The sequence below is a fragment of the Bradyrhizobium sp. ORS 278 genome, from assembly GCF_000026145.1.
Classification (GTDB): domain Bacteria; phylum Pseudomonadota; class Alphaproteobacteria; order Rhizobiales; family Xanthobacteraceae; genus Bradyrhizobium.
Genome location: NC_009445.1, coordinates 3,497,335 through 3,724,196, shown reverse-complemented (window position 1 = coordinate 3,724,196; position 226,862 = coordinate 3,497,335). Strand labels below are relative to the sequence as shown.

At 66.0% G+C, this 226,862-nt stretch carries 209 protein-coding genes and 2 pseudogenes (2 of these 211 only partly in view); 120 read left to right on the top strand and 91 right to left on the bottom strand.

The features are described from left to right. Nucleotides 1-918: the 3' portion of an MFS transporter gene (locus BRADO_RS16475; protein ID WP_011926457.1), read on the top strand. It extends 339 nt beyond the left edge of the window; 918 of the gene's 1,257 nt are visible here — the last part of the coding sequence; the start codon falls outside the window, past its left edge; it ends in the stop codon at nucleotides 916-918. A 12-nt stretch (nucleotides 919-930) separates the two neighbouring features. Here BRADO_RS16475 and BRADO_RS16470 read toward each other — a convergent pair whose 3' ends face one another. Further along, on the bottom strand, nucleotides 931-4,629 hold the full coding sequence (locus BRADO_RS16470) for a DUF3971 domain-containing protein (RefSeq protein WP_011926456.1): 3,699 nt from the start codon (nucleotides 4,627-4,629) through the stop codon (nucleotides 931-933). A 501-nt stretch (nucleotides 4,630-5,130) separates the two neighbouring features. On the opposite strand from BRADO_RS16470, the gene BRADO_RS34090 reads away from it, so the two are divergent. The 3 genes from BRADO_RS34090 (at nucleotide 5,131) to BRADO_RS16455 (ending at nucleotide 8,192) form a co-directional block, all read left to right on the top strand. Continuing rightward, a complete protein-coding gene (locus BRADO_RS34090) occupies nucleotides 5,131-5,859 on the top strand; it encodes a peroxiredoxin (protein WP_011926455.1) in 729 nt (242 codons plus the stop codon). Between the two features lie 105 nt (nucleotides 5,860-5,964). Then, nucleotides 5,965-7,332 (top strand): M23 family metallopeptidase, encoded by a 1,368-nt coding sequence (locus BRADO_RS16460; RefSeq protein WP_173363504.1) that lies wholly within the window; start codon nucleotides 5,965-5,967, stop codon nucleotides 7,330-7,332. 110 nt (nucleotides 7,333-7,442) lie between these two features. After that, the gene (locus BRADO_RS16455) at nucleotides 7,443-8,192 is read left to right on the top strand and encodes a hypothetical protein (protein WP_011926453.1); all 750 of its coding nucleotides are present in this window, start codon (nucleotides 7,443-7,445) and stop codon (nucleotides 8,190-8,192) included. Between the two features lie 59 nt (nucleotides 8,193-8,251). Here BRADO_RS16455 and BRADO_RS16450 read toward each other — a convergent pair whose 3' ends face one another. From BRADO_RS16450 to BRADO_RS16440, 3 genes are all read right to left on the bottom strand, one after another. Beyond that, a complete protein-coding gene (locus BRADO_RS16450) occupies nucleotides 8,252-9,535 on the bottom strand; it encodes a LysM peptidoglycan-binding domain-containing protein (protein WP_011926452.1) in 1,284 nt (427 codons plus the stop codon). Nucleotides 9,536-9,636: 101 nt separating this feature from the next. Beyond that, on the bottom strand, nucleotides 9,637-10,818 hold the full coding sequence (locus tag BRADO_RS16445; protein WP_011926451.1) for a PLP-dependent aspartate aminotransferase family protein: 1,182 nt from the start codon (nucleotides 10,816-10,818) through the stop codon (nucleotides 9,637-9,639). A 150-nt stretch (nucleotides 10,819-10,968) separates the two neighbouring features. Beyond that, entirely contained in the window at nucleotides 10,969-12,111 is a 1,143-nt protein-coding gene (locus tag BRADO_RS16440) for a pyridoxal phosphate-dependent aminotransferase (protein WP_011926450.1), read from the bottom strand. Nucleotides 12,112-12,218: 107 nt separating this feature from the next. Here BRADO_RS16440 and BRADO_RS16435 point away from each other — a divergent pair, with 107 nt between their 5' ends. After that, nucleotides 12,219-13,655, top strand: coding sequence for a PLP-dependent aminotransferase family protein (locus BRADO_RS16435; RefSeq protein WP_011926449.1), 1,437 nt, complete (start codon nucleotides 12,219-12,221; stop codon nucleotides 13,653-13,655). A gap of 16 nt (nucleotides 13,656-13,671) precedes the next feature. Here the strand turns inward: BRADO_RS16435 and BRADO_RS16430 are convergent, their stop codons facing one another. Together BRADO_RS16430 and BRADO_RS16425 are read right to left on the bottom strand one after the other, a co-directional pair. Further along, the gene (locus BRADO_RS16430; protein ID WP_041756599.1) at nucleotides 13,672-14,913 is read right to left on the bottom strand and encodes a LysM peptidoglycan-binding domain-containing protein; all 1,242 of its coding nucleotides are present in this window, start codon (nucleotides 14,911-14,913) and stop codon (nucleotides 13,672-13,674) included. A gap of 759 nt (nucleotides 14,914-15,672) precedes the next feature. Then, nucleotides 15,673-16,191: a DUF3124 domain-containing protein gene (locus tag BRADO_RS16425; protein ID WP_011926447.1), complete on the bottom strand. Its 519-nt coding sequence runs from the start codon at nucleotides 16,189-16,191 to the stop codon at nucleotides 15,673-15,675. Nucleotides 16,192-16,246: 55 nt separating this feature from the next. Between BRADO_RS16425 and BRADO_RS16420 the strand changes: the two genes are divergently transcribed. Together BRADO_RS16420 and upp are read left to right on the top strand one after the other, a co-directional pair. Further along, a complete protein-coding gene (locus BRADO_RS16420; RefSeq protein WP_011926446.1) occupies nucleotides 16,247-17,977 on the top strand; it encodes a cation:proton antiporter in 1,731 nt (576 codons plus the stop codon). A 52-nt stretch (nucleotides 17,978-18,029) separates the two neighbouring features. Then, complete coding sequence (gene upp / locus BRADO_RS16415; RefSeq protein WP_011926445.1) at nucleotides 18,030-18,665, top strand: uracil phosphoribosyltransferase; 636 nt, start codon at nucleotides 18,030-18,032, stop codon at nucleotides 18,663-18,665. 61 nt (nucleotides 18,666-18,726) lie between these two features. Here the strand turns inward: upp and BRADO_RS16410 are convergent, their stop codons facing one another. The 4 genes from BRADO_RS16410 to BRADO_RS16390 all read right to left on the bottom strand — a co-directional run bounded on the left by BRADO_RS16410 (nucleotide 18,727) and on the right by BRADO_RS16390 (nucleotide 24,922). Further along, the gene (locus BRADO_RS16410) at nucleotides 18,727-19,602 is read right to left on the bottom strand and encodes an NAD(P)-dependent oxidoreductase (RefSeq protein WP_011926444.1); all 876 of its coding nucleotides are present in this window, start codon (nucleotides 19,600-19,602) and stop codon (nucleotides 18,727-18,729) included. 3 nt (nucleotides 19,603-19,605) lie between these two features. Beyond that, a protein-coding gene (prfB, locus tag BRADO_RS16405) for a peptide chain release factor 2 (protein ID WP_157872573.1) occupies nucleotides 19,606-20,740 on the bottom strand; the annotation gives its coding sequence in 2 pieces (ribosomal slippage) (nucleotides 19,606-20,670 and nucleotides 20,672-20,740; 1,134 coding nt in all). Nucleotides 20,741-20,859: 119 nt separating this feature from the next. Next, nucleotides 20,860-23,367 (bottom strand): penicillin-binding protein 1A, encoded by a 2,508-nt coding sequence (locus BRADO_RS16395; RefSeq protein ID WP_041756598.1) that lies wholly within the window; start codon nucleotides 23,365-23,367, stop codon nucleotides 20,860-20,862. Between the two features lie 229 nt (nucleotides 23,368-23,596). Further along, a complete protein-coding gene (locus tag BRADO_RS16390) occupies nucleotides 23,597-24,922 on the bottom strand; it encodes an N-acetylmuramoyl-L-alanine amidase (protein ID WP_050781010.1) in 1,326 nt (441 codons plus the stop codon). 823 nt (nucleotides 24,923-25,745) lie between these two features. On the opposite strand from BRADO_RS16390, the gene BRADO_RS16385 reads away from it, so the two are divergent. Then, on the top strand, nucleotides 25,746-28,961 hold the full coding sequence (locus BRADO_RS16385; protein WP_011926439.1) for a ribonuclease E/G: 3,216 nt from the start codon (nucleotides 25,746-25,748) through the stop codon (nucleotides 28,959-28,961). A gap of 91 nt (nucleotides 28,962-29,052) precedes the next feature. Here BRADO_RS16385 and dctA read toward each other — a convergent pair whose 3' ends face one another. Together dctA and BRADO_RS16375 are read right to left on the bottom strand one after the other, a co-directional pair. Then, nucleotides 29,053-30,390 (bottom strand): C4-dicarboxylate transporter DctA, encoded by a 1,338-nt coding sequence (dctA, locus tag BRADO_RS16380; protein WP_011926438.1) that lies wholly within the window; start codon nucleotides 30,388-30,390, stop codon nucleotides 29,053-29,055. A gap of 117 nt (nucleotides 30,391-30,507) precedes the next feature. Then, nucleotides 30,508-31,707 carry a pyridoxal phosphate-dependent aminotransferase gene (locus BRADO_RS16375; RefSeq protein ID WP_011926437.1) on the bottom strand — a complete coding sequence of 400 codons (1,200 nt, stop codon included), beginning with the start codon at nucleotides 31,705-31,707 and terminating at the stop codon, nucleotides 30,508-30,510. A gap of 178 nt (nucleotides 31,708-31,885) precedes the next feature. Here BRADO_RS16375 and BRADO_RS16370 point away from each other — a divergent pair, with 178 nt between their 5' ends. Together BRADO_RS16370 and BRADO_RS16365 are read left to right on the top strand one after the other, a co-directional pair. Next, a complete protein-coding gene (locus BRADO_RS16370; protein WP_011926436.1) occupies nucleotides 31,886-33,283 on the top strand; it encodes a M48 family metalloprotease in 1,398 nt (465 codons plus the stop codon). 96 nt (nucleotides 33,284-33,379) lie between these two features. Further along, nucleotides 33,380-34,144: a DsbA family protein gene (locus BRADO_RS16365; RefSeq protein WP_041756596.1), complete on the top strand. Its 765-nt coding sequence runs from the start codon at nucleotides 33,380-33,382 to the stop codon at nucleotides 34,142-34,144. A gap of 90 nt (nucleotides 34,145-34,234) precedes the next feature. On the opposite strand, the gene BRADO_RS16360 is transcribed toward BRADO_RS16365, so the two are convergent. After that, nucleotides 34,235-34,906: a GntR family transcriptional regulator gene (locus tag BRADO_RS16360; protein WP_050781009.1), complete on the bottom strand. Its 672-nt coding sequence runs from the start codon at nucleotides 34,904-34,906 to the stop codon at nucleotides 34,235-34,237. 131 nt (nucleotides 34,907-35,037) lie between these two features. Here BRADO_RS16360 and tcuA point away from each other — a divergent pair, with 131 nt between their 5' ends. From tcuA to aat, 10 genes are all read left to right on the top strand, one after another. After that, nucleotides 35,038-36,453: an FAD-dependent tricarballylate dehydrogenase TcuA gene (tcuA, locus tag BRADO_RS16355; protein ID WP_011926433.1), complete on the top strand. Its 1,416-nt coding sequence runs from the start codon at nucleotides 35,038-35,040 to the stop codon at nucleotides 36,451-36,453. Then, nucleotides 36,440-37,543: a tricarballylate utilization 4Fe-4S protein TcuB gene (gene tcuB, locus BRADO_RS16350; protein ID WP_011926432.1), complete on the top strand. Its 1,104-nt coding sequence runs from the start codon at nucleotides 36,440-36,442 to the stop codon at nucleotides 37,541-37,543. Before tcuA ends, tcuB begins: the two co-directional genes overlap by 14 nt. Before the next feature lie 185 nt (nucleotides 37,544-37,728). Further along, the gene (locus BRADO_RS16345) at nucleotides 37,729-38,472 is read left to right on the top strand and encodes a DUF1236 domain-containing protein (RefSeq protein WP_041756594.1); all 744 of its coding nucleotides are present in this window, start codon (nucleotides 37,729-37,731) and stop codon (nucleotides 38,470-38,472) included. 246 nt (nucleotides 38,473-38,718) lie between these two features. Further along, the gene (locus BRADO_RS16340) at nucleotides 38,719-39,093 is read left to right on the top strand and encodes a hypothetical protein (RefSeq protein ID WP_050781008.1); all 375 of its coding nucleotides are present in this window, start codon (nucleotides 38,719-38,721) and stop codon (nucleotides 39,091-39,093) included. Between the two features lie 43 nt (nucleotides 39,094-39,136). Continuing rightward, complete coding sequence (gene accB, locus BRADO_RS16335; RefSeq protein ID WP_011926429.1) at nucleotides 39,137-39,616, top strand: acetyl-CoA carboxylase biotin carboxyl carrier protein; 480 nt, start codon at nucleotides 39,137-39,139, stop codon at nucleotides 39,614-39,616. Between the two features lie 84 nt (nucleotides 39,617-39,700). Next, nucleotides 39,701-41,050, top strand: coding sequence for an acetyl-CoA carboxylase biotin carboxylase subunit (gene accC, locus BRADO_RS16330; RefSeq protein WP_011926428.1), 1,350 nt, complete (start codon nucleotides 39,701-39,703; stop codon nucleotides 41,048-41,050). Nucleotides 41,051-41,168: 118 nt separating this feature from the next. Then, on the top strand, nucleotides 41,169-42,689 hold the full coding sequence (locus tag BRADO_RS16325) for a CHASE3 domain-containing protein (protein WP_011926427.1): 1,521 nt from the start codon (nucleotides 41,169-41,171) through the stop codon (nucleotides 42,687-42,689). Continuing rightward, a complete protein-coding gene (locus BRADO_RS16320) occupies nucleotides 42,686-43,123 on the top strand; it encodes a response regulator (RefSeq protein WP_008963642.1) in 438 nt (145 codons plus the stop codon). The genes BRADO_RS16325 and BRADO_RS16320 overlap by 4 nt, the downstream gene beginning before the upstream one ends. Then, a complete protein-coding gene (locus BRADO_RS16315; protein ID WP_011926426.1) occupies nucleotides 43,120-44,208 on the top strand; it encodes a sensor histidine kinase in 1,089 nt (362 codons plus the stop codon). The genes BRADO_RS16320 and BRADO_RS16315 overlap by 4 nt, the downstream gene beginning before the upstream one ends. A 58-nt stretch (nucleotides 44,209-44,266) precedes the next feature. Further along, entirely contained in the window at nucleotides 44,267-44,947 is a 681-nt protein-coding gene (gene aat, locus BRADO_RS16310; protein WP_011926425.1) for a leucyl/phenylalanyl-tRNA--protein transferase, read from the top strand. Between the two features lie 7 nt (nucleotides 44,948-44,954). Here the strand turns inward: aat and BRADO_RS16305 are convergent, their stop codons facing one another. Next, entirely contained in the window at nucleotides 44,955-45,956 is a 1,002-nt protein-coding gene (locus BRADO_RS16305; protein WP_041756593.1) for a DUF2155 domain-containing protein, read from the bottom strand. Nucleotides 45,957-46,200: 244 nt separating this feature from the next. Between BRADO_RS16305 and BRADO_RS16300 the strand changes: the two genes are divergently transcribed. The 7 genes from BRADO_RS16300 to BRADO_RS16270 all read left to right on the top strand — a co-directional run bounded on the left by BRADO_RS16300 (nucleotide 46,201) and on the right by BRADO_RS16270 (nucleotide 53,391). Then, entirely contained in the window at nucleotides 46,201-46,974 is a 774-nt protein-coding gene (locus BRADO_RS16300) for an SDR family NAD(P)-dependent oxidoreductase (protein WP_011926423.1), read from the top strand. Between the two features lie 44 nt (nucleotides 46,975-47,018). After that, nucleotides 47,019-47,981, top strand: coding sequence for an alpha/beta hydrolase (locus BRADO_RS16295; RefSeq protein WP_041756592.1), 963 nt, complete (start codon nucleotides 47,019-47,021; stop codon nucleotides 47,979-47,981). Between the two features lie 174 nt (nucleotides 47,982-48,155). Then, the gene (locus BRADO_RS16290) at nucleotides 48,156-49,322 is read left to right on the top strand and encodes an amino acid aminotransferase (RefSeq protein ID WP_011926421.1); all 1,167 of its coding nucleotides are present in this window, start codon (nucleotides 48,156-48,158) and stop codon (nucleotides 49,320-49,322) included. Between the two features lie 20 nt (nucleotides 49,323-49,342). After that, entirely contained in the window at nucleotides 49,343-49,954 is a 612-nt protein-coding gene (locus BRADO_RS16285; RefSeq protein WP_011926420.1) for a YitT family protein, read from the top strand. Nucleotides 49,955-50,187: 233 nt separating this feature from the next. Beyond that, the gene (locus BRADO_RS16280) at nucleotides 50,188-51,252 is read left to right on the top strand and encodes a ketopantoate reductase family protein (protein ID WP_011926419.1); all 1,065 of its coding nucleotides are present in this window, start codon (nucleotides 50,188-50,190) and stop codon (nucleotides 51,250-51,252) included. A gap of 125 nt (nucleotides 51,253-51,377) precedes the next feature. Further along, nucleotides 51,378-52,391 carry a hypothetical protein gene (locus BRADO_RS16275; RefSeq protein WP_011926418.1) on the top strand — a complete coding sequence of 338 codons (1,014 nt, stop codon included), beginning with the start codon at nucleotides 51,378-51,380 and terminating at the stop codon, nucleotides 52,389-52,391. A 118-nt stretch (nucleotides 52,392-52,509) separates the two neighbouring features. Continuing rightward, a complete protein-coding gene (locus tag BRADO_RS16270) occupies nucleotides 52,510-53,391 on the top strand; it encodes a transporter substrate-binding domain-containing protein (RefSeq protein WP_041756591.1) in 882 nt (293 codons plus the stop codon). A 120-nt stretch (nucleotides 53,392-53,511) separates the two neighbouring features. On the opposite strand, the gene BRADO_RS16265 is transcribed toward BRADO_RS16270, so the two are convergent. The 6 genes from BRADO_RS16265 to BRADO_RS16240 form a co-directional block, all read right to left on the bottom strand. After that, nucleotides 53,512-54,180, bottom strand: coding sequence for an amino acid ABC transporter permease (locus tag BRADO_RS16265; protein ID WP_011926416.1), 669 nt, complete (start codon nucleotides 54,178-54,180; stop codon nucleotides 53,512-53,514). 31 nt (nucleotides 54,181-54,211) lie between these two features. After that, complete coding sequence (locus tag BRADO_RS16260; protein ID WP_011926415.1) at nucleotides 54,212-55,462, bottom strand: FAD-binding oxidoreductase; 1,251 nt, start codon at nucleotides 55,460-55,462, stop codon at nucleotides 54,212-54,214. 21 nt (nucleotides 55,463-55,483) lie between these two features. Next, a complete protein-coding gene (locus BRADO_RS16255; protein ID WP_011926414.1) occupies nucleotides 55,484-56,242 on the bottom strand; it encodes an SDR family NAD(P)-dependent oxidoreductase in 759 nt (252 codons plus the stop codon). A gap of 130 nt (nucleotides 56,243-56,372) precedes the next feature. Further along, nucleotides 56,373-57,917: a peptide ligase PGM1-related protein gene (locus BRADO_RS16250; protein WP_041757548.1), complete on the bottom strand. Its 1,545-nt coding sequence runs from the start codon at nucleotides 57,915-57,917 to the stop codon at nucleotides 56,373-56,375. A 21-nt stretch (nucleotides 57,918-57,938) separates the two neighbouring features. Then, a complete protein-coding gene (locus BRADO_RS16245; protein WP_244423053.1) occupies nucleotides 57,939-58,958 on the bottom strand; it encodes a M14 family metallopeptidase in 1,020 nt (339 codons plus the stop codon). Between the two features lie 129 nt (nucleotides 58,959-59,087). Beyond that, nucleotides 59,088-60,035 (bottom strand): GlxA family transcriptional regulator, encoded by a 948-nt coding sequence (locus BRADO_RS16240; protein ID WP_011926411.1) that lies wholly within the window; start codon nucleotides 60,033-60,035, stop codon nucleotides 59,088-59,090. 112 nt (nucleotides 60,036-60,147) lie between these two features. On the opposite strand from BRADO_RS16240, the gene BRADO_RS16235 reads away from it, so the two are divergent. Next, complete coding sequence (locus tag BRADO_RS16235) at nucleotides 60,148-60,843, top strand: DJ-1/PfpI family protein (RefSeq protein ID WP_011926410.1); 696 nt, start codon at nucleotides 60,148-60,150, stop codon at nucleotides 60,841-60,843. Nucleotides 60,844-60,929: 86 nt separating this feature from the next. Here BRADO_RS16235 and BRADO_RS16230 read toward each other — a convergent pair whose 3' ends face one another. After that, entirely contained in the window at nucleotides 60,930-61,340 is a 411-nt protein-coding gene (locus tag BRADO_RS16230; RefSeq protein ID WP_011926409.1) for an NADH:ubiquinone oxidoreductase subunit NDUFA12, read from the bottom strand. Between the two features lie 184 nt (nucleotides 61,341-61,524). Here BRADO_RS16230 and BRADO_RS16225 point away from each other — a divergent pair, with 184 nt between their 5' ends. The 3 genes from BRADO_RS16225 (at nucleotide 61,525) to BRADO_RS16215 (ending at nucleotide 67,537) form a co-directional block, all read left to right on the top strand. Beyond that, nucleotides 61,525-62,247, top strand: a complete 723-nt coding sequence (locus BRADO_RS16225; protein WP_041756590.1) for a BA14K family protein — start codon at nucleotides 61,525-61,527, stop codon at nucleotides 62,245-62,247. Between the two features lie 482 nt (nucleotides 62,248-62,729). Continuing rightward, a complete protein-coding gene (locus BRADO_RS16220; RefSeq protein ID WP_011926407.1) occupies nucleotides 62,730-65,015 on the top strand; it encodes a CHASE3 domain-containing protein in 2,286 nt (761 codons plus the stop codon). Nucleotides 65,016-65,287: 272 nt separating this feature from the next. Next, nucleotides 65,288-67,537, top strand: coding sequence for a CHASE3 domain-containing protein (locus tag BRADO_RS16215; RefSeq protein WP_011926406.1), 2,250 nt, complete (start codon nucleotides 65,288-65,290; stop codon nucleotides 67,535-67,537). A 4-nt stretch (nucleotides 67,538-67,541) separates the two neighbouring features. On the opposite strand, the gene BRADO_RS16210 is transcribed toward BRADO_RS16215, so the two are convergent. Then, complete coding sequence (locus BRADO_RS16210) at nucleotides 67,542-68,435, bottom strand: DMT family transporter (protein ID WP_041757545.1); 894 nt, start codon at nucleotides 68,433-68,435, stop codon at nucleotides 67,542-67,544. Nucleotides 68,436-69,146: 711 nt separating this feature from the next. Here BRADO_RS16210 and BRADO_RS16205 point away from each other — a divergent pair. Continuing rightward, the gene (locus tag BRADO_RS16205) at nucleotides 69,147-72,905 is read left to right on the top strand and encodes a vitamin B12-dependent ribonucleotide reductase (protein WP_041757544.1); all 3,759 of its coding nucleotides are present in this window, start codon (nucleotides 69,147-69,149) and stop codon (nucleotides 72,903-72,905) included. Between the two features lie 124 nt (nucleotides 72,906-73,029). Here BRADO_RS16205 and BRADO_RS35025 read toward each other — a convergent pair whose 3' ends face one another. Next, complete coding sequence (locus BRADO_RS35025; RefSeq protein ID WP_157872572.1) at nucleotides 73,030-73,662, bottom strand: hypothetical protein; 633 nt, start codon at nucleotides 73,660-73,662, stop codon at nucleotides 73,030-73,032. A gap of 145 nt (nucleotides 73,663-73,807) precedes the next feature. Here BRADO_RS35025 and BRADO_RS35880 point away from each other — a divergent pair, with 145 nt between their 5' ends. From BRADO_RS35880 to BRADO_RS16195, 3 genes are all read left to right on the top strand, one after another. Continuing rightward, nucleotides 73,808-73,939 (top strand): hypothetical protein, encoded by a 132-nt coding sequence (locus BRADO_RS35880; protein ID WP_256374621.1) that lies wholly within the window; start codon nucleotides 73,808-73,810, stop codon nucleotides 73,937-73,939. A 77-nt stretch (nucleotides 73,940-74,016) separates the two neighbouring features. Beyond that, complete coding sequence (locus BRADO_RS35020; RefSeq protein ID WP_157872571.1) at nucleotides 74,017-74,673, top strand: hypothetical protein; 657 nt, start codon at nucleotides 74,017-74,019, stop codon at nucleotides 74,671-74,673. 604 nt (nucleotides 74,674-75,277) lie between these two features. Then, complete coding sequence (locus BRADO_RS16195) at nucleotides 75,278-75,598, top strand: hypothetical protein (RefSeq protein WP_041756589.1); 321 nt, start codon at nucleotides 75,278-75,280, stop codon at nucleotides 75,596-75,598. 28 nt (nucleotides 75,599-75,626) lie between these two features. Here the strand turns inward: BRADO_RS16195 and BRADO_RS16190 are convergent, their stop codons facing one another. Then, the gene (locus BRADO_RS16190; protein WP_011926399.1) at nucleotides 75,627-76,112 is read right to left on the bottom strand and encodes a protein-tyrosine phosphatase family protein; all 486 of its coding nucleotides are present in this window, start codon (nucleotides 76,110-76,112) and stop codon (nucleotides 75,627-75,629) included. A 92-nt stretch (nucleotides 76,113-76,204) separates the two neighbouring features. Here BRADO_RS16190 and BRADO_RS16185 point away from each other — a divergent pair, with 92 nt between their 5' ends. The 4 genes and pseudogenes from BRADO_RS16185 to BRADO_RS16175 all read left to right on the top strand — a co-directional run bounded on the left by BRADO_RS16185 (nucleotide 76,205) and on the right by BRADO_RS16175 (nucleotide 79,740). Next, on the top strand, nucleotides 76,205-76,441 hold the full coding sequence (locus BRADO_RS16185; RefSeq protein WP_244423052.1) for a hypothetical protein: 237 nt from the start codon (nucleotides 76,205-76,207) through the stop codon (nucleotides 76,439-76,441). Between the two features lie 23 nt (nucleotides 76,442-76,464). Next, nucleotides 76,465-76,728 (top strand): annotated as a pseudogene (locus BRADO_RS36015) (type II toxin-antitoxin system RelE/ParE family toxin); the annotation flags it as partial. Nucleotides 76,729-76,923: 195 nt separating this feature from the next. Beyond that, the gene (locus BRADO_RS16180; protein ID WP_011926397.1) at nucleotides 76,924-78,084 is read left to right on the top strand and encodes a cytochrome P450; all 1,161 of its coding nucleotides are present in this window, start codon (nucleotides 76,924-76,926) and stop codon (nucleotides 78,082-78,084) included. Nucleotides 78,085-78,414: 330 nt separating this feature from the next. Beyond that, nucleotides 78,415-79,740, top strand: a complete 1,326-nt coding sequence (locus tag BRADO_RS16175; protein WP_011926396.1) for an LVIVD repeat-containing protein — start codon at nucleotides 78,415-78,417, stop codon at nucleotides 79,738-79,740. 572 nt (nucleotides 79,741-80,312) lie between these two features. On the opposite strand, the gene BRADO_RS16170 is transcribed toward BRADO_RS16175, so the two are convergent. Both BRADO_RS16170 and BRADO_RS16165 read right to left on the bottom strand, forming a co-directional pair. Further along, on the bottom strand, nucleotides 80,313-80,546 hold the full coding sequence (locus tag BRADO_RS16170) for a DUF2171 domain-containing protein (RefSeq protein WP_011926395.1): 234 nt from the start codon (nucleotides 80,544-80,546) through the stop codon (nucleotides 80,313-80,315). 910 nt (nucleotides 80,547-81,456) lie between these two features. Further along, a complete protein-coding gene (locus tag BRADO_RS16165; RefSeq protein WP_011926394.1) occupies nucleotides 81,457-83,526 on the bottom strand; it encodes a methyl-accepting chemotaxis protein in 2,070 nt (689 codons plus the stop codon). 165 nt (nucleotides 83,527-83,691) lie between these two features. Between BRADO_RS16165 and BRADO_RS16160 the strand changes: the two genes are divergently transcribed. Next, nucleotides 83,692-84,468, top strand: coding sequence for a transglycosylase SLT domain-containing protein (locus BRADO_RS16160; protein ID WP_011926393.1), 777 nt, complete (start codon nucleotides 83,692-83,694; stop codon nucleotides 84,466-84,468). A 40-nt stretch (nucleotides 84,469-84,508) separates the two neighbouring features. Here the strand turns inward: BRADO_RS16160 and BRADO_RS16155 are convergent, their stop codons facing one another. Beyond that, nucleotides 84,509-86,218 (bottom strand): acyl-CoA dehydrogenase family protein, encoded by a 1,710-nt coding sequence (locus BRADO_RS16155; protein ID WP_011926392.1) that lies wholly within the window; start codon nucleotides 86,216-86,218, stop codon nucleotides 84,509-84,511. 209 nt (nucleotides 86,219-86,427) lie between these two features. On the opposite strand from BRADO_RS16155, the gene BRADO_RS16150 reads away from it, so the two are divergent. From BRADO_RS16150 to BRADO_RS16140, 3 genes are all read left to right on the top strand, one after another. Beyond that, a complete protein-coding gene (locus tag BRADO_RS16150; RefSeq protein WP_011926391.1) occupies nucleotides 86,428-86,712 on the top strand; it encodes a DUF2312 domain-containing protein in 285 nt (94 codons plus the stop codon). 147 nt (nucleotides 86,713-86,859) lie between these two features. Beyond that, nucleotides 86,860-87,207 (top strand): zinc ribbon domain-containing protein YjdM, encoded by a 348-nt coding sequence (locus BRADO_RS16145; RefSeq protein WP_011926390.1) that lies wholly within the window; start codon nucleotides 86,860-86,862, stop codon nucleotides 87,205-87,207. A gap of 63 nt (nucleotides 87,208-87,270) precedes the next feature. Then, nucleotides 87,271-87,462 carry a hypothetical protein gene (locus BRADO_RS16140; RefSeq protein ID WP_009027406.1) on the top strand — a complete coding sequence of 64 codons (192 nt, stop codon included), beginning with the start codon at nucleotides 87,271-87,273 and terminating at the stop codon, nucleotides 87,460-87,462. Nucleotides 87,463-87,501: 39 nt separating this feature from the next. Here the strand turns inward: BRADO_RS16140 and BRADO_RS16135 are convergent, their stop codons facing one another. Beyond that, nucleotides 87,502-88,473 carry a VOC family protein gene (locus BRADO_RS16135; protein WP_011926389.1) on the bottom strand — a complete coding sequence of 324 codons (972 nt, stop codon included), beginning with the start codon at nucleotides 88,471-88,473 and terminating at the stop codon, nucleotides 87,502-87,504. Between the two features lie 510 nt (nucleotides 88,474-88,983). Here BRADO_RS16135 and BRADO_RS16130 point away from each other — a divergent pair. Next, nucleotides 88,984-89,154, top strand: coding sequence for a hypothetical protein (locus BRADO_RS16130; protein ID WP_244423051.1), 171 nt, complete (start codon nucleotides 88,984-88,986; stop codon nucleotides 89,152-89,154). A gap of 220 nt (nucleotides 89,155-89,374) precedes the next feature. Next, complete coding sequence (locus BRADO_RS16125; RefSeq protein WP_011926388.1) at nucleotides 89,375-89,605, top strand: zinc ribbon domain-containing protein; 231 nt, start codon at nucleotides 89,375-89,377, stop codon at nucleotides 89,603-89,605. Nucleotides 89,606-89,633: 28 nt separating this feature from the next. On the opposite strand, the gene BRADO_RS16120 is transcribed toward BRADO_RS16125, so the two are convergent. The 6 genes from BRADO_RS16120 to BRADO_RS16090 form a co-directional block, all read right to left on the bottom strand. After that, nucleotides 89,634-90,065: a Rieske (2Fe-2S) protein gene (locus BRADO_RS16120; RefSeq protein WP_041756587.1), complete on the bottom strand. Its 432-nt coding sequence runs from the start codon at nucleotides 90,063-90,065 to the stop codon at nucleotides 89,634-89,636. A gap of 173 nt (nucleotides 90,066-90,238) precedes the next feature. After that, a complete protein-coding gene (locus tag BRADO_RS16115; RefSeq protein WP_041757541.1) occupies nucleotides 90,239-90,961 on the bottom strand; it encodes a DUF3750 domain-containing protein in 723 nt (240 codons plus the stop codon). Between the two features lie 136 nt (nucleotides 90,962-91,097). Continuing rightward, complete coding sequence (locus BRADO_RS16110; protein ID WP_244423050.1) at nucleotides 91,098-91,832, bottom strand: SH3 domain-containing protein; 735 nt, start codon at nucleotides 91,830-91,832, stop codon at nucleotides 91,098-91,100. 303 nt (nucleotides 91,833-92,135) lie between these two features. Next, nucleotides 92,136-92,951 (bottom strand): DUF2066 domain-containing protein, encoded by an 816-nt coding sequence (locus tag BRADO_RS16105; RefSeq protein ID WP_041757539.1) that lies wholly within the window; start codon nucleotides 92,949-92,951, stop codon nucleotides 92,136-92,138. A 27-nt stretch (nucleotides 92,952-92,978) separates the two neighbouring features. Continuing rightward, complete coding sequence (locus BRADO_RS16100) at nucleotides 92,979-93,278, bottom strand: copper-binding protein (RefSeq protein ID WP_011926383.1); 300 nt, start codon at nucleotides 93,276-93,278, stop codon at nucleotides 92,979-92,981. Between the two features lie 773 nt (nucleotides 93,279-94,051). Beyond that, the gene (locus BRADO_RS16090) at nucleotides 94,052-94,903 is read right to left on the bottom strand and encodes a 3-hydroxybutyryl-CoA dehydrogenase (RefSeq protein WP_011926382.1); all 852 of its coding nucleotides are present in this window, start codon (nucleotides 94,901-94,903) and stop codon (nucleotides 94,052-94,054) included. 294 nt (nucleotides 94,904-95,197) lie between these two features. Between BRADO_RS16090 and BRADO_RS16085 the strand changes: the two genes are divergently transcribed. Then, complete coding sequence (locus tag BRADO_RS16085; protein WP_011926381.1) at nucleotides 95,198-95,650, top strand: hypothetical protein; 453 nt, start codon at nucleotides 95,198-95,200, stop codon at nucleotides 95,648-95,650. Nucleotides 95,651-95,675: 25 nt separating this feature from the next. Here BRADO_RS16085 and BRADO_RS16080 read toward each other — a convergent pair whose 3' ends face one another. Then, nucleotides 95,676-96,227, bottom strand: a complete 552-nt coding sequence (locus BRADO_RS16080; protein ID WP_011926380.1) for a chlorite dismutase family protein — start codon at nucleotides 96,225-96,227, stop codon at nucleotides 95,676-95,678. A gap of 201 nt (nucleotides 96,228-96,428) precedes the next feature. Between BRADO_RS16080 and BRADO_RS16075 the strand changes: the two genes are divergently transcribed. The 6 genes from BRADO_RS16075 to BRADO_RS16050 all read left to right on the top strand — a co-directional run bounded on the left by BRADO_RS16075 (nucleotide 96,429) and on the right by BRADO_RS16050 (nucleotide 100,266). Then, complete coding sequence (locus tag BRADO_RS16075; RefSeq protein WP_011926379.1) at nucleotides 96,429-96,893, top strand: DUF2231 domain-containing protein; 465 nt, start codon at nucleotides 96,429-96,431, stop codon at nucleotides 96,891-96,893. Next, nucleotides 96,890-98,230 carry a sorbosone dehydrogenase family protein gene (locus BRADO_RS16070; RefSeq protein ID WP_011926378.1) on the top strand — a complete coding sequence of 447 codons (1,341 nt, stop codon included), beginning with the start codon at nucleotides 96,890-96,892 and terminating at the stop codon, nucleotides 98,228-98,230. The genes BRADO_RS16075 and BRADO_RS16070 overlap by 4 nt, the downstream gene beginning before the upstream one ends. A gap of 32 nt (nucleotides 98,231-98,262) precedes the next feature. Further along, nucleotides 98,263-98,460, top strand: a complete 198-nt coding sequence (locus tag BRADO_RS16065) for a hypothetical protein (protein WP_041756584.1) — start codon at nucleotides 98,263-98,265, stop codon at nucleotides 98,458-98,460. 128 nt (nucleotides 98,461-98,588) lie between these two features. After that, nucleotides 98,589-98,798, top strand: a complete 210-nt coding sequence (locus BRADO_RS16060) for a hypothetical protein (RefSeq protein WP_011926377.1) — start codon at nucleotides 98,589-98,591, stop codon at nucleotides 98,796-98,798. Between the two features lie 111 nt (nucleotides 98,799-98,909). Beyond that, the gene (locus BRADO_RS16055) at nucleotides 98,910-99,707 is read left to right on the top strand and encodes a DUF72 domain-containing protein (RefSeq protein WP_011926376.1); all 798 of its coding nucleotides are present in this window, start codon (nucleotides 98,910-98,912) and stop codon (nucleotides 99,705-99,707) included. Between the two features lie 25 nt (nucleotides 99,708-99,732). Next, nucleotides 99,733-100,266, top strand: coding sequence for a DUF4142 domain-containing protein (locus tag BRADO_RS16050; protein WP_011926375.1), 534 nt, complete (start codon nucleotides 99,733-99,735; stop codon nucleotides 100,264-100,266). A 94-nt stretch (nucleotides 100,267-100,360) separates the two neighbouring features. On the opposite strand, the gene BRADO_RS16045 is transcribed toward BRADO_RS16050, so the two are convergent. Beyond that, complete coding sequence (locus BRADO_RS16045; protein ID WP_011926374.1) at nucleotides 100,361-102,436, bottom strand: methyl-accepting chemotaxis protein; 2,076 nt, start codon at nucleotides 102,434-102,436, stop codon at nucleotides 100,361-100,363. Between the two features lie 298 nt (nucleotides 102,437-102,734). Between BRADO_RS16045 and BRADO_RS16040 the strand changes: the two genes are divergently transcribed. From BRADO_RS16040 to BRADO_RS16015, 6 genes are all read left to right on the top strand, one after another. Next, the gene (locus BRADO_RS16040) at nucleotides 102,735-103,472 is read left to right on the top strand and encodes a Crp/Fnr family transcriptional regulator (protein ID WP_011926373.1); all 738 of its coding nucleotides are present in this window, start codon (nucleotides 102,735-102,737) and stop codon (nucleotides 103,470-103,472) included. A 72-nt stretch (nucleotides 103,473-103,544) separates the two neighbouring features. Further along, complete coding sequence (locus BRADO_RS16035) at nucleotides 103,545-105,608, top strand: sensor histidine kinase (protein WP_041756582.1); 2,064 nt, start codon at nucleotides 103,545-103,547, stop codon at nucleotides 105,606-105,608. Nucleotides 105,609-106,119: 511 nt separating this feature from the next. Further along, a complete protein-coding gene (locus tag BRADO_RS16030; protein WP_011926371.1) occupies nucleotides 106,120-107,046 on the top strand; it encodes a hypothetical protein in 927 nt (308 codons plus the stop codon). A gap of 134 nt (nucleotides 107,047-107,180) precedes the next feature. Further along, nucleotides 107,181-107,387 (top strand): hypothetical protein, encoded by a 207-nt coding sequence (locus BRADO_RS16025; RefSeq protein WP_011926370.1) that lies wholly within the window; start codon nucleotides 107,181-107,183, stop codon nucleotides 107,385-107,387. A 109-nt stretch (nucleotides 107,388-107,496) separates the two neighbouring features. After that, the gene (locus BRADO_RS16020) at nucleotides 107,497-107,883 is read left to right on the top strand and encodes a hypothetical protein (protein WP_011926369.1); all 387 of its coding nucleotides are present in this window, start codon (nucleotides 107,497-107,499) and stop codon (nucleotides 107,881-107,883) included. A 184-nt stretch (nucleotides 107,884-108,067) separates the two neighbouring features. After that, nucleotides 108,068-108,742 carry an HAD family hydrolase gene (locus BRADO_RS16015; RefSeq protein ID WP_011926368.1) on the top strand — a complete coding sequence of 225 codons (675 nt, stop codon included), beginning with the start codon at nucleotides 108,068-108,070 and terminating at the stop codon, nucleotides 108,740-108,742. Here BRADO_RS16015 and BRADO_RS16010 read toward each other — a convergent pair. The 4 genes from BRADO_RS16010 to BRADO_RS15995 all read right to left on the bottom strand — a co-directional run bounded on the left by BRADO_RS16010 (nucleotide 108,739) and on the right by BRADO_RS15995 (nucleotide 111,592). Next, entirely contained in the window at nucleotides 108,739-109,575 is an 837-nt protein-coding gene (locus BRADO_RS16010; RefSeq protein WP_011926367.1) for an HD domain-containing protein, read from the bottom strand. The two genes, BRADO_RS16015 and BRADO_RS16010, sit on opposite strands and share 4 nt — an antisense overlap. Nucleotides 109,576-109,914: 339 nt before the next feature. Next, the gene (locus tag BRADO_RS16005) at nucleotides 109,915-110,316 is read right to left on the bottom strand and encodes a hypothetical protein (RefSeq protein ID WP_011926366.1); all 402 of its coding nucleotides are present in this window, start codon (nucleotides 110,314-110,316) and stop codon (nucleotides 109,915-109,917) included. Further along, complete coding sequence (locus tag BRADO_RS16000; protein WP_011926365.1) at nucleotides 110,306-111,190, bottom strand: hypothetical protein; 885 nt, start codon at nucleotides 111,188-111,190, stop codon at nucleotides 110,306-110,308. Before BRADO_RS16000 ends, BRADO_RS16005 begins: the two co-directional genes overlap by 11 nt. Before the next feature lie 219 nt (nucleotides 111,191-111,409). Then, nucleotides 111,410-111,592 carry a hypothetical protein gene (locus BRADO_RS15995; protein WP_011926364.1) on the bottom strand — a complete coding sequence of 61 codons (183 nt, stop codon included), beginning with the start codon at nucleotides 111,590-111,592 and terminating at the stop codon, nucleotides 111,410-111,412. 221 nt (nucleotides 111,593-111,813) lie between these two features. Here BRADO_RS15995 and BRADO_RS15990 point away from each other — a divergent pair, with 221 nt between their 5' ends. From BRADO_RS15990 to BRADO_RS15985, 3 genes are all read left to right on the top strand, one after another. Next, nucleotides 111,814-112,047 carry a hypothetical protein gene (locus BRADO_RS15990; RefSeq protein WP_011926363.1) on the top strand — a complete coding sequence of 78 codons (234 nt, stop codon included), beginning with the start codon at nucleotides 111,814-111,816 and terminating at the stop codon, nucleotides 112,045-112,047. A gap of 14 nt (nucleotides 112,048-112,061) precedes the next feature. Continuing rightward, nucleotides 112,062-112,223 (top strand): hypothetical protein, encoded by a 162-nt coding sequence (locus BRADO_RS35430; RefSeq protein WP_011926362.1) that lies wholly within the window; start codon nucleotides 112,062-112,064, stop codon nucleotides 112,221-112,223. 110 nt (nucleotides 112,224-112,333) lie between these two features. After that, complete coding sequence (locus BRADO_RS15985; RefSeq protein WP_011926361.1) at nucleotides 112,334-112,732, top strand: hypothetical protein; 399 nt, start codon at nucleotides 112,334-112,336, stop codon at nucleotides 112,730-112,732. Between the two features lie 15 nt (nucleotides 112,733-112,747). Here BRADO_RS15985 and BRADO_RS15980 read toward each other — a convergent pair whose 3' ends face one another. The 4 genes from BRADO_RS15980 to BRADO_RS15965 form a co-directional block, all read right to left on the bottom strand. Next, complete coding sequence (locus BRADO_RS15980; RefSeq protein ID WP_011926360.1) at nucleotides 112,748-113,698, bottom strand: glyoxylate/hydroxypyruvate reductase A; 951 nt, start codon at nucleotides 113,696-113,698, stop codon at nucleotides 112,748-112,750. Further along, entirely contained in the window at nucleotides 113,695-114,993 is a 1,299-nt protein-coding gene (locus tag BRADO_RS15975) for an ArgE/DapE family deacylase (protein ID WP_011926359.1), read from the bottom strand. The genes BRADO_RS15980 and BRADO_RS15975 overlap by 4 nt, the downstream gene beginning before the upstream one ends. Nucleotides 114,994-115,025: 32 nt before the next feature. Continuing rightward, a complete protein-coding gene (gene gabT / locus BRADO_RS15970) occupies nucleotides 115,026-116,327 on the bottom strand; it encodes a 4-aminobutyrate--2-oxoglutarate transaminase (RefSeq protein WP_011926358.1) in 1,302 nt (433 codons plus the stop codon). Between the two features lie 116 nt (nucleotides 116,328-116,443). Next, nucleotides 116,444-117,331, bottom strand: a complete 888-nt coding sequence (locus tag BRADO_RS15965; RefSeq protein ID WP_011926357.1) for a LysR substrate-binding domain-containing protein — start codon at nucleotides 117,329-117,331, stop codon at nucleotides 116,444-116,446. A 388-nt stretch (nucleotides 117,332-117,719) separates the two neighbouring features. Here BRADO_RS15965 and BRADO_RS15960 point away from each other — a divergent pair, with 388 nt between their 5' ends. Then, nucleotides 117,720-117,971 (top strand): hypothetical protein, encoded by a 252-nt coding sequence (locus BRADO_RS15960; RefSeq protein ID WP_011926356.1) that lies wholly within the window; start codon nucleotides 117,720-117,722, stop codon nucleotides 117,969-117,971. Nucleotides 117,972-118,024: 53 nt separating this feature from the next. On the opposite strand, the gene BRADO_RS15955 is transcribed toward BRADO_RS15960, so the two are convergent. Both BRADO_RS15955 and BRADO_RS15950 read right to left on the bottom strand, forming a co-directional pair. Beyond that, entirely contained in the window at nucleotides 118,025-118,615 is a 591-nt protein-coding gene (locus tag BRADO_RS15955; protein WP_011926355.1) for an NADPH-dependent FMN reductase, read from the bottom strand. 139 nt (nucleotides 118,616-118,754) lie between these two features. Next, on the bottom strand, nucleotides 118,755-119,033 hold the full coding sequence (locus BRADO_RS15950) for a hypothetical protein (protein ID WP_011926354.1): 279 nt from the start codon (nucleotides 119,031-119,033) through the stop codon (nucleotides 118,755-118,757). A 317-nt stretch (nucleotides 119,034-119,350) separates the two neighbouring features. On the opposite strand from BRADO_RS15950, the gene BRADO_RS15945 reads away from it, so the two are divergent. After that, on the top strand, nucleotides 119,351-119,812 hold the full coding sequence (locus BRADO_RS15945) for a hypothetical protein (protein WP_011926353.1): 462 nt from the start codon (nucleotides 119,351-119,353) through the stop codon (nucleotides 119,810-119,812). 30 nt (nucleotides 119,813-119,842) lie between these two features. On the opposite strand, the gene BRADO_RS35775 is transcribed toward BRADO_RS15945, so the two are convergent. From BRADO_RS35775 to BRADO_RS15900, 11 genes are all read right to left on the bottom strand, one after another. Beyond that, nucleotides 119,843-120,166 (bottom strand): acyl-CoA dehydrogenase family protein, encoded by a 324-nt coding sequence (locus BRADO_RS35775; protein ID WP_244423049.1) that lies wholly within the window; start codon nucleotides 120,164-120,166, stop codon nucleotides 119,843-119,845. Then, nucleotides 120,073-120,627 (bottom strand): acyl-CoA dehydrogenase family protein, encoded by a 555-nt coding sequence (locus BRADO_RS35770; RefSeq protein WP_244423068.1) that lies wholly within the window; start codon nucleotides 120,625-120,627, stop codon nucleotides 120,073-120,075. The genes BRADO_RS35775 and BRADO_RS35770 overlap by 94 nt, the downstream gene beginning before the upstream one ends. A 90-nt stretch (nucleotides 120,628-120,717) precedes the next feature. After that, nucleotides 120,718-121,038: an acyl-CoA dehydrogenase family protein gene (locus tag BRADO_RS35765; protein WP_244423048.1), complete on the bottom strand. Its 321-nt coding sequence runs from the start codon at nucleotides 121,036-121,038 to the stop codon at nucleotides 120,718-120,720. Between the two features lie 26 nt (nucleotides 121,039-121,064). Then, a complete protein-coding gene (locus BRADO_RS15935) occupies nucleotides 121,065-121,841 on the bottom strand; it encodes an ABC transporter ATP-binding protein (protein WP_011926352.1) in 777 nt (258 codons plus the stop codon). Nucleotides 121,842-122,057: 216 nt separating this feature from the next. Beyond that, nucleotides 122,058-123,404: an ABC transporter substrate-binding protein gene (locus BRADO_RS15930; protein ID WP_011926351.1), complete on the bottom strand. Its 1,347-nt coding sequence runs from the start codon at nucleotides 123,402-123,404 to the stop codon at nucleotides 122,058-122,060. Between the two features lie 29 nt (nucleotides 123,405-123,433). Next, nucleotides 123,434-124,489 carry a branched-chain amino acid ABC transporter permease gene (locus tag BRADO_RS15925; protein ID WP_011926350.1) on the bottom strand — a complete coding sequence of 352 codons (1,056 nt, stop codon included), beginning with the start codon at nucleotides 124,487-124,489 and terminating at the stop codon, nucleotides 123,434-123,436. Next, nucleotides 124,489-125,379 carry a branched-chain amino acid ABC transporter permease gene (locus BRADO_RS15920; protein ID WP_011926349.1) on the bottom strand — a complete coding sequence of 297 codons (891 nt, stop codon included), beginning with the start codon at nucleotides 125,377-125,379 and terminating at the stop codon, nucleotides 124,489-124,491. The genes BRADO_RS15925 and BRADO_RS15920 overlap by 1 nt, the downstream gene beginning before the upstream one ends. Further along, complete coding sequence (locus BRADO_RS15915; protein WP_011926348.1) at nucleotides 125,379-126,293, bottom strand: ABC transporter ATP-binding protein; 915 nt, start codon at nucleotides 126,291-126,293, stop codon at nucleotides 125,379-125,381. The genes BRADO_RS15920 and BRADO_RS15915 overlap by 1 nt, the downstream gene beginning before the upstream one ends. A gap of 10 nt (nucleotides 126,294-126,303) precedes the next feature. Beyond that, nucleotides 126,304-127,416, bottom strand: coding sequence for a dimethylsulfone monooxygenase SfnG (sfnG, locus tag BRADO_RS15910; RefSeq protein ID WP_011926347.1), 1,113 nt, complete (start codon nucleotides 127,414-127,416; stop codon nucleotides 126,304-126,306). A 1,371-nt stretch (nucleotides 127,417-128,787) separates the two neighbouring features. Beyond that, nucleotides 128,788-129,045 carry a hypothetical protein gene (locus BRADO_RS15905; protein WP_011926346.1) on the bottom strand — a complete coding sequence of 86 codons (258 nt, stop codon included), beginning with the start codon at nucleotides 129,043-129,045 and terminating at the stop codon, nucleotides 128,788-128,790. A 66-nt stretch (nucleotides 129,046-129,111) separates the two neighbouring features. Beyond that, a complete protein-coding gene (locus BRADO_RS15900) occupies nucleotides 129,112-130,152 on the bottom strand; it encodes a DUF2778 domain-containing protein (RefSeq protein ID WP_011926345.1) in 1,041 nt (346 codons plus the stop codon). A gap of 225 nt (nucleotides 130,153-130,377) precedes the next feature. On the opposite strand from BRADO_RS15900, the gene BRADO_RS15895 reads away from it, so the two are divergent. The 4 genes from BRADO_RS15895 (at nucleotide 130,378) to BRADO_RS15880 (ending at nucleotide 134,411) form a co-directional block, all read left to right on the top strand. Further along, a complete protein-coding gene (locus tag BRADO_RS15895) occupies nucleotides 130,378-130,812 on the top strand; it encodes a DUF1810 domain-containing protein (RefSeq protein WP_011926344.1) in 435 nt (144 codons plus the stop codon). Nucleotides 130,813-130,975: 163 nt separating this feature from the next. Beyond that, nucleotides 130,976-131,221, top strand: coding sequence for a hypothetical protein (locus tag BRADO_RS15890; RefSeq protein WP_011926343.1), 246 nt, complete (start codon nucleotides 130,976-130,978; stop codon nucleotides 131,219-131,221). Nucleotides 131,222-131,410: 189 nt separating this feature from the next. After that, entirely contained in the window at nucleotides 131,411-133,507 is a 2,097-nt protein-coding gene (locus BRADO_RS15885) for a PAS domain-containing sensor histidine kinase (protein ID WP_011926342.1), read from the top strand. Nucleotides 133,508-133,517: 10 nt separating this feature from the next. Next, nucleotides 133,518-134,411 carry a dienelactone hydrolase family protein gene (locus BRADO_RS15880; RefSeq protein WP_011926341.1) on the top strand — a complete coding sequence of 298 codons (894 nt, stop codon included), beginning with the start codon at nucleotides 133,518-133,520 and terminating at the stop codon, nucleotides 134,409-134,411. 21 nt (nucleotides 134,412-134,432) lie between these two features. Here the strand turns inward: BRADO_RS15880 and BRADO_RS15875 are convergent, their stop codons facing one another. From BRADO_RS15875 to BRADO_RS15865, 3 genes are all read right to left on the bottom strand, one after another. Further along, nucleotides 134,433-136,055, bottom strand: a complete 1,623-nt coding sequence (locus BRADO_RS15875) for an ABC-F family ATP-binding cassette domain-containing protein (RefSeq protein ID WP_011926340.1) — start codon at nucleotides 136,053-136,055, stop codon at nucleotides 134,433-134,435. A gap of 102 nt (nucleotides 136,056-136,157) precedes the next feature. Beyond that, nucleotides 136,158-136,616: a hypothetical protein gene (locus tag BRADO_RS15870; RefSeq protein ID WP_011926339.1), complete on the bottom strand. Its 459-nt coding sequence runs from the start codon at nucleotides 136,614-136,616 to the stop codon at nucleotides 136,158-136,160. A gap of 204 nt (nucleotides 136,617-136,820) precedes the next feature. Continuing rightward, complete coding sequence (locus BRADO_RS15865; RefSeq protein WP_041756578.1) at nucleotides 136,821-137,855, bottom strand: glutamine synthetase beta-grasp domain-containing protein; 1,035 nt, start codon at nucleotides 137,853-137,855, stop codon at nucleotides 136,821-136,823. 543 nt (nucleotides 137,856-138,398) lie between these two features. Between BRADO_RS15865 and BRADO_RS15860 the strand changes: the two genes are divergently transcribed. Together BRADO_RS15860 and BRADO_RS34065 are read left to right on the top strand one after the other, a co-directional pair. After that, nucleotides 138,399-138,590 (top strand): DUF2735 domain-containing protein, encoded by a 192-nt coding sequence (locus tag BRADO_RS15860; protein ID WP_011926337.1) that lies wholly within the window; start codon nucleotides 138,399-138,401, stop codon nucleotides 138,588-138,590. A gap of 502 nt (nucleotides 138,591-139,092) precedes the next feature. Then, nucleotides 139,093-139,846, top strand: a pseudogene (locus BRADO_RS34065) (tyrosine-protein phosphatase). An 80-nt stretch (nucleotides 139,847-139,926) separates the two neighbouring features. Here the strand turns inward: BRADO_RS34065 and BRADO_RS15845 are convergent. Beyond that, nucleotides 139,927-140,145: a hypothetical protein gene (locus BRADO_RS15845; protein ID WP_009027809.1), complete on the bottom strand. Its 219-nt coding sequence runs from the start codon at nucleotides 140,143-140,145 to the stop codon at nucleotides 139,927-139,929. A gap of 84 nt (nucleotides 140,146-140,229) precedes the next feature. Continuing rightward, nucleotides 140,230-140,931, bottom strand: a complete 702-nt coding sequence (locus tag BRADO_RS15840) for an SGNH/GDSL hydrolase family protein (protein ID WP_011926333.1) — start codon at nucleotides 140,929-140,931, stop codon at nucleotides 140,230-140,232. A 131-nt stretch (nucleotides 140,932-141,062) separates the two neighbouring features. Between BRADO_RS15840 and BRADO_RS15835 the strand changes: the two genes are divergently transcribed. From BRADO_RS15835 to BRADO_RS15825, 3 genes are all read left to right on the top strand, one after another. Continuing rightward, nucleotides 141,063-141,743 carry an SDR family oxidoreductase gene (locus BRADO_RS15835; protein ID WP_011926332.1) on the top strand — a complete coding sequence of 227 codons (681 nt, stop codon included), beginning with the start codon at nucleotides 141,063-141,065 and terminating at the stop codon, nucleotides 141,741-141,743. A 91-nt stretch (nucleotides 141,744-141,834) separates the two neighbouring features. Further along, nucleotides 141,835-142,533 (top strand): DUF2161 domain-containing phosphodiesterase, encoded by a 699-nt coding sequence (locus BRADO_RS15830; RefSeq protein WP_011926331.1) that lies wholly within the window; start codon nucleotides 141,835-141,837, stop codon nucleotides 142,531-142,533. A 77-nt stretch (nucleotides 142,534-142,610) separates the two neighbouring features. Next, the gene (locus BRADO_RS15825; protein WP_006613488.1) at nucleotides 142,611-142,913 is read left to right on the top strand and encodes a hypothetical protein; all 303 of its coding nucleotides are present in this window, start codon (nucleotides 142,611-142,613) and stop codon (nucleotides 142,911-142,913) included. Between the two features lie 98 nt (nucleotides 142,914-143,011). Here BRADO_RS15825 and BRADO_RS15820 read toward each other — a convergent pair whose 3' ends face one another. From BRADO_RS15820 to BRADO_RS15810, 3 genes are all read right to left on the bottom strand, one after another. Then, entirely contained in the window at nucleotides 143,012-143,668 is a 657-nt protein-coding gene (locus BRADO_RS15820) for a GNAT family N-acetyltransferase (RefSeq protein WP_011926330.1), read from the bottom strand. Nucleotides 143,669-143,795: 127 nt separating this feature from the next. Further along, complete coding sequence (locus BRADO_RS15815; protein ID WP_041756576.1) at nucleotides 143,796-144,194, bottom strand: PaaI family thioesterase; 399 nt, start codon at nucleotides 144,192-144,194, stop codon at nucleotides 143,796-143,798. Between the two features lie 120 nt (nucleotides 144,195-144,314). Continuing rightward, the gene (locus BRADO_RS15810) at nucleotides 144,315-145,595 is read right to left on the bottom strand and encodes an ArgE/DapE family deacylase (protein ID WP_011926328.1); all 1,281 of its coding nucleotides are present in this window, start codon (nucleotides 145,593-145,595) and stop codon (nucleotides 144,315-144,317) included. 175 nt (nucleotides 145,596-145,770) lie between these two features. Between BRADO_RS15810 and BRADO_RS35425 the strand changes: the two genes are divergently transcribed. The 4 genes from BRADO_RS35425 to BRADO_RS15795 all read left to right on the top strand — a co-directional run bounded on the left by BRADO_RS35425 (nucleotide 145,771) and on the right by BRADO_RS15795 (nucleotide 150,091). Next, a complete protein-coding gene (locus BRADO_RS35425) occupies nucleotides 145,771-145,920 on the top strand; it encodes a hypothetical protein (RefSeq protein WP_011926327.1) in 150 nt (49 codons plus the stop codon). A 76-nt stretch (nucleotides 145,921-145,996) separates the two neighbouring features. Then, entirely contained in the window at nucleotides 145,997-146,266 is a 270-nt protein-coding gene (locus tag BRADO_RS15805; protein WP_011926326.1) for a DUF6719 family protein, read from the top strand. Between the two features lie 193 nt (nucleotides 146,267-146,459). Then, on the top strand, nucleotides 146,460-148,601 hold the full coding sequence (locus tag BRADO_RS15800) for a hypothetical protein (RefSeq protein ID WP_041756574.1): 2,142 nt from the start codon (nucleotides 146,460-146,462) through the stop codon (nucleotides 148,599-148,601). 140 nt (nucleotides 148,602-148,741) lie between these two features. After that, entirely contained in the window at nucleotides 148,742-150,091 is a 1,350-nt protein-coding gene (locus BRADO_RS15795) for an HlyD family type I secretion periplasmic adaptor subunit (RefSeq protein WP_011926324.1), read from the top strand. Between the two features lie 8 nt (nucleotides 150,092-150,099). Here BRADO_RS15795 and BRADO_RS15790 read toward each other — a convergent pair whose 3' ends face one another. Beyond that, entirely contained in the window at nucleotides 150,100-151,782 is a 1,683-nt protein-coding gene (locus BRADO_RS15790) for an adenylate/guanylate cyclase domain-containing protein (RefSeq protein ID WP_050781007.1), read from the bottom strand. 177 nt (nucleotides 151,783-151,959) lie between these two features. Here BRADO_RS15790 and BRADO_RS15785 point away from each other — a divergent pair, with 177 nt between their 5' ends. The 3 genes from BRADO_RS15785 (at nucleotide 151,960) to BRADO_RS34060 (ending at nucleotide 154,840) form a co-directional block, all read left to right on the top strand. Continuing rightward, nucleotides 151,960-153,684 (top strand): type I secretion system permease/ATPase, encoded by a 1,725-nt coding sequence (locus BRADO_RS15785; RefSeq protein WP_041756572.1) that lies wholly within the window; start codon nucleotides 151,960-151,962, stop codon nucleotides 153,682-153,684. A 38-nt stretch (nucleotides 153,685-153,722) separates the two neighbouring features. Beyond that, on the top strand, nucleotides 153,723-154,490 hold the full coding sequence (locus BRADO_RS15780) for a hypothetical protein (RefSeq protein WP_011926321.1): 768 nt from the start codon (nucleotides 153,723-153,725) through the stop codon (nucleotides 154,488-154,490). A gap of 203 nt (nucleotides 154,491-154,693) precedes the next feature. Then, a complete protein-coding gene (locus tag BRADO_RS34060) occupies nucleotides 154,694-154,840 on the top strand; it encodes a hypothetical protein (RefSeq protein ID WP_244423046.1) in 147 nt (48 codons plus the stop codon). Here BRADO_RS34060 and BRADO_RS15775 read toward each other — a convergent pair. Beyond that, the gene (locus BRADO_RS15775) at nucleotides 154,830-155,381 is read right to left on the bottom strand and encodes a CreA family protein (protein ID WP_011926319.1); all 552 of its coding nucleotides are present in this window, start codon (nucleotides 155,379-155,381) and stop codon (nucleotides 154,830-154,832) included. The genes BRADO_RS34060 and BRADO_RS15775 overlap by 11 nt on opposite strands. Nucleotides 155,382-155,608: 227 nt before the next feature. Between BRADO_RS15775 and BRADO_RS15770 the strand changes: the two genes are divergently transcribed. From BRADO_RS15770 to BRADO_RS15755, 4 genes are all read left to right on the top strand, one after another. After that, nucleotides 155,609-157,381, top strand: a complete 1,773-nt coding sequence (locus BRADO_RS15770) for a L,D-transpeptidase (RefSeq protein WP_011926318.1) — start codon at nucleotides 155,609-155,611, stop codon at nucleotides 157,379-157,381. 156 nt (nucleotides 157,382-157,537) lie between these two features. Then, nucleotides 157,538-158,116 carry a glutathione peroxidase gene (locus BRADO_RS15765; protein WP_041757531.1) on the top strand — a complete coding sequence of 193 codons (579 nt, stop codon included), beginning with the start codon at nucleotides 157,538-157,540 and terminating at the stop codon, nucleotides 158,114-158,116. A gap of 175 nt (nucleotides 158,117-158,291) precedes the next feature. Beyond that, nucleotides 158,292-159,257: a polysaccharide deacetylase family protein gene (locus BRADO_RS15760; RefSeq protein ID WP_011926316.1), complete on the top strand. Its 966-nt coding sequence runs from the start codon at nucleotides 158,292-158,294 to the stop codon at nucleotides 159,255-159,257. Between the two features lie 19 nt (nucleotides 159,258-159,276). Further along, entirely contained in the window at nucleotides 159,277-159,837 is a 561-nt protein-coding gene (locus tag BRADO_RS15755; protein WP_011926315.1) for a dihydrofolate reductase family protein, read from the top strand. Between the two features lie 9 nt (nucleotides 159,838-159,846). Here BRADO_RS15755 and BRADO_RS15750 read toward each other — a convergent pair whose 3' ends face one another. Both BRADO_RS15750 and BRADO_RS15745 read right to left on the bottom strand, forming a co-directional pair. Continuing rightward, the gene (locus BRADO_RS15750; RefSeq protein ID WP_011926314.1) at nucleotides 159,847-160,302 is read right to left on the bottom strand and encodes a DoxX family protein; all 456 of its coding nucleotides are present in this window, start codon (nucleotides 160,300-160,302) and stop codon (nucleotides 159,847-159,849) included. 147 nt (nucleotides 160,303-160,449) lie between these two features. Then, nucleotides 160,450-162,762: an NADP-dependent malic enzyme gene (locus BRADO_RS15745; RefSeq protein WP_011926313.1), complete on the bottom strand. Its 2,313-nt coding sequence runs from the start codon at nucleotides 162,760-162,762 to the stop codon at nucleotides 160,450-160,452. Between the two features lie 253 nt (nucleotides 162,763-163,015). Between BRADO_RS15745 and BRADO_RS15740 the strand changes: the two genes are divergently transcribed. The 6 genes from BRADO_RS15740 (at nucleotide 163,016) to BRADO_RS15715 (ending at nucleotide 170,331) form a co-directional block, all read left to right on the top strand. Then, nucleotides 163,016-165,031, top strand: coding sequence for a hypothetical protein (locus BRADO_RS15740; RefSeq protein ID WP_041756569.1), 2,016 nt, complete (start codon nucleotides 163,016-163,018; stop codon nucleotides 165,029-165,031). Between the two features lie 843 nt (nucleotides 165,032-165,874). Continuing rightward, nucleotides 165,875-166,378 (top strand): hypothetical protein, encoded by a 504-nt coding sequence (locus tag BRADO_RS15735; RefSeq protein WP_041756568.1) that lies wholly within the window; start codon nucleotides 165,875-165,877, stop codon nucleotides 166,376-166,378. Between the two features lie 307 nt (nucleotides 166,379-166,685). After that, a complete protein-coding gene (locus tag BRADO_RS15730) occupies nucleotides 166,686-168,098 on the top strand; it encodes a TadE/TadG family type IV pilus assembly protein (RefSeq protein ID WP_011926310.1) in 1,413 nt (470 codons plus the stop codon). Between the two features lie 9 nt (nucleotides 168,099-168,107). Beyond that, on the top strand, nucleotides 168,108-168,659 hold the full coding sequence (locus BRADO_RS15725) for a TadE/TadG family type IV pilus assembly protein (RefSeq protein WP_011926309.1): 552 nt from the start codon (nucleotides 168,108-168,110) through the stop codon (nucleotides 168,657-168,659). 17 nt (nucleotides 168,660-168,676) lie between these two features. Next, nucleotides 168,677-169,333, top strand: a complete 657-nt coding sequence (locus BRADO_RS15720) for a TadE/TadG family type IV pilus assembly protein (RefSeq protein WP_011926308.1) — start codon at nucleotides 168,677-168,679, stop codon at nucleotides 169,331-169,333. A gap of 368 nt (nucleotides 169,334-169,701) precedes the next feature. Next, the gene (locus tag BRADO_RS15715; RefSeq protein WP_244423045.1) at nucleotides 169,702-170,331 is read left to right on the top strand and encodes a sterol desaturase family protein; all 630 of its coding nucleotides are present in this window, start codon (nucleotides 169,702-169,704) and stop codon (nucleotides 170,329-170,331) included. A 14-nt stretch (nucleotides 170,332-170,345) separates the two neighbouring features. On the opposite strand, the gene BRADO_RS15710 is transcribed toward BRADO_RS15715, so the two are convergent. Together BRADO_RS15710 and aspS are read right to left on the bottom strand one after the other, a co-directional pair. Next, a complete protein-coding gene (locus tag BRADO_RS15710; protein WP_011926306.1) occupies nucleotides 170,346-171,059 on the bottom strand; it encodes a septal ring lytic transglycosylase RlpA family protein in 714 nt (237 codons plus the stop codon). Nucleotides 171,060-171,362: 303 nt separating this feature from the next. Next, a complete protein-coding gene (gene aspS, locus BRADO_RS15705) occupies nucleotides 171,363-173,135 on the bottom strand; it encodes an aspartate--tRNA ligase (protein ID WP_011926305.1) in 1,773 nt (590 codons plus the stop codon). 258 nt (nucleotides 173,136-173,393) lie between these two features. Between aspS and BRADO_RS15700 the strand changes: the two genes are divergently transcribed. Together BRADO_RS15700 and rnd are read left to right on the top strand one after the other, a co-directional pair. Continuing rightward, on the top strand, nucleotides 173,394-174,869 hold the full coding sequence (locus BRADO_RS15700; RefSeq protein ID WP_011926304.1) for a YdiU family protein: 1,476 nt from the start codon (nucleotides 173,394-173,396) through the stop codon (nucleotides 174,867-174,869). A gap of 386 nt (nucleotides 174,870-175,255) precedes the next feature. Then, on the top strand, nucleotides 175,256-176,404 hold the full coding sequence (gene rnd, locus BRADO_RS15695) for a ribonuclease D (RefSeq protein ID WP_041756566.1): 1,149 nt from the start codon (nucleotides 175,256-175,258) through the stop codon (nucleotides 176,402-176,404). A gap of 183 nt (nucleotides 176,405-176,587) precedes the next feature. Here the strand turns inward: rnd and BRADO_RS35420 are convergent, their stop codons facing one another. Then, nucleotides 176,588-176,755, bottom strand: a complete 168-nt coding sequence (locus tag BRADO_RS35420; RefSeq protein WP_011926301.1) for a hypothetical protein — start codon at nucleotides 176,753-176,755, stop codon at nucleotides 176,588-176,590. A 28-nt stretch (nucleotides 176,756-176,783) separates the two neighbouring features. Between BRADO_RS35420 and BRADO_RS35415 the strand changes: the two genes are divergently transcribed. Beyond that, the gene (locus BRADO_RS35415) at nucleotides 176,784-176,960 is read left to right on the top strand and encodes a hypothetical protein (RefSeq protein WP_173363503.1); all 177 of its coding nucleotides are present in this window, start codon (nucleotides 176,784-176,786) and stop codon (nucleotides 176,958-176,960) included. A gap of 18 nt (nucleotides 176,961-176,978) precedes the next feature. On the opposite strand, the gene BRADO_RS15690 is transcribed toward BRADO_RS35415, so the two are convergent. The 3 genes from BRADO_RS15690 to BRADO_RS15680 are packed head-to-tail and all read right to left on the bottom strand — an operon-like array spanning nucleotide 176,979 to nucleotide 178,808. Next, on the bottom strand, nucleotides 176,979-177,557 hold the full coding sequence (locus BRADO_RS15690; RefSeq protein WP_050781006.1) for an isochorismatase family protein: 579 nt from the start codon (nucleotides 177,555-177,557) through the stop codon (nucleotides 176,979-176,981). Then, nucleotides 177,557-178,180 carry a GNAT family N-acetyltransferase gene (locus BRADO_RS15685; protein WP_011926299.1) on the bottom strand — a complete coding sequence of 208 codons (624 nt, stop codon included), beginning with the start codon at nucleotides 178,178-178,180 and terminating at the stop codon, nucleotides 177,557-177,559. Before BRADO_RS15685 ends, BRADO_RS15690 begins: the two co-directional genes overlap by 1 nt. Then, nucleotides 178,167-178,808, bottom strand: coding sequence for a hypothetical protein (locus BRADO_RS15680; protein WP_011926298.1), 642 nt, complete (start codon nucleotides 178,806-178,808; stop codon nucleotides 178,167-178,169). The genes BRADO_RS15685 and BRADO_RS15680 overlap by 14 nt, the downstream gene beginning before the upstream one ends. Nucleotides 178,809-178,863: 55 nt before the next feature. Here BRADO_RS15680 and BRADO_RS15675 point away from each other — a divergent pair, with 55 nt between their 5' ends. Together BRADO_RS15675 and BRADO_RS15670 are read left to right on the top strand one after the other, a co-directional pair. Continuing rightward, nucleotides 178,864-179,907: a LysR family transcriptional regulator gene (locus tag BRADO_RS15675; protein ID WP_011926297.1), complete on the top strand. Its 1,044-nt coding sequence runs from the start codon at nucleotides 178,864-178,866 to the stop codon at nucleotides 179,905-179,907. A gap of 776 nt (nucleotides 179,908-180,683) precedes the next feature. Next, nucleotides 180,684-180,893, top strand: a complete 210-nt coding sequence (locus BRADO_RS15670) for a cold-shock protein (protein ID WP_011926296.1) — start codon at nucleotides 180,684-180,686, stop codon at nucleotides 180,891-180,893. 510 nt (nucleotides 180,894-181,403) lie between these two features. On the opposite strand, the gene purN is transcribed toward BRADO_RS15670, so the two are convergent. Together purN and purM are read right to left on the bottom strand one after the other, a co-directional pair. After that, nucleotides 181,404-182,057 carry a phosphoribosylglycinamide formyltransferase gene (gene purN / locus BRADO_RS15665; protein WP_011926295.1) on the bottom strand — a complete coding sequence of 218 codons (654 nt, stop codon included), beginning with the start codon at nucleotides 182,055-182,057 and terminating at the stop codon, nucleotides 181,404-181,406. 13 nt (nucleotides 182,058-182,070) lie between these two features. Continuing rightward, on the bottom strand, nucleotides 182,071-183,144 hold the full coding sequence (purM, locus tag BRADO_RS15660; protein ID WP_041756565.1) for a phosphoribosylformylglycinamidine cyclo-ligase: 1,074 nt from the start codon (nucleotides 183,142-183,144) through the stop codon (nucleotides 182,071-182,073). A gap of 158 nt (nucleotides 183,145-183,302) precedes the next feature. Between purM and BRADO_RS15655 the strand changes: the two genes are divergently transcribed. From BRADO_RS15655 to ppx, 4 genes are all read left to right on the top strand, one after another. Beyond that, nucleotides 183,303-183,857, top strand: a complete 555-nt coding sequence (locus tag BRADO_RS15655) for a CDP-alcohol phosphatidyltransferase family protein (RefSeq protein ID WP_011926293.1) — start codon at nucleotides 183,303-183,305, stop codon at nucleotides 183,855-183,857. 61 nt (nucleotides 183,858-183,918) lie between these two features. Continuing rightward, entirely contained in the window at nucleotides 183,919-184,596 is a 678-nt protein-coding gene (locus BRADO_RS15650) for a DnaA ATPase domain-containing protein (protein ID WP_011926292.1), read from the top strand. Nucleotides 184,597-184,729: 133 nt separating this feature from the next. Then, a complete protein-coding gene (locus BRADO_RS15645; RefSeq protein ID WP_011926291.1) occupies nucleotides 184,730-186,925 on the top strand; it encodes an RNA degradosome polyphosphate kinase in 2,196 nt (731 codons plus the stop codon). A gap of 27 nt (nucleotides 186,926-186,952) precedes the next feature. Continuing rightward, nucleotides 186,953-188,452 (top strand): exopolyphosphatase, encoded by a 1,500-nt coding sequence (gene ppx / locus BRADO_RS15640; RefSeq protein WP_011926290.1) that lies wholly within the window; start codon nucleotides 186,953-186,955, stop codon nucleotides 188,450-188,452. 71 nt (nucleotides 188,453-188,523) lie between these two features. Here the strand turns inward: ppx and BRADO_RS15635 are convergent, their stop codons facing one another. After that, nucleotides 188,524-188,904: a hypothetical protein gene (locus BRADO_RS15635; protein WP_011926289.1), complete on the bottom strand. Its 381-nt coding sequence runs from the start codon at nucleotides 188,902-188,904 to the stop codon at nucleotides 188,524-188,526. A 206-nt stretch (nucleotides 188,905-189,110) separates the two neighbouring features. Here BRADO_RS15635 and BRADO_RS36010 point away from each other — a divergent pair, with 206 nt between their 5' ends. From BRADO_RS36010 to BRADO_RS15625, 3 genes are all read left to right on the top strand, one after another. Next, entirely contained in the window at nucleotides 189,111-189,200 is a 90-nt protein-coding gene (locus BRADO_RS36010; protein ID WP_371259366.1) for a hypothetical protein, read from the top strand. Nucleotides 189,201-189,721: 521 nt separating this feature from the next. After that, entirely contained in the window at nucleotides 189,722-190,534 is an 813-nt protein-coding gene (locus tag BRADO_RS15630) for a uridine monophosphate kinase (RefSeq protein WP_011926287.1), read from the top strand. A 14-nt stretch (nucleotides 190,535-190,548) separates the two neighbouring features. Further along, entirely contained in the window at nucleotides 190,549-191,376 is an 828-nt protein-coding gene (locus BRADO_RS15625) for a molybdenum storage protein subunit alpha (protein ID WP_011926286.1), read from the top strand. 76 nt (nucleotides 191,377-191,452) lie between these two features. Here BRADO_RS15625 and BRADO_RS15620 read toward each other — a convergent pair whose 3' ends face one another. Beyond that, the gene (locus BRADO_RS15620) at nucleotides 191,453-192,316 is read right to left on the bottom strand and encodes a TerC family protein (protein ID WP_041757527.1); all 864 of its coding nucleotides are present in this window, start codon (nucleotides 192,314-192,316) and stop codon (nucleotides 191,453-191,455) included. 67 nt (nucleotides 192,317-192,383) lie between these two features. Further along, nucleotides 192,384-192,806 carry a nucleoside-diphosphate kinase gene (gene ndk, locus BRADO_RS15615; protein ID WP_011926284.1) on the bottom strand — a complete coding sequence of 141 codons (423 nt, stop codon included), beginning with the start codon at nucleotides 192,804-192,806 and terminating at the stop codon, nucleotides 192,384-192,386. Between the two features lie 284 nt (nucleotides 192,807-193,090). Here ndk and BRADO_RS15610 point away from each other — a divergent pair, with 284 nt between their 5' ends. The 3 genes from BRADO_RS15610 to BRADO_RS15600 all read left to right on the top strand — a co-directional run bounded on the left by BRADO_RS15610 (nucleotide 193,091) and on the right by BRADO_RS15600 (nucleotide 195,674). After that, a complete protein-coding gene (locus BRADO_RS15610) occupies nucleotides 193,091-193,354 on the top strand; it encodes a hypothetical protein (RefSeq protein ID WP_011926283.1) in 264 nt (87 codons plus the stop codon). A gap of 198 nt (nucleotides 193,355-193,552) precedes the next feature. After that, the gene (locus tag BRADO_RS15605; protein WP_011926282.1) at nucleotides 193,553-193,738 is read left to right on the top strand and encodes a hypothetical protein; all 186 of its coding nucleotides are present in this window, start codon (nucleotides 193,553-193,555) and stop codon (nucleotides 193,736-193,738) included. Between the two features lie 67 nt (nucleotides 193,739-193,805). Then, a complete protein-coding gene (locus BRADO_RS15600) occupies nucleotides 193,806-195,674 on the top strand; it encodes an ABC-F family ATP-binding cassette domain-containing protein (RefSeq protein WP_011926281.1) in 1,869 nt (622 codons plus the stop codon). A 36-nt stretch (nucleotides 195,675-195,710) separates the two neighbouring features. Here BRADO_RS15600 and BRADO_RS15595 read toward each other — a convergent pair whose 3' ends face one another. The 3 genes from BRADO_RS15595 to BRADO_RS15585 form a co-directional block, all read right to left on the bottom strand. Further along, nucleotides 195,711-196,202 (bottom strand): hypothetical protein, encoded by a 492-nt coding sequence (locus BRADO_RS15595; RefSeq protein WP_011926280.1) that lies wholly within the window; start codon nucleotides 196,200-196,202, stop codon nucleotides 195,711-195,713. Nucleotides 196,203-196,416: 214 nt separating this feature from the next. Next, on the bottom strand, nucleotides 196,417-196,869 hold the full coding sequence (locus tag BRADO_RS15590; protein ID WP_011926279.1) for a DNA polymerase III subunit chi: 453 nt from the start codon (nucleotides 196,867-196,869) through the stop codon (nucleotides 196,417-196,419). 15 nt (nucleotides 196,870-196,884) lie between these two features. After that, complete coding sequence (locus BRADO_RS15585) at nucleotides 196,885-198,384, bottom strand: leucyl aminopeptidase (protein WP_011926278.1); 1,500 nt, start codon at nucleotides 198,382-198,384, stop codon at nucleotides 196,885-196,887. A gap of 337 nt (nucleotides 198,385-198,721) precedes the next feature. Between BRADO_RS15585 and lptF the strand changes: the two genes are divergently transcribed. From lptF to BRADO_RS15535, 10 genes are all read left to right on the top strand, one after another. Further along, nucleotides 198,722-199,891, top strand: a complete 1,170-nt coding sequence (gene lptF, locus BRADO_RS15580) for an LPS export ABC transporter permease LptF (protein WP_011926277.1) — start codon at nucleotides 198,722-198,724, stop codon at nucleotides 199,889-199,891. Continuing rightward, nucleotides 199,888-200,985, top strand: coding sequence for an LPS export ABC transporter permease LptG (gene lptG / locus BRADO_RS15575; protein WP_011926276.1), 1,098 nt, complete (start codon nucleotides 199,888-199,890; stop codon nucleotides 200,983-200,985). Before lptF ends, lptG begins: the two co-directional genes overlap by 4 nt. Beyond that, nucleotides 200,985-203,489 carry an LPS-assembly protein LptD gene (locus tag BRADO_RS15570; RefSeq protein WP_011926275.1) on the top strand — a complete coding sequence of 835 codons (2,505 nt, stop codon included), beginning with the start codon at nucleotides 200,985-200,987 and terminating at the stop codon, nucleotides 203,487-203,489. The genes lptG and BRADO_RS15570 overlap by 1 nt, the downstream gene beginning before the upstream one ends. 215 nt (nucleotides 203,490-203,704) lie before the next feature. After that, a complete protein-coding gene (locus BRADO_RS15565; RefSeq protein ID WP_041756564.1) occupies nucleotides 203,705-204,643 on the top strand; it encodes a SurA N-terminal domain-containing protein in 939 nt (312 codons plus the stop codon). Then, nucleotides 204,643-205,644 (top strand): 4-hydroxythreonine-4-phosphate dehydrogenase PdxA, encoded by a 1,002-nt coding sequence (gene pdxA / locus BRADO_RS15560; RefSeq protein WP_011926273.1) that lies wholly within the window; start codon nucleotides 204,643-204,645, stop codon nucleotides 205,642-205,644. Before BRADO_RS15565 ends, pdxA begins: the two co-directional genes overlap by 1 nt. Next, nucleotides 205,641-206,501 (top strand): 16S rRNA (adenine(1518)-N(6)/adenine(1519)-N(6))-dimethyltransferase RsmA, encoded by an 861-nt coding sequence (gene rsmA / locus BRADO_RS15555; RefSeq protein ID WP_011926272.1) that lies wholly within the window; start codon nucleotides 205,641-205,643, stop codon nucleotides 206,499-206,501. The genes pdxA and rsmA overlap by 4 nt, the downstream gene beginning before the upstream one ends. 26 nt (nucleotides 206,502-206,527) lie before the next feature. Further along, nucleotides 206,528-207,586, top strand: a complete 1,059-nt coding sequence (locus tag BRADO_RS15550; protein WP_011926271.1) for an alcohol dehydrogenase — start codon at nucleotides 206,528-206,530, stop codon at nucleotides 207,584-207,586. Between the two features lie 106 nt (nucleotides 207,587-207,692). After that, nucleotides 207,693-209,042: a caspase family protein gene (locus tag BRADO_RS15545; protein ID WP_041756562.1), complete on the top strand. Its 1,350-nt coding sequence runs from the start codon at nucleotides 207,693-207,695 to the stop codon at nucleotides 209,040-209,042. A 52-nt stretch (nucleotides 209,043-209,094) separates the two neighbouring features. Next, complete coding sequence (locus BRADO_RS15540; RefSeq protein ID WP_041757526.1) at nucleotides 209,095-209,574, top strand: hypothetical protein; 480 nt, start codon at nucleotides 209,095-209,097, stop codon at nucleotides 209,572-209,574. 644 nt (nucleotides 209,575-210,218) lie between these two features. Continuing rightward, nucleotides 210,219-212,264, top strand: a complete 2,046-nt coding sequence (locus BRADO_RS15535) for a hypothetical protein (RefSeq protein WP_244423044.1) — start codon at nucleotides 210,219-210,221, stop codon at nucleotides 212,262-212,264. A 20-nt stretch (nucleotides 212,265-212,284) separates the two neighbouring features. Here BRADO_RS15535 and gmk read toward each other — a convergent pair whose 3' ends face one another. The 7 genes from gmk to fabD form a co-directional block, all read right to left on the bottom strand. Then, nucleotides 212,285-212,944 (bottom strand): guanylate kinase, encoded by a 660-nt coding sequence (gene gmk / locus BRADO_RS15530; RefSeq protein WP_011926267.1) that lies wholly within the window; start codon nucleotides 212,942-212,944, stop codon nucleotides 212,285-212,287. Between the two features lie 3 nt (nucleotides 212,945-212,947). Continuing rightward, nucleotides 212,948-213,835: a YicC/YloC family endoribonuclease gene (locus BRADO_RS15525; RefSeq protein WP_011926266.1), complete on the bottom strand. Its 888-nt coding sequence runs from the start codon at nucleotides 213,833-213,835 to the stop codon at nucleotides 212,948-212,950. Between the two features lie 123 nt (nucleotides 213,836-213,958). Next, a complete protein-coding gene (mltG, locus tag BRADO_RS15520; RefSeq protein ID WP_041756561.1) occupies nucleotides 213,959-215,236 on the bottom strand; it encodes an endolytic transglycosylase MltG in 1,278 nt (425 codons plus the stop codon). Between the two features lie 268 nt (nucleotides 215,237-215,504). Beyond that, entirely contained in the window at nucleotides 215,505-216,770 is a 1,266-nt protein-coding gene (gene fabF, locus BRADO_RS15515; RefSeq protein ID WP_011926264.1) for a beta-ketoacyl-ACP synthase II, read from the bottom strand. A gap of 223 nt (nucleotides 216,771-216,993) precedes the next feature. Further along, nucleotides 216,994-217,233, bottom strand: coding sequence for an acyl carrier protein (locus BRADO_RS15510; protein WP_006610957.1), 240 nt, complete (start codon nucleotides 217,231-217,233; stop codon nucleotides 216,994-216,996). Nucleotides 217,234-217,667: 434 nt separating this feature from the next. Continuing rightward, a complete protein-coding gene (fabG, locus tag BRADO_RS15505; RefSeq protein WP_011926262.1) occupies nucleotides 217,668-218,405 on the bottom strand; it encodes a 3-oxoacyl-[acyl-carrier-protein] reductase in 738 nt (245 codons plus the stop codon). Between the two features lie 33 nt (nucleotides 218,406-218,438). Beyond that, the gene (gene fabD, locus BRADO_RS15500) at nucleotides 218,439-219,398 is read right to left on the bottom strand and encodes an ACP S-malonyltransferase (RefSeq protein ID WP_011926261.1); all 960 of its coding nucleotides are present in this window, start codon (nucleotides 219,396-219,398) and stop codon (nucleotides 218,439-218,441) included. 345 nt (nucleotides 219,399-219,743) lie between these two features. Here fabD and rpsF point away from each other — a divergent pair, with 345 nt between their 5' ends. The 4 genes from rpsF to rplI all read left to right on the top strand — a co-directional run bounded on the left by rpsF (nucleotide 219,744) and on the right by rplI (nucleotide 222,187). After that, nucleotides 219,744-220,205, top strand: a complete 462-nt coding sequence (gene rpsF, locus BRADO_RS15495) for a 30S ribosomal protein S6 (RefSeq protein WP_011926260.1) — start codon at nucleotides 219,744-219,746, stop codon at nucleotides 220,203-220,205. A 5-nt stretch (nucleotides 220,206-220,210) separates the two neighbouring features. Next, nucleotides 220,211-220,450, top strand: coding sequence for a 30S ribosomal protein S18 (gene rpsR, locus BRADO_RS15490; protein ID WP_008963441.1), 240 nt, complete (start codon nucleotides 220,211-220,213; stop codon nucleotides 220,448-220,450). Nucleotides 220,451-220,597: 147 nt separating this feature from the next. Next, nucleotides 220,598-221,545: a hypothetical protein gene (locus BRADO_RS15485; protein ID WP_011926259.1), complete on the top strand. Its 948-nt coding sequence runs from the start codon at nucleotides 220,598-220,600 to the stop codon at nucleotides 221,543-221,545. A 51-nt stretch (nucleotides 221,546-221,596) separates the two neighbouring features. After that, nucleotides 221,597-222,187, top strand: a complete 591-nt coding sequence (gene rplI, locus BRADO_RS15480) for a 50S ribosomal protein L9 (protein ID WP_011926258.1) — start codon at nucleotides 221,597-221,599, stop codon at nucleotides 222,185-222,187. A 61-nt stretch (nucleotides 222,188-222,248) separates the two neighbouring features. On the opposite strand, the gene BRADO_RS15475 is transcribed toward rplI, so the two are convergent. Next, nucleotides 222,249-223,010, bottom strand: coding sequence for a hypothetical protein (locus tag BRADO_RS15475; protein WP_011926257.1), 762 nt, complete (start codon nucleotides 223,008-223,010; stop codon nucleotides 222,249-222,251). 413 nt (nucleotides 223,011-223,423) lie between these two features. On the opposite strand from BRADO_RS15475, the gene BRADO_RS15470 reads away from it, so the two are divergent. Together BRADO_RS15470 and BRADO_RS15465 are read left to right on the top strand one after the other, a co-directional pair. Further along, on the top strand, nucleotides 223,424-224,674 hold the full coding sequence (locus tag BRADO_RS15470) for a cyclopropane-fatty-acyl-phospholipid synthase family protein (RefSeq protein WP_041756560.1): 1,251 nt from the start codon (nucleotides 223,424-223,426) through the stop codon (nucleotides 224,672-224,674). A gap of 788 nt (nucleotides 224,675-225,462) precedes the next feature. Further along, nucleotides 225,463-226,862: the 5' portion of a replicative DNA helicase gene (locus BRADO_RS15465; RefSeq protein WP_041756558.1), read on the top strand. Its footprint extends 109 nt past the window's final position; only the first 1,400 of its 1,509 coding nucleotides appear in the window; it begins with the start codon at nucleotides 225,463-225,465; its stop codon lies beyond the right edge, outside the window.

The following is a 226,862-nucleotide window of genomic DNA, read 5'->3' as shown; positions in this document are numbered from 1 at the left end:
CTTTGGCAATTTCAGCTCAGCATCGGGCTGTGCGTCGGCATCGGCATTGCGCTGATTGGCAACGTGCCGAACTCGATCCTGCTCGGGCGCTGGTTCAGCGCGAAGCTTTCGACCGCCATGGCCGTGATCTATTCGGCGACCGGCGCCGGCGTGCTGCTGCTGCTGCCGGGCTCGCAGCTCCTGATCGATGCGATCGGCTGGCGCAGCGCCTACCAGACCTTCGGCGCCGCCGCCTTCCTCCTGCTGGTGCCGCTCGCGCTCCTGCCCTGGCGGCTTTTCGCCGCCGGCGCGCCTCACATCGCCAGGCCGATCGCCGATGAGCTCGCCGACGACGTATGGACGTTGTCTCGCGCACTGCGCCATCACGCCTTCTGGGCGCTGTTCGCGACCTTCTTTTTCACCGCCATCGGCATGTATGCGATCGCGCCGCAGGTCGTCGCCTACCTGATCGATGCCGGCTTCGCGCCGCTGCAAGCCGCGACCGCCTGGGGTTTTTCAGGCGTCGTGCTGCTGTTCGGCATGCTCGGCGTGTCCGCACTCGACGGGCTGATCGGGCGCCGGCCATCGGTGCTGTTCTCCTATGCGGTCTCGATCGCGGGCATTCTGATGCTGTGGGCGCTGCAATTCTGGCCCAACATCTTTCTGCTCGGCGGCTTCGTCGTCTGTTTCGGCAGCATGATCGGCTCGCGCGGTCCGCTGTTGTCGGCGACCGCGATGAAGATCTTCCGCGGCAAGCGGCTCGGCACGATCTACGGCACCATCACCATCGGCAGCGGGCTCGGCTCGGCGCTGGGATCATGGAGCGGCGGCGTCATCCACGATCTCACACATGGCTATGACGCGGTCATCCTGCTCGCGCTTGTCAGCGTCGTCATCGGCATGATCCCGTTCCTGGTGGTGCCGGCGCTGCGGCACTGAGCGGGCACGGGCTTAGTTGTTCGGCGCGATCTCCGCGGGCGGATAGGTCTGCCTGCCGGTGTTGAACTGGAAGATGTTCCTGAAGACGCCCGGCGCCATCGCCGAGATCGGATTGACGCGCATGACCGGCGCGCTCGGCGTGCCCACCACTTCGTAGGTCACGCCGATCAGGCCTTCCTTGTTGCCGTTGCCGAGGATCAGACCGAAGAACGGGATCTGACCGAAGATGTTGTTGAGGCCGTAGGCCGGCACGATGGTGCCGTTCATCCGCACCTGGTTGTTGTTGTAGTCGATGTTGCCTTCGATCGTCAGGCCTATGGTTGGTCCCTGGACGATGCCGTCGCGGAACGACATCAGCCCCGGCTGGCGGGTGAACTCGGCGCGCAGGGCCGTGAAGCCGATGCCGCTGCCCTGGCCGCCGCCCTGCGTCCCTCCCGCCACCGCGCGGTCGAGCTGCTGCTCACCCCGCACGGTGAAATCGCGCATGTTGATCAGCCCCTCCTTGGGGCCGGGATCGGCGGTCGGCGGCTCCAGGGCGAGCTCGAGCTGTCCGCCCTGCACCTTGGAGTAGGTGTCGGCGAAGCGCAGCAGCGCGCCGGCATCGTTGGTCGTGAGATAGATCACCTCGCGGCCCTGCCGCCGGCCGCGCTGATCCGCCTCGCGGCCGACGCGCAGATCAGCCGTCACAGGCGTGTCGCGGCCGACCTTGCCGCTGAGGGTGAACGCCTTGAAGGCGCCGCCGCGGCGTGAGACCTTGGCGTCGACGCCGCGCAGCGCCTCGCCGTTGAAACCGGCGACCGCGCCGAGCTTGATCTCGGCGTCGAAATCGACGTTCGAGCGCGACTTGTTCTTGTCGGCATCCTTGTTGGTGCCGGAGATCGCCGACTTCAGGAAGCCACGACCGTCGAACACGTCACCCCGCATCGTCAGCTTCAGCACGCCGTCCTGGCCGCGCTCGGCCTTGATCTGCGTCTTGTCGCCTTCGGACGGCGAGTAGGTCGGGAAGTTGGCGTTCATCAGGTCGCCATTCTGGTCGATCTCGAGCGAGCCCTTGATCGAGACGCCGCCGCCTTCGATATTGATATCCTCGAAGCGGGTCGATTGCGGTTTCGCCACGACGTTGAAGGTGGCCTTCCCCGCCTTTCCCGGGGTCTTGACCCAGCCGGGCAGCAGATTGTCGAGCTTCAGCTTGGAAAGATCCGCCTCGACTCCGATCCGGCTGTCGCGATCGGCGGCTGCCGCGATCTTGCCATTGAGCTTCAACGGCACATCACCCGTCATGGCGGAGCCGAGATCCAGGCCGAGCTTGGCCCGGCTGGCGTCGTCGAGCGTCGCCTGCATCCGGATGTCGGCGTCGCCCTCGGCCGGCTTGCGATAGTCCAGCGTCGCCGGCTGGCCGTTGATCTTGACGTCGCCCTTGACCTGGAGGCCCTGCGTGTTGGCAACGATCTTGAGCGTGTTGGCCTCGAGCTTCTGATTCATCACCAGCTTGTCCGCGGCAAAGCCGCTGAGTTCCGCCGTGACCGTGTAGTTGGTGTCGGCCTTGGTCAGTTCGCCCTTGACCGGCATCGCGAGATTGACGTTGGCCTGAAACGTTCCCTTGATCTGCGCGGGATCGATCGGAAACGCCGACATGTCGTTCAGCCGGTCCGAGGCGAGGATCTCGGCGGCGGCGGCGACCGGACCATCGACGCGCATGCGCACGCGCGACGGCGACGGTTTCGGCGCCATGTCCGGCACTTCGAACACGACATCGGAGAAATTCAGCTTGCGACCGGCCGGGGTGTCGGCGACGCCTTGTCCGACGGTCACCGTCGCGGTGCGCCCGGTGACATGCGCCTTCATGTCGGCATCGCGCACGGCGGGCAGTCCGTCGACCGGACGCACCGTGACATTCGTCGCGATCACGTTGACGTCGAGGCCGTCGTCGGGAATCGGCGGCCCCTTGCGCGGCAGGTTGCGGGTCGGCGAATTCACCGCGATGTCGATCCGCTGCACGTTGCCGCGATCGATGCGCTCGATCACCCAGGCCCGCACTTCGGGAACGATGAGCGCCGGCCAGAGCCGCTTCATCGCCAGCGCCGGCATCGGCGTCGCGGCGAACCCGAGCTTGAGCCGCGGCTCGCCGGCGTAGTCGACGCTTCCGGTGCCGGCGACTCCGATCTCCCCGTTGGAGACCTCGGCCTGCGTCAGCAGCACGCGCTTGCCTTCGGTGTCGAACCGCACATTGATCGAAATACGGTTGAAGATCAGCGGCGGATCGTTGGCGATCGCGCCGAGCAGGATGGTGCCGCCGCTCAGGTTCAGGCGCCAGTCGTTGACGCCGTCATTCGGCGGCTCCAGATGGGCATTGAGCGTGATGCGGTTGGCGCCCGAGATCACCTTGAAGGGTGCCACCAATGTGCGCCGGCTGGCGTCCCACTCCATGTTGATCTCGGCCGAATCGACCGCCATCGGATAATCGGGCGTGTCGGTGTCGATGATGTTGCCGGCGCCGATGTTGATCTTGCCGCGCAGATAGGTCGGCAGCCCGTCGCGGCCGAGCTCGCCCTTGATCTCGCCGGTGAGAGGAAGATCCGCCATGTAGGTCAGATCCTTCAGCCGCAAGGCCAGCAGGATGTTGCTGGTCGAGACCTTGTCGGCCTTGATGTCGACGCTGCGCACGCCGTTGGCCGGCGGTCCGACCAGGACACGCAGCAGCCACGGCTTGGCGCCCTCCTCGCCGAGGCTGAGCGCGACGCCGCCGCCGGAAGGCCGGCGCAGGCTGAGGCTGATATTCTCGAACGTCCATTTGTTGCCGCGCTGCTGGTCGTCGACGACCAGCGAGCCGTTCTTCAGGCCGATCTCGTTCAGGTTCTGGCCGTCGAGCCCGGTCAGGCTGAGGCTGTCGAGCCAGTCGAGCCCGGCCAGCAGACCGTTGGGGGCGCTCGCGGCAGAGGCTGGCGCCGCCGCCGGCGAAGTCCCTGGCGCGGCCTGGGGGGCAGCAGCCTGTGGCGTCCCCGGTGCAGGCGCAGCCGCCTGTCCCGGACGCGGGAACGTCGGCGGCAGCCCTGCATCGCGCTTGGAAGCCACGCCGGTCGCGAGCGGCTTGCTACTTTCTCCGGTCGACACCGTGACGGTGCCGTCAGGCGTGATCCGGATCGCGAGTTCGGCGTCGACCAGCTTGAGGCTCTCGGCCCGCAGCTGGCCCATCAGCAAGCCTGCGGCCGAGAGCCGGACCTCGGCCTTGGGCGCGCTCGCGACGATGGCATTGTCCTGGTCGCGCACGATGACGTCGCGAATCCGCACCGCGACATGCATCCGGCCGGCGCGCTCGATCTGGGTGCCGCCGACCTCGACCGTGTTGCCATGGCCAATGTTGTCCGCAATGGCCGCGGCGAGCCACGGCGTCGCGAGGTCGAGGCTGATCGGACCCGCGCCGAGCCGCAGCCACAACCCGCCGAAGCCGACAGCCAGAATCAAAACCAGCAGCGCGAGCGAGGCCAGGCATCGTCGCACCAGGCGACCACGCCGCGATGGTGTCCGGGCAAGTGCGCCGGTCAGCTTCGAATCCGAGCGCGACAGCAGCCGGCGGGCGCGCTGTTCGGCCGCCTCGTCATGCTCGACATGCTCCTCGGAATGCTCGGCCGCGTGCCAATCGGCGTCATCCCACTGCTGGCCCTGGGTGTCCGCTTGCAGATGGGGCCGCTGGGGTGATGTCTGTCTTGCCATTGCCTCTCGGTGCTGGCCCCTGGTGTCCGATCTATTCGTGCCAAACTGGCTCCGGCCAGGTTGGTCTCCGGTGATGCCTCGCCCGTTCACCGGGCGCTCCCCTGGCGCGCCGGCATGGCCTGCGTCCCCGTCACATCCGCTCCGGCGGACGCTCCTTCAATCCGTCCGCCGCGATCGCGCGCGCCCCTTTTTCCGGAGCAAAGCGCCAAATCGCTACCACTATATCCTGTCGCCCGCGGCTTTGCCCACCCGCTCGTGCCGGTGAACGGAGGACGCTGCGGGGCCGATCGAAATATGTCGCAGGGTCATCTGATCCGGAGACGGTACGAGAGTCGTCATGGAACTGGTACTCACGCTTGCTGGTACCCGTGATTTCATAAGTGTCGCAAGAGGCATCAGCCGCGACGCACCGAAGCACGGATGCAGATCGATCCCGGGACACCGGACAAGAACCGGGATACTTTCATTGTTGAACTGCGGAAAGCGACGAAAGGAAGGCGTATGTCAAAGGAATCACGGAAGAAATCCTCAAATCCGGCGTCGTACGGGCATGCCTCCCGAAGCGGCCTCGCCACCGCCGCCAAGAGCGTTGCGAAGAAGACCAGCAAGCCCGCAACGGCCAAGGCGGTCAAGAAGACCGCTGTGAAGCCCGCAAAGGCCGTGACCAGCAAGGCGTCGACCAGCAAGGGTACGACCAGCAAGGGGACGACCAGCAAGGCTGCGGCGACCAAGGCCAAGGTCTCGAAGCCGGCGGCGCCAGCTGGAACCGCGCTTGCCGAAGGCGCCAAGGCTCCCGCCTTCAAGCTGCCGCGCGACGGCGGCGGAACCGTTTCGCTCGCTGACTATGCCGGCAAGAAGCTCGTGCTGTTCTTCTATCCCAAGGCCAACACGCCCGGCTGCACCAAGGAGGCGATCGACTTTACCCGCCTCACCAAGGACTTTGCCGCCGCCGGGACGGCCGTGCTCGGCGTGTCGGCAGATTCGGTCAAGGCGCAGGACAGTTTCCGCGACAAGCACGATCTGGCGGTGCCGCTGATCTCCGACGAGACGCATGAGATGCTGGAGGCCTATGGCGCCTGGGGTGAGAAATCGCTCTACGGCCGCAAGTTTCTCGGCATCATCAGGAGCACCGTGCTGATCGGCACGGACGGCCGCGTCGCCAAGGTCTGGCGCAACGTCAAGGTCGACGGCCATGCCGACGCGGTGCTGGCTGCCGCGCGCGACCTGTAGAATGCGCAGCAGGGCGTTGGGGGAAAATTAACCATGCAGGGGTCAAATCGCTCCCGTAAATGACGCCGCTGGACGTAACGAGCTCCAGCCGGCGCGGGAGTGCCGATGTCTCATCGTTCCGGCCATCACGCCGAATATCCCCAGCACCATCCTCATGATCGCGGGCACGCTCACCACCGGCGCGCGCCCGCGCCGCACCCAGTCGCAGCTCCGTCTGCTGCCGCGTCGCAGAGCGACTACACGCTGGTGCATGCCGGCAAGCAGGTGCGCATCGGCCCGGTCGTGTTCTGGATCGTGGTCGGCACCGTCAGCCTGCTCGGCATCTGGTCGGCGGCGACCGCGACCTATTTTGCGTTCCGCGATGACGTGCTGACGCGGCTGATCGCGCGCCAGGCCGAGATGCAATACGCCTATGAGGATCGCATCGCCGAGCTGCGCGCCAAGGTCGACCGCGCCACCAGCCGCCAGCTTCTCGATCAGGAGCAGTTCGATCAGAAGCTCGACCAGATCCTGAAACGCCAGAGCGCGCTCGAAGGCCGCGCCACCGCGCTCGGCAGCATGCCCGACATCACCGGCTCGATCCGCATGCCGGCGCGCGCGCCGGCCACGATCGAGCCCACAGCCGCGCCGTCGACACCGAAGCCGTCGCCGATCAGCGACACCGTCATCTTCACCGCGCCGCCGGACCGCGAGGCGCGGCTCGAATCGCGCAGCCCCGTTCTGGCCAATGTGCAGCCGAGCCCATCCACCAAGCTCGCCGGCGTTGACAACGTTCTGACGCGGCTGACGCGCTCGCTCGACCAGGTCGAGGCGCGCCAGGTCGCGATGCTCGCCTCGGCCGAGGAGACGCTGGAATCCAAGCTGCGCCGGATGCGCGGCGTGATCACCGATCTCGGGCTGGACATGGGCCAGCTCGAAGCCGCTGCGCCGAAGGGCGGCATGGGCGGCCCATTCGTGCCGGTCAAGCTCGGCGCCGAATCCGGTCCGTTCGAGCGTCAGCTCTATCGCATCAGCATCACCCGCGCGCAGGTCGAAAAGATGAATCGCACGCTGGCGCTGGTGCCCTATCGCAAGCCGGTCATCGGCGAGGTCGAGTTCACCTCGGGCTTCGGCGTGCGCTCCGATCCGTTCCTCGGCCGTCCCGCCATGCACACCGGCCTCGATTTCCGCGCCGCGACCGGCGATCCCGTGCGCGTCACCGCCAACGGCAAGGTGGTGAACGCCGGCTGGTCGGGCGGCTATGGCCGCATGGTCGAGGTCGATCACGGCAACGGCCTCTCCACGCGCTACGGCCATCTCTCCGAGATCAACGTCAAGATCGGCCAGCAGGTGAAGATCGGCGACATCGTCGGCGAGGTCGGCTCGACTGGCCGCTCGACCGGCCCGCATCTGCACTACGAGACCCGCATCGACGGCGAAGCCGTCGACCCGCAGAAGTTTTTGCGCGCAGGGATCCGGTTGAGCGCCGGCTAGAACAGCGGCGGCCGAGCTGTTGCGCGCTGACCGCCAGACGGTATGCTGACAGCACGAATGAATGGCTTCTCGACGCCATTGTCCTGAAGCTTGGCCCGCGAGGTGCCGTTGTGCTGAAGACCTTGGGACTGGATGATGAGTTGGATCCGGTCGAGGTCGTGATCGACATCGAACGCGCATTCGACATCCGGATATCGGATGCCGAGGCCCACGACATGTTCACCGTCGGGCAGATGTTCGATCTCCTGCGGGCCAAGCTGCAGCGCCAGGACGCAGATCGAAAATGCGCAAGCGCGATGGCCTTCTACCGGCTTCGGCGCGCGCTGAACGAAGGGGCCGTCGGGATCGGTCGGTCACCGTCCTCGAGCCTGGGGCCGCTCGAACGCATCTATACCAAGCCGTTCGTGACATCCATCGAGGAGACAACCGACCTGAGACTGCCCCGCCCCGCCGCGAGCCTCATGGGCCGGATCGGTGGCGGCCTCGCGCTGCTGGCGTTTTTCGGTGTGCTGGCGACGCTCGCGATCGGGGTGTGCTCGACGATCTTCTCCATTCCCGTCCCAGGGCCGCCGACCAAAGTCGCCATCGCATTGCTGGTTGCAGGACTGGCCGCGGGTTTGATCCTGACGAAGGCCGATCCCGGGCGTCTGCCGAAAACCTGCCGCACGCTCGGAGATCTCGCGACGAAAGCGGCGCATCTGAGTTACGGCCGTCTCGTCAAACAAGGGGCAGACTCGCGGGACGACCAGATATGGCGAGTGCTGACGGAAATCCTTGCGGACCATTCCGGAGCGCCCGCCCGGCAGATCGCGCGCGAAACCTTTTTTCTTGAAAGCACGTCGAGGGAGACCGCGGCCTAGCCGTGCACAAGACAAGCGACAATCGTCCGTGGCTCTGTCGAATCGAGAGTGCGCGCCAACTATGGCTTCTCTGGAATCGTGAAGACCTGACCCGGATAAATCAGATCGGGACTGCGGATCTGCGCCCGGTTCGCCTTGTAGATCACCGCGTAACGCGTGCCGCCGCCGAGCATGCGCCGGCTGATGTGCCACAGGCTGTCACCACGCACGACCGTTACCGTCGCTGACTTCGGATCGATCTTGTCCGGATCCGTCTTGGCTGAGGGCACGATGGCTTCGCGCGGATCCCCCGCGGCCGCGAGCAGCGCCGGCTGAGAGGTCGGGCCAACGTTGGCCGTCGCGGTCGCACTTGAAGCCACCGATGCCGTCGTCGGCGTGTCGTCGGGCAGGCTCAGCGCCACTTCGGCGCGCGCCTGGACGGAGCCCGATATCGCATCGACCTCGTCGAGCCTGATGCGGTCATCGCCCGCCCGGCTGACGCCCTCGCCGATCGTGATGCTGAGGCGTCCGTCGGCCCCCGCGACCGTCGAGGAGACCAGGCGGTCGTTGCGATACACTCTCACGGTGGCGCCAGGGCGGGCTCGGCCGTTGATGTGCAGAACGCCGTTCGCCTCATGATCCACCGCGTCGACCGCCAGCGCCTGCGGGGTCGCCGCGGGCTTGGAGAGCCCCCTTGTGAGTTCGTCCGGCGCGACCATCGCCACGGTCGCCGGCCGGCTGGCTTCGACCTTCACGGCAACGCTTTGCTTTGACGTGACCTCGCGGCCGTCGGCGAGCTTCGAGCGCAGCGTCAGATCGTAGCTCCCCGCCGGAAGCCGTGAAGGCACCATGGCGAACTGCCCGGCCTGATCGGCGACCACGCGGTCAAGCACCTCGCCATCGCGCAGCAGCTCCACACGCGCACCCGGCGCCGCGCGCCCGGCCACGACGGCCTCCCCCGACGGATCGACATTGACCACGTCGAAAGCCGGCAGATCGGTGTCTGCGGCCGAGGGCGGCGCGAGCGAGCCCAGCACGTCGGCGAGACCATCGGCCTGCTGCTGGATCGTGGTGAGGGGACCTGCACGCTGCTCCCAAGGGAGCGAACGCTGTGCTTCCGTCAGGCTTGGGCCGGCGTTGTCGACTCCAGCAGGCATCTTCACGGGCTCGCTCGTGGCGATCTTGTCGCGGCCCGAAATCGCGGGATCGCGATTGGTGATCGGACCGAGAACGAAGACGAAGGCGGCGGCTGAGACGGCGAAGCCCGCGACACCAAGGATGACCTGGATCATCGGCTTGCCGTTCGAAATCATGCGTCGGTCCCGTCCCTTGGTAATGCCGACAGCGCGCGAATCGAGCCACATCATCGGCGCTGTCCAAACACCATTACGGCGGGCTCGCGGCGAGACCGGAGGACTCCGGACAGTCCTCAGGAGTGAGGATGTGATGCAGGCCGGCCACAACGCTAGCCGCTCACGGACGTCGCTCCTTCGAGTGCATCGAGGAATCGCGACAGGTCCTCCCACAGCTCGCCGGGCTCCTCGAGACCGATGCTCAGGCGCACCAATCCTTCCGCCGGATTCCACGGCCGAACGGTGCGATCGGCGACCACGTCCATCGGCGCGATCAGGCTGTGCGTGCCGCCCCAGGAGGCGCCGATCGCGAACAGCCTGAGCTGGCCAAGCGCGGGATAGATCCGCGGCGCGAACTCCGGCTTGATGACGAGGCTGAACACGGTGCTCGCGGCCTTGAAATCGCGCGCGAAGATCTCGTGGCCGGGACAGGACGGCAGCGCCGGATGCAGCACCCGCGCCACCGCGGGCGCGGCCTGCAGCCGCTCGGCAAAGTCGCGCGCGACGCGACCGGAATGCGCCATGCGCACGCCCATGGTCTCGATGCCGCGCAGCGCCAGCGCCGCCTCGTCCGGCGAGACGCCGATGCCGAGCACGCCCAGCACATCCTTCAGCGCCTTGCGCAGGCCGAGCTCCTTGACCGTGATCGAGCCGAGCAGCAGGTCGGAATGACCGCCGACATATTTGGTCAGCGCCTCCACCGCGAAGTCGACGCCATGCGCCAGCGGCTTGAACAAAAGCGGGCTCGCCCAGGTGTTGTCGCAGCCGGTGAGCACGCCGCGCACCTTCGCGGCCTGCGCGATCGCCGGCACGTCCTGCACCTCCATCGTGCCCGAGCCCGGCGACTCCATCCAGACCAGCTTCGTATTGGCATCGATGAGGTCAGCGATCCCCGCGCCGATCAGCGGATCATAGACGCGATGGGCGATGCCGCGCGAGGCGAGATAGTTCGTGCAGAGATGCCGCACCGGCGGATAGACATGATCGGGGATCAGCACCGTGTCGCCCGGCTTCAGCACCGCGAGCATCGTGATTGCGACTGCAGCCTGTCCGGACGGCACCAGCACGGTGCGCTCGCCGGCATGCAGCGCCGTGATCTGCGCCTCGAGGGTGCGCGTCGTCGGCGTGCCATGCAGGCCATAGGTGTAGCCGTCGAGGCCGCGCCCGGCGCGCCTGGCAAAATCCTGCGGATCGTCATAGACGATCGTCGAGGCGCGATAGGTGGGAACGGCGAGCGACTTGAAGCCGTCATGCGACACGGCGGGATGCTGAACGCAGCGGGTGAGATCGTGCATGGACACCTCGTGAGACAATGCGTGCCGGCATCGTAGCGCAATCGCGCGAGGTCAGGGACTCGGTCTCGCTCGTCATTGCAAGGCGCGCAGCGACGAAGCAATCCGGAGTGGCTTTCGCAGCCCTGGATTGCTTCGCTCGACATGACGGAGCTAGACCGTCATCATCGACGCCGACGTCAACGTCTGCGCCACACGCTGCAGCGCTTCGTCGAGCTCGGGCAACGCCAGCACGCCAAAACCGAGCCGGAACACCCGCGCCTCGTCGCCGAACCACGATCCTGGCGCAACGCGCGTCTCACGCACGCTCAGCTCGCGATGGAAGCGAGCCACGGCCGCCTCGTCGAACATCTCGCGCCTGAGTCTGACGCAACACAGCGCGCCGGCCTCCGGCCTGATCCATTCAATCAGTTTGCCATTGTCGGCTACGAACGCGGCGGTGCGCGCCAGGCACGCAGCGAGATGACCGCGCCGGTCGCGCATGATCGTGTCCAGCTCGCGCAGAATTCGCAGCGCGATCGCCTCGTCGACGACCGAGTTCGAGATCGTCGTGTTGAACTTGCCGAGCACGAGCTGCGCGCGCAGCGCCGGGTCGCGGGTGATCACCCATCCGGTGCGGATGCCCGGCGCGCCATGACATTTCGAGAACGATGCACAGCTGATGATGCGACGATCACGGCCCACCAGGCTCGGCCGCGGCGCGGCGTCGCCATGGACGGCCTCGCGATAGGTCTCGTCGATCAGCAGGAACGCCTCGGGACAGATCTCGTCCATGGCCGCGAGCACGTCACGCAGCTCCGCATCGGACAGCGCGACGCCGGATGGGTTCTGCGGTGAGGCCAGGCTGACCAGCCGCGTGCGCGCGCTCAGCAGCGATCGCAGGCGGCCGGTATCGAGACGATAGCCGTCGTCGAAGTGCAGCATCAGGTCGATGACGCGCAAGCCCACCGATGCGAGGACGTTGCGCGCATTGGGAAATGCAGGACGTCCAATGACGGCCTCCGCGCCCGGCTCGCCGAGAACGAAGGCGATCAGGAACAGCGCCTGCATGCCGCCCACGGTGGTGATGACATCGTCAGCCCCGACCCCATGCCGGGCCGCGATCAGTTCGCGCAGCTCGGCGTGGCCTTCAGTCGGACCGTAGCTCAGCACGAGTTCCTGCAATGCGTCGCTGTCTGTGAGCAGCCCGCCGAGCCTGAGATCCGGACCAATGCTCTCGGCGAGATCGTAGCAGACCGGCTGGGTGGTCAGGCTGATGATGTCGTTGTGCGGGAAGCGGCTGGGCACGTGCGGCATGGCGAAGCTCCAAATGACACGTTCAAGCTACCGCTCTGGGGATCGGCGCTGACAGATACAGAAATGCGCGATTGCTACCAGTACAGATCTGCGATTGGATGATCTGTATGGATCAGCGCACCCCGTCTCCGCCGCTCTACGAAGCGCTCGCCGACCGCCTCGCGGCCCTGATCGACGACGATGTCCTGCGTCCGGGCATGCGCGCGCCGTCGGTGCGCGCCTTCGCCGCCCAGCATGGCGTCAGCCTGACGACGGCGCTGCAGGCCTATCGCCTGCTCGAGGATCGCGGCGTGCTGGCGGCGCGGCCGAAATCTGGCTTCTACATTACCCAGCGAACCCACCGGCAGCGCGCGCTGCCGACCACGTCGCAACCGCCGCGGCGCGCCAACGCGGTGGCCGTCTCCAATCCCGTGTTCAGCGTGCTCTCCTATGCCGGAGATCCGTCCTATGCGCCGCTCGGCTGCGCGATCCCGAGCGCCGGCCTGCTCGCCGCCGAGCGGCTCGACCGGCACCTCGCCCGCTGCGCCCGCGTCCACGGCCGCCACTACAACATCTATGCCGATCCGCATGGCGACGCCGAGCTGCGCGCGCAGATCTCTGTGCGCGCCCTGCGCCTCGGCCACGCCGTGCCGCCCGAGGGCGTGCTCATCACCAACGGCTGCACCGAGGCGCTCAACATCGCGCTGAGCGTCACGGCCAAGCCCGGCGACGCCGTGGCGATCGAATCCCCGACCTATTTCGGCCTGCTCCAGGTGCTCGAAGCCCGCGGCCTGCGCGCGCTGGAGCTGCCGACCGATCCAGTCCGCGGCATCGACGTCGCCGCGCTCGACAAGGCGCTCGGCGCGCGTCGCGTCGCCGCCTGCCTGCTCGCCTCGAGCTTCAACAATCCGCTGGGCACGCGCACCGAAGATGCAAGCAAGGCCGCGATCATCCGCGTGCTCACACGCCACGGCGTGCCGCTGATCGAGGACGATATCTACGGTGACATCAGCTCTGGCGACGACCGGCCGCGCCCGTTCGCAGCGATCGCCCCGAAGGCCGACATAATCCTATGCAGCTCGTTCTCGAAGACGATCGCGCCCGGCTATCGCATCGGCTGGCTCGCGGCCAACCGCCGCCACGATGAGATCCTCGCCGCGAAATTCGCGCTGTCGCTGAGCGGCGCGGCGCTGCCGCAGAAGGCGATGGCGGATTTCTTGAAGTCTGGCGGCTACGACGCGCATCTGCGGCGCATCCGCAAGGCTTTCGCCGACAACATCGACCGCATGCGCCGCACCGTCGACCGCAGCTTCCCGAAAGAGACGCGGATGACCGACCCGAAGGGCGGGTTCGTGCTGTGGCTGGAACTGCCGGCGCCATTCAATTCCGACGCGCTCTATCAGCGCGCCATCGGCGAGCGCATCTGCTTTGTGCCCGGCGGCCTGTTCACCGCGACTTCAGGCTATCGCAACTGCCTACGGCTGAGCTGCAGCCACGACTGGGACGCCCGCATCGAGCGCAGCGTGGAGCGGCTGGGCGAGCTGGCGAGCGAGCTGCTCGCCTAGATCGCCTCGATCGCGGTCAGCGCTTGCCCGGCAGCACGAACACCTGGCCCGGGTAGATCAGGTCCGGCCGACGGATCTGTTCGCGGTTGGCCTGGTAGATGACGGCGTAGCGCGTGCCCTCGCCGAGCAGGCGGCGGCTGATGTGCCACAGGCTGTCGCCGCGCGACACGGTGATCGTCCTGGCGCCGTTGCGGGCCGGCGACGTGGCCATGTCCTTGAGGTCGGCCGGCGAAGCCGCCGCGAGCTGGGTCCGCGCACCCGGAGCGCCGCTTCCCTGTCCCTGGCCGGAGCCAGCCGGCAGTGAGGCGGTGGTGAGCGTCTCCGGTACGTTCAACGGCACCTCGGCGCGCGCCTGAACGGCGCCGGTCTTGGCGTCGACCTCGTCGAGCCGCAGCCGGTCCTTGCCGGACCAGGTAGCGTCCTTGATGACGGTCGCGACGCGGCCATCGGTACCGGCGGTTGCCGTGCTGACGAGGCGATCGTTCAGATAGATCCGGACGGTCGCGCCCGGCCTGGCGCGGCCACTGACACGCAGATTGCCGTTCGGCTCGAAATCGACGGCCTCCACCGCCACGGCGAGCGGCGCAGCCGGCTTCGACAGCACGCGCGTCGCCTGGTCCGGCGCGATCACCGCGACGGTCGCCGGCCGCTTGCCGGCCTCGACCACCACGGCCACGCTCTGCTTGGATGACAGCTCACGGCCGTCCGGCTGCTTGGCCCGCAAGGTCAGCTCGAACGTCCCGGGCGGCAGCGGCGGCGGCACCATGGAGAACTGCCCTGCGCGATCGGCCACAACCCGGGCATGCGGCTCGCCGTTGCGCAAAAGCTCGACGGTGGCCCCCGGCGCCGCGCGGCCGGCGACGACGGTGTCGCCAGACGGCTCCACGCTGACCACATCGAACGACGGCTCCTCGCTCTGGGTCGCCGGCGGCGTCACCGGCGCCAGCAGTGCAGCCAGCCCACTGGCCTGCTGCTGCGCGTTGGCCAGCGCGGATGCGGCCTGCGTCGCAGCGCTCTTGTCTGTCTTGTTCTGCTCCTCTGCCGAGACGCCTTGCGGCGCAGCGGACGACGGCGAGGCACCGGCCGTTGCAGGGCCCGCTCCAGTCGCGCCGTTCTGGCTCGCGGACATCCGCCCGTGCTTGAAGATCGACAGATCGAGTCCAAAACCCTGCGCAAAAGCGACGACAAGCCCGGCGACCACGACCGCCGCGACGGCGCCGCCTCCCCAGATCAATCGTCCGCTGGTTCCGATGGTCATCGGTGATCCGTCCCTGGGCAAGCGCGAGGCGCGGAGACGACGGCTCCGTCAGCAGGAATCTCCCTTTGCTCATAGCATCATGCAGGGCGGAACGCCATCGCTCGCTCAACCGAGGCCACGCGGGCCGCTCGGGCTTGAGCGACACCGCACGCCGGAGCTCGACCAGCACCTCGACGAGACCGAGGCGGACCATATTTTCTCTTTCGATTTTCCAGAATTCATGTATGATGCGCGCATCCTGCCTCGTTGCGAGGGGCGTACGCGTCGTCACGGACGTTGGGGCGGGATGCGGTGGACGCGGCGCTGGTGCACGACGGGCATGGCTGCTGCGGACGGTGAAATCGCGTGGTCCTGACCTCCCGACGCTGAGGCCAAGTCCGTCGCCGGAGCTGACGCACGGCGCGGATGACGGGGGCAAGAAAGCCGGTCCCCGGGGAGATCGCGTATAAGCCGTTAAAACCAGCCGCGCGGGGAATGCCGGGTCGATCGGCTGAACCTGTGGTGACTGCCGCCTGCTTTTTTGTCTGCAGGCGGGCCATGGGTGAGGCCTTCACCCGGCATTCCCCGCGCCCTCGTGAGGAGGGTGCGAGATTTCCGCCATAATCCGGGCGCCCTGGCGCTGCGGCAGTGACAGCGTGCGCGTTCGATCATGGCGGCTATCACCGCCCGAACTGATGCGCTCGTCTGATCGCGGAGGGGGCGCTCAATGGTGTCGACACGACGTGCCGCATGCGCATCGTCGCTTGTCGCGATCGTCCGCTACGGCCGGCCGCCGCTCGGCCGGATCGGCCGGCCCTGGGAGATGAAGGCGTAATGGCCTGCGCCGATGCCGCCGACCATCAGCGCCTCGACGACGGGCTCGGCGATCTCCCCGGTCGCCGCCCAGTCGATGACGAAATTGGCGCCGGTGCCGCCGCGGGTGTCCTTGGTCGGCACGAAGATCTCGATGGTCGCGAACGGCTTCAGCGCGACTGGCGCGGACAGATGGGCTTCGACCAGCGCGCCGGCCGTGTCGTAATAGTTGATGCGCCGGAGGATCAGCGGCTGCCGCTCAGAGGCATTGTGGATGCTCAGCGTGACGGAGAAGTCGGCCTGAACCCGGCCCGGCGCCATCGTGACGCTGGAATAGACGGGGACATAGACCGCGCCCGTGACGGTGGGCGTCTCCGCCGGAACCGCGGTCAGCGAGCTCGCGAATGTCGCGGTCACGCCGTCGGCCGCCCGCATCTCGCCGGCCGTGGCGCACAGCGCCAGGGCCACAGCGGCGATGTGACACATTGCGGGTTTCCATGTGCGGCGGCGCGACATAAGTTGCCCCCTCGGGGGTTGCTTCATGCATGAACTGATCGGCGACATCACGCTCTGCATCCTGTTTGCGTGGGTGCTTGGACTGGCGGCACACAAATGGCGCCAGCCCTCGATTCTCGCATATCTGGTCGCGGGCTTCGCCATTGGCCCCTTTGGCACCGGCTGGGTCAAGTCCCAGGAATCGATCTCGGTGATCTCCGAGCTCGGCCTGATCTTCATGCTGTTCATGATCGGGCTGGAGATCGACCTGAAAAAAATCATCCGCGCCGGCCCGGTGATCCTGATCGCCGGCGGCGTCCAACTGCTCGGCGGCGCGGCGCTGGGCATCCTGTTCTTCGTCGCGATCGGCATGCGGATGGGCGCGGAGAGCTACGACGCGCTGTATCTCTGCGTCGCCTGCGCGCTGTCCTCGACGGTCATCATCGTGAAGGTGCTGTACGAGAAACGCGAGCTCGACACCCTGCCCGGCCGTATCACTCTGGGCGTGCTGGTGCTGCAGGACGTGTTCGCGATCCTGTTCCTGGCGGTGCAGCCGAGCCTCGACGATCTGCATTTCGGGGTGATCCTGCTGTCGTTCGCGCGCGCCGGCGCGCTGGTCGCGATCGCGCTGCTGCTCAGCCGCTACGTGCTGCCGCCGGTGTTCCACCGCATCGCCCGCACCCCGGAGCTGATCCTGCTCGGCGCGCTCGCCTGGTGCTTTCTGATCGGCGAGATCGCCGAGCGGCTGCATCTGTCGCGCGAGATGGGATCATTGATCGCCGGCGTGTCGCTGTCGACCTTCCCCTACGCGCTCGACGTCACCGCCAAGGTCACCACTTTGCGCGATTTCTTCATCACGCTGTTCTTCGTCGCGCTCGGCATGACCATCCCGATCCCGACGATGTCGGTGGTGGGTCTGGCGCTGGTGATCGCGCTTTTCACGGTGGCGAGCCGGCTCGTCACCGCCTTCACGCCGCTCTACATAATGCGGCAGGGCCTGCGCGCGAGCCTGCTGCCGGCGCTCAACCTCGCCCAGATCAGCGAGTTCTCGCTGGTGGTGATCCAGACCGGCGCCGCCGCGGGACATCTGAAGGCCGGCACGTCGAGCGCGGCCTCCTTCGCCTTCGTGCTGCTGGCGGTCGCCTCGACCTTCGTCATCGTGCGCTCCGATCCGATCGTGCGCCGGACGATCCCGCTTCTGAAGCGCGTGGGCCTGCACGACCTCGATGACGCCAAGGAGGGCGAGGCCGGCCATGAGGGCGGTGGTCATGGCGCCGGGCGGCCGATCGTGCTGCTCGGTTTCTTTCGCACGGCGAGCGCCCTGCTCAGCGAAATCGAGCGCACCCAGCCGGCGCTGCTGGACCAGATCGGCGTGGTCGATTTCAATCCGGTCGTGTTCCGCACCTTGTCGGACCGCGGCCTCCAGGTGACCTACGGGGACATCAGCAATGTCGATACGCTGGTACATGCCGGGGTCGGCCAGGCCGAGCTGATCATCCTCAGCATTCCGGATTCACTGCTCAAGGGCGCCAACAACGAAAAGCTGGTGCGACACGTCCGCAGCATCAACGCGTCAGCCAAGATCGTCGCCACCGCCGATCTGCTCGCCGACGTCAACGACCTCTACGATGCCGGCGCGGACTACGTGACGGTGCCCAGGCTCAGCGACGCGCAGGTGCTGCTCAATCTGATCCAGGACGCCAGCGCCGGCCTGTTGTCGGAGCGCCGCAGACAGGCCGAAGCGCTGCTCGCGGACCGTCGCGAGGTGCTGCCATGATGCGCAGCTGCCCGATCCATCACCCCGAAACATCCCGACAGACCGCAACACCATGACAAACAACCACGTCCACGTCGTCGATCATCCGCTGGTGCAGCACAAGCTCACCTTGATGCGCGAGCGCGACCGCTCCACCAAGGGCTTCCGCGAGTTGCTCAACGAGATCGGCATGCTGCTGGCCTACGAGGTCACGCGCGACCTGCCGATCGAGCTCGTCGACATCCAAACGCCGATCGCGGCGATGAAGGCGCCAAAGATCGCCGGCAAGAAGCTCACGCTCGCGCCGATCCTGCGCGCCGGAGTGGGATTCTTGGACGGGATGCTGGCGCTGATGCCGTCGGCGCGCATCGCCCATATCGGCCTGTACCGTGACCCCAACACGCTGCAGGCCGTGGAGTATTATTTCAAGGCGCCCCAGGATCTGACCGATCGCACCGTGATTTTGATGGACCCGATGCTGGCGACCGGCAATTCCGCCTGTGCCGCAGCCGAACTTCTCAAGGCACGCGGCGCCCGCGACATCCGCTTCGTCTGCCTGCTGGCCGCGCCAGAGGGCATCGCGAGCTTCAGCGCCGAGCATCCGGACATCCCGATCTGGACCGCCGCGATCGACGAGAAGCTGAACGACCACGCCTATATCGTCCCTGGCCTCGGCGACGCGGGAGACCGGATGTTCGGCACGAAGTGATTCAGCCGGCATACGCCGAGTTGGACGCATGGCAGCAACGGTCGAGACGGAGAATAGGACCTCAGGCCTTCGGCCGCGAGACCAGTTCGATCATGCGGCCCTCGTCCTCGTCGGGCATCGCCGCTTTCGCGCGCGCATAGGCATCGACAGCGGCTTGCGCCATGATGGGACGTTCGCCCAGAAGCTCCTCGGCCAGCCGCAAGGCGTAAGCCGCATCCTTCTGGCGCAGAGCGGCGGTGAAGCTTGCATCGGCGAAGTTGCGCGCGATCATGCGCGGCGCGTGCCGAAGAACCTGCGGACTTGCCGCGACGCCGCCCTGGATCGCCTCCAGCACGAGGGCCATGTCGAGCCCGGCCTGCTCGGCGATCGCCAGCCCTTCGGCGAGCCCAGCGATCTGCATGGCGCCCAGCAGGTTGTTGATGAGCTTGTAGACCGTGCCCGCACCCACCGGCCCGAAATGTCGGATGGTCGAACCGATCGGCGTCAGATAAGGCCGTGCGCGGTCGAGATCGGCGGGGTCGGCGCCGACCAGCAAGGTCAGCTTGCCGCTCGCGGCCGCATCCGGAAGCCCCGTCACCGGGCAATCCAGATAGATGACGCCGCGTGCATTCAGCTCGCGCGAGAGCCGCAGCGCGTGATCACGCGACACGGTCGAACACTCGATCGCGATCGTACCGACCCGCATCGTCGCTGCCGCGCCGTCGGGCCCGAGCCACACCGCACGCGAGGCCTCGTCGTCGGCGACCATGGTGACGACGGTGTCGGCATCGATCGCCGCGTCCGCCGGCGAGGTCGACCAGCGCGCGCCGCGGGCGAGCAGATCCTCGGCCTTGGCCTTGCTGCGATTCCAGACCGCGACCGCATGGCCGGCGTCGAGATAGCGTCCGGCCATGCCATGGCCCATGCGGCCGAGTCCGATGAACGCGACGCGCGCCACCGGCTAGTCCACATCCTCGATCACGGCTCCCGGCGAGGTGCCGAAGGCGCGCTGGGCCAGCGTGGCCGCCATGAACTCGTCGAGATCGCCGTTGAGCACGCCCGAAGTGTCGGAGGTCTGCACGCCCGTGCGCAGGTCCTTCACCATCTGATAGGGCTGCAGCACATAGGAGCGGATCTGGTGGCCCCAGCCGATCTCGGTCTTGGCGGCCTGGTCCGCGGCCGCCTTCTCCTCGCGCTTCTTCAGCTCGATCTCGTAGAGGCGCGCACGCAACATGTCCCAGGCCTGGGCACGGTTCTTGTGCTGCGAGCGGCCGGCCTGGCAGACCACCGCGACACCGGTCGGGATATGCGTCAGACGCACCGCCGATTCGGTCTTGTTGACGTGCTGACCGCCGGCGCCGCCCGACCGCATGGTATCGACGCGGACGTCGGACTCCTTGATGTCGATCTTGATCGAGTCGTCGATGACCGGGAAGATCTGCACCGACGAGAACGAGGTGTGGCGGCGTGCGTTCGAATCGAACGGCGAGATTCGCACCAGGCGATGCACGCCGGCTTCCGTCTTCAGCCAGCCATAGGCATTGTGGCCGGAGATCTGGATGGTCGCCGACTTGATGCCGGCCTCTTCGCCAAGCGACTCTTCGAGATACTCGACCTTGAAGCCGTGAGTCTCGGCCCAGCGCGTGTACATGCGCAGCAGCATCGAGGCCCAGTCCTGGCTCTCGGTGCCACCGGCCCCGGCGTGAACCTCGAGATAGGTGTCGAACTTGTCGGCCTCGCCGGACAGCAGAGCCTCGAGCTCGCGCCGGGCGACCTCCTTCTTCAGCTCCTTGAGCGCGTTCTCGGCCTCCGCGACCACACCGGCGTCGTTCTCGGCCTCGCCGAGCTCGATCATCTCGATGTTGTCGCTGAGCTCACGCTCGACCTTGCCAATGCCGGTCAGCGAATCCTCCAGCGAGGTCCGCTCCTGCATCAGCCGTTGCGCCTTCTGGGGGTCGTTCCAGAGATTGGGATCTTCAGCGAGCTTGTTCAGCTCGGCCAGCCTTGCCGTCGATGTCTCGACGTCAAAGATGCCTCCTCAGCAGCCCGACCGACTGCTTTATCTCTTCTACGATTTTTTCGATCTCGGCGCGCATGTCGCTCTCTTCGGGCCGCAGCCGAACTCGCCGCGGCGGTCATGTCTCGCTGGGGATGTAGCGGCGCGCGGTGCAAAGCGCAATCGCCATGCACCGCATCGTCCGGAGTTTCACGGGGCCTAGTACAGGCTGCCGGTGCCCGGACGAATGATGAAGTTGCCGGAGTCGGGCTGACCGCCGTTCTGCGGCGGCATCATCCGCCCATCGGCATCCGCTACGCCGATCACCGAGTAGTTGTCCGGCGGCGCCGTGCCCGGCTTGAACGCCTCCATGATGGTCCGGCCCGAATCGCCAGGCCCTGCGCGCATGCCGGTCTTGGCGTCGACTCGTACCAGCTTGATGCCGGCCGGGATCTTGAACGGGGTCGCCGGCTTGTCGGCCAGTGCGAGCTTCATGAAGTCCTTGGCGATCGGCGCAGCAAGATGGCCACCGGTCGCGGCGTTGCCTTTGCCGAGCGGACGCGGCTTGTCGTAGCCCATGTAGATCGCGACCGCGAGGTCAGGCGAGAAGCCGACGAACCAGGCGTCCTTGGCCTCGTTGGTGGTTCCCGTCTTGCCGGCGATCGGCTTGCCGACCTCCTTGAGCACGGTCGCCGTGCCGGCCTGAACCACGCCCTCGAGCATCGAGGTGATCTGGTAGGCCGTCATCGTATCCAGCACCTGCTCACGGCGGTCGACCAGTTGCGGCTCGCTCTGGTTCTTCCAGCCGTCCGGCGCGTCGCAGCCGCGGCACTCGCGGGCATCGTGCTTGAAGATGGTGTGGCCGTAGCGGTCCTGGATACGGTCGATCAGGGTCGGCTTCACCCGGCGGCCGCCATTGGCAATCATCGAGTACGCCGTGACCATGCGCATGGCCGTGGTCTCGCCGGCACCGAGCGCGTAGGAGAGATAATTCGGCAGTTCGTCATAGACGCCGAAGCGGCGCGCATATTCCGAGATCAAGGGCATGCCGACGTCCTGCGCGAGGCGCACCGTCACCGTGTTCAGCGACAGCCGCAGCGCGTTGCGCAGGGTCGTGGGTCCGAGATACTTGCCGTTGGAGAAGTTGTCAGGACGCCAGACCTGGCCACCCTGCCCCTGGTCGATCTCGATCGGCGCGTCGACGACCTGGGTCGAGGGCGTGTAGCCATTGTCGAGCGCCGAGGAGTAGACGATCGGCTTGAACGACGAACCAGGCTGACGATAGGCCTGCGTGGCGCGATTGAACTGGCTTTGATCGAACGAGAAGCCGCCGACCATGGCGAGCACGCGCCCGGTGTTGGGGTCCATGGCGACCATCGCGCCGGACACCTCGGGCAGCTGCTCGAGACGATACTGGCCCTCGACCGGGTTGCCTTCCTTGAACAGCGGATCGGCGTAGATCACGTCGCCCGGCTGCAGCACCTGGGCGACCGACGTAGGCACCTTGCCGCGGCCATTGCCGGTCGCCGCGCGCGCCCATTTCACGCCGTCAAGCGTGATCAGACCCGTCTGCCGCTCCTTGCTGACGGCGCCGCCGAGCTCGCGCGGCGGCTGGAACCCGATGCGGGCGGACTGGTCGCTGGTCTCGAGCACCACCGCCATCCGCCACGGCGAGATGTCCGAGAGCGATTTGATTTCCGCGAGCTTGAGGCCCCAGTCGCCGGAGGTGTCGAGCTTGGACACGGGTCCCCGATAGCCCTGCTCCTGGTCATAGCGAACGAGGCCGGCGACCATTGCCTTACGCGCCATGACCTGGATCTTCGGGTCGAGCGTGGTGCGGACCGAGAGGCCGCCTTCGTAAAGCTTCTTCTCGCCATAGCGCTCGAAGATGTCGCGGCGCACCTCCTCGGCGAAGTATTCGCCGGCGAAGATGTGAGCGCCGGTATTGCGGCTCGCGATCGTCAGCGGATCCTTGCGCGCCTTCTCGGCGTCGGCCTGCTTGATCCAGCCGTTCTCCAGCAGACGGTCGACGACGTAGTTGCGGCGCTCGATGGCGCGGTCGCGATTGCGGATCGGATGCAGGCTGCCCGGCATCTTCGGGAGCGCGGCGAGATACGACGCCTCCGCGACCGTGAGCTCGTTGACCGATTTGTCGAAATACACCAGCGACGCCGCCGCGATGCCATAGGCGCCGGACCCGAGATAGATCTCGTTCAGGTACAGCTCGAGGATCTTGTCCTTGGAATAGGTGCGCTCGATGCGCATCGCCAGCAACGCTTCCTTGATCTTGCGCGCGAACGAGACCTCGTTGGTCAGAAGGAAGTTCTTGGCGACCTGCTGGGTGATCGTCGACGCGCCCTGCGGGCGGCGATTCGAGCCAAAGTTCTGGGCGTAGACGACCGCGGCACGCGCCATGCCGGTGAAATCGATGCCGCCGTGCTCATAGAAGTTCTTGTCCTCGGCGGCGAGGAAGGCGTTGATGACGAGCTTGGGAACCGCCTGGATCGGCAGATAGAGCCGGCGCTCCCTGGCGTATTCGCCGACCAGGGAGCCGTCAGCCGCGTGAACCCGTGTCATGACCGGAGGCTCGTAATCCTGCAGCTGGGAATAGTCGGGAAGATCCTTGGAGAAATGCCAGATCAGGCCCGCTGCCGCCGCAACGCCGACGAGGAACACAACGGTACCGGCCGCGAACAGGAAGCCCAAAAACCGCACCAGAAAGCGCATCGGCAAATATCCGTTCCAACTCTTGTTCGTCTCTCGGCTCGGACGCCCAAGCGCCCGGACGCTGCCGCCAGGATCGCGCGGTCGGCTGCAATGCCACGTGACCGATGCCCGAGACGCGCATGGCCAAGCCTATCGAGGGCAAAGACTACCACAACTCCGCCGAGAAGGAATCTCTCACCTGATTCCGGGTGCCTCGCAGCGAAGTTATACCGGTCGGGCTGTGGCCAAACTAGGGCTTTGCACGCGGTGCGGCAGGCTTCTCGGGCCGCTCGCCACCGGCATTGGCGACCCGTTTCGCGAGAAAGGCATCGATTGCCTTCGCCATCGCGTCCGCTGTGCGCGAGCGCCACGCGTCGGAGACCAGGTTCCCCATGTCGCCCTTGTTCGAGACATAGCCGAGTTCGACCAGAACGGAGGGCACATCGGGGGCCTTGAGCACCCTGAAACCGGCGGATTTCAGCGGCCGCTTATGCATTTGGACAGCGGACTTCATGTCGTTCATCAGCAGGCGGGCGAACCGGTTGGAGAAGGTGCGCGTTTCGCGCCGGGCGAGGTCGATCAGGATGTCGGCGACGTCGGCAGGCTCCTCGGTCAGGTTCACCCCGCCGATCTGGTCGGCGCGGTTCTCCGCCTCGGCCAGCCGCTCCGCCTCGACGTCGGAGGCCTTGTCGGAGAGCGTATAGATCGTCGCGCCCTGCGCGTTGCCCTCGCCGCGCGGCAGTGCGTCGGCGTGGACCGACACGAACAGGGCCGCCGACTGCTTCTGGGCGATGCGGACGCGGTCGCCGAGTGGAATGAAGGTGTCGTCGTCGCGGGTCATGACGACGCGATATTTGCCGGACCGTTCGAGGCGGTCACGCAGCGCCTGGCCGAAGGCGAGCACGAGGTTCTTCTCCGGAACCTCGCCGCCCTGGGTGCCGTAGTCGATACCACCATGTCCGGGGTCGATGACCACCACGGGCCGGGAATCGGCAGGACCGGCAGACGGCGGTGCCACGGCGACGGTGGTCGACGGCGGCCTGAGCGACGGCGGCAGGCCGCCGCCCGGTGCGGCGCCCGCAGCGGCGGTTGCGGCGCTCGAATCAGCCGGCTTGGCCTGCAGACGGCTGTCGGCACCGACGGCGCGGGCGAAGGTCGCCTCGTCAGCCTCCTCGAGCTCGATGACAAGCCGCGGCGGCTGCCCATTCGCGGCATCCAATACCGTCGAATTCGCGATTCGGGCCGGCCCGGTAAGGTCGAATACGATTCGGGAGCCACCAGGCATGACCAGCCCGTAGCGGAACGCCTTCACCAAGCCGCGGCCAGCCGTCCCGGCTCCGGTCGGCAGATGAAAGCTGACTTGGGGCAGATCCACCACCACCCGATACGGATCGCTGAGCAGGAAGGCGCGGAACGGCACCGTCTTGTCCAGGTCGAGAACGAAGCGGGTTTGCCGGCCGTCCCCCGCAAGTCGTGCGTCCGTGGCGATCGGGAACCCTGGACCCACGCCAGCAGGAGGGACCTGGCCGACCGGAGCGCTCTGTGCCCGGGCCGGGACGACCGCCGCACATAACATTTGCGTGACGCAGAGCGCCACGCATCCCAGCAATGAGAGGTATCCTGCCCGGCCAGTTGCCAATTCCGTGCCTCCGCACGACGGTCTTACCGCAACCAATCCCAGGGGTTAACCGCCTAATTTTGTCATTTTCGTTAAAGGCGACCGATTGTTGCGGTTCCGCGACGCTTCCCTTGCACCGCCTGACCATTCCTCGTATGTACGAAGTGCTGAAGGCTATTCCTTACTGCCGGTTGTGTCGCGTTCAACCTCCCGGTGAAACGCCGGAAGTTCCGTGATCGGATCCCTCCTGTCGAGGTTTCGTTTGGTCGCGGAGTTCCAGCGCCTTTCCGACGCTCCACAAGCCTGCGCGATCCCCGCGCGGCTGCGACGGAGAGCGGGTCACGAGCCGAGGTGCGCCTAGCGCAGGCGCCGTCTCGCCGAGACCGTCCTGGGCACGAGGTCAAATTTGGCCAAGGTCAGACATGGCGTAGCCCGATACCACGTTCCCGCGGGAACGGGTATTGATCCCAGGGCATGCGTCTCGGCGCGATCTGGCCTTCGGCAAGAGACAAGGCGGCACTCGCTGCCGCCCACATATTCCAGACGGGCCGACGCTTGATGCGCCAGACTGAGTTGCCAACCATGACCAGCGGACGATCCGCGCCGATGCGGGGCCTGCCCCCCGCCCGGCCAATCGCTCCGCCGGCACCAGGGGCAGCACGGCGCGACCAACTGCGTTTAGGCCTTCCCCTCACCCCCGAATCAGGTGGACCGTCGCGTCATCCGACAGCGCGCCACGCGCTCGCGGCCAACCGCGTCCGTCGCCTCCAAGAGTTCCAATATGCCCAACAAGATGTTGATCGATGCTACCCACCCGGAAGAGACCCGGGTGGTCGTCGTCCGCGGTAACCGCGTCGAGGAATTTGATTTCGAAACTGCCCAGCGCAAGCAACTCCGGGGCAACATCTATCTGGCAAAGGTCACCCGCGTCGAACCTTCGCTGCAGGCCGCCTTCGTCGAATACGGCGGCAATCGCCATGGCTTCCTGGCCTTCAGCGAAATCCATCCTGACTACTACCAGATCCCGGTCGCGGACCGGCAGGCGCTGATCGAGGCCGAAGAGCGCGCCCACCGCGAGGCCGAGGAAGAGAACGAGAATCGTTCCAACCGCCGCCGCAACCGCCACCGCAGTTCGCGCCGCCGCGGCAGTGGCGAGCGTGTGCAGAGCGAGATCGTCGAGGCCGCCGAGAGCGGCCAGACCGTTCACGCCGAAGGCCATGAGGCTGACCACGAGGCGCATGAGCATCACGCTTACGCCGGTGACGATCATCCGGATCATCCGCACGCGGAAATCGATGAGCACGGAGTGGCGCAGGGCTTTTCCGAAGCGGCGGTCGATGCCGCCGAGCACGATGACGCGACCGACGCGCAGGACGGTGCGGCCGAGTCGTCGCATGATCATGCCGAGGACCATCATGACGCGGGCGCCGTGCCCACACCGGCAGAGTCCGTAGCCGCCGCCGAGCAACCGGCCGCGCGGGCCGCCGAGACTGCGGCCGCCCCGATCAGCGACGCGCCCGCCGAGGCGCCGGCCTCCGCTGGAGACGCCGACGACGATCATGAGACCCACGGTCATGACCAGCATGATCATGACCACGATCATCATGACCATGTCCATGACGAGCACGATCACGACGAGCATGAGCACGACGAGGATGTCGCGGACATCGCGCCGGTCGGCGCGCATGAGGGCGATGGTGCAACGATCGTGCCGGGCGACGAGAACGGCACAGATCCGATTTCCGACGAGCATGAGGACGACGACGAGGAGATCGAGGAAGAGGTCGTCGAATCCGTCGGGGGTGACGACGTGCTCGAGGAGGTGCCGGAGCGCACCTTCCGTCCGCGCCGCCAGTACAAAATTCAGGAGGTCATCAAGCGCCGGCAGGTGATGCTGGTGCAGGTGGTCAAGGAGGAGCGCGGCAACAAGGGGGCGGCTCTCACCACGTATCTGTCGCTCGCTGGCCGTTATGCCGTGCTGATGCCGAACACCGCCCGCGGCGGCGGCATCAGCCGCAAGATCACCTCGGCGCAGGACCGCTCGCGCCTCAAGGAAGTGGTGCAGGATCTCGACGTGCCCGAGGGCATGGGCGTCATCCTTCGCACCGCCGGCGCCAATCGCACCAAGCCCGAGATCAAGCGCGACTTCGAATATCTGCTGCGTCTCTGGGAAACCGTCCGCGACATGACCCTGAAGTCGCAGGCGCCGACCCTGGTCTACGAAGAGGGCTCGCTGATCAAGCGCTCGCTGCGCGACCTCTACAACAAGGAGATCGACGAAATTCTGGTGGCCGGCGAAGCGGGCTACCGCGAGGCCCACGACTTCATGAAGATGCTGATGCCGACCAACGTCCGGGCGGTGAAGCAATATCGTGACGGCCAGCCGCTGTTCTCGCGGATGGGCGTGGAGAGCCAGCTCGATGCGATGTTCACGCCGACGGTCCAGCTTCGCTCGGGCGGCTACATCGTCATCAACCAGACCGAGGCGCTGGTCTCGATCGACGTGAACTCGGGCCGCGCCACGCGCGAGCATCACATCGAGGACACCGCGCTCAAGACCAACATGGAGGCCGCCGAGGAAGTGGCGCGGCAGCTCCGTCTGCGCGACCTCGCCGGACTGATCGTCATCGACTTCATCGACATGGACGAGAAGCGGAACAACCGCTCCGTCGAACGCAAGCTGTCGGACTGCCTGCGGCAGGACCGTGCCCGCATCCAGGTCGGCCGCATCTCGCATTTCGGTCTGCTCGAAATGTCGCGCCAGCGCATTCGCGCCAGCGTGCTGGAGAGCTCGACCGAGCCCTGCGCGCATTGCGGCGGCAGCGGCCATGTCCGTTCCGTCTCGTCAGTCGCGCTGCAGCTTCTGCGCAGCCTCGAAGAGGCGCTGATGAAGGGCGCGACCCACAATCTCGTGGTCCGCACCCGCACCGAGGTGGCACTCTACGTGCTCAACCACAAGCGCGGCCACCTGCGCGACCTCGAGAACAGCTTCAAGGTGTCGCTGGCCGTCATCGCCGATCCGAATGTGAGCGGGCAGCAATCCTTCATCATCGACCGCGGCGAGCAGGTTCACACCCTCGAGGCGGCCAAGGCGCTGCTCGCGGCGCAGGCCTCCGCGCCGCCGCTGGTGGCCGAGGAGATCTACGACGACGAGGAAGCTTTCGACGTCGAGATCGAGTCCGAGGTCGAGACTGAAGAGACCGAGGGCCTGTCCGAGGAGGCTGCCGATGCCGCGTCCGGCGACGGCGACCGTGATGGTCCGCGCCGCAAGCGCCGCCGGCGTCGTCGCGGCCGTGGCGGAGAGGCCCGCGAGGGCGCACTGCCGGAAGGCGCAGTCTCGTCATCGGCAGCCGAATCGGGCTCGGCTGCCGAGCAGTCCGTCGAGGACGGCGAGGCCGAGGATGAAGAGTCGGAAGAGCAGCCGGCCTTCGCTCAGGGCGAGCAGAATGATCAGGCCGGCGGCGAGCGACGTCCCCGCCGTCGCGGCCGCCGCGGCGGCCGCCGCCGGCGTGGTGGCGCGGACGAGGGTCTCGCCGGTTCGATCGGTGACGATCTCGCGCCGGCCTCGGTGTCTGAGGCTGAAGCCGCGGTGGCCGACTTCGACGGCAATGGCAACATTCATCATCACGATGAGCCGGCCCAGCCTGCGACTCTGACGCATGCCGTCGCTGTGACCGAGGCCGAGGAGACCGTTGCGACCGCGGCGGCGCCGCAGGCCCCTGCCCCAGCCGCTGAAGTTCCGGCTCAGGAGCCCGAAGCTCCCAAGGCGGATTCAGAGAAGACCCCGCGACGCTCCACGGTGCGCGAAAAGGTCAGCTTCGTCACCGAGCCGAAGCCCGACAGCGTTGCGACGGCTGTGAACGTCGCCGAGAGCAGCCCGGCTCCGGCCGTACCGAGCCCAGCGCCCGAGCCGGTTGCGACCGAGTCGTCTTCAGAGCCGCCTGCCGCCCCGCGCCGGGCCGGCTGGTGGTCGCGTCGATTCGGTGGAGGGCAGTAGGCCGTCACAGCGTTCGAGCGCTTCAATGCAAAACGCCCGGCCGAAGCGGCTGGGCGTTTTTCGTTGGCGAGTTCTGCGGCGCAGGGAGCCCTCAGCCGGTCGTCACGGCGGTCTCGACATCGGACGGATCGATCTGCTGGTTGAGCCGACGTTGCAGCAGGTCGTGATCGAGCTCGCCCTCCCACCACGACACGAACACGGCGGCGATGCCGTTGCCGGTGATGTTGGTGAGCGCGCGCACCTCGCTCATGAACTTGTCGATCGAGAACACGATCGCCATGCCCGGCACCAGAGCCGGGTTCACCACCGACAGGGTCGCGGCCAGCGTAATGAAGCCGGCGCCGGTGACGCCGCTGGCGCCTTTCGAGGTCAGCATGGCGACGATCAGGATGGTGACCTGCTGGCTGAAGGAGAGATCGACGCCGAGCGCCTGCGAGATGAACAGCGTCGCCAAGGTCATGTAGATGTTGGTGCCGTCCAGATTGAACGAATAGCCGGTCGGCACGACCAGGCCGACCACCGGCTTGGAGCAGCCGAGCCGCTCCAGCTTCTCCATCAGCTGCGGCAGCGCGCTCTCGGAGGAGCTGGTGCCGAGCACGATCAAGAGCTCGTCCTTGATGTAAGCGACGAACTTGAAGATGCTGAAGCCGATGAAGCGTGCGATCAGTCCGAGCACGATCACGACGAACAGGCCGGCGGTGATGTAGAACAGCGCGATCAGGCCGATCAGGTTGCCGAGCGCTGCCGGACCGTACTTGCCGATCGTAAAGGCCATGGCGCCGAAGGCTCCGACTGGTGCGGCCTTCATGACGATGGCGATGACGCCGAACACCGCATGCGCCGTGTCATCGATGATGTCACGCAGCCGGTGACCGCGCTCGCCGAGCGCCATCAAAGCGAAGCCGAACAGGATCGCGAACAGCAGCACCTGCAGGATGTCGCCGCGCGCCAGCGCGCCGACCACGCTGTCCGGGATGATGTTGAGGACGAAGTCGACCGACTTCTGCGCCTCGGCCTGCTTGACGTAGTTGGCAACCGCCGCTGCATCCGGCTTGGCGGCGAGCCCGTGACCGATCGGAGCGAGGTTGCCGACGATGAGGCCGAGCAGCAGCGCGAAGGTCGAGACGATCTCGAAATAGACCAGGGCCTTGACGCCGACCCGGCCGACCTTGCTGGCATTCTGGATGTGCGCGATGCCCGACACCACGGTGCAGAAGATGATCGGCGCGATCACCATCTTGATCAGCTTGATGAAGCCGTCGCCGAGCGCCTTGATCCAGTCGTTGGTGGCCAGGTTCGGGAACAGCCAGCCGACCACGATACCGATCAGGATCGCGATCAGGACCTGCACATAGAGAATGCTGTACCAGGGCTTTTTGCCCGTCTGCGACGGAACGTCTCGCGTTCCGATGTCTGTTGCTGCCGCCATCGGCCTCATCCACCTTCGTCTATCGGGCGTCGCTTGTCCCAGCCCGTGCGCGGCGCACCTCAGACAGTTTGTCGCGGCCGAGTCAATGACGACGAAGGATCGCCGGAGAGCCCTGCCCTAGCCGAGCCAACGTGCGATCCGGGCCACCGCCTCGCGCATGTCGTCAGCCGAGCGTGCATAGGAGAAGCGCACGAAGCTGCGGCCGTGGATCGGATCGAAGTCGACGCCGGGCGTCGCAGCGACATGGGTCTCCTCCAGCATCCGCTTGGCAAAGTCGAAGCTGTCGGTCGTGAAGTCAGACACATCGGCGTAGAGATAGAATGCGCCGTCGGCCGGCAGGAACCGGCTCAGACCCGCCTTCGGAAGACCCTCGATCAGGATGCGGCGGTTCTCCTGATAACCATGCTTGATCGCGTCCATTTCCGGCCGGCCATCGAACGCCGCTTCGGCCGCAATCTGCGACAAGGTGGGAACCGAGATCGCGAGGTTTTGCTGCAGGCGCTCGATCGGACGCACCAGCGCATCCGGCACCACCATCCAGCCGATGCGCCAGCCGGTCATGCAGAAGTATTTCGAGAACGAGTTGATGATCAGCGCGTCCGGCGACAGCTCCGCCGCGGTGACCGCCGGAAACGCGTAGTCGAGCCCGTGATAGATCTCGTCGGAGATGAAGCGGATGCCGGCGCCGCGCGCCGCCGCGATGACGCCGCCCAGCGCCTCGCGCGACATCATCGTGCCCGTGGGATTGGCCGGGCTCGCCACCAGCACGCCCTTCAACGGGGTCTCGCGATGCGCCGCCAGCAGTGCCTCGCCGGTCAGGGCGTGTCGGTTCTCGGCGGTGGTCTCGATCAGCACCGGCTCGCAGCCGAGCGCGGTGAGGATGTGGCGATAAGGCGGATAGCCTGGCACCGTGACGGCGACGCGGTCGCCGGGCTCGAACATCGCCAGGAAGGCCAGGATGAATCCCGCCGAGGATCCCGTGGTGATCACGATCCGCGCCGGATCGATCTCGCACGCATGAGTCTCGTGATAGTGACGCGCGATTCGCTGGCGCAGCGACGAAAGTCCCAGCGCCGACGTGTAATCGATACGGGCCTGGTCGAGCGCCGCATGGGCGGCAGCAATCGCGGTTCGCGGTGCCGGCGCGGCCGGCTGGCCGACCTCCATGTGGATGACATGGCCGCCGCCCGCCTCGATGCGCTCGGCCGCGGCCATCACGTCCATCACCATGAACGGCGGAACATTGCTGCGGGCGGAGGGCGCCGTCAGGCTGGCGAGCCGCTGTTCCAATGTCGGTATCACTGTCGCATCCACCATCGATATCTGCTATTGACCCCGGCTGTTCGGACCCGCTCTCTCGATCGGCGGACGCAGGCCCCAAATGACCGGGTCGTGGGATCTGATTTGGGCCGCATTCGCCGCAGATGAGCCGCATTCCGCCGTTTGGTGGGCAATAGCCCGTATCGAGCCTCGCGCCAATTGCAAAGATCGCCTGATGTCGCTCCGTATCGTGCTCCGCAACAAACTGTCCCGTGGCTGTGCCGCGCTCGTCGCGGTTGCCGTGGCGACTGCGCCGCTCGCGCCGGCCTCGGCCCAGCAGGGCAAGGGACCGCCGATCCTGCGCGACACCGAAACCGAGGTGCTGCTGCGTGAGTACACGCGCCCGATCCTGCGCGTGGCCGGTCTCGAGAAGCAGAACATCCAGATGGTCATCATCAACGATGCGTCGTTCAACGCGTTCGTTGCCGACGGCCGTCGCATCTTCGTCAATTACGGCGCGATCATGCAGTCGGAGAATCCGAACCAGCTGATCGGCGTTCTCGCGCACGAGACCGGCCATCTCGCCGGCGGCCACCTCGCCAAGCTGCGCCAGCAGCTGGCCACCGCCCAGACACAGATGATCATTGCCACCATCCTCGGCGCCGGCGCACTCGCCATGGGCGCCTCCCGCGGCGGCAATGGCGGTCTCGCCAATGCGGGCGCCGCGACACTGTCGGCACCCGGCGAGGTTATCCGCCGCTCGCTGCTGTCCTATCAGCGTCAGCAGGAGGAGAACGCCGACCGTGCCGGCGTCAAATTCCTGACCGCGACGGCGCAATCGCCCAAGGGCATGTACGAGACCTTCAAGCGCTTCACCAATGAGAGCCTGTTCGCCGCGCGCGGGGCCGATCCGTATCTGCAGTCGCATCCGATGCCGGCGGACCGCGTCGAGGCGCTGGAAGGTCTGGCGCGGCAATCGCCCTATTGGGACAAGAAGGACGACGCGGCGCTGCAACTGCGTCACGACATGGTCCGGGCCAAGATTTCCGCCTTCATGGAGCGGCCGGACACCGTGGCGCGGCGCTACCCGCTGTCCGACAATGGCATGCCGGCCCGCTATGCCAGAGCGATCTCGACCTATCTCCACGGCGACCTGCGCAGCGCGCTGAACCAGATCGACGCCCTGATCCAGGCGCAGCCCAACAACCCCTATTTCTACGAGGTGCGCGGTCAGGCCCTGCTGGAAGGCGGCCGTCCGGCCGAGGCGATCGCGCCGCTGCGCAAGGCGGTGCAGCTGTCCAATAACGCCCCGCTCATCGAGATGTTACTTGGCCAGGCCTTGGTGGCATCGGAAAACAAGGCCTACACGGAAGAGGCGATCTCGATCCTGCGCGCGGCCGTGGCGCGCGAATCAGAGGCGCCGCTCGGCTATTCCCAGCTCGCAATGGCCTATGGCCGCAAGGGCGACTATGCCGAAGCGGATCTCGCGTCCGCCCAGGCTGCCTTCCTCCGTGGCGACAACAAGACCGCTCGCGAGCTGGCATCGCGAGCCAAGACCCGCTTCGCGGTGGGCTCGCCGGGCTGGGTGAAGGCGGACGACATCGTCGCGTCCAAACCGCTTTCGAACCAGTAGAACGACCAATTTGCTGCTAACATCAAGCTCGGATTACCAAAATACCAATCCAGCTCTGACAAGGACCCGATCATTTTGACCCAGAGGACCTTCTTCATGCCGTCATTCCGCAAGCTCCTTCCCGCGGCGCTGCTCGCGCTTTCGCTCAGCGGCGTCCCGCAGGTCGCGACGGCACAGAGCATCTCCGACAGCCAGCGGGGCGAGATCGAGACCATCGTGCGGAACTATCTGATCGCCCATCCCGAGGTGCTCGAGGAAGCGATGACAGAGTTGCAGAAGCGGCAGACCGCCGCCGAAGCGGCGAAGCACGAGGCAAGCATCACCAAGAACGCCGACACCATCTTCAACTCGCCGCGCGGCGTCGTGCTCGGCAACAAGGATGGCGACGTCACCTTCGTCGAGTTCTTCGATTACAATTGCGGCTACTGCAAGCGCGCGATGGCCGACATGATGGAGCTGATGAAGAGCGATCCGAAGCTGAAGGTCGTGCTGAAGGAATTCCCCGTGCTGAGCCAGGGCTCGGTCGAAGCCGCCCAGGTCGCCGTCGCTGTCCGGATGCAGGCGCCGCAGAAATATCTCGACTTCCATCAGAAGCTGCTCGGTGGCCGCGGCCAGGCCGACAAGGCCCACGCGCTCGCGGTCGCCAAGGACCTCGGCCTCGACATGGCCAAGATCGAGAAGGACATGGCGAGCCCCGAGGCCAAGGCGACGATCGAGGAGAACTTCAAGCTCGCCGAGGACATGGGCATGAACGGCACGCCGAGCTACGTCATCGGCAAGCAGGTCGTGGTCGGCGCCGTCGGCGTCGAGGGCCTGCGCGAGAAGATCAGCACCGCGCGCTGCGGCAAGGCGACCTGCTGAGCGCCTGCGGATCGCGCCGCAAACCACGAAGGCCGGCTGCATCAGCCGGCCTTTTTGTTTGCTCGGCGGACGGACCTTGCCGCTTATCCGTCACGCGGTCAGCCTCATCCCGAGCCGGGTCCGCAATGCTTCGCGGATATGGTTGCGCGCGATCGACTCGGCGAGGTCGGGGTCGCGAGCGGCGATCGCCTCGATCAGTTCGGCATGCTCGGCGGCAGCCGTTGTAGGACGACCCTCGGCGGCAAAGGTGGTGGTGCCCAGCAGCGAAATCGCCACATGCATGTCGGCCAGTGCGGCATCGAGATAGCGGTTGCGCGCCGCCCGTTGCATCGCGCCGTGCATGAGCCGGTTCAGGCGCGCCAGCTCGGCCGCGTCGCCGGCTGCGGCGACGAAGCGTGCGTGAATGTCACGGAGTGCCGCGATCTCGGCCGGCGCGGCGTATTGCGCGGCGAGCCGGGCCGCCGCACCTTCGAGTATCTCTCGCATCGCGTAGAGCTCGAGAACCTCGCTCGGATCGAGGCTGCGAACGATCAGACCACGGCCGCCGGCCGGCTGCACCCAACCCTTTGCCAACAGCCTCCCGAACGCTTCGCGCACCGGCGTACGGCTGACGCTCAGCCGCTGGGCCACCTCGTCCTCGCGCAGCCGGTCTCCGGAGCGATAGACGCCGGTTTCCAGCGCCCGGCACAGCGCGCGGAACACCGCCTCGCCCAGTGAGACGTTATCGCGGTCAATCGGCAGCATGGGCGCATCGGAAGCCATAGCGAGCACTGTCTCACAGGCGCGTTGCCAACAAAAGGTGCCTTGCATATTTTTGTATACAATAGTATTCGAAATTAGGCCGGCGCGGGGATGTTCCAGGCGCCGCCGTTCCCTCTCGGAGAGATCGCGTCATGACGACCGGCGGCGACATCGCCGATTATTCAAAGGCCTATGACGTCGTCGTGGTCGGCGGTGGCAACGCGGCCTTGTGTGCTGCCATCGCTGCCCGCCGCGCCGGCGCGTCAGTGATCGTTGTCGAGGCCGCCTCGAAATTTTATCGCGGCGGCAACACGCGCCATACCCGCAACATGCGCTGCGCCCACGACGCCGCCACGGCCACCCTGAGCGGTCCCTACACCGAGGAGGAGTTCTGGGACGACCTGCTGCGCGTCACCGAAGGCCAGACCAACGAGCAGCTCGCGCGCATGATGATCCGGCAGTCCAAGGAGATGCTCGACTGGATCGTCGACCAGGGCGTGCGCTTTCAGCCCTCGCTGGGCGGCACGCTGAGCCTCGGGCGTACCAACTCGTTCTTTCTCGGCGGCGGGCGCGCGATGCTGAATGCGCTCTATCTGACCGCGGAGCGTCTCGGCATCGACGTGCTCTATGAGGCCGAGGTGGTGGCGCTCGATATCGACAATGTTCGCTTTCGCGCAGCCATCGCAAAACAGCGTGACAGTCGGATCCGCATTCGCGGCAAAGCGCTGGTGGCCGCAGCCGGCGGCTTCGAATCCAACATCGACAAATTGGTGGAAGGCTGGGGCGAGATCGCGCGCAATTTCCTGATCCGCGGCACGTCCAACAATCGCGGCACGGTGCTGGACATGCTGCTCGGTGCCGGCGTCGACAGCATCGGCGATCCGACGCAATGCCACGCGGTCGCCATCGACGCCCGAGCGCCAAAATATGATGGCGGCATCATCACCCGGCTCGACTGCGTGGTGTTCGGCATCGTCGTGAACAAGCACGCGCAGCGTTTCTACGACGAGGGCGAGGACGTCTGGCCAAAGCGCTACGCGATCTGGGGCCGGCTGGTCGCCGCGCAGCCCGACCAGATCGCCTACATCATCTTCGATGCGAAATCGACCAATCTGTTCATGCCCTCGCTCTACCCTGCAATCCAGGCTGACAGCGTCGCCGCGCTTGCGGGCAAGCTCGACCTCGATCCAGAGGCGCTGTCGGCGACGGTCGCAGAGTTCAATGCGGCGGTGCGCGACGGCACCTTCAACCCGGATCTTCTCGACGATTGCCGCACCGAGGGCCTGACCCCGCCAAAGACGCATTGGGCACGGCGCATCGAGGCTGGGCCTTACTACGCCTATCCGGTCAGGCCCGGCATCACCTTCACCTATCTCGGCGTGCGGGTCGATCACGAGGCGAGGATGATGATGAAGAGCGGCGGGCCAGCCGACAACATGTATGCCGCCGGCGAGATCATGGCCGGCAACGTGCTCGGCCGCGGCTATGCTGCCGGCATCGGCATGACCATCGGCAGCGTGTTCGGACGCATCGCAGGCACGGGAGCAGCACGACATGCAGCGCAGTGAGGCATTGACCGAAGCAGATCGCCTGATGACGATCTGCAATTCCTGCCGCTATTGCGAAGGACTCTGCGCCGTGTTTCCGGCGATGGAGATGCGTCGCGCGTTCACGTCAGGCGACCTGAACTACTTCGCAAATCTGTGCCATTCCTGCGGCGCCTGCTATGTCGATTGCCAGTTCTCGCCGCCGCACGAATTCGACGTCCGCGTCCCTGCCGTGCTCGCGCGCGTCAGGCACGAGAGCTATGCCGATTACGCCTGGCCGCGCGCGCTCGCTCCGATCTTCAAGCGCAATGGACTGGCGATCGCGCTCACGGCCGTGCTGAGCATGGCCGCTTTCATTCTCGGCTTCGTCGCCTTCAACGACCCAGCAGCGCTGTTCGCAACCCGCCATGGTCCTGGATCGTTCTATGCATTGATGCCGCACAACGCCATGGCGCTGGTGTTCGGCGCGGCGTTCCTGTGGGCCATCGTCGCCTTCGTTCAGGGGACGCGCGCGTTCTGGAAGGACATCGGAGAGCCGCATGCGACGTTGGCCGAACCGCGCTCTCTCCTGCGCGCGGTGCGTGACGCCGGCAGCCTGCGCTATCTCGATGGCGGCGGCGTCGGCTGCTACAACGAGGATGAGAAGCCGGGCGATACCAGGCGCGTTTATCATCATCTGACGTTCTACGGATTCCTGCTCTGCTTCGCCTCCACCAGCGTCGCGACGCTCTATCACTACCTGTTGCACCGCGAGGCGCCCTACCCGCTGTGGGATCTGCCGGTGGTGCTCGGCACCTTCGGCGGCCTGGGTATCGTGATCGGTCCACTCGGCCTCTATGCCGCGAAACGCAGGCGCGAGCCGGAGATGATGGATGATCGCAGCCGCGGCATGGACGTTGCGTTTCTGGCCATGCTGGTGCTGACCGGCGTGACCGGCCTGGGTCTGCTGTTGTTGCGCGAGACCGGCGCAATGGGTCCGTTGCTTGCGCTACACCTTGGCGCTGTTTTCGCGCTCTTCGTCACCATGCCCTATGGCAAGTTCGTACACGGCCTCTATCGCTTCCTTGCCCTCGTTCGCTACGCCGGAGAGCGCCACCAGGTGTCGGTGTAGTCCGCCGGAACACACGGTCTCTCGCGGTTGGTCCCGCTTTTGTCATGCAGCATTCATGACTCTGAGCATCCGTTCATAAAGTTGCGATCTGCGACATTTTTTCGGAACGATTGGAGCGGTGCGGAACGACTCCAACCTCCTGCCGTTGTCGGCGCGGGCAGTGCCAATGATGAGGAGGATCGAGGATGACTAATCGCTTGATGGTATCAGTTGCTGCAGTCGCGCTTCTGGCGGGTGCGACCTTCGCTCACGCGCAGGGCGGCGCCGGTGGTGCGGGCGGCGCGGGTGGACAGTCCGGGGGCGCCGCGATGCAGGGCGGTGCGAGCGGTGGCATGAACGCGGGTGGCGGCGCGATGAACCGCGACACCGCATCGCCTTCGGCGGGCGGCTCCTCCGAGATGCGCTCCAGCCAGTCGGAGCAGAAGGGCACCGCGACCAAGGGCCAGCGCGCCGAGGAAGGCATGAAGGGCCCGAATTCGAAGAGCATGAGCTCCGAGAATGAGAAGACCGAGAAGAGCGGCTCGAAGAACATGAAGGCCGAAGGTCGCGAGGGCCGCGAGAACAACAACATGAAGGCGGAGGGCCGCGACAGCAAGACCGGCACCAGCACCAACGCCGAGACCAAGACCGGCGGCGATCGGTCGCAGACGACGACGGGACAGGCCGGCGCCGGCGCCAAGCTCTCGACCGAGCAGCGCACCAAGATCACCAGCGTGATCCGCAGCCAGCACGTCGAGCCGGTGACCAACGTCAACTTCAACATCTCCGTCGGCACCCGGGTGCCGCGCGAGGTCCACTTCCACCCGCTCCCGGCCGAAGTCGTGACGGTTTATCCGGAATGGCGCGGATATGACTTCATCCTGGTTCGTGAGCAGATCATCGTCATCGATCCTCATTCCTATGAGATCGTCGCAGTTCTCGACACCTGATCCCGACCAGGCAGGTGCTGAGACAAAGGGGCGGACAGCAATGTCCGCCCCTTCATGCTGCCGGGCTACACGTCAGGCGTGCATCTCGCCGTTCACAGTGGTTAATGTGCCATTTCCAGGACTTGTCAGACTTTTTTCGTGTGACGGAGCAGCGCGCCTATCCCCACCCCCGGTGCCGAAAGGCTTTCCCTTGCCGGCTTTGTTACCTATAACGCCGCCCACTGCCGCCACACCGCCGGGATGGGAATGGCCGACGACACGCACGAGACAATCGAAGTCTGCGATAGACCCAACTTGCATCCGGGCACGAGCGAGCCGGACACCCACGACCGCGCCAATTTGGTCGATGGTGCACGTGGGGACGGCAGGACAGCATTCCGCCCGGAAGCGGCGGCTCCATCACGGCATTTGAATACCTTCGTCGCGTCGCGCAAAGCAGTGATGCAAAACAGCAACATGCACCTTTGCAAGGCTCTCAGGCACCACTCATTCACGGCCCAGGCCGCGTTTGCGTCAATATCTGGCTTAGGGATCGACAATGGCGATCAGTTCCCGATCGCCGTTTCCGCGGCAGATCTTGGCGCACCGACCGACCCGACCGACATCACGGCGCAAGCCTGACGTCCCTCGCCCTCACGTCACACAACGTTTCTGGATCACGATCATGGCGCCCCAGCCCGACGACAAGACCACGGCGAAATCCGAAGACAGCCAGCTCATCCGCGAGTTGGCCGCGCTCCTGGACGAGACCAGCCTGACCGAGATCGAGCTCGAGCGCGCGGGCCTGCGCATCCGCGTCGCCCGCAACGTCACCGTCGCGGCCGCCGTGCCGTCGGCCATTCCCGCCGTTGCCGCCGCCGTTCCGGTCGCCGCCGCGGCGGCTGCAGCCGGCGCTGACCTTTCCAAGCATCCGGGCGTCGTGCCCTCGCCGATGGTCGGCACCGCTTATTGGGCGCCGGAGCCGGGCGCCAAGCCGTTCGTCGAGGTCGGATCCAAGGTCTCGGTCGGCCAGACCCTGATGATCATCGAGGCCATGAAGACGATGAACCAGATCCCGTCGCCGCGCGCCGGCACGGTGACTCAGGTCCTGGTCGAGGACGGCCAGCCGGTCGAATTCGGCGAGCCGCTGGTGATCATCGAGTAGGGGCGAGTGGCGAATGGCGAGTAGCGAATGGTCGCTGCTTCCCTACTCGCCATTCGCCATTCGCCATTCGCTTCGTAGGACGCCATGTTCGACAAGATCCTGATCGCCAACCGCGGCGAAATCGCCCTCCGCATCCTCCGAGCCTGCAAGGAGCTCGGCATCTCCACGGTCGCGGTGCATTCGACCGCGGACGCCGATGCCATGCATGTGCGCCTTGCCGATGAGAGCGTCTGCATCGGTCCGCCGCCGTCGAAGGACAGCTATCTCAATATCCCCGCGCTGCTCGCGGCGTGCGAGATCACCGGCGCCGACGCGGTGCATCCGGGCTACGGCTTCCTGTCCGAGAACGCGCGCTTCGCAGAGATCCTCTCCGATCACAATCTGCATTTCATCGGGCCGAAGGCGGAGCACATCCGCCTGATGGGCGACAAGATCGAGGCCAAGAAGACCGCCAAGCGTCTGGGCATCCCGGTCGTGCCCGGCTCCGACGGCGCGGTGACGCCGGACCAGGATGCGATGGCGATCGCCAAGGCGATCGGCTTCCCGGTGCTGGTGAAGGCGGCCGCCGGCGGCGGCGGCCGCGGCATGAAGGTCGCGCACACCGAGGCGGACCTGCAGCTGGCGCTGACCACCGCGGCCAACGAGGCCAAGTCGGCGTTCGGCGATGCGTCGGTCTATCTGGAGAAATATCTGCAGAAGCCGCGACACATCGAGATCCAGGTGCTCGGCGACGGCCGCGGCGGCGCGATCCATCTCGGCGAGCGCGACTGCTCGCTGCAGCGCCGCCACCAGAAGGTCTGGGAGGAAGGCCCCTCGCCGGTGCTCGATGTCGCCTCGCGGGCCAAGATCGGCAACACTGTCGCCAAGGCGATGCAGGAGCTGAAATATATCGGCGTCGGCACGATCGAATTCCTCTACGAGGACGGCGAGTTCTATTTCATCGAAATGAACACCCGCATCCAGGTCGAGCATCCCGTCACCGAGATGATCACCGGCATCGACCTCGTGCTGGAGCAGATCCGCATCGCCGCCGGCGGCGACCTGCCGATGACCCAGGACCAGGTGACCATCAACGGCCACTCGATCGAGTGCCGCGTCAACGCCGAGAACCCGGTCAGCTTCCGGCCCTCTCCCGGCAAGATCCAGCAATACCACCCGCCCGGCGGCCTCGGCGTCCGCATCGACTCCGCCGTGTATCAGGGCTACGTGATCCCGCCTTATTACGACTCGCTGGTCGGCAAGCTGATCGTGCACGGCAAGAGCCGGGTCGAGTGCCTGATGCGGCTGCGCCGCGCGCTGGACGAGATGGTGGTCGACGGCATCGAGACCACGCTGCCGCTGTTCCGCGCGTTGGTGCGCGAGCCCGCGATCATCGACGGCGACTATCACATCCACTGGCTCGAGCAGTATCTGGCCGGCCAGAAGGCGGACTGACACGGGCCCGTTCATAAAACCCTCATCTGACGTGGAACCTTCCTGGGCCGGCCGCGTTTTGCTCGGTCGGATGAGTTCCGCCAGGGGGCAGTGATTTCCAAGACGTTGCGAGCGTACGGTGGCGCCTGAGGTGAGACGAAGGCGCACACTGGGCCAGGTCCTGCTGTTGTCAGCGGGATTTCTGGTGCTGGTCGCCGTCAGCACGGCATCCGTTCTGCTGGTCAACAAGGCGCGCAGCGACAGCGCCTGGGTGGTGCACACCGTCGAGGCCGAGAACCAGATCAACGCGCTGCTGCTCGAGGTGCGCCGCGCCGAGAGCGCCGCCCGCGCTTATCTCCTCACCCAGGGCGAGGAGTTCCTGAACGACCATGAGGCTGCGGTCGCGGCGATCCGCCCGGTTCTCGACAAGCTCGGCACATTGGTTGCCGACAACCGCACCCAGGTCGAAAACCTCGCAACGCTCCGCAGCGTCATCGAGACGCGGCTGTCGCAGTTCGACCGCGAAAAGCTCCTGGTGGCGCGCGGCGATCTCGCGGCCGCGATCGCGCTGGTCCGCGACGCCGGTTCGACCAGCAGCAGCAAGACCATGCGCGAGACGGCCGAGGCGATGCGCCTCGAGGAGGAACGCCTGCTGTCGCTGCGGACGGCCAACGCCGATGCCAGCCAGCGGCTGGCGGCGATCGTCACCATCACCGGCTCGGCGCTCGTCGTCGTGCTCGCGATCATCTCGGTGCTGCTGGTGCGGCGCTCGACCCGGGCCCGCGACGACGCCGAGGCGCAGCTGCGCGAGAGCAATCTCAACCTCGAAGCCACCGTGGATGAGCGCACCGCCGACCTCCGCGAGGCCAATGAGGAGATCCAGCGCTTCGCCTACATCGTGAGCCACGATCTGCGCTCGCCTCTGGTCAACATCATGGGCTTCACCAGCGAGCTGGAGGAGCTGCGCAACGACATCTTCCGGCGCATCGCGAGCCTCGCCCGTGCCGTGTCGGACTCGCCGCCGCCGGCCGAAGGCGCCGAGCCGGAGCTCGAGGGCGCCGACAAGCAGCTCTCGGACGACTTCTCCGAGGCGCTCGGCTTCATCAAATCCTCGATTGCCAAGATGGACCGGCTGATCAGCGCGATCCTCAATCTGACCCGTGAGGGCCGCCGCGAGTTCGTGCCCGTGCGCATCGACACCCGCGAGCTGATCGAGCAGATCGTCTCGACCCTTGCCCATCAGGCCGAGGAGGCACAGACGACGATCCGCGTCGAGCCGCTGCCGACGATCGTCAGCGACCGCCTCGCCTTGGAGCAGATCTTCTCCAACCTGATCGACAATGCCATCAAATATATGAAGCCGAGCGTGCCGGGTGATATCAGGATCCGCGCCCGCACCAAGCTCGGTTTCGCGATCTTCGAGGTCGCAGACAACGGCCGGGGGATTGATCCCCGGGATCACCAGCGTATCTTTGATCTGTTCCGCCGCGCCGGGACCCAGGACCGTCCAGGTCAGGGGATCGGATTGGCGCATGTGCGCGCGCTCGTGCGCCGGCTCGGTGGAACCATGTCGGTCGCGTCGGAGCTCGACCAGGGTAGCACGTTCACCATCACGCTCCCGATCAACTGGAACGCCTCAAACCGGAACTCAGACCGATGACCATGCCCGTAACCATCATCATGATCGAGGACGACGAGGGCCATGCCCGGCTGATCGAGCGGAACATCCGCCGCTCCGGCGTCAACAACGAGATCAAGCCGTTCACCAACGGTACAGACGCCGTGAAGTACCTGCTTGGTCCTGACGGGACAGGCCTGGAGCACAAGGGCCATGCCCTCCTGATCCTGCTCGACCTGAACCTGCCGGACATGACCGGCATCGACATCCTCAAGATGGTCAAGCAGAACAGCTTCCTGAAGAGCGCGCCGGTGGTGATCCTGACCACCACGGACGACTCCCAGGAGATCAAGCGCTGCTACGAGCTTGGCTGCAACGTCTACATCACCAAGCCGGTCAACTACGAAAGCTTCGCCAACGCCATCCGCCAGCTCGGCCTGTTCTTCTCCGTCATCCAGGTTCCGCCCGCCGCATGAGCGCCTCCGCCCCCACGCTGCTGTACATCGAGGACGACGCGGCGCTGGCGCGGCTGGTGGAGCGCGGACTGAAGCGGCTCGGCATCACGGTGGAGCATGCGCCCGACGGCAGCGCGGGCCTGGAGCGGCTGCAGCGCGGGGGCATCGACGTTGTCGCGCTCGACCAGCATATGCCGGGTCTCGACGGTCTGGAGACGCTGGAGCGCATCATGGCGCTGCCCGAACCGCCGCCCGTGGTGTTCGTGACGGCGTCGCAGGATTCCAAGATCGCCGTGACCGCCTTGAAGGCCGGCGCCGCCGACTATCTCGTCAAGGACGTCCAAGGCGAGTTCATCCCGCTGCTGCAGGTCGCGGCCGAAGGCGCGCTGCGTCAGGCGCGGCTGCAGCGGGCGCGTGACGAGGCCGAGGCCGAGGTCCGTGCCTCGCGCGACCGCTTCGCGGCGCTCGCCGCGGAGCGCGAGGTGCTGCTGCGCGAGGTTAATCACCGTGTCGGCAATTCGCTGCAGATCATCGCCTCGCTGCTGCATCTGCAGGCCAATTCGAGCACCCAGGACGACGTCAAGGCGGCGCTCACCAATGCGATGGGCCGCGTCGCCGCCGTGGCCCAGGTCCACCGCCGGCTCTATACGTCGCAGGACCTCAAGAGCGTGATGCTCAACCAGTACCTCGACTCGCTGCTCGACGATCTTCGCAGGTCCGCCGAGGGCAACCGGATGTCGCGACTGACGTTGAAGGCGGAGCCCGTCGAGATCGATCCGGATCGCGCGGTCGCGATCGGCATCGTGGTCAACGAGCTGGTCATGAACGCCGTCAAATACGCCTATCCCGACGGTCCCGGCCCGATTCATGTCGAGCTGAAGCTGGAGAACGATGACATCGTGCTGTCGATCGCCGACAACGGTGTCGGCCTCAATGCGACCAGCGATCCACGCTCGACCGGCATGGGCCAGCGCATCGTGAGTGCGATGGCCACCAAGCTCGATGCGACCGTGGAGCCGGACCCGAGCCATAACGGCACCAGGATTGTTGTTCGCTTCCGCCTCAGCAAGGATGCGCCGAAGCCTGCCGCGGCCGCGGTGGGCTGAGCGGTCTGCGTCCGATGAACCCATCGCGTGCCGGTCGATGTCCTGCTAGACTAGAGGGATGAATTCGCGCGACTCCGCAGCGTCCGAGATCACGCCCGAGGTTCTCCTGCGTGCCTATGCCTGCGGCATCTTCCCGATGGCCGAAAGTGCCGACGATCCCTCGCTGTTCTGGGTCGAGCCGGAACTGCGCGGGGTCATCCCGCTCGATGGCTTTCGCGTCGCCTCGCGGCTGGCGCGGACGGTGCGCTCCGACGCCTTCACCCTCACCGTGAACCAGGCCTTCAAGGCGGTGATGGACGGCTGCGCCGCGCCGCAGCCCGGCCGCGAGGACACCTGGATCAACCGGCGCATCCGCGAGCTTTATGGTGGCCTGCACGCGATGGGCCATTGCCACAGCGTCGAGTGCTGGCAGGACGGCGAACTGGTCGGCGGCCTCTATGGCGTCAGCCTCGGCCGGGCGTTCTTCGGCGAGAGCATGTTCCACCGCGCTCGCGACGCCTCGAAGGTCGCGCTCGTGCATCTGGTGGCCAGGCTGATCGCCGGCGGCTTCGAGCTGCTCGACACGCAATACGTGACCGAGCACCTCAAGACCTTCGGCGCGGTCGAGATCCCGCGCCGTCGCTATACGGTGCTGCTGGAGAAGGCCCTCACGGGCCCAGCCGCCAATTTTGCACGGCTTCCCACCGACCGGCCGCTCGCGGGCGCCGAGGCGCTTGCCATCATCGCCGAGCGCGGCTGAACATTCTTTAGCGGAACACGCCACCAAACGGACCGCCGGCCTGTGGCGGCGGGGGTGGCGGAGGCACCTGCTGGGTCTGGTATTGCGGCGGCGGCCCGGGCGGACGCGGCGCAGCCTGCTTCTGCTGCGGCGGGCGCTTTTGCGCGGGCTGCGGCTGCGGCTGCGGCGCGGGCTTTTGCTCCGGCGCGGCGCTCGCCACCGTGTTCTGCGGCTCTTTGCAGTCGACCAGCCAGATGTCGTAGATCGGGTGCTCGACGCCGTGCAGGCCCGGGCTCGCGGCGAACATCCAGCCCGAGAAAATCCGCTTCACCTCGCCCTGCAGGGTGATCTCGTCGACCTGCACGAAGGCGTCGGTGTTGGCCGCCTCGGAGGCCGGGCGCGTGTAGCAGGCGTCGGTCTTCACCCGAAGCGCGCCGAACTGCACGGTCTCGCCGATCTCCTCGTCGAAATTGATGATGCGGCCAGTGATCTTGTCGAGGCCGGAGAAGCTCGCCTTCTTGTTCACGATCTTCTGTGCCGGCGGCTCCGTCACCACCTCGTCGCCGGGTTGGATGGTTGCCGGCGTCTGCGGCACCGCGCCGTTCGGCGGGATCGCAGCATTCTGGGGCGCGCCGCGCGGCGGCGCTGGCCGCTGGCCCGGCTGCGCGGGCGCAGCACCGGGCTGGCCAGGAGGTGCGGCGGCAACGGGTGGATTGTTCTGCGGCAGCACAGTTGTTCCCGGCGGCGGCGGCAGCGGCTGCGACTGGACCGGCCCCGGCAAGGCAGCGCCCTGCCCCGGCGGCGGACGGGTCGGCGCCGGCAGGACGCGTCCCTGCGGCAGCTCCGGAACCTCCTCCTCCTCGTCGGGCGGCGGCGGGATCGGCTCTCCGCGGCGCGGAATGTTGCCAGGCGGACGCGGCACCGGATCAGAGAAAATGGTGCCGATCTGGGCGCGCGCGGGCACGGCCAGCGCGAGGGATGTGGCGGCGAGCAAGGCCGCGATACCGGTCAGGACGATTGTTCGGTGCATCTCGCGCGGCTTTATCAGGCGAATCGGGGTTCGGGACAATCAAATCGCGTCATGACCCATCCGCCGCTCTCGATCAGCCCTTCCGTTAACATGTCGAATACGGCGGGGGAAGGGCGGCTTACCAGCGCACCGCGAGGTGGCCATCTGGTTCGTCCGATGAGATAGTCGCATGATCAGAAGATAGCGTGAAACCAACACGCGACAAGGCCGCGGCACGAAAGCTTGCGCCAACGGGAGGAGTCCGATGTCTGATTCGATTCGCCTCGACGGCAGGGTCGCCGTCGTCACTGGCGCGGCCGGCGTGATCGGCCGCGCAACGATGCAGTTGTTGGCGGCGCGCGGCGCCCGCATCGTCGCGATTGATCGGCGCGAGGCCGATCTGCACGACGCGACGCGCGCCCTGCCCGCCGTCGCCGAGACGCTGGCGATATCAGCCGACGTCACCGACGAAGCGCAGGTCATCGGCTATGTGCGCAAGACGTGCGACCGCTTCGGAACAATCGACGTGTTCTTCAACAATGCGGGTGTCGAGGGCGAGATCAAGTCGATCACCGACTATCCGCTGGACGCCTTCCGCCGCGTGCTCGACGTCAACGTCGTCGGCGTGTTCCTCGGCCTCAAGCACGTGCTGCCGATCATGCTCAAGCAGAACCGCGGCTCGATCATCAACACCGCCTCGATCGCCGGCCTGATCGGCTCGCCCCAGATCGCCGTCTACAGTGCCAGCAAGCATGCCGTCATCGGCCTCACCAAGAGCGCGGCCTGGGAATGCACCGGCACGAATGTGCGCGTGAACTGCATCTGCCCCGGCCTGATCGACAGCCGCATGCTGAGTGCGATCATCGAAGGTCGCAGCGGCGCGCCGGTGCCGGTCGACAAGGTCGTGGACCGCGTGCCGGCCCGGCGGCTCGGCCAGGGCTCGGAGGTCGCGGCGATCGTCGCCTTCCTCGCGTCAGATGATGCGAGCTACGTCTCCGGCGCCGCCTACACGGTCGACGGCGGCCGCACCGCGGCCTAGTGCTTCAACTCGGAAGATCTCTTCAACGCAACAGGTTCTCTGCAATGCCCGTTCAACTCGATGCCGATGCCGCTGCCGTCTACAAAGCGTTCCAGGAGGCCGGCCGTCCGGCTTACGAGACGCTGACACCGCAGGAGGCGCGCGACTACTATCTGGCCGCCCGCACCGTCAGCAATCCCGAGCCGCCAGAGCTCGCCGAAGTCAAGGAGCTGGCGATCTCCGGCCCGCACGGCGCGATCCCTGCCCGGCTCTATCGGCCGAAGTCGGTGCGGCAGACCAACGGGCTCGCCCCGGGCCTGGTGTTCCTCCATGGCGGCGGCTGGGTGATCGGCAATCTCGAGTCGCATGACGTGGTCTGCCGCACACTGGCGCACGAAGGCGAGCTGATCGTCGTCTCGGTCGACTATCGCCTCGCGCCCGAGCACAAGTTTCCCGCCGCGGTCGACGATGCGGTCGCTGCGACCCAATGGGTGGCCGGCAACGCCGCCTCGCTCGGCATCGATGCGGCGAGGCTCAGCGTCGGCGGCGATTCCGCCGGGGGCAATCTCGCCGCCGTTGTCGCGTTGTCCGCGCGTGACGGCAACGGCCCGAAGCTGTCTGGCCAGGTGCTGATCTATCCAGCCACTGACTTCACGATGAGCAATCCCTCGCACAGCGAGCCCGAGACCAGCGTGCTGCTGACGCATTCGGTGATCCGCTGGTTTCGCGACCATTATCTCAATAGCGCCGCCGACATCCACGACTGGCGCGCCTCGCCCGCCAAGGCCGAGTCTCTCGTGGGCCTGCCGCCCGCCTATGTGCTGACCGCCGGCGCCGACCCGCTGCGCGATGAAGGCGACGACTACGCGCGGCGCTTGCGCGAGGCCGGCGTGCCCGTGACCTATCGCACTCATCCCGGCCAATTCCACGGCTTCTTCACCATGGGCAAGCTGCTCGACCAGGCCAATGTCGCCGCCCGCGACATTGGCGCCTGGTTGAAGCAGCTGGATCGGCCGGTGGGCATCTAGGGCTGTTTTGGCCCGTGCTGATCGGCTCTGCGCTGGCTGCGGCGCATTCCCGGCACGCAGCCGAGCATGGCCGAAATTCCCGCTGTTTTTGCGCCGCAACCCGGCTAGTGTCCGCGCGCCTGCCGGGCGGCCAAGGGCTGCCCGCGGTGCACGACGCAACAGGAATGCTCCCCGATGTTCGAACGCCTGAGCCGCCAGCCCGACGATCCCCTGCTCGCTTTGATCGGCATCTTCAAAGCCGATCCGCGGACCGACAAGGTCGATCTGGGCGTCGGGGTCTACCGCGACGAGGCCGGCCACTCGCCGATCTTTCGCGCGGTGAAGGCCGCCGAGCAGCGGATCTGGGCGAGCCAGGACAGCAAGGCCTATGTCGCTCCGGAAGGCGACCAGGGCTTCCTGGACCTGCTGTGGACGATGGTCGGCGGCAAGGCCTCGCCGGTGCATGCCGCTGGCGTGCAGACCCCCGGCGGCTCCGGCGCGCTGCGGCTGGCCGCCGACCTGATCCGCCAGGCGGGCACCGGCCGGATCTGGCTGGGCTTGCCGAGCTGGCCCAACCACGCCGGCATTTTTGCCGCGGCCGGGCTCGCGATCGAGACCTATCCCTATTTCGACGTTCCGTCGCAGACCCTGCTGCTCGACGGCATGCTCGAGGCCTTGCAGCGTGCCCAGCCGGGCGATGCCGTGCTGCTGCATGCGTCCTGCCACAATCCGACCGGCGCCCCATTGGGCGCCGCGGACTGGGCGCGCATCACCGACGTGATCGCCACGCGTGGGCTGGTGCCGCTGATCGACTCCGCCTATCAGGGTTTTGGCGCCGGATTTGAGGGCGACGTCGCCGGGCTGCGGGCGCTGGTCGCGGCGATCCCCGAGGCGCTCGTCGCGGTGTCCTGCTCGAAGTCCTTCGGCCTTTATCGCGAGCGCACCGGCGCGCTGTTTGCCGTTGCGGGTACGACGGCCGCAGTGGAGACGGCGCGCTCCAATCTCGTCGCCATCGCCCGCACCAGCTACTCGATGCCGCCGGACCATGGCTCGGCGATCGTCAAGACCATCCTCGGCACACCTGAGCTCTACGACGACTGGCGCGCCGAGCTCGAGTCGATGCGCCAGCGCCTCGCCAGCTTGCGCCGCTCGTTCGCCGAGGCGCTCGGCGGCCGCTGGTCGAACTCCCTGGCGATCGGCAAGCAGGAAGGCATGTTCTCGCTGCTGCCGCTGACGCCGGCCGAGGTGATGACCTTGCGAGAGAAGCACGGCGTGTACATGCCGACCTCGGGCCGCATCAACGTCGCCGGACTGAAACTGTCGGACGTCACCCGCGTCGCCGGCCTGTTCAAGGCGATCTGAGCGCTGCAGGCAGGGCCGTCGTGACCGAGACTGTGCCGGAGCGTCACAAGCTCTACGAGGATGCGATGGCGCTGACGCTCGGCACGCTGTTCGTGTCGCTGGGCATGCTGATCTACAGCAAGACGGTGCTGCTGGTCGGCAGCACCGCCGGACTGTCCTTGCTGCTCAGCTACATCAGCGGCTACAGCTTCGGGCTGAGCTTCTTCCTGCTCAATCTGCCGTTCTACGTGCTCGCCGTGAAACGGATGGGCTGGGCGTTCACGATCCGAACCTTCGTCGCGGTCGGGCTGGTCGCGGTGTTCTCGCGCCTGACGACATCCTGGGTCGACATCGCCGAGATCAACCCGATCTATGCCACCGTGATCGGCGCCGGCCTGACCGGCACCGGCCTGCTGATGCTGTTTCGCCACCGCACCGGGCTCGGCGGCATCAACATCCTTGCGCTCTATCTGCAGGAGCACTGGAAGATCCGCGCCGGCTATTTCCAGCTCGCCGTCGACTTCCTGATCATGATCGCGGCGTTCTTCGTCATCCCCGTCAACCGCCTGGCGCTCTCCGTGCTGGGGATCGTGATCGTCAACGTGATCATCGCCATCAACCACAAGCCGGGCCGCTACATGGCCCTGAGCTGACCCTGGATCACCCCAGGGGTGTTCGGTCCAGGCATCACCCGCCGGGGATGTCGCAGGTGTGCGCTGCACCTTGCCAGACCCGCCATTCCATGGGATGAAGGCCCTGGTATGCCAGCGATCGAGGCATCGGTTACCGCCTCCGCCCGCCACGTGGCATTCGTGGGGCGACGGGATCGCCAACAAAAGTCAGAAAAAATTCCAACGCAAAACCAAGCTCTGGGGAACACCAAGGTATGGCACGCAATATTCTGATTCTCGGAGCCTCCTACGGCTCCCTCCTCGGCACCAAGCTGCTGATGGCCGGCCACAACGTCACGCTGGTCTGCCGCAAGAAGACGGCCGAGCTGATCAATCGCGAGGGCACGGAGGTCCGCATCAAGCTGCGCGACGAGCCGAACCATCGCTCGATCTTCTCGCGCGACCTGCCGGGCAAGCTCGACGCCGCCTCGCCCGACGCCGTCGACCTCAGCCGTTACGACCTCGTCGGTCTGGCGATGCAGGAGCCGCAATACACCAACCATACGATCCGCGTGCTGATGGTGAAGATCGCCGAGGCCAAGCTGCCGTGCCTCTCGATCATGAACATGCCGCCGCTGCCCTACCTCAAGCGCATTCCGGCGCTGGCCAACAGCGATCTCGAAGAGGCCTATACCAACGCCCAGGTCTGGGAGCGCTTCACGCCCGGACTGGTCACGCTGTGCTCGCCCGATCCGCAGGCGTTCCGTCCGCCGGAGGAAGGCGCCAACGTGCTGCATGTCGGCCTGCCGACGAACTTCAAGGCGGCTGCCTTCGACGACGAAAAGCATAACGCGCTGCTGCGCGAGCTGGAGCGCGACATCGACGCAGTCAGGCTCGACGGCCAGGACGTGCCGGTGAAGTTGAAAGTTTTCGATTCCCTGTTCGTGCCGCTGGCGAAGTGGTCGATGCTGCTGACCGGCAACTACCGCTGCATCACCCGCGGCGAGCCGCAGGCCATCCGCGACGCCGTGCACGGCAATCTCGCTCAGTCGAAGGCGATCTACGAGCACGTCGACGCGATCGCGCGCAAGCTCGGCGCCGACCCGAGCGATCAGGTGCCGTTCGAGAAATACGCCAAGGCGGCCGAGAGCCTGCTGAAGCCGTCCTCGGCGGCGCGTGCGGTCGCCGCCGGCGCGCCCTTCATCGAGCGCGTCGATCTTCTGGTGAAGCTGATCGCGCAGCAGATCGGCATGCCAAATCCCGAGATCGACCAGACCGTGCAGACCGTCGACTTCAAGCTCAACGAGAAGATCGTCGTGGGCGGCTCCAGCGCGCAGTGACATCGGCGGCGGTGGGCGTCGACACCATCCGTAACGAGATGTGACTTTGCAGGAACGCGCGGCCAACGCATGGTCGCGCGTTCTTGTTCCACCTCGCCCTTTGATTCAGATCGCTTGGAAGTCCGATGCCGTCCTGCGGGCCTCTCGCGTTTCCGCTGCGGGCCCTGAGCTGGCTCGGCAACCAGGGGACACGCGCCATCGCTCTGGTGCTCTTCGTTGCGATTGCCGTGCCACCGGTCGGCGAGCTGACGCGGCCCTATGTCACGCACGCGATCTTCCTGCTGCTCTGCATCTCCTTCATGCGCGTCGACATCGTGCTGCTGCGTGCGCATCTGCGCCGTCCGCTGCTCGTCGTCGCCGCGACCGCCTGGACCACGATCGCGGTGCCGGCATTGGTCGGCACGATCGCGCGCCTGACCGGATTCGACGCCGCCGCGCCCGAGCTTCACCTCGCGCTGATGCTGCAGGCGACGGCCTCGCCGATGATGGCCTCACCGGCGCTTGCCGGACTGATGGGTCTCGACGCAACCTTGGTGCTGATCACGCTGGTGACGTCGACCGCGCTGGTGCCGCTGACAGCGCCGGTGTTCGCCTATGTCTTTCTCGGACAGACGCTGGCGCTGTCGCCGGCCGCGCTCGGGCTGAAGCTCGCCGCAATCCTGGCCGGCGCCGTCGCGGCCGCAACGGCCGTTCGCCTGGCCTTCGGCATCGAAGCGATCCGCCGACACCGCGCGCCGATCGACGGCTTCAACATCTGCATCCTGTTCGTGTTCGCATCGGCCATCATGGCGCACTTCCTCTCCGACCTCGTCACCAGTCCCTTCCGCATGCTGGGACTCGCGGTGCTCGCCTTCGCCGTGTTCTTTCTGCTGCTGGGTATCACGATGCTGCTGTTCCGCGGCGCCGGGCGCGAGCGCGCGATGGCGCTGGGCGTGATGGTATCGCTCCGCAATATGGGGCTGATGCTCGCCGCCACCGAGGGCGCCATCCCCGGCACCACATGGCTGTATTTCGCGATGAGTCAGTTTCCGATTCACCTCGCGCCGCAGCTGCTGCGGCCGTTTGCCGAGCGGCTGCGCGCGACGCCGCTTCCATCTGGCGGGACCGACCACGGTGTGATCAGCCCTGCACGGGAATGAGGCAGCGCAGCATTCCTCGGGGCTGCGAGCCGCTGCTTGGGTCGCGCGGCTGCTATCACGTGTTGCTGGCGTGCGACGCCGACGCTACGCTCCGCGCCGATTGGTGCAGGAGGATGTTGTGACCACGTCAGACGATCAGACCATTTCCGAAGACCGCCGCGAGGCCTTGCGCTATGCGCTGGCGATCGGCTCAGGCGCCGCGCTCGCGTCCGCGATGACGACGACGCCGGCCTCGGCGCAGGCGGCCGCCGACAACACGCTCGACCGGGTTCGCGCCAGCAAGGTGCTGCGCATCGCCGTGCTGCCGGGCGAGCTTCCCTATTTCAACAAGGACCTCGCCTCCGGCACCTGGTCGGGCTTCTCGATCGAGATGGCCAACGACATCGCCAAGCTGCTCGACGTGAAGCTCGAATATGTCGAATCGACCTACGGCAATTCGGTGCTCGACCTGCAGGCCGGCAAGATCGATCTCGGCTTCGCGCTCAACCCGACGCCGCAGCGCGCGCTGGTGATCGACTTCTGCGGCACGGTGTTCCCGCATCCGTTCGGCGCGATGCTGAAGAAGGGCATGGAAGCCAAGACCTGGGCCGACATCAACAAGCCGGAGGTGAAGATCGCCGTCGACGTCGGCTCGGCCAACGAGGCGGTGGCGCGGCGCTTCGCGCCGAACGCGACCATCAAGTCGCTGAAGTCGCGCGACGAGGTGATGCTGGAGATGGCCTCGGGCCGCGTCGACGTCGTCGTCAACGCCCTGATCCTCGGCCTCACCGCGATCGCCAAGAACCCCAATCTCGGAAGCTACAAGATCCTGCAGTCGCCGTCGGTCGCGATCCCCTCCAGCATGGGTGTCCGCCGCGAGGCCGACAAGCGCTGGCGCGACTTCCTCGCGGTGTGGATCGACTACAACCGCGGCATCGGCCAGATGCGCGAATGGTTCGTCAAGGGCCTGGGGCTTGCCGGCGTCAAGGCCGAGGATGTGCCGGTCGAAGTGAATATCTAAGGCGGCCCCGCTCTCTCCACCGTCATTGCGAGGCGCGTAGCGACGAAGCAATCCAGAGCTCAGGTTGCAGCCCTGGATTGCTTCGCTTCGCTCGCAATGACGGCGGATATATTCCCCGCCTCACGCCTTGTCGTAGCTCATGCCGCGTTCGAAACGGCGGCCGAGAAGCGTCGCCGGGAACAGGATCGCGAAATAGATGATCGCGATGATGGTGTAGACTTCGAGCGGGCGGTAGGTATCCGCGTTGATGAGCGTCGCGTTGTAGACCAGATCCGGCACCGCGATCACCGACACCAGCGAGGTGTTCTTCAGTTGGGTCACCGACTGGTTGACGTAAGGCGCCAGCATCGGCTTCAGCGCCTGCGGCAGGATTACGAGCCGCATCATCCGCCACGGCCGCAGGCCCAGCGCGCGCGCCGCATCCCACTGCCCGCGCGGTACGCTCTCGATGCTGCCCCGGATGATCTCGGCGTAGAAAGCCCCGCCATATAGCGACAGCACTGTGACCGCCGCGACATGCGCGGGGATGTTGATGCCGATCACCACCGGAAACGCGTAGTAGAACCAGATGATCTGCACCAGCAGCGGCGTGCAGCGAAACAGCTCGATATAGGCGATCAGCAGCCAGTCGATGACGACCGGACGTCGCAGCCGGATGATGCCGACGAGCAGCCCGATGATCGTGCCGAGCAGGACCGTGCCCAGCGTATAGGCCATGGTCCAGCCCAGCCCCACCCAGAACAGATGGCTGTACTTGCCGAGAATGGCAAAATCCCAGGTGTAGTTCATCTTGGCTCCGGCGTGAGGCGGTCGCGGCCCATCACAGATACCGGCTCGGCGCGAAGGCGGCGGCGTCGAAGGACGGCGCCTCGCCCGCGATCATCGCGGCGATCGCAGCCCCCGTGGCCGGCCCCGTGGTGAAGCCGATATGCTGGTTGCCGAATGCAAGCCACAGGCCGGAATGCCGCGGCGCCGGCCCGATCATCGGCAGCGAGTCCGGCAGGCTCGGCCGCGCCCCGCGCCAGGGCTGCGCGACCGCATCGCCGAACTCGACGACCCCGCGCGCCAGCGGCACCACCTGCTCGAGCTGGGCGAAGTTCGATGGCGCATCGCGCTCGGTCAGTTCGACGCCGGAGGTGACGCGCACGCCGTTCTCCATCGGCGTCATCAGGAAGCTGGCCTCGGCATCATGGATCGGCCGCAGCAGCCTGCGGTTCGGATTCGGCGTGAACTCCTGGTGATAGCCGCGCTCGAACGCCATCGGCACCTTGTAGCCGAGCGGACGCAACAGCTCCGGCGACCACGGCCCGAGCGCCACCACGACATGCCGCGCGCGGATCTCGCCGTCGCCAAGCACCACGCGCCAGCCATCGCCACCGCTCAGCAGCGCCCGGATCTCGGACTGCCTGATCACGCCGCCCGCACCCTCGACCATCCGCGCATAGGCCTTGGTCACGTTGCCGGGCGAGTCGACCGATGCGGTCTGGCTGTGCAGCAGCCCCACTTTGTAAACCGGGAGCATGTTCGGCTCCAGCGCCGAGATCGCCTGGCGGTCGAGCAACTCGCTCTTGATGCCGTATTCGGCGAGGAAGGCCTGCTCCGCCTTGGCCGCGCCGACCGCATCGCTCCGCCATGCCTTGAGCCAGCCGGTCTCGCGGATGCGCTGCGGCTCGCCGGCGCGAACGATCCAGTCGCGGTGCAGCGGCAGCGACGCCCCGATCAGGCCGTGCAGCGCGGTCGCCCGCGGCCTGACGCGCGACTCCACGGCGTTGGCGAGGAAGCGCAGCACCCATTCGATGTTGCGCAGGGTCCAGGCCGGATCCCAGCGCAGCGCCGCGCTCCTATTGCCGAGATAGGACGGCAGCGCGCGAAACAGCGAGGGCTTGTTGAGCGGCAGGATCGAGCCGGAGGAGAGAATGCCGGCATTGCCGTAGGACGTCTCCTCGCCCGGCGCCTTGCGGTCGACCAGCACCACCGAGAGGCCGCGCTCGCGGATCGCATAGGCCGAGGAAACGCCGACGATCCCTGCTCCCAGCACGACCACGTCGGTGGCTTGTTGTGCGCTCTCCATCGTCCCTCGATCCGATTCCGATTACATCAATGTCAGGCCGCCATCGACCGGCAGCACGGCGCCGGTGACATGGCCGGCTTCTTGCGACAACAGGAAGCTCACGGCCGCCGCGATGTCGTCCGGCTCGGCCAGGCGCTGTTGCGGATTGGCGGCAGCGGCCTTCTGCCAAGCCGCGGGATCGAGCGACCCAAGCCGCCCCGCATCCTTTCGCGTGTAGCCGGGCACGACCACATTGGCCGTGCCGCCGGTCGCGGCGAGCTCGATCGCGAGACATTTCACCAGCGCCTCCAGCGCCGCCTTGGCGGCCGCCGAGGCCGGGAACGTGCCGCCCGGCACGAACCGGTGCGCGACGAAGCTCGAGATCGCGACGACACGCGCAGCCGCGCTCTGCAACAGATCGGGCAGCGCGGCGCGGGCGAGTTCGTGGAAGGCCGCCGGCATCACGGCCAGCGAGCGGTCGAGCCCCTCGCGCGGCAGATCGCGAAAGCTGCGCCGGTCGGCGAATCCAGCCGCATGCACCAGCACATCAATTCGCCCGAACCTGGTACGGGCCGCCGCCACGAGCTCCGACGCCGCGCCTGCCGTGGAAAGATCTGTGCAGTGAAAGGCCACCTCGCTGCCGGCCTTTATGCACGTCTCGACAACCGCCTCCAGCCGCGCGCGCCCGGCCGCGTCGGCGCCCTGGCCGTGCAGCATCAGGCCCTGCCCCGGCCCCGCGAGCCGGCGCGCCACGGCGGCGCCGATCCCGGCGCCGCTGCCGGTAATGATTGAAACGCGCATGATCCCCAGCGCCAGTTGCCATTCGAGGCGCGGACTATAGGTCTCGCATGCGGCAAAGCAAACCGTCGCCCCGGCATGCCTGCAAGACCATGGCGCGCAACCGCGCCCTGCTCGACCGATGGCAAGCCGGCTAAGACCCGCTCGCCTCGATCCGTTGCCGATCGAGAATCTCCACGGTGCGGCGATAGAGCTCGGCTGCGCGCTCATGCGTCCGGCCGATGCAGACCACCCCGAGCTTGCCGAACTCCGACAATGCGCCGATGAGATGGAATGCGACGCCCTCGCCGGTCGCAGCGTGAAAATGCAGGCCGTTGACGACGGCGATGTCGACGAGATCGTCCGGCCGCAAGCCGCGATAGGCGTCGCCTTCCAGATTGTCGGAGGCGTAGTAACAGCGCGGCTGGCCCGCCGGCGTGACGAATTCACCGCTGCCCGGGTCATAACGGCCGTCGGTGAGGAACTGCAGCATCAGGAACGGATGTGTCGTGCCGCCCTTGCGCAGATTGATCTCGATGGCGACGTGCCGCCAGTCCGGTCCGTCGCGCACCGAGATGAAGTCGACCCCGAGCCGACCGATCACGCCCTTGGCCGCGAGCGCCTCCGCCACCGCGACGCCGCGGGCCTGGATATCGCGCCGGTAGGCGTCGTCGGCCGGAAACCGGCAGCCGAGGAAGATCTGCCCGCTCGGCCCGCCCAGCACCTGATCATGCGTCGATATGGCCTCCACCCGGCCGAGCGGATCGATGCGCAATTGCGACGATGGCGACTGCTTCGCCGCCCCGGGAATGAACTCCTCGACGATCCCGCCCATCGCGCCGAGCTTGGCCTCGAACACCTCCCAGCTCATGCCGCGCGCCTCGAATGCCATGTGCGGCAAGCGCTCGTGCAGCCACGGTCGCAGGCCATGATCCATCGGTGCGCCGGTGAGGTCGACGACCGCGTTGCCCTCGCCGGAGAAGCCCTCGTTCAGCTTGACCACGGCCTTGCGCAGCCCGGGTCTGCGCCGCGCCAGCTCCGTCAGCGCCTCCGTCAGCGCATACGCGTCGGACAGATCCTCGAAACCGTCCGGCAGATCGATCCCGACCTCCTTGAAAATCCTCCGCGATCCGCTTTTCGAGCCCCACGAGGCGAGCGACGGATCGCAGCCGTAGATCGGGATGCCCAGCACGAGCGCGAGCCTGCGCTCCAGCTCGGTCACCGTATAGCAGCTCAGATGCGCGGGCCCCGCGCCCTGGAATGCCGCGCGGAGCCGATCGAGCACGCGCGGGCGCGCCAGGATCTTCTGCGTCAGCGGCGCTGCCGAGGCATCGTCGCAGGATAACAATGTCAGCCGGGCGCGGGCATGGCCACCGGGCACACCCGGCAGCAGATGCAGATAGTAGTCGATGATGGTGTCCGAGATCGGCGAGCTCGTCACATAGACCACGCGGGTCCGCGGCATGCGGAGCAGCAGCAGCATGCACAGCATGCGCTCCTCGTAGTGATGCACGCCCGAGACCTTGGCAAGAACTTCGCGATCGAGGCTGAGGCTCGGCACGATCACGACCGTGCGCGGCAGGCTCGGGTCATCGAACAGCTTCGTATAAGCGGTTGCGAACTCCGCCTGCAGCTCCGCGAACCGCGCCCGGTCGGCGGCGCTGACGACAACAGGCGGTGGCGGAGCAGGACCGGTCATCGCAGGATTTGTCATCGCGCGTTACCCGCGGTCATCGGCGAGCCGCCGTCCGTCGCGGCCGATGCGATGCATGAGATAGCCGAGACAATCGAGCCTGACCGCCTGGGGATCGCGCGTCAACATCGCCGGGATGGCGCGCTGGGCCAACCGGATCTCGCCGTCATCGTAGTGGAAGTAATCCACACGCGCGCCATCCGCGCTTAGAACCTCGAGCCGCCTGTCTCCGCCACAGCGGCCGAACGAGACGCCGGCGTCGAGCTCGGCGAAGTTGAGATGATCGAGATCGCTGCGAAACTGAAACTCGGCAGCGCTGCCATCGTAGGAGAAGGTGGCGTCCACAGGCACCTTGACGATCGCGAAGGTGCGCAGCAGATCGATATCGGCCTCGCCGACGGCGCGCACAGGAAAGTGCTGCAGCGAAAGCGCCGCCTCGATCAGCTCGGCCGCATGCGCCACACCCGCCTCGACACCGGGCTGCCCGCATTCGACCGTGATCGCCGGACAGAGACGCGCAAGCGCTGCGGACTGCACGCCCACAGGCTCCTCGAAATACACCACCATGCGGCCGAACAGCCGTGCCAGCTGCAGATGGTGATCGTCGCAACTGTTGACGCAGGCGTAGTGCGGATTGTTGCCAGTGTTGTTGTGAATGTCGATGCTGGCGAACAGCCGCGTGCGCGCTGCGATCGCCACCACCTCGCGCATCACATGGGATTCAGGCGTCATGGGATGAGAGGTGCCCGGCCAGGCGCGGTTGTAGTCGTGCTGATTGGGACGCGTGCGGACCCCGGCCTTCGCGGCGGCGATGTTGCCGACGAACAGCAGCACGGGACGCGGCAGCGGACGGCCGCGCAGCCGTTTCAAGACGCGCTGGACGGCGAGCCAGCCGGTATCCTCATTGCCGTGCAAGAGCACGCTGAGAAACAGCGTGTCGCCCTGGCGACCTTCCAGGCTGAACAGCGATGGTCCCGGCAGGTGCCGCCACAGCTCGGGCGCCGGCACATCCAGCAGCACGTCCGGAAGGCGATCATAGCTTGCCAAGGACAGCGATCGATCGAGCCCCCCGATCGTCGCGCGTTCAGCGCCGTCAACCGTCACTCGTCCTGCTCCGCGCGCTCAGAGATCAAGCAGGCAGGATAGCCGGTCGCGGTTCCCCGCGACTGATTCAGATCAACCAGCCGGCTGTGCGCGCGCCGCGCGTCGCAACGCCTGCGGCGGCTGGCCAAAGGCGCGGATGAAGGCGCGGCGCATCCGCTCGGGATCGCGAAAGCCGGCCGCTTCGGCCACCAACTCGATCGGCTGGTGCGAGGCCTGCACACGATCGCGCGCCACCTCCAGCCGCAGGCGCTCGATCGCCTTGGAGGGCGTGGTCCCGGTTTCGGCAACGAAGGCGCGGGTGAAGTGCCGCGTGCTCATGCCGGCGCGCTCGGCGAGATCATCGACCGACAGCGGCGCATCGAGATGCTCGCGCGCCCAGGTCAAGAGATCGGCGAACCGGCCGCTCGGCGCCTTCAGTTCCAGCAGCGAGGAGAACTGCGACTGGCCGCCGCTGCGGCGGTGATAGAGCACGAGCTGCCGCGCGGTCTTCTGCGCGATCTGCTCGCCGTGATCCTCCGCCACCATAGCCAGCGCGAGATCGATGCCGGCGGTGATGCCGGCCGAAGTCCAGATCTGACCGTCGCGCACATAGATGCTGTCGGGCTCGAGCTTCACGTCTGGATAGGCGCGGAGAAACTGGCGCGTCCGCTGCCAATGCGTGGTCGCGCGCTTGCCGTCGAGCAGGCCGGCCTCGGCAAGTACGAAGGCGCCCGAGCAGACGCTGGCCACGCGGGTGCCGCGACGCGCGACCTTGCGAACGAAATTCAACGTGCAGGCATTGCGGCTGGCCGCCTCGACGCCGTCGCCGCCGGCGATCAGCAAGGTCGACAACGCCGAGACGGAGCCGAACTTCCGCGCGAGCATCTCGGCGCCCGACGAGGAGCGCACCGGCCCCGGCGCGGCCGCCACCACGCGGATCGTCGGCGCGGCGCCGGCATAGCGCGCGGCGATCTCGAACACCGAGATCGGGCCGGCGGCGTCGAGCAACTGAAAGTCCGGGAAGATGAGCACGCCGATCATGAAGGACTCCGCAGCGGTCTGTCTGAAATCGAGGGAACTTTGACATTTGAGACAGGCAGCGGATCATGCAGGATCGTTGGCGTCAACCCGTCATTGCCCGTGAGATCCGCCCATGGCCGCCCCACTCTCCATCGCTCTCGTGCTGTTTCCTCACGTGACCCAGCTCGACCTCACCGGCCCCGTGCAGGTGTTCTCCAGCGTCCCTGGTGCGACGCTGCACCTGGTGTGGAAGCGCATCGAGCCCATTCCGACGGATTCCGTTCTGACGCTGCTGCCGACGACGACCTTCGCGGAGTGCCCGCAAGCGGACGTCATCTGCATCCCCGGCGGCTTCGGCATCGACGCCATTCTCGACGATCCCGAAGTTATCGGCTTCATCCGCCGCCAGGCCGAGGGCGCCAAATACATCACCTCCGTCTGCACCGGCTCGCTCGCGCTCGGTGCCGCCGGCCTGCTCGAAGGCTATCGCGCCGCGACCCATTGGAGCGCCCGCGAATGTCTGCCGCTGTTCGGCGCGACCATCAGCACCGAGCGCGTCTGCGTCGATCGCAACCGCATCACCGGCGGCGGCGTGACCGCGGGGATCGATTTCGCGCTGACGCTGGTGGCGCAGCTGGTCGATCGTCCGACCGCCGAATCCATTCAGCTCCGGCTCGAATACAACCCGGCGCCGCCGTTCACCGCCGGCTCGCCCGATACGGCGCCGCCCGAGGTGCTGTCGCGGATGCTGGAGCGGATCGCACCGTTTCGGCAGCGGCGCGTCGCGGCGGCCGAACGCGCGGCCGCCAGTATCGGCCGCAGCGCCTAGTCCGGCCGCGGGCGCAATCGCCCATCGCAAGAAGGCCGCCCGGAGCCCGGACGGCCTCTCAAACCTCATTCAGAACCGCGGGCGAATCAGCTGCCGGGCGTCCACGGCTGATAATCGCCGGTCGCCTTCGGGCGGCGGCCGCTGGCCAGCGTCGAGCCGGCCGGACGATAGGCGAGCGGCGTGCCGGTCAGGTTGGGCTGATGCGGCTTCTCCCACTCGCGCACCTTGTAGCCGTCCTGCGTCGGCGGCACGTCGACCGTGTGATGAATCCAGCCATGCCATTCCGGCGGAATGCGGCTCGCTTCAGCGAGCCCGTTGTAGACCACCCAGCGGCGCTCGAAATGCAGCACCGGATCGATCTTGCCGCCGGCAGTCCGATAATAGCGGTTGCCCTGCGCATCCTGCCCCACAAGCTCGCCGAACCGCCACGTCCACAGCTGGGTGCCGAAGGTCTGGCCGTTCCACCACGTGAAGAGCTTCAGAAAGAACTGTTTCATGCGCCTGGGGCCGGAATTTGTGAAGATCACGGCTCTGATGCCACTGCGCCTTCGACTTGTCCAGTGTTGCACCGCCCGTCCCTGCGACGGTGCACCGGTTCGCGGCGGGGATCTGACATCCCGCCGGGGGGAACGACATTCCCCGGCTGCGGTTAGGACATTTTCCCCTGATGGAGCGACATCGATGACCAGATTGAAGACATTGAGCGCTGCCGCGGCAGTGGCGCTGATTCTGCCGCTCGCGGCAGCGACCACGAGCTTTGCCCAAGGACCGGGCGGACATGGCGGTGGTGGTGGTGGCGCGGCCGTCGGCGGTGGCGGTGGTGGCGGCCACATCGGTGGTGGCGGCGGTGCGGCCATCGGCGGTGGCATGGGCGGTGGCATGGGCGGTGGCCATTTCGGCGGCCCCGGCGGTGGCGGTCATATGGCCGGCCCCGGCGCTAGCGCTGGCGGCATGGGCTTGGCTGGCCGTGGCGCGATCGGCGGCGGCGGAGCGGCATTCGCCGGGCGCGGACCGGGGGCTGGCGCCAACGTCGCGATCAACAATGGCGGTGGACGCGGCGGCTGGAACGGCGGCGGCAACTGGAACGGCAATGGCGGAAACTGGAATGGCGGCGGCTGGCGCGGCCATGGCGGCGGCTGGCATCATCGCGGCGGCGGTTTCTGGCCGGGAGTCGGCGTTGGTGTCGGCATCGGCCTGGGCAGCAGCTACGCCTACTACAATGATCCGTACTATTACGGCCCGGACTACTACAACGACTACTCCTACTACGATGACTCCGCTCCCGTCGCCGTGGTTGGAACCGAAGGCGTCGATCCGAGCTATTGCGCGCGGCGCTATCGCTCCTACGACCCGGCCTCTGGTACCTATCTGGGCTATGACGGAATTCGTCATCCCTGCCCATAAGCCGACCATTTAGTCCGTGCGATGAAACAAGAGGCGGCGAAGTGATGACTCGCCGCCTCCTAATTTAGTGTCATTATTTATTCCCCGCCTTATTGTTGTTTTCTCTGTGTCCCATCCGCCACGTTGCGGACAGAAATTCGACGAAATTTCAACAATGTGCAAAGCGGCGTGCAGATATATTGCGCGTTCCGGTCCAATATCAAATCAGCTTCTGATTCGACTTCAGTTCGCTGAAGACGGGGCAAACTGACTTCCGTCTGATGAACTCATGGATCGCGCACACCAGCGCAATGCAACACCGCTGCGAGCCGCCGTTTGCGCCTGCCGCTCTCGACCGCGCCAGAAAATTCGAACGAGGAGGCGCGCCTTGCGACATATCATCAGTTCCTTCGACGCAGCTGCACCGGTCGCCGGATGCGTGGGGCTGGTCGCAGTGATCGACCGGTCAGCCGGCGACACCTTTGGATGATTGAGACACGCGGATGATTCGTCAGCGCCTTGCCCTGGGGCTCGGTCTTGGAACGCTGCTTGCGATCGGCGCGGCGTCCGCGGCGCTTGACGTCAAGTCGCGCCACGACGAGGCCTGGGTGACCTCGTCGCTCGACATCCTGCAGAAGACCTCCGATCTGCGTCTACTGCTGAGCGAGGCGGAAGCCAGCTCACGCGGCTTCGCGCTGACGGGCGCAGCCCCTTTCCGCACCGAGTTCGACAATGTCAGCACGAAGATTCCCTCCGCCGTCGCTGATCTGCAGCGCGCGGTTGCCGACAGTCCGATGCCGACCAAGCTTCTCGGTGACACCGCGGCACTGATCGTTCGCAGGATCGACATCGCCGCGGAGCTGATCAGGCTGCGCGCAGCGTCCGACACCGCCGGGCTCCAGGCGCTCGGCAGCCGCGGCGAAGGCCCGGCGACCATGCACACGATCACGGAGAATCTCGACCGCTTCGTCACCGATCAGCGCGCCCTGCTGGCGCAACGCTCGATCACCTCGAAGACCACGGGATCGCTGCTGCTCACGATCGACCTGTGCGGGCTCGCGCTGCTTCTAGTGATCGCAGCCTATCTGATCCGGCACGCTTATCTGGAGGACCGGGCGCTCCGCAGCTCGCTGGTCCGCTCCGAAGCGGAGGCCGTCTCGCTCGCCGAGCGCGCCGAGAAGCAGCATCTCGATCTCGTCGAGGCCCATGAGAAGCTGCGCCACTCCGCGGAGATCCTGCAGAGCACGTTCAACAGCATGGCCGAAGGCGTGCTCGTGATCGACGCCGCCGATACGGTCGTGTTCTCGAACCCCGCGGTCGAGCGCCTGCTCGGCTATCGTCCCGGCCGGAATCTGTCCGATGTACGCTCTCACCTGCGTGTCTATGAGAGTGACGGCCTCACGCCGGTCGCGGCACACGATCTGCCGACACCCCGCGCGCTCCGCGGCGAGTCGTTCGACCGCCGTGAGCTGATCATCCATCAGCCCGACCACGATGAGACGCTGCGCCTGATGATCAGCGGCCGTCCGCTGCGCGACAGCGCAGGACGCATCACGGGCGCGGCGATGGTCTATCACGACATCACGGCCGCCCATGAGACCGAGCGGCTGCTCCAGCAGGCGCAAAAGCTCGACGCCATCGGCAAGCTCACCGGCGGCGTCGCGCACGACTTCAACAACATGCTGACGATCATCACCGGCACGATCGAGACGCTGGCCGACGAGGTGAGAGACCGTCCGGCCGCGGCGGCCACCGCCGCGCTGATCGGCCAGGCCGCAGACCGCTGCACCGAGCTGATCCGGCATCTGCTGGCTTTCGCCCGCAAGCAGCCGCTGCATCCGCGCGACAGCGACGTCAACAGCACGATCCTGGACATCGCCAAGCTGCTGCGGCCGACCCTCGGCGAGCAGATCGAGATCAATTCGATCCTGGAAGAGGAGACGCTGATCGCCCACATCGACTCAGCGCAGCTTGCCAACTCGCTGGTCAACATGGCCATCAACGCCCGCGACGCGATGCCCAATGGCGGCAAGCTGCTGCTGGAATCCCGCCGGGTGGAACTCGACGATGCCTATGCCGCAGCCAATGCCGGCGTGACGCCGGGCTCCTACATCATGGTGGCCGTCAGCGACACCGGCACGGGCATGTCGCCCGCCGTGCGCGATCGCGCGTTCGAGCCGTTCTTCACCACCAAGGAAGCGGGCAAAGGCTCCGGCCTCGGCCTGAGCATGGTCTACGGCTTCGTCAAGCAGTCGGGCGGTCACATCAAGATCTACAGCGAGGAAGGCCGGGGCACCACCATCCGCCTGTACATTCCGGCGCCCAAGGGGCAGACCGCAACGCCTGCCCTGCCCGATCCACCGCCCCCGCGCGGAGATGAGACCATCTTCATCGTCGAGGACGACCTGCTGGTGCAGGACTTCGTCGTCGCCCAGCTGCAAAGCCTGGGCTACAAGACGATGACCGCTTCCACCGGTGTCGAGGCGCTGGCCAAGATCGAATCCGGGCAGCCCTTCGATCTGTTGTTCACCGACGTCATCATGCCAGGTGGCGTCAATGGCAAGGAACTTGCCGAGGAGACGCTGCGGCAGCGGCCAGGCACAAAGGTCCTGTACACCTCGGGCTACACCGATAATGCGATGGTGGAACACGGCCGCATCGATCACGCCTCGCTCCTGCTCACCAAGCCCTATCGCAAGTCAGAGCTCGCCCAGATGGTGCGTCTCGCCTTGCACAGTTCGGATGCCCCCCGCGAAGTCGCCTCGCCGGGCCGCGTCCTGGCCAACTGAGTTCGTTCGCCGCCTGCTCAACGTCCTGGAACCCCGAACGGGTTACGTGTGCAATCCCCATGGAACCTGAGCCGGATGATTGGCAGTCCGGCACGACACACATATAATTAGTTGCATTTCGTTCTTTTACGCCCGGATCCGTTCCACGCTCGCTCCGGATCACCCTTTACAAGCAAGTCTGATCGAAACATCGACATGCGCGATTGAGAAGCATTCATAACCACGATGGTGTTTGAGCGACCAGGCGCACCTGACGCGATTGGACCTTCACCATGATCCGGCGGCGCGTGGCGATCGGCCTCGGACTTGGAACTCTGCTGGCGATGGGCGCGGCCTCCACGGCGCTGGACATCAAGGCGCGGAACGACGCGATCCTGGTCGAGCACACGCTCGAGGTTCTCGAGAAATCGTCAGAGCTGCGCCTGCTGCTCCGCCAGGCCGAAGCGTCTTCACGCGGCTTTGCCTTGTCGGGCGCGGATCGGTTCGTCACCGAGTTCCAGGACAGCGGTCGCAGAACTCCCGCGACATGGGCCGATCTCGTCGCGCTCGTGCAGGACAATCCGACGCAGAGCGCGCGGCTGCATGCGATTGACGAAGACGTGCAGCGGCGAATCGCGCTCTCGGGCGAGCTCATCCGCCGCCAGGCGGCCAACGACCGCGCCGGCGTCGCGTCGCTCGTGGCGGGGGCGGCCGGCCCGACCGCGATGGCGACGATCAACGGGGTGCTCGACTCCTTCACCGAGGAAGAACGCCGGCTGCTGAACGTGCGCACCGCGACCTCCCGGAGGACGGGAACATGGCTCTTGGCCATCGATCTCGCGGGCGTCGGCATCCTGATGCTGATCGCGGCCTATCTCGTCCGGCGCGCCTATCAGTCGGACCGCGCCCTGCGCCTTTCGCTCCGCCAGTCGCAGGCGACGGCCACGTCTCTGGAGGCACAGGCACTGCAGCAGCGCGGCGATCTGGCGGCCGCCTATGACGAGCTGCGCCGCTCCTCGGCCATTCTCGAAAACACGTTCAACAGCATGGCGGAGGGCGTTCTGGTGGTCGACCCCGCGGGCAAGTTCGTGCTGTCGAACGAGGCCGCCGGACAGTTCTTCGGGCCCAGCGCGGGGAAGAGCTTCTCCGACATGCTGGTCACCAATCAGTTCCACGAGAACGATGCGGTGACCCGTATCCGCGACGAGGATCTGCCGATCGCGCGCGCCCTGCGCGGGCTCTCCTTCGATCGTCGCGAGGTGGTGGTGAAGCCGACCGACGGCCGGCCACAGTTCCGGCTGATGGTCAGCGGTCGGCCGCTGCGCAACTCCGAGGGCGCGATCAGCGGCGCGGCGCTGGTCTACCATGACGTGACCGAAGTGCACGAGATCGAGCGGCTGCTGCAGCAGGCGCAGAAGCTCGATGCCATCGGCAAGCTGACCGGCGGCGTCGCGCACGACTTCAACAACATGCTCACGATCATCACCGGCTCGATCGAGATGCTGGTCGACACCGTCCGCGACCGGCCGGCCGCGGCCGAGCTCGCGGTGCTGATCAGCAGGGCAACGGACCGCTGCACCGAGCTGATCCGTCATCTCCTCGCCTTTGCGCGCAAGCAGCCGCTGCGCCCGCGCGACATCGACGTCAACGCCACGGTCGAGGACATCGCCAAGCTGCTGCGGCCGACGCTCGGCGAGCAGGTGGAGATCAGGACCATTCTCGCCGAGGGCGATCTCGTCGCCCATGTCGATTCCGCCCAGCTTGCGAACGCGCTGGTCAATCTCGCCATCAACGCGCGCGACGCGATGCCGGAGGGCGGCAAGCTGCTGCTGGAGACCGCGACGACGAGGCTCGACGAGTCCTATGCCGCGGCCAATCCCGGCGTCGTGCCGGGTGCCTACGTCATGGTTGCCGTGAGCGACACCGGCACCGGCATGCCGGCGGGGGTCAAGGACCGCGCATTCGAGCCGTTCTTCACCACCAAGGACGCGGGCAAGGGCTCGGGTCTCGGGCTCAGCATGGTGTATGGCTTCGTCAAGCAGTCAGGGGGCCACATCAAGCTTTACAGCGAGGAGAATCGCGGCACCACCATCCGGCTTTATCTGCCGGAGGCGCAGGTGCGGCGGCGGACGGAGCCGGAGGCCGAGCAGGAGCTGCCGCGCGGCACGGAGACGATCCTCGTGGTGGAGGACGATCCGCTGGTGCGCGACTTCGTGCTCGCCCAATTGCAGGGCCTCGGCTACGTCACCCTCGTCGCCTCGCAGGCCGCGGAGGCGTTGAGCATTGTCGCGCACGACCGGCCCTTCGATCTCTTGTTCACCGACGTGATCATGCCCGGCGGCGTCAGCGGCCGCCAGCTCGCGGAGACGATCATGGCGAGCCGCCCCGGACTCCGGGTACTCTACACCTCCGGCTACACCGACAACGCGATCATCGAGAACCGCCAGCTCGCGCCCGACACGCTGCTGCTGACCAAACCCTATCGCCGCGCCGAGCTGGCGCAGATGGTGCGCCGCGCGCTCGATGGGCCGGCCGGCGGTTGATCTACTAGCCGCGTGTCGCGAGCGCCACCGCTCCGAGCGTGAAGGCGAGCGCGGCGATCTGCCCTGCCCCCAGCGGTTCGCGCAGCGCGATCGCCGAGGCGACGACGCCGATCACGGGCACCGCCATGGTGCCGATCGCCGCCACCGAGGCCGGCAGCCGCGCCAGCGCCGCGAACCAGGCGACATAGGCGACGCAGAACTGGATCACGGTGGAGTAGAACATCAGCGCCCAGTCGAGCTGGTCGAGCCTGGTCCAGTCGGACTGCTCGAGCGCTAAGCCGACCAGCACGATCGGCACGCAGCCGATGCCGATCTGCCAGGCCGCGGCCGACAGCGGCGGCAGCTTGATCGGCAGCTTCTTGGCCATGACCGTGCCGAGCGCGAAGCCGAACGCGCCGCCCAGCACCATCAGGATGCCCGGCAGCTTGTCGCGGCTGGCGTTCAGGCCATTGCTGCCCATGATCGACGCCAGCCCCGCGAAGGCCAGCACCAGCGCGAGCACGCGCAACGCCGTCGGCCGCTCGCCGAGGATCGGCCAGGCCAGGAGCGAGGCCCAGACCGGCATCGTGTAGGCGATCAGCGCCGCCTCGCTGGCCGGCAGCCACAACAGCGCCAGCCCCATCAGCACCATCCACGCGGTGACGTTGAGCATCCCGGCGAGAATCAGCCGCGGCCAGACTTCGCGCGGGACGGCGAGGCTCTGGCTGCGGATCACCGCCAGCAGCGCCAGCAGCGCCGCGCCAACCACGCCGGTCGTGCCGCGCAGCGTCAGCGGCGGCAGCACGCCGACCAGGTGCTTCGTGACCGGCCAGTTGAAGCCCCAGCCGAGCGAGGTGATGGCGAGGAACATCAGCCCGGCGGGCGTGATCCGCCCGCTGGCCGCTGGCTTGTCTGTCATGGAAATCACCGGCACCGTCTGTGGGACGATCAGACTGCCGGCGTTTTCGGCATGACACCAGGGATTGTAGGGCATGCCTGCCCCGCTGCCGTCCCGTAGCCGCCCGTGAGTCCCGCGCACGCAAGCAAAACCCGCCGTTTGCACGGCAATTAATTCGCCCCTGTGAACAGCGGGACGAAGCCCTGTGGACAGCGCCGGACGCAAATTTTTTCGGTTTCGAATCCGTCAGGACTCGCCGATAGTTACGGCCATCACGATACCGGCATGCGCCTGGTTATCCCACGCTTTCCCCCATATTTAGTGTTTGGTTAGGGAACTCCCACTAGTCCTTGACGGGGGAAGCGGAGTCGTCCTAGCTTCCGGCCCGGTTCGGCGCTTGGTCGCGTTTTTGGTCATGCCGGCCGCTTCCCAGAAGGGTTCGAGGGACGACCGCGCCAGAAGGCCAACAGGCCCGGCGTGCGGCTCGTCGTCTGTCCCGCGGCGGGGTGGTCGCGATGACGGGGCTGCGAAGGTCCCCACTAGATGTGGGGGCTGTCTTGCAGCGGACAGGGAGCCGGACGGTACGTGTGAGGCGTTGAGAGAGACGGGACCGGGCGACCGGTTGAACTGCGGCGGCAGACGAGCCCTTGATCCGGGCTTCCAGGCCGGCGCCTTTGGATGCAATGATCCCGGCCGCCAAACGCGGTCCGGCAAGAACAATTGGGGCTCGCGATGCGGATTGAACGGCGCAACACCACCGAAGGACAGTCGGCCTATCAGGGGATCGACTTCCGCCTGACCACGTCCGAGATCAGGAATCCGGACGGCTCCGTGGTGTTCCGGCTCGAGAATGTCGAGGTCCCCGAGTTCTGGTCCCAGGTCGCCTCCGACGTCCTGGCGCAGAAATATTTCCGCAAGGCGGGCGTTGCCGCGCGCCTGAAGAAGGTCGAGGAAGAGACCGTGCCGTCCTGGCTGTGGCGCTCGGTGCCCGACACCGAGGCGCTTAGCCAGCTGCCGGAGAACGAGCGCTACGGCAGCGAGCGCTCCGCCAAGCAGGTGTTCGATCGCCTCGCCGGCTGCTGGACCTATTGGGGCTGGAAGGGCAACTACTTCTCCTCCGAGGAGGACGCCGTGGCGTTCTACGACGAGCTGCGCTTCATGCTCGCCAAGCAGATGGTCGCGCCGAACTCGCCGCAATGGTTCAACACCGGACTGCATTGGGCCTATGGCATCGACGGCCCCGGCCAGGGCCACTATTACGTCGACTACAAGACCGGCAAGCTGACCAAGTCGAAGTCGTCCTACGAGCATCCGCAGCCGCACGCCTGCTTCATCCAGGGCGTCGAGGACGACCTCGTCAATGACGGCGGCATCATGGACCTCTGGGTGCGCGAGGCGCGCCTGTTCAAGTACGGCTCCGGCACCGGCTCCAACTTCTCGCGGCTGCGCGGCGAAGGCGAGAAGCTGTCGGGCGGCGGCCGCTCGTCCGGCCTGATGAGCTTCCTCAAGATCGGCGACCGCGCTGCGGGCGCGATCAAGTCGGGCGGCACCACCCGCCGCGCCGCCAAGATGGTCGTGGTCGACGCCGACCATCCGGACATCGAGGCCTATATCGACTGGAAGGTGAAGGAGGAGCAGAAGGTCGCAGCTCTCGTCACCGGCTCCAAGATCAACCAGAAGCACCTGAAGGCCGTGATGAAGGCCTGCGTCAATTGCGAGGGCTCCGGCGACGACTGCTTCGACCCCGAGAAGAACCCGGCGCTCCGCCGCGAGATCAAGCTCGCGCGCCGCGCGCTGGTGCCCGACAACTACATCAAGCGGGTGATCCAGTTCGCCAGGCAGGGCTACAAGGACATCGATTTCCCGATCTACGACACGGACTGGGATTCGGAGGCCTACCTGACCGTTTCGGGGCAGAACTCCAACAATTCGGTGTCGCTGAAGGACGACTTCCTGCGCGCGGTCGAGACCGACAGCGACTGGAATCTCGTCGGCCGCACCAACAAGAAGATCGTCAAGACGCTGAAGGCCAGGGACCTCTGGGAAAAGATCGGCCACGCCGCCTGGGCGTCGGCCGATCCCGGCCTGCACTTCAACACCACGATGAACGACTGGCACACCTGCAAGGCGTCCGGCGACATCCGCGCGTCCAATCCGTGCTCGGAATACATGTTCCTGGACGACACGGCGTGCAACCTGGCCTCGGCCAACCTGCTGACGTTCTACGACACCAGGACCAAGCAGTTCGACGTCGCCTCCTACGAGCATCTCTGCCGGCTCTGGACCATCGTGCTCGAGATCTCCGTGCTGATGGCGCAGTTCCCGTCCAAGGCGATCGCCGAGCTGTCCTACGAGTTCCGCACGCTCGGCCTCGGCTATGCCAATATCGGCGGCCTGTTGATGACCATGGGCCTGTCCTACGACTCCAAGGAAGGCCGCGCGCTGTGCGGCGCGCTCAGTGCGATCATGACCGGCATCGCCTACAGGACCTCCGCCGAGATGGCCGGCGAGCTCGGCGCCTTCCCGGGCTACAAGAAGAACGCCGCGCACATGCTGCGCGTCATCAAGAACCATCGCCGCGCCGCGAAGGGCGAGGCGACCGGCTATGAGGCGCTGTCGGTCGCTCCGGTGCCGCTCGACCACGCCCATTGCCCGCAGGTCTCGCTCGTCAGCCACGCCATCCAGGCCTGGGACGACGCGCTCGCGCTCGGCGAGACCAACGGCTATCGCAACGCCCAGGTCACCGTGGTCGCCCCCACCGGCACCATCGGCCTGGTGATGGATTGCGACACCACCGGCATCGAGCCCGACTTCGCGCTGGTGAAGTTCAAGAAGCTGGCCGGCGGCGGCTACTTCAAGATCATCAACCGCGCCGTTCCCGAGGCGCTGCGCGCGCTCGGCTATCGCGAGAGCGAGATCGCCGAGATCGAGGCCTACGCCGTCGGTCACGGCTCGCTGTCCAACGCGCCGGGCATCAACGCCTCGACCCTGAAGGCCAAGGGTTTCACGGATGAAGCCATCGCCAAGGTCGAGAAGGCGCTGCCGACCGCGTTCGACATCAAGTTCGTGTTCAACAAGTGGACGCTCGGCGAGGACTTCATCACCCGGCAGCTCGGCGTCTCGGCGGAAGCTCTGGCTTCCCCGACCTTCGAGCTGCTCGCCGCCATCGGCTTCACCAAGCGCGAGATCGAGGCCGCCAACGTCCACATCTGCGGCGCGATGACGGTCGAGGGTGCCCCGCACCTCAAGGCCGAGCATTATGCGGTGTTCGATTGCGCCAACCCCTGCGGCAAGATCGGCAAGCGCTATCTCTCGGTCGAGAGCCACATCCGCATGATGGCGGCGGCGCAGCCGTTTATCTCGGGCGCGATCTCAAAAACCATCAACATGCCGAACGACGCCACGGTCGAGGACTGCAAGGCAGCGTATCTGCTCTCCTGGAAGCTCGCGTTGAAGGCCAACGCGCTGTACCGCGACGGCTCAAAACTGTCGCAGCCGCTCAACTCGCAGCTCATCAGCGATGACGAGGACGAGGATGATGCGGTCGAGTCCTTCTACGAGAAGCCGATGGCCGCGCGTGCGACGCAAGTCTCGGAGAAGATCGTCGAGAAGCTGGTCGAGCGCATCGTTGTCATGCGCGAGCGCGAGAAGATGCCGGATCGCCGCAAGGGCTACACCCAGAAGGCGGTCGTCGGCGGCCACAAGGTATATTTGCGCACCGGCGAGTATGATGACGGCCGCCTCGGCGAGATCTTCATCGACATGCACAAGGAGGGCGCGGCGCTGCGCTCCTTCATCAACAACTTTGCGATTGCGGTCTCGCTGGGCCTCCAGTACGGCGTGCCGCTGGAGGAGTATGTCGACGCCTTCACCTTCACCCGCTTCGAGCCGGCCGGCCCCGTGCAGGGCAACGACTCGATCAAGTACGCGACGTCGATCCTCGATTACGTCTTCCGCGAGCTCGCCGTCAGCTACATGTCGCGCTTCGACCTCGCCCATGTCGACCCCTCCGAGAGCAATTTCGATGCGCTCGGCCGCGGCGTCGACGAAGGCAAGCCGTCGGAGGACGGCCCGAGCCAGCAGGCCGCAAAATACGTCTCGCGCGGCCTGACCCGCTCCCGCACCGACAACCTCGTCGTGATGCGCGGCGGCACGTCGACCACCGCCGTCTCCGCCCCGCATGACGGCGGCCCCTCCGGCCGCGTCACCGCCCTCTCCTCGTCCCGCGCCGGCGACGCCATCGAAGGCGCCGTCGCCCTGAAGCAGGAGGCGCAGCACGACCTCTCGCCCACCGAAAAGCTCGAGTCCCTCAAATGGAGCAAGGCCGGCACCGCCGCGACGCAGGTCGCCTCCAAGGCCGAACGCCGCGCCGAAGCCAAGGCTAGGGGTTACGAAGGCGAGATGTGCTCGGAATGCGGCAACTTCACGCTGGTCCGGAATGGGACTTGTATGAAGTGCGACACGTGCGGCAGCACGACGGGGTGTTCGTGAGATTGTGACAGAAACTCTCCGATGAATCGGAAAGCCCCGCAAGCTGCGGGGCTTTTTGTTTCACTGTCGTACCCGCAGTAGCTACTCGGGCCTTTAGCGCAGATGCCCCCCTGAGAGCTTCCGGTCAACGACCTCCTGTTTCACTTGAGCCACGCCCGATCTCACGTACATAGCTGAAAATGCGTCTGGCTACCGACTGCTCTCCCTTGAAAGCTGCGATCAACCGTTCAGGGGCAGAATGTTCCGGATTCAGGAGGCCCGGAGGACACTCGTTTGCAACAAGCCAAGCGTGTAGATGTTGAACTGAAACTCCCGCAGCATCGAGTTTCGGCGTGTACATTGTCCTATGTTCGTCCAGGTGTGCCACGAACTTATCCCGATAAGTCCTTAACGCATTTAAGTAGTCGGCGTACTGTTGCTCGGTCATGCCAAGCTGCGCTAGCAGCTCGGCAAAAAATCTATCTTGGTCCGTTACGATCTTCTTCCAAAAGTGCTTCCCGCCCTTGTCTGCGAAAAGTTTGCAGAACTCAAGAACACACATGTCGAGTAAGTTATTTGATACAGTTCGCCAAAAGCTAGCATCTGGCACCACAAGCTCTCCAGCTTGGCTCTGCCACCCCTCTGGCGATTCGTAAGCACCACGCAAATAAGCCAGATTGCGCATAAAATTGATGCAGATAATGACCACACGACGCAATCGCTCTTCGCGAGAAAGTGGCGCATCCTGCTCAAGTCCGCGCTTTGCATCTTGCTGCATCGTATGCCTGTTATCTTTAGCGATTACGGCCGTCTGGATGCTTGTCTCTATTACACGAATTCTTGCAAGCTCGCCACTGTAGACCCCCGGGCTCCACCTCCCTGGCCTTCCCATGCACCTCCACATCTTCTCCGATCGCGCAGACGTGGCCGACATCAAGCCGATCGAGGCCCTGCCCGGGGTCGATGTGGTCGTCGTGCAAACGATGTCTGCGAGGGGGGCAGTGAACGGGTTTGCGCGGCTGCGCGAGATCGTGGCTGAAGATAGCACGGCGTGAATCAGGAAGGTATGGACGGGCCGCGTAACGCCCCGCTATGGTATCCATGGATACGTTGCGCCCCGGTGAGGCTGCCGATGTTTGAGTGGTTGAGACGGAAGCAAGGCCCACCTGCTGGCGAAAAGCATCGCATTGTCGAGGCACTGGTCAACTATCCGCCCTATACGCCCCCGATCTGGTGTTCTGGAGTAAAATCGCTCGATAATGCGAACGCCGAGTATGTCTCCTATTTCATGACGCAACGACCTGAACGCGTCGAAGCCCTCCGTAGCTTCCTCGCCAAGTTCAATGTCCCGCTGAGCCTTGACGATTTAGATATCCGCGCCGTTTCCGCATGGTTCTCTTCCCATGTGGATCTGCTGGTGGACGGCCTCCGACACCAAGAGGATGAATCACTCTGGCGGGCCTACAACTACTTTGACGTCCCCTGGACGAATTCCTTGGTTGGGCTCAACGTCGTCTTCGACCTGGGCGTTTACGTCGGAGAATGCATCCTGGCGCGGAATCCACGGATGAAATGGCTGCCTCACGTAAAGCCGGAGCCGAGAACCGGAGCATCGCATCCGATCTTTGGAGCGATCGGACATGTCTTTGATCCGATCCAATGGTCTTATACGGAATGCAAGAATGTTCATTCGGCCAGACTTTCTGGAGAGAAGTGGAATGAAGGCTGCATTTCTGGCTACATCGACTCACAGGTGCGACGATCGAGCAGCAAGCGTAGGGCGGATTAGCGGAGCGTAATCCGCCGCTTGACCGGAGCGGCGCGTTACGCTTCGCTAACGCGCCCCACGTTGCTAGCCTTGGCCTCCACCTCGGCCTTCCATGCACCTCCACATCTTCTCCGATCTCCACGCCGACATGGCCGACACCAAGCCGATCGAGGCCCCGCCCGGGGTCGATGTGGTCGTGGTCGCCGGCGCTGGTGGTGGAGGTCGCGTAGCCCGGATGAGCGCAGCGACATCCGGGGTCTCCCGTGCTGCCGGTGATGAACCCGGATATCGCTGCGCTCATCCGGGCTACGGGCTCATGCGCAGGCCGGGCAGAGACGCGCACGCGGCAACGCCGCGTCGCATCGTGCCCACCGGCGAGGCGGGTGGTGGCAACGTTCGGCACACGCCGCCTTCGGCGGGGCTTTGCCCACCCTAGGCTTCACCATCAACGGCGCGCCAGACCCGGATTTCGCCGCGCTCATCGATCACCGCGACGCCAAAACGGGCTCCATGCCGTCCGGTCCGCGCCTTGCAAATCATACCTTACACCGTCGAGTTCCGGTGTAAGATCGTCCCAATGCGGGACACCCGATTGCAAATGGCACAACCGCCGGGGACAATTGCCGTGAAGAAGATCCTCATCCCTGCCCTGCTCGCGCTCCTCGTCTCGCCGGTGCAGGCGAGGTCGTGGATCGACCAGTCCGCCTGCCAGGGGTCCCGGTTCTACGGCTACTCCCGCTGCACCTATACGCACACCGAGCTGCCGCCGGTCTCTCGCGACGTGTCCTTCACCCCCTCGCCGGCCGCGCGGCAGGAAGAAGAAGCAAGGGAGGCCGAGGCGGCCAAGTGGGAGGCCTATTGCAAGCCGGTGTTCCGCCGCGACGAGTATGGCATTCGCCGCGCGTCATACGCGCATGCGGGATGCGAGTTCGGCCGCAGCGAGTAAGGCCTGCACCGCTGGCGTCTGAAGCGCCCTACTCTCCCGCCATCTGCATCACCCACCTCCGCTGCTCCTCGGTGTCCGGCACTCGGACGCCCCGCGCGGCAGCAATGCGCCTCAGGGCCTCGCCGGCATCGACACCGAGCCGGCCCATCACGCACGCCGCGATGACCGCCGAGCGGCCGATGCCTGCGCGGCAATGGATCAGGACATCAGCGCCCTCGGTCAGCCGCGCGGCGAGGTCCTGCGCCAGCTGCAGCGCCGCGCTGCGGCGTTCGGGCAGACCGCGGTCGGGGATCGGGAACGAGACGAAGGCCATGCCACGGCTCTCGCACAGCGCGGCCTCGCGCTGCAGGCCGAGATCATGCACCTCCGCCGGCTCCAGCAGGCTGACCACGATGGCGATGCCCTCGCCCGCCCACACCGCGGTGTCGTCCGCCAGCCAGTCCTCCGCCCGCGGCCGCGCCGCGATCGCGAGGCGGCCGGCAGTCAGCAAGTCGATCCAGTGCAGGCGGGACATGCGGGAGATCCTGTCGAGAGATCACAGCCCGTGCGCCACCGCCACATCTGCGAGGCCATGTCAGCCGGGCCGGTTTGCGCTAATTGATGCGCATGAAGACCAAAAAGCTCACAGACGTTCTCGAACGCGTCGAAGGTTGGCCGGCGGAGCTCCAGGACGAGCTTGCCGAGCTGGCGCTCGATATCGAAGCTGGCCTGACCGGCGGCGACTATCGGCCAAGCGATCAGGAACTGGCCGGTATCGATCGCGGCCGGCGCGCTGCGAACGAAGCGCGCTTCGCGCAAGAGGACGACGTCGAAGCAGCGTTCGCCAAATTTCGCTCCCGATGAAGGTCGTCTAAACAGACGACGCGCTCAAGGATCTCCTGGACATCGCCGATTGGCTTGCCGATCATTATCCGACCGTGGCCCCTGCCGTCGAGAGACGGATCAGGCGCGTGGTGGCCCACGTCGCACGCTGGCCTTCGAGCGCCCGTCGTGTTGTCGACCGTCCTGATGTTCGCGTGGCTGCGCTCGGGCGCTATCCCTATAATATCTTCTATCGTGTCAGCGCCGACAGGATCGAGATCCTCCATATCCACCATGCGGCGCGAGAGCCCTGGACACCTGAGAATTGAGGTCCGCCCCAGCCTCGGCGTCGTCCATTCGGAACCGTGGGGTTGCCTCGGCCCGGCGGATCGCGGTCTCCATGCTATCGCGCTCATCATCATCGCGCGAGCAGAGATTGATCCGGTTCGCGCCGGCCTTAGCTCAAGGGGCCGGTCGCCGTCCTCTCTGGCGGATCCGGCGTTCCAACCGGCCCGTGAGTTAGCATGACCGCTCAGTCCTCGCAGCACGCATCCGCCGGCGCTCCCGTCGGCCACGACGGCACGCCCGTGATCCGCATCGACAGTTTCGCCGCGGCGCGCGCAGTGCTGCGCTCCGGCGATGTCCGGCAGGCCGGCTTCAATGCCGAGCTGGTGCACCGCTTCATCGGTCCGCGCCACGCGCCGGTGCTGTACCAGGACGGCGAGCCGCATCAGAGGCAGCGCAGCGCCACCGCGCGGTTCTTCACGCCGCGCGTGGTGGCGACGCGTTACTGTCGGCTGATGGAGACGACCAGCCGCGAGCTGGTGGCGCAGTTCGTCACGGCGCGCCGCGCCCGGCTCGACGATCTCAGCCTGACGCTGGCGGTGGCCGTGGCCGCCGACATCATCGGACTGACGGACAGCTCGCGCGCGGCGATGGCGGCGCGGCTGAACCGGTTCTTCGCCGCACCTGTCGGCCAGGGCGCCATCGCGACGCTGCGCAATGCCGTGTTCGGACAGCTGCGCAGCCTCGCCTTCTATTGGTTCGACGTGCGCCCCGCCATCCGCGCGCGGCGCGCCCGGCCGCGCGAGGACGTCATCTCGCATCTCCTGGCCGAGGGTTATTCCGACCGCGAGATCCTCACCGAATGCCTCACCTATGGCGCCGCGGGCATGGCGACCACGCGCGAGTTCATCGTGATGGCGGGCGTGCGGCTGTTCGAGGACGACGCGCTGCGCGCGCGCTTCCTCGCCGGCAACGAACCGCAGCGCATGGCCATTCTCGAAGAGGTGCTGCGGCTCGAGCCGGTGGTGTCGACGCTGAAGCGCCGCACCGCGTGCGAGATGACGCTGGAGAGCGATGCGGGAGCAACGACGATCCCCGCGCGCAGCCTGCTCGAGATCGACGTCGGCGCCGCCAATCGCGACGAAGCCGCGGCCGGCGCCTGCCCGCACCGCCTCGATCCGGACCGCACGCGTCCGGCCAAGGGCTCCGCCAGCCTGATGAGCTTCGGCGACGGCCCGCACCGCTGCCCCGGCGCGGCGGTCGCGCTGCACGAGGCCGCGATCTTCCTCGATCAGCTGCTGCGCGTCCCCGGCCTGCGCCTGGAGCGCCAGCCGACGAAGACGGTGAACCCGGTGAGCAGCGGCTATGAGTTGCGCGATGCTGTCATCGTGGTGGGGTGAGGCGAGACCGCCTCAGTCCTCACCCCCGCCGTCATTGCGCGCGCAGCGAAGCCATCCAGGGCCAAGCCAAGAACCCTGGATTGCTTCGCTGCGCTCGCAACGACGTCGATGGAGCTGGCGCCGCAGTTGGCATCGTAGGGTGGGCAAAGGCGCGCCCCGATGTCGCGATCCGGCGCGAGTTCTCGCGCGCCGTGCCCACCGTCCGCACCCACCGCAGGTGGGCACGCGCCGCCTGACGGCGCCGCTTTGCCCACCCTACGAATTTGGAGGCGCGGCAAACGCGGCGCGTGCTAGCCTCCTGGCAAAACAAGATCATGGGGGGAGGTCATCATGCCGGGGTTGAGCCGTCGCGCGCATCTGCAGGGGCTGTTGGGGGTGGCCGCGATGGCCGGGATCGGCGGGGCGGCGCGCGCGGCCGACGCGCCGGCAGTGCCGCCGGAGGGGATCGGGCGCGGCATCAGGCACCTCTCCTACAGCGACATCGGCGGACGGCCCGACAGCGTCCAGATCATGGCGCACCGCAACCACCTCTATGTCGGCCACATGTTCAGCGACGGCGTCACCATCCTCGACGCCAGCGATCCGCGCAATGTCAAGCCGGTGAATTTCTTCACCGCGGGGCAATACACCCGCACCCATCATCTGCAGACCTCGGACGATCTGCTGCTGCTCGCCAACGGCGCCAACATCGTCGCGATGCAGTCCTATTCCGACCAGCGCGGCTATTTCGAAACCACGCTGTCCGACAGCATCACCAAGCGCAAGCCGTTCCGCAGCGGGCTCTCGATCCACGACATCTCCAAGCCCGGCGAGATGCGCGAGATCGCGTTTCTCGAAATGCCCGGGCTCGGCATCAACCGGCTGTCCTGGATGGGCGGCCGCTACGCCTATGTCTCGGCGCATTTCGACGGCTTCACCGATCACTGCCTGTGCATCGTCGATCTCAACGAGATCACCAAGCCGGTCATCGTCTCCAAATGGTGGCTGCCGGGCATGAACCGCGCCGCCGGCGAGGTCTCGACCGCGCCCAAGGGCAAGCGCTACGCGCTGCATCACATGATCGTCGCCGGCTCGCTCGGCTACGGCGCATGGCGCGACGGCGGCTTCACCATTCACGACGTGTCCGATCCGGCCAAGCCGAAGCTGCTGTCGCATCTGAACTGGTCGCCGCCCTTCCCCGGCGGCACGCATACGCCGCTGCCGCTGCCCGGGCGCAACCTCGCCATCGTCGCCGACGAGGCCAATGCCGAAAAATGCGCCAAGGGCCTGTTCCAGATCTTCGTCGTCGACGTCCGCGTGCCGGCCAATCCGGTGACGATCGCGACCTTGCCGGTGCCGAGCGACCGCGACTATTGCGCCGCGCCCGGCACCTTCGGCCCGCACAATCTGCATGAGAACCGGCCCGGCTCGATGCAGAGCGAGGACACGATCTTCGCCACCTACAATGCCGGCGGCGTGCGCGTGTTCGACATCCGCAATCAGTTCGCGCCGAAGGAGATCGCCTCCTGGCTGCCGCCGGCGCCGGCCAGGCTGATCGACCCGCGGCCCAACGTGTCCCTCGCCGCCAAGACCGCCGACGTGTTCGTCACCAGGGATGGCCTGATGTACGCCACCGACTGGAACGCGGGCCTGCACGTGCTGCAATATGAGGTCTGAGCGCGGCGAAGCCCTGTCGCAAACACGTGGTCGCTTCGTAGCCCGGATGAGCGCAGCGATATCCGGGGTCTCCACCGGCGCGAGTGATGGACCCGGATGTCGCTGCGCTCATCCGGGCTACGGGACCGTGCTCGCGTTGTGGCGTAGCGTGGGCAAAGGCGCGCCACATCCGGCGTAGTTAGCGGCGACGTCTCCCGCGCCGTGCCCACCGCCCGCACCCACTGCCAGCGCCGGTGGGCACGCGCCGCCTGCGGCGCCGCTTTGCCCACCCTACGTCTTGACGGCGAGAGCGAGGGCCTTGTCGATGAAGCTTCGTAGCCCGGATGAGCGCAGCGATATCCGGGGTCTCCACCGGCGCCAGTGATGAACCCGGATGTCGCTGCGCTCATCCGGGCTACGGGACCGTGCTCGCGTTGTGGCGTAGGGTGGGCAAATGCGCGCCGCATCAGGCGTAGTTAGCCGCGATCTCTCCCGCGCCGTGCCCACCGCCCGCACCCAGCGCCGGTGGGCACGCGCCGCCTGCGGCGCCGCTTTGCCCACCCTCCGCCTCGACGGCGGGAGCGAGGGGCCGCCTACTTCTCCTCCTCCATCGTCACCGCCACGGCGCCGACGGCCGACAATCGCACCTTGTCGCCTTCGACGTCGGCGACGAGGCCCTTGTCGATGAAGTGATGATGGCCCTTGTGGCTGCCCTCGCCGCTGTCCTTCCTGGTCAGCTTGATGCGGTTGCCCTCGACGCGGTCGACGGTGCCGACATGCACGCCGTCGGCGCCGATGACCTCCATATGCTCCTTGATGTCCAGCATGACGAACTCCTCTGTGGCTGATGTGGGAGCTGCGTCAACCGGCGGGTGCGACAAGGGTTCCGCTGCCGTCAGGTGAGCAAAGGCCTGACGGCGAGCGCGGTCTGGTAGCCCGGATGAGCGCAGCGACATCCGGGGTCATCGCCGACGTCGGTGGAGACCCCGGATATCGCTGCGCTCATCCGGGCTACGCAGCGGCCGCGCGGCCGAATGAACGTAGGGTGGGCAAAGGCGCGCCAATCACGATCTGATCCGGCATGATGTTGCGCGCGCCGTGCCCACCGCCCGCACGCATAGCCACCGCGGGTGGGCATCACAGGCCGCACGATCGGCGCGCCGCTCATTCCGTAAAAAATAATCCTATTGCTATTTTTCGGAATTCATGGTCATCTCCCCTCATCCCGGCCCGCGAGAGGGGCGCTTCGCGATCGTCACGAGACGTGGGGCCGGCGATGCGGTGGCCGCAGGCGTGCTGCAGCGGGCTTTCGAGCTCGCGGACGAACAGCCGCTTGCGGACGTGAAGACGCGTGGTCCTGGCGCCCCGAAGCTGGCGCCAAGTCGCGGGTGATGATCCCGCTGGCGACGGTGGCTCACAAGCCGGACACCGGGGAGATCGCGTTATAAGCGTGAAAACCACCGCGCGGGGAATGCCGGGATGTCTCGGCTGAACCTGTGGTGACTGCCGCCTGCTTACTTCTTCGCAGGCGGGCCATGGGTGCGGCCAGCGCCCGGCATTCCCCGCGCCCTCTCTTCGCTGCGAGGGCGATGACGAGCAGCACTCGGGCGCAGCACGCGCCGCGGGATCGCGCGTGCGCGTCCGCTCACAGAGATCTGCTCGGCTGCTGTTTGACACGCGTTCAGCTGACGTCGCGGCGACGACGCGCGCCTCGCGCCGCCACCGGCGATCGCCGCCTCACGCCTTGCGCACGGTGCCGAGGAAGCCCTCGACCGCCACACGAAAGCGATCGGCATCGGTCGACATGCGGCGCACCGAGTCGACCATCGCGGCGCCCGCGTTGCCGGTCTGGCGGTTGAGCGCGGCGACCGCGCCGATCGTGTCGGTGACGGCGCGGGTGCCCTGGGCGGCCTGCTGGAAGTTGCGCGAGATCTCGGTGGTGGCGGCGCGCTGCTGCTCGACGGCCGCGGCGATCGCCGTCATCTTCTCGTCGATGCCGGAGATGTTGAGGCTGATGGCGCGGATCGCCTCGACCGACTCGCCGGTCGCGGCCTGGATCTCGGCGATCTGCCGGGTGATGTCGTCGGTCGCGGTCGCCGTCTGCGACGCCAGGTTCTTGACCTCGCCGGCCACCACCGCGAAACCGCGTCCCGCCTCGCCCGCGCGCGCCGCTTCGATCGTGGCGTTGAGCGCGAGCAGATTGGTCTGGCTCGCGATCGCGGTGATCATCTTGACCACCTCGCCGATGCGGTTGGCGGCGCGGTCGAGCATCTCGACGGTGGCGTTGGTCTGCGCCGCGCGCTCGACCGCCTGGCGCGCATCCGCCGCGGAGGCCTGCACCTGGGCCGCGATTTCCGAGACCGAGGCGGTGAGCTCCTCGGTAGCGGCGGCGATGGTCTCGAGATTGCTGGTCGCGGTCTCCGCGGCGCTGGCCACCGCCGCGGTCTGCTCGGTGGACTCGTCGACCAGCTTGCGCACGTCGGTCGCGCTGTGGTCGAGCTGGCCGGTCGAGTTGCCCATGCTGACGATCACCGCCTGCACGGTGTCGTCAAAACTCCGGCAGGCGCTGTCGATCGCCTGCGAGCGCTCCAGCCGCTTGCCCTGGTCGAGGTCGCGCTCCCGGGCGAGCCGCTCGGCGATGGCGGCGCTCTCGCGCAGGCCTTCGAGCGCCGCGGCCATCGCGCCGAACTCGTCGGCATTGGCGAATTGCGGCACGGGCGTCTGGTAGTCGCGCTGGCCGATGCGCTGGATCGCCTGCATCAGCGCCGCCACCGGGCGCACCAGGCGGACGCGCACGGCGCGCAGCGCGAAGCCGGCGACGACGAGCGCGGTGATGAAGGCGATCGACTGCACGATCAGGCTGGCCAGCGCCGCGGTCCTGATCGCCTCGGCGCGGGCGATCGAGGCGTCGAGCGCGGTCATGCCGATGGCGATGATGCCGTTGAACGGGCCCTGGCAGAACGCGTTCCACTCCGGCGCGGGCATCGCCGGCTTGCCGCTGCCGTCGAGGCTCTTGATCAGCTGGTCCATGCGCTGATGGGCCGCCTCGACCTCGCCACGCGAGGTCTTGACGACGCTGGCGAGCTCGGCGCTGCCGGCGCCCGCCAGGAGGTCGTCGAGGCCGGACCAGCCGGCCGCCACGGTGCCGCGCCATTGCGCGACGGAGGCCTTCTGGGCCTCGTCGAGCGGCTTGGAGCTGTTGATGTTCGGACGCATCGCCGAACATTGCAGGCCGTAGCGATCGCGGATCTGCCAGGCGAGACGGCGGGCCTGCACCATCTTGGCGATGGCCGGGTCGGTCATCCAGGCGCGGTTTGAGACCGACAGCGACGCGGCGTTGGCGGCATCCAGCGTCTTGGTCATCGCGTCGTACCAGCCTTGCGTGCGCGCGAGCACCCGCTCCGCTCTGGGCCTGGCGGCCTCGTCGAACAGCAGCTTGAACTGGGGCACGGTCGCCTCCCAGCTGCTCTTCAGCCTGGCGACGAGCTCGTCGCGCTCGGGCATGTCGACGCCGGCGAGCGCCGCGGCGACGCCGTCATGGCCCTTCGCCTCGATACCTTGATATTCGGTGAGCCTGGGGCGCGGATCGTCCTCGCTCAGCAGCACGCTCTGCATGTCGCCGCGGCGGGCGCGCATCACCAGGACGTTCTGGAAGATCGCCTTGTCGGCGGCCGTGAGCTGCTCGGTCGCCACGCTCTCGCGATAGCGGCCCGCGGCGCCGCTCATCAGGATCGCCGTCGACACCAGGATGCCTGCGGCAAGGACCGACAGGAGCACCAACAGCAGAGTACTGACCGACTTCTTCATCACGCAATTCCCCACACCACAAAGTGGAAGAATGACGCATTTGCACAAATTCTTTCTTAACCATGCGCCGCCACATCGATCAGCCGAGGTCATCATTTGCCGAACAGCCCTGCCCCATCGCTGCAGAAACCCCGCAGGCCGCGCCGAGCGGGACGCTGGCGCGCGATGCGGCGCAAAGCGGCGAAGCTCGCGCAGCGGGGAACGAGGTGGCTGCGGCGCAAAGCGGGCGCGGCGCCGCGCTGGCTGAAGCTCGCAACCGCCGCCGTGCTGGCGCTCGGCATGTTCGCGCTGGCCAATCTGGCCTACCACGTGGCGCGCAAGCCGACCGAGCTGTTCGTCGTCGCCGGCCATTCCCTCGACAAGGAGCCGGACGAGACTTGGCGCGAGTATGGCGCCCTGTTCCGCGAGAGCGCGACGCGGGCGATACCTCCGGAGCTGCTGGCGGCGTTGGCGCAGACCGAAAGCTCCGGTAATCCGGTGGCCCGCACCTATTGGCGATGGCGCTTTGCGTGGAACCCGTTCGCGGTCTATCAGCCGGCCTCCAGCGCAGTCGGTCTGTTCCAGATGACCGACGGTGCCTTTGCCGATGCCGCCGGCTTCTGCATCCGGGATCACGAGGTGACCCGCGACGGCTGCGGCGCGCCGAGCCTGTACATCCGCGCCTGGCCGGCGCATGCGGTCGCGCTCACTGCGATCTCGCTCGACCGCCAGGTCGCCGCAGCGCTCGCGCGGCAGCCCGCCGCCAAGCCGACGGCGCAGCAGAAACAGGATCTCGCCGCCGTCATCCATCTCTGCGGTGCCGGCCCTGCCGCAGCCTTCATCCGCCGTGGCTACAAGCCGGACGACGGCGAACGCTGCGGCGACCATTCGGTCTCGCTCTATTTGGCCAGCGTCAATGCGTTGAAGCGCTCGTTCCGAAAGCTGGCAGAACGGCCGCAATGACGCACGAGACGCACCTGATCACCATCTTCGGCCGCATAGATCAGAGCAGCGTGGCGATGCCCTCCAAGGCGGCGGCTCCACGCAGCGCGTCCGCGGCGTGGTGCCGTGCCCGCCCGACAAGCTCGCCGAGCTGGAAGCTGCCGAGCGCACGCAGCCGGGCGCCGGCCGGCGTGTCGTTGCGAAGCGCGCCGAGCCGCGCTGCCGACCACGTCAGCGCGGCGTCGATGGCGAGGTGCAGGAACCCCGTCGCGCCGGCCTCGCCATCACGCGGGGTGTCGCGCATCCGGGCGAGCTGTCCGGCCGTCGTCTCCAGCAAATCGATGATCTCGGTGGCGGCCGCGACGTCGCGTTCCGCCAACGGCGCGATGTCGGCCCGGGCGCGCGAGAGGAACGCGCGAAGGCCCTCGCCGCCGTCCTTCCACAGCCGGCGGTGCAGGAGGTCGAGCCCCTGCATCCCGGTCGTACCCTCGAAGATCGGCAGCACGCGCGAGTCGCGCAGCAGCTGCTCGACGGGCCAGTCCGTGGTGTAGCCGGCACCGCCGAGCACCTGGATGGCGCTGTCGGCCGTCGCAAAGGCGAGCTCGCCGCCGAGCGTCTTGACGATCGGCAACAGCCATTGCGCCAGCGCGGCACTGTCGCGGCGCGCATCATCGTTGGTCTCGACGCGCGCGAGATCGGCCTCGACCGCGGCGGCGTAGATCAGCGCGCGAGCGCATTCGACGTCCGCCTGCATCGACAGCAGCGTGCGCTGCACGTCGGCGTGCACGATGATCGGCAGCGGCTGCGGCCCCGCGCCGCCTTGCAGGCGTTGCCGCGCATAAGCGAGCGCAACGTCGGCAGCCGCAGAGGCGATGCCGAGCCCCATCGCGCCGACCGCCATCCGCATGTTGGTGATCATCACGAACATCTGCGCCAGCCCGCGGCCCTCCTCGCCGAGCAGATGGCCAATCGCGTCCTCGAAGCCCATCGCGCAGGTCGGCGACAGATGAAGGCCGAGTTTGTGCTCAAGCTTACGCACGACCACACCGTTCGCGGCGCCATCGATACGGTCGGGCACCAGAAACAGCGACAACCCTTTGGCTCCCTCGGTGCGCGCCAGCAGGCAGTGCACGATGCGGTTGGTCAGGTCATGGCCGCCGAACGAGATCCATTGCTTCTCCCCGGTGATCGACCAGCGGCCGTCGCCGCGCGGCACAGCCTTGGTCCGGATGCGGCTCACGTCGGAGCCGGCGCCGACTTCCGAGATACAGATCGTGGCGCCCCACTCACCCGCGATCAGCTTCGGCAGCCATTCTGATCGGATCATGTCGTCCGTCGTCCAGGCTTCGATCAGCCGCACCGCCGAGCGCACCGGTACCGGCAGCATGCCGAAGGCGGCGCAATGGCGGTCGAACACTTCCTGAACGGCAACGGCGACCACCAGCGGCAGCCCTTGGCCGCCGAGCTGCTCGGGAAGATCGAGTGCGATCCAGCCGCTCTCGGCGTATTCGCGCCAGACGCGTCCATGCAGGTCGGAGGTGACGACTGCCCCGTCGACCAGTCGCGGCGCTGCGCTGTTCGACTGAGCGTTGAGCGCTTCGAGGCGGTCCGCAGCGAAGGCCGACGCGGACTCGAGGATCGCAGCGATTGTCTCGTCCCCGGCCTCCGCAAAGCCTGCGGACAGGTCTCGCAGCCGAGCCAGACCGGGCAGCGCTGCGAGTTGAGCTCGCAGGCTGGAGCAGTCGAGCGGTGGAACGTTGGCGCGGGTCATGGAGTGTCATTCCGGACGGACGGGGATCGTGATGGCTGCCTTTTCCATACCGGCTGGAACCCTGGCCGTCACGTCCGACGGGTGTGCTGCCGCCGGACGGTTCCGCGTTAAGCACGTTCGCCGCGGGGGATGTCCGCGAGCCCTGCGCGTTAAGACATTGTCAACGAACCGCCGCGCATTTTCGGGGTCCCATTAGTTTAGGAGTCACCATGTCAGAGATCGGCATTCCCGGCGCGCGCCTCCGGTCCTTCATCGAGCGGATCGAGCACCTCGATGGCGAATTGGCGGAGTTGAACGAGCAGAAGAAGGAAGTGTTCGCCGAGGCCAAGGGCGAAGGCTTCGACGTGAAGATCCTGAAGGAGATCATCAAGCTGCGAAAGCAGGATCAGGACGAACGCGACGAGCACGAGACGCTGCTCGACACCTACCTGCGGGCGATCGAAGCGGCCGAGAGCGATCAGGGCTCGAAAGTCCCCGAGCGCAAGGCGGCGTGAGGCGCGGCGACCGCCGCCCATCTCAAGTCGACATCAGCAGCGCGCGGCAAAAGACTGCGCGCTGTCTCTCTTCCGGGATTTCACTTGCCCGGTTCCATTCCAGCCTCTAACGCTGCCGCACGCTTTCTGCAGCGATCCGAGGATGAGATGACCGACGCGACGACCTGCCCGCAATGCCGCTCCGAGCACGCCTATCAGGACGGCGCGTTGTGGGTTTGTCCGGAGTGCGGCCACGAATGGAGCGGCGACGCAGCCATTGCACCGGCTGAGGCCGATACCAGCATCCGCGATGCCAATGGCAACGTGCTGACCGATGGCGACAGTGTCATCGTCATCAAGGACCTCAAGGTCAAGGGCTCATCCTCGACGGTCAAGGGCGGCACCAAGGTGCGCAACATCCGTCTGCAGGAGGCCAGCGACGGCCACAACATCGCGTGCAAGATCGATGGCATCGGGCAGATAAATCTCAAGTCGGAATTTGTCCGCAAGGCGTGAGAACAGGCCGCTCCCGGAACATTCGAGACGCCACAGCGTTCGCATGAACAACGGGAGATGGCCATGCTGACGGACGACCAGATCGCAACGCTTTCGGACATCGGCCAGGCGATCGCCTTCTCGCCGGATCGGCAGGACGAGATCGACGGCCTGATCCGTGAAGGCTATGTCGCCAAGGATGGGGACATCTACGAGCTGACAGCAAAGGGCCAGAAGGTCCTGACCGATCGCGGCGCGGGCCTCAACGAGGCCTGAGTCGCGCCGAACGTCGGCCTGTACGTCGGCGCGATGAGCTCACACGCGGATCAAGCGGACTTTCGTGCCCCAGGGATCGGCGGTCTCCAGCCCATTTGAGAGCACAGTCAGCGCCGCCCCCGCCTGGCACAGGCGCTCCTCGTGCCGCGCGAGGCCGTCGTCGCTTTTCACCTCGAAGGAAAACCACGACAGACCGGTGGTGCTCTCATCACGGCGGCCGGCTCCAGCGCTGCGCCAGCTGTTGGCGCCGATGTGATGATGATAGCGGCCGGAGGACAGGAAGGCGGCCCGATCAATCATCCGCGTCGGATTGAGTCCGATCAGCCCCGCATAGAAGCCGCTCGCCTGGCCGACGTCTCCCACCTTGAGATGAACATGACCAATGCGCAGGCCGTCGGGCGCGGCAGCGTAGTTGCTGCTGCGCGTATCGGTCAGCGCGACGAGATCGTCGACATCGAGCTGCTCAGTGCCCATCTTGACGGAGCCATCGCGCCACTGCCAGAGCTCGGGCGCGCGGTCGGCATAGACTTCGACGCCATTGCCTTCGGGATCATCGAGATAGACCGCCTCGCTGACATTGTGGTCGGCGAAGCCGGTCAGCGGCGTACGGTTGCGGGCAACGTGCACCAGCCAACGAGCCAGATCCTTGCGGGTCGGCATCAGGAACGCGGTATGGAATAGTCCGGCGGCGCGCGGCGATTCACGGCTCGCATCCGGCCGCGCCTCCAGCTCGACCAGCGGCACGCCGCCCGCCCCGAGACGAACGATGGTCTCGGTCCGCTGCAGCACCGACAGACCGATCACATCGCGGTAGAAGGCCGAGACCTTGTCGGGATCGTTGACGCGCAATGTCATCATGCCGATCCGAATCGGGGTCCAGCTCGCGAATGTCGGGCCGGCAGCGGTGCTCTCGCCACCGCCCTCGGCGCGCACTGCCGCCACGGCAGCCATCATCATGGAAGAAGCGCCAGCCAGCTTCAGCAGCGCGCGGCGGGTTGGATCTGCAGTCATGAAGGCCCCCTGACAGTCCCCGTTGTCCTACGGATTGGCTTGGGGTCGCGCAAGTCTGCCACCGGATACATGCCTCACGTGCGTGTGAAGAACGAGATCGCGCAGGGATGACGCATTCGGAATTCAGCGCATCGAACCGGGGGTATCACAGTCTTCATCGCAGCCGACCGAGCGCTGCAGAACTGCGCAGGCGCTGCCCCTTGTTTGACACCTCTGAATCGGATTTCGCAGACCGCCGGTGGGTTACCGCGCGTCGACAACCCCGCAGCGAACTCATCAGCAGCAACTAGCAGCAATTCCGATGCGCGCTGCGTGACCTAAACGGTGAATCCATCACTTTTCTGTAGCGAGACGGTAACACTCGTAGCACTCTCCTCCGTAGCCGCACGGCCTGGATTCATAACTTGGCATGAACTCTGCTTTGTAGATCCTGACCGGGTCCCACTCTTTGGAGGCAGAATCAACGTGCTCGTCACTCTCGTCGCACTACTTTGCAACGGCCAGCTTTGCATGGAGAAGGTTGTTACCAACAGCGAGATGTCCGGCATCACGATGACATCATGCGCGGTCAGCGCCCAGATCGGAATCGCGGACTGGATGTCCAAGGGTCCCTACCACGAGTGGCGTCTGCAGAGTTACAAGTGCGTCGCCGGCAAATACGTGCCGAAGACCAACGCCTGATCCACGTCACCGGCCGGTGCTCGGTATATCCCGCACCGGCCGATGGGCCGTCGGCTTGCGGCCCTGTCGAATGCTCGACGCAGCGACGTCGCGTTCGATACACGACGGGGAGCCATGAACGGCCGTTTGCATGCAAACGAGCCCCGATCCGGCGCTTCCAGGCCGTCTCGCGGGCTGGCCCGGTTCCTGCAAAGCCCCTCCCGCACAGGAGGGATGAGTCATGCCGTTCTACAGCTTCCATTGCGCTGTTTGCGCCGAAGATGTCGAGTTGCTGATCGGGATTTCGGAAAAGCCGGTGTGCCCGACCTGCGGAGGCCGCAAACTGACCCGCCTGCCCTCGCTGCCGGCCCCTCCCGCCCGCAGCCCCGGATTGATCAAGGCGGCACGCGCCCAGGCCGCGCGCGAAGGGCATCTCAGCAATTTCAGCCGCGTTGAGCGAAAGAAGCGCTGAGTGTCGGCGCGCCGCAGCGGCGCGTGCATCAATCCGACGTGATCTGCACTTCCGGCACATCGTCCTCGGGATCATCGATGTCGAGACCGTCCTCCTCATCCAGATCGATGCCGGACAGGCAGATGTCGCCATCGTCGATCACGAGCTTGACCGGCGTAAGGGCCTTGCCCTGGCAGGGTCCGATGAAGCACTGCCCGGTGTCGAGATCGAACTGCGCGCCGTGCTGGCCGCAGGTGAGGAAATTGCCTTCCTCGTCCATGAACTCGCCGGGACGCTTGTCGAGACGGGCCCCCTGGTGCGGACAGGCGTTCTCGAATCCATAGAACTGATTGCCTTTGCGGGTCACCAGGATCGGCCAGGGTTTGGCGCTCCCATCGGTCTCGCGACGCTGCAGCACGAATCCGCGCGCCGCGCCGTCATCCACCTCATAGGTCGCGCAGATCGCAAACAGCGTGTCCATCACCCATCTCCCCTCGCCTCATGTGGCGGATCCGACACTTTGCAGACGAGCCCGGCCAAGCCGGTGCGGGTGTCAGAGCCGGGACAGCGGCGGTCTGGCGTATCCGCGACATTGCGGCGTGCCAACGGACTTCGCAGCAAGCTGCATGCCAGCGATCGCGACGGGCGAGAGCGTCAGGTCAACGGCATGCCGAGCCGGCCGATGCCGGGGAACTTCAGCGCCGGGCGCCGCAGGTCGATGCCGAGAACCCCGCCGAGGACATTCAGCTCCAGCCCCTCGATCCAACCGACCGTCAGGCCGACATAGCCGCCCAGCGACACGAACAGACCGGTTCCTGAAGCCGTCCGTCCCCACCAGCCGTCATAGGGGAAATCTTTCCCGATCGCCGTCGGCGGCAGCACCGCGTTCAGTTCGGGGACTGCATTCAGCGCCGCCTGAACGAAGGTGTTCGAGTTCGGCCCCGGCCAGGCGTTGTAGTCGCCATAGGCGCGGAAGCGGTAGGATTCGATCACGCTGCGGATCTTCGGGATGACCTGTTCAGCATCCCTGCCATCGACGGCCAGAACCGTGTCCGGCAAAGCTCCGAACCAGCGCCCATCCGGGGCGAAGCCGTCGACGCGGATCGGCTCACCCCAGGCCGTGTAGTCGTAGCGCGTGTAGCGGGGCGCTCCCTTTTCCTTCACGACGATCCAGCTGTGGACCGCAAAGATGCCGCGCCAGCGCACCGTGCGCGCCGCGAATACGCGCACCACGGCATCCTCATGATCGGCCGGCGAGGGGAGCAGCCCCGCGCTCGAGCGATCCGCGGACTGCCAGTTGCCGCGGCGGTCGCTGCGCAGGTAGCTCGCGGCGGAAAGCGAGAGAGGAGCGATGATGAGCAGGAGAAAGACGAGCACGAGCTTTTTCACGGCGAACAAGACGATGCGGGGTCAGGTCATCAACTCGCATGTAGTGATCGTCCGCTCTGTCGCCAACGGCCGATCGCGGGACCCATGTCTCGAAGCGCTCATGCACGTCCGGTTCACGCCATTGTCAATGTCGGCGGAACCCTCCCCCGGCCCTGGAGCTGCCTCCGCCGCGAGCCACGCCTGCGCTGAAGCGCGGCGCACTGACCATCATCGCGCTCATGCCGCCCATCTGAGCGCGAGCGCCCTGCGCGGCGGCGCCCATCGGTGCGATCCGCGATTGCACGGCGCTTGCCGGCGTCGCAGCCTGAGCCGGCGTTGCCGCCATCCCAGGTCCGGCTCGTCCCATGACCGGCGAGACGGGATGTGGCCCCGCGATGGCCACCGGGGCGGCCGCGACACCGGCCGCGCCAGGGCCACGCGGAGCCGTGGCCGGCGCTGGCGGGTTCTGGGCCATGACGGGATGCTGGCGCCAATAGCGATTCCAATAGGCGTGGCGGTGAAACCACGGACGACCGAAATAGAAGCTGCTCCAATAGGTGGTCAGCACGAACGGCGCGACCGGCACGTATTCGACATATTCGGGCAGATAGACGTATTGCTCGCGATAGAGATAGGCGAGCGCTCTCGCCGCGATCCAGCCCCGCTCGCCGGCGAAGCTCACATCGCACCATGCACCGCCTTGAATGCAGCCGTGAATGGTGACACGGGCACCCGCCGGAATCCGCTCGACCATGGGAAAGCCCGGGCCCGGACCCGCGCGCATCGTGGCCGAACTGCGAACAAGACCGGGAGCAGCTGTCGCCAACGAGGTCGACGCAGCGATCAGCAGCGTCGCGACGAGACACGTTCTGAACTTCACCACGGGCACCTCCTGCCGCTCGCGCGAGCGACGCGGCGTCGCTCGGCATCGATCCGACCAGGATGGTGACAGGCTATCGCGGCAACCTCACGGCGCTTCGGTGGAGCTCTCGATCACCGCGTGCCTCATTGAACTCGCTTGAAGATGGACGATCACCGCTTGGCTTCAGCGGCGACGCTGCCCCGCGACGACACGCGCGATGTCGTGCAAGTCAGGCACGACGATGGCTGACGGCACGCTTGTTGCGATGAGGATCGCGATGAACATCTGAGCCGGAAATGGATCGCGCAGCCCGGACGCCGGTCACGGTGCGCCGTTGCCCGACAGGATCTGTGCCGCGCCGCCCAACGCGCGCCGGAATGCATCGTCGAACGTTGCAGCGCCGACCCGCCAGCGATGCTGTGCACCGGAGGCGTCGAGCTGCCATTGCGAGACCCAGCTGAGCGCGTCGTCGTCCCATGTGAGGCGACCCAGCAAGGTCATCCCGGCGTCCGGCAGCGCGGCCGCAAGCGTAGGCGGCGGCAGCTCAGCGCCGCCCGCATCGACGCTGCTGGCCTGCGCGGTGGTCGGAAGCACCACGTCAAGGCCGCGCTTGCTGGCAGCCGCGCGCAGCGCGTCGCGTTGCAGATCGGACTGCCGATCGTCCGAGACGACCAAATAGCTCCTGTTGCCGGAGGTCATGGCCACGATCACGCCGAGCGGCGGCCGCGCCGCCCGCCACGGCTTCACGCCGAGCTGCGCGAGCGCGTCGTCGATCTTCGCGTGATCGAAGGAGATGGTGAGGTCAAAGGGACGGTCGCGCGTCCCTTGCTCGTCGTGCTTCGGCTTGCCCGACATCTGGTCATGATAGTCGAAGCCCGTGACGAACTCGCGGGCACGCGCTTTCAAGGGGGTGAGCCGGGCGTCTCCGCTGAGCTGATAGGCGCCGGACACCTTGATCAGGACGTCCTCGAGACAGAGCGCGAAGCCGGCCAGCCGGTTGTCCTCGCCCTGCCCGGTCACGACGGTCTGTGCGGAATAGAGATCGCCGACCCCGGCCTGTGCAACACCGCACGGGCCGGCGATCAGCCAGAATCCGAGATACCAAGCGCTCCAGTGCAGACGTCTGCGCCGCCTCATCTCGGCCCCGCACTTCTTGCTCAAGCTCTATTTCTGCCGATCGAGCTTGACGATGGTCGTCTTGCCGCCGTCATCCGACGTCGAGAACGTCACGCGATCGCCGGCGTGAACCTCCTCGATCATCGCATTGTCCTTGACCTTATACTCCTCCGCATCGGCCGATGCACTGGCGCCGACGGTTCCATTCTGAACACGTTTGATCGCCACGGTTCCGTTGAGACGATTGATTCCCGTCACGACGCCGGTGGCACCCTGCTCGGCAGCAAGGACAGGCAGGGCGGCCGCCAGCGCCGCCACCGCGGCCAGTGTGAGGGTTGCTGCTTTCATCGCTGTTCTCCTGCTCGTTCGCGGCAGACAAGACGCCGCGTGTCTCTTTTGGTTCCGCTGTCAGCCTATTTGGGCCGACCGTAACCGCACATGAATGCGGTGATTTGACCCGTCGCAATTCAGCGCCTGTGATCCGCGCTCGCAGCTAGACCCATCGTGTGCGGTAACGACCGCTGCCGGCGTGCCGATCGGCCCGTCAGCTCGCTTCATGTAGTGACGCGCCGGCAATTGTCATCTTGTCGAGCCCCAGTCATGCTGCGTCGCCGCTGTCGTAACGCTGAATTCATCATTGCGTCATGATGCGCCTTGACAGCACCTATGCAGGGGACGACGATCACCGCATCGCTCCTTCGCGGTGGCTGTCGTCAAGCTGCCACGGCGATCGAGCGACAGCTAACGATCGCGATCACAGGGAGGCTCTATGACTCCACCCTCGTATCAGATCCGCTGAATGTGGCGGTAATCGTTTCGGGCCACCACACCGCGGTACTTCACGAACGGCGCGCCGGGTCGAGGCTTAGTGGGCTGCATCAGTGAGGCAATGCCCCTTGCCGCCCGGCGCTGTGCCGCGAAATGTTGTTCGATATGGAAATGAACGTTGCGGCCTGCGATCACCTCGTGCGGCGGTCTCTAGCGTGCGCTTTCGCTGAGTTGGCGATCCTAATCGCGCTCTAACGCTGAGTGTGGGTCGTCCACCGGTCGCCCATGAATGCGCGGCAGATACCTGAGATCCGCCGCGCGCTCGTTCTCAAGCGGTTGCCCGCCGCCGCCAACTACTTGCTGTAGTCGTAGAAGCCCTTGCCGGTCTTGCGGCCGAGCTGTCCCGCTGCGACCATTTCCTTCAACAGCGGCGCCGGACGATACTTCGGATCGTTGAAGCCGTTGTAGAACACCTCCATCACCGACAGCATCGTGTCGAGCCCGATCAGGTCCGCGAGCGCCAGCGGCCCGATCGGGTGGTTGCAGCCGAGCTTCATGCCCTCGTCAATGTCGGCAGCGGTAGCGATGCCTTCGGAATACGCGAAGATCGCCTCGTTGATCATCGGGCACAGGATGCGGTTCACCGCGAAGCCCGGGCTGTTCTTGGCAGTGATCGCGACCTTGCCGATCCGCTTGGCGAAGTCCACTGCCGCAGCGTGAGTCGCATCGGAAGTCTGCAGGCCGCGGATCAGCTCGAGCAACGCCATCATCGGCACCGGATTGAAGAAGTGCATGCCGATGAAGCGGTCCGGACGGTCGGTGGCGGTCGCGAGCTTGGTGATCGAAATCGACGAGGTGTTGGTCGCGATCAGGGCTTCCGGCTTCAGCCCGGCACAGAGATCCCCGAGGATCTTGAGCTTCAGGGCTTCATTCTCGGTCGCCGCCTCGATCACCAGATCGCAGGCCGACAGCTTGGTCTTGTCAGTGGTGCCGGTGATCAGCGACAGCGCCTTGTCCTTGTCGGCCGTCGTCATCTTGTCCTTCTTGACGAGGCGATCGAGGCTCGAGCCGACGGTGGCGAGCCCGCGCGCGACCGCCTGCTCGGAAATATCCACCATGACGATCGGCACGCCGGCGGCCGCGCACACCTGCGCGATACCGTTGCCCATGGTGCCTGCTCCGATGATGCCAACCGTCTGAATCATTGCCGTTGCCTCTTTCGCTGATATGGGCCCGCGGCCCGCTGTCCGCGGTTGCTTAACAGGCTATCGCCTTCGCCGGTAGCCCCGCGTTGTTTGACGGAGCGCCGGTTGGTCTGAATCCGGCCGCTCTCCCCGGCTTCCGGATTGCCGACAGCAATCTCCGTGCATCCAGGACGGCGGCACCACGAGCTGACGCTCCGACCGCATCCGAGGCAGCCATTCGGAACGGATGCGGCAACCTCCCGTTGGTCCGAGCTCGGCGACACTCGACCGGGCAGAGCAGCTTGGGAGGAAGGCATGAACGGCGGAGCGGCGACATTCTGGGGGTGGGGGATCGGCATCATCATTCTCGGCCTGGCGCTCGCTTATGCGGCGACCCGGTCCGGACGGCTGCGCCCCGGTGAGCGCGCGCGGCTCGACGAGAATACGCGCGCCTCGCTGGCGGCGCACGATCAGAGCGAGCGCGCCACCGGCGCAGGCTCTCGCGTCCCGGGCATGCAGAGCAACACGCCATACGCCCTGCTCATTCCCATCGTGGTCGTGGCCGCCGCGATCGGGCTGATGGTCTGGTCGTTCGGCGGCGACAAGACGCCGCGTCAGGACGCGCAGGCGGCCAACCCGCAGGGCAACACCCAGCAGACAACCGGAAGCGCGTCGCCGAAGCAGAGCCAGCCCGCAGTCGCCGCGCCACGTAACGATACCGCAAGCGACAGCGCGCGCGGCAACGGCCCGCTCAACAAGAGCCAATGAGAGCCAGCCTTCCGGCGCCCGCGCCTCAGCGCGTGAGCCTGACCTCGACCTCCCGCGCGACGAAATCCCACTCCTTCGTCGCGCGCAGCTCGGCCAGGAGATCATCAAAAGCGGCCTCATGCTCTGGCGCGAACTCGAACCAGGTCAGGAAGTCAAACGGCTCCGCCGTGCCGATGTCGCGACAATGATGCAGCCGTCGCGCGACCGGCGGCAGATACTTCAAGCCGATACTGGTGTGACGCGAATGCTCCTCGAAAATAGCCCGCCGCTCATCCTGTGGCAGATCCCACCATGCGGCCGTCTTCGCGATCGGGATCAGCGCGGCACAGGTCGCCTCTGACCGCCCGAGCCCAGCCTGGACCGAGGCGAGCGTGCTCTGCTCGGACCGCGTCGAGTATCTGACGTTGCTGGTGACCCCGCGAAGCGACCAGCACGCGTCCTGAGGCGAGACATCGCCCGGAGCGATCTCCAACCGCGCGACGCCGGCCAGCGTCGCCCCCCTGACTGGCCGGATCTCACGGACCGCCCAGGCTCCGACCGGTCCGCCGACGAACGAAAACAGACGTTGGAGAGACATCAGATCCGCACCACGTCGAGGAGCCCTGCATCCTCATGACGTCTCGATGGTGCTTCAATCGATGAAATTTGCAATCGGAAAACCTGGGCAGCTCCTGCTCAGACCGAAGGCCGCCGCGGAATCCATGATCTCGATCGGAACGCCCGGCGCCGCCAGCTGTTCTCAGGCTGCGCGCGCACCGCGCCGACCAAGGAGACCGCTGTGACCACCGTCGAGCCGAACCATCCTGCCCTCCAGTCCACGGCGCGCCTGGCGCGACATCCCATCCATCCGATGCTGGTGCCCTTCCCCATCGTCTGCTTCATCGGCGCGCTCGTCACCGACATCGCCTATTGGCGGACCGCCGAGATGATGTGGGCCGACATCTCCGCCTGGCTGCTGCTCGTTGGCCTGATCATGGGCATTCTCGCCGCCATTACCGGCCTGATCGATTTCCTCGGCAATCGACTGATACGTACGCAGACGCCGGCTTGGCCGCACATGATCGGCAACCTGATCGCATTGGTGCTCGCGTTCTTCAACAACATGGTGCACGCGCGCGACGCCTGGACCTCGGTGGTGCCCACCGGACTGATCCTGTCGCTGGTCACGGTCTTGATCCTCCCGGTCACGGGCTGGCTCGGCTGGACGATGGTCTACCGCCACCGCGTGGGAGTTGCCCGATGAACCATGTCCGCACCCGTCGCCTGGGCCGGTTGTTCACGGCTCTCCTGCTCGGCACCACCGCCTTCGGCCTGACCGGCTGCAACGAAGGCGGCGATCCGAAGGCGGAGATCGGCGCCGACGTCAAGCTGCCGTCGCTGACGCAATATCTGCTGCCGCCGATGAAGCTCGCGACGGTCGTCGGCTGGAAGCAAGGCGAGACGCCGAAGGTCGCGCCTGGCCTGAAGATCGAGGCCCTGGCGACGGGCCTGCAGCATCCGCGCTCGCTCTACACATTGCCCAATGGCGACGTTCTGGTGGTCGAATCCAAGGCTCCGCCCGCACCGCCGGCGAAGCGTCCGAAGGACATCATCATGGCGTTCGTCGAGTCCTGGGCAACGTCGGGCGGCAGCACCGGACCGAGCAATCGCGTCACGCTGCTGCATGATGCGAATGGCGACGGCGTGCCCGAGCAGAAGAGCGTCTTCATCGATCACATGAACTCGCCGTTCGGCGTGGCCCTGGTCGGCAGCGACCTCTATATCGCCAACACGGACGCCATTGTGAGATATCCCTACACGCCCGGCGAAACACAGATGAAGGATGCAGGCACGGTTCTCACCGCTTTGCCCGGCGGTCCGATCGACCATCACTGGACCAAGAGCTTGACGGCGAGCCCGGATGGACGGCTGCTCTACGTCGGTGTCGGCTCCAACAGCAACATCACCGAGAACGGCATCGAGGCCGAGAAGAACCGCGCAGCCATTCTCGAGGTCGATCGCGCCACCGGTCGCCGGCGCGTGTTCGCCAGCGGCCTGCGCAATCCGAACGGGCTGAGCTTCGAACCGCAGAGCGGTGCGTTGTGGACGGTCGTGAACGAGCGCGACGAGATCGGCCCGGATCTGGTGCCGGACTACATGACTTCAGTGAAGGACGGCGGATTCTATGGCTGGCCCTACAGCTATTACGGCCAGCATGTCGATCCCCGCGTTCAACCGCAGCGACCGGACCTCGTGGAGAAGGCAATCGTTCCGGACTACGCGCTGAGCTCCCACGTCGCGCCGCTCGGAATGACGTTCTACACGGCGAACGCTCTGCCGGAGGCCTATCGCGGCGGCGCGTTCGTTGGCGAGCACGGCAGCTGGAATCGTACGCCGCTCAATGGCTACAAGGTCGTCTACGTGCCGTTCGCCAGCGGCAAGCCGAATGGCGCGGCGCGGGACGTCGTGACCGGCTTCCTCAACGATCAGAACCAGGCGCGGGGCAGACCCGTCGGGCTGGCCGTCGACAAGACAGGTGCGCTCCTGATCGCCGACGACGTCGGCAACACGGTCTGGCGCGTCACGGCGTCCGGCAGCTGACCTCGGCTTCACCCGCAACGCAGGAGGATGCAATGGGACTGGCACAATATGCGATCGTCGCGGTCGGCGATCATTACAGCGTGCTGCATGACGGCAATACGCAGGGCGACTACGCCACAAGAGAGGCGGCGTTCGAATCCGCTGTCGCCGCCGCCACGCTCGCGCTCAAACAGGGTCATGAAGTGCATGTCAGCGTTCCGGGAAACGATCCGGACCGATCGAACAACTAATTAGCACGGGTGTCTGCCGTAGAGGCGGCTGGACGCCCTCCAGCGATCGTGATTTGCACGCTAACGTGTGTTAGCGACAGAACAGCGCCGACCTTGCAAGCTCCTGCAGAGGGAACAGGAGTTCATCCATGACCGTCAAGAGGAACCGGCGCAAGCAGATCATCTCGTTTGCCGATCGGCTGCAGCAGGCAGCGACCGCAGCGCGCGAAGCGGCGCGCCTCCTGCCGGCAGGTCCGGAGCGCGAATCGATGCTCAAGAAGGCGATTCAGGCCGAGACCGCCGCGCACATCAACGAGTTGTTGAGTGCGCCGATCATGCAGGCCGCTGCCGACCGATAGCGGTTCGCGTTCACACGACGGCGGCCGCGTCCCGCCGGATAGCTTTTGGAACCCAAAGCCCCGAAGGATGCTTCTCAGTCGAGACAAGAGGTCAGCTGGCGAGGCAGACGGATGGCGCGGGTCGTGGTCGGCACTTCCGGTTGGCACTACGACTCCTGGCGCGGCGCGTTCTTCCCGCCCGGCCTGCTCGTCAAGCATCAGTTGCGCTACTATGCCAGCCAGTTCGAGACCACCGAGCTGAACGGCGTGTTCTACCGGACGCCAAGCGAGGCCGCCGTTCGCAGCTGGCGCGATCAGACCGGCCGTGACTTTGTCTTCGCGTGGAAGGCCTCGAAATTCATCACACATTGGAAGCGCTTGTCGGAACGCTCCGTCAACAGCCTGGAGCTGATGGAAGGGAGGTTGAAGCTGCTCGGTGACAAGGCCGGTCCCGTCCTGTTTCAGCTGCCGCCGCAATTCGAGGCCAATCAGGACAGGCTGGCAAGCTTCCTTCCACTACTGCCCAAACACCGGCGCTACAGTTTCGAGTTCCGCCACCCAAGCTGGTACACGCCCGCCACTATACGTCTGCTGCGCCACGCCAATGTCGCGCTGTGCTTGTCGGACCATCACGACGCCCCCGCGCCCTGGCAACGCACTGCCGATTTCGTCTATGTGCGCAGCCACGGCCCGGATGGGCGCTACCGTGACAACTATCCCGCGGCAACCATGAAGGCGTGGGCCACGCGCATCAGCGCCTGGTCTGCGCGGGGCGTCGATGTGTTCGTCTACTTCGACAACGACCAGAAGAGCGCGGCGCCGGCCGATGCCTTGCAGCTGCGTGCCATGCTCGACGCCGTGCGCCGCCGCTCGCGGCCGTCGTCCCGCCGTGGTGCTGCGGAACAACGTCCAGAGCTTCCGGTTGTGTGATCAACATGACACGAGAGGGACGATTATGAAACGCACGATCATCGCAATCAGCTGCCTGATGCTGGCGGGACCAGCCCTGGCGCAGTCTGTCGGTGAGAAGACTGGCGTCAATTCGGCGCTCGGGATCACGCCGAGCACGGAGGACTTCGTCAAGGAGGTCGCGACCAGCGACATGTTCGAGCTGCAATCGAACAAGCTGGGCGAGGAGAAGGGCAACGCGCAGGAGAAGAGCTTCGCCGCGCAGATGGTGAAGGATCACACCAAGACGTCGAGCGAGCTGAAGAGCATGGTCGGCAGCGGCAAGGTCAAGGCACAGTTGCCGACGACGCTCGACAGCGCGCACCAGAGCAAGCTCGACAAGCTGAAGGGAGCGGATGGCAAGGATTTCAGCGCGGATTTCGACGACATGCAGGTGAGCGCCCACAAGGATGCCGTGTCGCTGTTCGAGCGCTACGCCAAGGGCGGCGACAATCCGGAACTCAAGGACTGGGCCGGAAAGACGCTGCCGGCGCTACAGCATCATCTCGAAATGGCGCAGAACCTCAGCAAGGCGAAATAGGCACGAGCCAGTACCCGTCTTTGACGTGACGAGAGCGCCGGACCTCGAAAGTCCGGCGCTCTCGCGTTCTGAAGATATCGCGTCGGCTCAGCCCCTATGCGGCGCGGACGGAGCCGAGGAAGCGCGACACCTCGCGCTTCAGGCGACTGCTTTCGCCGGCCAGCGACTTCGCTGCGGTCAGCACTTGCGCTGAGGCCTGGCCGGTCGCGCTGGCGCCGCGCTGCACGTCGGTGATGTTCGACGACACCTGCTGCGTGCCATGCGCAGCCTGCTGAATGCTGCGGGAGATCTCCTGCGTCGCCGCGCCCTGCTCTTCCACGGCGGAGGCGACCGTCGAGGCGATCTCCGACATCCGCTCGATCGTCTCGCCAATCTCCCGGATGGCATTGACCGACTCCTGCGTCGCCGCCTGGATGCCGTTGATCTGCTGGCTGATCTCGTCGGTCGCCTTGGCGGTCTGCTCGGCCAGCGCCTTCACCTCCGACGCGACCACGGCGAAGCCGCGCCCGGCCTCTCCCGCGCGCGCGGCCTCGATGGTGGCGTTGAGCGCCAGCAAATTGGTCTGACCTGCAATCGAATTGATGAGCTCGACGACATCGCCGATCCGGCCAGCGGCCTTGGCCAGTTCGCCGACGCGATCATTGGTTCGCTGCGCCTGCTGAACCGCCGCGTTGGCAACTCTCGCGGAGTCCTGCACCTGGCGGCTGATCTCGGTTACCGACGACGACATCTCCTCGGTCGCCGACGCCACCGACTGCACGTTCGTCGAGGCCTCTTCCGATGCGGAAGCGACGGTAATCGCGAGCCGCTCCGACTGCTCAGCGGTCGTGGTGAGCGTTCCCGCCGAGCTCTCCAGCGCGGTCGATGCCGCCGACACGACGTCGACGATTTCGCTGATGATGGTTTCGAACTCGCGGGTGATCGTGTCGACGCGCTGGCCGCGCTGGATCTTGGCTTCCGCCTCGGCCGCAGCCGCACGGTCGGCGGCCTTCTTCGCCACCAGCGCATCCTTGAACACCTGCAGGGAGCCGGCCAGTGTGCCGATCTCGTCCTGCCGGTCACTCGCGGGAATGCTGACCTCGTCGCGGCCGGCGGCGAGCTCACCGACGACCCCGGTCAGCGCCGCCAGCGGAGCGATGACGCGACGGCGAAGCATGAAGGTGACGACACCGAGCATGCCGAGCAGCGCGATCACGGCGCCGCTTCCGATCCCCAGCATCAGGAACGCGTCGTCGCGCGCAGCTTCCGCGCGGCCCTTTGCCTCGGCGATGGCATTGTCGCGAACTGCCAAGAACTTCCCGATCGGCGGCACGACGGTCCCGCCCAGTTGCTCCGGCGTCAACGAATAGCTGGCGTTGGTGCGGGACGCCGCGATCTCCTTTTCGATCAGCCCGGCGGCGTTGTTGAAATAGGCATCCACAGCCTCGGCCATCGCCTGGGCCACCTTGGGAGGGCTGCCCAGCTGGTCGATGCTCGACTCGATCCGCTCGCGGTCGACCTCGATCCGCCCCTGTGCGCGATCGATACCGGACTGTTCCGCGACGCTCAGCGCGCGCTTCGCGCCGAGCGCCGGGGCCAGCATGGCGGCGCGACCGCCTGCAGTGATGCGCAGATCCTGAGTGATGCGTGCGATCGACAGCAAGGGCGTCAGAGAGGCGTCGGCGCTCGCAACACGGTTCTCGAGGCGGTTCAGCAGCGGCTCGATCGTCTTGAGCACATCCGTGAGCCCGGGCAGGAAGCCCTTCATGGTCGACGGGTCCCGCGCGCTCAACGGCAGCTTCACGGCGCGGTCGACCATCGCGCGCACATCGGTGAGCTTCGTCTTCGCGGCATTCAGACCGCTGAGGATGGACTCACCGTCGGAGAGCGTCTCGACCGCCCCCTTCGCCTTGGCAAAGGCGGCCTCTGCCTGCTGCGCCGCCTTGTCGAGAGCCTCCTGCTGAGCTGGCGTGGCCGGTGTATCCTGAAACATTGGCGTCACGAACGGCGCACGTAGTCCGGCAACGGCTTGGCCGGCCAGAAGCACAGCCCCGAACGCGTCGACTGATTTGATCGCTTCCGTCCTGCTCTCGTAGGCGCGGTAGTGCGTCACCAGGACTTCACCCCCGAGCACGCACGCCAGGGCCGTGACTGAGAGCATCGAGACTGCAAAAAGCTGACCGACTCGCATGGAACGTTTCCCTTGGAAAGATCGGGTCAAATTACGCAGCCGAGCCTAAGAGGGTCTTAATTTCGCGCGCCAGTCGAGCTGCAGATCGCCGCAACCCGCATCAGAAGGCTTAGTTCGGCCGCATGAAGCGTAGATCTCATCAGTTTTCGAACGGGTCGCGCAGCGATCCCGGGCACGACACAGCACGGCTGCTTGCGCTGCGTCGGCGCGAGATCGCAAATGATGAGCTTCCGTGCTAACATAAGTTATTGTGGTGGCCCCGTGAGGAACTCCTATAAGCAATTGGGGGAACCGATCCTTGAGTCACTTGGTCCGCAAGCTCGAGAACTTCGTCCGCCTCTCGGCGGCCGACCGTCTGATGCTCAATCGCGCGTCGGCGCAGCGGGTCAGAACCTTTGCACCGCGGACCGACATCGCGCGCGAGGGCGAGAAGCCGAAGGACGTCCACCTGATCCTCAACGGATGGGCCTGCCGCTACAAGCAGCTCGAGGATGGCCGCCGCCAGATCGTGTCATTCTTCCTGCCCGGCGACATCTGCGACCTCAACATCTTCATCCTGCGCGAGATGGACCATTCGATCGGCACCATCACCTCGGTGTCGGTCGCCGACCTGTCGCGCGAGTTCTTCGATGAGATCAGCGCGGGCTATCCGCGCGTCGCGACGGCGTTCTGGTGGGAGACGCTGGTCAATGCCGCGATCCAGCGCGAGTGGACCATGAACCTCGGGCAGCGCACCGCCTCCGAGCGCATGGCGCATCTATTGTGCGAGCTGTTCTTCCGCCTGCGGCTCGCGGGCCTCGCCGACGACCACAGCTGCAGTTTTCCACTGACGCAGGCCGACCTCGCCGAAGCCACGGGACTGTCGAAGGTCCACGTCAACCGCACGCTCCAGGAGCTGCGCGCCAGCAACCTGATCGTGCTGAAGGGTAAGATGCTGGTCCTTCCCGACCTGGATCGCCTCATGAGCGCTGGCCTGTTCAATGCCAATTATCTGCATCTCGACCGTGAAGGTCGCCAGCTCGACGCGAACGAGTGAGAGATTCCTGCGCCGAGGGCATGCGACTTGCGCCAGGCCTGCCGGCTCGGGCATGGTACCGGAGAAACGGCAATGGTCGAACAGCGTATGGGCGAAGGAACGTTCGAACGGGAGATCGTGCAGCGACTCGGGCTGATGCCCAATCTGTTCCGTCCGCCGCCTGCGGCGCCGGAGGCGACGCGACAGCTGTGGCAGCTCGCGACCTGCGCCTATCTCGACGCCCCGTTGCCGGCGCTATTCAAGGAGCGGCTCGCCGTCCATCTCTCGCGCCTCGCCTGCTCCGCCTATTGCCTGGCGCGGCATTTCGGCTTCCTGATCGGGCTTGGCCGTCCCGCGGGCGATCCAACGTGCCCTCCGGAGACGATCGACGAGGCACGGCAGCTGCTGTCGCTGCCGCTCGCCGATCCTGATCACGTCGCCGCGGCGCTCGACCGGCTCGAGGCGGTGCAGACGCCGCGCGCGATCCCGGAGCCGCGCAGCGAGAGCGAAGCCGATTTGTTTGCTGCGGCCGCAGCGCTGTTTCAGCCGAATGCCGCCGCCGCCCGCGCACGGCTAGCGATCCGTCACGCCTTCGGCGACACGACGTTCGAGCTGCTCGCGGGCTTCCTGGCGTATCTGCGCATGGCGCATTTCTGGGCCGAGGCGCATCCCGAGCTCCCGATGGATTCCGATCTGCGCATGCTGATGCAAGCGGATCCCGAGCTCGCCGCGCTGCTGAGCTGCCGTGAGCCGGTCCCTCTTGTCCCCGCGATGGCCACGGCTTCCAGCAGCGGCGCGAGCGCGCATCGGCTGGGCCGCCTGCTGGAGATCGACTCGGTCGGCGTGCTGTTCTTTGATCATGCCGAGGGCACCCTGCTCGACGCCAACGATGCCTTCCTCGATATGACAGGTTATTCGCGCGAGGAGGTGCGCAGCCGTCGGCTCACATGGCAGAGCCTAACGCCGCCGGAATGGGTTGAGGCCTCGACCTCGCAGATCTCGCATCTGAAGCGCACAGGACGGATCGGTCCCTATGAGAAGGAATACTTCCGCAAGAACGGAGAGCGCGCCTGGATGATGTTCGCCGGCCGCGACCTCGGCGACGGCACGCTAGTCGAGCTGGCGATGAATATCGACGACCGCAAGCGGACCGAAGCCGCGCTGCGCGACAGCGAAGCGCGATTCCGCCAGTTCGGCGAGGCCTCGTCCGACGTGCTGTGGATCCGCAATTCCTGCACCATGCATTGGGAATATCTCAGCCCCGCATTCGAGACGATCTACGGCGTGCCGCGCACCGCCGTCATGCAGGGCGATCATCTCACGCCGTGGATCGAGCTGATGGTGCCGGAGGATCGCGCGCGGGCTCTCGAGGGTCTCGAGCGCGCCCGGCGGGGCGAGCGCGACAGCTTCGATTTCCGCATCGTCAGGCAGACCGACGGCGCACAGCGCTGGCTGCGCATCCGGAGTTTTCCGATGGTCGACGACTCAGGGCAGGTGCAGCGCATCGGCGGCATCACGCAGGACATCACGGCGCTGATCGAGGCGGCAGATCATCAGAAATTCCTGCTCGCCGAGTTGCAGCACCGGGTGCGCAACATGCTTGCGGTGATCCGCTCCATCATCCGGCGCACCGGTGAATCCAGCGAGAGCGCCGAGGATTTCGCGAGCCACCTCGAGGGCCGCATCGCCGCGCTGTCGCGCATCCAGGCCGTCGTCACGCGGGATCCGCTCGCCGGCTTCGATCTGACCGAGCTGATTGCCGACGAGCTGCGCGCCGGCGCCGCGCGCGAGGATCGGCAGTACTCGCTGTCCGGGCCCGCGGTGCGGATCAAGGCGAAGGCGGCCGAGAGCATCGGTCTTGCGATGCATGAGCTCGCCACCAACGCGCTGAAGTTCGGGGCTCTGACAGTCCCGCGCGGATTCATCGATATCGCGTGGCGCTTGGACGAGCGCGACGCGGTCCGCTGGCTCGTGATCGACTGGATCGAGACCGGCCTGTCCGGCCGCGTCATCGGCCCGAGCCGACATGGCTTCGGCACCGTCCTGCTCGAGCAGATGCTGCCTTATGAGGTCGGCGCGCGAGTTATCCGCCGCTTCGAGCCGAGCGGGCTCCGTTGCGAGATCCGGCTGCCGGCCGACGATATCCTCAAGAACTGAGCGATCGGCAAAAATGGCAGAGTCCGCCAAATACCATCCGGCATAGCCTTCGCCGTTGGTTCAGAGTATGCTCGCGCCTGTGATCAACCTCACGGCCGCGCGCATGACTGCCATGCCTTTGCCTTGGTTTGGCCCGATATGGCAGAGACTGCGAAGGACGCAAAGGAATCGCCAAGTCGCGGCGCCACGGAACGATGATGGGACGTTCCTCAGCAGCGCGGTCGAGGCCAAAAATAGTTCAAGAAAGAACCGTTCACGACCAACATCGTGCACATACGTAACGTATGAGCACGCGGGACTACCGGTATCCAGGTTCTGTACAGGAGCGGCCTCAAGACGTCAGCTGTCGGCGGTTCTGACCGCCGCGTGAGTGCCAGAGACGCTGCTGCCTCGACGGGCTTCCGCTGCGGGACGTTGGTACGATTTGTGTACGACGACGCGTAGGTAGGAGACATCGAGACAGAGCCGAGCGCCGCCGGAGAGGTGGACGACAACGGAGGACGGAGCGTCAATGCTTGCAACGACGACGACGAAAGACGGCGATCAGCAGCCCCATTCCGTGATCGACCCGGAGGTCGTGCTGGCCGCCCGTGCCGACCGGCCGGGTTCCGATGCCGATCGGCGCAGCCCGCAGCGGCCGCCCGAAATCCCCTCGCCCAAGATCGATCCCAGAATCGACGCGAAGATCGATCCGGAGTTCCGAACCCAGGCGACCGCCGGCGCGGGCATCGCTGCCATTGAGGAAAGGCGGACCACGATCGGCACCTGGGTGGTGCGCACCGTCCTCGCGGTCCTGTTCGCGGTCGGCAGCGCGGTGGCCGCTGCCGCCTGGCAGAGTTATGGCGATCAGGCGCAGGAGGTTATCGCGCGTTGGATGCCGCGGATTTCGCTGGCGTCGAATGCCGACAGAGACACCGCGCAGCCATCGGCCAGCGTCTCGAATCAAGAGACGGCCGCTGCGGCAGCCGCGCCGGCGCAGGAGCCGGCGACCGGCGCAATCGGTGCGACCGCCTTGCAGGAGCAGGCGCAGCTGCTGCAATCGATGGCCCACGACCTCGCCGCGCTGAACCAGCAGATCACCGAGTTGAAGACGAGCCTTGCTCAGCTGAAGTCGGGCCAGGAGCAGATGTCGCGCGAGATGGCGCGTGTGGCGGAAGCCAAGCCGAGCGAAAGGCCGACCGAACGTACGGCCGAGGCGCGGCCGTTCGATCCGCAGGCGATCGGGCAGACGATCAGGCCGCGTCCCGCACCGCCGCGTCCCGCGACGGTCGCAGTGGCGCCCACGCAGCCGGCGGCGGCGGTGCCGCACCGTCCACGCCCACCGGCACCGGCAACGACCGCGATGGTGCCACCGCCCCCGGCGCCAATGGCGCTGCCGTCCGCGCCAGCCGCCGACCCGGACCAGCCGGTCGTACGGCCGCCGATGCCGGTGCGCTGAGCGCGTCAGCAGACGCCGAGGCGCTGCGCATCCGCGCGCCCCGGGCTGATTGACGAAGCCCTCGCTCCACTTGTCCCGGCGCAGCTTTCCGAGCTAAGGAACTGCGCCTGATCAAGTGCCTGTGCGAGGGGTTCATGAGCCTGACCGATCCGACCAGCCTGTCCGCCGCCGAGCTCGCCGACCGCATCGCGATCCTGCGCGACAACATCCGCCAGATCACCGAGCAGGCCGCCTCGCAATCCGGCGCCGCCGACGAGGAACGCAATGCCGACCGCCTTGCCCAGCAGAGCGAAGAGCTCGATGCGCTGCTCAAGGAGCAGGAGCGCCGGCTGAGCAAATAGCCGGACCCGCGACGCGATCAAATCGCGGCGTGTTGCATTGCCCTCATTGTTGATCGCGCTGCAGTCAGACGCTAGCCTTCCCGAAAACAATCGGGAGGTGGACTTGCGTATGGGTTTGAGATTGACCATTGCGGCCGTGCTGACGGCCGCCGCCGTTGCGCCGGTCAGCGCCGAACCGCGCCACGTCTATACGACCATGGTGCTGGAGGCCTTTGCCACCAAGGTCGAATGCCCCGGGATCGATGTCGTCTATCAGGACCTGGTCAAGAAGGCGCAGGACATGCAGATGCCTGACGGCACCACGGAGAAGGTGCGCCAGGCGATCGCCTACATGCACACCGGCGGCAAGATGGGCCAGAAGCAGGACGATGATCTAATGGCCGAGGTCGCGGTTGCCACCCAGGCGATCGACATGGATCAGCGTCGACTCGGCATGACCAACTGGTGCGAGGAGCACAAGAAGACGCTCGCCGGCTTCATCCGTCCCAAAGGCTGAAGTTCCAAAGGCTGAGGTCTCGAAGCACTCAAGCCGAGGCAGAGCTGACCGGCGGCCGCGTCCAGCGTGACCGCCGGCGCCAAATCGGCTTGCAAAGCGGGCTCCAGCGGGCGCAACACGATCGGCAATGGAACTCCGGGCATCATGGCCGCTTGGCTTCGTGTCATTACCGCGGAGCTGAACCATGCGCATCGAGACCGCCTTTCTGTTCGACCTCGACGGCACGCTGGTCGACAGCGTCTATCAGCATGTGCTGGCGTGGAAGACCGCGCTCGATGCTGAAAGCATCGAGCTGTCGGTCTGGCGCATCCATCGCAAAATCGGCATGAGCGGCGGGCTGTTCACCAACCAGCTGCTGCGCGAGACGGGCTTTGCGATGGACCCCGACCGGGTCGACCGGCTCCGGCAGGCGCACGCCGCGGCCTATCAGGATCTCGGACGACAGGTCCGGCCCTTGCCCGGCGCTCGCGAACTGCTCGCCTTCCTCACCGAGTCCGGCATCCCCTGGGCGATCGCAACCAGCGGTCGGATGGAGACCGCCGCCGTGAATCTCGCTGCTCTCGGCGTCGATCCCAAGCAGAGCCCGGTCGTGACCCGCGACGAGGTCCGTTATGCCAAGCCTGATCCCGACCTGTTCCTGGCCGCCGCTGCGCGCCTGGACGTGCCGATCGAGCGGACGGTCGTGGTCGGCGACAGCATCTGGGACATGCTCGCAGCCACGCGCTGCCGCGCGCTCGGCGTCGGCCTGTTGAGCGGCGGCTATGGCTCGGAGGAGCTGCGCCAGTCCGGCGCCATTCGTGTCTATGAGGATCCGGCCGATCTGCTGGCGCATATCGACGAGGTCGGCGGGCGGCGCTAGCTCTGCGGCCCCGACAACGAGATGTCGCGTTCGGCGCGAAAGACGTTTGCATAGAGATTCGCAATCCACTGCCGCCCCGTCGAGGTCATGTTGAGATAGCGGATCTCGGTCTGGATATGCGGCGCGACGCTATTCCAATAGAACTGCGGATAACGGTTGACGATGTCGGCCGGCGATTCGTAGCCGAGCTGCCGGTTGATGCCGACCTCCTCGAACTCGTGATACAGCGCGTTCGCCTTGCGGATGTAGTTGGGATCGCCGAGCTGTCCGATCAGATCGGCGGCGCGCACGATCGACTGCTCCTCGTCGAACTGCTGGCCGGCAAGCGGCGGAAAGCGCGTGCCCTCGATCGCCCGGGCGATGCGGTCCTTGTCGAGCGGCGCCATGCCCTCGATGCGATTGATGACATACAGCTTGGAGCGATCGACGTGATACTGCATGAGGCTCGCATCCGAGGAGCCGCGCGGCAGGCAAACCTTGCGGCCGCTGCCATCGATGACGAAACCGTCGCTGTCGTCCTCCTTGAACAGTCCCCTGACATAGCCGATGTCATGCAGCAGACAGGCCATGATCACATGGACGTAATCCTCCGCCGTGATGTGGCTGTGCAGCGCGCGACCGCGAAGTATTTCATGACCCGCAAGTGTGACGAGCAATGTATGCTCGACATTGTGATACAGGGCGTCGCTGTTGCCGATGCATTCGAGCGCGACGCGCGCAGCTGCCGGGAGCATCTCCGACAGCTGCGTATGGGACGATCCGAACCGCCGGCGCATGTAGGAGCTGAGGAAACGTTCCAACGCCGCTGCAGCGAGTTCTGGTAAGGTCATCATGCTGCCGCCCCGCCTCAGACAGCTCAAGACACAATGCTAAAAATCACGAGCAGGCAAACACAGATCAGGAAGAGAGATCGTTGGAAGGAACCGCGTAGGACAGGCACCGCTTAGGATAGGCTCGAGGTCGACGTGAGCGATCGAGTCCGACCGGCGGACAGACCACCTCTGTCATGCAGCATAGCGCAGGTTGCAGGGGACGGCCACTGCCGGATATGGACGCCCGGTAAACTGCGGACGGCGCGGCGGCCATCACACAGCTCGTCACACATGTCGGCTGCGCTTCGATCATGCGGCCGCGATACGAGGCTGCCCTGCGATCGGCGGTCTGGACGCGCTCTATCGCCCTCGGACGGGAAGCGGCGGGCGCGGCGGCCGCGGCTCAATCCGTTGCGATCGACGCGCCCCGTCGACCTTGCGTCCGCCCACGCCTGCCGGTGTATCGACCGACTGCAGGTAGGTGCTCAGCGCCGACGCCGAGTCCGCGCTGCTCGTGTAGTGCTGCTGCAGGAACAGATAGAGCGTCAGGCGGAAGCGCCCCTTGGCGAGGCCGCGCGCCGACCGGTGACAGGTGGTGCAACTGTCGGCAAACAGCCGAGCACCCGATTTTCCGGCGTCGAGGTTTTCCGCAGCCGCGCCGCCGGCGCCCGTGAGCAGGAGCATCAGCGCGCATCCGAGTCGCGCGGCCCGCACCCGGCAGCGCGGATGCGCGTCAGCCCGCCCGCCCCTGTCAGGCGACATCGGCCCGCTGTGTCTCCTCGGCCGGCGCGCCCAGCGCATCGAGATCGATCAGCGCCGGGTCGTCCGCCAAGGGCTCGCTCTGCTGCGGACCGCTGCCATGAACATGCATCAGCGTCTGCACGCGCCGCGCGTTGAGATAATCGACATGCTGGTGAGCCAGCGCGAGCGGCAGCAGCGCCTTGGGCAGCGCCGTCATCGTGAAAGCCGCGACGCGCTTCACCGCCTCGCCCTCGCGCCAGGTCAGCGGGTTGAGCGTGTAGATCATCTGACGGTCGGTCTCGGGAGGCGGCAGCTGCCTGAGTTCCGGCGCGCTCAGCAGAGCCACGTTGATGTTGCCGGCGCGGGTGCGCGTCGCGGCGGCGCGCAGCTCCCAGCAGATCAGCTCGGCGGCGGACAGCACCTCGCGCCGGATATCATCGACATCGGCGGCGAAACGGCTGGCTTCGGTCAGCGCCGCGCGGCCACGCGTGACCGCGTCCACCAGCGCAGCCGCGCCGATCTCGAAACGCGGAACGGCCTGCTCGATCGCCGAGGCCACCGCCTCGATCTCATTGGCGGCGCGATCGCGGTCGCGCTGCGCGATGGCTTCGGCAAGCGCGCGTTCCGCCAGGATGATCTGCTCGTCGCATTCGCCGACCGCGGCGCGCAGCGCCTTGGCCTTCTGCTCCACCACCTGCATCTTCGATTCGGCGCGGTCGAGCTGGCCGTTGCTGGCACCCGCCTTGGCGAGCCGCTCGGCCGCGATCCGCTTCTCCTCGAAGGCCAGCTCCGCGACACGGAGGCGCTCCGCCAGTCGCTGCCGCGTGGCTTGTTTGTCCTTCAGCGCGCGCTCGAAGATTTCGACCGGGCTCAGCTCACGCTTGAAAAAGACCATGGCAATATCCCTGGACGGCGGTCGCGCCGACGACGTTGGTCAACGGCGAATCCGCTGCCGAATCATTGCCCGAATCTTGCGGGCAAATTGGGTCGGAAACCAGGATGAGAATGCGGCGACGCCCTCTTGACGCTGCCGAACTGGCGCTGAGCACGCGATGCAGAGTCGTGCCGGCACGGGCCGCGGCCAACCAGGAATTCCGAAAAAAAGAACTTATGATCAGCTTTGATGCGGTCCGCGCATGATCTTCATCGCCTCCGCGATGTGACGCCATTCGCGCGCCTCATCGATCTCACCACCCGTCTCGCATTGCTGCGCCTTCTGCGCGGCCTTGGCGATGGCCGCGGCTCCGTGCATCTCGAGCATCTGGCGCGCAACGGCATGAATCTGGATTTCCGACATCATGCGTGGTGCTCCTGCCGCACTGGAATCCGCCCTTAACCACCGCGGCGATAATGAGTTCCAAAATCGTTCCTGCTGTGTGATTGCGGTCACGGCGGATGCGGTTCCAAAAGGCCACACTGCGCCCGTAATTTACCTTACGTGCTCAATCGCAATTCCACGCGGTCGCCTGCGCTGTTACTGGTGTGCCAGATTCTTCGATGGTGGCTGAGGAGCGTTGCATGACGCAGGTCTTCTTTCATTGCTCCAACGACGACGAGATCCTGATCGATCGGCGTGGAACCTCCGTCTGCGATCTCTCAGAAGCCCGCGATCACGCGACGCGCGTGATGCATGCGCTGATCTCGGCCGAGACCGAGGAGGACTGGCGCGACTGGGTCCTGCATGTCGCCGACGATCTCGACGAGGAGATCTTCGCCGTGCCGTTCTCGTCCGTCCTCGGCCCCATGCACTAAGGTCGAGGCTGACGATGTTCGCTTCCGGAACCCGCCGTCTGGCTGCCCTGCGCAATCGCTGGAAGAGCTTCCTCGCGCTGGTCAGCGATCCCTATCGCCCCGAGCGCTACTACATGCGCGGGCCCGGACCGAAATGGCGCGCCAAGTACGGATCCCGCCGAGTCACTCAGGGCTGACGCAGCGTTCTCGCGCGCGGCATCGCGGCACACCCTTGTCGTCGCCGCCCGCATTCTTCTCGCCACATTTGTCGGTCATTTCGGCAGCGGTGAGACGGAGGGGACACTGCATGACCAGAATGTTGGCCATATCGGCGCTTGCTGTCGCGCTGGTGACATCGGGTGTGATGTCATCGCATGCGCAGGCTGACGAACATCGCGGCGGCGACGCTGCGCTGGGGGCGCTCTCGGGCGCGGTCGTGTTCGGCCCCGTCGGCGCTGTCGCGGGCGCGGTCGTCGGCTACACCGCGGGTCCGTCCATCGCGCGCTCCTGGGGCTTCCGCCGCTCGCGTACAGCGCGTTCACAGCAGGTCCGGCGCCCCGCGCGCGACAGCCAGGCCGCGATGATCGACCAGACGCAGCCGCCCCAAGCACCGTCGCGCATTGCGCCTTCCCAGCCCAGGACCGCCACCGCGGCTCGGCCGACACCGCGGGGCCCGGTCGCTCCTCCGGTCCAGACGCTCGAGTGAGACCGCGCTCGGCTCTCAGTAGCCGCGGGCGCGGTCGACCACGTTCAACAGCGGCTGGCCGCTCAGCAGCCGCCGCGCGTTCTCGGCGACCTGCAGCGTGATGGCCTCCCAGGATGCGATCGCCGCCATGTGCGGCGTCACGAGCACGCCGGGCTCACGCCACAGCGGATGCTCCGCTGGCAGCGGCTCCCGCTCGAACACGTCGAGCACGGCGCCGCGCAAATGGCCGCTGCGAAGCAGTGCGACCAGATCATCCATCACGACGTGCTCGCCGCGGCTGCACAGGATCAGCGCGGCGCCCTTGGGCAGGCGGCTCAGCCGGGCCGTATTCAGAAGCCCCAAGGTCGAGGGCGTCAGCGGCAGCAGCGAGACAAGAATATCGGTCTCGCTCAGGAATGCGTCGAGCGCAGCTGCGCCGCTGAACGTCCTTACGCCAGCGAACTGCTTCGGCGAGCGCGACCAGGCGCTCACCGTGAAGCCAAGCTCCGCGAGACGGCGCGCGGCGTCGGTGCCGAGCTCGCCAAGTCCGAGAATGCCGACCCTCACGTCCTTTGCCGCGCGCTGGTCATAGCGCTGCCAGCGGCCCTCACGCGCATTGCTGATGACCCGGTCGAAATCGCGGTGGAAATACAGCGCGCCCCACAGCACGAACTCGGTCATGGCCGCGGTGATGCCGGGGTCGACGATCCGGCACAGCGGCACATCGGGCACGGTTGGATCAGACAGGATGTTGTCGACGCCGGCTGCGATCGCATGAATGAGCTTCAGCTTCGGCATCGCCGCCAGCGCGCCGGGCTCCGGCTTCCAGCACACCGCAAGCTCCGCGTCACGCGCGGCGGCCTCCGGCCAGGACGAAACGGTCACGCCAGGCAGTTCGCGCGCGAGCAGCGCCTTCATCGAATCCATCAGCCCGGGACGGCTGAGGAGCGCAACGCTGATCACGCCTTGCATCTGACCTTGGATCATGCCTTGCGCAGCCCGCACCATTGCGCGACGAACATCGCGATCGACAGCGTTGTCTTGCGCACGCTGTCGAGATCGACGCGCTCATCGAACGCGTGCGGCCCGATTCCATAGGGACCGTAGCACAGCGCCGGAATGCCGTAGTCGACCGCGTAGTAACGCGTATCGTTGACGGCCGTGGAGAGCCGCATTTCCAGCGGCTTTTCGAACACGCGCGCATGCACGTCGGCGAGCGCAGCTTCCGCCGCACTGCCCGGCTCGCATACCGCGGGATCGGCCTGGAAACCGCTCCACACCAGCTCGACCGGATTTTCGGACAGGAAACTATCCGTCGCCTGTGCCTTGGCGAGACACTGCTCGATGCCGGCCATTGCCTCTGCCGGCGTCTCCCCCGGCAGCACGCCGATCCGGCAATCGAGATCGCACCAGGCCGGCGTCGAGCTTGCCCAATCCCCGCCCTTGATGATGCCGACGTTGAACTTGATCGGGTTCTTCACCTCGGCAAACCAGGCGTTCGACGTGGCGCGCGCGTTGATTTCGTCGGTATGCTCCTGAAAGCTGCGGATCAGATGCATGGCCGAGAGGATGGCGTTGGTGCCGGTCTCGGCATAGGCGACATGCACCGGCGTGCCGCGCACGCGCAGCCGGAACCAGATCGCGCCGACCTGGGCGCGGGTCAGCGTATGGCCCGTTGGCTCGGGAATGAGGCACGCATCAGCCGTATAGCCGCGCAATAGAGTCGAGAGCGCGCCGTTGCCGGTGCTCTCCTCCTCGGTCACCGTCTCCACATGAATACGCCCATCGGGCACGAAGCCGGCGGCCTTGATCGCGTCCAGCGCGAAGATCATGGCGGAGACGCCAGCCTTCATGTCCTGCGCGCCGCGGCCGATCATCCAGCCTTCGCGTACGACCGCCTCATAAGGCGCATCGCTCCAGAGATCGGTCGGGCCTTCCGGCACGACATCGATGTGCCCCTGCAGGATCAGGCTGCGCCCCTTGCCCGCGCCGTCGAGCGTCGCCACCACCTGTTTCGAGCCGCCGAGCGCGATCGTGTCCATCGGCGCTGCCTTCGGATGGCGCATCAGGTCGACGTCGGCGAGACTGAAGCGGTCGACCGTGTAGCCGCGCGCCTCGAACTCAGTCGCCAGCCAGTCCTGCACCGGCGCTTCCTCGCCGCGCAGGCTGCGGAACTGCACGAGCTGCTGCAGGAAGGCGACCTGCGTCTTGAAGTTGGCATCCACGGCGGCGGCGAGCCGCTCCATCACATCGTTGGGCACGGCCGCCACAGTTTCAGTCACTCTCCAGCCTCCAGCATTCGATCTCGACCGCCTCAGGCGGCCAGACACTTCTCCAGGATCGCGAGCCCTTCGTCCACGATCTCGTTCGACGCGGTCAGCGGCACCAGAATCCGGATGGTGCTCGCGGTTACGCCGCACGACAACAGGATCAGACCATTCTCATGCGCCACGCGGGTCACACGCTTGGTCATCTCCGGGTCCGGCTCATCGCTGCCGCGCTGCTTGAGGATGTCGAATGCAACCATCGCGCCAGGACCGCGGGGCCCGGAAACCGGAACCAGATTGTTGGCGCGGGAAAAGCGCGTGATCGCGGCGCGCAGCCGGTCGCCGATTGTGTTGGCGCGCTCCACCAGCTTCTCCTGCTCGAAGACGTCGAGCACGGCGAGCGCGGCCGCGCAGGCCAGCGGATTGCCGCCATAGGTGCCGCCGAGCCCGCCCGGCTCCGCCGCGTCCATGATCGCCGAGCGGCCGATCACGCCCGACAGCGGCATGCCGCCGGCGAGGCTCTTGGCGACGCAGATCAGGTCGGGCTGCACGTCGTAATGCTCCATCGCAAACATCTTGCCGGTGCGGCCGAATCCGGTCTGCACCTCGTCGGCGATCAGCACGATGCCATTGGCATCGCAGATCCGGCGCAGGCCGCGCATCAGGTCCGGCGGCGCCTGATGGAAGCCGCCTTCGCCCTGGACCGGCTCGATGATGATGGCCGCCACCTGCGAGGCGTCGATGTCGGCCTTGAAGATGAAGTTGATGTAGGAGAGCGTGTCCTCGACCGAGACGTTGCTGCCGGCGACCGGGAATGGCGCGTGCCAGATGCCGGGCAACGGCGGGCCGAACGGCCTCTTGTAGGGCATCACCTTGCCGGTCATCGCATTGGCGAGCGCGGTGCGGCCATGGAAGGCGCCGGTGAACGCGATGATGCCGCTGCGCCCCGTGGCGGCGCGTGCGATCTTGATGGCGTTCTCGGTGGCCTCCGCGCCGGTGGTCAGCAGGATCGACTTGGCGGGACCTGCGACCGGCGCCAGCGCATTCAGCCGCTCGGAGAGCCGAACGTAAGGCTCGTATTGCAGCACCTGAAAGCAGGTGTGGGTGAAACGGTCGAGCTGGGCGCGGATCGCGGCTACGACATGCGGATGGCAATGGCCGGTGTTGAGCACCGCGATGCCGCCGGCGAAGTCGACATAGCGCTTGCCCTCGACGTCCCACACCTCGCTGTTGAGGGCCCGGTCGGCAAACAGCGGCGTCGCGTAGCTCACGCCGCGAACGACGGCCTCGTGTCGACGTGCCAGCAATTGCTGGTTTGCGGCAGGATTGACAGCCTGATCGACGGCCATGGCTCAGCTCCTTCATCGGACAACTGAGCAAGAGGCTAGGCCGAGGGCGGGCGCGATCAATCAGCTTGTTCCACACGACGGGTGACTTGAAGGCACCAGACGGCGGGATGCGGCGCCTACTCCGCCAGCACCTTCTTCAGCCAGGCACGCAGCGCAACGATCGCCGGCTCGTCCCAGCGCTCCTTGAGCGCCACGAGTCGATAGGCGCCCATCTGCACGGACGACGGCATCACCTCGACCAGCGCGCCGCTGCGCATGTCGTCCGCGACCAGCACCTCGTTGGCGAGCGCGACGCCCTGCCCGAAGCGCGCCGCCTCGATGGCGAGATGCGCGTGCCACAGCCTTTGGCCACGCAGGATGACGGGGTCGTGATGGCCGGCCAGTGCGAACCAGCGCTCCCATTGCGCCGTCGATTCCTCGTGGATCAGCGACGCGCGGGCGAGGCCGGCGAAGGTGGCGATCTCCGGGAAGCGCGCCAGATAGGCCGGGCTCGCCACCGGAAACACCCGCGGCCGCACCAGCTCCTCGGCCAGCGTGCCGCTGACCCGCTCCAGATCCTCGGCATAGACGATCTCGGCATCGGCCTCGCCGCGCGCCAGGTCTGGATGCGACAAGGTCGGTTGCAGGTTGATGTCCCAGTTGCGCGGCGGGCCGGTCAGCTCGGGCAGCCGCGCCAGCAGGCGGCGGTTGGCGAGGCCGGGGATGCACCAGATGTTCAACGTTGGCCGTGCCGCGGGCCGAACCGCGGTCGTCGCCCGGGCGATGATGTCGAAGGCCTGGGTGACCTCGGCATGGAACTGCCGGCCGGCCTCGGTCAGCGCAAGGCCCCGCCCCTCGGCGCGGACCAAGGCGACGCCGAGGCTGCGCTGCAGGTTCTGCAGATGACGGGAGACGACGGTATGGCTGACGGCGAGTTCGTCGCCTGCGGCGCGAACGCTGCCCCGGCGCCCGACGGCCTCGAAGGCGCGCAGCGCGATGAGAGAGGGCAATCGAGGTCGCGTCATGCTCGCACAGTGTCCGCCTGCGCGATCCCCTGCCCTCGCCCGCCGGAATGGCGAGCCGCGACGATTCGTCCGTTGCGCGGCTGATGTCGGAGCGCCGGCCACTGTGGCGGCGTCCGTTGCCGGAGGCAGCGATTTCGCCCGGACACGCTGCATCAGGCCATGAGGGCGCTTGCGCGCGTGAGGTCGCTCTTAGCCGCTGCAGCTGCCCGGCGCCAGCCCTCATCCTGCCACACTCGGGGCGACTGCAACCGTCCCGCGTGAACCCGTCAACGCGCCGAGCCCAGCGACAATCGTTCGTTAAGGGTGAGCTCGCAACCCAGACAATTTGCCTCAAAGTTTCCACAATCCGGCTTTGAATCGGAGCGTGCTACGAGCAGGAGAACCCCACATGCGGATCACCCGGGTGATCTTCGTCGGTTCGCTGGCTGCCCTGATCGCGACGGCAGCGCCCGCACTGGCGAAGAATTCTCAGACATCCAAGCCGGACGAGCAGGCCGCCTCGTCGTCCCCGTGCCGGGCCTATCAACAGGATCCCGACGGGACCTGGAAGGAGCTGCCCTGCCTCGGTCAGGGCGCGGCGGCCGCCACGCCGCGGCGGCAGCAGTCGGTCACCAACACGCCGAGCAACGCCGCGCGCTGAACCATTCAGCCGGAGCTCTCGCGTGCTCCGGCTCTTCCTCGCCGGACGAGGTCCTAGTAAGGCGGCGCCTTGCGCGCCCTCTGCTCCCGGCCAGCCTCGGTCCACCACAACAGATCATCGGCGAAGCGCGGGAACGCGCGCGCAAGCGCGTCGCCGGCATCGCCGGTGGGCTTGCCGTCGGCCGACAGCGCCTGCCCGATCGGACCGACCGCGAGCGTGCTCGACACCACCACCATGCCCATCTCCGACAAGGTGCCGTGCCAGGCGGTCGCGGCGCGCGCGCCCGACAGCCGGCCGGCCGAATAGCTCACGATCGCCGCCGGGCGCCAGAACCACTCCTCCAGGAAATGATCGGTGAGGTTCTTCAGCCCGGGCTGCACGCCCCAATTATATTCGCCTGTGACGAACACGAAGCCGTCGGCGGCGCGGATCTTGGCCGCGAGCTCGGCCATCGCGGCCGGCGCCTCGCCAGGTCTGTATTCCTTGTACATGCGGTCGAGCATCGGCAGCCCGACCGTCTTGGCGTCGATCAGTTCGACATCCTGGCCCTTGTCGCGCAATCCGTCGACGACGAACTGGGCGAGCCGGATACCCATCCGGTCGGAGCGGTAGGAGCCGTAGAGGACGAGGATGCGATTGCTCATGGCGGGTCAACTCCTGGCCGAATGATCCGTGCCAGTCTACCATGCCCGCGATGTCATCGAAGAGATCGGCATGGCGCCGCGGGTCGGTGCTGGTGCCGACCGGCGGCGCGTCGTCGAGAACGCTCGGGGCGTGGCAGCGTCAGCGCGTCACGGTCGCCGAGGCCGAGCGCTCGCTCGGCCGGCCGAACACGCTGCGGCAGCCGTCGCTGAGGCTGGCGCGCTGCTTGACCATGCAGGCGATGATGCGGTCGCGATCGGGAATCTCCGACGAGCACAGCCGAAACACGTCGCCGGTACACAGCCGCCGCTGGTCGTCCTCCGTGAAGGCATGGCCCGCGCGGGGGCTGGCGACCATCGCCAATGCGAGCCCCGCCATCGCCACATTCAAGGTCCGCATCCTGAACAGATGAGTTCGCATCAAGGTCCCCAATTCGCCCGCTGATTGTCCGGTTCACCCGCTGCATTTCGCGCTGCCGCGAAGCAGTTGCCGCCGCAGAATCGATGATGACACAGGCCCGCGCGCCTTCAACAAGCGGTCGTCTCACTGCACCACTATTTTGCCGGCTGTTGCATCTGCGACTCCATGGCAGGCTCCGGAACCTGTGAGACGCCGCCAAATTGTCATTAGGCGAACGCAATCTGGCCCAGGCGCGCCCACACTCTCGCGGCGTAGTGACGACGAACCGATGGTGCTTCGGGCCATCGCACCCGGAGTCGATGGTGGGAGTCGAGATCATGGCGTACACGATGATCGCCGAGCGGGAGTCGCAGAAGATCCGCAAGCAGCGTGAAAGCGCGCTGATCGTGATCGCCAATGCGCAGGTGATGGAGGCCGAGGGCTGGAAAGTCGAGATCACCGACGAGGACGGCAACACGCTGCCGCTCGCCGAATTCGAAGCCACCCTCACGCAGAAGTTTGCATCCTGGTACAAGGCGAAGTCGCGGCCGGTCGTGCCGACCACGATCCCCGGACCGAACCTGTTCGCCGAGCCGGCCAATGACGACGCCGCTCCGGAGGCCGTGGTCGCGGCCGCGCTCGAAGCCGAGCAGGCCGAGATGGCAACAGCCGAGGTGCAGGAGATCGCCGAGGACGATTTCGAGACCGCCGAGACCGCCAATGCGGTCCCGGCCGAGGACCTCGACAAGAACCACGAGCACGAGGAGATCGCGCTCGTGGCTGCCGAAATGGCCGACTAACGATCGCTGCGGCCGCGCCGCAGCAGAACGTCACTCCCCGCCTTCGTAGAACAGCTCGAGCGGCAGCCCGACCTGGGCCTTGCCGATCCATTCCCGTGCGATGATGTTCGACGGCCCCATCGCGATCGCCGCGCGGGCGTCGCGGAAGGCGCGTTCGATCGGGCCGCGGTGGTAGCCGTAGCCGCCGGTCACCGTCAGCGCCGTGGACGCCACCTTGTTGGCGACCTCCGCCGCATGCACCTTGAACTCGGTCAGCGGAATCAGGATCTCGCTCTGCGGCTTACCGGCGCGCCAGAGCTCGTCGAGCTTGTGCGCCAGCTCGATGCGCCAGGGGCGCAGGCTCTCAACCAGCACCTTGGCGGCGCCGAGCTCCTGCCGGATCGCCTGATAGTCCGACGGCTCTTGTTGCGGTCCTTGTGCACGAAGCCGGTGGTATGGGCGACCGCCGCATTGAGCACGCCGCGCGCCAGCCCCTCCCAGACCGCGCCAAGGCCGATCAGGTAGACCGGCGAGACGCCGTCATAGATGATCTCCTTGCCCTGCCCTTCGGCGCCGAGCCGGTCGCGCCTGGGCACGTGCACGTTCTTGTAGCTGATGCCGCCGGAATGGTTGGCGCGCACGCCGAGCGCCTCCCAGGGCTTGGATTCGATGCCCTCGGCCTTGCCGTCGACGATGAAGAAGATGATGTCGGCCTGGTCCTTGGCGCCGGGCGTGCGGGTCTGCGCGACGTAGAAATCGGCCTGGCCCGAGCTGGTCGTGAACGACTTGTCGGCATTGAGCCGGTAGTCCTCGCCGTCGCGCGAGGCTTCCGACAGATTGTACCACCAGTGCCCGCCGGTGGCGCGCTCGCTGGTCGAATAGGTCCCGAGCAGCCGGCCATGGTCCGCCTTCAGCCAGCGCTCCTTCTAATCGTCGGTGCCGAACAGATTGATGGTCTGCGCCGCGCCGACATGCATGACATAGACGAGCCCGGTCGAGGCGTCGGCCTGGCCGATGCGGTAGGCGGCCTCGGCAAAGTCGACATGACCAAGCCCGAGCCCGCCGAAGCGCGGCTCGTTCAGCACGCCGGTCCAGCCAGCTTCGGCCAGGGCCAGCAGGTTCTCGCGCGGGAAGCGGCCCTCGCGGTCGTTGCGGTCGGCATTGGCCTTGATCACCTCAGCCACGACGGCATCGAGCTGCGGGTATGGGCCATCGTCGATCTTGCGTGCGGCAGTGCTGGTCGCCATGAACGTCTCCTCTTCTTCTGATCAAGTCAGGCCACAGCCTGGGTGGTCTCGGCCGGCGCGGTGGCGCCGCCGAGATAGAGATGCTTGATGTCCGGACGCTGCCGGAGCTCGCGCGCGGGACCCGCGAGCACGGCGCGGCCGCCTTCGAGTACGATGGCGTGGTCGGCGAAGCGCAGCGCGACGGTGGAGTTCTGCTCGGCCACCAGGATCGACAGCCCCTCCTCCGCATTGAGCCGCTTCAGCGCGCGGAAAATGCTTTCGACGACCAGCGGCGCGAGCCCCATCGACGGCTCGTCGAGCACCAGGAGCCGCGGCCGCGACATCAGCGCCCGCCCGATCGCCGTCATCTGCTGCTCGCCGCCGGAGGTCAGTCCCGCAGCGGAGCGGCGGTGGCGCGTGAGCTGCGGGAACAGCGCGTAGACGCGCTGGAGATCGGCCGTGATCTCGCCGCGCCGCGCATCGCGGCCGATCGCGCCGGTGATCAAATTCTCCTCAACGCTCAGCGAGGCGAAGCAGTGCCGGCCCTCGAGCACCGGCACGAGGCCGGCGCGCACCAGCTGCGCGGCCGACGACGATGACACGTCGCGTCCGTCATAGATGATGCGCCCGCCGGTGATCTGGCCGCGCCGCGCCGGCAGCAGCGCCGAGACCGCCTGCAAGGTCGTCGACTTGCCCGCGCCATTGGCGCCGAGCACCGCGACGATCTCGCCGGTGTGGACCGCGAACGACACGTCGCTGATTGCGCGGATCGCCTGGTCATAGGTCGCCGCGAGATGCTCGACCGACAGCAGCACGTCACTCATGATGAAAGCTCCTGCACTGCGTAGAGTGTCGCCGGGACTTGCCGCGGGAATTGCCCTGCGGCCGTCCTCCGAGATGCACGCCTCCGGCGCGCTCTCAGGACGAGGTCCGAATTCTTGGCGAGATGGAAACCCTCATGGTGAGGAGGCGCGTAGCGCCGTCTCGAACCATGAGGCCCCGATCAGTGCGCGGGAGACCAGCTCCCGCGCATGCTGCTCTTACTGCCCGACCGGATCGTCACCGGAGGTGCGGATCTTGATGCCACGCTCCTGCGCATACGCCGTCGAGGACTTCTCGATGATCGGGCGCAGCGCCGCCCAGTCCGGCGAGATCCAGTCCGAGACGACCTTCCACTTGGCGCCGTCCCATTGCTGGAAAGTCACGCGGCCGTTGCCCTCGTGATTGTCCCAGGTGACGTTGATCGAGTGGAACAGGCCCTTGGCGCCGAGCGCCTCGACCCGCGCGGGATCGAGTTGGAGATGCTCAAAACCCCAGCGCACCTCGTCGCCCGCCAAGGTCCGCTTGCCGAACTTCTCCTGCGCGATCCTGACCGCCTCGACGTTGAGGATACCGTTCACGATGCCGAGATTGTGGTAGACGCTGCCGATGCGCTTCTTGTCGTCCAGATTGCCCTTGCCGGCGCCGTAGACGGTCTTGATGACCTCCTGCAGCACCGGATATTCGGCGCCAGAAGCCTGCGTCGTGATCGCGACATAGCCCTTGGCCGCATCGCCTGCGGGGATGACGTCTTCTTCCGAATTGGACCAGACGTTGCCGATGATGTGGTCGACCGGGAAGCCCGTCTTCTGCGCGGTCTTCAGCGCCACCGGGTTCATCACGCCCCAGCCGCGCAGCACGACGTAGTCGGCCTTGGCGCGGCGGATCGACAGCCATTGCGACTGCTGCTCGTTGCCGGGATGCGGCACCTCGATCTGCTCGAGCTCGAAGCCGTATTTGTCCGACAACAGCTTGTAGATCGGGATCGTCTCCTTGCCGTAAGGCGAGCCGTGATACAGCACCACGATCTTCTTGCCTTTCAGCTTCTCCGGCCCGCCCTCGCGCGTGGCGATGTAGTTCACGATGCCCGAGGTCTCGCTATAGGGATTGAGCAGCAGCGGGAACACGTAGGGGAACACGCGGCCGTCGGTGGAATCGGTGCGGCCATGATTGATGGTGATCAGCGGCACCTTGTCCTTGCTGATGCGGTCGATCATCGCATAGGCGATGCCGACCGAGAGCGGATTCCAAGCGGCGACACCCGGCCGGCTCTTCAGCCGCTCATAGACCTCGACGCCGCGCTCGACCTCATATTGCGTCTCGCCCTCGTCCCAGGTCAGCTTGACCCCGTTCACGCCGCCGTCGCGGGTGTTGATCAGATTGAGATAGTCGATGAAGCCGCCAAAGAAGCCGGTGCCGCCTGCCGCATAGGGCCCGACGCGGTAGCTCTGCAGCGGAAAGAACTGCTCGTCGGCCAGAGCGGGCCGCGTCAGGGCCGGCAGGCTGGTCATGAGGCCGAGGGCGAGCGCCGCCCCCAAAGCCAGCTTCGCATGTCTGAACGTCGTCATGTTGATCTCCTTGTGGTGGTGACGGTGTTTCAGGTCTGGGATGAACGGACGCGGCGCAGCGCGCCGGCCGCACGGTCGATCAGCGCGACGAGGCCGCGCGGCTCGGCGATCAGGAAGGCGATGATCAGCGCGCCGATGACGATGCGCTGGCTCATCTCGAGCACGCCGCGATCGAACACGCTGCCAAGCACGGCGGCGCCGAGCCGCGACAGCAGCAGCGGAAAGACCACGATGAAGGCCGCGCCGATGAAGGCGCCACGCAGCGACGCGAGCCCGCCGATGATGATGATGAACAGAATCTGGAACGAGCGATCGAGATTGAAGCCGGCCGGTTCGACCGTGCGCAGGTACGCGAACGCCCAGAGCACGCCGGCGACGCCGATCAGGAACGACGAGACGCCAAAGGCGAGCAGCTTCGTGCGCAACAACGGCACACCGATCACCTTCGCCGCGACCTCGTGGTCGCGCACCGCGATGAAGTTGCGCCCGGTCTGCGACGCCAAGAGACGCGCGGTCAGGGCGGTCGCGACCACCACGATCGTCAACGAGAACACGTAGCGTCCGGTCGCGCTCGTGAACGTCAGTCCGCCGACCCGGATGACCGGCGCGTCGATCACGCCGGAGGCATTGTCATTGGAGAACCAGCCGAACTTGGTCAGCGCCCACTGCACGAAGAACTGCGCCGCGAGCGTCGAGACCGCGAGATAGAAGCCGCGCAGCCGCAGGCTCGGCAGGCCGAACACGATCCCCATGGCCGCGGCGATGCCGCCGGCCAGCACGATATCGGCGAGCAGCGGCAGGACTGGCAACCTCAGATTGAGGTTGTAGGCAGCATAAGCGCCGACCGCGAGGAACGCCGCCGAGCCCAGCGAGACCTGGCCGGCATAGCCGGTCAGCACGTTGAGCCCGACCGCAGCCAATGCCAGCGCCAGGAACGGCGTCAGGACTGCGTCCATCAGATAGTCCGAGCCGATCCACGGCACGACGCCGTAGCCAAGCAGGAGCAGTAGCGCGATGCCGAGCAGGCTCGACGTGCGCCAGGCGAGACGCGAAGGCGTCAGAGCGGTTTCGGCGATCGTGCTCATCACACCCGCTCCACCAGCTTCTGACCGAACAGGCCGGATGGCCGCACCAGCAGCAGCGCCAGCGCGACCACATAGGCCGCCCACGCCTCGATGCCGCCGCCGAAGAACGGTCCGACATAGACCTCCGCGAGCTTTTCGATCGCGCCGATCAGGAGCCCGCCGACGATTGCGCCGGTGATGGAGTCGAAGCCGCCGAGCACCAGCACCGGCAGCGCCTTCAGCACCACCAGCGACAGCGAGAACTGCACGCCGAGCCGCGCGCCCCACAACAGCCCTGCCACCAGTGCGACGATGCCCGCCGCCGTCCACACCGCGGCCCAGACCCGTGGCAATCTCAGTCCGACCGCGAGCGCGGCGAACTGATCATCGGCGACCGCGCGAAACGCCAACCCCGTGCGGGTGTAGCGGAAGAACAGCGTGAACAGCGCCACCATGCTGCCGGCGACGGCGGCGGCAAACAGCTCGAAGCGGCTGATGAAGACGCCGCCGATGTCGAACGGGATGTCGCTGACTCCAATCTCGAGCCCATGAACCTGCGTGCCCCACAGCAGCTGCGCGGCGCCCTCGATCACATAGGATAGGCCCAGGGTCGCCATGAACAGCGTGATCGGCGACTGGTTGATCAGCGGCCGCAGCACCGCGCGCTCGATCGTGATGCCGAGCGCCACCATGATGGCGAGCGTCGCCAGCAGCGCCAGGGCGAACGGCGTGCCGCGCTCGACCAGGCTGACGAAGGTCAGCGCCGCGAACAGCAGCATCGCGCCTTGCGCGAAATTGAGCACGCCCGAGGTCTTGTAGATCAGCACGAAGCCGATCGCGACCAGCGAATACATCACCCCGGAGAGCAGGCCGCCGACCAGCACCTCGATGAGAAACTGATAGTCGAACATCAGATCGCGAGCTCCGTCTCGTCTTCATGGGCGACGCCGAGATAGGCATCGATCACCGCCTGGTTGGTCTTGATCTCGGCCGGCGGTCCGTCGGCGATCTTGCGGCCGTAGTCGAGCACGGCGATGTGGTCGGACAGATCCATGACGATGCCGATGTCGTGCTCGATCAGCACGATGGTGGTGCCGTAGCGGTCGCGCGCGCCGCGCACGTGCTGCGCCAGCTCCTGCTTCTCGCTTAAGGTGACGCCGGCGAACGGCTCGTCCAGCAGCAGCAGTCTTGGACGCGCCACCAGCGCGCGCGCCAGCTCGACGCGCTTCTGCAGGCCGTAGGGCAACGTTCCGGCGATACGGTCCCGCGCCTCCCGCAGATGCAGGAAGCCAACGACCTCCTCCGCGGCGGCGCGGTTCTCGGCCTCGATGTGCCGCGCCAAGGGCGTGCCGACGGCCTGGCGGATGAAGCCGGCGCGCACGCGGTGCGCCAGCCCCATCAGCACATTGTCGAACACGGAAAGCCCCTTGAATAAAGCAAGGTTCTGAAAGGTGCGGGCGACGCCATGGCGCGCGAGCTGCGCGGTCGGCACCTGCCGGAACGCATGATCGCCGAACCAGACCTCCCCTTGCTCCGGCCGGTAGAGCCCGCTGACGACGTTGAGCAGCGAACTCTTTCCGGCGCCGTTCGGACCGATCACAGCGCGGATCTCGCCCTCTGCGACATCGAGATCGATATTGCGGAGGGCAGCGAGACCGCCGAATGACAGCGAGATGTTGGCGAGCCGCAGCACCGTGCGCGCATCGCCCGCGGCCGACGTCGGCACGTCGGCCGGCTCTGCCGCGAGCACCTGACGCGCCGTCCCTGGAGCCCAGGTCTCCAGCGCCAGCACGTCCAGCGGAGTGGTCAGCCCGCTCAACATCATCGCGCTCGCCCTACTCCGCCGCCTGCACTTGCACGCCCGCCTTGGCCGCGGCCTTGGCTTCGAGCTCGCGCACCAGCGGGATCACGTGCTTGCCGAAATAGGCGACCTCCTCCTGGAAGTGCAGGAAGCCGAGCAGAATGAGATCGACCCCGACCTCCTTGAGCGCGACGATGCGCTCGGCGATCTGCAAGGGCGTGCCGATCAGATTGGTCTTGAAGCCGTCATTGTACTGGACCAGATCCTCGAAGGTCGATTTGGCCCAATTGCCCTCGCGCTCCGGCGAGGCCTTGCCGGCATTTGCCACCTCATGCGCGAAGGCATGCACCGCTTCCGGATTGGCGTGGTCGATGATGTCCTTGAGCACGGCTTGCGCCTCGGCCTCGGTGTCGCGCGCGATCGCGAACGCGTTGACGCCGATCTTGACCTGATGATTGTTGGCCTTCGCCTTGGCCCTGATGTCGTCGACCTGGGCCTTGATGCCCTCGACGGAGTTGCCGTTGGTGAAGTACCAGTCGGACACGCGCGAGGCCATGTCGCGCGCCGCGCGCGAACTGCCGCCCTGGAAGATTTCCGGTTGCGGGTCGACCGGCTTCGGCTTCAGCGAGTAGTTCGTGAAGCGGTAGAAATCCCCGCGCAGATTGAAATTGTCCTCGGTCCAGATGCCCCGGAGCGCACGGATGAACTCCTCCGAGCGGCGGTAGCGCTCGTCATGATCGAGCCAGGGCTCGCCGATCGCGGCGAACTCGCCGCGGAACCAGCCGCTGACGATGTTCACGGCCACGCGACCCTCGGTGAGATGATTGATGGTGGCAATCTGCTTGGCGACGACGGCCGGATGCCAGGGGCCAGGCAGGATGGCCGCGATGACCTTCAGCGTGGTGGTCGCCTCGAGCAGTGCATGACTGAACGACACGGACTCATGCTGATATTCGGCGCCATAGCCGGCGGTGAAGCGGATCTGGCTCAGCGCGTAGTCGAAGCCGCTTGCCTCCGCAATCTGCGCCAGCTTCTTGTTATAGCCGATGTCCCAGCTGGTGCGCTGCTCGATATTGGAGATCACCAGCCCACCCGACACGTTGGGCACCCAATAGGCGAACTTGATCGATGAATCCTTGGTCGTCATGCGCTTTCCTCACTTGTCTTGATCGTCACGAATGCCGTCTGGCCTCGATGAGGACGGCCGCCGGCCACTGCGCTGCCGGCCCGGCAGCACGTGTTGGTTGGCTCGGAGATTCGAATGATGAGCAGGCAGCGCCTGCTGTGACCGAGGCGTCGACGCGCCCGGCCGTCATGTCAATGTATCAACAGATCCAGGCACAGACCGTGTGCAACAGGCTTCCGTTCATGCGGAGAACCGCATCGCTGGAGTGATTGCCGATGTTGGCGGTCATGCAAGTCCCCTCTGTCAATCACCGTTCGACCGACGCACGAAGTCTCGCAGAGAAGCACCGACGCAGCGAGTCCAAGACCGTCTCTTTTTGGATGGGGAGGTAAAACCGTCTTCCGTAGTTTGGCGCGACGTGGATCAATTTCACTTCCGGCCTGTTTCAGTTTCGCGGACCGGGAGCTTATCGTCAGGTGTGAACTAATAGAAACAGATCTGCCGTTCGCTGTCGGCTCAATCTCAGAAAAGAAAATCATCACTGCACGTCGGGCAAATCAGTCCGAAATCTTCCATAGTTCGCGAACAGCCGGAGGTTGAACTAGCCGATCCGGCGCTGCGCGCAGAAGCAAATTTCTCCAGACGCATCAAGCTGATTTGCCCTGTCCAGTCCTGCGGTCAAAAATTTTCCGCTTTTCCTAAAATGGATTCGATGCTCTTGTGGGGACATCTCCCGTTCGCAGGAGGGGCGGTTCGCGGTCGTCACGGACGTTGAGCGGGAGGAGCGGTGAACGCGATGGCAGCGCAGCGCATCTTGCGCCGACGAACGTTGCCGTCACGTACGGTCAAGTCGCGTGGTCCCGGCATCCCGACGCTGATGCCGCGCTGGTGCGAAAGCATCATGCGCATGACGGTGACCAGAACGCCCGGCGCACCGGGGAGAACGCGAAGCAGCCGTTAAGATCGCCGCGCGGGGAATGCCGGATGACCGGCTGAACCTGTGGTGACTGCCGCCTGCTTTCTTTTCTGCAGGCGGGCCATGGGTTGCGGCCAGCAGCCCGGCATTCCCCGCGCCCTCTGTCTTCGGGGGGCGACACGGATGGATCCCTCGGGCGCAGCATGCGCCGCGAGAATGCTAAGGCATGCGTCGATGATGCATCGTGTTCGCGAGAAATCTGATCGGAACGAAGTGGCGCTACTTCCACCGCTGTCATGCCCCGCGCATGCGGGGCATCCAGTACGCCGCGGCCCCTCGGTCGATCACAACGGCCTCGGCGTACTGGATCGCCCGGTCAAGCCGGGCGATGACACCGAATGTGACGTGCGAGCGGATGGTCAACGGGAGCCACAGCAGAAGCCACGTGTCTCGTCGCGTCTCCGCTCACACCGTCTTCACAGCAGCTTCGCACTCACGAACAGCGTCCGCACCGCATTGGTCGCCTGCACCGTCATGATGGCGTTGTCGGCGGCGGCCTGCAGTGCCGACATCGCCTGGTCGTGCAGCGACTTGAACTCCATCCATTCGACCGCGTTGAGGCTGGTGAGGAACTGATGCGCCTGCCCGACCGTCGAAATCACGACCGGCTTGCCGTTCACCTTGATGTTGAACGTCGTACGCAGACGCGTTTCGGAACGTGCGGGATCAATCATGGGGACCTTCCGGAAGATGCGACTGGCGTCGCCGCCGTGGTCGCGCCGGGGCCCAGCAACGAAACGTCACTCGGTCTTTTGCGCGGTCCGCGTCGGTGTGTCAGCCTCGAGCCCGACGACGACGACGAGTCGGTTGAACTCGCCGTCATCATACGCCTTCAGGAAGCGATCGTAATTCTTGATCGAGACGCAGCCGTTCGAATCACCCTCGGGACCAAGCATATAGGGGTGGGTCAGCAATCCGCTGCGGCCGAGGGTCGTGCCCTCGACCACGTTCATGCGCAGGGCGCGCACGCCATGAAACGGCTTTTCACGCGGCTTCAGATCGTAGGTCGCAGGCGGCGTCGCGCCGACCATGCGCTGATTGACGTGCTCAGGGTCGTCGCGCAGGTTGCCCATGCCGGAGTGCGCTTCGAGCCCGATGCCCGAGGGCAGATAGACCATCTTGGCCTTGATGTCGTACACCGCCGTTTTTTCGTATCCGAGCGCGCCGAGATCGATGCCCGAGCGCACGATGCCGCTGTCGGGACCAAGCGAGGCGAATTTGGACGGGCTCGGCAGCAGGTCCGACAGCTTCTGCAGGATCGAGCGGTCGTCGACGCGGCCGACCGCCTCCGGCGCGCTCGCCGACACCAGGTTCGTCGGCATGCTGGCGACCGACGGCCGCGGGCGCGGCAGCGGCACGCCGGGCGCGGGCATCGTGACCATGTTGCCCTCGGTCAGCATCGGACGCCAATCGCTGTTGTTCGGATCGCGCTGATTCGGATCGCGCGATTCCATGCCGCGCACCAGCGCGGCCCGCGCATCCAGAAGCTGCCGATCGATGCCGCGCAACGCGAACCGGTCGAGCGCCCGCACCGCGTCTTTTTCCGAATAGGCTGTCGCGGAGGCGGAGGCCGGCGCGAAGCGGTTCTCGAAGGTCATGGATGGCGGGGGAGCTTCAGGAAGCGCCGCCGTGGCCCCGGGCGACTGCTCGCCGCTGACACCGATCCAAGCCGCCGCGCCCGCGGCGATCGCAAGTGCGGCAAGCACCAATGCGATCGCTTCGGAGCGCCCGAAGCGGCTTTGCGACAACAGAACGTCCACGCTTGCTTCACTGGAAGCCATCACGTCCCCGATATACCCCCTCTTCGAACACCCGCAGAAGCTGTCCGACCCCAAGGGGTACGATTCGACCCGTCATGACATAGGATGGCAAGAGTGCGGCATAATCTAGACAAACGCCAGCCCGGAATGCTCCGGCACGGGCGGAATTGCGAAGCCCCGCCGGGTCGCATGCCTCAGCTATAGAGTATGAAATACTATCGTTATTTCAGTGAGTTGGAGATCGAGATGGATGTAGAAGGTCATGATCTCGGCCGATTTGTCGACGCACAGAATTCAATTTATTCGCGCGTGACCGCCGAACTTGCCGAGGGCGCCAAGCAAAGCCACTGGATGTGGTTCATCTTTCCTCAGGTCGAAGGGCTCGGCAGTTCGCCGATGGCCCAGCGCTATGCGATTCGCTCTCGCGCCGAGGCCGAAGCCTATCTGGCGCATCCGATGCTCGGCGGCCGGCTCGTCGAATGCACCCGGCTGTTGCTGGAGGTCCAGGACCGGTCGCTGCGCCAGATCCTCGGTACGCCCGACGACATCAAGTTTCGCTCCAGCATGACGCTGTTCGATTGCATTCGCCCCGGCGCGGAGTTCGCTTCCGCGCTCGACCGCTATTGCGGTGGTGCGCGCGATCCGGCGACGCTGGCATTTCTGCGGCGCGGCACGCCGTGACCCTGCATCGAACAGGCGCGTCACACGGACGTCGCCGGTAGCATGCTGATGAGTTGGCCGATCAGCTGTCGGGATTTCAGGTGATAGTCGCGAGACGAAACTTGATCGCGCCAAGATTTGCGGCTCCCATCCGCCGCATTGTTCCTTCCAGGGAGACACGCTCATGAAGAAGCTTTTTCTCATCGCCGCGCTCGCGACCTTCGCTGCCGGCTCCGCCTTCGCCGAGGACAGCTGCGAAACCAAGGCCGTCGGCAAGGACGGCAAGGCGCTGTCCGGCGCCGCCAAGACCTCGTTCATGAAGAAGTGCATGGCCGAGACCTGTGAGACCAAGGCGGTCGGCTCCGACGGCAAGAAGCTCGCGGGCGCCGCCAAGACCAGCTTCATGAAGAAGTGCGAGGCCGGCGGCTGACCCCATCGCTCACGACGTCAGCGCCCCGCCACCACGGCGGCGGGGCGCTGAGAACCATCTTTCCAGTTCCATCGGAGGAGCGTACCGCGGCGGTCATTGACATGGTATGTTGTCAGCCGAACTCCACAGCGAGCTGAGCATGCCTTGTGACGATCCATCGATATCGAAACGCGACGAGGCCCTCAAAGCGTGAGTTCCGCAGAGATCGACACGCTCCGCCGGCGCCTGCGGGAGCTCGAAAGTGAAAATGCCCGGCTGCAGGCGCGGTTCGCCGCCGACGCCGGCAAACGCGCTGAGGCCGAAACAGCTTTGGCCGAAAGCGAGGAGCGCTATCGGACGCTGTTCAACTCGATCGACGAAGGCTTCTGCATCATCGAGTTCTTCGACGGCCCGCACGGCCCCTTGAGCGACTACGTGCATGTCGAGGCCAATCCGGCCTATGCCCTGCACGCCGGAATCCCCAACGTGGTCGGGCAGAAGGTGCGGGAGATGGTGCCGGGCGAGGCCGACGGCTGGGTCGAGCTGTATGGCGGCGTCCTGCGCACCGGCGAGCCGATCCGCTTCGAGCGCGAACTGGTCGCCACCGGACGCTATCTGGAGCTTGCGGCGTTCCGCGTCGAGCCGGCCAGCCGCCGCCAGGTCGCGGTGCTGTTCCAGGACATCACCCCGCGCAAGCGCGCCGAGGCGGCGCTGCAGGAGATCAACGACACCTTGGAGGCGCGCGTCGTCGCCGCACTGGCCGAGCGCAAGCTGCTCGCCGACATCGTCGAGGGCACCAACGCCTTCGTACAGGTGGTGGATACCCAGTTCCGCCTGATCGCCGTGAACGGCGCCGCCGTCCAGGAGTTCGGCCGCATCTTCGGCGTACATCCCAAAGTGGGCGACAACCTGCTGGACCTGTTCAAGGACCTGCCGGAGCATCAGGCGGCTGTCCGCGCCGTGTGGTCGCGCGCGCTTGAGGGCGAGGAGTTCGTCGAGATCGGCGAATTCGGCGTCGCCGGTCGCGACCGCCGCTTCTACGAGCTGCGCTTTTCGGTGCTGCGCGACGCCCGGGGCGAACAGATCGGCGCCTATCAGTTCGCCTATGACGTCACTGAGCGGTTGCGCGAGCAGGCTCGGTTGCGCGAGGCGGAGGAGGCGCTGCGTCAGTCGCAGAAGATGGAGGCGGTGGGCCAGCTGACCGGCGGCATCGCGCACGACTTCAACAATCTGCTGACCGGGATCATGGGCTCCCTGGAGATGCTGCAGACCCGCATGCGCCAGGGCCGCTTCACCGATGTCGACCGCTATGTCGCGGCGGCGCAAGGCGCCTCGAAGCGCGCGGCCGCACTGACCCATCGTCTGCTCGCCTTCTCGCGCCGGCAGACGCTCGATCCCAAGCCGACCGACGTCAACCGGCTGGTCATGGGCATGGAGGAGCTGGTCCGCCGCACCGTCGGCCCGCAGATCCATCTGGAGGTCGTGACCGCCGGCGGGCTCTGGCCGGCGCTGATCGATTCCTCGCAGCTCGAAAGCGCCCTGCTCAACCTCTGCATCAATGCGCGCGATGCGATGCCCGAAGGCGGCCGCATCACGATCGAGACCGCGAACAAGTGGCTGGACGACCGCTCCGCGCGCGAACGCGACCTGTTGCCCGGGCAGTACATCTCGCTGTGCGTGACAGACACCGGCACGGGCATGACCCCTGACGTGATCGAGCACGCCTTCGATCCGTTCTTCACGACCAAGCCGATCGGCCAGGGCACCGGCCTCGGGCTGTCGATGGTCTACGGCTTTGCACGGCAGTCGGGTGGACAGGTGCGGATCTATTCCGAGGTCGGCCAGGGCACCACGATGTGTCTCTATTTCCCGCGCCATTATGTCGGCGAGGCCGAGGCCACCGATCCCGCGCGAGGCAGCGCTGCGACGTCGGCCCGGACGGGGCAGACCATCCTCGTCGTCGATGACGAGCCGACCGTGCGGATGCTGGTGATGGAGGTGCTGGACGAGCGCGGCTATGCGGTGATCGAGGCCAAGGACGGCCCGACCGGCCTTGCCGCCCTGCAGTCCAATGTGCGGATCGACCTCCTGATTACCGATGTCGGCCTGCCCGGCGGCATGAACGGCCGCCAGCTCGCGGACGCCGCGCGCGCGACACGACCGGATCTGAAGGTGCTGTTCATCACCGGCTACGCCGAGAACGCGATCCTCGGCAATGGCCAACTGGCGCCGGGAATGCAGGTGCTGACCAAGCCGTTCGACGTCGAGGCGCTGGCCGGCCGCGTCACCGAGATGATCGAGAGCTGAGGGACGGAGGATGTGGCGCAGCGGATCCCGTCGTCACCTCGCGACCGCAGGCTTCTGCCTGCTGACGACGCTGTCGGTGGTCTCGGCGTCGGCAGCTCAGCCGGAGACGGTCTACTTCCCGAGTGCCGACGGCCACACCGAGCTGACGGGCTATCTGTTCAAGCCGCAGGGCGCCGGACCTTTTCCAGCGATCATCATGCTTCATGGCCGGGGCGGCCCCTACTCCTCCAACGTCAACGCGGACTGCACGCTGGTGTCGCGCGCGGTGCCTGCATCGCCGTGCAACGCCGGAACGCTGTCGAAGCGGCACATCATGTGGGGCGACTATTGGGCCGAGCGCGGCTATCTCGCGCTGTTACCCGACAGCTTCGGTCCGCGCGGCAAGGCGCACGGCTTCGGACGCTTCACGCATGACGATCCGGATCGCGCCGATGTCAACGAGCGGACCGTGCGGCCGCTCGATGCCGAGGGGGCGCTCACCTATCTGCGCCAGCGCAGGGACGCCGCAGTGGAGCGCATCGTGCTGCAGGGCTGGTCGAATGGCGGCAGCACGGTGCTGAACGTGCTGCTGCGCGAAGGGCTGCAATCGTCCCTCCGCGGCGCGCTCATCTTTTATCCCGGCTGCGGCGAGAGCTCGCTGCTCGGTCCGACGCTCAGAAGCCGTGTCCCCATCCAGCTGTTTCTCGCCGCTGATGACGAGGAGGTCTCGCCGACGCTCTGCAATGCCATGGCAGAACGCTCGCGGCAGGCCGGCACCGCGATCGACACGACGATCTATCCCGGCGCGACCCACGGTTTCGACGAGCCCTCGGCCAGCCGCCAGGCCACCCCCGGTAATGGCCCGGCGATGGACGACACGCTCCGGCGCGCCGCTCCTCTCGTCTTTGACTGGCTGAAACAATGACGCGCGGCAGCCGCCACGCGATCAGCTGCGCAGGCCCGGCGCCTCGTGGCCGCTGCGGGCGACGTATTCCGTATAGCCGCCGCCATATTGATGCAGCCCGTCAGGCGTCAGTTCCAGCACGCGGTTCGACAGCGCCGCCAGGAAATGCCGGTCGTGCGAGACGAACAGCATGGTGCCCTCGAAGTTCGACAGGGCCTCGATCAGCATCTGCTTGGTCGCCATGTCCAGATGGTTGGTCGGCTCGTCCAGCACCAGGAAGTTCGGCGGATCATAGAGCATCTTGGCCATCACCAGCCGCGCCTTCTCGCCGCCCGACAGCACCCGGCAGCGCTTCTCGACGTCATCGCCCGAGAATCCGAAGCAGCCGGCCAGCGCGCGCAGCGAGCCCTGCCCGGCCTGCGGAAAGGAATGCTCCAGCGACTCGAACACGGTCTCGTCACCGTCGAGCAGGTCCATCGCATGCTGCGCGAAATAGCCCATCTTGACGCTGCCGCCGATCGTCACCGAGCCGTCGTCGGGCTCCGCGGTGCCCGCGACGAGCTTCAGCAAGGTCGACTTGCCGGCGCCGTTGACGCCCATCACGCACCAGCGCTCGCGGCGCCGGATCATGAAGTCCAGCCCATCATAGATGCGGCGGCTGCCGTAGCTCTTCGACACCTTCTTCAGCGCCACCACGTCCTCACCCGAGCGCGGCGCCGGCAGGAAGTCGAACGCCACGCTCTGGCGGCGCTTGGGCGGCTCGACGCGCTCGATCTTGTCGAGCTTCTTGACCCGGCTCTGCACCTGCGCCGCATGCGACGCTCGCGCCTTGAAACGCTCGATGAACTTGATCTCCTTGGCGAGCATCGCCTGCTGGCGCTCATATTGCGCCTGCTGCTGCTTCTCGTTCAGCGCCCGCTGCTGCTCGTAAAAATCGTAGTCGCCGGAATAGGACGTGAGCTGGCCGGCGTCGATCTCGATGACCTTGTTGATGATGCGGTTGATGAACTCGCGGTCGTGCGAGGTCATCAGCAATGCGCCCTCGTAGCCCTTGAGAAAGTGCTCGAGCCAGATCAGGCTTTCGAGATCAAGATGGTTCGACGGCTCGTCGAGCAGCATGACGTCGGGACGCATCAGGAGGATGCGGGCCAGCGCGACGCGCATCTTCCAGCCGCCGGACAACAGGCCGACGTCCTTGTCCATCATCTCCTCGGAGAAGCCGAGGCCGGCCAGCGCCTCGCGGGCGCGGCTGTCGAGCGCGTAGCCGTCGAGCTCCTCGAACCGTGCCAGCACCTCGCCGTAGCGCGCGATGATCTCGTCCATCTCGTCGGCGCGGTCCGGATCGGCCATCGCGGCCTCGAGTTCCTTGAGCTCGGCGGCGACCGAGGACACCGGCCCTGCCCCGTCCATGACCTCGGCCACGGCACTGCGGCCAGACATCTCGCCGACGTCCTGGTTGAAATAGCCGATGGAGATGCCGCGATCGGTCGAGACCTGGCCCTCGTCCGGCTGCTCGCGGCCCGAGATCATCCGGAACAGCGTCGTCTTGCCGGCCCCGTTGGGGCCGACCAGCCCGATCTTCTCGCCGCGCTGGAGCGCGGCGGAGGCTTCGATGAACAGGATCTGGTGGCCGACTTGCTTGCTGATGTTGTCGAGGCGGATCATGTGGGCTCAGGCGGTGGACGGGTTGCCGCCGCTCTTAGTCGATGCGCGCCGCCGGTGGAAGGCGCAATTTTGCACCGCAACTGGCGTCCCGAACCGGCCCGGTCAGCGCCCCTTCGGCCGGAAATCCTGGTTGCCGAACGGCTTGTCGGTGGGGATGCGGATGGCGACGAAGCCGCGCTCCATCGTGGCGTGGCACGCATTGCAACCCGAGGTCAGCTCGGTCACGGCGGAGGCAAAACGCTTGCCGTCCTTGGCGGCGATCGAATCGGAGATCGACTGGATCGGCTGGCTCAGCGTGGTCACGTTGTCGACCGGCAGTCCCGCATAGAAGCTGGCGGCATCGGCGAGGCTCTGCTTGAGCTGCGCCAGCTCGTAGGCGGCGAGGTCCCAGTTCTTGGCCTGTCCGGCGAACCACAGCTTGGCGTGCCTGACCTGAACGAGATTCATGATGTCGCCGAGCCGCGGCAGATACTGGTCGGCATTGGACGGGGCCGGCGCGACCGCCAGCGAGAGCGCCGTGCCGGCAAGCACGACGCCAACCACCCATTTGCGATAGTTCATACGACACTCCGCTTCCAACAATCTGCGTCTCCGCCGTCCAACCGACGGATACCGCTCCCGCGGGGAGCCGGACTTGCGATTGATCAAGACGGACTTCGAGAGTTCGCGCAGACGAAGCGGGCTCCCAAACGAATGATCCGCCGGAGCGGTTGCTCCGGCGGATCATCACGTCAGCCCCTGCCCCGGGGTGTTGTGTTCGGCGTCTTAGGCTGCGGCTTTCGCGCCGGTCGGAACCGTCGAGATCGTCTTCAGGACCTGAGACGCGATCTGGTAGGGGTCGCCCTGCGAGTTCGGACGGCGGTCTTCCAGATAGCCCTTGTAGCTATTGTTCACGAACGAGTGCGGCACGCGGATCGAGGCGCCACGGTCGGCCACACCCCAGCTGAAGGTGTCGATCGAGGCGGTCTCGTGCTTGCCGGTCAGACGCATGTGGTTGTCCGGACCGTACACGGCGATGTGGTCGGCGCGGGCTTCCTTGAAGGCGTCCATCAGCTTCTCGAAGTACTCCTTGCCGCCGACTTCGCGCATGTGCTTGGTCGAGAAGTTGCAGTGCATGCCCGAGCCGTTCCAGTCGGTGTCGCCGAGCGGCTTGCAGTGGAACTCGATGTCGATGCCGTACTTCTCGGTCAGGCGCAGCATCAGGTAGCGGGCCATCCACATCTGGTCGGCGGCGGTACGCGAGCCCTTGCCGAACACCTGGAATTCCCACTGGCCCTTCGCCACCTCGGCGTTGATGCCTTCATGGTTGATGCCGGCCGCGAGGCAGAGGTCGAGATGCTCCTCGACGATCTTGCGGGCGACGTCGCCGACGTTCTTGAAGCCGACGCCGGTGTAGTACGGGCCCTGCGGAGCCGGATAGCCGTACTCGGGGAAGCCGAGCGGACGACCGTCCTTGTAGAAGAAGTACTCCTGCTCGAAGCCGAACCATGCGTCCGGATCGTCCAGGATGGTGGCGCGGGCGTTCGACGGATGCGGGGTCTTGCCGTCCGGCATCATGACTTCGCACATCACCAGCACACCGTTGGTGCGGGCGGCGTCGGGATACACGGCGACCGGCTTCAGCACGCAGTCGGAGCTATGGCCTTCGGCCTGCATCGTCGACGAGCCGTCGAAGCCCCAAAGAGGCAGCTGTTCCAGGGTCGGGAAGGAGGAAAATTCCTTGATCTGTGTCTTGCCGCGCAAATTCGGCACCGGCTTGTAGCCGTCGAGCCAGATGTACTCGAGCTTGTATTTCGTCATTGAGCCTCTCTGTCTTATCGAAAGGTGGGAGCCCAGCAATCGAAGGCTCCCCGCTTACCCGGCCACGATCGGCCAGCGCTCTCTTAAGCATGGAACGTGCCAAACTCCGCGACGTCCCGCCGCAGCTGATTGTGCATAACCGGGAGCGAAAGGATGGAACTCGTGGGGTACGGAGGTGCGGCAAAGCAGCGCGCCCGGGATTGCACGGGACGCATGGCGTCGCGCACGCCGCGCTCAAAACCCGCTTGATTCCTTGGCATTTGCGGCGCCGCGCAAAAGCGGGCGAACAAGTCGACGGCAGTTCCCGGACATTTTCGAAAAGCTTCCGGGGTTCGCTTCGCAACCTTTGATCGGGCCCAAGCGTTAGTCACCTGCACGTTGCTTCGTTGGGTGCAGATCCACATTTGCCTTCAAAACAAGCAGTTTGTGATTTCGTTTTGATCATATTGCATTGCTGGAGGCAGCCGCCGATATCAAAGCTGGTAACCACACGAGAACGAGTCGGGCGCACCATGGGTTGTGGTTCGACGAAAGGAGAGTTCGATGGACACGAATGTGAAAGAGGGATCCGCGAGGATCTATCAATTCCCGCGCGGCGGGCGCGCCGGCCTCGCGCCTCGTCGCGGCGAAGCGTCTGCGCGGCAGATTGCGCCGTCCTTGCAGCCTGCCATCTACAGCGGCAGCTGGTATCACGACGAGGCGATCCAGGAAGCCAAGCCGGCGTGGGACCGCTGATGTCGACAAGTCTGATGATGAACGTAGCGCGCTGCTGCTGAAGGGTCGGACCGATGAGGTTCCGGCCCTTTTGCTTTCTGAGCGGTCCTTCGCTCTGCCTATTCGCAGATGCTCGTCGGGCGCCGGGCATGACGAACCCGGGTTCGACCGTCGTTGCCGATCGTCAGCGTCACGCCAGCCCCGGAATAGCGAGGGCCTGACACCGCAAATCGACGTGCCAGAACCACCTCACCACCCGTCGATCTGCATGAAGCCGCGGGAATCCTGGGGATAGAAGCCCACATAAAGCGGGTACCGTCCGCGCAGCGATAGCTGGTGACAGATTGCGCGCGGCCAACATCGATCGCGCCAAATACTCCGCCTGCACATGTCATGGCCGCCATGGCCAGCATCGAGATCCGCTGAATCGTATCCCCCGCCCGGTCCTTATAACGCTGAGGCAGACCAGGAAAGTGCCACTGAGGCGTTTCACACACTCCCCCTGCTGACGTACATTCCGCTGATGTCCAGCACGCTGCCTCCGCAACCTGCCCGTCACCTCGGCCTAGAAGGCGCCAGCAACTTCAGGGATCTAGGCGGATATCCCAGCCGCGACGGGCGTCACGTGTTGGCGGCAGATCTTTCGGTCCAACCATCTCGGCCGCCTGACCGAAGCGGATGTCGCGACCGTCCGCAAACTCGGTGTCCGCACCGCGTTCGATTTCCGCGAAGATGAGGAACGGACCGCCGGTCTCTGCGCGATTGCCGAGATCAGGGTTCACTCCCTGCCGATCGAACCGAGCGTCGTACCGGCCTTGCGGGAGCGATGGGCCGCGGGACAACTGACGGCGGACCATGCGCTGGAGCTGATGCGCGAATCCTATCGCAACTACATTCGTCGGCAGACGCCGCGCTTTCGCGCGCTGTTCGACCATCTGACCGGGGATCACGCGCCGCTGGTGATCCATTGCACGGCCGGCAAGGACCGCACTGGCGTCGCCTGCGCGCTCGTCCTCGTCGCGCTGGATGTGGACGACGACATCATCATGGAAGACTACCTGCTCACCAACCAATACTTCCGGCGTGACGCAGCCGCACATCCCGAGCTTCCGCGAGACGTGCTCGAGGCGATCGGGACCGTGCAGGCCTCGTTCCTGGCTGCGGCCCTCGACACGATTCGCCAGGATTATGGAGATCTCGAAGCCTATCTGCGCGACGGTCTCGGTGTCGACGGCGCCGCGCGCGAAGCCCTGAAACAGCGCTATCTCACCGGGTGAGATGCGTGAGCGTTGCGATCGAGCAACGCACGTCGTACCTCGCGCGATCAGGATGATCGCAACATCTTGGCGATTTCAGATCAAGCCGCTTCGATGTCGGCGCTTTCGGCCGCTTCCAGCGCATCGAGATCGGCGATCACCTCCTCGAACGCGGAGATCGCCTGCTGCACGGCCGCAATCTGCATCAGCTCCCAGCCGCTCACCGGACCCGAACGATTCTGCAAGGCAACCACGAGATCCCGCCGCTGCTCTTTCAGCTGCACCAGCGGCAAACCATGATCCGGCAGATGTCTCATCATGACAAAGCTCCAACGCCCAACAAGCGGCACAGGAGAACGCTACCCCGTCACGCTGGCGATCAGCTTACGAAACTCCGGCAAATTTTATCGATCTGCCGGCCGCGTCGCATCGGCCATCATGGCCCTCACCAAAACCTCGCTGACCATTGCGGTCGCGCATTCGCTCATGTGAAGACGCTGGTCGTGCCCATCGTCGAGAGCCGACAGCGGAACGCCTGCGTCGCACCAGCTCTTCATCAGGTCCCAGCGTCTGAACTGGTTGACGCCCGCGTCGGAGGCGACCTTCGCGATCCGCCGCTGCATCTCGGAAGCCTGCGCCAAGCGATCCGACTTGTCGACGACGGCAAAGGTGTATTGCAGGTCCATGACGATGACGTCGACCTCGAGTCTCGCGAGCCAGCCGAGGCCGACGCGAAGAGCCGTTTCCACCTCGTCGAAGCTGGTCGTCTCGTAGCGGTAGACGGCGTTGGTGCCGACTTGCCATATCACCAGCGACGGATGCTCCGCGAGGACGTCGGGTTCGAACCGGGATAGTTCCTCCGGAGCCTCCTGGCCGCCGATGCCGCGATTGAGCACATCGATGAGGCGGCCAAAATTGGCCTTGCGCAGCTTCTGCTCGAGCCGCGCCGGAAACGCCACGATATCGTTGGTGCCTGCGGTCGAGGATGAGCCGAGCGCGACCACGCGCGTCTTGCGCTGGGCCGTCAGGCTTTGGCGGAAATGGCGCAGCGGATGAGGAAGCGAAGCGAAAATATCGGGAAAATCGCCAAAGTTTGTCGTGGTCATGGTCACCTCGGGCGAACCACGCTGTCTGATTGCAAATCAATGCAGCAGCCGCGTAGCCATTGCAACTCGCCCGCTTGGCCATAGTATAACGGACGGCGCTGCGGGGCGTGCGAACGGGGACCGGGGACGGAATGAACGGAGCGGTGATTGTCATTACAGGGGCGCAGGGAGCGCTCGGGCGCAGCGTTGCCGATCTTGCGCTGGCGCGTGGCGCGCATGTTGCCGGCATTGATCACGCCCAGGCTGAAATCCCCGCCAGTGACGACCGCATCGAGCTCGGCGGCGTCGATCTTTCCGATCCCGAGCAGGCCAAGGTCGCGATCGACTCGGTGGCCGCGCATTTCGGCACGCTGGACGCGCTCATCAACATTGCAGGCGCTTTTGCCTTCGAGCAGACCGCCGACGGCGACGACAGCGTCTGGGAGAAGATGCATGCGCGCAATCTGATGACGGCACTGCACGCTTCTCGCGCCGCGATCCCGCATCTGGTTCGCTCAAGCACCGGCCGCATCGTCAATATCGGCGCAATGGGCGCGCTGCAGGCCGGCGCCGGCATGGGCCCCTATGCCGCGTCGAAGTCGGGCGTGCATCGGCTCACCGAAGCGCTGGCGGCGGAATGGAAAGGCAAGATCACTGTCAACGCGGTGCTGCCCTCCACCATCGACACGCCCGCCAACCGCGCCAGCATGCCGAAGGCTGACTTTGACAAATGGGTGACACCGCAAGAACTTGCCGAGGTGATCCTGTTTCTTGCCAGCGAGGCCGCGAGCGGCGTGACCGGCGCCTTGATACCGGTGGTCGGCCGCATGTAGCAGCGTGATCGCTCACGAGCCGAGTTGGCGCTGACATCGTGCGGTGCATCAGGCTAGACTCGCCTGCCTGAGTCGCAACGATGGACGGCCCTTGGAAACCGCGCTCTACCTTCCCGTGAAACGCTTCCTCGAACAGCTCGGCTTCTCGGCCAAGGGCGAGGTCGGCGGCTGCGACGTGGTGGCGCTGAAGGGCGATGATCCGCCGATTGTCGTCATTTGCGAGCTGAAACAGGCCTTCAATCTCGAACTGCTGCTGCAGGCCGTCGATCGCGCCGGAGCTTGTGACGAAGTCTGGGTCGCGGCCAGCCTCTCGGCCCGCGGCAAAGGTCGCGAGAGCGACGCGCGCTACCGTAATCTCTGCCGCCGGCTCGGCTTCGGCATGCTGGGCGTCACCTCGTCAGGACAGGTCGAGGTGCTGGTGCCGCCGCCCACGACGGCGCCGCGCAAGAATCCGAAGAAGCGATCGCGCCTCGTGATCGAGCACCAGAAGCGCAAGGGCGACCCGGCAGCCGGCGGCTCGACGCGGGCACCGATCATGACGGCCTACCGGCAGCAGGCGCTCGCCTGCGCTTCGGCGCTCTCTGGCGGGCCCAAGCGCGTCCGCGAGTTGCGCGTGGAGATTCCGGATGCCCCGAAAATCCTGCAGCGCAACGTCTATGGTTGGTTCGACCGGGCCGAACGCGGCGTCTATGTCCTGACGAAAGCCGGGCACGCGGCCTTGCGCCGCTGGCCTCAGGATATCCACATGACGTCGGCAGCGTTGCCGGATCGCGACATGGTGAATGCATAGCTGGCCTGCCACGCGGAATTCATATTGCAATGCAACAATTCTACTTCTAGGTATCCGGGACGATTCACGAGGCCCAAATGAGCGAAGATTGGAACACCAAGTACGGTCCGCGTCGCGTCAGGCGTGATCCCCCGACTCTGGAGGAAGCGATCTTCGCGGCATCCGGCATCACCGACGATGTTCAAGCCCAGGCGGAGATCGCCTCGGCCCTGATGGGTCTGCCTCTTGAGCAGGTGCTGCCGGAGGTCAAGAAGGCCGTCCGCGTCGCCGCGCGCACCAACACCCGCGTCATCACGGCAGACCAGGGCACGCAGCAGCGCGCTGTCGTGGTCGAGCGGCGCACGGTGCGCCGCTTCAACTTCGACAAGCGCACGGCCTGAACTCGGACGCTCATTCGCCTCACTGAGCTCTTCGACAAAAAGGCGCGGCAGCGATGATCGCTGTCGCGCCCTTTTTTGATCCATGGACGATGCGCACCTCAGGCGGCGCGCTTGTCGCCATACATGTGCGTCATCAGTTTCCAGCAGGCGCGGTTCAGATTGAAGAACGCCCGCGCCGCTGCGATCGGCGTGTCGATGACCAGCTTTGCCAGCTCGTCCTGCGGCTGCCGGCTCAGATCGATCGTTCCCGTCGATTCGCCGTGACGGAACGCCAGATGCGCGCCGAACTTGGCCGCGAGCGCCCGCATCGCGTGGTTCTGCGAGCCCGTCGTCACACGCAGTTCGCGATAGCCTTTCCAGCGCGCTTCCGAGATCACGCGTTCGAACAGCAGACTGCCGACGCCACGGCGGCGTACGCAGGACTCGACGCTGAACGCAATCTCCGGCAGCCCATCCTCGGACTGCTCCGGCGGATGCAGCTCGGCGGCGCCGCGCACCATGCCGTTTTCCATATAGGCGACGACGATCGTGCCATCGGCCGCACAGCGGGCCGCGTAGCGTTCGATGAAACTGTCATCGAGAAAACCGTTGAAACGATCATGCCGGCTCTCGGGATCGAGCCGCAGCAGATGATCGCGCAGCAGCGGCAGTTCCTCGTGCTGGCTCAGCGTCCGCACATAGCCGAAGCCCGGCCGGGGACGAAAGATATCTACCTGTGACACTGCCAAAGACTCCTCTTCGAAGCCCTCCCGCACAGACGTCTTCCCTAGACAGGTCGTATATTGTGCATTGCAACATCCATTGCAAGCCCCGGGCTCTACGGGGAGAACATGCCGCCATGCACCGGCCGCGTGAGTTGATGAATCATGTGTGTACGAATCATCACAGCACGAGCTGGGTCTGGATCACGATCGCCACCAGCTTACCGTCGTCCGTCTCGATGCGGGTCTGCCAGACCTGGGTACGGCGGCCGCGATGCACCGGCGTGGCGGTCGCCGTCACGACGCTTCCTTCCTTGGCGCCGCCGATGAAGTTGGTCTTGCTCTCGATGGTCGTTGTGCCCTTCGCATCCTCCGGCAGGTTGATCACCGTCGCAGCCGCGCCCACCGAATCGGCCAGCGCCATCACGGCGCCGCCGTGGATCGTGTGGTGCAGCGTGCACAGGTCCGGCCGCACCGTCATCTGCGCCACCACGCGTTCGGCACTCGCCTCGGTGAAGGTCACGCCTTTCAACTCCGCAAACGGCAACTTCAGCGCGTTGATCTTCTCGAGCGGCGTCATCGCGATCCCTTCCCTGTCATCCGGCGACACGTCTTCTGCGTGTCTGCCCCGCATCTGGACGCGAGATGGAGCAACGGCAATGACCTGCGAGGTCATCGCCCACAGTCCGATCCTCGCCGCTCAGGCCTTCTCGACACCGCACCATTCAGCAATGAACAGCGCCATGGTCTTGGTCACTTGGCGCAGCGAGTCCAGCTCGACATATTCGTTGAACCCGTGCATCGCGGCACCGGTCGCCCCGAAACACAGGCTCGGGATGTTGTAGTTGAGGCCGTAGAACCGCGTATCGGTCAGCGCGGTGAAGACGAGATCCTGCACCGCGCCGCCATACACCGCATTGAAGGCCTTGCCGAACGCAGCCTCCGGCTCGGCGGAGTTGGTCAGCTCATAACCTTCCGACAGGAAGCCGGACCATTCGATCACCGGTGGATTGTTGGACAGGAAACGATGGTCACGCGAGGCGGCGCCGACGCAGGCGAGAATCTCGTTCTGGCAGTCCTTGACCGACCAACCGGGCAGGATCGCAATTCGGCAATCGACGTCGCACCACGCCGGCACGCTCGAGGCCCAGTCGCCGCCCTTGATGATGCCCGGATTGAAGTTGATCGGGTGATCGAGCGTCTTGAAATGCCGGTCGCTCTTCGCGCGCTCGTTCCAGTCCGCTTCCAGCTTCTCCAGCGCGTGAATCAAATGATAGGTCGCCTGGATCGCATTGGCGCCGATGCCGGCCTCGAACACATGCGCCGGAAAGCCGCGGACCTTGATGCGGAACCAGATCACGCCGACCTGCGACCGCACCATCTTGCCGCCGGTCGGTTCCGGGATGAAGCAGGCATCGGCGCGATAGCCGCGCTGCAAGGTCGACAACGCGCCGACGCCGGTGCTTTCCTCTTCGATGACGGACTGGAGGTGGATGCGCGCGGTCGGTGTATAGCCCGCGGCCTTGATGGCATCGAGCGCATAGAGCGCGCCGATCGTGCCGGACTTCATGTCGCAGGCGCCGCGGCCGTACATCCGGCCATCGCGGATGACCGGTGAGAACGGCGGCGTCTCCCACATGTCGAGCGGGCCCGCCGGCACGACGTCGCAATGCCCTTGCACGATCAGCGAATGTCCTGCGGAGGTTGCGGGCCTGAAGGTTCCAACCACGCTTCGCGCCTTCGAGAAGTCGTGCTCGATCGGGCCGTAGCCGCGCATGTCCTTGAGATCGTCGAGCTCGATATGCCAGTCGTCGACCTCGTAGCCGCGCGCCCGCAGGAGATCGCCGAACATGTCCTGGCACGGCCCTTCGGCACCGCGGGTCGAAGGAATCGCAACGAAGTCCCTCGTGGTCTCGAGCTGGCGGCCGAAGCCGGTGTCGACGGCGTCGACGATCCGTTGCGTGATGTCCTCAGTGATCATGCCTGTACAGGTCCCAGTTACTGGCGACTCAGCAAATCACACTCTGCTACATAAGTGCACCGGATTCGCCACTGCTTTCAGAATCGCAGACCGCACCGTACATTTAGGCATACCCGCGCTGCCGGGACATACTTGATCCTCGGACTTTATCCCTGGACTTTCCCTGGACCTCCACATGTCGGATCCGCGCAACATCCTTTATTTTCTTCTCGGCATCATCGTCGTTGCGTTCATCGTGCTGGGCTATAATTTCTATCATGCCAAGTGGCAGACCGAAGGCGCGCAGATCAATGGCGGCCCGACGACAGCGGTCCGAGCGGGCTGACCCTTCGAGAGCAAATCACCCGAAGTAAGTCACCCAAAAGTCGGTTGTTCGAAAGCAAGGCGTCCGGAAGCAAGTCATGCGTGTTCAAATCTGGTTCGTGCCGGCAGCCGCCGCGTGTCTTGTCGGCGGCGGCGTCGTTCTCTGCATGCTAGCCGCGCCCGCGCGCGCGCAATATGTCGGGCGCGAGCAGGACATCACGGATCTCCGGCTCGGGCAGCGGGTGCAGGTCGATGACGGCACATGCCCGGCCGGCCAGGTGAAGGAGGTCCTGGGATCCAGGATGTCGGAAAACGGCATCGTCCGCACCGTTTCCTGCGTGCCGCGCTTCGGGCCGAAGAAGAAATAGTCGCCTTGCTCGCGGCTGCCGTTCACGCTCGGCCGCAGGCATGATCAGGGATTGTGAGCTCGGTCACGTCTGACCGTGACCCGTGATCCAGCGCACATTCCCCGACTGTCGATAGCAGCGATCCTCTCCCCGCAATTTGGATCGAACGGCGACCCGCGCTCTGCGCGCGACATCGCCAATGGGGAGACAGAACATGAGCAGCTTCGATAACGGGTTCAATCAGGATAACGGCTTCGGCCAGCAGGTCGGAGACGGCGTGTCGTCAGGTCTGGCGACGGCGGGTGAGGCCATCGGAGGTGATACCGGGGCCGCCCTGTCATCGGCCGGCGATACCGTCGGTCACCTCGCCGGCGACGTTGCGGGCATCGCAGGCGGCGGCGATGGCGCGCTTGCGGCGGGAGGCGACGCGCTTCACACAATCGGCGACTTGGCCGGCGGTGACGTCGGCGATGTGCTGACCTCGATCGGCGATGTGCTGAAAGACGGCACCGAGGGGATCGGCGACAAGGCCGGCGACGCGATCGGGTCGGCGATCGGCGACCTTGGCCACGCCATCGGCGGTGACGTCGGGGACGCCATCGGCGGCGCCGCCGACGTCATCGGCGATGTCGCCGGAGACTTGGTCGGCGGGGCGCTGGGCGCTTTGACCGGTGGTCCCGGCGGCCTTGCCGACGCCGCGCAAGGCGCGCTTGGCGCCATCGAGCATGCGGCCGCCGGAGCAGCAGATGGAATTGCTGGCGCGATCGGCGGCGACCTCGGCCAGGATGTGGCCGGCCTTGTCAATGCAGTCGGCGATGTCGCCGGCGCGGTGAACGGAGCCATCGGCGCGATCGAGGGAGCCGGCAGCGCTGTCGGTGGCATCATCGGTGACGCGGTCGGTGCCGCAGAAGGGATTGGCGGCGCGGTGGTCGGCGCCATCACGGGCGCGGACAGCGTGGGACATGCGGTCGACGGCATCATTGGCGGCAGCTTCGGCGCAGTCGAAGGAGCCGTCGAGGGCGCGGCCGCTGGACTGGGAGGCGTGGTCGAAGGTGTCACCGGCGCCGTCGACGGTGCCCTGGGCGCTGTCGGCGACGTGGTCGGCGCGACGGGCGGGCTTCTCGGAGATGCTGGTCAGGGCCTGGAGAACCTCGGCAACAACATCGGGGGTACGGCGGGCGACATCATCGGCGGCATCGGCGCCGGGCTCGAGGGCGCGGGATCTGCCCTGAACGATGTCGGCGGCTTCTTCAATTCAGCCGGCGGCGCCATCGGTGACCTCGGCGGGGCGGTCGGTGGCGCCATTGGCGCAGCCGGGGGTGCAATCGGCGGCGCCATCGGAGACGTCGGACACGCCGCGGGCGATGCGATCGGCGGGATCGTCAATGAAGTGGGCGGCGCGATCGGCGATGCTGTGGGTGGTGCTGTCGATGCCGTCGGCGGGGCCATCGGAGACGCCGTCGGCGCGGTGGGCGACGCGATCGGCGGCGTGGTCGACGCAATCGGCGGCCTGTTCAGCGGCGGGCATGATAACGGCGGCTCCAGCGGCGGCGGTGAGGCCAACAATGGCGATCATGGCGGAAACAGCGGCGGCGGCGACAATGCAGGAGGCGGCAACGAGGGTGGCGGCCACGAAGGCAGCGGCAACGAGGGCGGCGGCTCCGGAGAGGGCGCTGGGAACGGCAATGGCGGCGGCGAGAGCGGCATGCCGGACCCGGAGGGAAGCGGCTCGGGCGGCGTGAACTCCTCGCCGAATCCGGACGGCGGGGACACCGATGGCAATGACGGCAACAGCCACATTTCCGTCGTCGGACACGGCCATGGCGGCGGCGGTGATGGCAGTGGCGAGGGCGTGGGCGATCTTGGTGACATGCTGGGTGCTCCCGGCAGTCACGGCTCGCACGGTTCGGGCGGAGTCAACCCGTTCCACGATCCCGGCGAGGAAATGCCAAATCCGGACGATTCCGGTTCGGGCGGACCGACCAGCAACATCGCGCATGTCCTCGCGTCCGCAGACCTTGCGGCAGCCGCCGGCCATGGCGGCGAGAGCAGCATTATCATCGTCGGCGGCAGCTTCTGGGATCAGGCGGCGGGCGCAGCCCATGACGGCAGTTCGTCCACACATCTCGGCGCGGCGATTGCGGATCACGGTCTCGCCCAGCCGGCCATCGCGGATGTCGGTGCGGCCGGCATCAGCACGCATGATCTCTCCTCTGCGCTCGACAGTGGCGCCGCTCACGCCATGCTCGGCCATGGCCTATCCGACGCGGGGCTGGCCCATGCCGGCGACCTCGGGTCGATCACGCTGCACGACATGTCGCTCGGCAACGCATTCGCCCATCAGATGCATATCTGACGAGCCGCTTGGAACGGGAGCCGCAGCCGTAATGCGGCGGCTTCCGGCCCTGCCGAGACATATGTGACGCGCCGCACAGAAGGAGACGTTCAAGTCCCGTTAGATCCAGGGCAGACGATTTCGGACTCGCAAGGGGGACCATGATGCACGATCTCGCCATCGACACTGTGTTCGGCACGACGAGCACCAGCTCCAGCGTCACGCCCAAGGGTGATTTCCACCGCTACGCCATGCTCGGCTACGCCTCGATTGCGCTGGTGTTCGGCGGCTTCGGCGTCTGGGCCGGCTTCGCGCCGCTCGACCGCGCGGCGATCGCGCCGGGAACGGTGTCGGTCTCGGGCGACCACAAGGTGGTGCAGCATCGCGAAGGCGGCATCGTCAGGGAGATCCTCGCCAAGGAAACCAATGCCGTACATCGCGGCGACCTGCTGTTCCGGCTGCAGCCGACCGAGGCACAGGCCAACACCGACCTGCTGCGCAAGCAGATGGATGCGGCCCTCGCCGAGGAAGCCCGTCTGCTGGCCGAGCGCGGCAATGCGCGGATGATCACCTTCCCCGACACGCTGCTCAATCGCCAGAACGTGCCGGAGGCGGCGATGGCGATCGCCGACCAGCAGCGGCTGTTCGTCGAGCGGCGCAACGGCCTGATCAGCCAGATCAACATCCTCAATTCGCAGATCGTCCAGCAGCAGCAGGAGCTCGCCGGCCGCGACCGCCAGCGCACGGCGCTTGCGGCGCAGCTCGCGAGCTTCGACACGCAGATGAACAACGTCCGCCCGGCGGTCGCCGCCGGCTATTATCCGCGCAACAAGTTCCTCGAGCTGGAGCGCGACCGCGCCCGTGTCGAGGGTGATCTCGGCCAGGCCCAGGCCGACGTGGCGCGGCTGACCCAGACCGCGGCGCAGACGCGGCTGCAGATCGATCAGAGCTTGCAGAAATATCAGACCGAGGTCGGCCAGCAGCTCGACGCCACCCGCGCCAAGCTGTCCGATCTGCGCGAGAAGATCGTCATCGCCGAGGACGTGCTGCGCCGGGTCGACATCTACGCCGAGCGCGACGGCATCGTCATGAACATGAAGGTCCACACCATCGGCGAGGTCGTGAAGCCCGGCGATACGCTGGCCGAGATCGTCCCGGTCGGCGAAGGCGTCGACGTGATGGCGCATGTCTCGCCGCGCGACATCGAGAGCGTCGCGATCGGTCAGAAGGCCGAGGTCCGCTTCGCCAATTTCTCCTCGCGCACGACGCCGGCGATCTTCGGCAAGGTTGCGAGCGTCTCGGCCGACGCAGTGAGCGACGAGGCCAGCAAGCAGAGCTACTACAAGGCGCGTGTCGTGATCGACTATTCGACCATCCCGCCCGAGATCGCCGAGAAGATCCTGCCCGGCATGCAGGCGGATGTCATCATCTCCACTGGCGAGCGCACCGTGCTCGAATATCTGGTCGGCCCGCTGCTCAACACGCTCGCCAAGACGTTCCGCGAAAAATGAGCCAGCAGCTAGCCCGATGCGGCCAGTCCCGCGTCCGCGACCCGCGCAAGGTCGCGGGCGCGCGGCACGCCGATGACGTCGAATTCGACGTCTTGCTCCGGAGCGGCCAACCTCTCGACTATCGCTCCGTCCACGCCAGCCGCCTTGGCCACGGCTTCGGACAGCGCAAGCTGCCAGCCGCGACCCTCCGCCAACTCAGCCAGGCGCGCCGGCACCTCTGCGCCGAGCCCGAGCACCGCGGTCTCAGATCGGCGCCCGAGCCTCAATGTCCCGATGACCATCTCGACGACGTGCGCTCCGATCGCGAGCTCGACCGGCCGGCCGATCTCCGCCGCGATCTTTTCGTTGACGCGGTCCATGGCGCGGTCGATCGCGCTAATCGCCTGCAGCGCATCGCGACAACCGCGGTCCGGGCCCTGCTGCTCACCGAATACGGCGAGCACGCCGTCGCCGAGAAAGCGATCGATCCGACCGGCATGAGCTTCGATGGCGCCGCCGATGGCTCCGAAGACCTCGTTGACCATGAAAACCAGGTCAGACGCCAGCCGGTCGCGCGCGATCGCCGCGAACGACCGGACCCGGATTTCGACGAGACAGACCACACGGCGTTCGCTTTGAATCTCGTCCGCGTGGTCGACGGATTGGACGAGGGTCGCAGCATCGACGACCAGGGGCGTGATGGTGAGCGGCGCCGTCGGCCGGATCTGACAAGCCAGCCGCACATTCTCAGGCGCCTTCAGGCCGGCAAGCAGACCGCGCTCCGCTGCGCCCGGCGCAGCCAGCGTCGACGCACCCTCCTCGATGCGGACGCGACAGCGGCCGCAGCGAGCGCGGCCGCCGCATTCGGACAGGTCGGCCAGCGCATGGTCCCTGATGATCTCCAGCAGCGTCGGGCCGATCGGGGCCTGCACCGTCGCGCCACCGGCGATCGTGACGGCAGCCTTCGGCGCCGCCAGCAGCGCAATGTAGCGGAAGACGACGATGGTCGCGCCAGCGACGATCAGCGCAGCGACCGCGATGCGCGCCGACAGCTGCAGCAGGCTGAGCCATTTGATGTCGAGCTCGCCCGGCCAATGTGTCACCTGCCGCATCCGATCCGCCATCGCCGGATCGCTCAACAGCCCGGCAACGGCGCGGCCCGACACCACAAAACCCATCAGCGCCGCCATCGGCACCGCGACGGCGAGCACGATCAGCGGCGGCAGCGCGGAACGGTACCAGGCGCGGAATTTCAGCCAGTGATGCAGGCCGAGGCAGCCATGGATCCAGACCAGCAGCAGGAGCCCCGTCTGCAGCCAGGCTGCTCTCGGCCACAGCAGCGCCAACGTATACAAATAGCCGTCCTGAACGCCGAACAGCGCATGCGCGACGTGGGTCTCGATGATGTGAGGCAACAGCAGCAGCGGGATCGCAAATCCGGTGACCAGCTGAAGCATCTCCCAGCCAGACAGCCGCCACGTCCCGCGCTGCACCGTCTTCGCGAAAGCCAGCACCGCGTGCGCGAGCAGCGCGGCCGAAAGCACCACCATCCCCGGCCAGGACCGGGTCACCAGAAGTCGCCACTCCTGCACCTCGTCCATCGCCTCGAGGCTGAACAGACCCACGGCATGATTGAGAAAATGGGTCGCGGCGAAGGCAAACAGCACGAGGCCCGACACGAGCCGGATGGTCTGGAACGTTACGGCGGGCATGAGGTCACTGCGAATGATCACCACTTCGCGCGCTGAGCACGGCTGACCATCCGGTAGCGTCTGCGACCGGCCAACTCAAGCACCGACGGATCGACATCACCCTCTGTGATGTCGATCACGGTCGTTTGCGCGCGACCGGGCGAAATTCCCCCAGCACCAATGCAAGGGGGATCTGACATGACCACGACCACCACCCGAAGCCCGCTCGGAACCGCGCTCCGCGCCTGCTTCCCCGCGCTCACAGCCACCTTCGTGCTCAGCCTCTTCATCAATGCGAGCATGCTGGCCTCCCCGCTCTACTCCATGCAGGTCTATGACCGCGTGCTCACCAGCCGCAATCTCGGCACCCTCGTCATGCTGACCCTGATCGTCGGCGTGTTCCTGGTGCTGTACGGCGTGCTCGAATTCGCTCGCTCGGGCGTACTGGCCCGCGCCGGCGTCCAGTTCGAAGGCACGCTGCGCCATCCGCTGTTCGAGACCATGATGAAGGCCGAGCTGTCGCCGCGGCATCGCTTCGGCCAGCAGATCATCCGCGACGCCGAGACCATCCGCGACTGCATCTCCAGCGGCACCGCGGCGATCGCCTGCGACCTGCCGTGGACGCCGGTGTTCGTCGCGCTGTGCTTCCTGCAGCACGCCTATCTCGGCATCCTCTCGCTGCTCGGCGCAATCGTGCTGTTCTCGCTGGCGCTGTTCACCGAGTTCTACACCCGCTCCAGCGTCGAGCGCACCAATGCGCTGGCCAACGAAGCCTCGCGCTTCGTCGCAGCCGCGCTGCGCAACGGCGAGGTCGTGCGCGGCCTCGGCATGGGCGACATCGTGCTGGACCGCTGGAGCTGCCGGCAGTCGGCGATGGTCGATGCCCACTCGACGCTGGTCGAGCGCGGCGCCGCGATGCATTCGGTCACCAAGTTCGCCCGCATGGCGGTGCAGACCTCCCTGCTCTGCATCGGCGCCTGGCTCGCGATCGAGCAGCAGATCTCGCCCGGCGCCATGATGGCGACCTCGATCATCATGGGCCGCGCGCTGGCGCCGGTCGAGCAGGTCGTCGGCCAGTGGAAGCGTATCATCGCCTTCCGCTCCGCCTATCGCCGCCTCGAGGAGCTGTTCCAGGCCCTGCCCGTGACCGCGGCGCCGACCGCCTTGCCGACGCCGCGCGGCGACATCGAGGTCGAGAACGCCGTGGTCTGGCCGCCGGCGGCCGGCCGCCCCTCCGTCAAGGGCGTGAGCTTCTCGCTCAAGGCCGGAGAGAGCCTCGCGATCGTCGGCGCCTCCGCCAGCGGCAAGTCGAGCATGGCCCGCGCCATGGCCGGCGTCTGGCCGCTGCGCGAGGGCCAGATCCGCATCGACGGCGCAGCCTACAGCCAGTGGGACCAGAATCGGCTCGGCAAGCACATCGGCTACCTGCCACAGGACATCGAGCTGTTCTCGGGCACCGTCGCCGACAACATCGCCCGCCTCGCCAAGGTGGATGAGGCTGCCGTCGTCGCCGCCGCCAAGGCCGCCGGCGCGCATGAGGTGATCCTGCGCCTGCCGAACGGCTACGACACGCCGATCGGCGAAGGCGGCGTGGCGCTGTCCGGCGGCATGCGCCAACGCGTCGGCCTCGCCCGCGCCCTCTACGGCAATCCGCGGCTCCTCATCCTCGACGAGCCGAACTCCAACCTCGACGAGGACGGCGAGCGCGCACTGGCACACGCCATGGCGCAGATGAAGGCCGCCGGCCGCACTGTGATCGTCGTCACGCACCGCCCGCAGCTTTTGGCGCATGTTGACCGCATCATGGTGATGGCCTTCGGCAAGACGCTGGCATGCGGCCCGCGCGACGAGGTGATCGCCAAGATGCGCGGCCAGCGCGTCGTCGTCGCCCATGACCGGGCGACCGCCAGCGCCGCGGCCTGAACCGAACGCACGAGATTGCAGATCGCAAGGAGCCAGCCATGATCACGTTCAACTCCCACGCAATGACCCTCCAGCTGGCGCTCGCGACCGCCGCCATCCTGCTGCCCGTCAAGGCCTTCGCGGAGGCGCCGATGACCGCACGGCAGATGCTCGCCCAGGCGCAGACTCAGGCGCTCAATCTGCCGAGCGAGGCGAAGAAGTCCGAGCCGGAGAAGAGCGTCGGCGAGCCCGTGGTCCCGCCTGCCGTCGCCCCCACGCTGGCAGCGCCGCTTCCCGTCGTCGAGCCGCCCGCGCCGATCTCGCCGCAACCGATCACGCTCTCGGCGCTGGCCGTCCCCGCAATGCCCGAGCCGGTCGCGGCACAGACCCGCACCAATTCGCTCACCGCCTCGGCACCCGCCGTGGAGACGGTCAAGGCGCCAAATGCTGTCGCAGCCGTTCCGCCCGTCGCGGCCACCACCACGGCCGAGACCCGCGTCGAGACACCGGCTGCGCCGCCCGTGGCAGCCGCGCCTGCTCCGACCACGCCGTCGGCAGCGGCCCCCGTCGCAGCGCCGACCAAGGCCAGCGCTCCAACCGCGACCGTCGCGCCGAGCCCCCAGGTGCAAACGGCGCCGTCTTCCTCGTCGTCCGCAAAGCCTGCCAAGGCGCAGCGTCCGTCGAACACGGCTCCCGCGCGCGTCGCCCATCAATCGGCGCCGCGATCGGCCGCCCGCAGCGATGAGGCGGCCATCGGCAGCCAGATCTCGCGCATCATGCGGCGTCCAGAGGTGCAGGCGCTGATGTCGCAATATGGCCTGGAGTGAGGATGGGACGGATCAGCGCCCTGTTGATCCGGACGTGGTGAGCTTCTTAAGCTCCGTGCTGTAACCCCGTCCTGCCCCTTCGCTCGGCCGACGGCCGTGTGTTGATGACATCATGGCCCCAGCCACGGCTCCGCATGGACAAGACGCGTTCCCCCATCCCCGCTCCAACGTCGCAGCATCGATGCGGAGCTGTCTCCGCACCCATGGCGCAGCAGCGGGGTGAGAGCGGCGCCGGCCCGACGCCGCAGATGCTGGTTCAACTGATCGGCTGTCACGACCCGGCCAAGCGCCTGTTGCCTGGCAAGGCCCTGCCCAGCCGATCGACCATTAATGAAGTGTTTACTGAATGAAGTCGCCGCACTTCTGCACGTCGCCGTCATCGGCCTTGCCCCATGGCATGACCGGCACGGATGAGGTCGAGTTCTTCGGCGAGCCCTCGATCAGCTTGTCCGAATAGACCATGTAGACGAGCACATTGCGCTTGGCGTCGCAGCCTCGCACGATCTGCATCTTCTTGAAGAACAGCGAGCGGCGCTGCCGGAACATGTCGTCGGCCTGCTCGAGCTTGCGCTTGAAGCGAATCGGCCCGATTTGCCGGCATGCGAGCGAGATGTCCGAGACCTCCTCGGCCAGCCCGAGCCAGCCGACATAGCCACCCTTCTGCGGCACGGTGAAATGGCAGGCCACGCCCTCGACCTCAGGATCATCAACGCCATAGGTCGCGAGCTTGTCATTCGGACTGAGCAGCTTGAACACGGTCGACCGACGGAAGATCAGATCCGGCTCGTCCGCGGCGTGGGCTGACACCACGGGCGAAGAGAGTCCGATAACAGTGAGGAAAGTGAGAGTTTTCAGCCACAGATCAAACCGCTTGGTGGCTCTGAACGACATGTCGGTCTCCGTTATACCGCCGATGGCTCGGCATACCGCCCATGTAGGGACACAGACGCCTGCAAGGAAGGCATTCCCTGCCTACCTCTGCGATGCGCGTTTAACGCGATGTGAGGCTTTTCTGCTACGATTGGAACGAAAATCACCTCGGGCAGAAGCCCCAAGCTGGTGAACGCGGACTCCGTCTGCGACACTAAAGACCAGATGGTTCTTGAGGATTTGCCGGAATGCTCTGCGTTCGTGTGGCCGCCAGGGGGCGGTTCTTTTGTGCCGCCATCGTTTCAGTGCCGCTCGTTCTCGCAACGACATCCTGGGCTGACGCAGCGTCCTATTACTATTGGAACGACCAAGAGCCCGTCACCATCGCTCCGCCTGCCCGTCCCGTCGCGCCGCGCAAGGCCAAGGCTCGCCACGGTCAGAAGCCGGCCACGATCGAGAAGGAAGCGGCCAAGCCGCTCGGACCTGTCACGATCGCGGTGTCGATCAGCAAGCAGCAGCTCAAGATCTACGACGCCAACGGCCTGTTCGCCGAGGCGCCGGTGTCGACCGGCATGAAGGGACACGCGACGCCAATGGGCGTGTTCAGCGTCATCCAAAAGCAGAAATTCCATCGCTCCAACATCTACAGCGGCGCGCCGATGCCGTTCATGCAGCGGATCACCTGGTCGGGCGTCGCGCTGCACGCCGGTGTGCTGCCCGGCTACCCCGCCTCGCATGGCTGCATCCGCATGCCCGCGAGCTTCGCACCCAGAATTTACGGCTGGACGCGGATGGGATCGCGCGTGCTCGTGACGCCCGGCGAGGTCGCTCCCGCCAGCTTCTCGCATCCGCTGCTCGCCGCGTTGAAGGCGCCGCAGCCGAGCGCCTCGATTCAACCTGATGCGAATGCGCCCACCACGACCAAGTCGGACAAGGGCGCGGCGCTGGCCCCGACCATCACCGTCGCGACGATCGATCTGCGCGCCACGATCGGCCATGGCGAAGGCGTACGTGCCGCCGATGATGCGATGTCGGCCGCGCGCCAGCTCCGCACCGCCGATGCCAGCAACGCGGGCGGACTGCCGGCGATGGCCTCCGATGCACCTCCGGCCGCGCACCCCGAGCAGACGGGCCAGACCAGGGCTCAAGATGTTGCGAACGATCTGAAGCCCGCCATCGCCGAGACGCCAGCGTCGAGCGCCGAGGCGAACACTGCCGTTGAGCCCGCGCCCGTCTTGGCAAACCAGCCGGCCGAGGCTGTTCAAGTAGCTCCGATAGAAAAGACCACGGAGGCGCCGACCAAGTCGGAAGTAACGGGCTCGACCGATCTCACGGCAGCCGATGCCAAGGCTTCCGATACGAAGGCTTCTGACACGAAGGCTTCCGATACGAAGTCTGCAGACGTCAAGCCAGCCGATGCCAAGAATTCCGAGCAACCCGTTGCGCCCTCGACGGCGACTGTCGAAGCGCCGGCAAGGCCGGTCGACGACAAGGATGTTTCAAAGGATCAGTCGCGCGTGGCCGCGCCGGACAAGCCGATCGCGCCGAAGCCCGAGCTGAAGCGAAACAGCCAGATCGCGATCTTCATCAGCCGCAAGGACTCCAAGCTCTACGTCCGGCAGAACTTCGCGCCTGTGTTCAACACACCGATCGCTATCGCGCCGTCTGACAAGCCGCTGGGCACCCACGTGTTCACGGCGGCCGCGGACAAGGCCGATCCGGCGACAATGCGCTGGTCGGTCATCTCGCTGCCCGCCACCGCGCGCAGCGTCGCGGCGAGCGAGGGCGCGGACAAAGCCGTCCGGCGGGGCAAGAAATCCGCGGAAGCCAAAGTCGACGCGAAGCCGGTCGTGCTGCAGAGCTCTCCGGCCGAGGCGCTCGACCGCATCACCATTCCCGCCGATATCATGGCCTGGCTCGGCGAAGCGCTGTCGGCTGGCAGCTCGCTGATCGTCTCCGACCAGGGCATCAACCAGGGCGAGACCGGCGAAGGCACCGAGTTCATCGTTTCGCTGCGCTGAGGACGGACGACGTCCCTGTTTCCGCCTCAGCGTAGGGGTATCTCCCTGCGGGAGAGCAGTCTGATCCAACGCGAACGCGTGGCCGTTTGACAAGCGGCCGGCGCGCGTTGGAGCATTCTTGCTGACGGGGCTGGTCTGCACAGGGAGATGCACATGATGATCGATCGCAGGATGGTTGTTCTCGGCCTCGGCGCGTCCTTGTCCGGCGCGATGATCGCCTCGCGCGTCGCGCAGGCAGAGAATGCGGCGGTGAGCAAGTCGACGGCCTACCGGTTCTCCTTCCCGGTGCCCTCCGGCGAGCCGATTCGGCTGGCCGATTTCGCCGGCAAGCCGGTGCTGGTCGTGAACACGGCGTCGCAGTGCGGCTACACACCCCAATATACCGGGCTGCAGAAGCTCTGGAGCGAGTTCCACGAGCGCGGCTTGACGATCATCGCCGTCCCCTCCAACGACTTCAACCAGGAGCCGGGCGTCGGAGGCGACATCGCCGAGCTCGCCAACAAGGAATACGGTGTGACCTTCCCGATGACGGCCAAGGCTGTGGTCACCGGCTCCAATGCTCATCCATTCTACCGCTGGGCCGCCGAAGCGCGTCCCAAGGACACCCCGCGCTGGAACTTTCATAAATACCTGGTCGGCCGCGACGGCTACATCGCCGACGTGTTCGCGTCCTCGGTGGAGCCGACCGATACCCGGGTGAAGACCGCCATCGCCCGGATGCTCGCCGAAGGCTGAGCAACCCGTTTAGGCAACACTTGGCAAGAATGCGGCGGAAGCCGGCAACTTCCCCGCGTTTTCGCCTCGTTTCCTTTTGGCGCCGGTCCGGCGGCTGGGCTAATATCCCAAGCCGGATGGTGGAGCGACTCCGGACCCCGGACGCTCCCGTTGCAACAACCCCCGAGGAAACACGATGCGGATTGCGGCTGGATTGGTGTTCGCAAGTTCTTTGGCGGCCTCGCTCCTGGCGTCCAGCGCGGCCTGGTCGCAGGCGCAGCGCACGGCAGCAGCCCCGACTCCACCAGCTGCCGCTCCGGCGCCAGCCGCCGCTGCGCCGCAACCCGCCGCGCAGACTCAGCCGCCGCGCGCGCCCTGCATGAACCCCGAGGCGCTCGGCGTCGGCCGGACCGTCGAGATCGACACCACGGGTGGTCCCGGCTTCGGGTTCGAGCACTTCAAGGATCTCGACTTTTTGAAGGACCACGAAGTCGTCCTGACGTTCGACGATGGTCCGTGGCCGGAGAACACGCCCGGCGTGCTCAAGGCGCTCGCGGATCAGTGCACCACCGGCATCTTCTTCATCATCGGCAAGCACGCGACCTACTATCCGGAGATACTGAAGCAGGTCTACAACGCTGGCCACACGGTCGGTACGCACACCTGGTCGCACGCGGCGCTGACCAACAAGAAGCTGACCGAAGACCAGCGCAAGGAAGAGATCGAGCTCGGTATCAGCGCCGTGAAATGGGCGCTCGGCGGCAATTCGCCCGCGCCGTTCTTCCGCTTCCCGGCGCTGCAGCACCCGCCGGAAATGGTCACCTATCTCGGCACCCGGAACATCGGCATTTTCTCCTGCGATCTCGACTCGTTCGATTTCAAGGCCAAGAACGCGCAGGCGGTGATCGACGTCACGTTCAAGAAGCTCGACAAGCTCGGTAAGGGTATCATCCTGATGCACGACTTCCACAAGCACACCGCCGAGGCGCTGCCCGAGCTGCTGCGCCGCCTGAAGGCCGGCGGCTACAAGGTGGTCGCGATGCGCGCCAAGGCGCCGGTGCAGTCGCTGCCGCAATATGACGAGCAGCTCGGCAAGATCGCAAAGCTGCCGACGGTGAGCCAACGGCCGGTTTCAAGCGTTGTGACGACAGTGTCCGAATGATCGAGGATCTGTTTCGTCAGTGACCAAGCTTCGTCTCGAAGGTTATGTGATCGTGTCGGCCGACGGAATGTTGGCCGACGCCCACAATGTGATGCCGGCGTCGCTCAAATTCCCCGGCGACGCCGTGTTCTTTTCCGATGCGCTCGACAGCGCCGATCTGATCGTGCACGGCCGCAACTCCTATGAGGATCAGCCGAATTCGCCGAGACGCCGGCGGCTGGTGGTGACGCGGTCGGTGGCGGGGATCGCGCCAGACACGGAGAAGCCGCGCTCCACGCTCTGGAACCCCGCGGGCGCCTCGTTCGAAGACGCCTGCGCGGCGGCCGGCGTTACGAGCGGCAGGGTGGCGATCATCGGCGGTCCCGTCGTGTTCGACATGTTCATGGACCGTTACGACACCTTCTTCCTGTCGCTGGCGCCGCACGTCACCATTCCCGACGGCGCCCCCTGCTTCACGGAGGTCGGTCCCGACCGCTCGCCGCAACAGGTGCTGACGGCGCATGGGCTCTCGCCGGCCAATCAGCTGATGCTGGACCCCGCCCACGACGTCAGCGTCACCGCCTGGAAACGCGCCGCCTGAGCGGCATCGCTAGAGGTCGCCATAGGCGCTCTGCTCAGGCACTTTCGGCCCCTTGCCATAGCCGAAGATCATGAACAGCGCGCCGATGATCGACAGGTTCTTCAGCGCGTCGATCAGCGCCTTGACGTTGTCTGGTGCGGGCTGGTTCCAGAAATCGTGAAAGTAGAAGATCGTCGCGCCGACAAAGATGATCAGCAGGGCTGCGAAGAACCGGCCGAGAATGTTCAGCGCGATCATCAGCCCGGCGAGCACCTCGAAGGCGCCGGCGGCGATCGCGAGGATCTGCGGCATCGGCATCTTCGCGGCAGCCTCCAGCTGTGCCGCATAGGGCGCGATCGCCGCCGGGATCGTCACCTTGGTGGCGATGAGATCGGCGGTCGCGGGAATGCCGAGCAGCTTGGTCGCGCCGGAGTAGATGAAAATCACGGCGAACAGAACGCGCCCGAACGTAATGAAACCCGGCATTCTCGCCCTCGTGGATCGACTTCAAACGACATGGTGCCGGCAGGCCGCCGGGATGTGTGACATCGCGAACGCTTTTCAACAATAAAGGCGGGCGGAATGCGACCGAAACCGGACGAATTCCGCCACACTTCGATCACGTCAATACGATCACGCGAACAGCGTCGGCTGCGCCCTCCCCGCCCGTTCCTGCGCCTCGACGGCAGCGACCGCCGTCATGTTGAGAATGCCGCGCGCGGTCACCGACGGGGTCAAGATGTGCGCCGGGCGTGCCGGGCCGATCAGGATCGGGCCGACGGGAACCGCATCCGCCAGCACCTTGATCATCTGATAGGCGACGTTGGCGGCGTCGAGATTCGGCATGATCAGCACGTTGGCCGAGCCGTCGAGATCCGAGTGCGGCAGGATCGCCTTGCGCGCGGTCGCCGACAGCGCCGTGTCGCCCTGCATCTCGCCGTCGGCCTCGAGGTCCGGACGATGCTGCTTCAACAGCGCGGTGGCCCTGCGCATCTTGCGCGAGGAGTCCGTGTCGTAGCTGCCGAAATCGGAATGCGACACGAATGCGATCTTCGGCTTGATATTGAAGCGTGTGACGTGATTGGCCGCCAGCGAGGCCATCTCGGCGAGCTCCTCGGCGGTCGGATCGGGGCGCACCTGCGTGTCGCCGATGAAATAGGCACCCTTGCTGGTGATGGTGAGCGCCAGCGCGGCGTAGTCGCTGACCCCCGGCATGAAGCCGATGATCTCGCGGACGTGACGAAGATGGCTCATGTAGCGCCCCTCGACGCCGCAGATCATCGCATCCGCCTCGCCGCGGACCACCGCGAGCGCCGCGATGACGGTGGCATTGGTGCGCACCACCGTGCGCGCCGCATCCGGCGTCACGCCGCGGCGGCCGGCGATCTCGATGTAGCTCTGTACGTAGGAGCGGTAGCGCGGATCGTCCTCGGGATTGACGAGATCGAAATCACGGCCCGCCTTGATCGACAGGCCGAAGCGCTTGATGCGCGCCTCGACCACGCTCGGACGCCCGACCAGGATCGGCCGCGCCAGCTTCTCTTCCAAGACGACCTGCGTCGCGCGCAGCACACGTTCGTCTTCGCCCTCGGCGTAGATCACGCGCACCGGCTGCGCCTTCGCCTTGGCGAACACAGGCTTCATGATGAGGCCGGAGCGGAACGCGAAGCGCTCCAGCAGCGCAGTGTATTCGTCGAAATTGGTGATCGGCCGGGTCGCGACGCCCGACTCCATCGCCGCCTTCGCCACCGCCGGCGCAATGCGCAGGATCAGGCGCGGATCGAACGGCGACGGGATCAGCGAGCCCGGGCCGAAGCCCTGCGTCTCGCCGGTGTCAAAACCGCGGTTCACCGCGTCCGACGGCGGGTCCTGCGCGAGCAGCGCGATCGCATCGACCGCCGCCTGCTTCATCGCCTCGTTGATCGCGGTGGCGCCGACGTCGAGCGCGCCCCGGAAGATGAACGGAAAGCACAGGACGTTGTTGACCTGGTTCGGGAAGTCCGAACGCCCGGTGCAGATCATCGCATCGGGCCGCGCCGCGCGCGCCTCCTCCGGCATGATCTCCGGGTTGGGATTGGCGAGCGCCATGATCAGCGGCTTCTCGGCCATCTGCTTCAACAGCTCCGGCTTCAGCACGCCGCCGGCGGAGAGGCCGAGGAAGATGTCGGCGCCACCGATCACCTCGGCCAGGGTCCGCTTGTCGGTCTTCTGCGCATAGACCGCCTTCCACGGGTCCATCAGCGTGTTGCGGCCCTCATGCACCACGCCGTCGATGTCGCAGACCCAGATGTTCTTGCGTTGCGCGCCCATCGACACCAAGAGATTGAGACAGGCGATGGCGGCCGCTCCCGCGCCCGAGGTCACGATCTTGACTTCGGACAGCTGCTTGCCGGCCAGCGACAGCGCGTTCTTGATCGCGGCGCCGACAATGATCGCGGTGCCGTGCTGGTCATCGTGGAAGACCGGGATCTTCATCCGCTCCTTGAGCCGCGCCTCGATCTCGAAGCACTCCGGCCCCTTGATGTCCTCGAGGTTGATGCCACCGAAGGTCGGCTCCAGCGCCGCCACCGTTTCGACCACGCGGTCGATGGTGTCGGCTGATATCTCGATGTCGAACACGTCGATGCCGGCGAACTTCTTGAACAGGACCGCCTTGCCCTCCATGACCGGCTTGGAGGCGAGCGGCCCGATATTGCCGAGACCAAGCACGGCCGTACCGTTGGAGACGACGGCGACGAGGTTGGCGCGCGCCGTCAGCGAGGCCGCCTCGGCCGGGTTGTTGGCGATCTCGGTGCACGCAGCGGCCACGCCCGGGGAATAGGCAAGCGCGAGGTCGCGCTGGTTGGCGAGCGGCTTGGAGGCCTGGATCTCCAGCTTGCCGGGCCGCGGCAGGCGGTGATAGGCCAGGGCTGCGGAACGAAGATCTTCAGAATAGGACGACGACATACGTGCTCCAGCGTTTCCGACCCGGATTTTTGGTCTCTTGAGGTTCGGTCAGACGTCGATTTTTCCGGCCGGTGGAAGCGCATGTGATGCACGTTGGGCGGCTTTCATGCAACATCCGAAACCATGTCGGCAGGCATCCCCGACCAGCAATTTTCCTTTTCGCAGAAGCACATCCCTACTCCATCGCATTCATCCAGACCATCCTCATCCCGCTGCCTAAGCCTTGGGCGGAGTATTGGGCGGAGCACATCGAATGAAACGTATCCTGATCGCCACCGTCGCCGTGGTCGTCCTCGGCATCGCCGGGCTCGTCGGCGTCCCCTGGTACGCCCAGAGTCGCGCCGAGCGTGAGGTCGAGGCCAGCTTCGCCCAGATTCGGCAGAATGGCGCCACCGCGAGCCACGGCAAGGTCGCCTTCGATCTGTGGTCGCGCAAGCTGACAATCGCCGATGTCAAGGTCGAGTCGGCCGCGCAGCCGCCGGCGAGCATCAGCTTCGGTGCGATCACGGCGATGGGGTTGAGCCAGCCCGATGGCGACCACGTTGCCGCCAGCAGCATCGAGCTCAGCGACGTCGCGATGAGCGGTCAGATGCCCGGCCCATCGGCCATCCGCCTCAGCTACAAGCTGCCGCAGATCGTGCTGAAGGATTATGCCGGCCCGGTTCGGTTCGCCGCGCTTCCGGCGGGCAGCGGTCCGCTCGAGACGTACCGCACGCTGATGCAACAATTTGCGACGATCAGCGCGAGTTCGATCATCCTTCCGCGTGCGGAAGGCACCATGGAGGGCGGACCGGCCGCCGCCGCTCCCGCGGAATTCACCTATTCCGGCTTCACGATCGACAACATCAAGGACGGCCGCATCGCCAGCTACAAGCTCGACGGACTGGCGTTCACGATGAGCATGCAGCAGCCGGCCAATAAACTCGCGGCGGGCGCCGGGCAGCCGGGCAGGATCGAGAAGCTGCAGGGTCGCGTCACCGACATCGTCCATCACGACATCGACGCCAACGCGATGCTCGCCGTGCTCAGCCCCGAGGCCGCCAAGGACGATCGCGTCTACCGGGTCTATGGCCGGGTGACGGCGGGCGCCTACGAGGTCAACTCGGATTCCGGCGTGCGGATGCGCATGGAGGGCATCTCTGCCGACGAGTTCAGCGTGCGGCCCTCGCGCCTGCAGCTGCCGGCTTTGTTCGCAGCCCTGCCCGCCAGCACCGCTGTCGAGCCCACGCCGGAGCAGGCCCGCGACATCATGGAGAAGGTCGCCGGCGTCTATGAAGGCATTGCACTGAAGAACGCCGAGATGCGCGGCCTCGCGATCGAGACGCCGCAAGGACCTGTGAAGCTGGCGGCGGTCCGTTTCGACTTGCGCGACGGCAAGGGGGAGGTTGCGGTCGAAGGCTTCGACGGTCCTTCGCCGAACGGGCCCATCAAGCTCGGCCGCTTTGCGCTCAAGGGATTCGACATCGCGAGCCTGTTGCGCTTCAGCGCCAAGTTCGCCGCGCAGGGCGCCAAGCCGGCGCCGGCCGAGGCGGTCGTGCTGTTCAAGCTGCTCGAGGGCATCGAGCTGAAAGGGCTGACGGCGCCCTACAAGGCCGGCGACAAGCCGGTGCAGATCGACAATGTCAGCCTCGACTGGGGCCAGTTCGTCGGCCCCATCCCGACCAAGGCGCGCCTCGTCGCCAAGATGGCCGGACCGCTCGATCCATCGAATCCGGCGCTGCTGCCGCTCCTGGTCGCCGGCATCGACAGCGCCGCCGTCGATGCCGATCTCGGGCTCGGTTGGACCGAGAGCGCGGCGACGTTTGCGCTGGAGCCGTTCAAGCTCGAGGTCAGCAATCTCGTCGCGGCCTCCGCCAATTTGTCGCTGGCCCAGGTGCCGCGCGAGGTGTTCACGACCGACCTGCAGCAGGCGACGACGGCGGCGGCGCAGATCGAGGCCGGCGGTCTCGGCCTGAGCGTGCGCGATCTCGGCGTGGTGGACGTGCTCGTTGCCAACTACGCGCGCGGTCATGCCATCCCCCGCGACGCCGCCCGCAAGGCGCTGGTCGACAGCATCAAGGCGATCGGCGCCCAGGTCGCGACCGGCAATGCCGATGTCGCCACTGCCGTCGACGCGTTCAGCCGCTTCGTCGAGAGGCCGCGCCAGACCTTCACGCTAAAGCTCTCGCCGCGCGCCAAGGTCCCCGCCATGCAGCTCGCCCAGCTCATCGCCACCGATCCGCCGAGCGCGCTGGCGCAGTTCAAGATCGAGGCGCAGACGGCGCCGTGAGTTCCGCCAGAATCGGGGCGCGCGCGAGCCAGGACGTAAGTCCACGCCTCTCTCTTCCGTCATTCCGGGCTCGCGCTGCGCGCGCCACGGAATGACGTGCGGAGAGAGTGTGCCATCAAGCGGCAAGGGTGCACGTGGAAGGATAGCGCTCGCTGATAGGAAAGCACGGCTGCTACCTCGTGCTCTGGACGCACCTTCGCGATCCCGCGGCTTTCCTCGCCCGAGTTGATCCATTCGTTCGCCCCTCTCTCCTACGAAGAGGGCGCAGGGAATGCCGGGTGCTGGCCGCAACCCATGGCCCGCCTGCGAAAAACAATGCAGGCGGCAGGTACCACAGGTTCAGCCGGTCATCCGGCATTCCCTGCGCGATGGGCTTTTCGGCTGCTTCGCGCTCTCCCTGGTGCGCCGGGCTTGTTGGCCACCATGGTCCGCGCGGCGCGTCAGCGCCGCCGCGAACGTGACACCAGCGTCGGGGTGTCGAGACCACGCGACTTGACCGCCTGCACCGTGCCGTTCGTCCACGCGCGTTTCACACGTTGCGACACGATGCAGCCACCGCCTCCCCACCCCACGGGTCGTGACGACCGCGAACCGTCCCTCTTCATCGAGGCGGGATGGCCGGAAATGTGGAGGTGATTTGCCCGACGACACAAGCGAAACCAACACGACGGGCAGTTGGCGCATGACAGGGATGCAGAGATTGCCCGCCGGGCAGAGCAGCGGGCGCGCCGTCCCCTGAGACGTCCTTTACACACTTTACACAGTCGGACGCATGGTCGCCGAAAAAGGCTGACGCTAGACTGCAAGCGCGTCTTTCCCGCATACGTCATTGAGATCAGTCCCATGCGAAGCCGCCAAGTCAACTTCTTCCTGACGCCGAAGGACCAGGCGGAACTGCTGCACAGGCTCGATCCCGAGGGCAAGTTCGTCTATGTCGCCAGGAGGTGCCGGGATGGCGAGATGCAGATCCTCCCCTCGGCCGTGGTCCAGCAGATGGGTAAGGAACCGCTCTCGTTCTATATCGCCCGCGCAGATAATCTCGACGCGATCGTCTTCGATGAAGGCGCAGACTACAAATCAGTAGATGTGATCCGGTCTCCCGTGATCGAATTCGGCCGATGCTACATGGACGCCGAGCATATCGGCCGAGGCCGCTTCTATGTCGTGAACAGCTATTTCGATGCCCAAGGGCAGATTGCGAGGAAGGACGACAGCTTCCTGACATGGTCCGAGCGGCTGGTGTCTAAGACCAGGAGATGCCTGACAAAGGACCCGGACACGTTTTTCTATTTCGGCGCGGAGACGCTGCAGCTCAAGGCCGCGGGCTTCCGAACGCCCTATGATTAGACCGAAATGCCGCCGGACGCCGGCCGATGCATCTGCGCCGTCTGACGCATCGGGCCAATTCGATTTCATCCCGACCAAGCCAGCTGACCGCTGCAACCGCGGCTGCCTCCATCCTGAACGGTTGGATTTTACGCAAACGCGGGGGCTGCATTATCCTGATACTGTAAGCCTTGCTTAACCCGATACCCCTTATCGTGGAAACTACGGGAAACAATCGGAAACGAGCAGATACCTCCTGTCGTCTGACGGTCGAGGCTGTCGCTCGGAAAGCCGAGACGGCTGGCTGGTCAAACGAGAGTGAGGGGTCATGCTGCACGGCCTGGTGCTTCGCTTCGCACGGGATCGCTGCGCCAACGTCGCGGTCATCTTCGCGCTGATGATGGTGCCCACCATTTATCTCCTGGGCATGGCGCTCGACTACACGCAGGCTCTGCGCAAGCAGGGACAGCTCGACGCTGCCGCCGATGCTGCGGCGATTGCCGCGGTCAGGCCGGCGATGCTGAGCGTGACCGACACCAGCGTCGTCAAGAACACGGCGGCTGCCGTGTTCGCAACCAAGGCGGCGATGAACGGCCTGACCGCCGTGCCGACACCGGACATCACGGTCACGGATTCCGGGCTTCAACGCACGATCCAGGTCTCCTACGTCGCGCGATCCATCAACAATTTCCCCTCCGTGCTCGGCAGTCCGTCCTGGCAGGTCAAGGGCTCGGCGACGGCGCAGGCCTCAAGTGCGCCGAACATGAACTTCTATCTGCTGCTCGACGACTCCCCGTCGATGGCGATCGCGGCGACGCAGACCGATATCGACAATCTGATCGCAGCAACGAGCAAGCAGCCGGGCGGATCGAAGAATTGCGGCTTCGCCTGCCACGAGGTGCACCCCAATCTCGACAGCGGCGCGAGCTCGTCGACGGTCGATAATCTCAGCATCGCGCGCAGCAAGAGTATCACGCTGCGAATTGATCTCGTTGTGAATGCGGTCAAGCAGCTTCTCGTCGGCCCTTACACCTGCCCGCAGGCCGGCATCAGCGGCGGCGTCATGCAGTGCATGTCGGCGATCAACAACACCACCTACAAGGCGGCGATCTACACCTTCGACTACAATCTGAACACGATCCAGACCCTGACCTCACCGAGCAGCGCGGGCACCAAGATCTCGAACATCCAGCTGCTCACGGTCGATCACCAGAACTGTGTCACGACCGCGATCTGCAACACCGACTTCGGCACCGACATCTCCGGCGCGCTCGGCGGCGTCAACGCCATCATGCCCGATCCCGGCACCGGCACGAACCAGAGCGGCGACACGCCGCAGGAAGTGGTCTTCCTGGTCACCGACGGCGTCGAGGACAAGCTGATTGCGAGCAGCAGCGGCTGCGACCCCAAGGCGACCTATCCGCTGCCCGCGGCCGGCTCGCAGGTGCGCTGCCAGCAACCGCTCAACACGGCGGTCTGCGACACCATCAAGAAGCGCAACATCCGCATCGCGATCCTCTACACCGAATATCTGCAGCTGACGACGGACAACTGGTACAACAGCCGCATCGCCCAGTTCAACAGTCCGTCCTCGCTGAGCGGCACGATCGCGCAACGGCTGCAGGCCTGCGCCTCCTCGCCCGACTTTTTCGCGACCGTGCAGACTGGCGGCGACATCTCGGACGCGCTCACCAAACTGTTCCTCAGGGTCGCGTCGAGCACGGCGAAGCTGGTGCAGTAAGGGCCATCCATGGACAAGCGCGCACCGTCACCGACTGCCCGTGGCAGGTTCTGCCGCGATTTCCTGGGGGACCGCAGGGGCGCGACGGCCGTCGAGTTCGGCCTGGTCGCCGCACCGTTCCTTGCCCTCGTGATCGCGCTGATCCAGACCTTCCTCGTGTTCTTCGCCCAGCAGCTGCTCGAATCGGTCGCGCAGCAATCGGCGCGCGCCGTGATGACCGGTCAGGTGCGAGCCAGCTCCATGACCGCGGATGCCTTCAAGCAAAATGTGGTCTGCCAGAAGATCCGCATCTTCTTCGATTGCAACGGCATGATGATCGACATGCAGGTGGTCAGCAGCTGGTCTGCCGCCAGTGTGTCGCCGCCGACGCTGACGTTCAACAGCAGCGGCGGCGTCTCCAATACCTGGCAGTACACCCCCGGGACCAATGGCGACATCGTGGTGCTTCGGATCATGTACATCTGGCCGGTCATGCTCGGCCCACTCGGGTTCAATCTATCCAACCTGTCGAACGGCAACCGGCTCATCATGTCGACGGCCGCGTTTCAGAACGAACCCTAGCCGCAAAGGATATCAACATGCCTGCCGGCCTGTCATCACGCGCGCGCAGCTTCCTGGCCGACATCGAGGCCGTTGCCGCGACAGAGTTCGCGATCGTGCTGCCGTTCCTGCTGATGCTGCTGCTCGGCGGCGTCGAGCTCGGCAATGGAATGGCGATCGGCGTCAAGGTCAGCGCGGCGTCGCACACGGTTGCCGATCTCGTCGCGCAGAACATCCAGATCTCTGCCTCGAAGATGCAGGACATCCTGCAGGCCTCGAACGCGATCATTGCGCCCTATCCGATGAAGGACGTCTCGGGCAATTCGCTGGTGACCGTCACGGTCTCCGAAGTCTCGACCGACGACAGCGGCAATGCTACGGTGCGATGGAGCCAGTCGACCAGCACGACCGGAGCGCGAGCTATCGGCCAGACGATGAAGCTGTCGGCCTTCACCACGACGACGCCGACCAATGCCAACATCTCGCTGATCCTCGGCGAGGTGTCCTACGCCTACAAGCCCAATCTCGGCTCCGGCGTCACCGGTCCGGTCACCATCTCCGACAGCTATTACCTGTTTCCGCGCTGCGCGACCAACGGTCCGTCGTCGTCGAGCACCGGCCCCTATTACGACGTCAAGCTGACGTCGACGACGACCTGCACCTGTGTCCAGCACGTGCAACAGAAGACCTGTTGATTTGGTGCAGCGACGTCGGGGAGCGTACGGTTCCCAGCCTGCCCCACATGCCCGACGTGATTCAGAATCACTCGAAAGTGACCGAGTGATCAAGACCGCCGTCGATGATGTTACGGCCGCCTGAGCGCCGCATGCGCTCTGGCGCCATTCTCGTCACGCGCATGCGCTAGGCCATTGTGCGGACTGGGCGGAGCGCTTCTTGTCGCGCGCCGCGCGAGCTAGGTTAATCTGCAACCACCCATCGCAGCCGTGGCCGCGCGAAGGCCATCGGCGTTCTCGAGCCCCGTACATTCACGTGGGCGACTTATGTCTGCGCTATCTCAGCTCCGTGACACGCTCCGCGACGGCGGCTGATTCGGCGCTTGCCGATGGCGCGGCTGGCCTTCGTCGGGGAGCGCATCGCCATCCAACCTCTCCTGTTTGCGTGCGGGCCCGACGTGATTCACAACAAGATCAGCTACTACGCCGAACTGTTCATCTATCCGATCGTCATCGTCGCGCTGCTGCTGCTCGATCTCGCGCGCCACGGCTTCGCCGCGCATCCGCGCTGGCTGCTGGCGGCCGCCGGCGGCGCGATGCTGTGGACGCTGGCCGAATATCTCGTGCACCGCTTCCTGTATCATGAGGTCGCCGTCCTGAAGCAGCTCCACGGCCTGCATCATGACCGGCCGAGCGATCTCATCGGCTCACCGGTCTGGGTGAGCGTCGTCATCTTCGCGAGCTTCTTCGCGCTGGTGGCGCAGGTGGTGGACCTGCAGATAGCGAGTGGCATGACCGCCGGCCTGCTGGCGGGCTATCTGTTGTATCTTCTGGTCCACGATGCGGTGCATCGCTGGCCTCTGGCGGGGCCGTTGCCGCTGCATGCCTGGCTGCGCGGCTGCCGGCTGCGTCATATCCGCCATCATCGCGACCCCCATCCCGGCAATTTCGGCGTCGTCACCGCGTTCTGGGACGAGGTGTTTGGAACCGCGCTGGCAAGGCCGACGCGCAACGCCTGAGCGGCGAGGCCTGGTCACCGGCTGATCGGCATGCCGCCCTCTCTCACCCACAACAGCGTGAGGCGGGTCGGCGCCGCGCGCGGCAACGGCCTGGCATTGCCGGGCGCAACCTGTTGCGGCGGCGGATTGCGGACCTTCGGTTTCGGCCAGCGCAGCACGTCGAGGCGGACATTGGCGAGGCCCGTCTCCACCATGCCGAGCTTGGCGGCTGCGGCGTAGGACAGGTCGACAATGCGGCCATCGATATAGGGGCCGCGGTCGTTGATGCGCACCGTCACCGACTGGCCGGTGTCGAGCCGCGTCACGCGCAGCCGCGTGCCGAACGGCAGGCTGCGATGCGCGGCAGTCATCGCAAAGGCGTCGAACACTTCGCCATTCGCGGTCGGCTGTGGCGCCGTGTAGTAGCTGGCGATGCCGCGGGGCAGGTAATGCGGCCTGCGCGGCTTGGGCGCTGGTGCGGCCGGCGCCGTGGTCAGCGCCGGAGGGCTTTCCTGAGATGACGTCTGCGGCGGCGCGGCCGGTGTGAGCGCGGCCTGATGGCCCGGCGCGGCAACTGGCTGCGCGGTCAGGGGCGAGCGGGCACACGCGGCGAGCGACGCAGCCGCGAGCGCCGCGATCATCCAGCCAACGCGCGCGGCGCTTGCCGTCCGCCATCTGCGTAGCCGGGACGAGACCAGGACGGTCTCGTTGTCGTCGGCCGGCGCACGTTCACGGCGGTTCGACGCCATGTCCCTCCTCCCGCATCCCAGCAGGAGAATTCGACCGAGCAAAGCAGACGTTCTGAGGACAGAACCGTGACGACAGCGGACCTACATGGTGGAGTCACCGAGAGAACAGATCGTCCGTCGCCCTGGCGCCGTGCCCACCGTCTCGCTGCGAAAGACGCCGATGGACGGTGGGCACGCTGCCGCCTGCGGCGGCCGCTTTGCCCACCCTACGTCAGAAGCGAAAGCGACATCCGAAGTCTCATGAGCTGCGCGTGCGAACCCGGATGTCGCTGTCGTTCATCCGGGCTACACGCCTCCACTGAACTACTTGTTCGGCAGGTTGGGCTTGATGTGCAGCTCGCGCAGCTGCTTCGTCGTGGCTTCCGATGGCGCGCCCATCAGCAGATCCATCGCCTGCTGGTTCATCGGGAACAGCGAGATCTCGCGCAGATTGGTGGTGCCACACAGCAGCATCACGATGCGGTCGACGCCGGCGGCCATGCCGCCATGCGGCGGGGCGCCGTACTGGAAGGCGCGGTACATGCCGCCGAAGCGGTCGACCACCTCCTGCTCGCCATAGCCCGCGATCTCGAACGCCTTCACCATCGCTTCCGGCTTGTGGTTGCGGATGCCGCCGGAGGCGATCTCGTAGCCGTTGCAGGCGATGTCGTATTGGAACGCCTTGATGGTCAGCGGATCCTTGGTGGTGAGCGCTTCGAGGCCACCCTGCGGCATCGAGAACGGGTTGTGCGAGAAGTCGACCTTCTTGTCGTCCTCGTTGTACTCGTACATCGGGAAGTCGACGATCCAGGCCAGCGCGAAGCGGTCCTTGTCGATCAGGTTCAGCTCCTCGCCGACCTTGGTGCGGGCGAGGCCTGCGAACTTCCAGAACTTGTCGGGATCGCCGGCGACGAAGAAGGCGGCATCGCCCTCCTTGGTGCCGAGCTGGCTGCGGATCGCGGCGGTCCGCTCCGGGCCGATGTTGTTCGCAAGCGGGCCAGCGCCCTCGCCGCCCTCGCGCCACATGATGTACCCGAGGCCAGGCTGGCCCTCGCCCTGCGCCCACGAGTTCATGCGGTCGCAGAACGCGCGGCTGCCGCCACCCGGTGCCGGGATCGCCCAGACCTGGTTCTTCGGGTCCTCGAGCATGCGCGCGAACACCTTGAAGCCGGAGCCGCGGAAGTGCTCGGAGACGTCCTGCATCTCCAACGGATTGCGCAGGTCGGGCTTGTCGGTGCCGTATTTGCGCAGCGCTTCCGCGAACGGAATGCGCGGCCAGCCCTTGGTGACCGGCTTACCCTTGGCAAAATCTTCGAACACGCCGGTGATCACAGGCTCCATCGCCGCGAACACGTCCTCCTGCTCGACGAAGCTCATCTCGACGTCGAGCTGATAGAACTCACCGGGCAGACGGTCGGCACGCGGATCCTCGTCGCGGAAGCACGGCGCGATCTGGAAGTAGCGGTCGAAGCCGCTCATCATGAGCAGCTGCTTGTACTGCTGCGGCGCCTGCGGCAGCGCGTAGAACTTGCCGGGATGGATGCGCGACGGCACCAGGAAGTCGCGCGCGCCCTCCGGCGACGACGCAGTCAGGATCGGCGTCTGGAATTCGAAGAAGCCCTGCTCCTTCATCCGCCGGCGCATCGAATCGATGATCGCGCCGCGGGTCATGATGTTCTGGTGCAGCCTGTCACGGCGCAGGTCGAGGAAGCGGTACTTCAGCCGGATGTCCTCGGGGTAGTCCTGCTCGCCGAACACCGGCAGCGGCAGCTCGGCCGCGGGGCCCAGCACCTCGATGTCGGCGACGTAGAGCTCGACCTGCCCGGTCGGCAGCTCCGGGTTCTCGGTGCCCTCGGGACGGTGGCGGACCTTGCCCTCCATGCGCACGACCCACTCCGAGCGCAGCTTTTCGGCCAGCCCGAACGCTTTGGAGTCAGGGTCGACGACGCACTGGGTGATGCCGTAATGGTCGCGCAGGTCGACGAACAGCACGCCGCCATGGTCGCGGATGCGATGGCACCAGCCGGACAGCCGGACCGTCTCTCCGATGTTGCTGTCGCGGAGCGCGCCGCAGGTATGGGTCCGGTAGCGATGCATGGTCGTCCTGAATGGTCGGCGTTAAGGAAAAGGGAATCGGCGCAAGCCTCTGGGGCGCGTTGCCGAATGCGGGCAGGGTTTAACCGAGCCGCCCCGGCGCGGCAACCGCAGGAACGGGCCTTTTCCGCCTCATTGCCCGAACGGCTGCCGCGGCCGTTGCAACCGCCGCGTAGCCGCCGAATTGAGCTGGCGCCGAAACGCTCATCTGGCGGTCGTTTGGGCTCGAAAAGCGGCGGTCTCGCGCTTATCTTGGGAGGCATGACCGTGCATTTCCCCTTCCAGAACTCCTACGTCGCGCTGCCGGACAATTTCTTCGCCCGGGTGGCCCCCACTCCCGTCGCCGCGCCGCGCCTAATCAAGCTGAACCGGCCGCTGGCCGAGGAGCTCGGGTTGAACCCGGCCGAGCTGGAGACGCCCGAAGGCGCCGAGATCCTGGCCGGCAAGACCGTGCCGGAGGGCGCCGAGCCGATCGCGATGGCTTATGCCGGCCACCAGTTCGGGCATTTCGTCCCGCAGCTCGGCGACGGAAGGGCGGTGCTGCTCGGCGAGGTGGTCGACCGCAACGGCGTCCGCCGCGACATCCAGCTCAAGGGCTCCGGCCCGACCCCGTTCTCGCGCCGCGGCGACGGCCGGGCGGCGCTCGGGCCGGTGCTGCGCGAATACATCGTCAGCGAGGCCATGGCCGCGCTGGGCATCCCGACCACCCGGTCGCTGGCCGCCGTCGTAACCGGCGAGCAGGTCTATCGCGGGACGGCGCTCCCCGGCGCAGTGCTGACCCGCGTCGCGACCAGCCACATCCGGGTCGGCACGTTCCAGTATTTCGCCGCCCGCCAGGACGTCGAGGCCGTGCGCCGGCTCGCCGACCACGTGATCGGCCGGCACTATCCGGATCTCGCCGGCACGGAGCGGCCGTATCATGCCCTGCTGGCTGCCGTGATCAGCCGCCAGGCGAAGCTGATTGCCGACTGGCTCCTGGTCGGCTTCATTCATGGCGTCATGAACACTGACAACACGTCGGTGTCAGGCGAGACCATCGATTACGGCCCCTGCGCGTTCATGGACGCTTATGACCCCAAGCAGGTGTTCTCCTCGATCGACGAGTTCGGCCGCTACGCCTTCGCCAACCAGCCGCGCATCGCGATGTGGAACTTGACCCGGCTGGCCGAATGCCTGCTGCCGCTGTTCGGCGACGACAAGGACCAGGCGATCAAGGAAGCGGAGACTGCGCTCGACGGCTTCGCGGCCCAGTTCACGGAAGCCCACCAGGCGGGCCTGCGCCGCAAGCTCGGCCTGTTCACGCAACGCGACGGCGACCAGCCGCTGGCGCAAGCGCTGTTCGATGCGATGGCGCTGGCCAAGGCGGACTTCACCCTGACATTCCGCAGGCTCAGCGATGCCGCCGGCAGTGGCGATCTCAGCGTGGTCCGGGCGCTGTTCGAGGATCCCACGGGGTTCGACGAATGGGCCGCCCGCTGGCAGCAGCGCCTCGCCGTGGAACCGCAGACGCCCGCCGAGCGGCGCGCGGCGATGCGCAAGGTCAATCCGGCCTTCATCCCGCGCAACCACCGCATCGAGGCGGTGATCACGGCGGCAGTCGAGAACGATGACTATGCGCCCTTTGAGGAACTCCATGCCGTGCTGGCGAAGCCCTACGACGATCAGCCGGACCGGGCCGATTATGCCGAGCCGCCGCAGCCCGAGGAGCGCGTGCTGCAGACCTTCTGTGGCACCTGACACGTTCTTAACTTCGCGTCCACCATCCCTGGCAGCGCGCCGGGGTCCTTAAGAAACGATCAACGCCGCCCCGACAAGTTGAAGCAACACGTCGGGGAGGTTGCGAACATGGACGCGCTGGTGTTCGAATTCATGGGTCTGGCGATGATCGCGCTCTGCCTGATCGTGCTGGCCGTGCCGTCGGGGCGGCGCCCTTCGGGCCGCGTCCGGCATCACTGAGAGGCCCGATCGTCAACCATAGAGCGATCGGCTGACACCGGGGCGCTTGCGTTCCGGCCGGTTTGGGCCGACAAGCGGGGACGAATTTCGTCTCGTACCCTTTGCCGACACCCTTGACTTGTCAGCGTTTTCGGACGACGGCGTAAGTGCCTCGTCATGGATCGTTCATGGACTTGATCACCACCACCGCGGACCTCGCAGCCGCCTGCGCCCGCCTCGCCCAACACCCGGTCATCACCGTCGATACCGAGTTCCTGCGGGAGACCACCTACTACCCCCTGCTCTGCGTCGTGCAGATGGCGAGCCAGGACGAGGCCGTGGTGATCGACGCGCTCGCCGAGGGCATCGATCTCAAGGCGTTCTTCGAGCTGATGGCCAATGAGAAGGTCCTCAAGGTCTTCCACGCCGCCCGCCAGGATATCGAGATCATCTGGCACCGCGCCGGCATCGTGCCGCACCCGATCTTCGACACCCAGGTCGCCGCAATGGTGCTGGGATACGGCGACAGCATCGCCTACGATCAGTTGGTCGAACGCATTACCGGTCACCGCCCGGACAAGACCCACCGCTTCACCGACTGGTCGCGCCGGCCGCTCACCAAGGAGCAGGCGCATTACGCCGAGGCCGACGTCACCCATCTGCGCGACGTGTTCGCCGCGCTCGATACGGATCTCAAGAAGCGCGGCCGTAGCGACTGGGTCAGCGAGGAGATGGAGATCCTGACCTCGCCGAAGACCTACGACTTCCATCCCGAGCGCGCCTGGGAACGGCTGAAGACCCGCGTCCGCAAGCCGAAGGAATTAGCTGTCCTGATCGAGGTCGCCGCCTGGCGCGAGCAGGAGGCGCAGAGCCGCGACGTGCCGCGCAGCCGTGTCATGAAGGACGACGCCGTCGGCGATATCGCCACGCACGCTCCGACGACGATCGAGAAGCTCGGCAATCTGCGTTCGCTGCCCAAAGGCTTCGAGCGCTCGAAATGGGGCTCCGACATCGTCGCCGCCGTGCAGCGCGGGCTCGCCCGCGACCTCGCTGGTCTGCCCAAGCTGGAGAAGCCGCGCAACAATTCCAACGGGGCCGCGATCGTCGAGCTGCTGAAAGTCCTGCTACGCATGACCTCCGAGCGTCACGCCGTCGCCAGCAAGGTGATCGCCACCGTCGATGATCTCGAGCAGATCGCGGCCGACGACCAGGCCGACGTCGCGGCGCTGCAGGGCTGGCGCCGCGAGCTGTTCGGCGAGGCTGCGCTGGCGCTGAAGCATGGCAAGCTCGCGCTCGCCATCGACAAGGGCCGCGTCGTCAGGGTCGACCGGCCCTGAGCGGGCGACCACGGCAATTATTTACCGTTGATATCCTCACTGCTGCGGCTTGTTTCTTGCGGCGGGAAGATTCCATCGCCGGCAACTACTCGCATGCCGTGCACGGCGAATGAGTAGCACGTCCTGCTAGGATTGACCCAGTTGAATGCGCGTGGCGTGCAGAGCCGCCATGCTGCCCGAATCTCATTCGGAATCGGCCTGTCCCCTCAACTCTGCCTCGATTGTCTGGGACACCTCCACAAGTGCCAATGAGAGAATGTAAGCGCTGGTCGGCAGGTCGAGCTGGCGCGCCTTCGCAATGGCCGCCTGGAGGCTGCTCGCCAGCTCTTTGAGCTCATCCTCTCGGGTCATGTCGTGGTCTCGTTCCTGGAGCTGCAGCGTGAGCAAAGACGATTGCGAACCGCCAGAACAGAAGCTGCTGCGGCTGCTGAGCGAAAATCCTGTTGATTTGCACGTCGTGGAGGCGCTGCGCCTTGTCGTTGCGTTCAACAAGATCACCGATCCGTCAGACCGGCGCCTCGTGATCGAGCTGGCCGAACGACTGGCCGGGCGATGACCCAGGCCGCTGCACCGCTCAGACGGCCAGCCGCCCGCTCGCGCCAATCAGCTCGGCACTGTCGAGCACGCCGGCGAAATTGCCGATCACCCGAGTGACCACTTGCTTGTAGGCGGCGGCATCGCCGGCGCAGGCCTTGCGGCAGGCGACCGCATCACCGATCACCTGATAGCGATGGCTGCGATGGAAACCGTCGACGACCGTGGACAGGATCGTCTCATCGAGCGAGAAGCCGAGCACGACGCAGCGGATGCTGCGCATGTTCGACATGTAGTCGGCAAAGCGCGCCGAGCTGTAGGCCGACGGCAATGGGTGATCGAACGCAATCTCACTCGGCCTCGGCTTGAAGTCGTCGATCCAGTTCGTCAAGTTGGAGGCCGGGTTGAACCACGCCGCCTGGGCGATCCGCTTGAGGTGGACGACGGGCCATAGATTGTCGCGCCACAGCGCGATCAGTTGTCGGCAGCGCGCCATGATGACGTCCCCGTCGGCGATCAGATGCTTGCGTCCCTCGGCGAGATATTCGCACTGCAGGTCTGCACACATCAGGACCGGCGGATCCATCTCGCTGCCGCCGAACAGATCGCGGTTCGACATCACGATCTCGCTGCGGCGAAGTCACGCAGCGGCGAGGACGCCGGCCGGCCAGCCGAGAGATCCAGAACGCCGGGCCGATCCCAATCACCTTCGGGCCGGATGATCAGGTAGGGATCGCTGTCGAGCGTGATCGCGTCGTCGCACGGTTCGAGATCCAGCACCATCTCCGTGTAGGAGAAGTCGGAGAAGGTCAGCTTGCGATTATGACCGAGCGGCTTGGCGCCGAAATGCGCCCAGAAGTCGACAAGACGATCCTGCGCATGTCCATAAGCCTTCTTGAAACCCTTGCGCCGGCAATAATCGAGCGCCTCACGCACCAGCTTGAAGGACAGCCGCGACCGCCGATACTGATGACGGACCGCGAGCCGCTCGACCTTGGCGAACTCGCCGAAGAAGCGTACACGCACGCATCCGGCCGGCTCTTTGCCGACGAAGCCGAGAAAGTGCGCCGCGACGAGATCGTTGCCGTCGAACTCTTCCTCCATCGGACAATCCTGCTCCGTCAGATAGACCGCCGAGCGGATGGCCGTCACGAGCATCAGATCGTTCGGATCACGCGCGATGCGGACCGAGATCGCGCGTGAATTCGATTTCGTCATCTTGACCGAACTAATGCCGTGCATCTGCTACACTCCCTGCTACTAAACCTGTCGTTGACTGAATTGAGGGCGCGAGGATCCGAGGCAGCCGGTTCCAGGGCCGCTGATACCACCAGAGATCCGGCTGAAAGCTCGCGAGCGGCTTGAAGCCGAGCGCACCCAGAAACGCGCGCCCCTCGGAGCTTGATGGCTGCGCATAGTAGTCGGCTGCCCGGTATCTAGGTCCGCGCAGCACCTCCGCGACATTGCCGAGACCGATCGCTCCACGCCCTTGGGCCACCAGCGCCCAGACGTAGATCGCCGCCACATCCTCATCAGGCCGGGCCAGAAACTTGCGCGGCGGATGATTCAAATTGAAATCATCCAGCAGCAGCGCGTCGAGACCGGCTGAGTTCAAATAGAGGAACGCGATGCCGCCCAGCAGCCGACGGCCTCTGCAGAGCACGAAAATCGAGTCGGGATCGTGCCGCAAGAACTCGGCAAGCTCACATTCAGAGGCGCGAACGCCCGGGATCTCGCGCCGCGCCAGCGCCGCGAGCTCGCCGAGCAGTTCGGAGGTGACGGCTTGCGCCGTGATCAGATGAGTCAACGGCAATGCGTCGAGCTGATGTCGCTCTGAAAAATCAGTGCTTCCTCGCTGCTGTTTCTGCATCTATGTTTCCAGCTTGGCTTTGATGACGTCATCCTACTAGTCGGGGCTTGAGTGTATGCGGCAACATTTGCATCGGGGTGCTGCATCTACGCAGCGCGGAAAATCTGACGAAACGCTTAATGCCTCATGGGAAGATTTAAGAGCATTTCTCCTTTGTACGCGGCACCAGAGTTTCAGGAACGCAGCGGAGGTTCTCGGCCTGACGGGTACGACATTGATGCGCAAGATCGACCGGCTCGAATACGAGCTCGGATGCAAACTCTTCATCCGCGATCAAACCGGACTATCGCTCAGCGATGAGGGGCGTGCTCTGCTGTTCGACGTCGAGCAGATGGAACGGCTCAGCTTCAACATTTTCCGGCGCGCCGCGCTCTCGACCGATACGCGCGGATCGGTGCGCGTGGCCGTGACCGAAGGCCCCGGCAATTTCTGGATCCTGCCGCGACTGATCGACTTCCAGCGCACCTATCGCAAGATCACGGTCGATCTCAGCTGCGCGATGCAGCAGGCCGACGTTTCGCGGCTCGAGGCCGATATCTCGATTCAGTTCGAACGGCCGACCAACCCGGACGTCATCGTCAGCAAGCTCGGCCGGCTGCACATCTACGGCTTCGTCTCCGAGGCCTATCGCGATGCTCATGGACTGCCGTCATCGCTGGCCGATCTCAGGAACCATCGTATCATCAAGCAGCACGGCGTGCAGCTCGACGAGACGGGATATGCGCGCATTCTCGGCCTCGACTCGCTCGAAGGAATCGTCGGCATCTCCACCAATTCCAGCGTGGCCGTACTCTACGCCGTCGAACGCAGCGCCGGCATCGGCTTCCTTCCGACCTCGGTGGTCGCGCTGGGAGCGCCGCTCGTTCCCGTCGATCTCGGCGTCAACTACCACATGGATCTGTGGCTGACCTATCACAAGGAGTTTCGTAACTCCGACAGGCACAAGGTGGTGATCGAGTGGCTGAAGCACATTTTCGATGCGAGGATTCATGCCTGCTTCCGCGACGAGTTCATCCATCCGCTGGACCTGGTGCCGCTCATGGGCAGTTCACAAGACGTCGTCGGCTTCAGCGGCTATGTCGCCCCAAAGCCGGTCTGATCAGCTATCATATGAGCTAGACGCTCGGGGTTCCCTGATCCGGCAGCAGCCACGGCTGACTGTCGTAGTTCGAGCTGAGCCGGGCGGTCTCCTGCGGTATCGCGGCTGCTCGGCACTTCCGGGCTCCGCCACCGCCGGAATTGCTGCGCGGGTGACGACTGCCGCCGGCGGTTGCCTCGCGGCCCAGCCGGCCGACCCGGCCGAGCATCGTCAGGCCTAACGCCGCTACCCGATCCCGTTCCGGGTGCGATCCGTCCGATCTCCTTGCCGGCCGCTCCCTGCCCGATCTGGGATCCCAGTTTCTGCAGCGCCGGCTGAGGGGGTGAAGGCCATACCGAGGGAGAGCAGCAGGATGGCGGCCAGTGCACTGGGGCGTGGTCGCGCGCCCAGCACCGCCCGAGTTGCCCCACGCATCGATGCCCGTCCGCGTCATTCAAATGCGCTTAAAAATGCTGCGACGATTTGCCCGGAGTTCCCGATGCCGATCCATCGGTATCACGCATCCGCGGGTTGCTCCACGTCTTGTGGTTCCGCCGCCAAGGGCTTCGCAGCCGCAGCAAGCATACATGTCCGCGACGCCGCGACGCGTTCTCATCAGTCCGTCAAACTTGATATCGCCGGAAAATCGTGTTGCAATCTCGCCCACAATCGGATTGGCCGTTCGACTGTGCGTTTCGTAGCTACGGAAATTGAGCAGATCCCGGGAAGCCCGTTTGTGGCGTGGCACGCGATGAGCGTGGCCGCGTCTTTTTTTTCGTCTAGACGAGGAGACAGCGATGCCGACCTACAAAGGCAGCGTGAAATGGTTCAACCCGACCAAGGGCTATGGCTTCATCAAACCGACCGGCGGAGACAAGGACGTCTTCGTCCATATCTCGGCCGTCGAGCGTGCCGGACTGACCACGCTCAACGAGAACCAGGCGATCGAATATGATCTGGTCGAGAGCCGCGGCAAGACCTCGGCTGAGAATCTCAAGCTCTCTTGAGGCGCCGACGGCCGCCGCGCGATCGCGCGCAAGCCGGTCTCGACTAACGAAATCCGCGCAATACGAATTCCGCGCGGATGATCCGACTTCGCCAGCCTTTGATGCGCCCCCGGCCCCGCCGGGGATTTTTTTGCCTCGCCGCTTGGCACGATGATGCGTCGATGCACGCTTCCAATGAGAAATCTCGGGAGCCTTGTCAGAGCTGCACGACCAACTTTACGGTGAGAGACCCCTCACCCAAGCGAGCTGCGGATCTGCCGCCGATGCCCTCTCCCACAAGGGGAGAGGGCGGTGTATTGCGCAGCCTTGGCGCGGCCCCAGCCGTATCCGCTCGAACACATGAGACATAATGTTGGGGAAATAAGGCTGTTAGTTACTGTGCCCTCTCCCCTTGTGGGAGAGGGCTACACCGGCGGCAGCGTCATACTCGCTTGGGTGAGGGGTTCTCTCCGTAGAGCGTACTGTCTCCGCAGAGAAACTCCGTCACCGCGCCACGGACCCGCAATCGAACTACGAGACCATCGGCCAGATCAACACCTGATCCGCCTGCTCCGTCGCCGACGTGCGGCACAGATCGCCTTCGAGGCGCACGAGATCTCTCGCCAGCAGCTTCAGCGCTTCCGGATAGATGCGATGCTCGACGCCGAGGATGCGCTCCGACAGCGTGTCGGGCGTGTCGTCGTCACGCACCACCACGGCGCCCTGCATCACGATCGGGCCGGCATCGGTCTCCGGAATCACGAAATGGACTGTCGCGCCGGAGAGCTTCACGCCGGCGCGCAGCGCCTGGCCGTGCGGATCGAGGCCGGGGAACGATGGGAGCAGCGAGGGATGGATGTTCAGCATCCGGCCGTACCAGCGCTGCACGAAGTCGGCGGTGAACAGCCGCATGAAGCCGGCGAGACAGATCAGCTCGACGCCGCGCGCATCGAGCGCGGCCTGCAGCTTGGCCTCAAAACCGGCGCGGTCCTTGCCGAACGGTTTGCTCTCGATCACCTGGACGGCGATGCCGCTCTCCGCAGCCTTCTGCAGGCCCGCGGCATCGGCACGGTTGGAGATCACCACCGCGATCTCGGCCGGGAAATCCGGCGCGGCCGCCGCGCGGATGAGTGCGGCCATGTTGGACCCGCGGCCGGAAATCAGGATCGCGACGCGGCGCTTCATCGGCGGGCTCGTCTCACAGCGACAAATCGAGCGCGCCGGTGTAGATCACGCGCTCCTCGCCCGTGGCTGCGACGACCTCGCCGAGCCGCGCGACATGCTCGCCATTGGCGGTGAACACCTCGGCGACGGCGTCGACCGCGTCGGCCCTGACGATCACGATCATGCCGATCCCGCAATTGAAGGTGCGCAACAGCTCGCGCTCGGCAAGGCCGCCTTGCTCGGCCAGCCATTTGAACACCGGCAGCACCGGCAGATGCGTCAGGTCGATGGAGACGGCGAGATGCTTCGGCAGCACGCGCGGAATGTTGTCGGTGAAGCCGCCGCCGGTGATATGCGCCAGGCCCTTCACAGCACCGGTCTCACGGATGGCGCGCAGGCACGATTTCACGTAGAGCCGCGTCGGCGTCAGCAGCGCCGCGCCGAGCGTCAGCACTGGCGCGAACGGCGCCGGCGCATCGAAGCCGAGGCCCGACTGGGCGACGATCTTGCGCACCAGCGAATAGCCGTTTGAATGCACGCCGGACGAGGCCAGGCCGAGCACGATATCGCCGGCCGCGATGTCGGGCGACGGCAGCAGCGTGCCGCGCTCAGCGGCGCCGACAGCGAAACCGCCGAGGTCGTAGTCGCCATCCTGGTAGAGGCCCGGCATTTCCGCCGTCTCGCCGCCGATCAGCGCGCAGCCGGACTCCCGGCAGCCTTCGGCGATGCCGGCGACGATCGAGGCGGTCGCCTCCGGGTCGAGCTTGCCGCAGGCGAAGTAGTCGAGGAAGAACAGCGGCTCGGCGCCCTGCACCACGAGGTCGTTCACCGACATCGCCACGAGGTCGATGCCGATGCCGCCATGCAGCCCGGTCTCGATCGCGATCTTGACCTTGGTGCCGACGCCGTCAGTGGCCGCCACCAGGACGGGGTCCTTGAAGCCGGCCGCCTTGAGGTCGAACAGGCCGCCGAAGCCGCCGATCTCGGCGTCCGCGCCCGGGCGCGCGGTCGCGCGCACCATCGGCTTGATCAGATCGACCAGACGATTGCCGGCGTCGATATCGACGCCCGAATCTGCATAAGTGAGCCCGTTTTTGCGCTCGGTCATGGTCAAAACCCCTAATCTGGCCGCTGGTTACGTCGGATTCCGGCCGCGCGCAATGGCTCGCAAGGGGCTCGTCCCCACCCTATCTAGGAACCGGACGGGTTCGCCGTGCTTCGCAATCGGGCCCTCCATTCATCGAGTTTGTCGTCGGGACCAGCTGCGTGACCATTCCCCACAGTATTCCCAACCTGATCACGCTGGGCCGAATCCTGCTGGTTCCGATCGTGGTGTGGGCCATCGCGGCCGGCGAGATGGAGGTTGCCTTCATCGTGTTCGTCATCGCCGGGGTCAGCGACGCCGTGGACGGCTTCCTGGCCCGGCGCTTCAACCTGCGCTCCGAGCTCGGCGCCCTGCTCGACCCGCTGGCCGACAAGGCGCTGCTGGTCTCGATCTTCGTCACGCTCGGCATCTGGGGCGCCATCCCGCGCTGGATCGTCATCCTGGTGGTCTCGCGCGACATCATGATCGTCGCCGCCGTGATCGTCTCCTGGCTGTTCGACCGGCCGGTCGCAATGAAGCCGTTGATGGTGTCGAAGCTGAACACCGGGGCGCAGGTGGGATTTGCCGCGCTGGTGCTGGCATCGCTCAGCTTCGGCTTCGAGCCCAAGCCCTATGACAGTGTGCTGATGGTGCTGGTGACGGCCTTTACCCTTGTATCCGTCGGGCTTTACCTGGTGGATTGGGTGCGCCACATGAATACCATCGAGGTGCGGTGAGGCCGGCTTCGCGAGCCCCTCGCCCCTCCCCGCTGACACGACGACACGGAGCACCTCAACCTTGGCCGGCCATATTCCCCCTCGTCAACTGGCCCTCGCTTTGCCGCACGCGGAGAGCCTGACGCGGGACAACTTCCTCGAAGGGCCCGGCAACGCCGCAGGGCTCGCGCTGGTCGATGCGTGGCCGGAATGGCCGGCGAACACGATGTTCCTGGTCGGACCCGACGGTTCCGGCAAGAGCCATCTGGCGGCGATCTGGGCGGAGCGCTCCGGCGCCCGCTCGCTCTCCGCGCATGCGCTGGACGCCGGCGCAGTCCCCGGCGCGCTTGCCACCGGCGCTCTGGTGCTCGAGGATCTCACGGCTGCAGATCTCGACGAGCGGGCGCTGTTCCACCTGCTCAATCTGGCGCGCCAGGACGAGGCCTACATCCTGATCACCGCGCGCGAGGCGCCGGTGGCGCTGCCGATCGCGCTCGCCGACCTCCGGTCGCGGCTGCGCGCGGTCCCGGTGATCACGCTGCTGCCGCCAGACGACCAGCTGTTCCGGGCTCTGATCGTGAAGCTCGCCGCCGACAGGCAGCTGGCAATCGATGAGACGGTGGTCAGCTACCTTGCCAGCCGGATCGAACGGTCTTACGCAGCCGCGCGCCAGACCATTGCGCTCCTGGATGACGAGTCGCTGCGGCTTGGACGCCCGGTGACGCGAGCGCTCGCAGCGGAACTCCTACGGTCGGCGTGACCAGCGGCCATCTTGACGGCAACGCGGCGCGGAACCTCAATGGTGCCGGGAACGTCATCCCTTCGTCATACGCGTTGAGCTACGGTCCGCCCTCGCGCCCATTGCGCCGTGATCGAATATGGATTGATCTCTGATGGATACCGAGCAAGTTACTGAACTCGCAGCGAAAGAGCCGGTTGCGGCGCCCACGAACGAGATCGCCTCGAGCCCCGAGCGCTTCATCAATCGGGAGCTGTCCTGGCTGCACTTCAACCGCCGCGTGCTCGAGGAATCAGTCAATCCACGCCATCCGGCGCTGGAGCGTGTGCGGTTCCTATCGATTTCCGCCAACAACCTTGATGAATTCTTCATGGTCCGCGTCGCCGGCATCCGCGCCCAGGTGCGCGAAGGCATCGCGGAGCGCAGCCCGGACGGGCTGACACCAACCGAGCAGCTCAAGCTGATCAACGAAACCGTGTCGCAGCTCGCGATCGACCAGCAGGCGATCTGGCGCGACCTGCGCAAGTTCCTCGCCGAGCTCGGCATCGTGCTGGTCGACGGCCAGGACGTCACCAAGGCCGAGCGCGCCTGGATCGAGGATCATTTCCTCGCCAACATCTTCCCGCTGCTGACGCCGCTGGCGATCGATCCAGCGCATCCGTTCCCGTTCATCCCGAGCCTCGGCTTCACGGTGGCGCTGCAGCTGACCCGCACCTCCGACGGCCGGCCGATGAACGCGCTGATCCGCATGCCGGGCAAGATCGACCGCTTCATCCGCTTCCCCGGCGCCAAGGACGGCGTCATCCGCCTGATCACGCTCGAACAGGCCACCAGCCTGTTCATCGGCCGGCTGTTTCCCGGCTACACGGTGAAGGGCCAGGGCGCCTTCCGCATCATCCGCGACAGCGAGATCGAGATCGAGGAAGAAGCCGAGGACCTCGTCCGGCTGTTCGAGACCGCGCTGAAGCGGCGCCGCCGCGGCTCGGTCATCCGGCTCGAGATCGAGGCCGCCATGCCGGAGGAGCTGCGCCAATTCGTGCAGGACGCGCTGGCGACAACTGACGACGAGGTGTTCGTGGTCGACGGCGTGCTGGCGATGAACGAGCTGTCACAGCTCACGCGCGTCGATCGCCCCGACCTCGAATTCGCGCCCTACGTGCCGCGCCATCCCGAGCGCGTGCGCGACCATGGCGGCGACATCTTCGCGGCGATCCGGCAGAAGGACCTGATCGTCCATCACCCCTACGAGTCGTTCGACGTCGTCGTGCAGTTCCTGCAGCAGGCGGCGCGCGATCCCGACGTCGTCGCGATCAAGCAGACGCTGTATCGCACCTCGAACAACTCGCCGATCGTGCGCACCCTGGTGGAAGCGGCCGAGGCCGGCAAGTCGGTCACGGCGCTGGTCGAGCTCAAGGCGCGATTCGACGAGGAGGCCAATATCCGCTGGGCGCGCGACCTCGAGCGCGCCGGCGTGCAGGTCGTCTACGGCTTCCTGCAGCTCAAGACGCATGCGAAATTGTCGATGGTCGTGCGCCGCGAGGGCGGCAGCCTCACGACCTACGTGCACACCGGCACTGGCAACTATCATCCGGTGACGGCGCGCATCTACACCGACCTGTCCTACTTCACGTCGGACCCAGTGATCGGCCGCGACGTCACGCGGGTGTTCAACTACATCACCGGCTATGCCGAGCCCATCGACATCGAGAAGATGGCAGTGTCGCCGCTCACGCTTCGCAAGCGCATGATCGAGCACATCCATGGCGAGACCAGCTTTGCCCGCCAGGGCAAGCCGGCCGTGATCTGGATGAAGATGAACTCGCTGGTCGATCCCGATATCATCGACGCGCTCTATGAGGCGTCTCAGGCCGGCGTCTCGATCGAGCTGATCGTGCGCGGCATCTGCTGCCTGCGTCCCGGCATTCCCGGCTTGTCCGACAACATCCGCGTCAAGTCGGTGATCGGCCGCTTCCTGGAGCATGGCCGCATCTACTGCTTTGGTATGGGTCAGGGCCTGCCGAGTGCCAAGGCGGCGGTCTACATCTCCTCGGCCGACATGATGCCGCGCAATCTCGACCGTCGCGTCGAGGTGCTCTGCCCGTTGCAGAACCCGACCGTGCACCAGCAGGTGCTGGAGCAGATCATGGTCGCGAATCTCAAGGATACCGAACAGAGCTGGCAATTGTTGCCGGACGGGTCGTCAACGCGTATGAAGGCCGCGAAGGGCGAGGAGCCCTTCAACCTGCACAATTACTTCATGACGAATCCGAGTCTCTCCGGCCGTGGCAAGTCGCTCAAGGAATCATCACCGCGCCGGCTCACCCGCCGGAACGAGCGCCCCCCTTCCTAGCGCCCGCCTCAAGAAGGGAATGCCCTGGTGAAGCGGCCTTCTCCCACGGCCGCGAGCGTTGGCGTCATCGATATCGGCTCGAACTCCGTCCGCCTCGTCGTCTATCAGGCGATGGAGCGGAGCCTCGTCACCGTCTTCAACGAGAAGGCGCTGTGCGGGCTCGGCCGCGAGGTGCAGACCACCGGCCTGCTCGCCGCCGACGCCGTGGACAAGGCGCTGACGGCGCTGAAGCGGTTCCGTGCGCTATGCAAGGTACAGAAGGTCGGCCAGGTCCATGCGATCGCCACGGCCGCCTGCCGCGACGCCTCGAACGGTCCGGACTTCATCGCCAAAGCCGAGAAGATCTGCGGCGTGCCGATCCAGATCCTCACGGGCCCTGAGGAAGCGCGCTATTCCGCGCTCGGCGTCATCTCCGGCATCCACAAGCCCGACGGCATCGTCGGCGATCTCGGCGGCGGCTCGCTGGAGCTGATCGACGTGCGCGGCCACCAGGTGCGCAGCGGCGTCACGCTGCCCCTTGGCAGCCTGGCGCTGCAGGACCTGTCCGAAAAATCCCTGAAGAAGGCTCAGCGGATCGTCAGCGAGGCGCTGACCGACCTGCCGCAGCTGGCCGCCGGCGAGAGCCGCACCTTCTATGCGGTCGGCGGCACCTGGCGTGCGCTCGCGCGCATCCACATCATCCAGAGCGGCTATCCGCTCGGCGTCATGCATGGCTATTCGATTCCGGCCGCGGAGGCGCTGGCCTTCGTCCGCCGCCTGCGCCGGCTGGTCGCCGCCGACATGCTGGCGGACATCGAGGCGGTGGCCGAGGCGCGCCGGCCGCTGCTGGCCTATGCCGCGCTCGTGCTGGAATACATCATCCGCGTCGCCAAGCCGACCACGGTCGTGTTCTCCACCTTCGGCGTGCGCGAGGGGCTGCTCTATTCCAAGCTGCCCGACACCGAGCGCGGCAAGGACGGCCTGTTGTGCGCGGCCCAGGGCCTCAACGAGCTGCTGTCGCGCTCGGCCCAGCATGCCCGCGAGCTGATCGACTGGACCGACCGGCTGTTCCGCGTGGTGCATGTGCGCGAGACCGACGAGGAACGCAGGCTGCGCCACGCCGCCTGTCTGCTGTCCGACATCGGCTGGCGGATGCATCCCGATCATCGCGGCGAGCAGACCTACGGCATCATCCTCAACGGCAATTTCGGCTCGATCAGCCATGAGGGCCGTATCTTCGTCGCGCTGTCGGTGTTCTTCCGCTACGAGGGGCAACGCGACGAGGCGGCGGCGCCCGAGCTCACGCAGCAGCTCAGCCCTGCCCAGATCGATCGCGCGCGCCTGCTCGGCACCGCCTTCCGCGTCGCGCATCTGATCTCGGCGGCGCGGCCCGGCGTGCTGTCGGCCACGCATTTCCGCACTCAGGACCGCAAGCTGATGCTGGTGTTCGAGCATCATCTGGTCGACCTCGTCGCCGACCGCGTCGGCGGACGGTTCAAACAGCTCGCCCGCCTGGTCGGGCGCTCCGGCTCGGTGGTGCTGAGCTAACCAGCCCCTCGGCTGCGGGCCGCATCCGGACAAAGGCCCTGCTGCCGCTCGCGTGACGCAAGGCCGACCGCTCAGTTGGCAAGCGGGACCCGGACCTCGGGATACGGCTTCAGCAGCGCCTCGCCGAGCACGTTCTGCTCGTCCTTCGGGATCGCGAACCGGACGCTGAAGCCGTCCGATGTCGCCAGCGTGATGATCCGTTGTGTCGCATCGGTCGACTGCTCGATGGTCCAGGAGGCCAGCGGATAGGCATAGCGCAGCGCCTGGTCGCCGTAACGCGTGCGCAACGCCAGCTCCAGGAGTCCCGGCAGCGTCATCACCAGCGCACCCGCCTGGTTGACCGAGAGGTTGAGCACGCCCTGCCGCCCCGCGGCATCTTCGAAGCCCAGCGAGATCGTCTCGCCCTGGTCGACCACTTCGCAGATCGTCAGCGCCTTGGCCCGCAGCTCCATCGCGCACTCCGCATCACTTGCTCGTTATTCCCGTATGACTATAGCGAAAACAGCCACGGCGTCCAGCGGCAGCGGCTGGACATTGGCGATGCTGTATATATCGTGATATAGTACGTCCAACGCTCGCTTGACGAGCACGACATCGCAGCTACGCTCCTCTCAGCGCAGACCGCTTCAGCCGGCGGGAGAGCGAGGGCAAGGGCCTCATCTTCCTGATCGAGCAGGCCCTGGCCTCGGACGTTCACGTCGTGATAGCCGCAGGTTTTTCGATCGGATCAGGTTTGCCCAGCGCATGAGCGTGCGGCTGCCCTGCACGCGCCGCGCCCTGGATGCGTGGTGGCGAAACGGCTCGCAACGGTGCGCAGCATTCGGCGACAGCCGGGCGACGGTCTGCGAAATCTTCAAATAGCTGCAACCCGTTATCGCGTCGTTTTGGCTTCGATTCCAAACTCCAGCGTCGTCGCCGATCGCCGACGGGCGTTTGCCAAAACTTTGTGCATTGTCGCAAAGCCGACAACAGGTGCACCGCAGCTATATGAATCTCAATATAGCTCCTTGAAACCAAAAAAGATTTTCTCTCGGTCCTACTGGATGCGCAGCACCTGCGCGATCCAGTCGCCGTGGACTGTTGCGACGAAACCTTGCTCGGTCGCAGCTGTCGGCGCCGCGACAGCTCGTGTATTCCATGCAGCATAGGACGATGGCCGGCAGGATCGACCGACCACGACATCCCGGGAGACATGGCCAGGGAAACTGTGGGTGGCGAAGCCGACCGGCGCACCGCTCAGGTGTCGAACGAACGAGAGGATCCTCTTCAATGGCAACCACGACGGCCGAGCTCGAGCAGCTTCTGATGCAGCGCTCGCTCACCGACGCCGAATTGATCGCGGCGGCGGAAAAGGCGGCTGACTTCCGCATTCTTCCTGACGCCACGGTGATCAAGGTCGGCGGCCAGAGCATGATCGACCGCGGCCGCAGCGCGATCTACCCGCTGGTCGACGAAATCGTCGCCGCCCGCAAGGCGCACAAGATGCTGATCGGCACCGGCGCCGGCACCCGCGCGCGCCATCTCTATTCGATCGCCGCCGGCCTCAATTTGCCCGCCGGCGTACTGTCGCAGCTCGGCGCCTCCGTCGCCGATCAGAACGCCGCCATGCTCGGTCAGCTGCTCGCCAAGCACGGCATCTCGGCGGTCGAGGGCGCCGGCCTGTCTGCGGTGCCGCTGTATCTTTCCGAAGTGAACGCCGTCGTGTTCAGCGGCATGCCGCCCTACGGGCTGTGGATGCGGCCCTCGGCCGATGGCGTGATCCCGCCCTACCGCACCGACGCAGGCTGCTTCCTGGTCGCGCAGCAGTTCGGCTGCAAGGCGATGATCTATGTGAAGGACGAGAACGGCCTCTACACCGCCAACCCCAAGACGGAGAAGAACGCGACCTTCATCCCGAAGATTTCGGTCGCCGAGATGAAGGCCAAGGGCCTCGCCGACTCCATCCTGGAATTCCCGATGCTCGACCTGCTCGAGGCCGCGCGCCATGTCCGCGAGGTCCAGGTCGTCAACGGCCTCGTCCCCGGCAATCTCACCCGCGCGCTCGCCGGCGAGCACGTCGGCACCATCATCACCGCGCGCTGAGAGGGCAGACCGCCATGCCTGACACCACCACCATCAAGCACGTCGCCTCGCCGCTCGCGCGCCAGACCCTGCTCGACAGCAAGCTCACCCGCCCCGTCGCCGGCAAGCGCCCGATGGCGCTGATGCCCTGGCTGCAGGTCGTCAAGATCGGCGGCCGCTCGATCATGGACCGCGGCGCCGAGGCGATCCTGCCGCTGGTCGAGGAAATCCGGAAGCTCCTGCCGGAGCATCGCCTGCTGATCCTGACCGGCGCCGGCATCCGCGCCCGCCACCTCTATGGCGTCGGCCTCGATCTCGGCCTGCCGGTCGGCTCGCTCGCGCCGCTCGCCGCCAGTGAGGCCGGCCAGAATGGCCATATCCTGGCGTCGCTGCTGGCGTCGGAAGGCGTCTCCTACATCGAGCATCCGACGATCGCGAACCAGCTCGCGATCCATCTGCAGGCGGCGCGCGCCGTCGTCGGCAGCGCCTTCCCGCCCTATCACCACCACGAATTCCCGACCTCGCGGCTGCCGACGCATCGCGCCGACACCGGCGCCTTCCTGATCGCGGACGCGCTGGGCGCAGCGGGGCTGACGATCGTCGAGGACGTGGACGGCGTCTACACGTCCGATCCGAACGGGCCGGATGCCGCGAAGGCGAAGCTGCTGGCCGAGACCAGCTACGATGCGCTCGCCAAGATGGACGGCACACTGCCGTTCGACCGCACGCTGGTGGAGGTGATGGCGAATGCCCGCCACATCTCCCGCGTCCAGGTCGTCAACGGCCTGGTGCCGGGCCGGCTGACGGCGGCGCTGCGCGGACACCATGTTGGCTCGGTCATCACGACCGGCACGCGTCCCTGATCAAAAAACAAAGGCCGCTCGTACCATGAGCGGCCTTACTATCAATCCCAGTTCGACGGGCCCGGCGCCAGCGCAGCTACGGCAGTTCGACGCCGCGCGCCGGAACGGCTTCGATCTCGTGCTTGCCCTTGTTCTCCAATGCGCGGCCGCGCCAGATCGAGCCGGCGACCAGCACGACCACGGCTCCGAGCAGCGACATCAGCGTCTCCATGACGTCGATCTCGCTTATCAGGCTGCTCTTGCTGGCAAACACGGCTGAGACCGCGTCGATGCTGATGTGGACCGTGCCGTCGAGCAGATGGTGCAGCATCGGCTCGATCGCGGGATCGGTCGCGATCACCTCGCCGGCGACCCAGCCGAGCAGCATGGCGCCGAGCCACACCAGGATCGGGAAACGATCGAGCACGAGCATGATCAGCGCCGCGCCGGCGATGATCAGCGGGATGCTCATGGCGAGGCCGATGATCAGCAGCGAGGCCTGACCGTTGGCGGCGGCGGCGACCGCGATGACGTTGTCGAGGCTCATCACGAGGTCGGCGAGCGCGACAATGCGCACCGCGTGCCACAGCGTCGTGCCGGCGGCGATATCGTCGTTCTCGTCCTCGGGCACCAGCAGCTTGGCGGCGATCACCAGCAGCGCGAGACCGCCGATCAGCTTCAGATAGGGCAGCGCCATCAGGGTGGCGACGATGCCGGTGAAGGCGATGCGCAGCGCGACAGCGATGCCGGAGCCCGCCACCATGCCCCAGAAACGATGCTTGCCATGCAGGCCGCGGCAGGCGAGCGCGATCACCAGCGCGTTGTCCCCCGACAACAGCACGTTGATCCAGATGATCTTGCCGAGCGCGAGCCAGAAGCCCGGGCTCTGCAGGTCGGCTTCGAATTGCGCGAGGAGATGGCCGTAAGTGGCGGGATCAGCGAGCTGCGACAGCCAGTTCACGGCCAGACCTTTCAGATGCATTCAGCGGGATTGCGGCGGAGCGAGGCTCCGCCGCAGCAATCGTCGCTCAGCCGACGATCTCGTTGCCGGCGAAGAACTGTGCGATCTCGATCGCGGCGGTCTCCGGCGCGTCCGAGCCGTGCACCGAGTTCTCGCCGATCGACTTCGCATGCGCCTTGCGGATGGTGCCCTCGGCAGCCTTCGACGGATCGGTGGCGCCCATGACGTCGCGGTACTTCAGGATGGCGCCTTCGCCCTCGAGCACCTGGACCACCACCGGGCCGGAGATCATGAAGTCGACGAGCTCGCCGAAGAACGGGCGGGCCTTGTGGACGGCGTAGAAGGTCTCGGCCTGGTCGCGGGTCATGCGGATGCGCTTCTGGGCCACGATGCGCAGTCCGGCCTTCTCGATCAGCGCGTTGATCGCGCCGGTGAGATTACGCTCGGTCGCGTCGGGCTTGATGATCGAAAAGGTGCGCTCAATCGCCATGATATCGTCCTCGGATGTGCGGGATTTGGGTGGGTTGCGGGCTTATATCGACGCGATCGGTCGACGGCAAGCGACCGAGGCCCTTCCAGAGGCGCGACGCCTTACGACAATTTCACGATTCTGAACATTGTCTGAAGGACCCGTGCCACCGTCGTTCAGCTGTCATGACCTAGGTTGTCGGTATCGGGCGACGACGAGCCACCAGCGATCCGGTAGCCGCCTTCTCCCAGCCTCATCCGTCGGACAATTTCGGCGCCACCAGCGCTGTCATCCAGGAGACGACCATGTTGCGCAAACTCTTCCTCACTGCGGCTGCCGCCGTGTCGCTGGGCGCAGCCGCCCTCGCCCCGACCGCCGCCTCGGCCCATTGGCACGGCGGAGGATGGCATCACGGCTGGTACGGTGGTGGCTGGCACCGTCCGTTCTATGGCCCGCGCGTGTTCATCGGCGGCCCGGTCTACAGCTACGGCTATGGCGGCTGCTACGTCCGCCGCGTGGTTCCGACCCCCTGGGGACCGCGTTGGCGCTGGGTGAACCGCTGCTACTGAGATTTCTCCTGTTACGAGCCTAGGAACGGCATCCGCCCCCCGCCGATCCGAACTCGCATTGCCCCGGCGTCCCCCGCGCCGGGGCTTTTTTCATGCATTTTCAACTAAATCCAATGCATCCCGAAGCGCGTCCGGAAACAATTCGGCCCGCCATGACTTGTCACGGCATCATATTGCAACTGCCCGTGGAACTTCGTCATGACTGGCCGCACCGCCGATTTCAGCGACGCGCTCGATCGCAGGACCAGCCGATCGATCTGCGACGCCGTGGGCGAACGGCTGCAGCGCAGCCTGCCGCCCGAGGGCTCCCAACTGCCCGATCCGCTGGCGCATCTCATGAACGAGCTGCGCAAGCGCGACGAGCCGACAGCCCGTTTCGACTGAATCACCGGTGCGCTGAGACCGACACAAACTGGTTGCGTTTGACCGCGCGCGCGGTGACAACGCGCGCATGCTTTCCATCACCGACATCTCCATCCGCCTCGCCGGACGGCTTCTGATCGACCAGAGCTCGGTGCAGATCCCGCCCGGCGCGCGGGTCGGCCTGGTCGGCCGTAACGGCACCGGCAAGTCGACGCTGTTCAAGGCGATCCGCGGCGAACTGTCGCTGGAGAACGGCAGCATCAGCCTGCCGCCACGCTGGCGCGTCGGCAGCCTGGCGCAGGAAGCCCCGAGCGGCCCCGAAAGCCTGATCGAGGTCGTTCTGAGGGCCGACCTCGAGCGCGACGCCCTGCTCCGCGAGGCCGAAACGGCCGAGGACCCCAACCGCATCGCCGAGATCCAGACCCGCCTCGTGGACATCGACGCGCATTCGGCACCGGCGCGCGCGGCCGCCATCCTCAGTGGCCTCGGCTTCTCCGCGACCGACCAGGCGCGCGCCTGCTCGGAATTCTCCGGCGGCTGGCGCATGCGCGTGGCGCTCGCCGCGACGCTGTTCGCCGCGCCCGACCTGCTGCTGCTCGACGAGCCAACCAACTATCTCGATCTCGAAGGCACGCTGTGGCTGGAGGACCATCTCGCGCATTATCCGCGCACGGTCATCGTGATCAGCCACGACCGCGATCTGCTGGAAACATCGGTCGATCAGATCCTGCATCTCGACCGCGGCAAGCTGACGCTGTATCGCGGCTCCTATTCGTCGTTCGAGGAGCAGCGCGCGACGCGCGAGATGCTCGACGCCAAGGCGGTCAAGCGCCAGGAGGCCGAGCGCGCCCGGCTGCAGGCCTTCGTCGAACGCTTCAAGGCCAAGGCGTCGAAGGCGCGGCAGGCGCAATCCCGCGTCAAGATGCTCGAGCGGATGAAGCCGATCACCGCGCTGGTCACCCAGGACGTGCACGAAATCAGCTTCCCCGCGCCCGAGAAGCTGCTGTCGCCGCCGATCATCGCGGTCGACAATGCCTCGGTCGGCTATGATCCCGCGCAGCCCGTGCTCAACCGCGTCACCCTGCGCATCGACAACGATGACCGCGTCGCCCTGCTCGGCGCCAACGGCAATGGCAAGTCGACGCTGGTCAAGCTGCTCGCCGGCCGGCTCGCGCCGTTCTCCGGCAAGGTCACCCGCGCGGACAAGCTGTCGATCGCGTATTTCGCCCAGCATCAACTCGATGAGCTCGACGAAACGGGCTCGCCCTATACGCATGTGCGCAAGCTGATGGGCGATGCGCCGGAATCGAAGGTGCGTGCACGCGCCGGCGCGATCGGCTTTTCCGGTAAGGCGGCCGACACGTCGGTGAAGAGTCTCTCGGGCGGCGAGAAGGCCCGGCTGCTACTCGGCCTTGCGACCTTCTTCGGCCCGAACATGATCATCCTGGACGAGCCGACCAACCATCTCGATATCGACAGCCGCGCCGCGCTCGCCGAAGCAATCAACGAGTTTCCCGGCGCGGTCATCATGGTCTCGCACGACCGCTATCTGATCGAGGCCTGCGCCGACCGGCTGTGGGTCGTCGCCGATCGCACCGTGAAGAGCTATGACGGCGATCTCGACGACTACCGGCGGATGGTCCTGTCGTCGCGCAGCGGTGCAGCCGCGCGCGAGACGGACCGCCCGCAGGTGACGGAAAAGGTCGAGCGGCCGCGCAGCGACAACAGACGCGGCGCGTTGAAGCAGAAGATCACCGCCGCGGAAGCCGAGATTGTGCGCATCACCGACATCATCGCCAAGATCGACAGCGCGCTGTCGCTGCCCGATATCTTCACCCGCGATCCGAAGCAGGCGGCGCAATTGTCGAAGGCCCGGGCAAACGCGGCCGATGCGCTGGCGCGGGCTGAGGAGCAATGGCTCGAAGCCAGCACGCTCTATGATGAGGCGATCAGCTGACGATCTCGCATTCGTCTGTGCAAAGCGAACGCAGGATCAGGTGGCCCGCTTTTTGGCCTTGCCGGGCTTGGCCACCTTCGGAGCAGGACCGGCATCGGGCGCGCGCTCCACCGCGGACAGTCGGCCCGCGGTGAAGGTGTAGACGCCGGCCCGCGCACCGCGCAGCCAAGTCACGGTAGCAACGCGGTCGCCGCCAGTGTTGCCGATGTTGACGCTGTCGGGCGCACCGATGCCGCGCACCACGTCGCACTCGGTATGACCGAGGGCGACGGAGCCGCCCGCGGCCGGCGGCGGCGCGGCCGCCGCATCGCTGCTCAGGGCATTCGCACCAGCAGCCGGCGCCATGCCGGGACAACCGCCATCCGCGCTGACGAGATCTTCCGGGCCGACCGGCTTTTCAGGCGATAGCGGCGGCGAGTCGATCGAAATATTCCTGATGAACAGGCGCTGCGGCCGGTTGAACCACTCGGCATCCTTGGACAGGAAATCCGGCGTGCTCGAGCATCCGGACACGACCGTTGCAAGCAAAAGGAACGGCAGAACGCGCGTCAGTTGTTTGTTATGATCTCGCACGATGAACCTTGCTGAATTGCAACCTGTGGACACTCTAAGGTGTTGTCCCACCATCACTTTGCGGCACGTTCGTGACTTTGCCAACGCTGTTGCCGGCAAATCGGCGGTTTATCATTAATCGCCCTACGCTGCCATCATGCATGCGTGGACGATGTCGCGACTTACGCCATCATTGCCGACGTTGCCAGCGCCCGCGTTCGTCGGCCTGCCAATAGGTGACCTCGAATCCACGGTTTTTGCAATCGGTCCATGCCGACCGCGCTGCAGCAAGCGCATCGGGATCGTCGCCGTTGAACACCAGCACCATGCGTTCATAGCTCTGCGAGTCCGACGGCAGCGGCGCGTTGTCGACGAGGAACCTGACGTTGGCGCGGTTCGGATTGCTCTCCTCGATCGCCAGCACGATCGGCTGCTCGGCCACATCGGCCACGCGCCACGTGGCGTGCGGCAGAAACGAATCGTCACGATAGGTCCACAGATGCGCATCGAGCGCATCTGCACGTTCCTCGGAGGTGGACTGCACCACGACGCGCCAGCCGCGCTCGAGCGACTTCTCGAGCAGCGGCGGCAGCACGCCTTCCAGCGTCATGCTCTGCAGATGATAGAACAGGACTTCGGTCATGCGTGCCGTCGACCCTTACGATTTTGCTTCGTAGGAATCCCAGACGAGACGGTCGAGCAGGCGCACGCCGTAGCCGGAGCCCCAGCTCTGGTTGATCTCCGACTTCGGCGCACCCATCGCGGTGCCGGCGATGTCGAGATGCGCCCAGGGCGTGTCGTTGACGAAGCGCTGCAGGAATTGCGCGGCCGTGATCGAGCCGCCGTGGCGGCCGCCGGTGTTCTTCATGTCGGCGAATTGCGAATCGATCAGCTTGTCGTATTCGGAGCCGAGCGGCATGCGCCAGACCTTCTCGCCGGTCTCCTTCCCCGCCTTCAGCAGCTTCTCGGCCAGATCGTCATTGTTGGCGAACAGGCCGGCATGCTCGGTGCCGAGCGCGACCATGATCGCACCGGTCAGCGTCGCCAGATCGATCATGAATTTCGGCTTGTACTTGGTCGCGACGTACCAGAGCACATCGGCGAGCACGAGCCGCCCTTCCGCGTCGGTGTTGATGATCTCGATGGTCTGCCCGGACATCGAGGTGACGATGTCGCCCGGGCGCTGGGCGTTGCCGTCCGGCATGTTCTCGACCAGGCCGATCGCGCCGATCACATTGGCTTTGGCTTTGCGCGCCGCCAGCGCGTGCATCAGACCGACGACGCAGGCGGCGCCGCCCATGTCGCCCTTCATGTCCTCCATCGAGCCAGCCGGCTTGATCGAGATGCCGCCGGTGTCGAAGCAGACGCCCTTGCCGATGAACGCCACCGGCTGGTCGCCCTTCTTGCCGCCATTGTATCGCATCACCACCGTGCGGCTCGGCCGCGCCGAACCCTGGCCGACGCCGAGCAGCGCGCCCATGCCGAGCTTCTTCATCGCGGGCACGTCGAGAATCTCGACGGTGACGCCGAGCTTGCGCAGCTCGGCAGCGCGCTTGGCGAACTCCTCCGGGTAGAGGACGTTCGGCGGCTCGTTGACGAGGTCACGGGCAAGGATCACGCCGTCGGTCACATGGGCGCGGGGCGCGAAGGCCTTCTTGGCCGCGGCGACGTCGGCGACGGCGATCGAGACGGTCGCGCTGACGCTGCCGTCGTCATCCTTCTTCTTGGTCTTGTAGCGGTCGAATCGATAGGCCCGAAGCCTCATGCCGGCAGCCAGGGAGCTGACCTGGTCGGGCGTCATGTGCCCCGCCGGCAGCTCGGCCAGCACCGTCACGGCTTCAGTTCCGGGATTGAGCTTTCCCGTTAAAGTCCCGCCATATTTGAGAAAATCCCGTTCCTTGTGATCGCCGCCCTTGCCCGTTCCGATCACGATCAAGCGCTGAATCTTAATTCCCTCGGGCGCCAGCAGATCGAGCACCGCGCCGTCCTTGCCCTTGAACCGCGCTGCGCCGGCCGCGCGCTTGATCAGCTCCGCCGCTCCCCCGAGCGCCTTGTCGGTCGCGGCTCCTAGCCGCAGCGAGTCGTCACAAAACGCCGCCACGATGCCGCGGGGAGCGGCCGACAGCGGGACGAAGCCGACCTTGACGGTGTCGGACATCAAGCAAACCTCCAAATTTTCGACATGAGAGCCGCCGCGACCGGGCCGAAATCCGAGCGGACAGACGGGGATGGCGGCAGTTCGGAACCCAACTTGGCAGCAGTATGGCTGCCTTGGCCGGGGCTGCCAAGTCTTCGCGTGGCGGGGCGGCCACAACGATGAAATTTCGACCACATTTTCGTGGCGCCACGCCACAGCCATTTTGTCGACGGATCAAAGGGATGGTAAAGATATTCACGGCCCTTGGAACGCGACGGCGACAGCAAGCTTCGGACCCGTTTCAAGGTCGGCTGCAGCGCTCGTTCCGGGACTGCTGATTGGGGATCGAGCGCACACGATGGGGTCCATCGACAGGTACATCTTTCGCACGACGCTGGCGTCGTTTGCGTTGGTGCTGGTCAGCCTCACCGGCGTCATCTGGATTACACAGGCGCTTCGCGGCATCGACCTGATGACCAGCCAGGGCCAGACCATCCTGACCTTTCTCGGCATCACCGGCCTGGTCATTCCCTCGCTGCTTGGCGTCATCGCGCCGATTGCGCTGATGATCGCCGTCTCGCATACGCTGAACAAGCTCGCGACCGACTCCGAGATCATCGTGATGAACGCCGCCGGCATGTCGCCGATCCGGCTGTTCGTGCCGTTCGCCTATGCCACCTGCGTGGTCGCCCTGCTCGTCACCCTGCTGGCGTCCTACATCGCGCCCGACGGCCTGCGCCGGATCAAGCAGTGGGACGCCGAGATCACCGCCGACGTGCTCACCAACATCCTGCAGCCCGGTCGTTTTGCGCAGCTCGACCAGAATCTGACGATCCGGATCGGCGAGCGCCAGCCGGGCGGCGAACTGAAGAACATCCTGATCGATGACCGCCGCGATCCGAAGGAGCGGATCACGATCATCGCCGAAAAGGGCACCGTGGTGAAGAACGCCGACGGCTCGTTCCTGGTGCTGGAGGACGGCAATCTGGAGCGGTTCGAGATCGGCAAGCGCGAGCCGGCCATGGTGGCGTTCGCGCGCTACGCCTTCGACATGTCGAAATTCTCGAATCAGGGCCGCGACGTCACGCTTGGCATCCGCGAGCGCTACGTCTGGGAGCTGATGGCGCCGGCCGAGGATGACCCGATCTACAAGCAGATCCCCGGACAATTCCGGCAGGAATTGCACGACCGCTTCCTGGCCCCGATCTATCCGTTCGCCTTCGCCGCCCTCACCTTCGCGTTTCTCGGGGCGCCGCGCACCACTCGCCAGAGCCGCAACTTCTCGTTCGGCAGCGCCATCCTCGCCGTGTTCGGCGTGCGAATGGCCGGCTTCGCCTGCTCGGTGATGACTGTGAAAACCCCGATCGCGGCGCTGATCCAGTACGTGATGCTGTTCGGTGTCCTCGCGCTGTCGATCTGGATCATCGTCGGCGGCGTGGTCGTCGAGCCGCCGGCGCGGCTGATGGAGGCGATCAACCGCTCAAATGCGCGAATCGCGCGGCTGTTCAGAAGGCCCGCCACCGCATGAGCATGGTCACCAACACACTTGGCCGCTACTTCGCCGGCCGTTTCCTGGTCTCCGCTGTCGGCGTGTTCGCGAGCATCTTCCTGCTCCTCGTGCTCGTCGATTACATCGAGATGGTGCGCAGGACCTCGGGGCTGGCCTCCGCCTCGGCGCTCATGGTGGCTGAAACGTCGCTCTTTCGCGTGCCGCAGTTGCTCGAGAAGATGATGCCGTTCTGCGTACTGATCGGCGCCATGACCTGCTATCTCGCGCTGTCGCGCCGGCTCGAGCTGGTGGTCGCGCGCGCCGCCGGCGTGTCCGCCTGGCAGTTCATCGCGCCGGCGCTCGCCAGCGCGATCGTGCTCGGCCTGATGGCGACGACGCTCTACAACCCGATGTCGGCCAATCTGCGCGAACTGTCCAAGCGCATGGAGGCTGAATTGTTCGGCTCCGCGCCGGGCGGCGGCGTGCAGGATGCGTCGGGCTTCTGGCTCAATCAGCTCAACCCGGACGGCTCTGTCATCATCAACGCCGCGCGCAGCGAGCAGCAGGGTGTCCGGCTGACCGGGCTGACGCTGTTTCGTTTTGATACGAAGAATCGGTTCAAGGACCGAATCGAAGCGCGCGAGGCGTCACTCGAAGACGGCCAATGGGTGTTCAAGTCAGTGCGCCGATTCTCGCTCGACGCGCCGCCGGTGGACGAACCGACGTTCATCCTGCCCACCACTTTGACGCCGGCACAGGTCCGAAACAGTTTCTCCACCCCCGAAACTGTGTCGTTTTGGCAACTGCCGAGCTACATCCGTTCGTCGGAAAGTTCGGGCTTCGCGACCGCGGGCTACCGGCTGCAGTATCATAAGCTGATCGCACAGCCATTTTTGCTGGCTGCGATGGTCATGCTGGCTGCGTCCGTGTCCCTCAGGTTCTTCCGTATGGGTGGCGTTCAAAAAATGGTTTTGAGTGGCGTGGGCGCCGGCTTTCTGCTCTACGTGCTGTCGAAAGTAACGGAAGATTTGAGCAAGGCTGCGTTGATGGATCCGATCGCTGCGGCGTGGCTGCCGGTGTTCGTCGGCGGCCTCACCGGTTTTATGGCTTTGCTCTACCAGGAGGACGGCTAGTGTCGTTCGTTGCCGTCCGTCAGACCGCGCTCGCCGCGCTCCGGCTGCATGCCGTTGCGCGTGTTGCGTGCGCGCGCGCCCGTTGCGCCGGGTCTGCCGTACTTGCAGGCGCGTTCGCGCTGACGCTCGGCCTCGTGCTCGCCACCACCGTGGACGCGTTGATCTCGCCTGCCGCCGCCCAGAGCTTCACCTACAATCCGCGGCCGCCGAAGGCACCGCCGCCCCGCGTCGCCAACGACAACCAGATGCTGGTTCAGGCGACAGAGGTCGATTACGACTACAACAACTCGCGCGTGTCGGCGGTCGGCAACGTGCAACTGTTCTACAACGGCACCTCGGTCGAAGCCGATCGGGTGATCTACGACCAGAAGACCAAGCGCCTGCATGCGGAAGGCAACATCCGCATGACCGACGCCGACGGCAAGATCACCTACGCCAACAGCCTCGACCTCTCCGACGATTATCGCGACGGCTTCGTCGATTCGCTGCGCGTCGAGACCGAGGACCAGACGCGGATGGCCGCGACCCGCGCCGACCGCTCCAAGGGCAATTACACCGTCTTCGAGAACGGTGTTTATACGGCCTGCGCGCCGTGCAAGGACGATCCGAAGAAGCCGCCGCTGTGGCAGGTCAAGGGTGCGCGCATCATCCACGACCAGACCGAGAAGATGCTGTATTTCGAGAACGCGCAGCTCGAATTCTTCGGCGTTCCGCTCGCCTATATCCCCTACTTCTCGACGCCCGATCCGACGGTCAAGCGCAAGAGCGGCTTCCTGATGCCGGGCGTCACCCAGACCGCCGGCTACGGCTTCGGCGTCGACATCCCCTATTACTGGGCGATCGCGCCGGATTACGACGCGACCTTCACGCCGCGCATCACCTCCAAGCAGGGCGTGCTGGTGCAGACCGAATTCCGCCAGCGCCTCGAGAATGGCGGCTATCAGGTCCGCCTCTACGGCATCGACCAGTTGAACCGCAACGCGTTCGCCGGCCAGCCCGGCGACCGCCAGTTCCGCGGCGGCATCGACACCAAGGGCCAGTTCGCGCTCAACGACAAATGGGTGTTCGGCTGGGACGGCATCCTGCTGTCCGACTATACGTTCCTGTCGGACTACCGGCTGGCGCAATATCGTGACCCGTTCAACTCGTTCATGAGCCTGCCGACGGAGGCGATCTCGCAGCTGTTTCTGACCGGTGTCGGCAGCCGCAGTTTCTTCGATGTCCGGGCGATGCACTATCTGAGCTTTTCGGGCAATCAGCAGACGGTGCCGGTGGTCTATCCGGTGCTGGATTACTCGAACGTGCTGAACTACCCGGTGTTCGGCGGCGAGTTCAGCTACAAGACGAACTTTGTCAATCTCACCCGCGAACAGGCGGTGTTCGATCCGATCACGACGACGGCCAACACCAACGGCCTCTGCACGACCACATCGGCTGATCCGCTCGCGCGGTTGCCGACGCAGTGCCTCTTGCGCGCGATGCCCGGCACCTACACCCGCCTGACCGCACAGGCGGAGTGGCGGAAGTCGTTCACAGATCCCTTTGGCCAGATCTGGACGCCATTCGCGATCCTGCGCGCCGACGCGATCAACGCCAACGTGACGGCGCAACCAGGCGTCGGCAACTTCCTGCCGACCGGCGATACCCAGGCGCTGCGGTTGATGCCGACCGTCGGCTTGGAATACCGCTATCCGTTCATCAACGTTCAGCCGTGGGGAACGACGACGATCGAGCCGATCGCCCAGGTCATCATCCGCCCGAACGAGACCTATGCCGGCCGGCTGCCGAACGAGGACGCGCAGAGCATGGTGTTCGACGCCAGCAATCTGTTCAGCGTCGACAAGTTCTCCGGCTACGACCGCATCGAGGGCGGCGGCCGCGCCAATGTCGGCGTTCAGGCCACCACGCAGTTCGATCGGGGCGGCACCATCAATGTGCTGTTCGGTCAGTCCTATCACCTGTTCGGCCTGAACTCCTTCGCCGTCCAGGACATGAACAACACCGGCATCGGCTCCGGCCTGGACAAGACCGCGTCCGATTACGTCACCCGGGTCGACTACTCGCCGAACCGCACCTACACGTTCAGCATGCGCAGCCGGTTCGATCAGCAGACGCTGAACGTCCAGCGCTTCGAGGCCGAGGCCAAGGCGAATTTCGACCGCTGGTCGGTCGCCCTTACCTACGGCAACTATGCCGCCGACCCGGCCATCGGCTACCTGAACCGCCGTGAGGGCATCCTCGGCAGCGGCTCGGTGAAGGTTGCGCCGAACTGGGTGGTGACGGGTGCGGCGCGCTGGGATCTCGCGGCCAACAAGATCAACCAGTATGTGATCGGCGCGGGCTACGTGGACGATTGTTTCGTGCTGGCCGCCAACTACGTAACGTCCTATAATTACACGACAGGCGTCACCACCCCCGTTCTGAGCCATGCCTACATGCTGCAGATCGGACTTCGGACGCTGGCCAATTCGTCGTCGACGGGAGCCGGAGGAGGCATCCAGTAGCGCGTGCCGGTCTTGCCGGCGTTGCCCTGGCTCCGGCGGCCGGACTCGAGAGGCCTCGCGTTAACCTGTTGCGGTTCCGCCCAAAGCGGTTTAGCCCGATGCGGCTCAGCGTATGGGTCGAAAGCCATGGTTTTTGGGCGGTGAGTTCCAAGCCCTGCAGCCAAATCCGTGGTTCTGCTCCCGATCGGATTTATTGCGAACAGCGAAGCTCAGTCATGACGTCTCCGTTCCTTCCCCGCCTCTTGATCCTGCCCCTCTGCGCGGTCGCTGCGCTGGCCTGGGGCGCTCCAATGACATCGGCTCACGCCCAGAGCATCGTCGTCATGGTGAACGGCGATCCCATCACCGATTACGACATCGAGCAGCGCAGCAAGCTGAATTTCCTGAGCACACACAAGCAGCAGAGCCGCCAGGAGGTTCTCAACGAACTGATCGACGACAAGGTGAAGATCAAGGAAGGCAAGAAGTTCGGCGTCGAGCCATCCTCATCCGACATCGACCAGTCCTTCGCCGGCATGGGCTCGCGCATGCGCCTCAACGCCGAGCAGCTGACACGGTCGCTCGAGAGCCAGGGCGTGCGGCCGGAGACGCTCAAGCAGCGCATCAAGGCCGAGATCGTCTGGACCAGCCTTGTGCGCGGCCGCTACAAGGAACGCCTGTTCGTCTCGGACAAGGACGTCGCTGCAGCGGTCGCTGCCGCCGGCGGCGACACCGGTCAGCAGGGCCAATCCTTCGAATACAAGATGCAGCCTGTGGTTCTCATCGTGCCGAATTCGTCGAACCAGGGCGCGATGGAAATCCGGCAGAAGGAGGCCGAGGCGCTGCGTGGACGGGTGCAGAGCTGCGCGGACGCCAACAACATCTCCAGGACGACGGCGAATGCCGTCGTCAAGGAGATCGTCGTCAAGACCTCCGCCGATATCCCGCCTAACCTGCGCAAGCTGCTCGACGACACCCCGATCGGTCACCTGACCCCGCCAGAAGCCACCAAGCAGGGGATTCAGATGGTCGCGCTCTGCGCGCGTACACCCACCACGGTCGATACGCCGAAGGCGCGCGAGATCAAGGAACAGATGTACGCCAAGAAATATGAGGCGACGTCGAAGGCCTATCTGCAGGAAGTCCGCAAGGCGGCGATGATCGAATATCGCTGATGACGATTCCCCTCGCGCTCACGCTGGGCGAGCCAGCAGGCATTGGACCGGACATCACCCTGCTGGCCTGGCTGCGTCGCGCCGAGCTCGGTTTGCCCGCCTTCTATGTGCTCGGCGATCCCGCGTTCCTGGCGCAGCGCGCCAAGCTCCTGGACCTGCAGATTCCGATCGCCGAGGCGCGGCCCGAAGAGGCCTCGCAAGCGTTCGCGAGCGCCCTCCCCGTCGTCTCCACGGGACATCGCATCACCGCCCCGCCCGGCCGGCCCGACGCGACCAGCGCCGAGGCGGCCATCGGTTCGATCCGCCAGGCCGTGGCCGACGTCAAGGCCGGGCGCGCAGGCGCCGTCGTGACCAACCCGATCGCGAAGGCCGTTCTCTACCGCGCCGGCTTTGCGCATCCCGGCCACACCGAGTTTCTCGCCGAGCTGGCCGCCGATGGCGGCACCGTGCCGCAGCCCGTGATGATGCTGTGGTCGCCGATGCTGGCCGTCGTGCCCGTGACCATCCACGTCGCGTTGCGCGACGCGATCGAGCAGCTCACAAGCCCATTGATCACCTCGACGACCCGCATCGTTGCCGCCAGCCTGCGCCGCTATTTCGGCGTGTCGCGGCCGCGCATCGCGATGTCCGGGCTCAATCCGCATGCCGGCGAGGACGGCACGCTGGGCACCGAGGAAGACACCATCATTGCGCCTGCGATCGCAAATCTGCGCAACGCCGGCATCGATGTGCAGGGGCCGCTGCCGGCCGACACGATGTTTCACCAGGCGGCGCGCAAGACCTATGATTGCGCCGTCTGCATGTATCACGACCAGGCGCTGATCCCGATCAAGACGCTGGCCTTCGACGACGGCGTCAACGTCACGCTCGGCCTGCCCTTCATCCGGACATCCCCCGACCACGGCACGGCGTTCGGGATCGCCGGCAAGGGCAGCGCCAATCCGGCGAGTCTGATCGCGGCCCTGCAGCTCGCCGCGCGCATGGCCCGCCAATCGTCATGAGCGCGATCGACGACCTCCCGCCGCTGCGCGAGGTCATCCGCGAGCACCAGCTGTCGGCGCGCAAGGCGCTCGGCCAGAACTTCCTGCTCGATCTCAACCTCACCGCCCGGATCGCGCGCGCCGCGGGTCCGCTCGAAGACGCCACCGTGGTCGAGATCGGCCCGGGACCCGGCGGCCTGACACGGGCCCTGCTGGCGCTCGGCGCCCGGCACGTCATCGCCGTCGAGCACGACGAGCGCGCCATTCCCGCGCTGCGGACAATCGCCGATCGCTATCCCGGGCGGCTCGAGATCGTCTACACGGATGCCCGCACTTTCGACGTCAGGCCCTATCTCGGCAGCACCAAAGCCAAGATCGTCGCCAACCTGCCCTACAACATCGCGACGCATCTGCTGATCGGCTGGCTGTCCGCCGAGCCGTGGCCGCCTTGGTACGAGATGATGGTGCTGATGTTCCAGCGCGAGGTCGCCGAGCGCATCGTGGCGACCGAGAACGAAGAGGCCTATGGGAGGCTCGGTGTGCTCGCCAATTGGCGTTGCGAGACCAAAATCCTGTTCGACATCTCCCCATCGGCCTTCGTGCCGCCGCCGAAGGTCACATCGTCGGTGGTACGGCTGGTGCCGCGCCCTGCTCCGGAGCCGTGCGACCGCCGTGCTCTCGAGCAGGTCGCCGCGGCGGCCTTCGGCCAGCGCCGCAAGATGCTGCGGCAAAGTCTCAAATCGCTGCCAGCAGATCCCGCGCGGCTGGCGGCTGCGGCGGGCATCGATCCGACCCGCCGCGCCGAGACCATTCCGGTGTCCGGCTTTGTTGCCATGGCGCGCGAATTGACCAATAGTCGCAACGACAACACGACCTAACAAGAGCATTTCAGGGAGATTTCATCATGGCGTTGATGCGTCGCCAGTCGCTCGTGAAGTTCGATGCACCGCTGTGCGAGACCATCGTCGAGACACCGAAGCCGCAAGGACGCGAGGTTCTCGTGCGGATCGAGCGCTGCGGCCTGTGCCACTCCGACCTGCACATTCAGGACGGCTATGCCGATCTCGGCGGCGGCAAGAAGCTCGACACCACGCGCGGCATGACGCTGCCCTTTACACTGGGCCACGAGATCGCCGGCATCGTCGACGAGGTCGGGCCCGATGTCCCGAAGGAGCTCATCGGCGCCCGCCGCGCGGTGTTTCCGTGGATCGGCTGCGGCCAGTGCCGCGACTGCGCCAATGGCGACGAGAATTTGTGCGCGAAGCAGCGCTTCCTCGGCGTCTCGATCGACGGCGGCTTCGCCACGCACGTGCTGGTGCCCGATGCGAAATACCTGCTCGAATATGATCCGCTGCCGGTGAATCAGGCGGCCACGCTGATGTGCTCCGGCGTAACCGCCTATGGCGCATTGAAGCGCCTCGTCGACCGGCCGCGCCAGCGCAATCTGCTGCTGATCGGGCTCGGCGGCGTCGGCATGATGGGCCTGTCGTTTGCCCAGGCGATGTTCAAGCAGCCGATCTCGGTCGCGGATCTCTCGGCGGCCGCGCGCGACACGGCGCTGCAGAACGGCGCCGCCACCGCCTACGATCCGTCCGAGGCCGACGTGATCAAGCGTATTCTCAAGGAGACGGGCGGCGGCTTTGACGAGGTCGTCGACTTCGCCGGGAACGAGAAGTCGATGGCCTTTGCGGTCGCCGTCGTCGCACGCGGCGGCAAGATCGTCGTCTCCGGACTGATGGGCGGCCAGTTCACGCTGCCGATGGTGCAATGGGTGTACAAGCGCATGACCATCGAAGGCTTCATGGTCGGCACGCTCGCCGAAGGTCATGAGCTGATGGCGCTGGCGCGCGCCGGAAAGATCAAGCCGCCGCCGATGCGCGAGGAGCCGATGGCCGACGTGCAGAAGTGGATCGATGCGCTGCGTGCCGGCCAGGTGGTCGGACGGGTGGTGCTGACGAACTGATTAGTCCAGTCCTCGAGCATCGCAGGCGGCCGCGGTGCTTGCGCCGCGGCTGACTGCTGCTACTCTGCCCCATCGCTTGATACAGGTGGCGACGGGGCCCGAACTGATGCAACGATGCGCGTATGACGGTAGCCGCCTGCTCCTCGCGGCCTGTCTGGTATTATGCTGCATTCTGCCTGCGCGAGCCGAGAAGCGCGTCGCGCTCGTCATCGGCAACTCCGCCTATCGCAACATCGCCAGCCTCGACAATCCCGTGAAGGACGCCGTGCTGATGGCGGAGACGTTGCGGCGGCTCGGCTTCACATTGACCGGAGGACGCGCCCAGCTCGATCTCGACAAACCCGCGATCGACGGCGCCGTCCAGAGCTTCGGCCGCGAGGTCCAGGGTGCCGATGTCGCGCTGTTCTACTATGCTGGCCATGGTGTGCAGGTCGCCGGCGCCAATTATCTGGTGCCGGTAGGCGCCAATCCGACGCGCGAGGCTGATGTCGACTTCCAGATGATGGACGTCAACCTCGTTCTCCGGCAGATGCAGGGTTCGGGAACGCGGCTGAACGTCGTCATTCTGGACGCCTGCCGCAACAATCCGTTCGGGACGCGCAGCTTGCGCGCGGCCGACGGCGGGCTCGCACAGATGCGCGCGCCGGACGGCACGCTGATCTCCTACGCGACACAGCCTGGCAACGTCGCGCAGGATGGTGACGACGGCCACAGCCCTTATACGAAAGCACTGGCTGCGACCCTGACCCAGCCCGGGCTCGATATCTTCCAGACCTTCAACCAGGTCGGGCTCGCGGTGAAGCGCGCCACGAGCGGCGCGCAGCAGCCCTGGGTCTCGTCGTCACCGATCGACGGCGCATTCTACTTCGTGCCGCCCGCGCCGCAGAGCGCACCGCAGGTCGCGGCGATGCCGTCGCAGGAAGCGCTGGTTGCGACCTTGCGGCCTGATCCGGATCGGATCCCGCTCAAGGACGTCGCTCTGATCGGTGAAGTCCGGGATCGATTATACGAGCGCAATTTCGATCCGCAGTCCGGCGACGGGCGCGATACGCTCGCGCTGGCGATCAGCAGGTTTCAGGAGAAGAGCAACATCACTCCGACGGGCGAAGCCACCGAGGGCCTGCTGACGCGGCTGCGCAAGCTCGACGATCTCAAGCCATGGGGCTCGATCGTGTACGGCGTCGACAACAACAAATGGGGCATGTCGTGGAATCACGCCTCACGGCGCGCGGCCGTGACCGATGCGCGGTCGAATTGCGGTTCGGCCAAATGTCCGGTCGAGCTCAGCTTCTACGGATCGCATTGCGGGGCCTTCGCCATCTCGGACAAATCATGGTCGCTCGTACAACGGGATACTGTCAAGGCCGCGCGCGACGCAGCGCTTGACGAGTGCGGCAAGGCTGGAAAATCCTGCCGTATCGTCGGTGCGGTCTGTGCCGACGGTTCGGGGCGTTGAACCGGCGACCGCCGGTCCACGAACTAACAGTTTGAAGATGATCGAGGTGGGGATGTCGAAGTTTTGCGCCGTCATGGCACTGCTGCTGATTTTGCTGTCGCCAACGGCGATCCTGGCTCAATCCGGCAGTGCCGGCGGGAGCATCGGCAATGACGACAAAGCGCTGTCGGGCTCGCGCTCCGAGCCGCGCGCGGTCGAGCGCGAGCGGCCTTCGCCACGCCGGAGCGAGCCTTCGCGCGCGCGCTCATCCGCCGCCGGTGGTGGGAGCTTCGATGGCGCGTGGATCGTCACGAGCGTCGGTGGCCCCGCCTGCCCCCCCGGTAGCGTGACATCGGCCGCGGTGATCAGCAGCGGCAAGGTCATCGGCCAGGGCTTCTCCGGAAGCATCAGTTCCAACGGGGTCGTGAATACGATCGGCAACGACAACGGCGTCCGCATCGTCAGCACCGGCCGCGTCAGCGGCCGGAGCGGCTCCGGCAGCTTCCAGCGCAGCGACGGCTGCTCGGGACGCTGGACCAGCGTCAAGCAATAGCGACGAGGCCCCGGCCGACGACGGTGAGCTGGACGTCTTTCCGGCAGAGATCATTTGTCCACAAACGCAACGGTCGTCGGTCGCGCGGCTCTCCTCGGATGGAACAAGCCAGCCGAACGATCTTCACCGATGTGACCGCTTTGGTGCGGGATCGCGGCGAAAATGGCGAGAATGCTGCAGGTTCTCTTGTGGGAAAAAAGCCGCACTCGCCGACGAAAAGGCTGGGTCAGAATTAATCCGGAATTGCGGCTCATTGCCACCTAACTTGTCTCCGAGAACGCGCCGTTGCGTAAGCGTATCCGGAGTCGTCAATGGCAAGCCGAACGGCAGGAGTTGCATTTGCCATTGCCGCCGCTACCGTAGCGAGCGTTCTGGCCTCGCTGCCGCGCGCCGCCATGACGGCTGAGGAGTGCCTCACCGAGCCGACGGGCGACAAATCCGACGCTCAGCATTGGTATTATCGCTTCGATCGCGGCACCAATCGACGCTGCTGGTATCTCAAGGATGCGAATGGGCGGGACGTCCCGACGTCCTCCGTCCGCGCCACGCAACAGCCGGCGGCCTGGGACTTTGCCCAACCGGCGCCGCCCAAGCTGTCGCCGCGGCGGACGGATGGTCCAGCGCAGCGTTCCGGCTCGGACGCCATGGCGGAGTTTCCGCAATCCCGCCTGCGGACCAGCGTCGACCCGAGAGGGACGCCGAAGCCGCAGAATCTGGCGATCACACCGACCACGCTGACGGCGTCCGATGCCAGCCTGTCGCGCGGGCTCGATGCGGCGCCCTGGGCGTCGGCGCCGCCGCAGCAGGTCGACGCGACGATGGGCAACGCAGCGCCGGCTGCGACCGCTGATGACGGCAACGCCGATGCGGATGCCATGACGGCGGGCACGAACGACAATCCGGCCACCGCAGCCTCGAAGGCGGCGAAGCCCGAAGCGCCGATTCCCATGCTGATGCTGGTTGTGATCGGTGCGTTGGCGATCTCGGGCCTGCTCGCCAGCGCCCTCTACCGGCTCAGCCGCATGGGACGGCAACGCAAGCGCAATGGCGGCTGGCAAGAGGATGCGCGATCGCGCCGCGGACGCACGAAGCCCCGCGGCAAGGCGCCGCAATCGGGCATGCGAACTGGCCGCGGCGGCATGCCGGGTGCGTCCTATGCCGATGGCGGCCGGGGAGCCCAGCCGGTGTCGGCGCTGGACCTCGCCAGTGCCCGGTTGCCAACGGCACAGCCGGAATCGCCCGACGCGCGCGGTTACCGCCAGTCACCGGCGCACTATCACGAGGAGCATCAGTCGGTCTCGGCGCGCCGACGCGAGCTTGACGCCGCCTCCGACATGCAGCGTCCGCAAAACACCGACGCCGTATGGCAGGCAGCCGATGAGCTCGACCGCATCTCTGCCCAACGGGCGAGCGTAGCGCAGGCGCAAGCGGCGGCGCCGCCGGCAGCGCCTAAGGCCGCCATGGTGCCGCCGGCACCGCCTCCGCCGCAACAGCCGCAGCCAGCCGCCGCGCAGATGGCCGCCGCTCAGATTGTTGCGGCCCAGGCCACCGCCGCGGATGTCGCAGCAGCCAAAGCCAGCGCCGCGGCAGCCGCTCTGGCCTCCCAGGCTCCGGCCTACGGCGCAGGATCAGAAGCGCCGCCGCTGTCCCGATCGAGCACCAGGGACGCCGCACCGGCGGATGCCTCTACGCCGGCGCCTCCTGCCGCCCAGCCGTCCCCGAACGCTGCGGCAGCAACGCCGCCGGCCCCCGTCGACGTCGGCGAAATCGTCTCCGCTTTGCGCAAGGCTCGCGCCAGCGAAGCGGCATCCGGCTCGCCTGCCGGCGCAGCGCCGGTCGACGCCGCGAAGGTGATTGCGGCGCTCCTGGTGTCGCGCGCGGCGAAGCGTCGGGTACCCCAGGCCGGGGTGAACGAAACCGGCCAAGCGTCGCAGGTGGCCGGCCCTGCCGAGCCGGCGCCGCCCGAGGACGTCGTGTCGCAGCCCACGCAAGCCGCGCAGCAGCTGATCAATCGTCTACGGAATGGCCAGCCAGCTGCAGCGCCCGGCGTCGTTGGGTCTGATCAAAATGGCCAGGCCCCATCGGTCGATCCGGCGGCCGCGCTGATCGAGACGCTTCGCGCACATGCGGCGCGGCAGCCGGCCTATCAGGCCGCGCAAGCGCAAGTCGCAGCGGCGCAGCCCGCGGTCGCCAATGCCGCTCCCGAGGATGAGCTCGATGATCCCGCGGCGGCGCTGATCAATCTCCTGCAGTCTCGCTTCTCGCTGCCCGAAGATGAACTCGAGCCGCAACCGCCTGAGGCAGAAGAAGAGCAGTTCGCCTACGCGGAGGCGCCAGCGAACGTCGCCCGCTTGCAGGATGATCCCGCGGCTCAGCTCATGAGTCTGCTGGAATCACGGTCGACGATTCCGGCGGCCGCGCCTGTCATCGACAGGCCTCAACTGGAGCCGCGGCCGCAGCCTCAAGCGAGGCCTTATCCGCAGCCGCAACCCGAGCGGTCCCGACAGCAGCAACGAGCACCCCAGCCGCAGCCTGCGTTCGTCCCGACGCCGTACGAGGATCCGGCGACGCCGCCGCTCGACTTCATTCCGCGGCCTCAGGCCCTACGGCCCCGGCCCCGCAGCATTCAGCAGGATGACGAGCTCGACGGCATCCAGGACATCCTGGCAAGGCTTGGCCGCCGGGCGTGAACGGTTGAACGGACGGCGCGTCAGCCCTCGAGCTGGCGCTGCAGCTCGCGCACGAAGGTCGTCAGCCCGGTCCGGCGCTCGCGCTTCAGCCGCTCAGCCTTGAGGATCGACTGCACCTCGGCAAACGCCTCGTCGACGTTGCGATTGATGACGATGTAGTCGTATTCCGCCCAATGACTCATCTCGTGGCTGGCGCGGCTCATGCGCCCGCGGATCACGTCATGCGAGTCCTGCGCGCGCGTGTGCAGCCGCTTCTCGAGATCTGCGGCCGACGGCGGCAGGATGAAGACGCTGACGACGTCCTGCCGCGCCTTCTCGCGCAGCTGCTGCGTGCCCTGCCAGTCGATGTCGAAAAGCACGTCCTTGCCGGCGGACAGCGCGGCCTCGACCGGGCCGCGCGGCGTGCCGTAACGGTTGTCGAACACGGTCGCCCATTCGAGCAGTTCGTTGCGCTTGACCATCTCCTCGAAGCGCGCGCGGTCGACGAAGTGATAGTCGCGGCCGTCGACCTCACCGGGGCGCATCGGCCGCGTCGTTGCCGACACCGACATCTGCAGGCCCGGCATGCGCTCGATCAGCATGCGCGACAGCGTCGTCTTGCCCGCGCCCGACGGCGACGAGAGCACGAACATCAGGCCGCGCCGCTCGACGCCATCGAAACTTCCGTCGTGAGCCGCCATGGATCACTCCAGATTCTGAACCTGTTCGCGAAACTGCTCGACCACGGTCTTCAGCTCGAGACCGATATTCGTCAGCTCGATGTCGTTCGACTTCGAGCACGTGGTGTTGACCTCGCGGTGAAATTCCTGGGCGAGAAAATCGAGCCGGCGGCCGACCGGCCCGCCCTTCCCCAGCATTTCGCGCGCCTGCGCGATGTGCGAGGCGATGCGATCGAGCTCCTCGCGGACATCGGCCTTGGCCGCGATGAGCAGCGCCTCCTGCGCCAGGCGATCGGGATCGAACCGATCGGACGTTTCCAGCAAAGCCGCGACCTGCTCGGCGAGCCGCGCCTTGATGGCTTCGGGCTTGCGGCCCGGCGACGCCTCGGCCCGCTTGGCCAGCGCCTCGATCTCATCGACGCGCTGGTTGAGAATCTGGCCGAGCGAATCGCCTTCACGGCGGCGCATCTCGACGAGGTTCTTCAACGCGGTCTCGAACCCCGCGATGGCCGCCTCCTTGGCAGCCTTGTCCTCGGCCTCGTCGGCCTCTGGCTCGGCCACGTCGATCACGCCCTTGATGGACAGGAGGCCGTCGATGCTCGGCGCGACGGCGTCGATCCGGCCCGACAGCGAGCTCGCCACCTTGACCACCGCCGCCAGCACATCCTCGTTGATGCGGACCGTGGATCCCGTCTCCGTGCGCTTGACGGTGAGATTGGCGTAGACGGTGCCGCGCGACAGCACCTCGGTGGCGCGCTTCTTGGCGAAGGCCTCGACCTCGTCCCAGCCCTGCGGCAGCCGCACCCGAACGTCCAATCCCTTGGCGTTGACCGACTTCAACTCCCACTCGAACGAGTAGGGACCGCTTGCCCCGTGGTGACGGGCAAAGCCGGTCATGCTCGACAGCGCCATTTCAGCAATATCTCCGGCAGATCGGGAACGGGCGGCAGACTCGCCCGAGCAAAAGTGCGCGAACCTTACGGCCTTTTGGCCAAATGTTAAGCCCGGTTCTGCGCGGCCGGTCTGCGTGGAAAATTATTGCTGAACGACCGGCGGTGTCGGTTGTGCCGCGCCCTGACGTGGGCCATTGGCCGGGGCCGCTCCGGTGGCACGGGGCGCAGGCGGCTTCTTGGCCCCGACAGGCGGCCGCGGCGGTGTCGCGGGAGCAGCCGAATCAACCGCACCGCCAGCCACCGCCGGCGGCGCCTCCTCGGGCTCCACGGTGTCGTTCTGAGTCTGCCGTTCCATCGCCCGCAGCTTGGCGACGTTCTTCTGGTGCAGGTCGTAGGTCTCGGTGAACGCATGGCCACCGGTACCATCGGCAACGAAATAGAGGTCGCGCGTGCGCGCCGGATTCGCCGTCGCCTCCAGCGAGGCGCGGCCGGGATTGGAGATCGGGCCCGGCGGCAGCCCCTCGATGACATAGGTGTTGTAGGGCGAGGGCTGCGTGATCTCGCTGCGCTTGATCGGCCGCCCCAGCGTCCCCTTGCCGCCGACCAGGCCGTAGATGATCGTGGGATCCGACTGCAGCTTGATCCGCTGCTTCAGCCGGTTGACGAACACGGCCGCGACACGGCTGCGCTCATCGGGCTTGCCGGTCTCCTTCTCGACGATCGAGGCCAGCGTCACCAACTGCTCCGGCGTCTTCACCGGCAGATCGGGGCTGCGGCGCTCCCAGATATCGGCGAGCACGCGCTTCTGCGCCTGCTGCATGCGCTGGATGACCTGATCGCGGCTGGTGCCGCGCGGGAACTTGTAGGTCTCCGGCAGCAGCGTGCCCTCGCGCGGAATCTCGCGCACGCTGCCGGTGAAGATGTCGTTGTCGGACAGACGCGCGACGATCTGCTCGGAGGTGAGGCCTTCGGGGATCGTGACGCCATGCTGCACGACCTTGCCTTCGACGATCACGCCGATCACGTCGCGCAGCGACGCATTCTTCTGGAACGCATACTCGCCCGGCTTCAGATCGGAACTGGCCTTCAACGCGTAGACGCCGCCGATGAAGATCCACGGATTGACGTCGATGACGCCCTCGCGCGCGAGCACATCGGCGATGTCGCGCTTGCCGGCGCGTTGCGGGATGTTGACGATCTTGTCGTCCTGCAGCGGTCCGGGCGCCTCCAGGATCTGGCGGCCATAGTAGTACGCCGCGCCGGCGCCGATCATCGCCAGGATGAGCAAGGTGATGATCGCATTGCCGACCACCACGAAGGGATTGCGCGCCCGATCAGAGCGGCGCGGCGGCGGAGGCACACGTTCGGGCTCCAGCGCTGCGCGCGGACTACGGGGCGAGATGGGCGGCCGTTCACTCATCGATGCAACCTTCAGTCCTGTCGCTCTCGTCGTGGCCGTGCGCACCCCACGCAAGCGACCTGAACATCACGCCCATCCTCACGAATCGTCATCGAATACGGCAAAAAGGTGTTATCGCCGTGTCTCGCCGCCGCGCGCATCCGCTTACCGCACCGGCGCTCCGCCGACCTGCGAAAGACACGCGAAGTGTTGGGTTCTAGTGTGGCTGCACTCGGAATTCGGCGTGACCAAGTCGCAACAGGGTCACGCGGTGTTCCGCTCTTCCGCACTAGCTCACCACGCGCCGCAAAATCACCGACGCATTGGTGCCGCCGAAACCAAACGAGTTCGACAGCGCCACATTGATCTCGCGTTGACGAGGCTGATGCGGGACGAGGTCGATCGCGGTCTCCACCGACGGGTTCTCCAGATTGATCGTCGGCGGAGCGACGTTATCGCGAATCGCGAGAATGCTGAAGATCGCTTCGACGGCACCGGCAGCACCCAGCAGGTGACCGATCGACGATTTGGTCGAGGACATCGAGACCTTCGATGCGGCATTGCCGAGCAGACGTTCGACGGCGCCGAGCTCGATCTCGTCGCCGACCTGCGTCGAGGTGCCGTGAGCGTTGATGTAGTCCAGATCGGCGGCCGTCATGCCGGCGCGCTTCAACGCCGCGCTCATGCTGCGGAAGCCACCATCGCCATCCGGCGACGGCGAGGTAATGTGATAGGCGTCGCCCGACAGGCCATACCCGACCACCTCGGCGTAGATCCGCGCGCCGCGCGCCTTGGCGTGCTCATACTCCTCGAGCACGACGACGCCGGCGCCCTCGCCCATGACGAAGCCGTCGCGATCCTTGTCGTAGGGACGCGAGGCCCTTTCGGGCGTCTCGTTGAAGCCGGTCGACAGCGCGCGCGCCGCGCAAAAACCGGCCATGCCGATTCGACAGATCGGCGATTCGGTGCCGCCGGCCACCATGACGTCGGCATCGCCCAGCGCGATCAGCCGGCTCGCATCGCCGATGGCGTGCGCGCCTGTCGAGCAGGCCGTCACCACCGAATGATTGGGACCCTTGAGGCCGTGCTCGATCGAGACGTAACCCGAGGCGAGATTGATGAGACGTCCCGGAATGAAGAACGGCGACACTTTCCGCGGACCGCGTTCCTTGAGCAGGATCGCAGTGTCGGCGATGCCCGACAGGCCACCGATGCCGGAGCCGATCAGCGTGCCGGTGGCGCAGCGGTCTTCTTCCGTGGCGGGGTGCCAGTTGGCGTCATCGAGCGCCTGACGCGCGGCGGCCATCGCGAAGATGATGAAGTCGTCGACCTTGCGCTGGTCCTTCGGCTCCATCCACTGATCGGCGTTGAACGTGCCGTCGCTGCCATCGCCGCGCGGCACCTGGCAGGCGACCTTGGCCGGCAGATCGGAGACGTCAAACGTTCCGATCACACGCGCGCCGCTCTTGCCCTGAAGGATCCGCTGCCAGGTCGTTTCAACACCACAGCCAAGCGGCGAAACCATGCCAAGGCCAGTGACGACAACCCGCCTCATGTTCGTTTCTCCAGACCCGCCCTTGAGCGCTTGTGGATCGGCAGATGGCCGTCGCGGCACCTCGGGTCACATTGTTCGAGCAACACATCGTGGCCGGTCGGCTCGTCGGTATCGTGGTTCGCCGGCCGCTGGGTGACGGCTCATCGGGCAGCCGCCAACAGCAAGAAACCGGTCGACCGCACAAGACGGATCGGCCGGTTTCGCGCAAACTCTTGCCGGAGCGTCAGCTCTTGGCGTTCTTCTCGAGGAACTTGGTGGCGTCGCCGACCGTCAGGATGGTCTCGGCGGCATCGTCCGGAATTTCGCAGCCGAATTCTTCCTCGAAAGCCATGACGAGCTCGACCGTGTCGAGGCTGTCGGCACCGAGGTCGTCAATGAAGCTCGCGTTGTCGACCACTTTCTCGGGCTCGACACCAAGGTGTTCGACCACGATCTTCTTAACCCGCTCGCCAATCTCACTCATCGTTCAACCTCGTGCTTGTTCCTTTAAGACCCGACCCCCGGATGATCCGAGCCATCCCGGCCGCTAAACTTCCTTCGCAATCGCGCAAAACCAGATTTGCCCCGCAGCGCCCCTTTACCAAAGCTTGGCCGACGACTTGCGGTCCGCAAACTCAGGAAACGGGGCCACTCACAACTCCAATCCACACTCCACCAGTCCGGTACGCCTCCGACCCAGAGCGATTCAACAGGAACCCGGATCAGCAGCACCAGCCGACGGAGGCCCGGCGAACGATGGCAGCTCGCCCCGCCAATATACAGGGTTTGGAAATCCTGCAATGGCGTTCTTCGTGCCCTCTTGAGCGGCCCGGTGACCATACACGTAAATCATTGGCCGCGCTGCCCGGATTGGTTGTCGCGACGTCTTTTCGCCGCATTCCGAGCCGCGGAAGGCACCTAGATCATGGCCATGCCGCCATTGACGTGGATGGTCTGTCCAGTGACGTAGGCGGCCTCGTTGGAGGCGAGGTACACCGCAGCTGCAGCAATGTCCTCGGGGGTGCCCAGACGCGCCGCCGGCACCTTCGCCAGGATGCTCTCGCGCTGCTTGTCGTTGAGCGCATCCGTCATCGGCGTCTTGATGAAGCCCGGTGCGATGCAATTGGCGGTGACGCCGCGCTTGGCATATTCGGCGCCGAGCGTCTTGATCATGCCGATGATGCCGGCCTTCGACGCGGTGTAATTGCCCTGCCCCGGATTGCCGGTCACGCCGACGATCGAGGTGATCGCGATGATGCGGCCGAAGCGCTTGCGCATCATCAGCTTGGTGGCGGCGCGCGACAGGCGGAAGGTCGCGGTGAGGTTGACCTTGATGACCTCGTCCCAATCCTCGTCGCGCAGCTGCACGAACAGGTTGTCCCGGGTGATTCCCGCGTTGGCGACGAGAATGTCGACCTGTCCCATCGCCTGCTCCGCAGCCGGCACCAGCGCCTCGACCTCGGCGGCATCCGACAGGTTGCAGGGCAGCACGTGGACGCGACTGCCCAGCTCGGCCGCCAAGGTCTCGAGCACCTCGCGCCGGGTGCCGGACACGGCAACGGTCGCCCCCTGGGCATGCAAGGCCTTGGCAATCGCATTGCCGATGCCGCCGGTCGCGCCGGTGACCAGCGCGGTCCTGCCACTCAGATCGAACATCTCAACTCTCCTCACTGCCGCAGACGCGGCGCCTTACGATGCCTTCGCCGCGGCCAGCGCATCCTTGGCGACCGCAATGTCGGCCGGTCCGCCGACCGCGACGCCGACCGCGCCATCCGCGATTCGCTTGACCAGGCCGCTCAACACCTTGCCGGCACCGATCTCGAAGAAACGGGTGACGCCCTGACCCGCCATATAGGCGATCGATTCGCGCCAGCGCACCGTGCCGGTGACCTGCTCGACCAGGCGGCGGCGAATCTCGTCGGGATCGGTGATCGGCGCGGCCAGAACATTCGACACGACAGGCGCGGCTGGCGCCTTGATGGTCACCTTCGACAGCGCGTCAGCCATGACGTCAGCCGCCGGCTGCATCAGCTGGCAATGGAAGGGCGCGGAGACGGGCAGCAGCATGGCGCGCTTGGCGCCCTTGGCGCGGGCGATCTCGACGGCGCGGTCCACGGCAGCCTTGTTGCCGGACACCACCACCTGGCCACCGCCATTGTCATTGGCGGCCTGGCAGACCTCGCCCTGGGCTGCCTCTTCGGCCACGGCCACCGCAGCCTCGTAATCCATGCCGAGCAGCGCTGCCATCGCGCCGACCCCGACCGGAACGGCCTTCTGCATGGCCAGCCCTCGGGTGCGCAGCAGACGGGCGGTATCGGCAATCGTCAGGCTTCCGGCGGCGGCCAGCGCCGAATATTCGCCGAGCGAATGACCGGCGACGAAGGCCGCGTCCTGGCCGACCGAAAAACCGGCTTCGGCCTCGAGCACCCGCAACGTCGCCATCGAGACCGCCATCAGCGCGGGCTGGGCGTTCTCGGTGAGCTGCAGGGTTTCGGCCGGGCCTTCCCAGATGATCGTGGTCAGCTTTTCGCCGAGCGCCGCGTCGACCTCATCGAACACCGCGCGGGCGGCCGGAAACGCGTCCGCGAGCGCCTTGCCCATGCCGACGGCCTGGGACCCCTGCCCCGGAAAAGTGAATGCTGCCGTCATGGCCGCTCCCTGAACGTTCCAAAATCCCTGGAAATGCGTAACTTTGGCCGGAAAGACACTGGCCGGGCCTGCCATGTCAAGCGCGTGACGGGCGCATTTCGACCACTTTCCCTTGCCTCGGGCGCGAAAATCGGTATAAGGCCCGCCATCCGCGAATCCCGAGCCGGGAGCTGAACGGACGGTCCCAGCAAATTCCACCTGTTACCCCAGGCGACTTTGATGTGGCAGGGCCAGTTGGCCCGTCGTCCCGTGTTCCCGCCTTCTGAGCTGACGTCTGCGAGTCCTTTCCAAAAAGGTCTCGAAGGGCTTGACGCCGGGATCTGCGCCAACTTGGAAAGGACAGCCATGCCGCTTTACGAGCATGTTTTCCTCGCGCGTCAGGACGCGAGCACCCAGCAGGTGGAAGAACTGACGACTCAGATGACCGGTATCGTCGAGGGTCTCGGCGGTAAGGTCACCAAGACCGAGAATTGGGGCGTTCGCTCCCTCACCTACCGCATGAACAAGAACCGCAAGGCGCACTTCGTGCTGCTCAACATCGACGCGCCGTCCGCGGCGATCGCCGAGATCGAGCGCCAGGAGCGGATCAGCGAGGACGTCATCCGTTACCTCAGCGTCCGCGTCGAGGAGCTTGAGGAAGGCCCGTCGGCGATGATGCGCAAGGCCGATCGCGACCGTGAGCGCGACGACCGCGGCGGTGGCTTCCGTGGTGAGCGCGACGGCGGCGGCTTCCGTGGCGATCGCGGTGACCGTGGCGATCGCGGCCCGCGCCGGCCCCGTGACGAAGAAACTGCGGACGAGGAGTAAGATCAATGGCTGAAGCCCCCGCACGTCGCCCGTTCTTCCGCCGCCGCAAGACCTGCCCGTTCTCGGGCCCGAACGCGCCGAAGATCGACTACAAGGATTCGAAGCTGCTCATGCGCTACGTCTCCGAGCGCGGCAAGATCGTGCCGAGCCGCATTACGGCGGTGTCCGCCAAGAAGCAGCGCGAGCTGGCCCGCGCCATCAAGCGCGCCCGCTTCCTCGGCCTGCTGCCCTACGTCATCCGCTAAGCGTGGACCTCTGACCGGCGGCCTCGCGCCGCCGGTTCTGTTTCTCGAACTCTCATTTCTCGATTTCTCATAAGGCTTCCGGGTCGTCCGGTCGCCGATGGTTGGGGCCTTCCGGCCTCTAACCGCTCGAAGGGAGCGGGACAGCTGATGATCGCACCGATCCTCATCGCGCTGGCGGCAGGCGCTGCCTCCGCCGTCATGTTCGCCTCGATCGTCTCGGGCGTGCTGTTCTCGCTCGTGCTGGCGCTGCTCGCCCCCGTTCCTCTGATGGTCGCCGGCATCGCATGGGGTCGCCTGAGCGCCGCCATCGGCGGTGTGGTGGCTACGGTTTGCGTGATCGCGGCGTTGGGCTTCGATCGCGGCGAGATGTTCGCCCTCTATGTTGCGCTTCCGGCGGGGTGGCTTAGCCATTTGGTGCTTCTGGGCCGCCCGGTTGCCGATCCCGCCGGCCAAGACGTGATGGAGTGGTATCCGACGGGCAACATCCTGCTCTGGATCGCGGTGCTCGCGACGCTGATTGTCGCCTTTGTCCTCGGCACCGACATGTTGCCCTTGAAAGAGAGTATGCAGCAGCTGTTGCCGCGCGCGCTCGCCCAGGCGGGTGCACCTGATGGCGTCGATATCCAGAGGCTGATCGAGCTGGCGGTGTTCATGACGCCGCTGATGATCACGATGGCCATGACCATTGCGCTGACCTTCAACTTGGCGATTGCCGGTTGGATCACTTTCATTTCGGGCCGGCTGATGCGCCCGTGGCCACGTCTGAGAGACGCTAAACTGCCGCTGATGACGATTCCGGCTCTGCTCGCGATCATCGGCGTCTGCTTCATGAGCGAGCCGGTCGGTCTGATGGCCAGAATCATGGCCGCCGCGCTGCTGTCTGCCTACGCGCTCACGGGCTATGCCGTGCTCCATACGCTGACATTGTTGATGCGAACCCGCCCGCTTTGGCTCGGCCTCGCCTACGCGCCGCTGCTGACCTTCATCTGGCCGCTGCCGATGCTGGCGATGACCGCCCTCGGCCTCGCCGACGCCGCCTTCGACCTCCGTCACCGCTTCGGCCCCAGGCGGCCGCCGCCGTTGCCGGTGCCTTAAAAGTTTCAACCTCACACCAACCGCTTCCGAACATCTTGAAGGAGAACATCGATGGAAGTCATTCTGCTGGAACGTGTCGCCAAGCTCGGCCAGATGGGCGAGATCGTAAAGGTCAAGGACGGGTTCGCCCGCAACTTCCTGCTCAAGCGCAAGAAGGCGTTGCGCGCGACCGCCGAGAACAAGGCGAAATATGAGGGCATGAAGGCCGAGCTCGAGGCCAACAACATCAAGGCCAAGGGCGAGGCGGCCAAGGTCGCCGAGAAGATCGACGGCCGCGACATCGTCGTCATCCGCCAAGCCTCCGAATCCGGCCAGCTGTTCGGCTCGGTCTCGGTCCGCGACATCGTCGACGCGCTCGCCGCCGACGGCATCACCGTCAGCCGGCCGCAGGTCTGGCTGGACGCGCCGATCAAGACCATCGGCCAGCAGAAGGTCACCATCGCGATCCACCCGGAGGTCGAGACCTCCGTGACGGTGACGGTGGCCCGCAGCGCCGACGAGGCCGAGCGCATCAAGCGCGGCGAGGACATCTCGACCCGCCAGGAGGACCGCGACGCGGCCGCCGAGGCCATTGCCGCCGCCGGCGAGTTCTTCGATCCGGAAGCCCAGGAAGAGGCCGCGGGCGAGCCTGCCGCTCAGTAAGCCCAACCGCATCGCTCCATAAACACGAAGCCCGGCTCATCGAGCCGGGCTTTTTGCTGCCTCACTGGGTCGTCGCCGGAGCCGGCGTTACCGGAGGCACCGGATCCGCCCGCAGCGCCGGGGCCGCCTCGCTCGATTTCGGCGTCTCCACCTTCGGCGGCGCGGATTGCGCGGCACTGTCGCTTCGCGATGGCGATCGCGTGGTGGCACCCGTCGATTCGCTGCGTGGCTCGTCGGTGGCCGCCGCACCCTCCAGGGCCGGCTTCTTGCGCTTGCCATGCTTGCCCTTCTTGACGGCCGCGCTGCCATCGCCATCGGCCGGCTCGGCGGCCGACGGCTTGGCCTCCGCTCCCGCCTCGGGTTTTGCCTCGGCAGGCTCGGACCGCTTGGAGTGACGGCCGCGACGGCGCGGCTCGGTCTGCCCGGCGCCTTCCGCCTCAGGCTTAACCTCGCTAGGCTTGGCTTCGCTGGCCGCGGTCGCGGCGCGTGTCCGGCGCTCGGATCGCGTCTCCTTGCTCCCATCCTTGCCCGAATGGCCCATGGAGTGGGCATCGGCTGCCCCGTTGGAGATCAGGTAGTTGGCGAGCACGCCGGCCATCTCGGGGCTGGTCGTGTAATGCTGCCGCAGGAAGCCGGGCAGCGATCCCGCCGACACCGTCTTGGCCAGTCCGCGCGGCGACTTGTGGCAGACCACGCATGTCCCATTGTAAATCTGCGCCGGGCTCTTGCCGGCATCGAGATTTTCCTGCGCCACGGCCGCGCCGGCCAAGCCGATGCAGAATGCCACCACCACCGTCGCCAAATTGAGCGCTCGGCCCACCATCCTCATTCTCCAGCTATGGTTTTGCCCACACGGTGCCATCCGCGACGGCCGTTGCCGTGCTTCCCCTCGCCATCAAGCGAGCGCAACGCCAGCACGAGCGGCCGCGCTCTTCGACTGCGATCCTCCGAGACCTGATCCCGCCAGGACCGGCCGGACACCGGCTAAGCACCGGCGGCCGCCGCCTTTTTAGCGGATCGGAGCACGAATGAAAGCGCACAGATGTCCCACCGGCCAGATGTCCATCCTTCGATGTGGATGGCGGATAACGGCTTTGTGTCGACGGGTGTGGCACGACTTATGCCTCCTAACTAACATACGTAAGGTTTGAAGGGGAACCAATCGGTTCTCCACGCGTCGAGTGCGACAGCCGGGCAAGTCAGCATCTCACGGGGGTAGCTCGTTGGGTGATGGGAATGGACCGTTTGCTGCGTAGTCTGTTGAGTCGTTTCATCTGCCGTGGGTCGATCAGCTTCACGACCGCCGACGGTGCCAAGTTCAACTGCGGGGACGGAACCGGTATCCCCGTCGCGGCCCGTTTCATGACCCGGGAGGCCGAGCGCCGCCTCCTGACCAATCCGGAGCTTGCCCTCGGTGAAGCGTATATGGACGGCACATTCGTCCTCGAGCGCGGATCGATTGCCGACCTGCTCTCGATCATCATGAGCCAGCCGGCCGTGATGCCGGACTGGGCCAAGCCGCAATGGTGGCTGCGCTATCTGATCCGGCCGCTGCGCCAGCTCAACATCAAGGCACGCGCGCGCCAAAACGTTGCGCATCACTACGACCTCGACGGGCGGCTCTACTCGCTGTTTCTTGATGCCGACAAGCAATATTCCTGCGCCTATTTCGGCACGCCGGACACATCGCTCGACGACGCTCAGCTCGCCAAGAAGCGGCACCTCGCCGCCAAGCTGCTGATCGATCCGGACGACCGCATCCTGGACATCGGCTGCGGCTGGGGCGGGCTCGGACTTTATCTGGCGGAATTGACCGGCGCCGACGTCACCGGCGTGACCCTGTCGACCGAGCAGCTGCACGTCGCCAACGCGCGCGCGGCGGAGCGAAACCTCTCGGCGTCCGCCCGCTTCTTGCTGCAGGACTATCGCGACGTTCCCGGCACGTTCGACCGCATCGTATCGGTCGGCATGTTCGAACATGTCGGCGTGAGGTTCTACGACACCTTCTTCCGCCACTGCGCAGAGTTGCTCAAGGACGACGGCGTGATGGTGCTGCATTCGATCGGCCGCTCCGAGGGGCCGGATTCGACCAATCCGTGGATCGCCAAATACATCTTTCCCGGCGGCTACATCCCCGCGCTGTCCGAGGTGCTGCCGGCGATCGAGCGCGCCGGGCTGCTGGTCTGCGACATCGAGATCCTGCGTTTGCATTACGCGGAGACGCTGAAGGCGTGGCGCGAGCGCTTCATGGCCCGCCGCGAGGAAGCCGTGCAGCTTTACGACGAGCGCTTCGCGCGGATGTGGGAGTTCTATCTCGCGGCGTCCGAGATGGCCTTCCGCAAGCAGAACATGATGAATTTCCAGATCCAGCTGACCAAGCGCCAAGGTGTCGTGCCCATGACCCGGGACTACATCCACCGCGAGGAAGCGCGCCTGCGCGCGCTGGAACGCGGATATCGTCCTACGCTGCGCATGGCGGGCGAGTAAGCGGCTCGGCACCGCAGCGCCACAGCCGTCGTCCGGGTGAAAGCCGGGACCCATAACCACTGTCGGCTGTTGTGAGGTCCGACTGGATCGGCATCCCGCTCCATCCCATCGTCCGGTGGTTAGGGATTCCGGGTCGGGGCTGCGATGCCACCGGCGCGGCTTCGCAGCTTGCCTGGGATGACGACGGAGTCTGGAGAGGCCATCCCGCGGGTGATGTCGCCCTCTCCCATTCACAATCTCAATTTGAAGATGACTTTGCTTCAAATAACACGCAACGCACGAAACTCGGTTGATCCGTCTCAAACTTTCAAACAATTCGTCCGGTCTGTGAACTGGCTCACAGACCCCGGGGCAGCCCGGCCGTAATGTCCCGGCATGATCGAGAGCCCGACCCGAGCCATGCTGGAACCACGAACCGACTTCAGCACCGACTACGCGCTGATTGCCGCCGGTGTGTGCGCGTCCGTGCTCGCGCTTCTGTATCTGCTGCTGGTCTGAGCGAGTCACCGAAGCTGACGCCAGCAGCCGCCTGGTTACCTGCCCCGGGCGTGATCGCTGCTTCCGCAAAATCCATCTCTGCGTGATGCAGCTCACTCCGTGATTGCACCGGGGTTCCGCTTCCACATGCGCAGCGCTGAGTCCGCCGGTTCCCGTCAAGCGCGGCATCTGGCGAGTCCGGATTCATCCACCAGATTTACCGGACGGTGAATAGCGACCACGTTTCGCTTCCGCTTCGGACGCGACTGGCGCTTTATCCCCTCCCCTGCAAAGCTGCTAAACACGCATCCATGGCATTGACCGATTCGAACGTTCTTAAGCTGGCTCCGACGGACGCCGCAACGCCGGCCTATCGCAGCGCGCCTCACAACATCGAGGCGGAGCAGGGTCTGCTCGGCGCGATCCTCGTCAACAACGACGCGTTCTATCGCGTGTCTGATTTCCTCGAGCCGAAGCATTTCTACGAGCCGCTGCATCAGACGATCTTCGAGACGACGGCGAGCCTCATCCGCATGGGCAAGATCGCCACGCCCGTGACGTTGAAGACGTTCCTGCCCGCGGACGTCGATCTTGGCGGCATGACCGTCGGCCAGTATCTGGCGCGCCTCGCCGCCGAGGCGACGACGATCATCAACGCGCAGGACTATGGCCGCACCATCTACGATCTGTCGTTGCGCCGTGACCTCATCGGCATCGGCGAGGACATGGTCAACGTCGCCTATGACGCGCCGGTCGATTTCGCGCCGCGCAACCAGATCGAGGATGCCGAGCGCAGGCTGTACGAGCTCGCCGAGTCCGGCCGCTACGACGGCGGTTTCCAGAAGTTCTCGCAGGCGCTGACCACCGCGCTCGACATGGCCGCGAAGGCGTTCCAGCGCGACGGCAAGCTGTCGGGCATCTCGACCGGCCTGCGCGATCTCGACGCCAAGATGGGCGGCCTGCAGCACTCCGACCTGATCATCCTCGCCGGCCGTCCCGGCATGGGCAAGACCTCGCTCGCCACCAATATCGCCTACAACGTCGCGCAGGCCTATGTTCCGGAACTGCAGCCCGACGGCACCTACAAGGCGGCGCAGGGCGGCGTGGTCGGGTTCTTCTCGTGCGAAATGAGCGGCGAACAGCTCGCTACCCGCATCATCGCCGAGCGTTCCGGCATTCCCTCGAGCCACATCCGCCGCGGCGGCATCACCGAGGCCGATTTCGAAAAGCTGCGCGAGTGCTCGATCGAGCTGCAATCGCTGCCGTTCTATGTCGACGAAACCGGCGGCATCTCGATCTCGCAGGTGATGGCGCGCGCCCGCCGGCTGAAGCGGCAAAGGGGGCTCGACCTCCTGGTGATCGACTACATCCAGCTGCTCGCCGGCTCCGGCAAGCGTGGCAGCGACAACCGCGTGCAGGAAATCACCGAGATCACCACCAGCCTGAAGGCGCTGGCGAAGGAGCTCAACGTTCCGATCATCGCGCTGTCGCAGCTGTCGCGTCAGGTCGAAAACCGCGACGACAAGCGGCCGCAGCTGTCGGACCTGCGTGAATCCGGCTCGATCGAGCAGGACGCCGACGTCGTGCTGTTCGTGTACCGCGGCGAATACTACCTGGCTGCCAAGGAGCCGCGCCCCGGCACCGAGGAGCACCAGAAGTGGCAGACCGAAATGGAACTGGCGCTGGGCAAGGCCGAAGTGATCATCGGCAA

Coding starts and splice junctions, on each gene's coding strand:
- BRADO_RS16470 (WP_011926456.1), bottom strand. CDS start 4,629: ATGGCAAGACAGACATCACCCCAGCGGCCCCATCTGCAAGCGGACACC.
- BRADO_RS34090 (WP_011926455.1), top strand. CDS start 5,131: ATGTCAAAGGAATCACGGAAGAAATCCTCAAATCCGGCGTCGTACGGG.
- BRADO_RS16460 (WP_173363504.1), top strand. CDS start 5,965: ATGTCTCATCGTTCCGGCCATCACGCCGAATATCCCCAGCACCATCCT.
- BRADO_RS16450 (WP_011926452.1), bottom strand. CDS start 9,535: ATGTGGCTCGATTCGCGCGCTGTCGGCATTACCAAGGGACGGGACCGA.
- BRADO_RS16445 (WP_011926451.1), bottom strand. CDS start 10,818: ATGCACGATCTCACCCGCTGCGTTCAGCATCCCGCCGTGTCGCATGAC.
- BRADO_RS16440 (WP_011926450.1), bottom strand. CDS start 12,111: ATGCCGCACGTGCCCAGCCGCTTCCCGCACAACGACATCATCAGCCTG.
- BRADO_RS16435 (WP_011926449.1), top strand. CDS start 12,219: ATGGATCAGCGCACCCCGTCTCCGCCGCTCTACGAAGCGCTCGCCGAC.
- BRADO_RS16430 (WP_041756599.1), bottom strand. CDS start 14,913: ATGACCATCGGAACCAGCGGACGATTGATCTGGGGAGGCGGCGCCGTC.
- BRADO_RS16425 (WP_011926447.1), bottom strand. CDS start 16,191: ATGTGTCACATCGCCGCTGTGGCCCTGGCGCTGTGCGCCACGGCCGGC.
- BRADO_RS16420 (WP_011926446.1), top strand. CDS start 16,247: ATGCATGAACTGATCGGCGACATCACGCTCTGCATCCTGTTTGCGTGG.
- upp (WP_011926445.1), top strand. CDS start 18,030: ATGACAAACAACCACGTCCACGTCGTCGATCATCCGCTGGTGCAGCAC.
- BRADO_RS16395 (WP_041756598.1), bottom strand. CDS start 23,367: ATGCGCTTTCTGGTGCGGTTTTTGGGCTTCCTGTTCGCGGCCGGTACC.
- BRADO_RS16390 (WP_050781010.1), bottom strand. CDS start 24,922: ATGTTATGTGCGGCGGTCGTCCCGGCCCGGGCACAGAGCGCTCCGGTC.
- BRADO_RS16385 (WP_011926439.1), top strand. CDS start 25,746: ATGCCCAACAAGATGTTGATCGATGCTACCCACCCGGAAGAGACCCGG.
- dctA (WP_011926438.1), bottom strand. CDS start 30,390: ATGGCGGCAGCAACAGACATCGGAACGCGAGACGTTCCGTCGCAGACG.
- BRADO_RS16375 (WP_011926437.1), bottom strand. CDS start 31,707: ATGGTGGATGCGACAGTGATACCGACATTGGAACAGCGGCTCGCCAGC.
- BRADO_RS16370 (WP_011926436.1), top strand. CDS start 31,886: ATGTCGCTCCGTATCGTGCTCCGCAACAAACTGTCCCGTGGCTGTGCC.
- BRADO_RS16365 (WP_041756596.1), top strand. CDS start 33,380: ATGCCGTCATTCCGCAAGCTCCTTCCCGCGGCGCTGCTCGCGCTTTCG.
- BRADO_RS16360 (WP_050781009.1), bottom strand. CDS start 34,906: ATGGCTTCCGATGCGCCCATGCTGCCGATTGACCGCGATAACGTCTCA.
- tcuA (WP_011926433.1), top strand. CDS start 35,038: ATGACGACCGGCGGCGACATCGCCGATTATTCAAAGGCCTATGACGTC.
- tcuB (WP_011926432.1), top strand. CDS start 36,440: ATGCAGCGCAGTGAGGCATTGACCGAAGCAGATCGCCTGATGACGATC.
- BRADO_RS16345 (WP_041756594.1), top strand. CDS start 37,729: ATGACTAATCGCTTGATGGTATCAGTTGCTGCAGTCGCGCTTCTGGCG.
- BRADO_RS16340 (WP_050781008.1), top strand. CDS start 38,719: ATGGCCGACGACACGCACGAGACAATCGAAGTCTGCGATAGACCCAAC.
- accB (WP_011926429.1), top strand. CDS start 39,137: ATGGCGCCCCAGCCCGACGACAAGACCACGGCGAAATCCGAAGACAGC.
- accC (WP_011926428.1), top strand. CDS start 39,701: ATGTTCGACAAGATCCTGATCGCCAACCGCGGCGAAATCGCCCTCCGC.
- BRADO_RS16320 (WP_008963642.1), top strand. CDS start 42,686: ATGACCATGCCCGTAACCATCATCATGATCGAGGACGACGAGGGCCAT.
- BRADO_RS16315 (WP_011926426.1), top strand. CDS start 43,120: ATGAGCGCCTCCGCCCCCACGCTGCTGTACATCGAGGACGACGCGGCG.
- aat (WP_011926425.1), top strand. CDS start 44,267: ATGAATTCGCGCGACTCCGCAGCGTCCGAGATCACGCCCGAGGTTCTC.
- BRADO_RS16305 (WP_041756593.1), bottom strand. CDS start 45,956: ATGCACCGAACAATCGTCCTGACCGGTATCGCGGCCTTGCTCGCCGCC.
- BRADO_RS16300 (WP_011926423.1), top strand. CDS start 46,201: ATGTCTGATTCGATTCGCCTCGACGGCAGGGTCGCCGTCGTCACTGGC.
- BRADO_RS16295 (WP_041756592.1), top strand. CDS start 47,019: ATGCCCGTTCAACTCGATGCCGATGCCGCTGCCGTCTACAAAGCGTTC.
- BRADO_RS16290 (WP_011926421.1), top strand. CDS start 48,156: ATGTTCGAACGCCTGAGCCGCCAGCCCGACGATCCCCTGCTCGCTTTG.
- BRADO_RS16280 (WP_011926419.1), top strand. CDS start 50,188: ATGGCACGCAATATTCTGATTCTCGGAGCCTCCTACGGCTCCCTCCTC.
- BRADO_RS16275 (WP_011926418.1), top strand. CDS start 51,378: ATGCCGTCCTGCGGGCCTCTCGCGTTTCCGCTGCGGGCCCTGAGCTGG.
- BRADO_RS16265 (WP_011926416.1), bottom strand. CDS start 54,180: ATGAACTACACCTGGGATTTTGCCATTCTCGGCAAGTACAGCCATCTG.
- BRADO_RS16260 (WP_011926415.1), bottom strand. CDS start 55,462: ATGGAGAGCGCACAACAAGCCACCGACGTGGTCGTGCTGGGAGCAGGG.
- BRADO_RS16255 (WP_011926414.1), bottom strand. CDS start 56,242: ATGCGCGTTTCAATCATTACCGGCAGCGGCGCCGGGATCGGCGCCGCC.
- BRADO_RS16250 (WP_041757548.1), bottom strand. CDS start 57,917: ATGACCGGTCCTGCTCCGCCACCGCCTGTTGTCGTCAGCGCCGCCGAC.
- BRADO_RS16240 (WP_011926411.1), bottom strand. CDS start 60,035: ATGATCGGCGTGCTCATCTTCCCGGACTTTCAGTTGCTCGACGCCGCC.
- BRADO_RS16235 (WP_011926410.1), top strand. CDS start 60,148: ATGGCCGCCCCACTCTCCATCGCTCTCGTGCTGTTTCCTCACGTGACC.
- BRADO_RS16230 (WP_011926409.1), bottom strand. CDS start 61,340: ATGAAACAGTTCTTTCTGAAGCTCTTCACGTGGTGGAACGGCCAGACC.
- BRADO_RS16225 (WP_041756590.1), top strand. CDS start 61,525: ATGACCAGATTGAAGACATTGAGCGCTGCCGCGGCAGTGGCGCTGATT.
- BRADO_RS16220 (WP_011926407.1), top strand. CDS start 62,730: ATGATTCGTCAGCGCCTTGCCCTGGGGCTCGGTCTTGGAACGCTGCTT.
- BRADO_RS16215 (WP_011926406.1), top strand. CDS start 65,288: ATGATCCGGCGGCGCGTGGCGATCGGCCTCGGACTTGGAACTCTGCTG.
- BRADO_RS16210 (WP_041757545.1), bottom strand. CDS start 68,435: ATGACAGACAAGCCAGCGGCCAGCGGGCGGATCACGCCCGCCGGGCTG.
- BRADO_RS16205 (WP_041757544.1), top strand. CDS start 69,147: ATGCGGATTGAACGGCGCAACACCACCGAAGGACAGTCGGCCTATCAG.
- BRADO_RS35025 (WP_157872572.1), bottom strand. CDS start 73,662: ATGCAGCAAGATGCAAAGCGCGGACTTGAGCAGGATGCGCCACTTTCT.
- BRADO_RS35020 (WP_157872571.1), top strand. CDS start 74,017: ATGTTTGAGTGGTTGAGACGGAAGCAAGGCCCACCTGCTGGCGAAAAG.
- BRADO_RS16190 (WP_011926399.1), bottom strand. CDS start 76,112: ATGTCCCGCCTGCACTGGATCGACTTGCTGACTGCCGGCCGCCTCGCG.
- BRADO_RS16185 (WP_244423052.1), top strand. CDS start 76,205: ATGAAGACCAAAAAGCTCACAGACGTTCTCGAACGCGTCGAAGGTTGG.
- BRADO_RS16180 (WP_011926397.1), top strand. CDS start 76,924: ATGACCGCTCAGTCCTCGCAGCACGCATCCGCCGGCGCTCCCGTCGGC.
- BRADO_RS16175 (WP_011926396.1), top strand. CDS start 78,415: ATGCCGGGGTTGAGCCGTCGCGCGCATCTGCAGGGGCTGTTGGGGGTG.
- BRADO_RS16170 (WP_011926395.1), bottom strand. CDS start 80,546: ATGCTGGACATCAAGGAGCATATGGAGGTCATCGGCGCCGACGGCGTG.
- BRADO_RS16165 (WP_011926394.1), bottom strand. CDS start 83,526: ATGAAGAAGTCGGTCAGTACTCTGCTGTTGGTGCTCCTGTCGGTCCTT.
- BRADO_RS16160 (WP_011926393.1), top strand. CDS start 83,692: ATGCGGCGCAAAGCGGCGAAGCTCGCGCAGCGGGGAACGAGGTGGCTG.
- BRADO_RS16155 (WP_011926392.1), bottom strand. CDS start 86,218: ATGACCCGCGCCAACGTTCCACCGCTCGACTGCTCCAGCCTGCGAGCT.
- BRADO_RS16150 (WP_011926391.1), top strand. CDS start 86,428: ATGTCAGAGATCGGCATTCCCGGCGCGCGCCTCCGGTCCTTCATCGAG.
- BRADO_RS16145 (WP_011926390.1), top strand. CDS start 86,860: ATGACCGACGCGACGACCTGCCCGCAATGCCGCTCCGAGCACGCCTAT.
- BRADO_RS16140 (WP_009027406.1), top strand. CDS start 87,271: ATGCTGACGGACGACCAGATCGCAACGCTTTCGGACATCGGCCAGGCG.
- BRADO_RS16135 (WP_011926389.1), bottom strand. CDS start 88,473: ATGACTGCAGATCCAACCCGCCGCGCGCTGCTGAAGCTGGCTGGCGCT.
- BRADO_RS16130 (WP_244423051.1), top strand. CDS start 88,984: ATGGAGAAGGTTGTTACCAACAGCGAGATGTCCGGCATCACGATGACA.
- BRADO_RS16125 (WP_011926388.1), top strand. CDS start 89,375: ATGCCGTTCTACAGCTTCCATTGCGCTGTTTGCGCCGAAGATGTCGAG.
- BRADO_RS16120 (WP_041756587.1), bottom strand. CDS start 90,065: ATGGACACGCTGTTTGCGATCTGCGCGACCTATGAGGTGGATGACGGC.
- BRADO_RS16105 (WP_041757539.1), bottom strand. CDS start 92,951: ATGAGGCGGCGCAGACGTCTGCACTGGAGCGCTTGGTATCTCGGATTC.
- BRADO_RS16100 (WP_011926383.1), bottom strand. CDS start 93,278: ATGAAAGCAGCAACCCTCACACTGGCCGCGGTGGCGGCGCTGGCGGCC.
- BRADO_RS16090 (WP_011926382.1), bottom strand. CDS start 94,903: ATGATTCAGACGGTTGGCATCATCGGAGCAGGCACCATGGGCAACGGT.
- BRADO_RS16085 (WP_011926381.1), top strand. CDS start 95,198: ATGAACGGCGGAGCGGCGACATTCTGGGGGTGGGGGATCGGCATCATC.
- BRADO_RS16080 (WP_011926380.1), bottom strand. CDS start 96,227: ATGTCTCTCCAACGTCTGTTTTCGTTCGTCGGCGGACCGGTCGGAGCC.
- BRADO_RS16070 (WP_011926378.1), top strand. CDS start 96,890: ATGAACCATGTCCGCACCCGTCGCCTGGGCCGGTTGTTCACGGCTCTC.
- BRADO_RS16065 (WP_041756584.1), top strand. CDS start 98,263: ATGGGACTGGCACAATATGCGATCGTCGCGGTCGGCGATCATTACAGC.
- BRADO_RS16060 (WP_011926377.1), top strand. CDS start 98,589: ATGACCGTCAAGAGGAACCGGCGCAAGCAGATCATCTCGTTTGCCGAT.
- BRADO_RS16055 (WP_011926376.1), top strand. CDS start 98,910: ATGGCGCGGGTCGTGGTCGGCACTTCCGGTTGGCACTACGACTCCTGG.
- BRADO_RS16050 (WP_011926375.1), top strand. CDS start 99,733: ATGAAACGCACGATCATCGCAATCAGCTGCCTGATGCTGGCGGGACCA.
- BRADO_RS16045 (WP_011926374.1), bottom strand. CDS start 102,436: ATGCGAGTCGGTCAGCTTTTTGCAGTCTCGATGCTCTCAGTCACGGCC.
- BRADO_RS16035 (WP_041756582.1), top strand. CDS start 103,545: ATGGTCGAACAGCGTATGGGCGAAGGAACGTTCGAACGGGAGATCGTG.
- BRADO_RS16030 (WP_011926371.1), top strand. CDS start 106,120: ATGCTTGCAACGACGACGACGAAAGACGGCGATCAGCAGCCCCATTCC.
- BRADO_RS16025 (WP_011926370.1), top strand. CDS start 107,181: ATGAGCCTGACCGATCCGACCAGCCTGTCCGCCGCCGAGCTCGCCGAC.
- BRADO_RS16020 (WP_011926369.1), top strand. CDS start 107,497: ATGGGTTTGAGATTGACCATTGCGGCCGTGCTGACGGCCGCCGCCGTT.
- BRADO_RS16015 (WP_011926368.1), top strand. CDS start 108,068: ATGCGCATCGAGACCGCCTTTCTGTTCGACCTCGACGGCACGCTGGTC.
- BRADO_RS16010 (WP_011926367.1), bottom strand. CDS start 109,575: ATGATGACCTTACCAGAACTCGCTGCAGCGGCGTTGGAACGTTTCCTC.
- BRADO_RS16005 (WP_011926366.1), bottom strand. CDS start 110,316: ATGTCGCCTGACAGGGGCGGGCGGGCTGACGCGCATCCGCGCTGCCGG.
- BRADO_RS16000 (WP_011926365.1), bottom strand. CDS start 111,190: ATGGTCTTTTTCAAGCGTGAGCTGAGCCCGGTCGAAATCTTCGAGCGC.
- BRADO_RS15995 (WP_011926364.1), bottom strand. CDS start 111,592: ATGTCGGAAATCCAGATTCATGCCGTTGCGCGCCAGATGCTCGAGATG.
- BRADO_RS15990 (WP_011926363.1), top strand. CDS start 111,814: ATGACGCAGGTCTTCTTTCATTGCTCCAACGACGACGAGATCCTGATC.
- BRADO_RS35430 (WP_011926362.1), top strand. CDS start 112,062: ATGTTCGCTTCCGGAACCCGCCGTCTGGCTGCCCTGCGCAATCGCTGG.
- BRADO_RS15985 (WP_011926361.1), top strand. CDS start 112,334: ATGACCAGAATGTTGGCCATATCGGCGCTTGCTGTCGCGCTGGTGACA.
- BRADO_RS15980 (WP_011926360.1), bottom strand. CDS start 113,698: ATGATCCAAGGTCAGATGCAAGGCGTGATCAGCGTTGCGCTCCTCAGC.
- gabT (WP_011926358.1), bottom strand. CDS start 116,327: ATGGCCGTCGATCAGGCTGTCAATCCTGCCGCAAACCAGCAATTGCTG.
- BRADO_RS15965 (WP_011926357.1), bottom strand. CDS start 117,331: ATGACGCGACCTCGATTGCCCTCTCTCATCGCGCTGCGCGCCTTCGAG.
- BRADO_RS15960 (WP_011926356.1), top strand. CDS start 117,720: ATGCGGATCACCCGGGTGATCTTCGTCGGTTCGCTGGCTGCCCTGATC.
- BRADO_RS15955 (WP_011926355.1), bottom strand. CDS start 118,615: ATGAGCAATCGCATCCTCGTCCTCTACGGCTCCTACCGCTCCGACCGG.
- BRADO_RS15950 (WP_011926354.1), bottom strand. CDS start 119,033: ATGCGAACTCATCTGTTCAGGATGCGGACCTTGAATGTGGCGATGGCG.
- BRADO_RS15945 (WP_011926353.1), top strand. CDS start 119,351: ATGGCGTACACGATGATCGCCGAGCGGGAGTCGCAGAAGATCCGCAAG.
- BRADO_RS35765 (WP_244423048.1), bottom strand. CDS start 121,038: ATGGCGACCAGCACTGCCGCACGCAAGATCGACGATGGCCCATACCCG.
- BRADO_RS15935 (WP_011926352.1), bottom strand. CDS start 121,841: ATGAGTGACGTGCTGCTGTCGGTCGAGCATCTCGCGGCGACCTATGAC.
- BRADO_RS15930 (WP_011926351.1), bottom strand. CDS start 123,404: ATGACGACGTTCAGACATGCGAAGCTGGCTTTGGGGGCGGCGCTCGCC.
- BRADO_RS15925 (WP_011926350.1), bottom strand. CDS start 124,489: ATGAGCACGATCGCCGAAACCGCTCTGACGCCTTCGCGTCTCGCCTGG.
- BRADO_RS15920 (WP_011926349.1), bottom strand. CDS start 125,379: ATGTTCGACTATCAGTTTCTCATCGAGGTGCTGGTCGGCGGCCTGCTC.
- BRADO_RS15915 (WP_011926348.1), bottom strand. CDS start 126,293: ATGATGTTGAGCGGGCTGACCACTCCGCTGGACGTGCTGGCGCTGGAG.
- sfnG (WP_011926347.1), bottom strand. CDS start 127,416: ATGACGACCAAGGATTCATCGATCAAGTTCGCCTATTGGGTGCCCAAC.
- BRADO_RS15905 (WP_011926346.1), bottom strand. CDS start 129,045: ATGATTGATCCCGCACGTTCCGAAACGCGTCTGCGTACGACGTTCAAC.
- BRADO_RS15900 (WP_011926345.1), bottom strand. CDS start 130,152: ATGGCTTCCAGTGAAGCAAGCGTGGACGTTCTGTTGTCGCAAAGCCGC.
- BRADO_RS15895 (WP_011926344.1), top strand. CDS start 130,378: ATGGATGTAGAAGGTCATGATCTCGGCCGATTTGTCGACGCACAGAAT.
- BRADO_RS15890 (WP_011926343.1), top strand. CDS start 130,976: ATGAAGAAGCTTTTTCTCATCGCCGCGCTCGCGACCTTCGCTGCCGGC.
- BRADO_RS15880 (WP_011926341.1), top strand. CDS start 133,518: ATGTGGCGCAGCGGATCCCGTCGTCACCTCGCGACCGCAGGCTTCTGC.
- BRADO_RS15875 (WP_011926340.1), bottom strand. CDS start 136,055: ATGATCCGCCTCGACAACATCAGCAAGCAAGTCGGCCACCAGATCCTG.
- BRADO_RS15870 (WP_011926339.1), bottom strand. CDS start 136,616: ATGAACTATCGCAAATGGGTGGTTGGCGTCGTGCTTGCCGGCACGGCG.
- BRADO_RS15865 (WP_041756578.1), bottom strand. CDS start 137,855: ATGACGAAATACAAGCTCGAGTACATCTGGCTCGACGGCTACAAGCCG.
- BRADO_RS15860 (WP_011926337.1), top strand. CDS start 138,399: ATGGACACGAATGTGAAAGAGGGATCCGCGAGGATCTATCAATTCCCG.
- BRADO_RS15845 (WP_009027809.1), bottom strand. CDS start 140,145: ATGATGAGACATCTGCCGGATCATGGTTTGCCGCTGGTGCAGCTGAAA.
- BRADO_RS15840 (WP_011926333.1), bottom strand. CDS start 140,931: ATGACCACGACAAACTTTGGCGATTTTCCCGATATTTTCGCTTCGCTT.
- BRADO_RS15835 (WP_011926332.1), top strand. CDS start 141,063: ATGAACGGAGCGGTGATTGTCATTACAGGGGCGCAGGGAGCGCTCGGG.
- BRADO_RS15825 (WP_006613488.1), top strand. CDS start 142,611: ATGAGCGAAGATTGGAACACCAAGTACGGTCCGCGTCGCGTCAGGCGT.
- BRADO_RS15815 (WP_041756576.1), bottom strand. CDS start 144,194: ATGACGCCGCTCGAGAAGATCAACGCGCTGAAGTTGCCGTTTGCGGAG.
- BRADO_RS15810 (WP_011926328.1), bottom strand. CDS start 145,595: ATGATCACTGAGGACATCACGCAACGGATCGTCGACGCCGTCGACACC.
- BRADO_RS35425 (WP_011926327.1), top strand. CDS start 145,771: ATGTCGGATCCGCGCAACATCCTTTATTTTCTTCTCGGCATCATCGTC.
- BRADO_RS15805 (WP_011926326.1), top strand. CDS start 145,997: ATGCGTGTTCAAATCTGGTTCGTGCCGGCAGCCGCCGCGTGTCTTGTC.
- BRADO_RS15800 (WP_041756574.1), top strand. CDS start 146,460: ATGAGCAGCTTCGATAACGGGTTCAATCAGGATAACGGCTTCGGCCAG.
- BRADO_RS15795 (WP_011926324.1), top strand. CDS start 148,742: ATGATGCACGATCTCGCCATCGACACTGTGTTCGGCACGACGAGCACC.
- BRADO_RS15790 (WP_050781007.1), bottom strand. CDS start 151,782: ATGCCCGCCGTAACGTTCCAGACCATCCGGCTCGTGTCGGGCCTCGTG.
- BRADO_RS15785 (WP_041756572.1), top strand. CDS start 151,960: ATGACCACGACCACCACCCGAAGCCCGCTCGGAACCGCGCTCCGCGCC.
- BRADO_RS15780 (WP_011926321.1), top strand. CDS start 153,723: ATGATCACGTTCAACTCCCACGCAATGACCCTCCAGCTGGCGCTCGCG.
- BRADO_RS34060 (WP_244423046.1), top strand. CDS start 154,694: ATGGCGCAGCAGCGGGGTGAGAGCGGCGCCGGCCCGACGCCGCAGATG.
- BRADO_RS15775 (WP_011926319.1), bottom strand. CDS start 155,381: ATGTCGTTCAGAGCCACCAAGCGGTTTGATCTGTGGCTGAAAACTCTC.
- BRADO_RS15770 (WP_011926318.1), top strand. CDS start 155,609: ATGCTCTGCGTTCGTGTGGCCGCCAGGGGGCGGTTCTTTTGTGCCGCC.
- BRADO_RS15765 (WP_041757531.1), top strand. CDS start 157,538: ATGATCGATCGCAGGATGGTTGTTCTCGGCCTCGGCGCGTCCTTGTCC.
- BRADO_RS15760 (WP_011926316.1), top strand. CDS start 158,292: ATGCGGATTGCGGCTGGATTGGTGTTCGCAAGTTCTTTGGCGGCCTCG.
- BRADO_RS15750 (WP_011926314.1), bottom strand. CDS start 160,302: ATGCCGGGTTTCATTACGTTCGGGCGCGTTCTGTTCGCCGTGATTTTC.
- BRADO_RS15745 (WP_011926313.1), bottom strand. CDS start 162,762: ATGTCGTCGTCCTATTCTGAAGATCTTCGTTCCGCAGCCCTGGCCTAT.
- BRADO_RS15740 (WP_041756569.1), top strand. CDS start 163,016: ATGAAACGTATCCTGATCGCCACCGTCGCCGTGGTCGTCCTCGGCATC.
- BRADO_RS15735 (WP_041756568.1), top strand. CDS start 165,875: ATGCGAAGCCGCCAAGTCAACTTCTTCCTGACGCCGAAGGACCAGGCG.
- BRADO_RS15730 (WP_011926310.1), top strand. CDS start 166,686: ATGCTGCACGGCCTGGTGCTTCGCTTCGCACGGGATCGCTGCGCCAAC.
- BRADO_RS15725 (WP_011926309.1), top strand. CDS start 168,108: ATGGACAAGCGCGCACCGTCACCGACTGCCCGTGGCAGGTTCTGCCGC.
- BRADO_RS15720 (WP_011926308.1), top strand. CDS start 168,677: ATGCCTGCCGGCCTGTCATCACGCGCGCGCAGCTTCCTGGCCGACATC.
- BRADO_RS15715 (WP_244423045.1), top strand. CDS start 169,702: ATGGCGCGGCTGGCCTTCGTCGGGGAGCGCATCGCCATCCAACCTCTC.
- BRADO_RS15710 (WP_011926306.1), bottom strand. CDS start 171,059: ATGGCGTCGAACCGCCGTGAACGTGCGCCGGCCGACGACAACGAGACC.
- aspS (WP_011926305.1), bottom strand. CDS start 173,135: ATGCATCGCTACCGGACCCATACCTGCGGCGCGCTCCGCGACAGCAAC.
- BRADO_RS15700 (WP_011926304.1), top strand. CDS start 173,394: ATGACCGTGCATTTCCCCTTCCAGAACTCCTACGTCGCGCTGCCGGAC.
- rnd (WP_041756566.1), top strand. CDS start 175,256: ATGGACTTGATCACCACCACCGCGGACCTCGCAGCCGCCTGCGCCCGC.
- BRADO_RS35420 (WP_011926301.1), bottom strand. CDS start 176,755: ATGACCCGAGAGGATGAGCTCAAAGAGCTGGCGAGCAGCCTCCAGGCG.
- BRADO_RS15690 (WP_050781006.1), bottom strand. CDS start 177,557: ATGTCGAACCGCGATCTGTTCGGCGGCAGCGAGATGGATCCGCCGGTC.
- BRADO_RS15685 (WP_011926299.1), bottom strand. CDS start 178,180: ATGCACGGCATTAGTTCGGTCAAGATGACGAAATCGAATTCACGCGCG.
- BRADO_RS15680 (WP_011926298.1), bottom strand. CDS start 178,808: ATGCAGAAACAGCAGCGAGGAAGCACTGATTTTTCAGAGCGACATCAG.
- BRADO_RS15675 (WP_011926297.1), top strand. CDS start 178,864: ATGCGGCAACATTTGCATCGGGGTGCTGCATCTACGCAGCGCGGAAAA.
- BRADO_RS15670 (WP_011926296.1), top strand. CDS start 180,684: ATGCCGACCTACAAAGGCAGCGTGAAATGGTTCAACCCGACCAAGGGC.
- purN (WP_011926295.1), bottom strand. CDS start 182,057: ATGAAGCGCCGCGTCGCGATCCTGATTTCCGGCCGCGGGTCCAACATG.
- purM (WP_041756565.1), bottom strand. CDS start 183,144: ATGACCGAGCGCAAAAACGGGCTCACTTATGCAGATTCGGGCGTCGAT.
- BRADO_RS15645 (WP_011926291.1), top strand. CDS start 184,730: ATGGATACCGAGCAAGTTACTGAACTCGCAGCGAAAGAGCCGGTTGCG.
- BRADO_RS15635 (WP_011926289.1), bottom strand. CDS start 188,904: ATGGAGCTGCGGGCCAAGGCGCTGACGATCTGCGAAGTGGTCGACCAG.
- BRADO_RS15630 (WP_011926287.1), top strand. CDS start 189,722: ATGGCAACCACGACGGCCGAGCTCGAGCAGCTTCTGATGCAGCGCTCG.
- BRADO_RS15625 (WP_011926286.1), top strand. CDS start 190,549: ATGCCTGACACCACCACCATCAAGCACGTCGCCTCGCCGCTCGCGCGC.
- ndk (WP_011926284.1), bottom strand. CDS start 192,806: ATGGCGATTGAGCGCACCTTTTCGATCATCAAGCCCGACGCGACCGAG.
- BRADO_RS15610 (WP_011926283.1), top strand. CDS start 193,091: ATGTTGCGCAAACTCTTCCTCACTGCGGCTGCCGCCGTGTCGCTGGGC.
- BRADO_RS15605 (WP_011926282.1), top strand. CDS start 193,553: ATGACTGGCCGCACCGCCGATTTCAGCGACGCGCTCGATCGCAGGACC.
- BRADO_RS15600 (WP_011926281.1), top strand. CDS start 193,806: ATGCTTTCCATCACCGACATCTCCATCCGCCTCGCCGGACGGCTTCTG.
- BRADO_RS15590 (WP_011926279.1), bottom strand. CDS start 196,869: ATGACCGAAGTCCTGTTCTATCATCTGCAGAGCATGACGCTGGAAGGC.
- BRADO_RS15585 (WP_011926278.1), bottom strand. CDS start 198,384: ATGTCCGACACCGTCAAGGTCGGCTTCGTCCCGCTGTCGGCCGCTCCC.
- lptF (WP_011926277.1), top strand. CDS start 198,722: ATGGGGTCCATCGACAGGTACATCTTTCGCACGACGCTGGCGTCGTTT.
- lptG (WP_011926276.1), top strand. CDS start 199,888: ATGAGCATGGTCACCAACACACTTGGCCGCTACTTCGCCGGCCGTTTC.
- BRADO_RS15565 (WP_041756564.1), top strand. CDS start 203,705: ATGACGTCTCCGTTCCTTCCCCGCCTCTTGATCCTGCCCCTCTGCGCG.
- pdxA (WP_011926273.1), top strand. CDS start 204,643: ATGACGATTCCCCTCGCGCTCACGCTGGGCGAGCCAGCAGGCATTGGA.
- rsmA (WP_011926272.1), top strand. CDS start 205,641: ATGAGCGCGATCGACGACCTCCCGCCGCTGCGCGAGGTCATCCGCGAG.
- BRADO_RS15550 (WP_011926271.1), top strand. CDS start 206,528: ATGGCGTTGATGCGTCGCCAGTCGCTCGTGAAGTTCGATGCACCGCTG.
- BRADO_RS15545 (WP_041756562.1), top strand. CDS start 207,693: ATGCAACGATGCGCGTATGACGGTAGCCGCCTGCTCCTCGCGGCCTGT.
- BRADO_RS15540 (WP_041757526.1), top strand. CDS start 209,095: ATGTCGAAGTTTTGCGCCGTCATGGCACTGCTGCTGATTTTGCTGTCG.
- BRADO_RS15535 (WP_244423044.1), top strand. CDS start 210,219: ATGGCGGAGTTTCCGCAATCCCGCCTGCGGACCAGCGTCGACCCGAGA.
- gmk (WP_011926267.1), bottom strand. CDS start 212,944: ATGGCGGCTCACGACGGAAGTTTCGATGGCGTCGAGCGGCGCGGCCTG.
- BRADO_RS15525 (WP_011926266.1), bottom strand. CDS start 213,835: ATGGCGCTGTCGAGCATGACCGGCTTTGCCCGTCACCACGGGGCAAGC.
- mltG (WP_041756561.1), bottom strand. CDS start 215,236: ATGAGTGAACGGCCGCCCATCTCGCCCCGTAGTCCGCGCGCAGCGCTG.
- fabF (WP_011926264.1), bottom strand. CDS start 216,770: ATGAGGCGGGTTGTCGTCACTGGCCTTGGCATGGTTTCGCCGCTTGGC.
- BRADO_RS15510 (WP_006610957.1), bottom strand. CDS start 217,233: ATGAGTGAGATTGGCGAGCGGGTTAAGAAGATCGTGGTCGAACACCTT.
- fabG (WP_011926262.1), bottom strand. CDS start 218,405: ATGTTCGATCTGAGTGGCAGGACCGCGCTGGTCACCGGCGCGACCGGC.
- fabD (WP_011926261.1), bottom strand. CDS start 219,398: ATGACGGCAGCATTCACTTTTCCGGGGCAGGGGTCCCAGGCCGTCGGC.
- rpsF (WP_011926260.1), top strand. CDS start 219,744: ATGCCGCTTTACGAGCATGTTTTCCTCGCGCGTCAGGACGCGAGCACC.
- rpsR (WP_008963441.1), top strand. CDS start 220,211: ATGGCTGAAGCCCCCGCACGTCGCCCGTTCTTCCGCCGCCGCAAGACC.
- BRADO_RS15485 (WP_011926259.1), top strand. CDS start 220,598: ATGATCGCACCGATCCTCATCGCGCTGGCGGCAGGCGCTGCCTCCGCC.
- rplI (WP_011926258.1), top strand. CDS start 221,597: ATGGAAGTCATTCTGCTGGAACGTGTCGCCAAGCTCGGCCAGATGGGC.
- BRADO_RS15475 (WP_011926257.1), bottom strand. CDS start 223,010: ATGGTGGGCCGAGCGCTCAATTTGGCGACGGTGGTGGTGGCATTCTGC.
- BRADO_RS15470 (WP_041756560.1), top strand. CDS start 223,424: ATGGACCGTTTGCTGCGTAGTCTGTTGAGTCGTTTCATCTGCCGTGGG.